The sequence below is a fragment of the Rhodobacter sp. 4.3.4 genome (genome assembly GCF_058724655.1).
In genome coordinates, this window is record NZ_CM178967.1 from 2,429,502 (window position 1) to 2,642,651 (window position 213,150).

The window sequence follows — 213,150 nt, forward strand, 5'->3', positions numbered from 1 at the left end:
CCGTGCCCGCCACGTCTTCGATCGGCGTCTTGGGATCGACACGGTGCTGGTAGAGCAAATCGATTACCTCGACTCCCAGCCGTTTGAGCGATCCCTCGCAGGCGTCACGGATTCGTTTCGGACTGCTGTCCGGGCCGGTCAGCTTGCCATCCGGTCCGCCAAAGCCGAACTTGGTCGCAATCACCACGCGATCCCGGACCGGGGCCAGCGCCTCTCCCACAATATCTTCGTTTGTGAAGGGGCCGTAGATCTCGGCCGTATCGAAGAACGTCACACCAAGGTCCACCGCACGACGGATCAGGGACACGGCGTCCGGACGCTCAAGCGCAGTGCCGTAGCTGAAGTTCAGGCCCATGCAGCCGAGACCGAGGGCGGAGACCTCCGGTCCTCGCGCGCCGAGTTTGCGTGTTTTCATGATGTCTCTCCTTGCAGGTTTTTGGATGTCAGTTCCGACGCCGTTCGGATGGCAAGATGAGCGTCAGACTGAGCAGCAGGCCGAGCCCGGCCAGAACGGCAGATCCGTGCAGCCCTGCGACGATGCCCCGGGCCAAGGCCGCGTCGGGCAGTGAAATGCCTTTCGTCGCGGCGGCGAAGACGGTGATCAGCGCAGCAAGGCCGAGTGTGCCGCCCAGTTGATGCGCCACGTTCACGAGGCCGGATGCGGCACCGGAGTCCTCTTGCGTCACACCGCGCATGGCCGCGCCTGTCAGCGGACCAAGACCAAGCCCATTGCCGATGCCGATCAACAGCATCGGTGCAGCAACGCCGCGCAGGTAGTCGCCACCCAGACCCGCCCGGGCCAGCCAGACAAGGCCGATTGCCATGACGAGGAAGGCTGCGACCAACACCGCGCCATTGCCGAACGCCCGCACCAGACGCGGCAGCGCCAGAGAGGCGACGAAGGTCAGGACCGTCATCGGCAGGAAACCGAAACCAGCCTGCACGGGGGTCATCCGCAGTTCACCCTGCATCAGTTGCGTGCTGAAGAAAAAGAAGCTGACCATCGCGCCCAGAAACATCATCCGGGCGAGATAGGCCCCGACCCGCTCGCGGTCGCAAAACAGGCGCAGCGGCAGAAGCGGGCTTGTCCGGCGCGATTGCGAGATCAGGAAAACGGTGATCAGCACGACGCCCGCCATGAGTGCGCCCAGCGTGACGGGATCGCCCCAACCCTCGGTTGCCGAGCGGACGATGCCGTAAACCAGCCCCGCCATGCCCAGTGTCGAGATGACGGCACTGCCGATGTCCAGACGCCCGCCACTGCCGGGCTCTCGGGCCAGAAGCCGCGAGGCGGCCATGAACAAGGCAAGGCCCACGGGCACATTGACCAGGAAGCCGACGCGCCAGGAGATCCATCCGGCGAAGATCCCGCCCAGCACCAGTCCGAGGCTCGACCCGATGCCCGCTGCAGCGGCGTATTGCGCGAAGGCGCGGTTGCGCTCGTCGCCTTCCGCGAAATGGATCGTCAGGAGCGAAAGCGTTGTCGGCGCCAGCACCGCAGCCCCCGCCCCCTGCACGGCCCGCGCGATCAGGAGCGTCGCCGGGTTCGGCGCCAGCCCGATCACCAGAGAGGCAAGCATGAACAGCGCCAACCCCGCCAGATAGACCCGGCGGCGCCCCAGAATATCGCCCGCCCGCGCGCCCAGCAGCATGAAGCCGCCGAAGCTGAGCGTATAAGCGTTTTGCACCCAGCTGAGCCCGGTGGGCGAAAAGCCAAGGCCATCCCGGATATCGGGAAGGCCGGTGATCACGATGGAGGTGTCCAGAATGATCATCATGTAAGTGGCCAGCACGACGATGAGAACCGCGCGCTGTTGATGCGCACGCTCCTGCGCAGGACTGCGAGTGTCGGGGATGAGTTGCGGCGTGTTCACGGTAATATCTGTCACGGTTGGAACCCTCGGTCGGCCGGGGGCTTGACGCCGGCCGGCAGGAAAGCGCGGCACCGGGTGCCGTTGCCCCCTTCACTCTAGAGAAGTTCACAAATTGGATTATGGCCTGAATTTGGCTAATGCTGATCGTTTCATAAGATCAATTCCGGCGGGCCACGCGGGCTCCGAATTCATATTTCAGGGATATGAGAGCATTCTCTTTTCAGACGATTATCGCCTCGGTGGTCGACGGCTACGGTGCCGGAAATCGAAAGTCATGCAGACAACGGAGGCCAATATGGCAAACCAGACCCTTGAAGAGCGCATTCAACTGCTCGAAGACCACGCCGCGTTGAAGCGGATTGTGGACACTTTCTCAAACCTCGCTGACGACAGACGGGTGCATGAACAAACCTTCCTCTTCACCGAAGACGGGGTCGTCGAAACCTGGTTTGGCGAGACGGCGCTGCCCCGTCTGCGCGGCCGCAAGGCGATCGAGGACAGCTGGACGCCGTTCCTCGCGACCTTCGACACCGTCTATCATGTGAACGGCCAGTTCACCGCCGAGATCGACGGCGATACTGCAACCGCCACGCATTACTGCACCGTCGAGCTGATCGGCGGGCCCGAGGGCGCCAAGACCCGAAACTCGAACGGCGTCATCTACAGTGACAGTTATCTGCGGGTGAACGGGGAATGGCTGATTGCCAAACGCGTCGCGCGTTTCACCTGGCGCGACGTCCATCCTTTCATCGCGGCCTGACGACGGGTGTCACACCGGGGTAACCCTCTGGAACGGAACGAACGAATGAACATTCTCATACTTGGTGCAGCGGGTCAGATCGCGCGCGTGGCGACGCGGGAACTGCTCGCCCGAACCGATGCGAAACTTACCCTTTACGCGCGCAATGCCCGGCGGATCGCGGCCCTGTCCGATCGCACCCGCATCATCGAGGGCGACGTTCTGGACACGGCGACGCTGGCCAGCGCGATGACAGGTCAGGATCTCGTCTATGCCAACCTATCGGGCACCATGGAGGCGCAGGCCAAAGCCATCGTCGCGGCGATGCAGGCGGCGGGTGTCGGCCGCGTCATCTTCATCTCCTCGATGGGGATCTACGACGAGGTGCCCGGAGAGCGCCCCGGCGCGATCCTCGATCCCTATCGTGCCTCGGCGCGCGTCATCGAAACCTCGGGTCTTGACTATGCCGTCATTCGCCCCGCCTGGCTGAACGATCACGACGAGATCGCCTATGGCACCACGCTCAAGGGCGAGACTTTCCGCAATTCCGGTGCCACTGTCTCGCGCAAGAGCGTCGCCGATCTGATCGTGACCCTCGCAGGTCAACCCGCCCTCGGGAATGTCAGCCTTGGCGTTCACAAGGCCTGAACCCTCATCTGAAAGGATAAAACCATGAAAACCCGCAGACTTGGCCCGCTTGAGGTTTCGGAAATCGGCTTTGGCACGATGAGTTTTGCCGCCACTTATGGCGCGGCGCCCGCGGAGGCCGAGGCGATTTCGGTCATCCGCGGCGCTTACGATCTGGGGGTGACGCATTTCGACACCGCCGAGATCTATGGGCCCTGGACGAACGAGGTATTGCTGGGCAAGGCCCTGGCACCGATCCGCGACAAGGTGACGATTGCAACGAAATTCGGCTGGAACATCGATCAGGTCACCGGCCAGCGCGACTGGGGGCTGAACAGTCGCCCCGAACGCATTCGTCAGGTGGCCGAGGCCAGTCTGAAGCGGTTGGGCGTCGAGGTGATCGACTTGTTCTACCAGCACCGGGTCGATCCCGATGTGCCGATGGAGGATGTCGCGGGCGCGGTGCGCGATCTGATCGCCGAGGGGAAAGTACGGGCCTTTGGCCTCTCGGAAGCCTCGGCCGAAAGCATCCGCCGCGCCCATGCGGTGCAGCCCGTGGCGGCCATTCAAAGCGAATATTCGCTTTGGACCCGCGAGCCAGAGCCGGAAATCCTGCCTTTGTGTGAGGAACTTGGCATCGGCTTCGTGCCGTGGAGCCCCTTGGGCGCGGGTTTCCTGACCGGCAAGATCGACGCCACGACCCAGATCGGCAGCGATGATTTCCGCGCCCATTCGCCTCGCTTCACCCCCGAGGCGCGGGCGGCGAACATGGCTCTGGTCGATCTTCTGGCGCGCATCGCCACCGCCAAGGGGGCCACGCCCGCGCAGATCGCTTTGGCTTGGCTCCTGGCGCAGCGCCCCTTCATCGTGCCGATCCCGGGCACGCGGCGGCTGGACCGCGTGGCCGAGAATTTGGGGGCGGCCAACGTAACCCTGACCCCCGCCGATCTGGCCGAGATCGAAGCCGAGGCAGCGAAGATCGCTGTGCAGGGCGCAAGGCTGCCCGAGGCGATCCTCGCGCTTTCCTACCGCTGAACGCCCGGCCCCCCTTGCGGGGGGCCTACCCCCGCCAGCGCAGCGCGTCGATCAAAAGCCGAAACGCCGGGGTGATCTGCCTCCGGCTGGGGTAATAGAGGTGATACCCGGCAAAGGACGGGCACCAGTCGGCCAACACCCGCACCAGTCGCCCGGAGGCGAGATGCGGGGCAAGGTAATCGGTCATCAGGCAAACCAGCCCCCGGCCATCGAGAGCCGCATGCAGCGCAAGCTCGGGGTCGTTCGTCGTGAATTGCCCCTCAACCCGGACCGTCAGCGGGCGGCCGTCCTTTTCGAATTCCCAAGCGTAAAGCCCGCCGAGCGTCGGCAGGCGCAGGTTGATGCAGTTGTGTGCCGTCAGATCCTGCGGCACCTCAGGCGCCGCATGGCGGGCGAAATAGGCGGGCGAACCGGCCACGACCATTTGCAGATCCCCCGAGATACGCACCCCGATCATGTCCCGATCGACGCTTTCGCCCAGCCGGATGCCGGCATCGAACCCCTCTTTAGCGATATCGACAAAGCGTTGATCGAGAATGATTTCCACCCGCACTTCGGGGTAATCCGCCATCAGCCGGTTGGCCACCGGCATCACGATCCGCTCGGCCGCATGGCGCGAGGCGGTCAGCCGGATCGTGCCTTGCGGCCGGGCGCGGATACCATCAAGCGCCGCCAGTTCCGCCTCGATCCCGTCAAAGGCCGGGCGCAGCGCATCCACCAGCCGCTGCCCCGCCTCGGTCACCGAAACCGACCGCGTCGTGCGGGTCAAAAGCCGCACATCAAGCCGCTCCTCCAGCCGCCGCACCACCGCGCTGACCGCGCTTTGCGAGGTGCCGAGCCGCGCCGCCGCCCGGGTAAAGCTGCGCTCCTCCGCCACCGCCAGAAAGGCGATCAGATCGCCCATTTCATCGCGCCGCATTCATATCCCCAGAAGATAGACCCAATACCGGTCTAGCGCATTATCGCCGGGGCGGGAAACCCCTAGCTTGCGGCGATGCCGCGGCCAAGGACGGCGCGGCCCGAAAGGACATCTCATGGAAATTCATCGCGCGGGTTCGCGAGCCTCGATGATCGGCCCCTCGGCGTGGTTCACCGGAACCGTCCGGGTCGATACGCTCTTCAACCCCGCCGCGCCGGAGCGCGTTCAGGGCGCCCATGTCACCTTCGAACCGGGCGCGCGCACGGCGTGGCATACCCACCCGTTGGGGCAAACGCTGATCGTCACCTTCGGGCGCGGCCGGGTGCAGCGCGAGGGCGGGCCAATCGAGGAGATTCACTCCGGCGATGTCGTCTGCTTCGCCCCCGAGGAACGGCACTGGCACGGCGCCGCCCCCGACACCGCGATGAGCCATATCGCCATTCAGGAGGTGAAAGACGGCCAAGTCGTCACCTGGATGGATCACGTTACCGACGCCGAATACGGCGCGTAAGGAGGCACGATCATGTATGCAACCGTTCTGCATGGCCCCGGCGACGTTCGCTATGAACGTGTCGAGGACCCGAAAATCCTCAACCCCACCGATGCGATCATCAAGCTGTCGGCCACCTGCATCTGCGGCTCGGACCTGTGGCCCTATCGCGGCGCAAACCCGATCACCGCGCCGATGCACATGGGCCACGAATATTGTGGCACCGTCGTCGAGGTGGGCTCGGAGGTCCGCACGGTCAAACCCGGCCAGTTCGTCGTGGGCAGCTTTTGCCTGTCGGACAACACCTGCCCGCATTGCCAGTTCGGCTTTCAATCGTCGTGCGAGCAACGCGAATTCATGTCAGGGGCGCAGGCCCCTTATGCGCGGGTGCCCTTGGCAGATGGCACGCTGGTCGCCACCAGGGAAATGCCCGATGCTGCGATGATCCCGCATATGCTGGCTGTGTCGGATGTGCTGGGAACCGGCTGGTATGGCGCCGTGGCGGCCGATGTGCGCGAGGGCGGCACGGTGGTCGTGGTGGGCGATGGTGCGGTTGGGCTGATGGGGGTGATGGCGGCGCAACAGATGGGGGCCGAACGCATCATTGCGATGAGCGGGCATGAAAGCCGCTCGGCGCTGGCGCGGGAATTTGGCGCCACCGACATCGTGTCCGAACGCGGCGCGGACGGCATTGCCCGGGTGTTGGAACTGACCCGGGGCATCGGCGCCGCCTCGGTGATCGAGGCGGTGGGCACCGTCGGCTCGATGGCGCAGGCCACGGGCGTGTGCCGCCCCGGCGGGTCGATCGGCTATGTCGGCGTGCCGCATGGGGTCAGTTTCGACGGGCAACAGATGTTCTTCAAGCAGCAGCGGATGCTGGGTGGTCCCGCGCCCGTCCGCCGCTTCCTGCCCGATCTGATGGAGCGCGTCCTGCAAGGCAGGATCCAGCCCGGAAAGGTCTTCGATCTGGTGCTGCCGATTGCGCAGGTGGCCGAGGGCTACAAGGCCATGGACGAACGCCGCGCCATCAAGACCATGCTGCAGGTGGAGGATTGACATGGAGGTAACCGTCGTCTTCGGCGCCGGGGGGATTGGCCAGGCCATCGCCCGTCGGATCAGCAGTGGCCGCCATATCGTGGTGGCCAATCGTACCCAGGCCTCGGCCGATGCGGCGGCCGAGGGGCTCGCAAGCGCCGGGTTCGAGGTGACGGCCATGCAGGCCGATATCTCTGACCGCGCGGCTGTTCAGACTGTTGCCGCTCGGGCCGGGACGCTCGGGATGATCAAGGCCGTGGTCCAGGCGGCGGGAGTTTCCCCGTCGCAGGCGCCCATCGCGGCGATCCTGAAGGTTGATCTTTACGGCACAGCCGTCGTGCTTGAAGAGTTCGGCCGCGTGATCGCCCCGGGTGGCTCGGGCGTGGTGATCTCATCGCAGTCCGGGTATCGCATGCCCGCCCTGTCGGCAGAGCAGGACGCGCTTTTGGCTACGGCCCCGGCCGATGACCTGCTGACGCTGGACTTCGTGAAGGGCGTGACGGACACGCTGCACGCCTATCAGATGTCGAAGCGGTGCAATTCGCTCAGGGTGCGCGGCGAGGCGGTCAACTGGGCGAAGCGCAACGCACGGATCAACGCGATCAGCCCCGGCATCATCGTCACTCCGCTTGCGCAGGATGAGTTGCACGGCGAGCGCGCCGAGTTTTATCAGGCGATGCTGCAAAAAATGCCCGCCGGTCGCGCCGGCACCCCCGATGAGGTGGCATCCCTTGCCGCGCATATCATGGGGCCGGAGGGGGGCTTCATCACCGGCAGTGACTTCCTGATCGACGGAGGGGCGACCGCGAACTTCTTCCATGGGCCGCAGACAGCGAAACTTGCGTGAGAGGTCAGCAGCGCAGAGGGTCCCGCAAGAACGGTTGGCAGCGGAGAGACAAGCCAGAAACTCCGGCAGCGCTTCGCGGAATTTATTCTGGGCAACCCATCGCTGCAGCCCGTCACCTCGTCGCGTTCAACTGACATGAGTTACGGCTTCTGTTGCCCCCATAAAGCCTGAACGACTGTCCGCTGATGAGCGAGATGAAGCGGTCGCCCAATTGGCGGCTGATTGCGTGCCACGTGAACAACCTGCGCGTCGCATGCAATGTTCCCGAAGTTCTCGGCGAACGGCGGCTATCACAGATTGCCGCGGGTGCGATGCCGCAAACTCACAGGCCGCTCCCCGCCCCCACGTTGGTCGTGGCCTCTTAGACATGGTCGGCCCTCAGCCGCCGGTCGGCCTTACCGGCGCAGACCACCGAAGCGGCCGTTCAGGCCCTGCGCAGCAAGAGGCGTGGACAGCCCTGAGCAGGCGTCCAGACCTGCCGCCCCGGTTGGTCAGATCCGGAGCGGCAGGGATCTGGTGCCGGTCAGGGGGTCATCAGGCGCTCGTAGTCGCCGCGCACGTTCAACGTGACGGTCACCGGGGCGTCGGAGCGGTTGCGCCAGAACCAGCCGTGGTTTCCGCTGAAAGCGGCCGTCAGCACGCCGGACTGGCCCGGAACGCCGCGGCCCTTTTCGTAGCTGATTTCCTGCCCCCCGCCATCGCCATGCATGTCATGGTTCAGGACACCCCCCGTCGCGGTCCACTCGAACTTCGCCTTTGCGCCTGCGGTCATCCTCAGCTTCGCCTCGATCCCTTCGCCGGGCGGCAGCGTGTAGCTCCAGCTGTCGCGCCAGGCGGGGGCGGTGGATTTCAGGGGGGCGGCAGGCGCTGCGGCCGCGACGGTTTTCCCCGCACTCATGGCGCGCGTCAGCGCGGCAAGCTGGGTTTCGATGGCGGCCAGTCGCGCCACTATGGCCGACGTGTCGGCGGGGGCAAGGGCGGGCGCGGCCGGTTTGGCCACATCGGCGGCGGCTTCGGCGGCAAGCTGCTGCTTGATCTCGCCCATCTCGCTCAGGCCGGTCAGGCGGCCGAACCCGGTCGGGTCGATGCCGTATTCGGCGGGCAGCCAGAACAGCACGAGGATCGCCGCCGCCCCTGCCGCCGCGCCCAGCGTGGCGCGGATCAGCCCGGCTGAGGATGTGGCGACGCCGCGAATATGGCCCTCGCGGTCAACGTCGGGGCCAGGCCGGGGGGAGAGGCCGGGCCGGGGCTCGGCGCGCAGCGGCGGGACAGGGGCGGAAGCGATGTCGAAACGGTTTTGCATGTCTGGCTCCGGATCTCAGGCGGTGATCAGGCCGGTGATCTGAAAACCCATCAGGGCGAAACCGGCACTCATCATCAGGACATTTGCGGCAACGGCCTGCCGCGCGAAGGAGGGGGTGGCGCGCCAGCGCGTCATCGCTACCAGGATCATCGCCAGCGCGATCATCTGACCGATCTCGACGCCCAGATTGAAGGCGAGCAGATTGGGCAAGAGCCCCTCGGGCGAGATCTCGTAATCGAGGATCTTCGACGACAGGCCAAAGCCGTGCAGCAGGCCGAAGATCAGCGTGGCGGCGCGGGTGTCGGGCTGCACCCCGAACCACGCCCGGAACGCCCCCAGATTGTCGAGCGCCTTGTAAACCACGGAAAAGCCGATGATCGCGTCGATGACATAGCTGTTGATGCCGAACTGGAACCAGACGCCCGCCAGCATCGTCGTCGAATGGCCAAGCGCGAAAAGCGTGACGTAAAGGCCGATCTCCTTCATGCCATAGAGAAAGAAGATCACCCCGAACAGGAACAGGATGTGGTCGTAGCCGGTCACCATGTGCTTGGCGCCGAGATAGAGGAAGGGGACGATGTTCACCCCCGAGATGTCCTGGATATAGCCCTTGTCGCCCGCCGTGACGGCATGGGCCAGCGCGGCGGTGGGGGCAAGCATCAGCAGGGCAAGCGCTGCCAGTGCCAGGCCAAGGGTGGAGATCCGGCCGGGGCCGGAGCGGGAATAGGGTCTCATGATCTGGTCCTTTGTCCAAGCGGGAACGGCGCCGGGGTTCGGGGGGCGCCGGGTGTCGGGCTCAGACGTGACGCGGAGGGCGTCTTGGACCTTGCGGGATATGAGACAGCCGCACGAGCCGGACATTGGTCGCATCCTGCGCCTGCAGCGGGCAGGACGCGGTGGCCGTTTCGGGCAGAAGGGCACTGGTCAGATGGTCGTGATCGGCACTGTGGGGGGAACCGTGATCGGCGGGCTGAGCCTGCGGGGAATCGGCAAATAATTGCGTCCTGTCCGTTTCGGCGTGCAGGGCCACGGGATCTGCCGCCGTGACGCCCGGCCCGGGGCCATGGCTCAGGGCGACGAGGACGGGCGCAACCATCAGCACAAGCGACAGCATCAGGGCCGCCGCCGCTGCGACGATCGTCTGTGCCGCGCGTCTTTGGCCCCGCACTTTGGCGCTGCGTCCTGGCCCTGTCCCCATCCGTCCCTTGTCCTTGCCTGCGTCACGGGCGATCCTGCCCAGGCTTGCCACATCCCCCCCGGGGGGTTATGGCTCTCCTATGACAGATCGCCATATCCATGCAAGCCATTCCGCCATCACCCCGCGCCTGAAACGGGCCGAGGGGCATCTTCGGCGGGTTCTGACGATGATCGAGGAGGGCAAGCCCTGCCTTGATCTGGCGACGCAGCTGCACGCGGTGGAACGCGCCGTGGCCGAGGCCAAGCGGGCGCTGATCCACGATCATATCGACCACTGCCTGTCGGACGGGCAGGCCCATGACATGGCCGAACTCAAGGCCCTCACGAAGTTGCTCTGATGCTGTTCGTTCTGAAAAACCCGACCTTCCGCCACCTTTTCGCCGCGCAGATCGTGGCGCTGCTGGGCACCGGCCTTGCCACCGTGGCGCTGGGGCTTCTGGCCTGGCGGCTGGCGGGCGACGCGGCGGGGGCGGTGCTTGGCACGGCGCTGGCGATCAAGATGGTGGCCTATGTCGCGCTGGCGCCGATCGCCGCCGCACTGGCCGAGCGGCTGCCGCGACGGGCGTTTCTGGTCGGGCTTGACCTGATCCGGGCCGCGGTCATCGGCTTCATGCCCTTCGTGACCGAGGTCTGGCAGGTTTACGGGCTGATCTTTTTGCTGCAGGCCGCCGCCGCCGGGTTCACGCCCGCGTTTCAGGCGGTGATCCCCGATGTGCTCAAGCGCGAGGAGGATTACACGAACGCGCTGTCGCTTTTGCGTCTGGCCGAGGATCTGGAACAGGTCGCCTCGCCCATTCTGGCGGCCGGGCTGCTGACGCTGGTGCCCTTTCCGATGCTCTTTGCGGGAACGGTGGCCGGGTTCCTTGGCTCGGCCGGGCTGGTGCTGACGGCGCAACTGCCCCGGCGCGCGCGCGGCCCCGAGGGGCATTTTCTGGCCGATGTGACGAAGGGGCTGCGGATCTATCTGCGCACGCCGCGGCTGCGGGGGCTGATGGTGATGGAGGCCGCCGTGGCCGCTGCCGGAGCCATGGTCTTCGTCAACACCGTGGTGCTGGTGCAGGATCGGCTGGCGCTTGGCGAACAGGCGGTGGCGCTGGCCTTTGCGGGTTTCGGCGCGGGCTCGATGCTGGCGGCGGTGCTGCTGCCGCGGCTGCTTTCGCGCCTGGCCGACCGCCCGGTGATGATCGGTGGCGCGGCGCTGATGGTGGCGGGCGTCGCTGCGGTGCCCCTGGTGACGGGCCTGCCCGGGCTGCTCGCGCTTTGGGCGGCGATCGGATTCGGCTTTTCCTTCACCCAGACGCCGATCGGGCGGATCATTGCACGCTCGGCGCGCGAGGCGGATCGGGGCGCGGTCTTTGCGGCGCAATTCGCGCTCTCGCACGCCTGCTGGCTGGTGACCTATCCTCTGGCGGGCTGGATCGGCGCGGCGGCGGGGCTGTCGGTGGCGGCGCTAGGGCTGGCCTGCCTCGGGGCGGCGGGGCTTGGCGCGGTGCTGCGGCTCTGGCCCGCGCAAGACCCCGAGTGCCTCGCGCATGAGCACCCCGACCTGCCCGCCGACCATCCGCATCTGCAAGCCCATGGCGGCCCGCATGAACACCCGCTGGTGATCGACGATCTCCACCGCCACTGGCCCCGCATTACGTGATGCTTGCGGCGCTCGTCTCGGGTTGATCAGTGCAGCCCGGCCAGATGCAGGCACAGCCCAAGCCCTGCCGCCCCGGCCAGAACGGGTGCCATCCCCAGTTTCAGGCGAAACACCGCGATCAGTGCCAGCGTGGCAAGACCTGCCGCCCAGCCATCGATCGAGGCTGGAACCGGCAGATCAAGCCGGAACGGGCCAAGCGCGACCGGCACGACCTCGCGCCAGATCACATGCAGCGCGAACCAGACCGCAAGGTTCAAGATCACGCCCACCACCGCCGCCGTCACCGCCGAAAGCGCGGCTGAAAGCGCCCGGTTGGCCCGCAGCCCCTCCATGAAGGGCGCGCCCAGAAAGATCCACGCAAAACAGGGCGCAAAGGTGACCCAGCTGGCCAGAAGGCCGCCCGCCGTGCCCGCAAGAAGCGGCATCGGCCAGCCTGCTCCGCGCAGCCCCGCCATGAAGCCGACGAATTGCAGCACCATGATCAGCGGCCCCGGCGTCGTCTCGGCCATGCCCAGCCCGTCGAGCATCTCGCCCGGGGCAAGCCAGCCATAACGGCCCACCGCCTCCTGCGCGACCCAGCCCAGCACCGCATAGGCGCCCCCGAAGGTCAGCACCGCCAGTTTCGAGAAATAGACGGCGATGTCGGCAAAGACGCTGCCCGGCGCAAGCCATGCCAGACCGGCCACGGGCACAAGCCAGAGGATCAGCGCCACCGCCCCGGCCCGCAAGGCACCCGCCCGGTCGGCCGGGGTCATCGCGTGATCCTCGCCCAGAAGCGTGGCCGCATCGGCAACAGGACTTTGCCCTGTGGTGCCATGGCCGCCGCCGCCCTGAAAGGCGGCAAGGCCTGCGCGCCCCCCGGCAAAGCCGATCAGCCCCGCCGCCGCCACGATCAGCGGAAAGGGCGCGCCAAAACCGAAGATCGCGGCGAAGGACAGGACTGCAATCGCCACCATCGCCCGGTTGCGCAGCGCCCTTTTGCCCAACCGCACCACCGCTTGCAACACGATCGCCAGCACCGCCGCCTTCAACCCGAAGAACAGCGCCGAGACGAAGGTCACCTCGCCCCAGATCGCATAGATCCAGGACAGTCCCATGATCGCCGCCACGCCGGGCAGGAGGAACAACCCCCCGGCCAGAAGCGCCCCGCGCACGCCCTGCAACAGCCAACCGACATAGGTGGCCAGCTGCATCGCCTCGGGGCCGGGCAGCACCATGCAGAAGTTCAGCGCATGCAGGAACCGCCCGTCGCCGATCCAGCGTTTTTCCTCGACGAGGATGCGGTGCATCACCGCGATCTGTCCGGCTGGCCCGCCAAAGGAGAGCGCCGCGATCCGCGCCCAGACACGGGTGGTCTCGGCCCACGAGGGCGGAGCGGGGCGCGGCGTCATTTCGATTTCCCGCTGTTCGGCCAGCTGTGGGTTTCCTCGGTCGCGTCCCGCGCCCAGCGATAGAAGGCGTCGTACAGCGTCATCCCCGCCTCGAGCTGCGCGTGATCGTCGGCATGCATCCGCGACAGGCCAAGCGAGGCCGCCAGCAGCCCCGCGCATTCCGGCGCAAGGTCAAGCTGCGCCGTGTCGGCCCCGCGCACGATGCGCGCCACGCGATCGAGGGCGCGCGTGGAGAGGCCGAATTCGGCGATCATCGTGTCGAAGGTGCAGCCGTCGCCCCGGTGGCTCCAGAACACCTCCTCGATGTCGAAGGGCATCGCCCCCATCTGCGCGGCGACGGCGCCGACTTCGGCGGGCGCGACGAACAGAAAAACCGCCCGCGGGTCGATGAAGCGGCGGATCAGCCAGGGGCAGGCGATGCGGTCGATCTTGGGCCTTGCCCGCGTGACCCAGAGACTGCGCCCCTCGCCATCCTGCGCCACGATCTTGCGCGGATCAAAGGTCGGCAGACCCGCCGCCACCCAGGCCGCATGTCCCCCCTCGAGATACTCCGCCGCGATGCCCATAGCCCGCAGCCAGGCTGCAACGCCCTGACTGCGGCCGTGACCCTCGGCGCAGACGACGACCACGGTCCGGCCGGAAAGCTGCGGCAAGAGCGCGGGAACAAGCGCCGACAGGCCCGCTGGTGTCATCGCCTCCTCGGCAAGACAGGAGGCGGTCGCAAGTCGGCGCGGATCCTGATCGCGCAGCGCGGCGCGGCGGACATCGAGAACGACCGGCGCCTTTGGCGTTGCGATCAATTTGGCAAGCTTGTCACAGCTCATGGCATCGGGCGCAGTCATCCGCGATCCTCCAGGGGGCATGGTTCCGGGTGGTGAAACGCGATCTTCGGCTGACGCCTCGTGGGGTGTCGCCGCCCCATGGGCGCAACGTCCCATCACCGCACCTGCCTGTCAAGCGTGCGGCATGGCGAGCGCGCGGCTCTGGCGATCCTTCTGATCGCAAGCGCCGCGCCGTCCTGTTTTCAAGGCGGAGCGTCTTGGGCCACCGCGACATGGCCCGCCGCCGTCAACGCCAAGGTCCGCGCACCGACGGGGGAAAGGTTGATCAGGCCCCGCAGGTCGATGTTATCGGGCAACAGGCGCGGTGCGTGCGGCTTTCAGACGGTCCATGCGCGCAGTCTGACGACGGCGGGGAACAGCTTATCTCGCCGGCGCTTTCTCGATCGCCTGCACGATCCGGTCAAACACCGCTTTCGGACGCCCGTTTGCGCCGAACAGTGTCGGGCTCAGCTTCGCGCAGGCATTGCGCCCGTCCCGGGTGAAAACGTGGTTTTCGTCGCTCAACCCCCAGAAGCTGAGCCGTTTGACCGAGGGCTCGGCCAGGACTTGATCGAGGAAATCCCCGACGAAGGATGCCTGAACCGCCTCTGCATTCTCCTTGTCCCCGCTATCCGCCCGGAAATCCAGTTCGGAGATATGGGCCACATAGCCGTTCGCCGCCAGATTCCGGATGAATTGCACAGTGGCAGTCGCGCCGGGGCGGGATTGCATCGACAGGTGACATTGCAGACCAACACCATCAAGCTTGGCGCCGCGACTCTCCAGCCCCGCCAGGAGATCAGGCAGAAGCTCGCGTTTCTGGCAATGGGCTTCGCCTGTACCATCGAGTTCCGCTTCGTTCAGCAGCAACCGCGCGGTTTTCTGCTGCCGCTTAAGGGCGCATCGCAGCGTCTGGATGACGAAGGCATAGTGCTCGAGCAGGCGCTCCCAATCGGCACCAAGGACCCTGTCCGCTTCGAGCGCCGTTGACGTTCCCGCTCGCAGCTTGTCCAGATCCTTGCTGAAAGGTTCATTGATCACGTCCCACGACGTGGCCTCTGGCACCTGGGCGACCAGACGCTCGACATGCGCTTTCCAGGCCGCCTTGTAGCTGTCTGCGTCGAGGTTTTCGATGTCAGGAAGATGGTGTTTGGCCCAATAGACCGGGTGCCCGTGAATCTTGAGCGTCGACTCCTTCGCAAAGTTGACGGTCGTCTTGATGAGGTTCAGGCAGGTGTCGCCCTTGTCTTGCGCGGACGGCCCCCTCCCGCAAACCAGGTTACTCTTCCATTTGTCCTCTTCGTTCTTTGCGCCCTCTTCCTCCTTTTCGATCAATGACCTGTAGAGCCAGTTCGGCTTGAGCGCGTTCTCCGTCACCACGACGTCGCAATGCTGCCGGATCAACCGTCTCTCGTCGTACGACGCGGCATGGCTGAAGATGGATCCGATCTCGATGCCTTTGGGTTTGGCGATTTCGCGCAGCGAGCGCTCGGTGCCGAGGCGGGATGGCAGGACCGCAAGACAAAAGGCGCCAGCCGCAGAGGCAAGAAGGCTTCGTCGTTCCATCTGATCACCGTTCCACTTTCGGCTCGAGGCCCAGACTAGACCCGCGCGACGGATCGGGCAATCGAAGCGAGAAAAGAACTCCTCGGGCATCGGTCCCATCGGATGGCGAGAAGCAACGACGACCGGCGATCAAGGACCGCCATCGGCTGGTGGGGCGGAGTGTGTGAACCAAGAGCAGCTGCCGCAATCTGCGTAGTCCAACATGGGGCCGGCGAACGGCGGCTATCGCCGGTTTCTACAGGTGCAATGTTGCAATCTCACCGGCGGCAACCCGCCCCTTGCGTTGGTCTTGGCCTTGTAGACATGCCCGGCCCATTCCGGCCTCTCGGCCCTCCCGGCGCGTGCCGCCGAAGCGGCCTTTCATGCACGGCGCAGCGATGCAGCCGAACAGCCCTGAACGGACATCCAAGCGGATCACAGCGTAAGAACGGCGTTGACTCTTCAGACATCGGCGATCGCCGCCGTTAGCTTGCCGTGCCGACGCTCTAGGCCTTATTCCGGCGGGACTTGGTCTGCTCCGCGCGCTGGTCGGGCTGTGCTGAAGACAGCGTTGCCGCGCCAAGGCCATATGCTCTCCATCAGGATGCAGCTTCCGGCTGCATCCTGACCGACCCCTTCGCAAAAGGATTGTTTTGAAAACCCGAATAGACTCATTGCAAAATCTGCAAAACTCGCTATTTGGATTACAGCGAAGTTTTTCCCGACCGCACCCTGTCTCCTTCATAGGCTTCAGTCTGCTCTCTCGTCTGACCAAGCCGAACTGTCGCATTCTGCGGGCAGCATTCCCCTGAAGGAGGTAACACGATGGCCAATGGCACCGTGAAATGGTTCAACGCAACCAAAGGTTTCGGCTTCATCGCCCCGGCGAGCGGCACGAAGGACGTTTTCGTTCATGTGACCGCGCTGGAACGTGCGGGCATCCGCGGCCTCAATGATGGCCAAGCTGTCTCGTTTGATCTCGAGCGTGACCGTAATGGCCGCGAGTCGGCCACGAATCTCGTCCTCGCCTGAAGTTAAGGCAAAATAGAAAGCGGGATCGGCCAGACGCTGGACCCGCTTTCCTGGCAACGTTGGAGATGCGATCCGCATCTCCCGTTTGCCGTTCAAGAAAGAACTACGGTTGATAGAAATTACTTGGGGGAGACCCCTTTCCTTTGTCATGTCTCCGGATGGGGACGTGCAGAAATTCAGCACGATCGAACAGGTCAAATACTGGTTGCTGAAAAGATGGCCGATTGCCGATGAGGCGCGTTTGACGGCGCTGAAGCAGGTCGAAGCCGCCATGGACTGTATCGTTCCTGTGGGTGTGGCGCGGCGTGCCTTTACCGCTGCGGCGCGATCGGCCGGTTTCGTGCCGGAAGACCTTGTCGGGTACACGGCCCGGCGCGCGATCGAACAACACGTCGGGTGAGCGTAAACTTCGCGCCGAGCGGGGGATGACGGGGCCGCTCACGAACTGGCCCCGATCACCTGCGCCACAGGCCAGCGCGGCACAGTTTCGTTTTTCAGCGCCCGAATAATGTGGTGCCGGTGGGAGAAATAGTCCTTCCGGGCCGAGCTGAACCGTTCTCGAAATGGAGTTCCTCATGTCTGGTCAAATGAGCAAGGCGCGGCAGCTTGCGGAAATCGCCTTCAGCAAGACGCAATCGCAATTTCTGGAGCGCACGCGCGCGGTTCAGGAACAGGATTCGGAGATATCCGAACGTGCCGCCAAAACCCTGCGGCTGAGAACGGAACGTCTCGAAAGAGAACAGGCCGGAAAGGCCATTGCCCTTCTGCGCACCAAAAACACCGCATGACCCCGACCGGCTGATCCGGATCGGCGTCATCCCCGCCAAAGGACATCGAATGTTGAGACCCAAAGACTACGCGGATCGCAGAAGCGATGCGATCACTGCCAAAGCGGCGCTGCTGGAGAAATTCAAATGCGCGACGACCGCGCCTGATCTGGCCGAAAAGCTGGCGGCACGTGCCGAGGTGGCACGGCTGCGCGACGCACGGCACGCCGCGCGCGAAGCGGAGAAGCTGAAAGCGCAAGAGAGTGCCGCCGCCGAAGCTGCCGCCGTTGCCGAGGCAGAGGCGCAGCGAAAAGCCGCCGAAGCGGCAACTCTCGAGGCGGGAAAGTTGGCTCAAGCTCGGCGCATTGCGCTGGTGCTTTCCGATGACGCTGCTCGCAAGACCGCCCGGGACCTGCGTTATGCAAAGCGCAAGGCGGCGCAACGGGTCGCCTGATCCCGACCACGGGCGCGGCGCAATCAGATCTCGTCGCAATTGCGCAGCACGCGTCAGCAGGGATCGCGCGGCAAGTATCGGCTGGACGATACTGCGGCCAGCCGACGGTTTGACCGCCTGCCAAGGGCGGAGATCGGCAGTCGAGTTTGCGGCATTACCGCTGCAGAAACTGGAAATGACGGTCGTTCATCATCGCACCAATCCCGCTCAGGGTCGTGACTGTGACGCTGACGCCATTCCCGGGTCAGCGTCGGCGCACCGAATTCCCGCCTGCAAGGATGCTGTTGATAAGCTTCGCCACGGCAGCGTGCATCTCTGCCTTGCCATCGTCGGGGGGCGTTTCATGCGTTGCAGCGGCATCCCGCAAGATCCCGACGATCTCTGCTTCCGGCAGGATCTTGTGATCGTTGAGGGCCAAAAGCAGGGATTCGCAGATCGTCAGCGCGGCTGTTCCGGCAATTTCATTCTGGTCTGACATGGCGGGCTTCACTTTCACTGGGGAGGCACACGGCCAGAACCTGGTCGGCACGGACAGACTCTAGGCTCATTTTGCCCCCCAAGACTGATTCAAAGCAGCGCAGCAGAGGTCTATTGCTGCTATGATCATGCAGAATGTACCGCTGCCGATCCGTCAGGAAGGACACCGAGATGTCGATCCTTCAAAGCCCGCTCACCCGCAAGCTTTCGGTCTTCGTCGCGCTTTCCGATCGCGATCTTGCAACGCTCGAACGATTCCATCGACGGCGACGGATTTTTCAATGCGGACATGAAATGATCCACGAAGGGCAGATGAACGCCTCCGCCTTCATTCTTGCCCGGGGCTGGGCCTGTTCGTTCAAGATGCTGCCCGACGGCGACCGGCAGATCGTCGATTTTCAGGTGCCGGGCGATTTTCTGGGCCTGCGCAGCATCCTGTTCCGCACCTCCGACCATTCGATCGAGGCGGTGACGCAGATCGAGGCCTCCGAGGTGATCGCCTCCGACATTCTCGATGCCTTTGCCGATGCGCCGCGGCTTGCGGCCGCGGTGCTTTGGGCGGCCTCGCGCGACGAGGCGATGGTGGTCGAGCATCTGGTCGATCTGGGGCGGCGCAGCGCCGAGGAGCGCACAGCACATTTACTGCTCGAACTCGGGGCGCGGCTGATGCTGGTGGGGGTTGGCGACCGCTCCGGCTTCGACTGCCCGCTGACGCAATATCATCTGGCCGATGCGCTCGGGCTGAGCGCGGTTCATGTCAACCGCGTGCTGCGGCACCTGCGCGAACAGGGGCTGATCACCTTTCAGAAAGGACGCGTGCTGTTCGACGATTTCGACCGGCTACGGGCGCTGGCGCGTTTCGACACCGGCTATCTCGACCATGAGGGGCCGCTGCTGCACTGAGCCGCCCGTGCAAGCACATGGGCGGCGGAATCGAGCCGCCGATTGCACTCGCCCTCCCACCCCCTGCGCTGCGCTTCTTCGGCGGCCTGAATGTGCCCTTCGGCGGTTTCCCTCGCGCTGCCCGCCGGGGCGGCCGCGCAGCGCGCGCGGATGGCGCGCATCTTGTCGTCGGTGCTGGAAAAACGCGGTCTGCGCGCCATGGGATGTCCTTTCGCGGACGGGCCGGAGCCTGACGGTTCAAGACAGCCTAGCCTTTCGGGCCGACAGTCAAACTGATCGAGATCGGCCTGGCGGGTCATTGCCACTACACCGTCGCTTTCAGGCGCTGATTTCGATCAGCCTGGCATGGGGGGCGAGCTGGTAGTCTGGACAGGACCACAAGGAGAAGGGCCATGCACGGATTTGTCGGACAGATTGACCGCCTCACAAAAGACAACGACGCCTTCCGCCGCGTCCTGTTCGGATCGGCGCAGATGGATCTGATGCTGTTTGCGCTGCGCCGCAAGGACAGCCTTGGCGCCGGAGACGGCTCTGCGCGCGATCAGTTCCTGCGCATCGTCACCGGCAAGGGGCGGATGACGATCGGCGCGACCAGCTTTCGGGTGAGGGCGAAGGATGCAATCCTGATCCCGGCAGGCATGGGCTTCACACTGCACAACATCGGTCGCAAGCGATTGCGTTTCCATGCCTTGCAGGCACATGGCGGCGCAGCCCATGCGGCACCCGACGGCGGCCGCGCCGCCGCGGCGCGCGCCAGCTCCGACCGCGCACGTCAGGACATGGTTTCGGAAGGGGCGCCCGCGGATCTCTCCACGCCATGACCCGTCTTGCCGCCGTCACCGCCCTTGCGCTCCGCCTTGGGGCAGACCCGGACCGGATTGGGGGGCCGGTACATTTGCGCCAATACGGGCGCATCAATCTGGGACTGCCGAACGATGCCTGGCTTTCCTTCACCGCCGAGGAAATCCTGTCCGTCACGGCCTGCGCCTTTTCCTGGCGGGCGCGGCTTGGCCCGGCCCATGCCGTCGTGATGCACGACAGTCTTGATGCTGGCAAACCGGGTCAATTCGGCGTCCGCGCCTTCGGTCGCCTGCCCATTCCCTTCGCCCCCCGTCCGCAGGCGCTGCCACGCAGCCAAAGGCTGCGCTATCTGACCGAATTGCCGCTCGCCCCCGACGCGATGCTGCACAATCGCACCCTGCGCTGGGACGAGATCGATGAGAGCCATCTGCGCGTCGCCACGGGTCTTGGCGTCGAGACGATCGAGGCGACTTTCACGCTTGGTGCGGATGGCCGCGTCGCGAGCGTCTTTCTGCCCGATCCCTGGAATTTTCCGCGGCGCCGGGACGCTGCAGCGGGCTGGTTCGGCAGCTATGCGGATTACGACCTCATCCGCGGCCGCTGGATCCCGTTTCACACCGATGTCCGTCGCAGGCTCGCCGATCGCAACATCGGCCTTTGGGTCGCGACCCTCGTCGACTGGCAGATGGCGGGCGACGGTGTCATGCCGCCGCGCCATTCGGTTCCCCGAATGGGGCCGCCAGCCGACGCGGCACCCCACCCTTTGCAAGGAGCAACCCCATGATTTCCGATCACGCTCTGAGACTGCAGGTCCTTGACGAACTGGCCTGGGAGCCAATGGTGAACGCCGACAGCATCGGCGTTACCGTTCACAATGGGGTGGTGACGCTCTCCGGTCATCTTGAGAGCTATTGGCAAAAACGGGCGGCGGAAACCGCCGTTGCGGGGCTGCGCGGGGTCCGCGCGATTGCCGATTGCGTCGAGGTGCTGGTCGAAGATGGTTTCGTCACGCTCACTGGCATGGTCACGCATCAGTATCAGCGCGAGGCGGCCTTTCGCGCGGTCGATCCGCTTTGGGGCGTGCGCGGGGTCGCCAATCAAATCACGATCCGGGGCGCCCAACGCGAGATCGGCAGGACCGACCGCGTGCGCGAAGACATCCGTCGTGCGCTCGAACGCAAGGGTGTGCCCGCGGAGTCCGTGGCCGTCGAGGAGCAGGACGGAACCGTGACCCTCTCGGGCACGACAAGGTCGCTGCACGAACACGACATTGCCGTGGCTGCTGCCTGGGCGGCGCATGGCACCACGATGGTCGAGGACAAGATCCGCATCGATTGAGGGCGCTGCGCAGTATGGCAGGTGGAGCGGAACCCCAGGGCTGGGGGTCCGCTTCTCCATGTTCAGGTGTCGTGCGGCTTGGCAAGCAGGAAGGATATATCGCGCAAGGCGCGGCGGATCAGCTTTTGCTGACGTGCCTGCTGACCCGGAAAGGTCAGGGCGAATTGCTCGACCAGATAGCGCAACCGCTCGGCCGCCTCGGGCCAGGTCTTCGCCGGTCCCAAAAGAAGCAGGGCATCGACGCCATCGCGCGGCCGGGCGGCGCCTCTCTCGGCGTCCGATCTGCCACAGATCGCCCGCCGCACGAGGACCGCAAAACGGTCCTCCGGCGCGCGCCGATCATCGAGCGTGACCACCTTGAGCGGGGCCGTGCAAGGCAGCGGATCCGGTGCGCAAGGCTGAAGCAGCGCTGCGGTTGCGGGACGATCGAGGGTGTCAGGGGGGAACTCGCCTGTCATCACGCCCCCCGGTTCCGCAGAGCCGCGATGCAGCCTTTCGCAACGGCGCGTTCGAAGCCTTCCGCCAGCGCGTCCGGCAACCAGCCGGTCTCGAACATGATTTCGAGCTGTGCAAGGGGCGCGTCCTGACGCAATGCGACCAGCTTGGCTTCCCGCTCCGGGTCGGTCCTCGCCCGATCGACACATAGCGGAACCAAGGCCCGCACCACCTCCGCCTCGGCCGCATGCTGCACGCCGGAGCGTATTTCCCACTCCGCCCAGACGAACCCCGTCACCGTCGTCAGAAAGACTCCGGCAAAGGCACCAACGGCACCGGGCATGATCCAGTCCGGTTTCAGCATGATGTTTCCTTTCACGAAAGGGAATTCCGGGATCGACGCGGGCGCAGAAGCGGGAACCGGACGGCCCACGCCCTTCGGGCACACGACGGTCAGATCCCCTGCGATCACATGCACCTCAGCAAGATAGCTCAACCCAGCGCAGATGATGCTGATCCGGGTTAGCATGCCCACTTTCCGGTATCCCGATCAGCTTGAGATTGTGCCTGCCGGACCAACATGGATCAGTATCCCTGACCCCAGGCCGTGACAAAGTCTCTTAGCCAGAACCGGGCGCCGTCCGGGGAGGGCGCCGGAGCGGGAGCGGGAGAGGGCGATGTCCATTCGCCCTTGATCGGGGCTGCAGCCGGGGCTTGGTTCTGTGCCCACATCTCTTCCGATTGCCCCAACGCTGCCCGTCGCGGTGCCTAACGGCCCGGTCACCAAAGGATTTTGTCATGCCCGAACTCATCGTCATCGGCTATGAAACCGCCGCAGCTGCCGAGGCCGCCCGCACCGAAGTCCTTGGCATGGCCAAGGAATATCTGGTCGAAGTCGGTGATGCTGTCGTCGCCGCCGTGGATGACGACGGCGGCATCCGGCTTGCCCAGATGGTCGATCTCTGGGCGGTGGGGGCGACCGGCGGCGCGTTCTGGGGGCTGCTGACGGGCATCCTGTTCTTCAACCCACTTTTGGGCCTCTTCATCGGCGCCGCGGCCGGGGCGGTCTCGGGGGCGCTGACCGACTACGGGATCGACGATGCTTTCATGCGCAAGGTATCGACGCTGTTGAAGCCGGGACATGCGGCGCTGTTCTTGCTGCTGAAAAGCCCCGCTTCGGAGCGGATGGTGAACCGGCTCGGCGCGAAGGGGGGCGACATCCTGCGCACGAATCTGGAGCCTGCCGCGGAATCCGCCCTGCGCGAGGCTTTTGCGACGGCGCGCGACGGGCTGGGCAAGTCCCTGCGCAGGGTCGATTATGCGTGATGAAACGCGCCCGCCGCGTCCCGATCCGGCGACAGGCGCCGGACATTGCGCCGGGCACTGCCACGTCTGCGGACACGCGCTGCCCTCAACCGAGCTGCAACCCTTCCTCTCGGTCCGCCCGGGGCTTTCTGCGCTGATCGAGGCCGAGGCACCCGGCTGGGCCGAGGGCGGCCGGATCTGCCGCCCCGACATCGCCCGGTTTCGCCGTCTCTATGTCGAGCGGATGCTTGAAGACGAGCGTGGTGAGCTGGGCGAACTCGACCGGGCGGTCCTCGACAGCCTGGAAACCGGCCGCACGCTGAGCCGCCATCTCGACGCCGACATGGCCGAAGGGTTGACCTTCGGCGAGCGCATGGCCGATGCTGTGGCCCGTTTCGGCGGCAGTTGGCCATTCATCTCTATCTTTCTGGGGCTGCTCGTGCTCTGGATAGGGCTCAACGTCAGCGCGCTGCTGCAGCGGCCGCCCTTCGACCCCTATCCGTTCATCCTGCTCAATCTGCTCTTGTCCTGCATCGCGGCCCTGCAGGCACCGATCATCATGATGAGCCAGCGGCGGCAGGAAACCAAGGACCGGCTGCGCGGCGAGAACGATTACCGGGTGAACCTGAAGGCCGAACTCGAAATCCGGCAATTGCACGAAAAGATCGACCATCAGTTGGCGCATCAATGGCAGCGGCTGGTCGAGATGCAGCAGATCCAGATCGAATTGCTCGAGGAGCGTCGCAGATGAACCAGCTTGCCCTCCATGAACGACCGGATGTCATCCCCGCGCTGCGCCTTGCACTGGAGTGCCATTTTCAGTTCGAGTTGCCCCGCCCCACGCCAATGATCGCGCGGCTCTGGACGCACCAGAGCAGACTTGCCGATCTGGAAACCCCGGACCAGTTGCGCACTGATCCGCCGGTGCCGCTGCAGGCGTTTCACGACGAATTCGGCAACTTCTGCAGCCGCCTCGTCGCCCCGGCCGGATGCTTCGGGATCGAGATCGCCGCGGTGTTGCGCGACTCCGGCCGGCCTGATCCGCCACACCCGGATTACGCGGGCACCCCGGTCGAGGACCTGCCCGAGACGGTTCTGGGCTATCTTTTAGGCTCGCGCTATTGCGACACTGATCTGATGGTGCCAATCGCCTGGGCGCGTTTCGGCACCCGTCGCAGCGGACAGGCGCTGGTACAGGAGATTTGCGACTACGTGCAGGCGCAGATCCGCTTCGATTACGTGCAGGCGCGCGCCACCCGTACAGCCTCACAGGCCCATGCCGAAGGCGTGGGGGTATGCCGCGACTATGCACATCTGGCGATCACGCTGTGCCGCTGCATGAACATCCCGGCGCGCTACTGTACCGGCTATCTGACTGAAATCGGCAGTCCCACCCCCGAAGCGCCGGGCGATTTCGCCGCCTGGATCGAGGTCTGGCTCGAGGGCGGCTGGCGGCTCTTCGACCCGCGCAACAATGTCCCGCGGATCGGCCGGGTGCTGGTGGCGCGCGGGCGAGACGCGGCCGATGTGGCGATGATCCACAGCTTCGGCCTGCACAGGCTGACCAACTTTCGCGTCCGCGCCGAACCGTTGGCATGAACTGCAAAGACTGGCCGGGCATCCGCTCCGGCCCAACCGGCCCCGTGGGCCAAAGAGGGAGAGATTCAATGCCCAAGGGCAAGAGCCATTCGAACCGCGAAGCGAAGAAGCCGAAGCAACCGAAGAAACCGGCGGCGGCGAAACAGGCCGATCTGTTCACCAAGGGGGTGCAGCCCGGCATGGGCGAGAAGAAGAAGCCCTGAGCCCCCGATCCCGGCCGAAAGGACACAGAATGCCCGGCCCAGATGACCACGCCGCGCGGTTTCACAAGGTGAAGCCCGCGGCGATGACGACCTTTGAGCGCATCGATGCGGCAGCGCGCGAAATCATCGCCGAGCAAAACCGCAAGCGTGCCGATCTGACGCTTCGGCTGCGCCTTGCCCGGCTGGCCCGGGACGCGGCAGCAAAACCGGCAAAACTGCCGCGAAATCCCCCTTGAGCGCACCGCGTTTACGGATGCGTTCGCGGCTGGCGGTTGTTTCAGCAGCGCGGCCGCACGCAAGGCTCCCGAAGATCATGGAATTCTGGACGCGGCATCGGGGTCTCACCCTTGACAAGCCCCAACCGGTCCAAGAGCAGCGCCCTCGCACGAGAGACGCGGGCGCGCACCGCCTCGGGCGACAGGCGGATGGTTTCGGCGGTTTCGCGATGCGTGAACCCCAAGGCGCCAACCAGCACGAGCACGCGCCGGTGCGGCGCTGAAAGCTGCCGAAAGGCGTCCAGAAATTCTTCCAGCGCCAGCACCCCGTCATGCGCGGGCAGCGCCACCGCGGTTGTCCACCCCAGTTGTCGCATCACGACCGTCTCGCGCAAAGCCCTGTGCCGATTGGAATAATGGATGTTGCGCTCGATCGTGAAAAGCCAGGCGCGCAGGTTGGTCCCGGGCTGGAAGCGGTCGAAATGAAGAACAGCGCGCAACATCGTATCTTGCACGAGATCGTCGGCCCTGTCGGGATCGCGGGTCAAGGACAGTGCGAAGCGACGCAACGCGGCCATGTGCTCGCCGATCCGGGCTGAAGGCACCGGGGGACTTTGATCATTCACCGCGAAATCCGTTCGGCGGGCCATGCTCCGTCCGATCCTGCGCGGGGCTCTCGATCCGGCTCTCCACGATCGCCCGCATGCGCTGGATGAATGCCTCGGTCTCGGCCTTCTCGAGACGGCGCGCCGCCGCGATCGCAGCCCGGCTCCGGTCGATGCCGATGCCGGTCCGGGGGGCAAGCCCTTGCCGCTCGGGGCGGATCTGGTCCAGTCTGGTCGCGGGATCGCTCATCCGGGTCGCCTTTCGGGTTGGGACGTGCATCGGCCTGCCTGCGGCAACGACCGACCCGACGCGCGCCATGCGGACCAACGGGAGACGCTGATCCACAAGGGCGTTTCGGTCCGGCCGTCGCCGCACGACCGCCCGGAGCCAAGGGGGCCGCAATCTTGCGATCACGGGCAGGAACGGGCGATACGCACAATCGTAACGACTGCGCAAACCACGGCCATTACCCATGTTAGCGCCATAGATCAGTTTCAGGATCAAACGGTGCGTCGCCCGAAGCGCCCACTGCCAGAGAGTGCATTCCCCTGCGTCAGGCTGTCATCGCGCCTTGAGGCAAACCTGCATCAGCATGCGACTCGGGGGGATGGGTCAGGGTGTTGCATGGCAATCGAATAGCCGCTTGCCATCGCCTCTGCCCAAAGCACTGCAGACTGCCCTGCGCGACGGATAATTCCATCACCTCGCACAGATCGACGTAGCCTGTTGCCGCGGCAGACCGCACAAGGACGAAACCGATGAATCTCAACACCATGGCGTCGAACGCCGAACGCATGAAAACCGTCAAGGCCGCTTGGGACAAGGCGCCCGACGGCCCGAAGAAAGAGGCGGCGCTGACGCATTACCAGGCCGCCGAAAAGGCGCAGACCGCCAAGGATGATGCCGCCGTCGGCAAGGCGCTTGACGCCGCCGTGGCCGCGCTGGCCTGATCCGACAGGTGCCGCCCCGGTTTCGGCCGGGGTGGCGCAGTCGTTCGACGACCGGGGGCCCTTGGCCCCCTTTTCGCTGTCAGCCGGTCAACTTGCCTTCGCCCACCACGATCCGGCGCGGACAGCTGGCGGCGATCGTCTCGTCATGGGTCGAGATCAGGAAGGTCGTGCCCTCGTCGCGGTTGATCTGGCCGATCAGTTCCATCACCTGCAGCGCCGAGGCGCGATCGAGATTGCCGGTGGGCTCGTCCGCCAGCACCAGTTCGGGCGCGTTCATCAAGGCGCGCGCCACCGCCACGCGCTGCTTTTGCCCGCCCGAGAGCGTGGCGGTGGGAAACTGGATCCGCGCCGCAAGCCCCATCCTGTCCAGCAGATCCGCCCCCCGCGCCCGCGCCTCGGCTGTTTCGCGCCCGGCCCGGATCGCGGCAGGAAAGACCACGTTTTCGAGCGCGGTGAAATCGGGAAGCAGGTTGTGGAACTGAAACACGAAGCCGATATGGCGGTTGCGGAATTCGGTCAGCGCGGCATCGCTGGCCCGGGTCAGATCGACGCCCAGCATCTCATGTCGGCCCGAAGTGGGCTGCATCAACGTGCCAAGGATCGTCAGCAGCGTGCTCTTGCCCGAGCCCGAGGGGCCGATCAGCGCCGCCCGCTCGCCGCGCTCGAGCGTCAGGTTGGCGCCGCGCAGCACCCGGGTTTCGGCCTCTCCGGTGCCGAAGGTCTTGACCAGATCGGTGACGGTCACAAGGCTCATTGGCCGATCGCCGTGACCGGATCGAGCCGCGCCGCCGCCCGCGCGGGCAAGATCGCGGCGGCGATGGCGCACAGCACCGTAAGCGTGATTGCCAGCCCATAGGCGCCCTGCGTGATGTCCATCGGCAGCGTGCCGGGACGAAAATTCTCGCGCGTCGGGAAGGCCAGAAGCACCCCATAGCCGGTGGTCGCGCCCAAAAGCCCGCCCATCGCGCCGATCAGCCCGCCCTGCAGCACGAAGACGCCAACGACGAAGCGCCGCGACGCGCCCATCGCCCGCATGATCCCGATCTCGGGGCGGCGGCGATAGGTCGACAGCAGCAACGACGAGGCGACGCCGATGATGATGGTGATCATCGCGAAGCTTTTCAGGAAATAGCCGGTCTGCTTTTGCGCTTTCAACGCCTCGAGCAGCCGCGCCCCCTCGCGCGTCCAGGACGCGGCGGGCAGGCCGGTCAGGCCGCGCAGGCGCGCGGCACTGGCATCGGCGGCATAAAGGTCGAACAGCTTGATCTCGATCCGGCTCAGCCCCTGCGGCAGCGCCATCAGGCTGCGGGCCGTGGCCAGGCTGACATAGGCCATGCGCCGGTCGGCCCCGCCCGCGCCGATTTCGTAGATCCCGCCCAGCGTCAGCCGCATCGTGCCCCCGTGGCTCGATTGCAGCACGACGCTTTGGTTGAGCGAGAGGCCCAAATCCTCGACCAGCCCCTTGCCCAGAACCACCACACCGGCGCCGAGCCGCACCGATCCCGCAACCCGGTAGCGCTCCAGATCCAGAATCGCGGTTTCCCGCCCCGGCTCCAGCCCGACGATCGAGACCTGCGCCTCCTGTCCGCCCCGGCGCAAGACGCCCGCCCCGATGATCTGCGGCGAGACCGCCTTGACCTCGAGCAGGGCTTCGATCAGCGGCAGGAAGTTTTCCGCCGCGCGCAGGGTGGCAGTTTCGCGCGTCGCCTGTTCGACCCAAAGCACCCGGCCCGGCGGCACCGTAAGCCGGGCCGGGCTGCGTGCCTCGGCTTCGATCGTGACATGCGCCATGTCGCCCGCCGTGCGCGCCAGAATGAACTCGGCCAGCCCCCCGATCAGCGCCGACATGAAGATGAAGACGAAAACGCCGGCCGCCACCCCCACCACCAGAAGCGCCGTCTGCGCCTTCGAGGCGCTCAGATACCGCGCCGCGATCCTGATGGCATACAACATCACTTGCCCTCCTCGCGCAGGAATTGCCCGTCGTGCAGGCCGGTGCTGTCGGTGATCACCCTGTCTCCGGGCGCCAGCCCCGCGGTGACGATCAGCCGTTCGGCGGGCCAGTCGATCACGCTGACCGGAGTTGCGACCGCGCGCCCCGCGCGCAGCACGAAGACCGCCCCGCCTGCCAGAGCCGTGCGCGGCACCGTCAATGCGCTGCGGCTGTCGATCACCACATTCGCGGTGACGGTCAGCCCGACCGGGGCGCGGATCGGCGCATCGAAACCGATCTTCACCGCAAGCCCGCCCGTGTCCGGGTCCACCTTTGGCGCGACGGTCTCGACCGTCCCCATCCGGGTCTCGGCGCTGCCAAGCAAGAGAAGTCGCACCCGCTGCCCCGGCGCGATCTGCAACGCGTAGGTTTCGTCCACATCGGTCTCGACGCGCAACCGCGACAGATCTGCCAGAGTGTAGAGCGTCGTCGTGGCATCGACGCGTTGACCCGGATCGACGGCCCGCGTCAGCACCGTGCCCGCGCGCGAGGCGCGGATCGTGTAATCGTCCAGCGAGATCCGGGCTTGATCGCGCAGGGCTTCGCATCGTGCGACCTCCTGCGCCGCGCCCTCGAGGCTGCGGCGGGCATCGTCCAATGTCACCCGCGGCACCTGCGCGCCCAGATCGCGGTTGCGCCCGAACTCGGCCGCCGCCTGCGCCTGAAGGATCATCGCCTGCGCCAGCGCCGCCTCGGCCTGCCGCAGCACAGCCGCCTGGTGCCGGTCGTCAAGCGTCGCCAGGACGGCACCCGCCTGCACCACGTCGCCCGCCTCGGCATTCAGGCTCAACGCGACGGCGCCGACCGCCGCACGGATTGCCACCGACTCACGCGGGGCGATCTTGCCGTTCACCGCCAGAACCCGCGTCACCAGCCCGGGCGTCATCGTCTCGACCGTCCCCACCGGCGGACGCGCGGTGCGCAGCTGCCACCAAAGCGCAAGCCCGACGCAGAGCGCCGCCGCCAGCGCCAAAGCGCCGAGACGGTGCCATAGGGGCCGGTCGGGAGGAGAACGGACGTGGTTGGGCATCGGGCGAACCTTGCGGCGGATTGCCCGCAGTCTAGCGCTCCCGACCGGAGCCGGGCTGACCTGGATCAGTGACGACGGGGGTGGAAAATGCGTCGATGCACGCGCCCCCCAGTTACGAGGCCCCGATGGACAGCGTCCCGATTCTTGTTCCTCCCGTGCTGAACATGGTCAGCGCGCTCGCCGTCGGCGCGCTGATCGGCGCCGAGCGCGAGCGGCGCAAGGGCGAGGGGCCAGCCCGCTCACCCGCAGGAATCCGAACTTTCGCGATTGCCTCGACCGCGGGCGCGGTCGGCTTCGCTTTGGGTGGGGTGCTGCTGCTTGCGGTGGTGGCCGCCTGTGTCGCGGCAATGCTGGCGGTAGCTTACGGCAAGCGATCGCATCAGGACCCCGGCCTGACCACCGAGATCGTGCTGATCCTGACCGTGCTCTTGGGCGGGCTCTGCATTCCCGGGCCCCAGATGGCAGCGGCGATCGCGGTGACGATCACCGGGCTGCTGTACATCAAGGCCTGGTTGCACAATCTGGTCACGACGCTGATTTCCAAGGATGAACTGGACGATCTGCTGATCTTTGCCGCAGCGACGCTGGTGATCCTGCCTCTGGTGCCCGATCGTCCCATGGGGCCATGGCTTGCGTTCAACCCACATGCCGTCTGGATCGTGATCGTGCTGGTGATGGGCATCGGCGCGGCAGGTTATCTGGCGGTGCGGCTTCTGGGGGCGCGGTTCGGGCTGCCGCTTTCGGGGGCGTTGTCGGGCTTCATTTCCAGCACGGCAACAATTGGCGCGATGGGATCGCGGGCGCTGCAATCGCCCGAACTGCGTCCGGCCTGCGTTGCCGGAGCGGTGCTGTCCTCGGTGGCGACCGTCGCGCAGCTGGCGCTGGTGGTGGTGGCGATCAGCCTGCCCACCCTTTCCGCCCTTGTCCTGCCACTGGCGCTGGCCGGTGGCACCGCTGCGATCTACGGGCTGGCGCTGACGTTGGCCGCGCTGCGCCACCCCGCAGGCGAAGGCACGCATGGCGGCAGCGCCTTCAGCCTGCGCGCGGCGCTTGCCTTCGGTTCGATCCTCGCCCTTGTTCTTGTCGTCTCGGCCGGGCTGCAGGCGCAGTTCGGCGGCTCGGGCGTGCTGCTCGCCGCGCTGGCGGCGGGGCTTGTCGATACCCATGCGGCGGCGATCTCGGTCGCTACCCTTGTCGCCTCTGGCAAGGTCGCCCCCGCCGATGCGGTGGTGCCGATCCTGGCCGCGGTAAGTGCGAACACGGCAAGCAAGATCCTTGTGGCCGCGGTCACGGGGGGGCGCGCCTTCGCGCTGCGGGTGGTGCCGGGGCTGTTGCTTATTGTCCTTGCTGCCTGGATTGGTGACGTCGCGAGGCCGATATGACGCCGCACCCACACTCTATGGCTGTAAAATTTGAAGCCGCGCAGATTTGAGTTGTTTTGAAAACCCACAAAGAATCATTGCAAATTCTGCAAATCCTGCTATCGAGATAGGTGCGAAGTTCCTCTGACCGCACCCTGTCTCCTTCATCGGCTTCAGTCTGCTCTCTCGTCTGACCAAGCCGAGCTGTCGCATTCTGTGGGCAGCATTCCCCTGAAGGAGTAAACACGATGGCCAATGGCACCGTGAAGTTTTTCAACCAGAACAAAGGCTTCGGCTTCATCGAGCCGGAAGGCGGCGCGCAGGACGTGTTCGTTCACATCTCGGCCGTCGAACGCGCCGGCATCGCGCGCCTGGCCGATGGCGCCAAGGTGACTTTCGAGATCGAGTCCGGCCGCGATGGCCGCAAGTCGGCCTGCAATCTGGCCTTGGCCTGATCCTGATCGATCGCGGACGACAGCCGATGTCGCGCCTACGCACCAATCCATCTCCCGGCCTGTTCCGGGAGATCCCCCTTGCACCGCAGACGCCGCACGACAAGACGGCTGCCGCTGCAAAACTGATCATCGAGACGGAAGCGACGAAGCGCGCCGATCGCAGCGCCGCCCTGAAGGCGGCACGGCTGGCCCGCGATGCGCTGGAAAATCCTCTCAAGCGCCCCGAACGATGATCCCCCAAGCCAAGCCCGACACCCGGGGCGGCGGAAAGAGTCAAATGACGTCCCACAGAACCGCCCTGGGCACTTCGCCCAAGGCCCGTTTCCCGCATGCGCGCCCGGCACAGACCGGTCTTGGCTGGCGGGAGTTCTTCGAGCGCCTTGGCCAAGGCACATTGCCGCAAGGACCGCGCCGCCAATACCGTCCGGCGCTGGACCCGATCCGGTCCTTCAACGGGCATGCAACGCAATCCGAGTTCCGGTGACGGCGTAACGGCTGAAGGGTGGCGGCGGATGCTGTCCCTCTTCCCCGAACGCATCACCGGGAGGGAAGCGGCGCGGTCCTCACCGCCGCTTCCGCCCTTTCACCGCAAGGAGTGACGCCATGGGTTATTCGACCCCGAAGAAACAGCTCGATCTGAAAGAATTTCTGGCGCAGCCGGCGTCGAAGCCGAGTTTTCGCAACGGAATGTCGTTCCGCAAACCGGGTGGACGTGGCGCTGGCAGCACGGTGCCCAAGGCGGTGACGCCGACCAAGTCCGACGCGCCGGAAGGCGTTTGAGCTTTGTGACGCCGGATCAAGCGGTCGTTTGAGCATCCCAAGCCCCGCATGCTGCACGCGAGGACGGAAAGCACGGCGAGGTCCACCCGCTCAAACGACGTCAGCTTGGGAAATATTCGACGCGTGTTTCACCGGTGCGGCCGAAATAGACGACTTGTCGGCCGAGAAATGACACGAGATAGCCCGCGCAGCCGGCTGCCCACACCGTTCACTGACGGCGGCATAGCTGTAATCTTCCGGGTTGGTCTGTGCCCAGCGGACGAGGCGCGCAAACTCTCCTGCATCGAAATCAACCGCAACCGGACCGCGGGCTTGCGGCATGTTCCGCATCAGCCCATCACCATCCGACAGGTAGAAGGTCTGCGTGTTCCTGCGTTAGTCGACCGCATACCCGTTGCCCATGCGTCGTTACCAGCTCGCCGTCGGTATCGAACGGCCGCTATCGCGGATTGCCGCGAGTGCGATGCCGCAAACTCACGGACCGCTCCCCGCCCTTTTCGAAGGCGCCGCGCGTCATGCTCGCGTGAGCCATGACCGACCGCAGGCGACAGCGCATCTTGGCAAGCGGATCACTGATCGCACGCGCTTCCCCGAGGGTGGATGACAAAGTTGACGCATGCTTCAGGGGTCTGCATCCAGGTCGATGGCAGCGTGACCCGCACCGCGCTGCAGGGCTTGAACGAAGCGCTCGTGGATCCGCAAACGACGGTAGGCGAACCCGTAGGGCTTCTCCGGCGGACCGATCGGATGAACTCCGACTTCTTTCAGCTGTTTCCTGGTCGCGTCCCGATCGAGGCGAAGCCAGTCGGCGAGTTCCTTGCAGGTCATGAACTCCGTGCGAAAATCGCTTAGATGCGCCTCGGTCACATAGTATTGCGGCTTTGCGGTCACCGGGTTCGGGGCGAAGTCTGCCTTCATCACGCCATCTCGGATCATCGCGCGCATCTGAACCTGGGTTACGCCCAGGCGCTCCGCCGCCTGCTCCACGGTAAGACCCGTCGCCTTGGCTCGCAGCAGGAGCGGACGAATTTCCCGGATATTGACGAGCACCGCGAGATAGCCCTCGCGCCCGGTGTGCCGACTGATCTTTTTCAGCTTCCCGTCGAAGATCAACCCCACGATTTCCTTTGCGGAACAGACGAGCCGACGGCAGGCCGAGGGGATGTCGTGAAAGTCGTGCATGGCCTGAGATGTCGCCACGCCCCCGAGCAAGAGGCGATCAAGGAAGCTCTGGATCTCGGCGGGATGAAAGCTTGGATAGGTGTCCGCGCCGGTCGGAAGCGGGCAGATGAACCCCGCCTTGACCATGATCTCAAGCTGGTCGCGCGGGAAGTTGAAGCGCTCGATCACATCGGTCCAGCCAAGGCCTTCGAGCATCGGGCGCACCAGCGCCTCTGCGGCATCGGCGTCGAACAGGTCCCACGCTGCGCGCCTTGCCGAAGTTTCAGGAACCAGCCCGGCATCGACGAGGGCCTTGCGCAGACGGTCCGTGCCCATGCCCGTCGCGTTCGACAGCGAGCGGATGGAATGGAGGCGGCGCTTCTCGACCCGGTGGCCCAGGACGTCGTCGCCGGTGGCGAGCGGCCATGTCGTCAGAATGTGCTCGCGCAGGAGGGTGCGAAACGGGGTGAATTCCGGGCCCTCGAGATCACGCGAAAAACGGTCGTAAAGGGGGCCGAGGCGCGCATGCAGGCCATCGTTCGGCGATCCGTCGCGTGCCTGAAGATGGAGGAGCGCCTCGCGGATTTGCGCCTCGCCCTGAGAGGCCGAGAAAAAGCCGACATCCGCCGCCATGCGCCATCGCACCGGACTGAGCTTCAGCGAGCGTGGGAATTTCTCCAGCAGAAGGGAACGCCCGAGGAGCTCGGTGAAGGTCGCGGCGGCGGTCAGCTCGAACCTGTCTAGCCAGAGTCCGGTGGTTTCTCCATCCAGGCGCCGCACGAGCCATTGTTCGAACGGCGAGACTGGCAGGGAGGGCGTGTCTAGGGCGCCGGTTATCACCTGCGGCATGAAGAGGCCGATCCGCGTTGCGAAATCGTGGCGCTTGGTCCGGTCGCTGTCGGTCAAGACCTCGACAAGAGCGCGGTTGTGGCTGGGGCAGGCTCGGAGGAAGGGAACCTGCCAATTCGAGCGAAAGGCCATGCCGATCTGATGCGGCAGGCCAGAACCTCGGGCATCTTCACGCAGGCAATCGGGGCAGATCCGCGTGGCGGGGCTGCGCACGACATGGCGCGGAAAGACGTTTCCGTTACGCTCGAAGCTGCGGGTGCTCACGCGCGAAAAACTGGCAGATCGGAGGGGGCGAGGATCCGTGTCCGCGATCTGCGCAAGCCCCTCGATCGCGTGGGGCGCGCCGTCGATCAGATCGGAAAGGTCGATCCCGATCAGGACGGCAAAGCTCTCCAGGTTGGCGCCATTCCGCATGGCGAGGCGCGACAGATATGAGGCCGGCGCTTCGCCGGGCGCGGGGTCGAACCTGAGGGTGAGGCGGGGAAGCGCTGAGGGCATGATCCGGCTGGCAATTCTGGCTTCCTTGCTTTGCCCTGAAACCGCCAGGTCCTCAATCCCTGAGGATTAGGGGGGCAATCTTGCCAAAACCGCTTCAAAACCGGGGGATGCCGCTCGAGGAAGCCCCGAATCGCACTTGCGGAAGCTGCAAGTGTCAATTTTGCGGCGTTTCGTTGTCATTGCGGCAAGTTTGAGTGGCACACCACAGTAAGCCGCATCCCCCGGCTTTGAGGCGGTTTGGCCAGAGCGCCCCTTCCGACCCCGCCGGAGCCCGCGCCTTGGCCCTTCCCCGCGTCAGGCGGCGTGGTGTTCCCTGCCGCGCTGCCCTTCGCGCTGGTCGCGTTCCTGAATCGCAATCAACTCCGCAAGCAACAGCCGGATTTCCTGCGCGGCACCACTGAGCGGCGCAGCATCCCGTTTGGAGGCCTCGGCAACCTGGCGCTGCAAGGCCGAAACCTGCAGTTCCAGATCCGCGATCCTTTCCTGCGCCGCCGAAGCCGACTGCGCGGCAAGACGCTCTTCGATCCGCGCCATCAGCGCTTCGGCCCAGGCCGGGGCTTCGGCAGAGGAAGCCGCCTTCTGTGCCGCCGCCAAAGCCGCGATCTGGCTTTCGAGCGCCCGCATCTGCCGCCGCAAATCCTGTTGTTGCGCAATGCTTTGCGCCGAGAACACGACCAGTTGCTGATCGAGCCGGGCAATGCTTTCGCGCAGCTGCTTGCGCATCCGGTCGACCGCAATCGCATTGTCCTCGAGGGCGCGGCCGACCTGTTCCGTGCCGACGCCGCGCAGACCTTCCACACCGGCATCGATCTTGTCGAGCAGCCCGATCATGTGGCGCAGCACCGTCTCGACCCCCTTCCAGATCACCGAGATCTGGCTGTGCTGCCACTCCTCATCCGCAGGCGCGGCGGGCGCCGCAGTCTCCTGCGCAGGCACCGTTTCTTCGGGCACCGTTTCCCCGGGCGTCGTTTCTTCGGACATCGTTTCAAACTGCGGATCGGTCTTGCCGTCGTGCATGGCACTCTCCTGCGCTGCGCTTGAGACGGTTTTAAAAGCGCGCACATAAGATTTCATGAACGCTGACCGCATAAAACCTTTGCGCTTAACGGCAATTTTACCGGGCAGGCGCACCCTTTTCGCCGTGCTTCACAGGTATCCAGAATGACCGAGACGTATATTCAGACGCAGGCGTCCTATCCCGATGGTCTTGCCGAGGCCATAATGGATTCGGTCCTGGTCTTGCACATGACGGCGGACGGGGTGATCGATTTCTGTTCCGATCATGCCCTTGCAGAATGGGCGATCGGGTTCGATGAAATCGTCGGCCGGAAATTCCTCGACCTGATCGACCCGCAAAGCGAATTCGGTGCAAGCGCCGAAACCCGGTTGCAAGGCCTGTCCGAGGGCGAGGGATTTTCCCAGCGTTTTGAAATGCGTCTTCCGAATGGGCGCAACTTCTGGCTGAAAGCCGCGATGATGCCCACGCGGACGGCGGCGGGGGCGTTCAACGGCGTCACGGTCACCGCGCTTGATGTCAGCCATGCGCAGCGCCGGGAATTCGACATCCGCACCCGTCTGGCCGCGATCGAGAACACCCAGCTCACCGCCGAATTCATGGCCGGGGGGATGATCCTGTCGGCCAATGCGATTTTCTGCAACGCCCTTGGCTATGACCCGAGCGAACTCGTCTGCGAGGAGGCGCGCCGCCTGCAGGACGAGGCGATCCTGAGCGATTCGGACTATGCCGAATTCTGGTCGGATCGCGACGCCGGCCTGCCCTTTGTCGGCGAATTGCAACTGCGGTCGAAATCGGGGCGCGACATCTTCATTCAGGGCTCGCTCGATCCGGTGATGGATGCGGCGGGCTGCGTCGACCGGATCGTGCTTTATGCAACCGATGTGACGGAACGCAAGACCGCGCTGAACGCGCTGTCGCGGGCGATTGCCCTGATGAAACAGGGCGAGCTGGAGGCCCGGATCGAGGATCCGTTCAACATCGAACTGGAACCCCTGCGCGAGGATTTCAACCAGATGGTCGACGGGCTGAAGACGCTGGTGCAGGCGATCTCGCTCGAGGCGAAGGGGGTCAGCGATATTTCGGGCCAGGTGGCCGCCTCGGCCGAGGTGTTGCAAGGCCGCTCCGACGAGCAGAACCGGACGCTGACCCAGACCTTGCAGACGATCGACGAGACCTCGCGCAAGATCGAAACCACGGCAGAGACGGCCAGCGCGGGCAACCGGGTGGCCGAAATGAGCCTGCAGCGGGTCACCGAAAGCGGCCATGCCGTAAGCTCGGTCAAGGAAGCGATGGAGGCGATCCGCAGCGTCAGCGGCCAGATCAACCGCTTCACCAGCCTGATCAATTCGATCTCCCTGCAATCGCGCATCCTCGGCTTCAACGCTGCCGTCGAAGCCGCCCGTGCGGGCGAGGCGGGCCGGGGCTTCACCATTGTCGCCAACGAGGTCCGCTCGCTTGCCAGCAAGACCGCCGATGCCGCCACGGAAATCACGGGCCTTGTCAGCGGGATCGAGAAAAGCATTCAGGTGGCCAGCGACCGGGTGACGGATTCGGGCAAGGCGATCGGCCATGTCGAGGCCGCGGTGCAGGAATTGCATGGGCAGATGGGGCGCATCACCACGCAATGCGCGGCACAATCGGCGGCCATGCGCGACCTTGCGGGCCAAATGGGCGCGATGGATCGGCTGACCCGCGATAACCGGCAGATGGCGCAGGAAAATCAGGCGGTCGCGGCCGGACTTCTGGAAAAATCCGACACCTTGATGAACAAGATGTCGCTATTCCATCTGGCTGCGGCGGTCTCTGAAGCGGTGGAATGGAAATCAAGCCGGACCATGCGGCGCGAAAACACGCCCACCCCGGAATGGCGACAGTATGGATGAGCGCTAAATCAAATCAGCTGCAGCATATTTTTATTTGAAGGCCGCGAAATCCTGCGCGGCCTTTTCGTTATTGCCTTACATACCACGCTTGCAGATTTTCGCGATTTGCCGCCTTGAACAGGCGCCGATTTACGGCGGTTTAAGCCCTGCATCCTAAGGTAGAAACGGGTGAAATGTCGCCCGTCTTGCAATCTGAGGAGAGCCCTATGGCCATCGAAAAGAGCCTTGCTTCGGCCAGCATCGCCGAAGTCATCGATCGTGTTCTCGACAAGGGCATCGTTGTCGATGCTTTCGTCCGGATTTCCCTCGTCGGGATCGAACTGCTGGCGATCGAGCTGCGTGCGGTCGTCGCGTCGGTCGAAACCTGGCTGAAATACGCCGAGGCCATCGGGCTTACGGTCGATCCGCAGACCCCCTGAACCGGATCGTCATGCCGGGGGATCGGCTGGTGCAGCGGCGTGACGCAGCAGCTGCGCTACAGCTTCGATATCCCCGGCAAGCGGTCGGTCGGCGCTGAGCCCCGGCGAGACCGCCCGGATCTCCGCGCGCATCTCCCGCGCCGCCGCCGACCATGCGACCTGCTCGCCTGCGGCCTCGATCAGGTCCATCGCCTGGGCAAGGGCAAGGGCCAGGATCGCCTGAATCTGCGAGAGCGGCAGCAATTGTGCCCGCGCCCGCCGCGCCGCGATCGTCCCCATCGAGACCACATCCTGATTGGCGCCATTGGTCGAGAGCGACTGCACCGAAACCGGCGCCGCATTCACCCGCATTTCCGCCAAAAGCGCCGTGGCCGTGACCTGCGCCCCCATGAAGCCGGACTGCAGCCCCGCCTGGCCCACATGCAGAAAGGCGGGAAGGCCCTTGTTCAGCTTCTCGTCGGTCAACCGCGCGACCTGGCGCTCGACCAATCCCGCAAGCGTCACCATCGCGGCATTCAGCGCATCCGACGCCAGGGCGACATGCACACCCATGAAATTGCCGCCATGCAGGGCGGGCACGGCGCAGCCCTCGGGAAAGACCGGATTGTCGGTGACGGAATTGAGCTCGCAGGTCACGACGCGATCATGCCAGTCCAGCGTGTCCCAGACCGCACCGACCAGTTGCGGCACCACCCGCAGACTATAGGCATCCTGCGCGGGATGGTCTTCGGGCCGCAGATCCTCGGCCTTCAGGCAGCGCGCCGAGGTCAGCGCCTGACAGACGCGCGAGGCCCCCGCAAGCGCCTGCGTCAGCCGCCCGGTCGCGCGGACCTGCCCCGGATGCGGGCGCAGCTGCGCGAAAGCCGGATGCCAGGCCTCGGCGTGCCCCGACAGCACCTCCATCAACACGGCGCTGAGCCGCAGCGACCAGTCGATTGCCCGCGCCGCCTCGACCCCGCTCAGCGCCGCGATCGCCGTCATCGCCGAAGTGCCATTGACCAGCGCCAGCCCGTCGCGGGCCGCCAGCGTCAGCGGGCCGCCGCAAAGCCGCTCCATCACCGCGCGCGCGTCATGCCCGCGGCCCTGCGCGTCGATCATCCGCCCCCGGCCCTGCAGCGCCAGAACCATATGCGAAAGCGGCGTCAGATCCCCCGAGGCGCCAACCGTGCCCTGCGCCGGCACCTCCGGCGCCAGCCCCGCATTGAGCACCGCCACGATCCGGTCGATCGTCTCGGGCGAGGCCCCCGAAGCGCCTTGCAGGATCGAGTTGAGCCGCGCCAGCATCAGCGCCCGCGCCTCGGCCCAGCTCAGCTTCGGCCCGACGCCGGTGGCCAGATGATAGATCAGGTTCTGCTGCAGCTCCGCCCCCTGATCCGCGCCGATCAGACGGTTGGCCAGCGGCCCGAAACCGGTGGTGATGCCGTAAATGTGGCGCTGCTCCGCAATCGCCTGTTCAAGCCGGGCATGGGCGCGTGCGCAGCGCTCCCGCAGCGGGGCGCTCAGGGAAATCCGGCAGCGATGCGCGGCGATCGCCTCGCACTGGACCAGTGTCAGAGCCCCGTCCAGAACAAGACACTCGGTGACCGTCTGTGGCTGCGTGTTCATGCGCTTTCTCCCGCTGGTTGCATCGAGCATAGCGAGAACACGGCTAATGGACGGTTAACGCCCCTCGGCCGCGCGGGCGAAAGCGATCCAGCCGCCCAGATCGAGGATGCGCCCGGCAAGCCCCATCCGCGCGGTCAAATCCGTGCAATCCGCGGCCGCAAGATCGGACAGGCTGTGGATCTCGCATTCGTTGAGCATCCAGATCAGCCCCGGTCCCGCCCCGGGCAGGCGCGCAAGATCCAGAGCCCGCTCCGGCGCGGAGGTCTCGGGCGCGGCCAGGCCTGACGGGGCGATCTCCTGAACAACGGGATCGGGCGCCCCAAGCGCAGGGGCCATGGCCGCAGCTGCCGCAGGAACGGGCGCCACCGCCGGGACTTCCGGCACCGGCTCCGGGTCCGGGCTGTCTTCGATCGGCGCCTCGGGCAAGGCCGCGTCTTCCACCGCCGCGACCGCGAGGTCAGGCTGCGGCGACGGCTCCGGCTCGACGGCGGCGGCGGTTGCCCCGGTTTCCGCAGCCATGACCTGCTCCGGCGCGGCGCAGGCGCTCTCCGCTTCCGGCGCGCCCCCGGCAACCGGGCCTTCGGGCACATCCGGCGGCCCCTCGGGCTCGGTCCCGGACACAGGCTCCGCCGCGGGCTGCGCCGAGACGCGGGCCTGCAGCATCCGCCGCATGCCGGGCGACAGCGGCAGCCTGGGATTGGCAGGCGGCGGTTCCGGCGCGGCCTTGAGCGCGGCGGCGGGCTCGGTGGCGGGCGCCTCCGGGACGGGCGCGGCGGGGGCCTCCTCCGCAAGCGCGGCCGGGACCTCCTCCGCAGCCGCGACGGGGGCCTGTGTCGCAGCCGCGACGGGGGCCTCGACCTCCGGCTCCACAGCGGCGGCCGCCTCTGCCACGACGGGGTCTGCCGCAGCCTCCTGCGCGCGCGCCGCCTCGCGGGCGGCCAGCCTCTCTTCGCGCAGCTGGCGCAAATGATCTCGCGCCGCCCCGCGCACGAAAGCGGCGCGCGCACGGTAGGCGGGGGAACCCTCGGTCATCGGCAATCCTTCCCTTCGATGTCACTCCACAGCGCCAGGGCCTCGCCCCGCAACTGGTCAAACTTGTCCTGCAGCGCGCGACGGGCCGCGAGCACCAGCAGATCTTCCAGCCGGTCCTCGGCCAGGCACTCCGCGGCCCCCTCCACCACGGCGCCGGGCGGGCAGCCGGGGGCCTCCAGCGCTTCGAGCCAACCGATCAGCGTCTGCAGATCCTCGGCGCGGGCCTCGAACGCCCGCATCCCGGGCAAAGCGACCGAAGCGGAAAACCGCCCCCCCGCCTCCCGGCACAGCAGGATCTGCCCGGCCGCCGGAGCGCCGCGCTCCCAGCACAGATCGCACAGCAGCTCTCCGGTTTCAGCGGCGCCCGAAGACAGGGGCGCCGAGGCCTCCGCAGCGGCCCCGGCCTTCGCCTTGCGCTGCGCCGTCCGCTTCGGGGATGCGGCGCCGGGGTCCCTTGCCGGGCCGGCGGCGCGAGATTTCCTGGTCATGATTCGGCTTCGGGGTTCTCTGCACTCATGCGGCGAGTAGACGCGAGCGCCGTAAAAGAGCCGTAAACGCTGTTTTCAGCGCAAAACGACGCCGAAAGATCGGATTTTATCAACCTTCAGTTGAAGGCCTCAGAGAGGCGCATCTGCGCCCCCGGAAAGAAATCCGACAGGAAACGGACCATCTCGCTCGCGCGCGCGCGATCAGAGAAGACATAAATCAACTCCGCCGCCCCGTCCGGCACGACCGTCAGCCTGATGAGTGGTTGCCAAGAGTAACCGGCCATTGTCCATATCCTTGGTTTGCCGAAAACAGGCTCGCGCGTTTTAGGATTTTGTTCAAGCCTTGGGTCCACCTTTTTCGACAAGTTCGACTGGGTCGCCTCGAAGGGCGGGCCTGAAAGTTGGAGAGGAGTGAGCTACGGATGGATATTGTTGGACAGCTGATGACCGATAACGGGCGCTACACCTTCCGTAGCGACACCCTGAACCTGCGGGTGACGGGGGACTTCCCGGAATGGGTCATGGCGGCGGCCGCCGAGATGGTGGGGATCGTCGCCCGACGCGAGGTCGACTCGAAGATCGATGAATTGCAGGCGCTGGTCGAATTCGGCGAGGCCTCGGAAATCGAGATCGACTCGGTCAAATACGATGCCAAGGAACGGTTCGAGATCATCCCGCAATGCGTGGTGACGATGGGCCGGACCGACTACCGCTGGGTCGCCCCCGAGGGGCGCGCCAAGCACCGTGCCACGTTCGACGGCAATGCCGTCACCCGTGTGCAAGACATGTCCATGACCCGCCACGACAGCTTTCTCGACAACGAGAACGGCGTCGACACCAGCGGCCACTAATTCAACCTGCGCGAGGAAAGAACATGGAAATCATTCCGTTCGGGACGAACGACATCGACAACATCCTGGCGCGCGAGCCCGCGCGTGCGGAAAGCCTGCCGTTCGGCGCCGTGCTTCTCGACCGCATGGGGCGGATCGCCAAATACAACAAGGCCGAAGGTCTGATCGCGGGCCGCGATCCCTCGGCGGTGATCGGCCGCGACTTCTTCAACGAGATCGCGCCCTGCGCCAAGGGCAAGCGGTTCCACGGGGAATTCCTGAAATTCAACCGCACCGGCCAGGCCAATGTGATGCTGGACTACAAGTTCAACTACAAGGGCGCCGAAGTGGCGGTGAAGATCCACCTCAAGTCGCAACCCGACGGCCAGTTCTGCTGGCTCTTTGTGAAGCGGGCCTGAGCCATGGCCGCCCCCCGGCCCGAAATTTCCGTCTCGATCTCGCCCGCGCTTTTGCAGCTGCGGCGCGCGGCTCGGGCGGCCGGACCGGCCGGGGGCCCCGACAGGATGCCGATGCAGGCCCGCCCGTCCGAAAGGGCAAGCGCTTTGCCGGTCTGGCAGGGGCCACCGCCTCCGCCCGAACCGGAGCCGCAGGCGCAAGGGCCGGTGACGGCGCCCCCCCCCGACGCCGGGGAGACTGACACCTGCCCGTTGGCGCTGCGCGAACGTGTCCGCCTGCGCCGGGACGGCGCGCGCCCGCTTGTGTTCCTGGGCGCGGCCTTGCTCGAAGAGACGGACGAGGCCGATTTGCGGCTGGCAGACTGCCCGGTGACGGTCCGCCAGCACCTGGCGCTTTATCTGAGCGCCGATGACAGCCTTGTGCTCGCGGCCCGGCGCGAGATCGAGGGGGTCACGGCAACCCGGCCGATGCATCTGGCGCGGCGGGTGACGGATGTGGCGCAACTGCCCCGGCTTCTCGCGGGGCTCGATCCTCTGGTCCTGCTGCTCGATCCGGTTGGCCTGGCGCCAAACGAGACCGAGCGGGGGGCGATGGAAACCTTCTTCGGCCAGGCGCCGCGACGGCTGATGTCGCATCTGCGGGGCACGGTTCAACAGTGACAGACTTGGAGGCATCATGGCCTATATGACGGAAAGCAAGCAATTCGCGGCTCCCCAGCAGGCTTACGAGGAAACCACCCCGTATGGAGATCCCTCGATGCTGGAATACAGCCTGCGCCGCGTCGGTGCGCGCCCGCTGCAATTCCGTGGCGCCGAGCTGGGCATGGCGATGAGCTTCACGCCCGACCTGCCCTACTGGTACGAGATCAACCTGTTCCGCACCGCCGATGGCGGCTTCGTGACGGCGATCAAGACCTTCTTCTCCTCGGTCGACGAGCGCGACGTGTTCCGCGCCTGGCGTGCCGACACGCTCGACGCGGCGATTGCGCAATTCGAGGCTTTCGACCCGGCACAGGATGTGCGGCCGCAGGCGAAACTGGGCGGGGCCGGGCTGTCGGCCGCCGAGCTTTACGGTCAGGCGCTCGAATTGCAGGCCCGCATTGCCGCCGCACGGCAGCATTACGCGGCGCTGCTGGGCGAGTTCCTCTACGAACTCGACGATGCCTGAGCTCCGGCGCGCAGGCCCGGGCGCTCTGCCGCAACCGGCCCCCGGCGCGGTGGGGGGCGACCCGGACCTGCCACAGGCCCCCGACGCGGCGATGCTGCGCCATCTGCTGATCAGCCTGATCCGCGCCGAGGCCCGGCGCGGGCGCAACCAGATCCTGCCCGCGGCTGCCTTCGCCGGCGATCCGCGCATTGACGAGGACGGTCTTGGCTTCGACTCGCTCGCCCGGCTCGACCTGATCGGGGCGGTGCGCGATTTCTTCGACCTCTCCCGCACCGGGATCGAGGATTATGTCTATATCGAACCGACCCTGCAGGGCTGGACCGACCGGATCTTGCAGCATTTCGACCTGCTGGCGGCGCGGGGCGAAACCGCGCAGGCGGTGTTTCGCACCTCCGGCTCGACCGGCACGCCAAAGCCGATCCCGCATCCCTGGCCGAAGCTGATGCGCGAAGCCGCCAGCATGGCCCGCGATCAGGGTCTGGTGCCCGCCCCCGGTGGCGCGGTGCTCGGGCTGGTGCCCGCCCATCACCTGTTCGGCTGCCTGTTCACCGCGCTTCTGCCCGGGCTGGCGGGCGTCCCCCTGCGCGATCTGACCGCGGCGCCGCCCGCCTCTGCGCTTTCTGTGGCAAAGCCCGGCGATCTGATCATTGCCACGCCGCATCTTTGGGCGCATCTGGGCAAGGCTGGCCCCTTCCCGCCCGGTCTGCGCGGGGTCAGTTCCGGTGCGCCAATGCCCGACGCGCTGTGGCACGGCCTGCTTGCGGCAGGACTTGAGGATCTGACCGAGGTCTATGGCGCCTCGGAAACCGGCGGGATCGGCCTGCGCTCCGCCCCCGGGGCGGCTTTCACCCTGTTGCCCTTCCTGTCCCGCAGCGCCGGGGACCGGATTGCCGACGGCCCGGACCCGCTGCCGCTGCAGGATCGGCTGCGCTGGACCGGACCGCGCCGCTTCGTTCTCGAGGGGCGGCTCGATCAGGCGGTGCAGGTCGGCGGCGTGAACGTCCGTCTGGACCATGTCAAAACCGTGCTGGCAGCCGAGCCCGGCGTCGACGCGATCGCCCTGCGGCTTGGCGGGGACCGGCTCAAGGCTTTCGTGGTCTGCACCGCCGCGGCGGAAGCCGATCTTGAGGCGCGGCTGCGCGCCCGCGCCGAAGCCGGGCTTGATGCCCCGGCGCGGCCGCAACACTACCGTTTTGGCCGCGCCCTGCCGCTGAGCCGCGAAGGCAAGGCGCAGGACTGGGACTGACCGCGCCCGCTCAGACGCTGCGGCCAAGCGGGCCGAGATCAAGCACCAGATCCGCGGGCGCAAGGCCGAATTTCGCCGCCACCTCATGCAGCGCCGCTTCCGCCCGCATCAGCGTCAGCCCCAGCGTCTCCTCCTGCTCAGGCGTCAGGCTGCCCGCTTCCATCCGCCGGATCGCCTGCAATTCCATGAGCTTGCGCAACAGCTCGACAATCCCCAGCACAAGCCGCGCCAGATCCTGTTCGACCCGCTCGGGATCAAGCGTCAGCCGCCCCCCCGCCGCAAGGCTGCGCGCGGCCTGCGACAGCACGGCATCGACATCGCCAAGCTCAAGGCTCATCGTGGCGCTCATGTCACGGCTCCGTCACACTCGAGCGAGGCGAAAGCCAAGGGCGGCAAGGGGGCGATCACGTCCCAAATCCCGGCCCGGCTTTCCCGCTCAAGATCCGCCGAAAGAGCCGCGGCGAAAGCCTGCAAGCCCGCGCGCGGCACAAGCACGGCGCGGCGCAGCCGCAAGGTCTCGACCGTTCCACCGGGCGCCAGCGCCGCAATCCGGCCCTCGCGCGGGAAAAGCGCGCTGACCACCCGTTGCACCTGCGCCGCGAAAGCGGTGCTGGCCCCGGCCTCGCGCGTGGCCCGCTCCGCCCGCGCCTGCAACCAGCCGCGCCCCCCGGTGATTTCGGGGCGCACGAGGCCGAGGTCGGGGCCAAGGTCGGGGCCAGGGTCGGGGCGGCAGATCTCCAGTTGCACGATCAGTTGCAGCCGGCCCCGAACCTGCCGGTGGGCGCGCTCCAGGGCCGGGGCGCGGGTCGCGACCAGACGTTCCGCCTCGGCGCGGGTCGGGGTCGCGCGCGGGCTGAGCGGCAGAAAATCCACCGCCGCACGGCACCAGCCGACCTGACGGCGCAGATGGTCCTTCGGGCTCTCCGCCCCGGCTGCGCCCATCAAGGCCCAGCCGTCATGGCAGCCAATCACATCCGGCAGACCGGCGCTCCAGGGGGCGAGACCGCTGATCCGGGGCTCAGCCATGGGACCGCAAAGCCTCCGGCGAGGCCAGCACTGCGCTCAGCCCGACATAGACCAGCTCGACATCGGCCACGGTCAGCCACAGATCGCCATGCAGCACGATCCCATGCCCCAAAAGCCCGTCAAGCAGATCGGCAAGGCCGCCGGAGGGGGCGTCAAACACCTCCTCCGGGCCGAAAAGCCGCAAGCTGAACCCGTCATCCATCGAGCGCCTCCATGGCCTGCGCCGCGAAACGATAGGGCGGCCAGGGGCCGTCAAGGGTGAGATCGAGCCCCGCGGCATCGAACAGATCCGCCTGTGCGGCAAGCCAGCGGTCAAGCCCGGCGCGGTCGTCGCGCGCGATCAGAAGGTGCCAGCGCAGCCCCCCGTCGCGCGGCGCAGGCGCGGCCAGAGACGGCACGCCGCGGCTGCGAAGCGCCTGTTGCAGACCGGCGAGGGTCTGCTGTCGATCCGTCTGCCGCGCCTGACCACGGTCGCGGACCGCCTTGCGGGCGCGCAGCCAATCCGCGCCGGTCGCGGCAGGAGCGATTGGCGCCGCGGCGGGCGCGGCCGCGGCCGCGGGCAGGATCGTCAGCACCATCTCCTCCTTGCCCGAAAGGGCGTCGAGCGCCGCACGCAACTGCGCCGCCTTGGGCGCAAGCGCCGCCTGCAGCGCGGTTTCAGAGGAAAACACCGTCCCCAGTCGCACCGGCAACACCGGCCCCTGCCGGTGCCAGGCCGATATCAGCGCATGATGGGCCAGCGCGGCCGCCTGCGCCATTTCGGGGCTGTCGAGATCCTCCGCGGCCTCGGAGACCAGCGCGATCAGGCGATCAAGCGCGACGGCACCCGAAGCAGGCGCGGCAGGCGGGCCGCTCCAGCCATCCGGCGCGACAAAACCATGCAGCGCAAGGCCCGTCATGCCGCCACACTCGCCCTGGCCGTGGCGGCGGTGCCGCCGGGGCGGTGATGCACAAGCTGCGGCAGGCTGAGCGGAACCGATCCCCGCAGCGCCGCAATCTCTTGGGCGCGGATCAGCAGGCGCGCGGCCGCACGGAGATGTTCGGCGGCATTGGCGGCCAGATCGGGGCGGCGCAAGGCCGCCTTCGCGGCCTCCCTGACCGCCGTCGCCCCGGCATCGGGCCTCAGGCCAAGCAGATCCGCCGCCGCGGAAACCGCCCCGGCATCGACGCGGTCGATGTCCAGCAGCGCATGGCTGATCGGCGCGCTGGGACCGACAAGCCGCAGCCGCAGGCCCTCGGTCCAAAGCGCATCGATCGCCTCCAGAGCCGCGTCCAGGCGGGGCTCGTCCTCGGGGCGCAGCAGAAAGACCACATTGAGCAGGCCGCCCGGCGCCCGCGGTTGTTCGACCGGATCTTCCGCGACCGGGTCGAGCAGGCGCAGGGCGGTGGCGCTCAGCCGGTCCGCAAGCGCCGTGATGGCCTGGCGCAGCGCCTCGGGGGTGACCGGCGCCCCCACAAAAAGCGGCGCGAGTTCGGGGCTGTCGCGAAAGGCCGTCAGCACGCGGCTTTCGTCCCAGTCAAGCGCCAGCTGAAAATGGCGACGGGGGCCGATCTCGGCGGCCAGACGCGCGATCAGGGGCGCATCGAGCCTCAGCAACAGCGCGGCCTCATCGGGGTCACAGGCGATGCCCGCGGCGAAGGGCAGGACCGGCCCCAGCGCCAGCAAGGCCTCCAGCCGGCTGTGATGGCGCACCGCCGTCTGTTTCGGCCCGCCGGTCAGGCGCTCGGTCCAGCCCGGTGCAGGCGCCAGAACCGCCGTCGCCCCCCCGGCACTGACGCGCGTCAGCCCCGCGGGCAGCGGGACCGTATCGCCGGGCAAAATCGCAATGATTTCATGCGCCACCGGTCCGTGCCTCCGCCGCTTGCCCGCGCTTGAGCCGATCGAGCAGGATTTCTTCCGCCAATTCATACTCTTCCTCGGTGATTTCCCCGGCTTCGAGCTGCGCCTCGAGATTGCGCAGCAGCCGCCGCACCGTGCCCGGATCGGTCAACTCACCCTCGGCCGTCTCGGCGATCTTCTCGACGATCCAGAGCGCCCCGGTGATAGGCAGGTCCACCGGCGCCAGCAAAAGTTTGCGCAACAGGCCCATCAGGCAGCCTCCGAAGTGTTGTCGAACGCCAGCGAGAGCGAGAGGAAGTGATAGGGCGGCGCGGGGCCGATCACCTGCAGCTCCGGTTCGGCGGCCCCCGCAAACCCCAGCCCCGCGGCCAGATCATGCGCTTTGCGCGAGAAGGCATCGACCCCGCCAGCCGGGACCAGAAATTCCGCCCGCAAGACCTCGATATCCTCTTCGGGGGCGCGCAGGACATGGTCGCGCGCATGCGGGCGCAGCGCCGCCAGAAGCTGCTTTTGCGCCCGGGTGCGGCGGGTGTCCAAAGCCTCGGCCAGACGACGCCCGAATTCGGCCTGCGCGAAATAGGCCCCGGGCCCCTGCCCCATCAGCCTGTCGCGTTCGGCGACGAAATCGGGCGTTTCGGCCATCACCTGCGCCAGCGCCCGGTCGCGGGCAAAACGCACGCGCAGGCCGATTTCCACATGATCGAGAAGCCGTCGCGCGTGATCGGCCAGCTCTTCCCGCCGTTCGCCGATCATCGCGGCGACTTCCGCCAGATCCTGGGCGATGACGCCAAAGCGCACCGGCAGGCAGGTGGCCAGCGGCATCAGCGCCTCGAGCATGCGGGTATGCGCCAGCATGTTGCGCCGCGTCTGCGTGATTTCCGCCAGATCGCAGGGGCAATGGACCAGCAGCATGCCCTCCACCGCCGAGAGCGCGACCGGCCCGCCAAGGCTTGCCACGCCCGCGGCCGCCGCCTGCATCTGCGCCAGCGTGCCGCGCGCCGGGGGGGCCAGAAGGCAGTAAAGATAGTGGCCCATGGCTCAATCCGGATCGAAACGCAGCGTGCCGCCGCCGATCGAGATGCGCCAGGCCGCGCCGGGGCGGACATTGGGCAGATCGATCTCGACCGGGGGCGTATCGCCAAAGGCCAGGGTCACCTTGCCGCCGGGCGGATCCGGGTTGTCCGCCGTCGTCTGCGCCTGCGCCGTTGCATCCGCGGGCGCCTGCGCGGCTTCGGGCGCTGCGGAAGCTTGCTGCCGCGCCGCCAGAAATTCGTCGACCGTGCCGACGAAACTGCGCGCGCGGCTGTGCGCCGTGCCCTCGGGCAGGGTCGAGAGGGCTTCCTCGAAGGTCTGGCCGAGACGGCCGAGAAGCTGCGAGAAGCGCCGTTCGATTTCCTCAAGCGCCTCGCGCCCCTGTTTCGGGGGGTTGGGGGGGCTGGTCATGGGGCCTCCTTGTAGCGACGGAACACGGGTTGAACGATGCCCGCCGACAGGGTCCCCGAAAGCTCCGGGGAGACGGGGGCGGGAGGGATTTCGGCAAGCGCGGGGGGCCGTCCGACCTGCGCGCCCAGCGCGGCGAGCTGCGCTTCAAGCTGGGCCAGACGGTCGCGCAGGGCGGCGGTCTCGGTTTCGCTTGCGGGATCGCCCGGGCGGGGGCGGCCGTTCAGATAGGGATCATGGCTCCACCAGTCGATCCCCATCTCGCGCGCCTTGTCGACGGTGGCGATCAGCAGCCGCAGGCGGATGGTCAGCAGCTCGATCCCGACCAGAGAGACCGACACATCCCCGGCGATCACGATCCCCTTGTCGAGGATGCGCTCGAGGACATCCGCAAGCCCTTCTGGCTGCGACGCGCTGCGATAGCCCATCAGCCGTCCTCTCGATGATACCTGCGCAGACGGGAGTAGCCGACCAGACTGCCATCGGGGCCGAAGCCGATCCGGTAGCAGCACAGAAGATCGTTGGTGCCCATCTTCGCCTTGGCTTCGAGCACGTCGATGTCGATGGTCCAGCCGCCATGGGCATTCAGTTCGGAATTCACCACGGCATCGACGGCGCGGCCGGTCAGATCCTCGGCGGTGCGGCTGGCCAGCGCCAACGCCTCGATCAGCGCCATGCCCCCGGCTTCGGCCTTCCAGCTTTCGCCGGCGGCGGGCGCGGCGGGCGCAGACGTTGCAGTGCCGGGCGTTGCGGGGCCGGGCGTTGCGGCGGCGGAAGGCGGCGCGACAAGGCTTTGCGCCTGTGCAAAGGGGTCGATCTGCTGGGCACCCACGCTCACGGCTCTTTTCCTTCCATCAATCGGCTCAGGTTGTTGCGGATCGTCTCCGAGGTGCGGACAAGGCGGCGCGAAAAGGCGGCGCCGCGTTGCCGCGCGGTCTCGATTTCATTGAGCAGCCGGGCGCGCTCGAATTCGAGCCGCAAAAGCTGCGCGGCGATTTCGAAACGGGTGCGCGGCATCCGGCGCGCGGCATTGGGCGGTTGCGGGATCGTCACGCGGCGCAGCTTCTTCATCGCGTCTCTCCCGCACGGGCGGCTTGCGCCGGATCGGGCGCAGGCCGCAACAGCATGGCCATGACATCGTCGATATCACTGCCGCGCATCCGCGTGCCCAGAACATCGCCGCAAATCTGCACGAAGACCGGATCGGCGGGATCGGGCGACACCCCGGCCGCACGGGCCAGCCGCGCGATCATGATGCCCGATCGCATCGAAATCTCCATCGCGCCGGGCTTTTCGGCCCGCAACAGATGGATCAGCGCGCAGATCGCCCGGGCATCCTCGGGCGTGGTGCGCGCGGCGGTGGCGACAATGCCCACTTCGGTTTCAAAGGACATGCCGTCGAGCGAAAAGGTGATCATCCGGTCAAGCAGCGCATCGGGCACCGCCTGCACCCCCACATAGTCGCGCGGGTTCGAGGTCAGGATGACGCGAAAGTCAGGATGCGCCACGATATGGCTGCGCCCCGCGGCGGGGTCCGAAAGCGGCAGCACCCCCTCTTCGATCACCGACAGCAGCGCGGCATTCGCCTCGGGGCGCGAGCGCGAAAACTCGTCATAGACCAGGATATGCCCGTCGCGCATGGCGCGGGCAAGCGGCGCCTCCTGCCAGTCGATCCGGCTCTTGCGCTCGGCGCGGCGGACCGAGGAGATGTAGTGATCCTGCACCGTCGAGACGGTCTCGCCCAGATCGCGCCCGAAGATATCGGCGCGGCCCAGCCAGTCGTTGCCGACGAAGAAGGTCACGGGACGCTCGAACCTTTGCGCCAGATGCAGCGCCAGTGTCGTCTTGCCGACCCCGGCCGGACCGCGGAAGTGAATGGCGATCCCCTCGCGCAGATAGATTTCCGCGCGATCGAGCAGGGACCGCAGTTCCTCGTCCTCGAAGAGCGGCGTGCGCGCATCCCCCCAGGGCAGTTCCCGCGCAACCGTCATGGAGGGCGTCGAAGCCTCCGGCGGCGGCGCCCCGGCCGCGGCGGCGATCGGTTCAGACATCTTGGGCAGTGTTGCCGTGACCTGGTTCACACCGGCCTCCCGATCCCGTCGTTACTCTCTACGAAAACATGCTTAACCGTGAGGGCTTAAGAACGGATGAACGGGAACGGGTCGAATCACCTCTCGCGACGGTCTGAAAGGGCGGATCGGGACGGGGCGAAACCCGGGTTCGGGCCAAGGAAAAAGGGGCCTGACGCAGATCCGCCTCCGGCTCCCCGTCCCGGGGATCGCCGCGAAAGCCGCCCGGTCCTGACCGCGGGCCACCGGGGATGTCCCCCCGCTTGACGGACACACCTCCGAGGCTAAGTGTCGCAGACCCCATCGCCCCGGAGCCAGCATGTTCTTCCGTCAAAGGCCTGCCCCCCCGTCCCTGATCGAAACGGCCATGAGGACAGCCGCGCAAGGCGCGCTGGCGGTCAGCGTGGTGGACGAGGCGGGAACCCTCGTCCAGCTCAACGAGACCTATGCCCGGCTTCTGGGCTACACGGTCGCCGAGCTGCAGGGCCGGCCGCTGGCGCAGGTGCTGGAGGCCGAGGAGGCATCGCCCGCGGCGAGAGCCCGGTTCTGGCAGGCGCTGCGCGCAGGCACGGTGACACGCGCAACGGCGGTCCGGCGCACCCGGGACGGCGCGCCTGTCTGGCTCGAAACGAGCTATATCCCGATGACGGACGCGACCGGCAAGATTACCTGCTGCGCCGGGATTTCCGTCGATGTGACCGAAAGGATGCGCGAAACCAGACACAGGGAAGCGCATCTTGCGGCCATCGACCGGTTCTCGGCGATGATCGAATTCGATCTCGAGGGCAAGGTGATCGATGTCAACGCGCAGTTCCTGCAGATGACGGGATATACCCGCGCAGAGGTCCTCGGGCGGCACCATGCGATGTTCGTGCCGAAGGATATCGCCGCGTCGAACTATTACCAACGCTTCTGGGATGCATTGCGGGGGGGAGATTTTCAGTCCGACACCTTCCAGCGGCTGAACAAGGCGGGCGAGACGATCTGGCTGCGCGGCACCTATAGCCCGGTTCATGATCTCGACGGCAATCTTGTCGCGGTGATCAAGATCGCCCAGGACGTGACCGAGGAGGCCCTGCGCTCTGCCGATGCCGCGGGCAAGATCGCCGCGCTCGATCTCAGCCAGGCGGTGATCGAATTCGATCTGAACGGCACTGTCCTGCGCGCCAATTCGACTTTCGAACAGACGTTCGGATACAATGCCTACGAAATCATCGGCCAGAATCATGCGATGTTCGTCGCCCCCGAGGAGCGCGCCAGCGCTGACTACAGGCGTTTTTGGGACGAGCTGCGGCGCGGGGTGCCGAAAATGGCCGAGGTCTGCCGGATCTCGAAATCGGGCAAGAGGCTCTGGCTTCAGGCCAGCTACAACCCGGTCATCGGACCGACCGGCAAGCCCTGCAAGGTGGTGAAATTCGCCACCGATGTCACCGCGCGCAAGGAGGCGATTCTCGACTTCGAACAGGCCATTGCCGCGCTCAGCGCGGGCGAGCTTGACCACCGGCTCGACCGGCCGATGGCGGCGGAATTCGAAGCGCTGCGGCAGAACTACAACGAGGCGATCCGGCGCATGGCCGAACTGGTCGGCTCGATCCTCGACAGCGCGCAATCGATCCAGAGCGAAACCGAAAGCCTGTCCGGGGCCTCGGCGGAACTGGGGCGGCGCACCGAAACCCAGGCCGCCTCGCTTGAGGAAACCGCGGCGGCGATCAACCAGCTCGCCTCCTCGGTGGAAAGCTCCTCCTCGGGGGCGCGCAATGCGGCGGGCGCGGTCGGCAAGGCGCGGCACCGCTCGACCGAGGGGCGGCGCGTCGTGCAGGAGACGATTTCGGCGATGAACGACATCGCCCGCAGCTCGGAACAGATTTCGCGCATCACCAGCGTCATCGACGACATCGCCTTCCAGACCAATCTGCTGGCGCTGAATGCGGGGGTGGAAGCGGCGCGCGCGGGCGAGACCGGGCGCGGCTTTGCCGTGGTCGCCTCCGAGGTGCGGGCGCTGGCGCAGCGCTCTTCGGAAGCGGCGCGCGAGATCGCCGAGCTGATCGAAACCTCGGGCCGGCAGGTGCGGCAGGGGGTGGATCTGGTGAATTCCTCGGGGCAGGCACTGGACGAGATCGACCATCTCGTCGCCGAGGTCGATACGCTGGTGCAGGCGATCGCCAATTCGGCGACGGAGCAGGCGACGGGTCTGGGCGAGATTTCCACGGCGGTGAACCAGCTCGATCAGGTGACGCAGCAAAACGCCGCGATGTTCGAGGAAAGCTCGGCCGCGGTAGCGGTGCTGCGCGATCAGGCCGGGCATCTGTCGGCGCGCGGCGCGGTGTTCCGCACCGGCGCGCCGCCCGAAACCGGGCGCTACCGCATCGCCTCATAGAAGTGCCGCAAGGGCGCTGAACGCAGCCCAGACCTTGCCAAAGCTCCGAAGACCCGATGCCGGGGCGCCTCGCGAAAGATCGCCGTCATCCGGCCCGGCCGCGGGCCGATACCCGGCTTCGGCCCGGGGGGCGGACCGCGCGGAAATGGCGCTGCGCCCGCAGGACGGGCCGGTCAGATCGCGGCGGCGACAAGGCGGGTGATGAAGGTGTTGAGCACCGCCTTGCTCATCGCCACGGTCATCGCCTGCTTGAACTCGGGCGAGAGTGTGACCCCCGGGATCGGGGCACTTGTGCGGTTCGCGGCGGGCCGTGCCGTCGGGCGGGTCAGCGCGGCCTTCGGGCAATGGGCGCAGATATGATCCAGGATCGCCCCCACCTCGCCGCGCCCGACATGGTAATGCACGATCACCGAGGCCGCGCCGCGGTTCACCTCAACCGCCAGCACGCCTTCGAGCGCCCCCACCTTTTCATGCAGCCGCTGCGCCAGACCGGCGTCGCGGCGCAGCGCCTCGATCTTGAAACGGGCGCGGCCGGGGATGTGATGCACGCAGCAGACCATGAAAGCCTCCGTCCTGACCCGGGCAGGATGCAAAAGCAAAGCAATTCTGTCAAGAATTATCCGGGCCAAAGCGCCCCCCTGGCCTTCTCCTTGCATCAGGGCCGCGCGGGGCGTTCGGGAAAGCCCGCCTGCGCCAGCGCATGCAGCAAAAGCGCAAAGGTCGAGCCGTTGTGCATCAGCGAGGCCGCCACCGGCGAGAGCCGCCCCGAGGAGGCCGCCACGAACAGCCCGGTGTTGATCGCAAGCGCCAGCGTGGTGTTGGCGCGGATGATCGCCATCGCCCGGTCACAGGTCTCGCGCGCGTCGGCCACGGCGCCGATCCGGTCCTCCGACAGGGTGATGTCGGCCGCCGCCCGGGCGATGTCGGCGCCCTGCGCCATCGCAATCCCCACCCCGGCCGAAGCCAGCGCGGGCGCGTCATTGATGCCGTCGCCGACAAAGGCGATCTGCCGCCCCTCGGCCCGCAGGCGCGACAGGATCGCGGCCTTGTCCTCGGGGCGCAGCTCGGCATGGACGGCGTCAAAGCCCAGCGCGCGCCCCAGCGCCTCGGCCCGCGCGCGGCGATCGCCGGTCAGCATGACCAGCTGCGTCACCCCGGCGCGGCGCAGCCGGTTGGCAGTGTCGCGGGCATCCGCCCGCAGCCGGTCGCGCAGCCCGAACAGCGCCGACGGACGCCCGCCGACCGCCAGATAAAGCGTCATCTTTCCGGCCTCGGCCAGGGCCTCGATCTGCGCCGCATGGGGGCTGAAATCGACCCCCTCGCGGGCCATGAAATGCCGCGCCCCCAGCAGCACCGCCTGCCCCCCGGCCTCGGCGCGCAGCCCGTGCCCGACCTCGACCGTCACATCGCCGGACAGATCCGCCGCAAGGTCCCGCGCCCGCGCCGCCGCACAGATCGCCCGGGCGATCGGATGCTGCGCCTGCCGTTCCAGCGCCGCAGCCAGCGCCAGCACCTCGGCCTCGGTCTGCCCGTCCAGCGGCAGCACCTCGCACAGATCAAGCCGCCCCTCGGTCAGCGTGCCGGTCTTGTCGAAGACAAAGGTATCGGCGGCCGAGAGCTTCTCGATCGAGGGGCCGCCCTTGATCAGGATCCCCCGCGCCACCGCCGCCGACATCGTCGCGCGCACCGCGACCGGGGCGGAGAGTTTGATCGGACAGGCATAATCGACCAGAAACACCGAAGACAGCCGCCGCAGATCGCGCGTCACCGCCAGCGTCGCCGCGCCAAGGCCCAGCGTCATCCAGACCTGCCGGTTCGCCTGCGCGCTGGCCAGTTTCTCGGTCTCGGAGCGTTCCTCCAGCGCGCCGCGGATCAGCGCCGCGATCCGCGCCGTCGTCGTCTCCATCCCCACCTGCTCGGCGCGGATCCGCAACAGCCCGCTTTCCAGCGTCGAGCCCGCAATCGCCTGCGCCCCCGGTTCCTTCGTCACCGCAAGGCTTTCGCCGGTGATCGAGGCCTCGTTCACCTGCGCCGCCCCCGCGATCACCAGGCCATCGACCGGCACCGCCTCGCCGGTCTGCACCACGACGATATCGCCCTGCGCCACCTGCTCGAAGGGCAGATCACACACCGCCCCCGCCCGCTCGACCCGCGCCGTCGCGGGGTTGGGCATCAACAGCCCCTGCAGCAGTGCGCCGGACTGCCGCATCGTGGTCTCTTCCAGATATTCGCCCGCCTCCATCATCAGATCGGTGGTCAGCGCGGTGCCGAAACTGCCGCGCGCGACGCCAAGCGAGACCGCCAGCGCATCAAGCACCTCGACCGAGACGCCCTGGCTGACAAGCGCGTCAAACCCGCCCAGAACGCGCGGCGCAATCGCCCAAAGCACCAGCGCCCGGCCGACCGGCTGCGGCAGCACCGGCAGCGCCGCCAGAAGTGCCAGGCGACCAAGGATCGGCGCCGCCGAGGGCGCCCCGGCGGCGGTTCCGCACAAAGGAAGGCGCAGCTGATCCGGGTCGAGGCGGCCGATCCGGTCCAGCAGCCGCGCCCGCGTCGCCGCCGTGCCGTCATGGGTCACGATCACGCTGGCCGCCGCCGGATTGAGCCGCACCGACCGGACACCGCGGATCTGCCGCACTGTCCGGGCAAGGGTGTCGCTGTCCAGACCGGGCCGGGCAAGCCAGGGCAGTTTCAGCCGCAGCCGCCCGGGCGCCTCATGGGCGATCCGCAGGGGATGGATACGGGCGGGCGGGCCGCCGGTCAGGGAAAGATCAGGACGCATCCGGCCACCTGCCCTTCGGGGTTACTTCTGCTGCTGCGATCGCACCTCGGATTCGGCATCGCGGAAGCGTTCCTTCGCCTCCTCGATCCCGCCCTGCAGCCCCAGCCAGAGCTGGGCAAGCCCCCCCATCAGCTTGCGCTGCGCCGCCTCGTTGGTCAGGACGTAAGTCACCAGACCGCCCACGACCGCCCCGGTCAGAAAGCGCGGGTTCGACAGCAGCCCGGGCTGGCCGCTGTCCCCTGAGGTCGCGGGGGTCTGCGCATTGGGGTCGGTCATTGCGTCACCTCCGCATCCCCGGCGGTCGTTTCCGGGGCGGTTTCGGGGGCCGCCTCGGGGTCGGGCTTGCGGCTGGACCTGGCAAAGTAAAGCACCCCCGCGGCCAGCGCGACCAGCCCCAGCACCGGCGCATTGCGCGCCAGATGCGCGGCGAGCGTCGCCACCGCGCCCGCCCCGGCGCCGATCGCGGCGCTGTTCGCCGTGGCCCGCATCGCCGCGTCGGTCGTGGTCTGGCCGTTGCGCACCCGGATCCCCTCGTTGATCGCGGTCCAGGCGCCGGTGATCGCGGCACCGTTGACCCCGGCACGCAGGATCTGCGTGCCCGAGGGCATCAGCGGCGCGGCTTTCGGTTGCGAAGACATCTCAGCTCTCCTCTGTGGGGGGGGTGGGGGTCGGCGCGGCGGGCGGGGTGCCCATGGCGCCCGAGCCGCCCATGCCAAAGCCCTGCGCGGCAAAGCCCGCGAACATCGCCTTGAGCGCGGGCAGATTGGCCAGCGCCAGCGCCACGGCCGAACCCGCCACCGCGCCCTTCCAGAAATCACGGTCGCGCAGGTTGAACAGCATGCCCAGCGTCTCGGCCGAGACATCGCCGCGGGCAAGACGGTCGAAGGCCTGCATCAGATCGCGATTGTCGGGCTGCTGCGGACCCGGCCCCGGCCCCGGCCCGAATCCCGGCCCGAACCCCGACCCGAAACCTGATTGCGGGCCGTTTTGCGCCCCGCCCTGCCCCGGCCCCGCCTGCGGCCCCCAGCCGGGGGCGCAGCCCGCGACCCAGGGCGGTTCCGGCCCGAAATAATACCACCCCACCGGCGGCGGCGCGCCCGGCCCCCCCGAATCTCCGCTGCGGCGGTCGTCCTCGTCGTCGCGCTTGCTCATCGCCTCTCTGTCCCGTCTCGCTTGCACCAGTTCAGCGCGAAGTTGAATAGCGCACCATGACATGGGTCAAGGAGAAATGTTGAGTGTTTTTCTAGGGTCGCAAAATGCCGCAGGACCGACGGGGCGTCCCGCAAGGCTTCCGGCCGATGCCGTTAGGCGAATCGGAAGATAATTCCACAATCAAAGGTTGATTTTTGAATAATCCATTCGCGCAAAGGCGTTACGCCCTTTCACATATTGCTTTGAATTTGACCGAAACCGTGTAGCATCTTGGTTGAACCGCCTAAAATATATTCAACCTACGGTTGCCGCAAAGGATGACATCATGTTTGACGTAACCACGGCCCGACAAGTCGATTACCGGGACAGCCAGGGAAATCAACTGCAGGTGACCGTTTTTCAGGACCGCGAGGACAAGGGTCTGTGGTATCTGGTTCCCGTGCCGCGGCTGCGCATCGACAACGGCCAACCCGCCTTCAACCTGACGAAATATCTGAAAAATCAAGATGGAAGCGCCGGGATCTGCAGCTTCGAGGTCGAGCTTTTCGCCCCCGAAGACGCCAAACGCGCCGCGCAGGAGCAGATCCCCGAGATCCGGGCCTGGGGCCAGTTCACCTGGGTCAGCGGCGACGTGTTCTTCGATTTCGACCTGCCGGTCGAGGGCAAATCCGAAGGCCAGCAGATCTGCGTCGCGCCCTCGCTGTTCGGCTCCAATGTCGCGCGCTTCCTTGTCGAGCTGGAGACGGAGGCGGCGCTCAACACCTTTGTCGGCGCCTTCACCGGCGCGGGCGGGCTGGCGCCCTTCTCGGTCAACTATTCGATGGGGGTGCTGACCCAGCTTCTGGGCGCGCGGGCGGAGGTGAAATACACCGCTTCGGTGGCGATCGACTACGAGCGCACCTATGAAACCAAGAAGGACACCTGGGGCAAGTCGAAACAGGTTCTGGTCGAGGTGAAGCAAAATCTGAAATCCTCGGGCGCGGGCGATGTCAAGGTGACGCCGGGCGCGGGCGGCACCCCGGAAGTGGTGCAGATGGTGCGCGACTGGGCCTGGAGCGTGCTGGAAACGCAGGTCGCCTCGGCGATCGAGACGGCGCAGCGCCAGGCCACCGGCAACGACAACCCGATCTCGGTGGTGAGCGACATCTTCCTGACCTATGCGGAAGATGCGATCGTCGAATGGAACACGCCGGTGTCGCGGTTCCTGCCCCGGTTCGACCCCGCGACCTGGGAAAAACTCTATCACGAGGTCGACAACCGCGAACTGGTCGTGGTCTTCGAACTGGCGGGCGATCCGACCGATGCGGCAGGCGTGATCGGGTTCGAGGATGTCGAGGTCGAGGTCCGCTACCCCACCCGCACCACCGACACCAGCTTCAAGCTGAGCCTTGGCGCGGGCGGCGCAAGCTCGGTCGTGTATCGCGCGCCGGGCGGCGGCACCTTCGACCCGAACTATGCCTATCGCTACACGGTCAATTTCGGCGGCGGCGCGCCCGCCTATACCTCGGACTGGATCCCGGACCTTGCGACGCGGGTCACCTTCCGGCCCAACCGCCTTGGCCTGCGCAACGTGACCTTCCTTGGCACCGGGATCCCGTTCAACGCGGGGGCGCAAAATCAGGTCCGGACGCTGTTCATCGACTTCTTCGAAACGCCCCCCGCGGGGCAACCGCCGAAGCTGCAGACCCAGGAGATGACCCGCAACGATACGCCGGTGGTGTTTTCCTCCACCTATCATGTGCCGATCGCCAACGACTACAACTATCGCCTGCGCTATCAGCTGGAAACCGGCGATGTGATCACGGTGCAGCCCGACGCGCAGTTCGGATCGGACAACGCCGACACGGTGTTCGTGCTCACGCCGCAGCGCTATCTGACCAGCTTCTCGTTCCGGGCGCTGGCGATGCGGGGCGGCAGCGGCTTCCTTGAGCTGGACATCAACGGCGCCTATCACGACGACCAGAACCCGTCGCAGAAAGTGCCGCCGAATTACAACTGGGACGGCTGGGTGCCGGAACCGCAGCCGGGCCTGTCCAGCTCGCCGACCTGGGCATTCCAGGCGCAGCCCGATCCGCAGACCGCCTATTTCGATCTGAACGGACAGGTGATCTATGGCGACGGCGCCGTGGCGACGCTGTCGAATGTCAAGGTGCCCTACAGCCGCCGCGCGCTGATCCTCAAGGATACCGAAGAGGTCTACAGCGTCGAGATCTTCACCAACGAGATCGACTGGACGCAGGTCAAGCAGGTGTCGCTGAACATCATGCAGCTGGCCGATGCGACGGGCGCGGTTCTGGCCGATCCGCACGAGGCGGCGCAGCAAAGCTTCGCCCTGACGCGGGCCCTGCACGGCACGCCACCGCAGCCCGACCGGGACAGCGGGCGGGGCGGATCGGTCTCGGCGGTCAACCTGATCGCCTATAACATGATCCCGCCCAGCACGGACATGATCGTGAAGGCGCTGCCGCTTTACTACACGCTGTATCGGCCGCGCGGGGCGCCGAACATCGTGTTCTACTACAATGCCGACTATGTGCTGAACGATGGCAGCCGCAAGAGCACGGGGCCGCTTGAGGTGACGAACAAGCTGCAGATCCACCTGCCGCCGCTGGCCAGCGCCACGCCGGGCGTGCTGCATACCGCCCACATCTCTCACCGGTAGCGGCGGCAAAGCGATGGACCCGGTTCTGAGCCGTGCCGCAGCGGTCGGCAGCACCGCCCCTCTGCCCGCCCCCGACCCTGCCGAAGCGCTCTTGCGGGCCTGTCGGGCGGCGGGCGGGACCGATGTCCCGGCCGAGCGATGGGATCGGGAGCTGCGCGCGCTTTGCGCCGCCCCCGAGGCGCAGGACAGCAATCTCTCGGCGATCGGCGATCCGGTGGAGTTCCAGGCGCTCTGGACCGCCACGGGCGCCGAGCAGGTCCGCGCCACGCTGGATCCGGCCCCCGGCGCCCCGGGCGCCGAGCGGCGGGCGCGCGCGGTCGCGGCGGTGCCGGGCCTTTCGCCCGGGCAGCGCGCCCTGCGCGAGGCTGTCGTGGCCGCCCAGCAGGCGCAGGGCGCCCGGTTCGGCGGCTGGATCGGGTTGCGCCCCGGCGGCACCGGCCTGCGGCGCAAGCTTTATCTGGAACTGCCCGGGACCGCGGAAACGCTGGCGGCGCTGCCCTTTGCCCCGCTGTCCCGCCGCCTGCCGGCCGTGCGCGCCCTCACCCCGGTGCTGCTCGGGCTTGATCCGGTGCGGGGCGAGGTCGAGATCTATGCCGCGATCGCGCCGCTGGCGCGGGACGGCCTGGCGCTGCTGCTGGCCGATCTGGACTTGCCGCCGCTGGCGCCCGAGGCCTTGCGGCTGCTCACCGATCTGCGTGACCAAAGCCTGCGCCCGGTGCTGCCGACGCAGGATCAGGGGCTCAGCATTTCCTGGGGCAGCGACGGATCGGCCGAGGCGCTGACCTGGTATGTGCATTGCGATGCGCTTCTGGGTCCGGCGGCCCGGGCGCGCGAGAGCCTTCTGGCCTTTGGCCAGCGCCGCCGCTGGGCGATGTCGCGCTACCGCGCGCTGAGCGCCCCGGTCGCGGGCCGCATCCCCTGGCACGGGCTGGTCGGGCTGACGCTGGCCCGGTCGGGGCTGGCGCTCTCGGTCACCTGCGCGACGCGATGCGAAGCCTGGCAATCATGCGCGCGGTGCTGATCCGCCAGACGGCGCGTGGCGCTTTCCCCTCGGAGGTGGCGGGGATCGGAGACGAGACCTGTTTCGTCACCGCCAACGTGGCTCTGTGTCTTGACCCCGCGGCGCATCGCCCGGCGCTGGAGCGCGCGCTTGATTTTATCGAAACCTGTGAGGATCCGCGCCATCCCGGGGCCTTCGCCTTCTATCCGCCGGGGGGCCAAGGGCCGATGCTGGTGCGCGGCCTGCCGCCCGATGCCGATGACACGGCGCTGGCCTGGCTGGCGCTGCTGCACGGCGGGCGGCGCGGCACCGATCGGGCGCGGGCGGCCTTCGAGGCCAGGATCGCCCCTGCCGCCTGCCTGCTGGTGCCGGGCGGCGCCCCGCCCTGGGTGCGCCGCGGCGCGGTGCGGACCTGGCTGATCGAGCGCGGCCGCGACAATCCGGTCGATCTTGCGGTCAATGCCAATGTGCTGGCGCTGGCCTGCCGTCTGGGTCTGGCCGCGCATCCGGTGGCGCAGGGCGCCGCCGCCTCGCTGGCCGCGGCCGCGGCGGGGGGCTTTGATCCGGCATGCTTCGGCCGTCGGCTGGCGCCCTATTATGCCGATGTGAGCGAATTGTGGTTCGCCGTCCGCCGCGCCGCCGCGCTGGACGACGGCACGCTTGCCCCGGTGCTGGAGCCGGTGCTGGCCTGGCTGGCACCGCGGCTGGGAAGCCGGGCGCTGGCACTCGACAAGCCGCTTTACTGCAACGACCACGGACGGCCGATCTGGCGCGCGCCGGTGCTGCAACAGGCCCGCCGCGCCACCCTCCCGCCCCGCCTGCCCCACACCAATGCCTGCGCTTTCAAACAGACGCCTGCGCTTTCAAACAAGGGAGACCAGCATGACGTTCTTTTCCTCTGCGGCGCTTGAGGCCGCCCCGGTCGGTGCCACCCCGGCGCTGCGGGTCAGCACGAATTACATGGAAACCTTCCTGCCGCTGCAGCCGGTCTCCTCGGGCACCGAGATCCAGACCTATCTGAACACCGCCGGGATGCTCGACATCTACAGCGTCGGCACCAACGGCCGGGTCTATCGCTATCGGCGCACCGATGCGACGCTTGCCCCCTATGAGGAAGCCGATCTGGGGATCCGCGCCAGCCAGCTTTACTTTTTCGACGCCGCGGGCGGGCGCTCCAACACGCCCTCGATCTTCGGGCTCAACAGCGACAGCAAGCTGACGCTGGCCACCTATCAATCCGGCGGCTACGGGCAGCGCAACACCGGCCCGCAAAACGAGGTGATCCGCCACTTTCTGGGCGTGCGCGGCGTGACCGGGCGGATCTACATCAACGTGCGGCTTTCCGACGGGCGGCTGTGCACGAATTACTACGAGCCGCAGACCGACAAATGGGGCGGGCCGGTCTGGGCGCCGGTGATCGGCCCGGACGGCAAGGATGCGGTGATCAAGGACATGGCGATGGCCGCCAACAACCCGGTGCAATCGGCGCTGTTCGCGATCGGCATGGATGACGAGGTGCTGTTCGCCGAGGACAGTTTCCGCACCTCGCGGCTGCGCAAGCTCAACAAGAAGGCCTCGCATATCGCGGCGATCGCCGATTCCGAAAATCTGCTCAACATCCTGGCGGTGGAGCGCGACACCGGCCTTTTGTGGGTGAAGAGGCAGCGCAAGCGGTCGACCTCGGGGATCCAGTTCGACGACTGGGTGCAGGTCGATCCGGGCCAGAGCGGCCGGCTGGGTCGGCTGACGGCGAACCTGCGCCGCGACGGGCTGATCGAGGTCTTCGCGATCAACGAGGCGGGCGATCTGACCTATACCCGCCAGGTCACCAACAGCGCGGGCAAGCTGCAGGGCTGGCGGGTGATCTTTCCGATCGCGCGGGCCATGGAAAACCGGCTCGTCGCCGTCGGACGCACTGCGAACGGCTATTCCGAAGCCTATTCGGTGACCGACGAGAACCAGATCTTCCGGTTCTGGCAGGCCCCCGACACCGAACAATGGTTCTCCGAGGTGCTGGATCTGCCCAAGGCCGAGGACAAGCTGATCTCCGTGCCCACCCATTCGACCGAGATTTTCGTCGTCGATGCCGAGGGGGCGCCGATCTATGACGCGCCCGTCAGCATCAACGCGGCCTTTCTCAACACGCTTTGGGTGAACGGCAAGGCCTATCGCTCGAGCCTGGTCGATCCGGTCAACCTGCGCACCGACGCGAGCGGCAAGGTGGTGATCTTGCAGCGCGCCAATGCGCTGGCGGGGGCGACGCTGCTGATTTCGACGCCCAGCACCGGCGCGGGCCAGCCGATCATCGTGCAGCCGAATGCCCAGCTGCAGGCGAAGATGGCGCAGACCACAAAGGACGACGTGCTGAAAGCCACCGACAGCGCCGGGACGCTGCTGCTGCCCGCCGACACCAAGGACCGCGCGCGCGTGGCCGAAAGCATCGCCGAGGTCACCCGGCAATCGATGCGGATCGCGCAGGCGGATGAAACCGCGCGGGCGGTCCAGTACAAATTCGCCGCGCCGCAGGCGCTGCGCCACAGCCTGCAGGCAGATTTCCGGTCGCTTGGCACGGTGTCCTGGGAGATCGATTTCGGCTCTGGCGTGCCGATCTATCGCAGCCTGGACAGCAGCGACATCGCCGCCTTCCGCAGCGCCCATGCGCCGCAGCTGGACGCCGGGGGGTCGTTCCTCGGCATCGACTGGGGCTCGGTCTGGCGCGGCATCCGCGACGGTGTCGAATGGCTGATCAACGGGCTGGAAAAGATCGTCGTGACGATCGTCGACGGCATCGCGAATGTGCTGTTCAAGATCGCGGGCCAGGTCTTTCAGGCGGTGATCAAATTCGCGCAGCAGGCGCTCGATTTCATCGAAGGGGTCTGGAACTGGCTCAAGGTGAAGCTGGAACAGCTTTACCAATGGCTGGCCTTCCTGTTCGATTTCAAGGACTTCGCCCGCACGGCCGAGGGGATCAAGCACAGTGTCGGGGTGACGCTCGATTTCACCGCCGATGCGGTCCATGCGCTGCGCGGCCGGGTCGAGGAAGGGTTCGACTTTCTCAAGGCCGGGCTGGACGGCATCGTCAACAACCTGATCCTGACCCTGAACCGCGAGGGCGACCCGACGATGGGCGCCTATTTCGACCAGGAGGAGCCCAGCGAGGCGGAACAGCATGCCTCCGATCACAACATCTTTCTCAACGCCTTCCGCGAGAACGAGACCGGGCTGACGGTCAAGGCGGACGGCGCCGCGATCCTGCGCGCCACCACCGCGCTGTCCGATCCGCTGCAGGATCTGTTCGCGCGGATGAAGTCCTTTTCCGACAATTTCCAGTTCGGCGACGGCAAACAGGCGCTGGACGAGGCCTTCGGCTATTTCAACAACATCGGCAACGAACCCGGGCGGGCGGCGCAGCTGTTGCTGAGCGGTCTGGTGAAGGCGCTGGAGGCGGCGGCGCTGTTCGCGCTTGATGCGGCCGAGGGCATCGTGCTGACGCTGTTCGATCTGGTCGAGGATCTGATCCGGCTGGTCAAGCTGGCGCTGTTTCAGGAATGGGAAATCCCGATCCTGTCGCAGCTTTACCAGCTGTTCACCGGCGACCGGCTGACGCTGACGCCGATCGATGTCGTGGCCTGGATCGCGGCGATTCCGATGACGATCACCAGCAAGCTTGTCCTGGGCCGGGCGCCCTGGACGGCGGAGCAGCTGGCCCGCTTCAAGGCGAGCTTCACCGTGGAGATGCTGAAGGACCGGCTGGGGATGAGCCGCGCCAAGGCGCTGACGGCGGCCGAGGCCAACGGCTGGACGCCGGAATGGCGCGAGAATTTCCTGACCGGCTATTGCGTCGTGATGGCGTTCCGCTCGTTGCTCGATCCCAGTTCGGCGCTGGCGAATGCCTCGGGCGCGGGGCTTGGCCCGGCCGGAATCGTGCCCGCGGCGGCGGGGCTTTTGTCGACGATCTTCACCATGCCCTGGGCGCTGTCGCCGCTGGCCGGGGCACCGAACTGCCAGCCCGGCGATCCGGGTTTCGGCGTGACGATCTGGATCTGCCAGATCCTGTGCGGCCCGGGGCGCGGGATCGCGCTGCATTATCAGCCCTGGATCACCGGCGAGGCGAAGATCACCACCGCCGAATTGACCCAGACCGCCTGGGGGGTGGCCTATCTGATCATGCTCTCGGTCAATTTCGCCAATCAGGAGCAGACGACGCGCAACAAGCTGGCGTTCAGTCGCGGCATCCTGAACCTGGTTCCCGGCCAGGCGCTGCGGTTCCTGGCGATCCCGGCACTGAACAAGGGCACCTACATGATCCCGGCGGCGATCCTGGGCGTGCTGAGCTTCCTGTCCTGCTGGGGCTCGCTTGGCGTGGCCATCGCAGAGATCCATCTGAAGGATCAGGCGCAGGCCTGACCGCGCATCCTGCCGGTCCCGAACCGGACCGGCAGGCCCGGCGCGGGGCGGAAAGCCAGGCAGGGCCGCGGTCAGGCGGAGACATGGCCCTGCGACATTTTTTCACCGCCCCGGCAAAAAGGCACGCCCCGGGCGGTTGCCCCGGTGTGACGAAGCGGGCAAGGTGGCGCCCGTACCGCCCCTGCCCCGAACGGACCGATGCTGCCCGCCGAAGACCCCGAAACCGCGCCCCGCGCGCTGCGCGAAACCGGCTTGCTCCTGGTGCAGATCCGCTGGATGGCGATCGGGGCGCAGATCGTCGCGACGCTCTTTGCCGCCCGCGTTCTCGGCCTGCCGCTGCCGCTGGAGCGGATGGCGCTGATCATCGCCGGGCTGGTCGGTTTCAACCTGATCATCGCGGCGGCGCTGCGTCGCGACCGGCGTCCGCCCGATGCGGTGCTGGCGGCGCAGCTGGGCATCGACACGCTGTCGCTGGCGGCGCTGCTCGCGCTTTCGGGCGGGGCGGCCAATCCTTTCGTTGTGCTGTTGCTGGTGCCGCTGCTGCTCGCGCTGTCGCTGTGCGCCCCGGCGGCGGCGCTGCCGATCTATCTGCTGTCGAACCTTTCGGTCTGGGCGCTGGTGACGCTGGTGCCCGCGCCCGCGGGCGGTCCGGCAACCGCGCTTGTGCCGGCTTTCGGGCTGACCTCGACGCTGATGGCCTGGTTCGTGCTGCGCCTGCGGCTCGCGGCAGAGGCGCGCGCGGCGGCGATCGAGGCGCTGCGCAAGTCCAAGGCCGAGGCCGATCAGCTGGCGGGGCTTGGCCTTTTGGCCTCGGGGATGGCGCATGAGCTGGGCACGCCGCTGACCACGCTTGCGGTCACGCTGGACGACTGGGCCGAGGTCGGCCCGCCCGAAGGCCCGGCGGCGCAAGCCGAGCTGGACCGGATGATCGCGCAGCTGCACCGCTGCCGGGCGATCGTCTCGCGCACCTTGCAGGCGGCGGGGCGGGAACGTCTGGAGACCGCCGCCGCCGTGCCCGCCGAAGCCGAAATCCGGCGCATCCTGGCGCTCTGGAGCGGCGCGCGGGGCCGGTCGCGGGTGCCGGTGGTGGCCAGCGCCAGCCTGCGCGGGGCGCGGATGCTCTCGGCCCCGGTGCTGGAGGCGGCGCTGATCAACCTGCTCGACAATGCCGAAAGCGCCGCCCCGGGCACGGTCGCGGCCGAGCTCTCGGGCCGCGGCGGGCAGATGATCCTGCGCCTGACCGACCGCGGCCCGGGCTTTCCCGATTTCGTCCTGACCGGCCCGGCCGCGCCTTTCGTGACCGGATCGGGGGCGCCGGGGCGCGGCCTCGGGCTGTTTCTCGCCCGCAATGCCATCGACCGTCTGGGCGGGCGGATGGAGCTGCGCAACACCGCCACCGGCGCCGAGGTGCGGATCGCCTTTCCGCTGCTCGCCCCCGCCACGCCCCAAGAGACGCCGCATGACTGAGCCCCGCCGCCTGCTGATCGTCGAGGATGACCCGCATCTGGCCGAAACCCTTGCCAGCGCCTTCACCCGGCGCGGCTATGCGGTGCACACCGCCCCGCGCGAGGAGATGGCGATCACCCTTGCCCGCCGCCTGCGGCCAAGCCATGCGCTCGTCGATCTGAAACTGGCCGAGGGCTCGGGGCTGGGCGTTGTCAAGGCGCTGGCCGCGCTGGATCCGCCACCCGCGATCGTGGTGCTGACGGGCTTTGCCGCGGTGGCGACGGCGGTCGAGGCGATCAAGCTTGGTGCAACGCAATATCTGGCGAAACCCGCCACCGCCCGCGAGATCGAGGCCGCCTTTTCGCATCGCGCGGGCATGGCGATGCCGGAAATCGAGGCGCCGCAGGTCGGCGTGAAGGCGCAGGAATGGGAGCTGATCCAGCGCACCCTGGCCGAGACCGGTTTCAACGTCTCGGAAACCGCCCGCCGCCTCGGCATGCACCGCCGCACCCTTGCCCGCAAGCTTGCCGCGCGCAAGGCCGCGGGCGAAGACCTTGGCGCGATGATCGATTTCGAGGACTGACCGGCGGTGCGGCGCTAGCGGCGGCGCAGGCATTCCCTCTGGTGACGGCGCAGCAGTTCGACCAGCCTGCGCGCCGAAATCCGGCCGTCACGCTTCAGTTCGACGATCACGCATTCGGTCTCGTCCAATGCCCCGGTCTGATCCTTGAGCCGCACGAGCATGCCCACCGCATCCTCGCCAATCGCCTTGTTCATGTCGAGTTTCGTGATCCGCGCAAAACGCGCAACAAGGTCGGCCACCGCAGGCCTTGGCTTATTCATTTGCACCCCATCACCTGAACTGAACCGTTTCGCTCTATTGCGAGCGGACCCTAAAGCGGCGGCCAACATCCTGTCCAGAATGAGAATTTCAGATCATCTGCGACAGAACGTCCGCCCGTCCAAAAGGCAGGACTGCGGTCGAAACCGTGCCGATCCCCTGCCGGGGCAAGCTTGCGGAGGCAAGATCGGCACGCATTTCGGGGGGGGGGGGCTCAGACGGCGGCGGCAGCTTTCCCGGCCCGCTTGCGGGGGTATCCAGCGCGCCAAGGCAGATGACAGCATTGAGATCGAAGGCAGCGCGAGCTACAGCATCATCGGTGACACCACGCCCAGCACCTTTTACGAGGCGCTGAACGGCAAGATGATGGCAGACGGGTTTCTGTCGCGGTTCGTTGTCATTGAATACCACGGCCAGCGCCCGCCGCTGAACGAGAGCCGCCAACCCTTTCACCCTGACGCCGTGCGGTGGTTCTGTAACATCGTTGGGCAAGCGGTTCAGCGGTTTGCACGTGAGCCGCAGCTTGTCCCGCCCGACGCGGATGCCTTGCAGCGCTTGCGGGACTTCGACCGGCAATGCGACCAGAACCTGAACGCGACCGAGAACGAGGCGCGACGGCAAATGTGGAACCGGGCGCACCTGAACGCGCTCAAGGTCGCGACGCTGCTGGCCGTTGCTGACAGCTACGGCACCAGAGAGCCAGTGGTGACGGCGGCACACGCGGATTGGGCTATCGCGCTCATCATGCGGAATATCGCCAACATGCAGACCCGTCTTGACGGCGGCGACGTGGGCGAGGGCGACGGGGCGCGGGAACGCAAGCTCGCGGCGGTGCTGCGCCACTACATGCTCAACCCCCTTGCCGCGTCCTACAAGATCCCCGAGGCCATGCGGCAGGCCAGCATTGTGCCAGTGAGCTACCTGCTGAACCGAACCGCGCAGCACGCGGCCTTCTATACCCACAAGCTCGGGTCCAACTGGGCGCTGCGTGACGCGCTGCGGTCCATGGTTGAAGCCGGGTATCTCATGGAGGTGAAAAAGGACGCGACGATTGAGGCCTATAGTTACCACGGGCAGGCCTACCGCGTGGTGCGGCTCCCGAACTATGACGAGAGCGGCTTGTAGGTGTTGAACCGAGATTATAGCGCGCGGCAGAAGTGATGCCTTTTGCCGCGCATCCAAGATTTGTGCAAATCCCGCTGATTATAGCAGCAACCACAGCATTACAGGGACTTAGCTACTGCTTTAATATTTTAATACGTTTAATCTTTTGCTTGCTGTAGCGCTATAAGGGGCTGCTTTGGGGCCTCTGCCGCAGGATTAACGTATTATTGAATAACTTGCATCTAGTAGGTCGACCGTTTGGTTTGCGGTCAATGGCAGGCGGGCGGCAAGCGCTTGGACATGCTTGCGCTTGGCCCGTGGTCATACAGATCGAAAAGAGCTGCATAAATTCCCGCCCAACCATGATCGAGTGTAACCTCAAAAATACCCCAAGTTGCCCTCACTTGAACCGCTCAAAGAGGCTTGGAAAGCGCTCAGGGATAACTTCAATCACTTGTGTCCCTTGCCGTTCATAATACTTGCCATTAAAGAGTGTTGGGTTGTTCTGGCCTTCGACCTCCAAAACAAAAGCTGTCTTGTCAAAGTAGCTCACGCACTTGATTCTGGCATTGATATATGACTTGAGTGGCTCGGAAAGGGATGAGGCGGCAACTCTGTCGGAAACTTGCTGGAACAACTGGTCAAGGTTCTTGCCGAGGTGCTTTGCTTCATGCTCTACGCCCGTGATGTAGAAGCCATTGTATTGCAGGGATTTGACCCCAAAAAGTTGCTCCACTCGAAGTGCTGTTGCAGCCTTTTCAGCCACACCGATAACAACGTAACCCCGATGTCCTTTCCCAAGGTTGGCTATTGCTGCGCAGGTCTCCAGTATCTTGTTGAAAGAACTATCATCAAAAGCTGGTTTATCAGAAAGTTCCAAGAAGCCCTGCTTGAAGTCGTATGCAGGCTGTTCCGTCTTTGAATTAGTCAAGAGGTTCTGCAATTTTGTAACCCAATGCACTTTTGCCGGGTCCGGGTTCTTATCTTCTTCAAAGTATTGCTGAATCATTCCGACAACGGCTTTCACCGCGTCGGCTCTGTTGTCCGCGCCCCATCTGCCGCCCTCTTGAATGACGATGTTTTTGCCTCTGTTGGTAAGCCCTGCAATGGTGCCGGCGCGATCGGAAATTGCAAGTCCCTTCTTAACAACTAGTTCGTGGATAGCCAGAAATACTGCCTGAAAATACCTTGGGATGGGGTTATTTGCATTGTCGCCAGGGAACAATAGTGAAGAAAATGTGGTCTGAGCTTGGTCAAGGATCATGACAAGTGTGTCGTGCGTCCTTTGGAAGTCGAGGTCAACTAGGTCGGGGTTTCTTTTTCTTACAGCTTGATCAATAGCTTGAAATCTCTCAAGATGCGCCCCAGTCATCGGAAAGCTAGCTGCGTAGTAGTCGTCCAAGAGTTCGGTTCTAGACGCGGTTGGTTCGTCCGAGACCATATAAGCGACTAGGTCAGCAACAAGCTCTTCGTCGCGGCTTTGCCTTAGCAGGGTGCTGAAGAAGTCGCCTTTGCGGAACAGTTTTCTTTCGGCGCAACCTGCTGGGTTTGGTTTCGGCTCGATCGACGCTGGCGATCTACATGCCTGGCGCGGTTTCCCAGCATCAGGCTGCGAGCAGCCGGGGCAGTCGGGCGAGGTTGTTTGCGGCCATGGTGAGGATGAAGCGGGAACGCACCCGTTCGACGCCGCGATAAACGGTCTGGGCCATGCCGCCGACGGTTTTGGCCCAGCCGAAAGCCTCTTCGATCCGTTTGCGGTTTTTGATCGACAGGGCGTAACCCTCGTGCCGGGTCGTGCGGCCGTCGATCGCCGAGTATCGGGATTTCTGCGCGACATGCGGGGTCACACAGGCTTGCCGCAGGTCGGCGACGAACTCGGCGGCGTCGAAGCCCTTGTCCGCTCCCAGCGTCAATCGTAAGCACCCGGTTGTGGCCGCCTTCTGATGCTGCCTGTTTCAGCCTAACCACCCGTCGTTATTGACGTCGTTAGCGACGTCGTCTGTGGCGGATGGGATCATGCGGCAAGAGATTTTGACGGGGGTTGAGCGGCGGCGGCGCTGGTCGGATGCGGAGAAGCGGTCGATCCTCGCGGAGGTTGGCGTGGATGGGGCGCGGGTTGCGGATGTCGTGCGCCGTCACGACCTGACCCGGCAGCACATCTATCAATGGCGGGCGGAGTTCCGGCGGCGGGGCGAAAGCTTGACGGAGGAGACCGCGTTCCTGCCGGTGGAGCTGACGACCGAGAAGACGGTCACGCCCGCCGTCACACCCTCGCCGGTCGAGATCGTGCTGATGAACGGTCGGCGCCTGCGCGGGATCGAGGGGCTGTCGGCATCAGGGCTCGCGCAGCTGATCCGGGTTCTGGAAGGCGCATGATCGGGCCGGGGAACGGCGTGCGCGTTTTTCTTGCCGCCGGCACGACAGACATGCGGTGCGGGATTGCCGGGCTCTGCGCGCGGGCAAAGAAGGTGTTGGGCGAGGATCCGGCGGGTGGGGCGCTCTTGGTGTTCAGAGGGCGCATGGGCGACCGGCTGAAGATCCTGCACTGGGATGGGCAGGGCTTTTGCCTTTATTACAAGGTGCTCGAGCGCGGCCATTTCCCTTGGCCCAAGGCCACCGAGGGTAAAGTTGCACTGACCCCGGCGCAGATGGCGATGCTCTGGGAAGGCATAGACTGGCGCCAACCACGCTGGACGAGCGCGCCGACGCGGATGTGAGTCAAAGCGCCGCTTAGCCCTTGTTTTGTTGAGATTACGGGCTGCAGCATGGTACCTTTGGCCATGTCGCTCACCGCCGCTTCCCTGCCGGATGACCCCGCCGCCCTGAAGGAGATGATCCTTCAGCTGCAGGCCAGCCTGCGCGCGCATGACCTGCTGGTGCAGTCGCTGCGAATGCGGATCGCGCGGCTGCGGCGGCAGGCTTTCGGCAAGGGCTCCGAGAAGGTCGCCCGCGAGATCGAGCAGCTGGAGTTCGCGCTCGAGAGCCTGCAGGTGGCCGAGGCCGAGGTTGCGCCACCGCCCGAGCAGGACAGCGTCGAGACCGCGCCGGTCTGCAGCACGTCAGACGACCAAGGCGACGCCGAAGCCTCGGAGAAGGCGCCGCGCCGACGCCCGCGGGTGTCGCCCGACACGCCGCGCGAGCGCCGCGAGCTCGATCCCGGCGAGACCTGTCCGGAATGCGGCGGCGCCCTGCGCCTCGTCGGCGAGGATGTGAGCCAGATCCTCGAGATGATCACGGCCCGGCTGAAGCTGATCGAGGTGGCGCGGCCGAAGAAGTCCTGCCGGTGCTGCGAGAAGATGGTGCAATGCCCGGCGCCGACCCGGCCGATCCCTGGCAGCCTTGCTGGTCCGAGCCTGCTCGCCTTCATCCTCGTCGCCAAATACGACGACCACCTTCCGCTCTATCGCCTGAACGAGATCTTTGCCCGGATGGGCGCTGACATCCCCGACACCACGCTTGCCGGCTGGTGCGGCGGCGCGATGCGGACGCTGGCGCCGCTGGTCGAGCTGATCCGCAAGGATGTTCTGGCCTCGGACCTGCTGCATGCCGACGACACGCCGATCCGGGTGCTCGACCGCGCGAAGAAGGGCGAGCTTGGCAAGGGCGTGAAAGAGGGGCGGATCTGGGCCTATGTGCGTGACCAGCGGCCCTGGTCGGGAGCCGCGCCCCCGGCGGTGGCCTATCACTTCTCACCCGATCGCAAGGGCGAGCACCCGCAGAAACACCTCGGGGCGGGCAAGGGGATCCTGCAGGCCGATGCTTACGCGGGCTTCAGGGATCTCTATCTGGCAGAGGGAAATGGCGAGGCCAGGTTCCAGGAGGCCGCCTGTTGGGCGCATCTGCGCAGGGCCTTTTTTGACGTCGAGAAGGAGACCGGCTCGGAGATCGCCCGCGAGGCGCTGGAACGGATCGGTGCGCTTTATGACATCGAAGCGCAGATCAACGGCCGCAGTGCCGACGAGCGCCACGCTGTCCGGCAGGCGCACAGCCGCCCGAAGGTCGAGGCGTTCAAGGCCTGGGCGGAGGAGAACCTCGACTATATCTCGGGCAAGAGCGATCTGGCGAAGGCGTTCCGCTACGCCCTGAACCGCTGGGACGCCTTTTGCCTCTTTCTCGAGGATGGGCGCGTGGCCATTGACAACAATCCGGCCGAGCGCGCCATGCGCCCGATCGGCGTCGGGCGGAAGAACTGGCTTTTTGCGGGCAATGACGCCGGGGGCGAAACCCTGGCGCGCGCGATGACCCTGATCGAGAGCGCGAAACTGAGCGGTCTCGACCCGCAGGCCTATCTGGCCGACGTGCTGGCGCGCATCAACGACCACATCAACCCGCGGCTTTACGAACTGCTCCCCTGGAATTGGAAGCCCCTGCCAGCCGGTGACACCAAGATCGCCGCCTGATCGGCGCAGATCTCGTTGACGTCGCTAACGACGCCAATAACGACGTCGTATCAGGCACCCCAGATATCGCCCGAACGCGCAAGGGCGGCCACAATCGAGCGGTTACCGTCAATCGCCGGGTCGATCCGGGGGAATTTCGATGGATCATGTCCAGCGCGGCGCGCCGTTCGGCATGGCCATCCGCCTGGGTCAGGTCGCCCTGCACGATGAGCCCGTTCCGGTTCTCCATCAGGGCATGGCCGATGAAGCAGAGCATGGCGCCGGTGCCGGGGGATTTCTTGTAAAGGCGCGCATCGGGGTCGGTGGTCGAGGCATGGGTGGCATTGGACCGCTTCTCGCCCCGGAAATCGACTTCGGCATTGCGGTTCTGGCGGTGGTCGCGGTGCATCGGGGCGGCCTCGGGCTCGGTGGGTTGGTCTGCTTCTTCGATGGCTGTGTCGGGGGCTGTGTCGGGGGCGGTGTCGGGTCCGGTCGGGCTGCCCGGATCGTCGTCGGGCGGCGTGTCGTCCGCCTTGGGCTGGAAGCTCTTCATCGACGCCCAAGCCTTGATCAGCGTGCCGTCGACCGAGAAATGGTCGTCCGACAACAGCGGCGCGACCTCGCGATGCGCCAGGATCGCCGCCATCACCTTGCGCGACATCTCGGTCGTCAGCAGGCGGTCGCGGTTCTTGGTGAAGACGGTCGGCACCCACACGGCGTCGTCAATCCCGAGACCGACGAACCAGCGGAACAGCAGGTTATACTGCATCTGTCCCATCAACTGACGCTCGGAGCGGATCGAGAACAGGATCTGGGTCAGGCTGGCCCGGATCAGCCGTTCCGGCGGGATCGAAGGGCGGCCGAAATCGGTGTAAAGCGCATCGAACTCGCCATCCAGGCTCGCCAACGCCTCGTTCACCACCTGCCTGATCTTGCGCAACGGATGCCGCGCGGGGATGCGAGCCTCAAGATCGACATAGCTGAACAGCGACCCGCTCGTCTCGTCCGTCCCCCGCATCTTTGCCCCCTACGTTACCGTGCCGAGGGTGAATCATGTTCCTCAAACCGGGCCAAGGGCCGACTTCTTCAGCAGCCTGCTAACGAATAATAGCGAAGAACTCAGGTTTGGTTCGGCGTTGGTTCAGTGTGCCGCTATCCGCGCCCCAAAGATCTGCTTGCGTTATGATCCGCGTTACGCGCGTGTTATGCGGGTGCATCGCATTTCGTAACGCGATATTTCCTTCAATAACATAGAGTTGCTCGCGATATGTTTTGCGTTACGCATATTCTCTCTATCGGGGCTTTTATTGCATTTTTTATCCTGTACTGATTTTCTGTTTTTTGGAAATAATTCAATTCTCAAAACAGCATAACATCCATAACAGATCGTTGAAACAAAAAGGATTTCACGCGTTACGCTTGGGATGTGCCTTCATAACGGGCCATAACATCGGCGCACTTCAGGGAGTGGTCGAGTGACGGGTACCTTGGCTTGCGTCGCACCCTGTGGACGCTTGCGGTGCGCGCGCTGCAAGGGGGCTGGGGGAGTGTTGCGCGTTCGATGCGGGGACGTGTCGCGTTCGCGGGCATCGTGCGCTGTGACGTGGTTTTACGCGCGTGTCGTGTGGCGTCGTGTGTCGCGTGTCGTCTGCGCGTCAGCCCCCACGTTATCCAGGTGTCAGCCCCGCCCGTCTGATTCCGTGGTTCATCATGTCTGACCCTGCGTCTGCTCGGGGCCGTCATCGGTCATGCAGCATGATACTTGACTAGATGATTATGTGACTGGGTGCGGAGATGGTGGGAAGATGCCCCCCTAGGTAGGTGGGGGGTGGGGGGGGGCAAGGCAGGGGGGCTTAACAGGCCGCTGAAATAGTCGGCCTCGACCGCGGATGCAGAACATGATTCACCCCTTCCCATAGCGAAGGGGGATCACGATGCGGGGCACGGACGAGACGAGCGGGTCGCTTTTCAGCTATGTCGACCTCGAGGATCGCATCCCGGCCAGGCATCCGCTGCGCAAGATCCGGCAGGTGGTCAATGATGCGCTGGCCAGCCTCGATGCTGATTTCGAAGGGCTTTACATCCGCTTCGGCCGCCCCTCGATCGCGCCGGAACGGCTGATCCGGGCGAGCCTTCTGCAGATCCTGTTTTCGATCCGCTCCGAGCGCCAGCTGATGGAGCAGATGGATTACAACCTGTTGTTTCGCTGGTTCGTCGGGCTGGGGATCGACGATCAGGTTTGGGTGCCGACGGTTTTCACGAAGAACCGCGACCGGCTGATGAATACCGAGATGTCGCGCAAGATAATGGCCGCGATCCTGGCGCATCGCGAGGTGGCGCCGCTCCTGTCGGACGAGCATTTCTCGGTCGATGGCACGCTGGTGAAGGCTTGGGCGTCGATGAAAAGCTTTCAGCCGAAGGCGCCGCCGCCCGAGGCCGAGGATCCCGATGATGATCCGGGTGACGAGGATCCCGGCGCGCCGCCGCCGCCAAGCCCCGCCCCCGACGCGACCGAAGCAAAGCCCGATCCGATGCCCCGCAGCCGCCGCCAGAACCGCAATGCCGAGGTCGACTTCCGGGGCGAGAAACGCTCGAATGCGACGCATGCCTCGACCACCGATCCCGAGGCGCGGCTTTACAAGAAATCCCCCGGCACCGGCGCGATGCTGTGCTTCATCGGCCATGCGCTGATGGAGAACCGCTCCGGCCTGATCGTGCAGGGCGAGCTGACCCGCGCCGATGGCCACGCCGAACGGCAAGCCGCGCTCGACATGATCCACCGACATTCGCCGGGGTCAACCCGGCGCCTGACGCTGGGCGCCGACAAAGGTTATGACGCCGCCGAATTCATCCGAGATCTGCGCAGGGCCTGCGTCACGCCCCATGTCGCGCAAAAGGCCCGACATTCCGCCATCGACCGCCGCACCACCCGCCACGACGGCTACGCCCTTTCCCTCAAGCATCGAAAGCGGATCGAAGAGGCTTTCGGCTGGGCCAAGACGGTCGGAGGGATGGCGCAGACGATGTATCGCGGCATCGAACGGGTGCAGTCGCGGTTCATCCTGACGATGGCCGCCAACAATCTGGCAAGACTGCCCAGGCTGCTCGCCGCCTGAGGACGAAGAGCAGTGGACCGGCGGGCGCTCAAGCCCAGAACTCGTACGAAAACGGGAAGTCCTTCTCGTCTGCCGACTATTTCAGCGGCCTGTTAACGATCTACACTTGCGCCAAATTTTCGGTCGGGATTTCGCTCGATGTGGGATTGTGCAGTCAGATCAGTGCTTTGCGGGTTGTCTGCGAGCCTGACGCGCGCCACTGTGGAAATCGCAAAATGTCTGCTATATGTCTGACAGTCGCAAATGCGATACGAGGAAGCGTTGCCGCTTCCCCTGTAACTCGTTGAAATCTTTGAGGATTTCTGGCTCCGGCGGTAGGGATCGAACCTACGACCAATTGATTAACAGTCAACTGCTCTACCGCTGAGCTACGCCGGAACATGTGGGGGTGTATAGCGGCGGCTGAATCGGGGTGCAAGGGGGGGGCAACGTTTTTTTCCCACCCCGAAACTTGCCTCCGCAACCGCCCCTCCCGTCGGCGTCGGGGCGAAAACGGGCGGTTCCAGCCTTATTACGCAGGGCGACAGGGCCGTCGGACCTGCCCCCAGCCGCCTGCCCGCAACGCCAGATCGAAAACGGCGACGCCACTGTTCACGAAAACGTTTGCTTTCGGGGCGGCACCCCGTGGGTGCGGCGCAGCGGGATTCGTCTCGAATCGCGGCCGCGCCCACAAGGCCTGCCCCGGCATCCCCGGCCGGGCGGCCCGTCCGACAAAAGCTGAGACAAACACTCATATTTATTTCTTGACTGATTTAGTCATGCATGCCATCCCGATCTGGCCCGATACCGGGCGACATGACCTTTCCAGCCCCGGAGGCCCTGCCATGACCCTTTCCCCGCGCGCCCTGCTTCTGACCTCGGCCCTGCTTGCCCCCCTGCCCCTCGCGGCGGCCGAGCTTAATCTTTACACCTCGCGCGAGCCGAAACTGGTCGAACCGCTGCTCTCTGCCTTCACCGCCGAAACCGGGATCACCGTCACCACCGTCTTCCTCAAGGACGGGCTGGCCGAGCGCGTCGCGGCCGAGGGCGCGGCCTCGCCCGCCGATGTGCTGATGGCGGTCGATGCCGGCAACATGGCCGATCTGGCCGCCAAGGGCCTGACGCAAACCATTGACTCCGAAGCCGTTCTGGCCGCAGTGCCGAAAGAGCTGCGCGATCCGGAAAACCAGTGGGTGGCGCTGTCGATGCGGGCGCGCGTCGTCTATGCCGCCAAGGATCTGGGCCTGAGCGCGATCACCTATGAAGAGCTTGCCGATCCGAAATGGGCGGGCAAGATCTGCATCCGCTCAGGCCAGCACCCCTACAACACCGGGCTTTTCGCCGCCTATCTGGCGCATCACGGCACGGCGGCGACCGAGACCTGGCTGACCGGGCTCAAGGCCAATCTGGCGCGCAAGCCCGGCGGCGGCGACCGCGATGGCGCCAAGGACATCCTGGGCGGCATCTGCGACATCGCGGTGGCGAATTCCTATTACGTCGGGCTGATGCGCACGAATGAAAAGGAGCCCGAGCAGAAAGCCTGGGGCGAGGCGATCACCGTGCTGCTGCCGACGTTCAAGGACGGCGGCACGCATGTGAACATCTCGGGCGCGGCGATTGCGAAACATGCGCCGCACAAGGCCGAGGCGGTGAAACTGCTCGAATATCTCACCTCGGATGCGGCGCAAAAACTCTATGCCGAGGCGAATTTCGAATATCCGGTCAAGGCCGGGGCCGAGCTGGCGCCGATCATCGCCTCTTTCGGGCCGCTCTCTGTTGATCCGCTGCCGCTGACCGAGGTGGTGAAAAACCGCAAGGAAGCCAGCGCGCTCGTCGACAAGGTCGGCTTCGACAACTGAGACCCGCGATGGCCGTGACCGATCTGAGCCCGCGCCTGCCCGGGCGCATCGGCACCCGCCCCTTCATCGGGGGCGGGTCGCCCTGGCTTTGGGCGGCGGGCAGCATCGCCGCGCTGGTGCTGGCGCCGGTGGCGGCGCTGCTCTGGCAGGCGGCGCAGGGCTCGGACGGGCTTTGGAACCATCTTTGGGCGCATGTGCTGATCCCCGCGCTGGGGCAGACGGCGCTGCTTCTGGCCGGGGTCGGGCTGGTTGTCACGGTTCTGGGCACCGCCTTGGCCTGGCTGGTGGCGGCGCATGAGTTTCCGGGCCGCAGGCTGCTGGATTGGGCGCTGCTTTTGCCGCTGGCCGTGCCCAGCTACATCATCGCCTTTGTCTATCTGGAGGTGACGCATCCGCTCGGCCCGCTGCAAGACGGGCTGCGGGCGCTTTTGGGCTATGCCTCGCCGCGGGAGTTCCGGCTGCCCGACATCCGCTCCCTGCCGGGGGCGATTTTGCTTTTGGGGCTGGTGCTTTACCCCTATGTCTACCTGCCGGTGCGGGCGATGTTCGCGATGCAGGCGGCGGGGCTTCTGGAGGCCGGGCGGATGCTCGGCTGCACGCGGCGGGGGCTGCTGTGGCGGCTGGCGCTGCCGCTCGCCCGTCCGGCGATCGCGGCAGGGGCGAGCCTGGCGCTGATGGAGACACTGAACGACATCGGCGCGGCGGAGTTTCTGGGCGTGCGCACGCTGACGGTGTCAATCTATGCGACCTGGGTCACGCGCTCGGATCTGCCCGGGGCGGCGCAGATCGCGCTGGTGATGCTGGCCGTGGTGGCCGCGCTGGTGGCGCTGGAACGCTTCGCCCGGCGCAGGCAGCGCTTTGCGGGCGGGGCGCAGCGGATGCGGCCGCTGGTGCCGGTGCGGCTGGCGGGGCTGCGCGGCTTTGCAGCGCTCGGGCTGGGGCTGGTGCCGGTGGTGCTGGGCTTTGGCGTGCCGCTGGCCTGGCTTTTGTCCGAGGCCGTGACGCGGATCGCCGAGAGCGGGATTTCCGCGCAGCTGCGCGCCGAGATGCGGGCGACGCTGCTGCTGGCGACGGCGGCGACGGTGACGGTTGTGGCGGGCGGGCTGGTGGTGGTGCTGACGGCGCGGCTTTGCCCCGGCGGGCCCGGCGCGGTGATCGGGCGGCTCGCCAGCCTTGGCTATGCGATGCCCGGAACCGTGGTGGCGCTGGGCGTGCTGGTGCCGATGGGGGCGCTGGACCGGCTGCTCGACGCAGGCGCGCGGGCGGTTCTGGGTCAGGGCACCGGGCTGGTGCTGATCGGCTCGGGGCTGGCTTTGGGCTATGCCTATCTGGTGCGGTTTCTGGCAATCTCGGTGGGCGGCTGCGAAAGCGGTTTCGCGCAGATCCCGCGCGCGCTCGATCAGGCGGCGCGCAGTCTGGGCCATGGTCCGGCGGCCAGCCTGCGCCGGTTGCATCTGCCGCTTCTGCGCCCGGCCCTGATCGCGGCGGCGCTGCTCGTCTTTGTCGACACGATGAAGGAACTTTCGGCCACGCTGCTGTTGCGCCCGCTCGGCGTCGAGACGCTCGCCACCCATCTTTACGGCGAGGCGGCGCGCGGCAGCCATGAAGACGGCGCCATCGCGGGGCTTGCCATCGTCGCCGTGGGCATCCTGCCGGTGATCGCGCTGGCGCGGCTGGCGCAGCGGCGGGGGGCCTAACCGGCGCGGGCGAAGACCGCGTTTGCCGCCAGACCCGGCTCTGCCACCACCCAGCCCTGCCCGACCAGAGCCACCAGATGCGCGAAAAGATTGCGCGCCGCCGCCCGGTGCAGGGCCGCGGGCGTCTCGGCATAGACCCGCGCGGTCAGCGTGGGCAGCGTCGCGGGCCCCGCGGCCAGCGCCGCAAGGATCTGCGCCGTGCGGGCCTGCCGATGCGCCGCAAGCGCGGCCAGCCGCGCCGCGGGATCGGGCACCGGATCGCCATGGCCGGGATAGAACACCCGCGCCCCCTGCCCCGCCAGCCGGTCAAGCGTGGCGAAATAAGCCTCCAGATCGCCATCGGGCGGCGAGATCAGCGTCGTCGACCAGCCCATCACCACATCGGCGGTAAAGACCGCATCGCCCATCGCGAAACACAGGTGGTTGCCGAAATGCCCCGGCGTGTGCAGCGCCGTCACCGACCAATCGCCCAGCGCCAGCACCTCGCCATCGGAGAGCGTCTCATCGGGACGAAAGCCCGCATCCACCCCCTCGCCGCCACCCGCCAGCCCGGTCTCGGCCAGCGCCTGCATCGCGGCCGAACGCCCCGCCGCCGCATCGCCAAAGGCGAAGACCGGCGCCCCGGTCAGATCGGCCAGCGGCCGCGCCGCCCCGGAATGATCCAGATGCGCATGGCTGACCAGAATCGCCACCACCCGCTCGCCCGGGGCCAGATGGTCCAGCAGCGCCCGCAGATGCCCCGGATCGGCAGGCCCGGGATCGAGCACCGCCACCGCCCCCCGGCCCAGCACATAAGAACAGGTACCCCGATACGTCAGCGCCGAGGGGTTGGGCGCCACAAGCCGCCGCACGCCCGGTTCCAGATCCTTCATCCCTCTTTCCCTCTGCCGCTTCCGACGTTAGGTTGTGGCATGGATTTCGCCTGGCTCAAACACTTCCTGCCGCGCGGGCTTTACGGCCGGGCCGCGCTGATCCTGATCCTGCCGGTCGTCACCATCCAGCTGGTCGTCTCGGTCGTCTTCATCCAGCGCCATTTCGAGCGCGTGACCGAGCAGATGACCACCTCGATGCTGCGCGAGATCGCGCTGGTGGTCGAGCGCGCCGATACCGCCGCGACCGAAGCGCAGGCCACGGCGCGGATGGCGGAGCTCGCTCAGGCGCTGGACCTGCAACTGGCGCTGCCCGCGCCCGGGACCATCCCCGCCGCCGACCGGCGCGAGATCACCGATTTCACCGGGCTGACCGTGCAATCGACGCTGCGCGCGGGCCTGCCGGGGATGATCGCGCTGGATCTGACCGCGGGTGGGCGGGTGCAGCTTTGGGTCGCGACCCGGCACGGGCCGCTTTACATCGGCTTTCCGCGCGGCTGGGTCTCGGCCTCCAATCCGCATCAGCTGCTGGTGCTGATGGTCTTCGTTTCGGTGCTGATGACGCTGATCGCGTTTTTGTTCCTGCGCAACCAGTTGCGGCCAATCCAGCGGCTGGCCCGCGCTGCCGAGGCCTTCGGCAAGGGCCAGATCGCGCCCTATCGCCCGACCGGCGCGCTGGAGGTGCGGGCGGCGGGCAAGGCCTTTCTGGAGATGCGCGACCGGATCGAGCGGCAGACCGAAAGCCGCCGGCTGATGCTGTCGGGGATCAGCCACGATCTGCGCACGCCGCTGACGCGGCTCAGGCTTGGCCTGTCGATGCTGCCCGAAGAGCCCGAGACCGAGGCCGAGATCGCCGCGATGGCGCGCGACGTGACCGAGATGGGCAAGATGATCGACGCCTTCCTGAATGTCGCGCGCGAGGAGGCGATGGCGGGCGAGCCCGAACGGGTCGAGATCTGCGGCTTTGTCGGGCAGGTGGTGGAGGATGCGATCCGCGCCGGGCAGTCGGTACAGCTGATCGCCTGCCCCGAGACGCCGGTGCATGCGGTGGTGCGCCCCGATGCGCTGCGCCGCGCCCTGGAAAACCTGATCGGCAATGCGGTGCGCTATGGCACGCGGGCCGAGGTCTCGGTGACGGTGCGCCCGCGCAGCCTGCGTCTCGTGGTCGAGGATGACGGCCCCGGCATCCCCGCCGAGCGGCGCGAAGAGGCGATGCGGCCCTTTACCCGGCTTGATCCGGCGCGCAATCAGGACCGCGGTCAGGGCGTCGGGCTGGGGCTGGCGATTGCCGCCGACATCGCGCGGGGCCATGGCGGCAGCCTGACCCTGCTTGAGGGCAAGCGTCTGGGCGGGCTGGCGGCAGAACTGACGCTGCCACGCTGAGGCGGCCGGTCTGACGCTGTGGCTCAGAAGATCAGGACGAAAAGGCCGATCCAGGCCGCCGCCCCCGCAAGCACGATCGGCAGGATCCACCAGCCCGAGGCGGTTTTGACAGGCCGAACCTCGACCGCAACATCCCCGGACAGATCGACACATGCTCCGGCTGTTGTGCTCACCGCTTCGCTCCTTCACCTCGAACCCGCGTTCCCGCAACTGCAGGATGCGCGCAAAATCTTAACGAAACCTTTCGCGGCGCGCGGCCCCTGTGCATGGCGTCGGCGGCAAGATGTCGGGGGCAAGCTCTGCGCCCCGGCTCTTGCGCACCGGGTTTCGGCAGCGAGGGTCAACCCTTCCGCGATCTTCTCGGCATGACACACAAGATCGGGCGGCAACAGCAAAAGTTTGTCGGGCATCCGAGCCAAGCTTTGCTTGCAGCACGGGGCATTCTGCCGCAGTGTGAAGACTTGATGACGGCGGGGCGGGCCGTCGGTTCGCTGCAGTTGAACTGTGCCTCACCCCCCCCTAGATATGGGGCATGGGAAGGGACGGGTTGCCAATCGCGGGACCGGTGCCTTTCGCCGCAAACAAGGACAGAGAATGACCGCACTCCCCACCACCCATCCGGTCCTGCCGCTGCGCGACATCGTGGTGTTCCCGCATATGATCGTGCCGCTTTTCGTCGGCCGCGAGAAATCCGTGCGCGCCCTTGAAGAGGTGATGGCCGACGACCGGCAGATCCTGCTGGCCAGCCAGATCGACCCCTCGATCGACGACCCCTCGCCCGAGGGGATCTTCCGCGTCGGCGTGCTCGCCAATGTGCTGCAACTGCTGAAACTGCCCGACGGCACGGTCAAGGTGCTGGTCGAAGGCAAGACCCGGGTGCGGATCACCGATTTCGTCGAAAACGACCGCTTCTTCGAGGCGCAGGCCGAAACCCTGACCGAGGTCGAGGGCGACCGCGACACGATCAAGGCGCTGTTGCGCTCGGTCGCCGAGGAATTCGAACGCTACGCCAAGATCAAGAAGAACATCCCCGAAGAGGCGATGGCCGCGGTGTCCGAAACCCGCGAAGCCGACAAGCTTGCCGATCTCGTTTCGGGCCATCTGGGGCTTGAGGTCAAGCTCAAGCAGGAGCTGCTGGAAACGCTGGACATTTCCGAGCGGCTGGAAAAGGTCTACGGGCTGATGCAGGGCGAGGTCTCGGTCCTGCAGGTCGAGAAAAAGATCAAGTCGCGCGTCAAGTCGCAGATGGAAAAGACGCAGCGCGAATATTACCTGAACGAACAGATGAAGGCGATCCAGCGCGAGCTGGGCGATGGCGAGGACGGTCAGAACGAGCTCAACGAGCTTGAGGAAAAGATCGCCAAGACCAAGCTGTCGAAAGAGGCCAAGGACAAGGCCGAGGGCGAGCTGAAGAAGCTGCGCTCGATGAGCCCGATGTCGGCCGAGGCGACGGTGGTGCGCAACTATCTGGACTGGCTTCTGAATCTGCCCTGGGGCGTGAAAAGCCGGGTGAAGAAGGATCTGATCGGCGCCGAAAAGGTGCTCGATGCCGATCACTACGGGCTGGAAAAGGTCAAGGAACGCATCGTCGAATATCTCGCCGTGCAGGCGCGCTCGGACAAGCTGAAGGGGCCGATCCTGTGCCTTGTCGGCCCGCCGGGCGTCGGCAAGACCTCGCTGGGGCGGTCCGTTGCCCGCGCGACGGGGCGGGAATTCATCCGCATCAGCCTTGGCGGCGTGCGCGATGAAAGCGAAATCCGCGGCCACCGGCGCACCTATATCGGCTCGATGCCGGGCAAGATCATCCAGGCGCTGAAAAAGGCGAAGACCACGAACCCGATGATCCTGCTCGATGAAATCGACAAGATGGGGCATGATTTCCGCGGAGATCCGGCCTCGGCGCTCTTGGAGGTGCTCGACCCGGAGCAAAACGGCAGCTTCGTCGACCACTATCTTGAGGTCGAATATGACCTCTCGAACGTGATGTTCCTGACCACGGCGAACAGCTACAACATGCCCGGCCCGCTGCTGGACCGGATGGAGATCATTTCGCTGGCCGGTTACACCGAGGACGAAAAGACCGAGATCGCCCGGCAGCACCTGATCCCCAAGCAGGTCAAGGCGCATGGGCTGAAGAAGGGCGAATTCACCCTGACCGACGGCGCGCTTTCGGATATCGTGCGCTATTACACCCGCGAAGCCGGGGTGCGGAACCTGGAACGCGAGATCGCGAAAACCGCCCGCAAGGCGGTGACCGAGATCCTCAAGGCCAGGGGCGCGGTGAAATCGGTCACGGTCGATGAGGCGAAGCTGGGCGATTATCTGGGCGTGAAGCGGCACCGCTATGGTCTGGCCGAGGCCGAGGATCAGGTGGGCGTCGTCACCGGTCTGGCCTGGACCTCGGTTGGCGGCGATCTCTTGCATATCGAGGCGCTGAAACTGCCCGGCAAGGGGCGGATGAAGACCACCGGCAAGCTGGGCGACGTGATGAAGGAATCGATCGAGGCGGCGTCAAGCTATGTCCGCTCGATCGCGCCGGAAATCGGGGTGAAGCCGCCGAAATTCGAGACGCTGGACATTCACGTCCACGTCCCCGATGGCGCGACGCCGAAGGATGGCCCCTCGGCCGGTCTGGCGATGGTGACCTCGATCGTCTCGGTGCTGACCGGCATTCCGGTGCGCAAGGATATCGCGATGACGGGCGAAGTGTCGCTTCGCGGCAATGCCATGCCGATCGGGGGCCTCAAGGAAAAACTGCTGGCGGCGCTGCGCGGCGGCATCAAGACCGTGCTGATCCCCGAGGAGAACGAAAAGGACCTGGCCGAGATCCCGGCCAACGTCAAGGAAGGGCTGGAGATCATCCCGGTGACCCATGTCCGCGAGGTTCTGGCCCGTGCGCTGGTGCGCGCCCCCGAGCCGGTGGAATGGGACGAGGCGGCCGAGGAAGCCGCCGCCGCCGCCCGCGCTGCCGCCCGGGCCGAAGCGACGGGCGCCACGGCGCATTGATCTGCCGCTGAAACAGGCTCTGACGCGCCCCCCTTGCGGGGGCGCGTTGTTTTTTCTGCGCCCGGCCTTGCCGCGCATGGATTGTTGCGCCGTTGCGGCCTAACCTTGGCGCGACAGCAAACCGAGGGGGGCGCGATGCGCAAATCCACGAAGAAATCCACCGCGGCAAAGGCCGTGAAACCGCAGCCGGTGCCGGAAGAGCCGGTGCCGGAAGCGGTCGCGCCCGAGGCGACGCCCGTCGCGGCCCGGGTGCAGGTGAAGAAAAAGGACTTCGTCGAGCGCGTGGTGCTGCGCAGCGGCGCCAAGAAGCCGGTGGCGCGCGATCTGACCGAGGCGGTTCTGGCGGTGCTGGGCGAGGCGCTGGCGCAGGGCGAGACGCTGGTTCTGCCGCCGCTGGGCAAGATGTCGGTGGCCCGTTCGGTCGGCAAGGCGGGCGGCGAGATCCTGCATGTGAAGCTGCGGCGGATGGCTTTGCCGGAAGATGCGAAAAAGGATGCAGATTCCGCATCAGACCCCCTTGCGGATGCTGAGGAGTGACGTTAAACACCGCTCCACCGGGCGATTAGCTCAGCGGTAGAGCGCTTCGTTCACATCGAAGATGTCAGCGGTTCAAATCCGTTATCGCCCACCATGTTTCCCGTTGAAAGCGCTGGATTTTTCCGGCGCTTTCTTCATTTCAACGAAGCGCGCTCCGGTTCGGTGAACCTAGAATGTCACTTCGGAACCTTCCGCAAGTTCATGAAGTCGAGCGCCGCGACGGCATCGTCCATCTGGTTCGGCAGGTAGCGCGCATAGGTTCGGAACGTCACCGCGGTGTTGCTGTGGCCGAGAACCTGCGAGACTTTTTCGAGCGGCACCCCTGCCCCGAGCATGTGGACGGCCGCGGTGTGGCGCAGCTCGTGGATGGTGACATGCCCCAGCCTGGCCCGGCGAACCGCCGCACTCACGCCGTTGCGGATGCACGCCACAGGCCCACCCGCATATTCGATCACCGAATCGGACAGTGCCGCCTCGCGCGCCGTGTAAAGTGCGGCGCGCACGCTGGCATTCATCGGCACGATGGCCCTGCCCTTGCGGGTCTTGCTGTCGGCGATCCGCAGGTTGATGCAGTTGCGCTCGAAATCCACCCGGTCCCAGGTCAGATCCAGCACGGCGCCAACCCGCGCGCCGGTCCCCAGCAACAAGATCAGCGCCAGCCGGATATGCGGCGCGCTGGCGTGCTCGATCAGCCGCCGCGCCTCGCCTGCATTCAGGATGCGCTTTTCAGGATCCGGTTTCGGCGGGCGCCAAACGTGCACGGTTTCCCCGGCATAAAGACGGGCTTTCTTGCCGTAGTTCAGCGCGCTTTGCAGGTGGCCGAGTTCGGTCCAGATGCTGCCCTGCGATATCCCGGCCGCTTCGCGCGCCGTGGCATAGGCCCGGCAGGCGGTGCGGTCGATCTGCTCCGGCGCCATGTGACCAAAGGCGGGCAGGATCGCCTTGCCGGTGTAGCCCATCGTCTTTGCTGTCGGTTTGTCGCCGAGATCCCGGACGTAATCTGCCCAGATCGAGGCCACCGTTACCGCGCTGGTCGATGCCGCCGTCTTGGCGCGATAGACGGTTATTGCCTCGCTCTCGGCTTCCTTTCTGGTGCGTGCCTCAAGCTGATAGCGGCGGCGTCCGGTATCGTCGTGCCAGTAGACGCAATATCCGCCCCGCAGGCGTCCGATGCTGATGTCGGGCATTGCTCCGCGTTCCTTTCGTATTCTTCGACGGCGTCGGGTTTGATGCGCAACAGGCGGCCGACTCTGTAAGCGCGCAGTTCGCGCCGGTGTATCAAGTTGCGCACCGTCTGCGGAGAGACGCCCCACAGATCGGCCAGGGTGTCCGGCGTGAACGGGCGCTGGTCATGTTTGGTCATTGGCTTGCACCCCTTTGCTTCCCGGCATTTCGTCCCATGTGCGCCCATCGAGCAGGCGGCCAGATGCGCACTTGCCGATGCGATACATGCTGCAGCCGGTGATGATGTTCCAGGTGGCGCCGGTCCAGCCGATCTTGGTTTTGTCAGCCATGATCAGCTCTCTCCCCAATAATCCATATCGCTCTCGGCGCAGACCTCCGGGCCTTCACTGCCGAATTCAGGATCTGCGAAGTACGATTCCGCGACCTCGCTGGCATAGGCCGCGACCGGCGTGCCGTCGTCGAAATGGGTAAACCCGCATTTCGTCAGGCAATGCGCAACGAACCGTTCGACGAATTGCTCCTTGGTCAGTTGATCAGCCATTGCGGGCCTCCTGCTGCCGCTCGGCGCAGCCGCCCCATTGATCAGCACAGGCTTCGGCGAGGCCCTGGAAGGTGCGGCTGCGGATCTTCCACCGATCCGGCCCGGGGCTGGCGCGGTGGATCGCGGACCATTTCGCGTGCCGCTCCGGCTCTTCGGCTTTGCGCGGCGGCACCAGCTTGTTCGTCGGGACGAGGGGCGGCAGGCCGCGCAGGTAGAAGCCGGTGGCCTTGAAGAACGGATCACCGAACCACCACGGCTGGACGATCTGCGGGCGCGGCAGATCCGCGGGCAGGCGTTCGCGCGCGTGCGGGTTCATCACCGGGTTCTCGACAGCCACGCGCGGCACCGGCGCCTGCCAGCAGGTCGCAAACAGGGCAGCCCCGCGGTCGAGGTCGGCCCACAGGAAGGCGAGCCGCTCCTCACGACTCATGCGCAGGTAGGCCTCCCGCTCCGCCGCGGCATAGGTCTCCGGCAGGCGCTTCGAGGGCTCGTGCAGCCACCTGACACCGCTGTTGCACAGCCGCGTGCAGGGCGGGTGCATCACGGCAAGCAGATCCCAGCCGTCCGCCAGATAGTCGCGGAGGTCGCCGACAATGTGCCGGTTGCTGCCATCCTCGCTGGGGAGCAGATCGACGCTCCAGGCATCATGCCCTCGGGCCGAGAATGCGCGGCGCATCACGCCTGAGGTTTCGCAGCCGATCAGAACGCGCATCATTGCCATGCCGCGCAAATGAGCCACGCGCCCAAAGAGCCAAGCGCACAGCAGGCATAGGCTGGCAACAAGACGCTGAGGCCGTCCGCCACATGATCGGGTCCGCCGTTTTCCGGATCGGCGATGATCACCCGCCTGATGGCAAGGATGCCAAAGACGGACACAAAAACAAGAATTGCCCCGATGATGGTCATATTTCGCTCCTGTCTCCCGGGATGCCGCCCCGCGCGGGGGCGGAGAAGGCCGGTCAGTAATCGGTCATCAGGTCTGCCCCGAGTGGGGTCACCCGCCAGACGCCGTGCCCGGTCGAGTTTTCAAAGCGGATCAGGCCAGCATCTCTGGCGGCGTGAAGCTCTCGATCCGATGCATTCGGGATGCCGGTTTTGTTGCGCATCACCGCCGCGACAGCTGGGCGGTGGTGTTGAAGATGCGCGAGCGGTGCGTCTTGGTTCATGTGTGCCTCCTTAGTTCTCTCTCCTGTCTCTCGGGATGCCGCCCCGCGCGGGGGCGGTCACCGGAGGGTCAGACGGCCTTCGCAACGACGCAGGCACGGGCCGCGGGCGGGACAGCGGCGTGATTTTCAGCGCAAGGCCGCTCAGCAGGCGGGACATGATCTGCCCCTGAAGCCAGCCGCGACCGGCGGGGCTGTGATAGTCGATCTCGCACCGGCCGGTGTCGCGGATCACTTCGTCAAGCTCTGGGTCGATGACTTCGACGCGGACAGGAAAGGTCATGGATGGCTCGCGTGTTGGGGGCTGCGGCGCGTGGAGGGGGGGATGACGCGCCGCAGCCTTGCCCGTGCGGGTCAGCGCACGGGATCTCAGATCATGCCGAGGGCGGTTTTGTAGAGATCGAGGATCGCCTCTTCCTCGGCCAGATCGTTCTTGTCGCGTTTGCGCAGGGCGATGATCTTCCGGATCACCTTGGTGTCATAGCCGCGCCCCTTGGCATCGGCCATAATGTCCTTCTGCTGCGCGCTGATGTCCTTCTTTTCAGCATCAAGCTGCTCGTATTGCTCGATAAACTGGCGCAGCTCGTCGGCGGCGACGGCATAGGCGCGATCGCGCACCGCGCGATCGGCGGCCGTCTCTTTCATCGGGGTCTGGTCCAGCATTCTGTGTCCTGGAAAAAGGGCCCGGGCGCGGTGTCGCTTGAACGCCCGGGCCAGTTGCCCGGCCGGGAGTCAGCGGCACTCGGGATAGAGGGGCGCCGCCGCAAGGGCCGGGTGGCAGATGTGCGGTTCGAGCGCGAGAGTGAGGTTCAGCGCGGTGCGCAGGCCAAGATGGCCAAAGAGCAGCGTGGCCGCGAGGATCGCCGCATAGGCGGAAAGCGAAAGCGAGGGGTGATGCGACGTGGCAAGCCCGTCGCGCAGTCGCAAAAATCTGGGTTCGTCGCGCCGCATCACTGCCTCCTCTGCTGTAGCTGGAGGCTATAAGATGGACAAAAAGTCCATCAGTCAAGTCTCAAAATAGACTAAAGGTCCATTGTTGTTCTTCTGGGTCTTTGAGATAACCCCCCAGAGGGGGATGAACGCATGTACTCAATGCTCGATCTGCTGGTTCTCGGAGCGGCGCGCATGACCGGGGCGTCTGTCAAGCAAACGTACTGCGCGGGATGCAGCGTTAAGGCGAAGCTCAATGCTCTTTGGGGTCGAGTTTCGCGGCGGCCTTAGCCGTCCTCGCGGCGTGCATGTTCTCAGCTAGCGCGGCGCGGATTTCGAGCGGTGCATCAGAAAGGATGCCCCGGTAAATAAAGTCTAGTCCTATCCCGTAGAGATCGGCGATCTTGGCTCCCATCGCAATGTCGAGGCCTTTCGTTCCAGCCTCGACCTTGGTGAGCGTGCTCCGATCCAGGGCGATTGAATCGGCAAAGGCAGCCTTGGTCATGTTCAGCGTCTCGCGGATCGCAGTTATCCGCTCCCCGACGCGATCAGGGTGCATTTCGGGCGAGAGAACGGCTGCGGCGATGAGCTTTTTCATACCTGAAGGTTGCGCGGCGTTGGAAAAAACGTCCATCGACCTTTTGTCCATTGTTGACTGATGGACATTTTGTCCATTATGGAATAGGTATGAGAGCATGCAAAACCGTCCGTGATCTGATCGACAAGTGGCCTGTGCGGCGCGACCTCGCCTCTGATTTGGGGGTGACTGTAGACCGTGTGAATAAGTGGGCGCGGGTGGAAGCTATTCCTGCGCGTTACCATGCCGGGCTGTTGCGTGCCGCTGGGCTCAGAGGGTTTTCTGTGTCCGCGGAGGATCTGGTTCTCATGCACGACAGATCCAGATGCGAAGGCGCGGCGGATGGTGTGGCGTTGCCCTCGACACCCTCGGGTGTCGAGGGCGCGAGCGTGACGCTGGATCATCGCACCTTGCCTGCCGTTCAAATGGCGCCTGCCCTTTCTAAAAATTCCTTGACCGATACGCGGCATCCTGACGGTGCGGAGGGACCTCTCCCATGAGAAACGGCACTTTGATCTCGCAAGAAGATGCGGCGCGGCGGATCGAGGATGCGCTGCGGCTGCGGGTCGGGCGGGGGCGGCGGTTCTCGTTTCCGGCGCTGTCGGATGCGACGGGCATCCCGACGCGGACGCTGGAGAGCTATGTGCAGGGGGCGACGCCGCAGCTGAACGCGCTTTTGTCGATCTGCTCGGTGCTGGGGCCGTCCTTCACCAGCGACATTCTGGCGGCCTGCGGGCAGATGGCGCATGAGGCGAACCCGGGCGACCCCGAGCATCTGCGGGTGGCGGCCTCGCTGGGCGAGCTGGTGATGCAGATTTCCGAAGCGGTGGCAGATGGTTACGTCGATCACCGCGAGGCGGCGCAGATGCGCCCGCTGGCGGCGCGGCTGATCGAACTGCTGGAGCCGCTGGCCCATGACCCGGCGGCGCGGGGGCGGCCATGAGCGGCTTTCCGGCGGTGGTGATCGATGGCGCCAGCGGCACGGCGCGGATGGCGCTGCGGATCGAGACCGGGCGGATGGCGCGGTTTCTGGGGCTGATGCGCGACCGGCTGGCGCTTCTGGGCGATGGCGAGATCGACGCGGTCGAGCGGTTTTGCGACGCCGCGGGGCTGGTGCGGCTGGTGCAGGCACCGCCCGAGGGCGGCGCGCCGGTGCTGCTGGCGGTGCCGAGCCTGCGCATGCTGCATTTTCTGGACCGGATCGGCTGCGCGCCCTGGGCGGCGCTGGCGGTGGCCTTTGCCGGGGTCGAGGTGCCGCCCGAGGCGGGCGAGGTCGATGATCTGCTGGCGCGGGCGTTCTGAGGACGGGAGGCGGCACGATGGGCGTGAAGCTGATCAGCGGGCCGCGGGCACAGCTGTCGCCTGTCGGCGGGGCAGTTCTGAATGCGGGGAGGATCTGCGATGGTTGAGGCATTCCATGGGGCCGGGGCGCAGCGCGCCGCGATCTTCAAGCCGGTGGGCGCCGAGGAGATCCGCGACTATCCGCTGTCGAACGAAGACCGGCTCGACAGCCATTATTTCGTGCCATGGGAGCGGCGGCGCTGGCTGAACTCCGACATGCGCTTGCGCGGCACGGCCGAATGCCGGGCGCTTTATCTCGATCTGATCTTCATCTCCTATGACCAGTCGCCGGTCGGCACGCTGCCGATCGACACCGACATTCTGGCGCGGCTGGTGATGGTCGATCCGGTGCATATGCGGGCGCTGTGCAGCCTGCCCTACGGCCCCCTGCACCGCTGGGAGCGCTGCCGCTGCGATGGCGGCGAGATCCGGTTGATGCATCCGATGGTGCTGCGCACCCTGACCGAAGCGATCGCGCGCAAGGAAGACAACCGCGCGAAGAACGAGGCGGCCAATGCCGCCAAGCGCCGCCAGCGGCTGCGGATCACGATCTCCGGCTATGCGGCGGATCTGGCCAAGAACGATGCGGCGCTGCTGTTCATGGATGAATGGCTGGTGAGCCAGGGCTGCGAGTACCGGTCCTCGGCATGGGTCGAGCGGGCGCTGGCGGCCTGGTCGGATCACATGCTGGCGCTGACCATGCGGGCCAGATCGGAACGGCAATAACTGTCCAAGATTGTCCGAAAGACAGTGTCAAGACAGTCTCAGACACTCTCGGACTGTCCTGCACGACAGGGAAAAGGACAAGACATTGAAAGGGATAGAAGCCGATCCTCAGACAGACCCGAGCGGGCGAACCTGTGGATATGTGGATAAGTGCTGAGAAAGGAGCAGGGACGATGACAGGGCAGGACAAGGAACAGGACGGGGAGCGCCAGGACGGGGGCCGGAGCGAGGCGCGGGTGCGCGCCGAGTTGCTCGGGCCGATGGCCGGGCTGCGGCGCAGCCGCAAGGTGACGGCCGAGGACCATGCCCGCGATCAGGCGATGATCGCGCGCAGGCTGTCTTACATGAGCCGACAGAACCTGCGGGGCCTGTGCGAGATGGCGCTCAAACAGGCGCGCGGGGTCTGGCCGGAACCGGCGCTTTTGCTGAGCTGGGCCTATGGGCTGGAGCAGCCGCCGCCGCAAAAGAGCGATTACGTCGCCTCGTTGCTGCGCTCGGCGGCGGGGCGCGAGGCGCGCGACGGCGGCTATCTGGTCGAGCTGATGCGGATGGCCCGGCGGCTCGGCCCGCCGCCCGGGCGTTACATGATCTCGAAGCTGCGCGAAGAGGCCGCCGACAATGCCCGCCGCCGCGCCGGGCTGCGCCAGATGCTGGAACGCGGCAGCAGCCTGCGCCGCGAGGATCACGCCTGGCTGGAAGCCTATCACGCCGATCTGGCGCTGGCGGAAGCGATGATGAAGACTTCGGACGCAGAGGATCGCGCGGCATGAGCCTGATGACATTTCCCGGGGGGCGGGTCGTTCCCGCGAAGGTTCTGGCGGATCTGGCGGTGCGCCATCTGACGGGCACGGCCGATCCCGCAGCGATCCGGGCGCTCGCCGCGCGCGATCGGGCGCAGTTCCGTTTCTGGGTCGAGGTGCTTGACTGGGCGCTGACGACGAAAGCGGTGGAGCGCAGCGAGCTTTGGGCGCGGCGGGGCGGCGCGGGCAGCCCGCTGGAGGTGGTGCTGTCGGTGACGCGGATGCAGGCGCTGGCGCAGGCCTGCGTGATGGCGCGGGCGGCGGCGCCGCAAAGCTGCGGGCCGGAGATCGCGGCCGCGCCCGCGCGGGGCGCCGCGCTGCGGTTTCAGCCGGTCGCCATGGTGCCGAAGGGCGCGGAGGGCTTCGCGGCGGAACCGGCAGGCTATCGCGGCCGCGATGCGGTGCGGCGGGCCGATCTCTTCGACAAGATGGAGCGGGCGGCGCAGCGGCGCGGTCAGGCGGCGCCGTTCTCGCCCGGGCAGGTTCTGGCGGGGCGCAGCTATGCGGCGCTGGCCGAATTCGTCTCGGCGGGCGGGGTCAAATGCTCCAGCCTCGAAGGGCGGATCGGCGGCGGCGGCGCGGGCGGGCTCGACTGGATCGAACGGCACGCCCAGGCGGCGGTGCGGCTGGCGCGGATGCGGGTGCTGATCGGCCCCGGCGCGGCGCTTTCGGTGCGCCGGGTGCGGCCCTCGAAACGCGCCGAAGAGGGCGGCGCGCGCACCATCGCGGACCGGGCGCTGGTCGATGGTTTCTGCCTGCAGGGCCAGAGCCTCGGCGATGTGCTGCTGGCGCATGGCTGGGCGAAGAGCGGGCAGAACATCGAAGTCCTGCGCAAGGCGCTGGCGGCGGCGCTGGAAAGGATGCGACTTTGCGCTTGACCGTTAAATCGCGAATGCGTATGGGTTTTGCATGATCTCGAATTGCGCCCGAAGGCTGACCAGCCTTGCGGGCGTTTTCATTTTCCGGGGACGACATGGCGATCAGGAAGCTGTGTTCGGCGCCGGGCTGCGAGGCGCTGGCCCTGCCCGGCGGCTCGCGTTGCCCCGAACATCTCGCCCGTGACAGGGAACGCAAGGCCAAAGCCGCACGCTCGGCCGAAGCCACGCGCTGGCACGCGCTTTATCAGGATCCGCGCTGGAAGCGGGCGGCGGCGGCCTTTCTGGCGGCGCATCCGCTTTGCGCCGATTGCGCCGAACTGGGCGTGATCGAAGCCGCGCGCGAGGTCGATCACATCACCCGCCACAAGGGCGATGCGCAGAAGTTCTGGGACCGGGCGAACTGGCAGCCGCTGTGCAAGCGCTGCCATTCGCGCAAGACCGCGCGCGAGATCTGGCACGGCGCGGACTGAGCCTCCCCCGGGGGGTATCCGGAATTCGGCCCCCTTCCCTCCGCACCGGCGGGAGGAGGTCCGTTTTCGCGGCCGGGAAATTGGGATCAAAAACCCACTTGGAAGAAAGGAACACGAGGGCGGCATGCGCGGCGCGAAAGGCAATCTGAGGATCGTCACCCCGATGAAGGGCGAAGACGAGGCCATTCCGGCGCCGCCCGACTTCATGAGCGCGGATGCGCGCGAAGTCTGGCTGCGGCTTGCCCCGCAGCTGGTCCGGCTCAAGCGGCTCGAACCGCATTACCACGAACTCTTCGCGGGCTATTGCGAAGAAGTCGCGGTCTATATCGCGATGACGCGCGATATCGGCGAGAACGGCGTGACCTATGAGACCGGCGCGGGGCGCAACGGCAACCAGAAGCGCACCCGCCCCGAGGTGCATCTGCGCAAATCCGCGCTCGAAGGGATGATCCGGCTCGGCGCGCTTTTCGGGCTGTCGCCGATCGACGAGAAGCGGCTCGGCGCGGCGAGCCAGGGCGATCTCTTCGAGGATCTGATGCGGGCGGTGAATGCGCCATCCGCTTGATCACCCGGTCTCGCGCTATGCGACCGATGTGATGGAGGGGCGGATCGTGGCGGGCGAGCTGGTGCGGCTGGCCTGCGCGCGCCATCTGCGCGATCTCGACACCGGCGCCGAACGCGGGCTTTACTTCGACTGCGCCGCCGCCGACCGGATCGTCAATTTCGCGCGGATGCTGCAACATACGGTCGGCCCGATGGCGGGCAAGCCGCTGGAGCTGCAGCCCTGGCAGGTGTTCCGCCATGGCTCGGTCTTTGGCTGGAAGCGCGAGGGCACGGGGCTGCGCCGGTTCCGCTCGACCTATCACCAGGTCGGCAAGAAGAACGGCAAGACCACCGATACCGCGGTGCCGATGCTGTTCACCCAGCTCTTGGACGGCGAGGCGGCGCCGCAGGGCTTTTGCGCGGCGACGACGCGCGATCAGGCGGGGCTGCTGTTCAAGGAGGTGGGGCGGATCATCAGGCGCTCGCCGATCCTGCGCGAGTTTATGGCGCCGATGCGCCACGAGATCGTCACGCCGCGGGTGGACGGGGTGATCAAATGCCTGTCGCGCGATGGCGATTCCAGCGACGGGATCAACCCGAGCTTTCTGGCGCGCGACGAGATGCACCGCTGGACCGACCGCGAACTGGCCGAGACCATCGTCGAGTCGATGATCGCGCGGGCGCAGCCGATCGACTGGGTGATCACCACCGCGGGCCATGACCGCCATTCGCTCTGCGGCGAGCTGCGCAACTATGCCGAGGGCGTGCTGCGCGGCGCGATCACGGACGACGCCTTTTTCGGCTTCGTCGCCGAGCCGCCCGCCGATTGCGACCCGCTCGATCCGGCCTTCTGGCCGATGGGCAATCCGAACCTCGGCGTGTCGAAGCCGATCGAGAAGATGCACGAGGCGGCCTCGAAAGCGGCGGCGATCGCCGCCTCGATGCCGAACTTCAAGCGCTTCCACTGCAACCTCTGGACCGAGGGCGAACAGATGTGGATCGCGCGCGAGAGCTGGGATCAGGGCGCGGCCGATGCGCCTTTCGATCCCCGCATGCTTTACGGCCGCGATGCCTGGGTGGGGGTGGACCTGTCGAACAAGATCGACACCACGGCGATTGTCGTCGCGGTGCCGCTCGACGGGCTGATCTACCTGATCGCCTATACCTTCCTGCCCGCCGGGCCGAAGGGCTTCATCGTGCGGGCGCAAAAAGAGAAACGGGAATATGTCGCCTGGCGCGACCAGGGCTGGCTGGAGGTGCATACCGGCGGCTCGATCGACGAGGCGCAGATCGAGGCGCGGATCGGCTGGATCGCCAAAAAATTCGCGGTGCAGGAGATCGCCTATGATCCCTGGGGCATGAAGTACATGGCCGACCGGCTGGCAAAGCAACGCCTGCCGATGGTCGAGCACCGGCAGGGCTTTGCCAGCATGTCAAACCCGATGAAGCGGGTCGAGGAACTGGTGGCGCAAAACCGGATCCGCCACGGCGGCAATCCGGTGCTCGCCTGGCAGGTGGGCAACGTGCATCGCGACGAGGACGCGGCCGAGAACATCAAGCCGAACAAGAAACGCTCGACCGGGCGGATCGATGCCGCGGTGGCGATGATCATGGCGGTGGGACGCGCCGCCGCGGGCGAGCGCAGGCGCAAGCAAGCAAGAGGGGTGGAGACATTATGAACCTGCGCGGTCTTCTGGGCCTTGGTGCCCGTGCCACGTCGCCTGCCATGCCGCCTGCCGCGGCGCGGATCGAACCGGCGCTGACCGGACTGGCGACGGAACGGGCGACGGCGGGCGCGGCCGCCCTGCCCGTCTCGCAGGATGCGGGCTGGCGCGAGTTCGGGATCACGGGGGCAAGCCGGGTGCGCAGCCTGCCGCGGGTGACGCCCGATCTGGCGCAAAAGCATGCGACCGTGGTGGCCGCCTGCACGGTGATCGCGGGCGATCTGGCAAAGCTGCCGCTGGGCGTGTTTCAGCGCAACGGCAGCGGGCGCGAGGTCCGGCTGCGCGACCATCCGCTTGATCACCTGCTCAATGCCGAGGCCGCGCCCGGCGTGCCCGCTCATGTGATGCGCTTTGCCATCGGCTATGCTTTCACCCTGCGCGGCCGCGGCTTTGCCTTTGCGCCGCGCGACGGCGCGGGCGAGGTGACGCTGATCGAGGCGATCCGGCCCGATCACTGCACCGTGCTGCGCAGCGGGCGCGAACGCTATTACGAGTTTGAGGACGGCGCGCAGGTACACCGCCGCGTTTCGGGGCGGGTGATGGCGCATCTGCGCTACATGGCCGAGGACGGCTGGACCGGGCGCAGCCCGATCGAGGTGGCGGCCGAGACGCTGGGCATTGCGCTCGCACGTCAGGAGGCGGCGGCGCGGCTGGCGGGCGGCAAGGGCTTCAAGGCGGTGGCGAAGCTTGAGGATTTCGGCGCCGATGACGAGACCTGGCAGCGCGCGCGGGCGCGGCTCAAGGCGGCGATGGCCGAGGATGCCGACGAGGGCATGCTGATCATCGGACAAAGCGACGACATCAAGTCGCTTGGCCTCTCGGCAGCGGATCTGGAGCTGCTGGCCTCGCAGAAGTTCGACCGCGAACAGATCGCGGCGCTTTACCGGGTGCCGCCCGCCAAGCTGCAGATGCTCGAATACGGGGTGAAGGCGAACGGCGAGCAGCAGGCGCTGGATTACAAGGCCGAATGCCTGACGCATTGGGGCAAGTTCCTTGAATCGGGTCTGGGCCAGGGGCTGCTCAGCGAAGCCGAGCGCCGCGCCGGGCTGTTCCTGCGCCACCAGTATGACGCGCTGCTGATGGCGACGACGAAGGAACGCTACGAGGCGATCACCAAGGCGGTGGGCGGGCCGATCCTGACGCCCAACGAAGGGCGCGCGATCGAGGGCAAGGACCCGATCGCGGGCGGCGACGTGCTTTATCCGCCGCCGAACATGACCCGCAAGGACGGCGGCGCAACCGGGAAGGAAGGCTGAGAGATGGGCAGAACGGTGCGGGAGGTGCTGGCCGCGGGCGGCGGGCTGATGGCGCTGGACACGGCGCGGGCCGCCGAGCTTCTGGCGACGGCCTGGCCCGCGGCGGCGGCAACAGGGCCGCAGGTCCTGGCGGGCGATCTGACGCGCTACACGCGCGAGCGCGGCCTTGCGGTGATGCCGGTGCGCGGCCTGCTGACGCCGAATTCGGAGCTTCTGGAACGCTATCTGGGCTGGGCGACCTATCGCGGCATCACCGAGGCCTGCGCGGAGCTCGCCGCCGATGAGGCGGTGTCGGCCGTGGTGGTCGAGTTCGACACGCCCGGCGGCTATACGCTTGGCATCGGGGATGCGGTGACGGCGCTGCGCGATCTGGCGGCCGTGAAGCCCGTCCATGCGCTCGCCGCGCCGCTCGCCGCCTCGGCGGGCTATTGGCTGGCCAGCCAGGCGCGCGAGCTGGTGATGACGCCCGGCGCGGCGGTGGGCTCGATCGGGGTGGCGGTGACGGCGGCGGCTAATGTCGCGCCGGGGGCCGCCTCGGGGGTGCAGCTCTTCGATTTCACCTCGCGCCATGCCCGGGCAAAATGGCCCGATCCGGCAACCGAGGACGGCAAGGCCGAGATCCGCCGCGGCCTTGATCAGACCGAGGCACGGTTTCACGCGGCGGTGGCGGAAGGGCGCGGCATCGCGCCCGAGGATCTCGCCGCGCGGCTTTCGGTCAGCGACGATCCGGCCGATGGCGGCGCGGTCTTTGACCCCGCCGAGGCGCTGGCGCGCGGGCTCGCCGACCGGATCGAGACCCGCGCCGCCTTTTATGCCCGGATGCGGGCCGCCCATGCCCCCGCCCCCCGCAAGGGTCTGGCGCGGGGGGCGCGGGCGCTGGCCGCGGCGGCCCGGGCGCAAGCCCGTCTTTAAGACATCCCGGGCGCAAGCCCGTCTCTGAGACATCCCGGCCCCGGCCGGTGTGACCCCGCGCGCGGTGGCGGCGGGGAATGTGGCTGCGCGCCCGGCGCCGCGGCCTTGGATCCCGGAAAGGAAGAACGATGACGATCGATGATCTGCGCCGCGCGCGAAAGGCGGCGGCGGACGGAATGGCCGAAAAGGCCGAAGCGCTGGCCGCGCTGGAAGCGGCCGAGACGCCCGATGCGGCGGCGATCAGCGCGGCGGAAACCGCCTTTTTGGCGGCGCAGGGCGCGTTCGAGGCCGCCGACAAACAGGTGAAGCGCGCCGAGGCGGTGGAAGCCGCCCAGGCCGCCGCCGCGGGGCCGGGCGACACCGATCCGGGCGCGAACCTTGGGGTGGGCGCGGCGGCGGTGCCGAAAGACCCCGCGCACAAGGGCATCGAGGTCGGGCTGATCGTCGGCGCGCTCGCTGCGCACAAGGGCGATCTGGGCCGCGCCGTCGCCCAGCTGGACCGGGCGGGCTTTGGCCAGGTCGCGGCCGCGCTCAACGCGACCGAAGTGACCGCGGGCGGCGTGACGGTGCCGCGCCCGCTGGCCGCGGATCTGATCGAGATGCTGCGCCCGCGGGTGGTGATGCGCCGCGCCGGGGCGCGGGTGGTGCCGATGCCCGCGGGGCAGCTGCGCAAGGCGCGTCAGGCGGGCAGCGCGAGTGCGGGCTATGGCGGCGAGACCGTGGCGCCGCGCGCCAGCGCCCCGAGCTTCGATGCCGTCGACCAGAGCTTCAAGAAGCTGCGCGCGCTGGTGCCGATCTCGAACTCGCTGCTCTCCTATTCCTCGCTGCAGATGGGCGCGCTGGTGCGCGATGATCTGCTCAAGGTGATGGGCGCGCGCGAGGATCTGGCCTTCCTGCGCGGCGACGGCACGAACGAGGCGCCCAAGGGCGCGCGCAACTGGATCCCGGCGGGGCATTGGCTGGGCGCGGTGGCGGGCACCGACGCGCTGGCGATCGACAAGGCGCTGCGCAAGCTCGTCTCGCTGGTCGAGGATGCCAATATCCTGATGGTCACGCCGGGCTGGATCATGCGCCCGGGGGCGAAGAACTTCCTTGCCGCGCTGAAGGACATGCATGGCAATGCGCTCTATCCCTCGATCGACGCGCGCGGCGAGCTGATGGGATTTCCGATCCACACCACCACCCAGCTGCCCAACAACCTCGGCGCCGGGGCGAATGAGACCGAGGTGATGTTTGCCGATTTCTCCTATCTGGTGATCGGCGAAAGCGGCCTGTTGCGGATCGCGCAATCGACCGAGGCCGCCTATCTCGACGCCAATGGCGAGATGCAATCGGCCTTTGCCAATGACCAGACGCTGATGCGCGCCATCGCCGAGCATGACTTTGCCCCCGAACATGATGTGGCGATCGCCGGGCTGCAGGGCATCGGCTGGGCGCTGTGATCCCCCCGGGCCGCGCCCGGTCGCGGCCCGCCTTCTGACCGGAAAGGAATGACACATGGCCAGGCTGGTCACGGTAAGATTTCTGCGGGGCTCCGCGCCCTACAACACCGGCGAGATTGCCGGGTTCGAGGCCCCCGTCGCGCGCGCGCTGATCGCCAGCGGCGCGGCCGAGGCGGTGAAAGCCGCGCCGCTGGCGCCCGACCCGGCCGCCGGGCGGGAAGCCCCCCAGCGCGTGGTGCTGACCTTCCTCGCCGCCGCGCCGCCCTATCATGCGGGCGATGTGGCGGGCTTCGATCCGCTTGAGGCCGCGGCGCTGGTGGCCCGGGGCAAGGCGGTGCCGCTCGCCGCAGGGACGGCGGCCGGGGATGATCCGGCCGAAGAAGAGGCCTGCGACGCGGAAGAGCCCGCCGCCGATCCCGGCGCGGAAGGCCCCGATGACGGGATCGACGACGACGCGGCCGAGCCGGAGTTCGTGCTCGTCGATCATGACGACGGCGCAGGCGAAGACCTTGACGATGACGCCGAAGACGGCGCCCCGCCGGTGCAGGGGCGCGCGGGCTGATGCGCGTTCTGGGAGCGGTCCCGGCCGCGGTCAGCGTGGCGGAGTTCAAGCGCGCCACCCATATGGACGAGGGGAGCGAGGACGATGCCGCCCTCGCCGCCTGTCTGGCGGCGGCGCAAAGCCTGGTCGAACAGGCCACGAACCGCCCACTCGGCCCGCGCGAGGTGGAGATCACGCTGGAGGCCGTGCCCGGCCTGCGGCGCTGGTGGTTTCCCTGCGCGCCGGTGCTGTCGGTGGCGCAAGTCGTGGTCGAGACCGAAACGGGCGCGCAGGCGCTTGACCCGGGGCGCTGGCGGCTGCGCCTCGCCCATGACGAGCCGCGGCTCGACTTTGCCGCGGGCGCGCTGCCGTCCATCGCCGCCCCCTGCCCCGTCACCGTCACCGCCACGGTCGGCGCCGATCCCGGAAATCCCGCGCTCCTGCCGCTGCGCCAGGCGATCGTGCTGATCGCGCGGGAATGGCACGAGGCCGGGATCACCATCGCGGGCGAGGCGGCAAGCCCCGGCGCGCTGTCCTTCGGCGCGCGCGCGATGCTCCGGCACGCCCGCTATCTGCGCCCGCGCGTGTTTTCGGGGGGCTGAGAATGGGCGAGCGCCTTGACACAAGGGCAACGATCCTGCGGCCGCGGCTCGGCGATGACGGGCTGAGCCGAACCTTCACCGGCTGGGAAGAGCTGGCGACCCTCTGGGCTAGCCTGCGCGAGAGCCTGGGCGAGGAAGCCGCCGCGGCCGGGCAGATCGGGACGCGGCGCGGTGCAAGGTTGCGCCTGCGCGCCTCTCGCCTCGCCCGCCAGATCACCGCCGCGGACCGGGTGCGGGCGCGCGGCCAGCTTTGGGAGATCCGCGGGATCTGCGCCCCGGGCGCCGGGCTGATCGAGCTTTCCCTTGCGGCGGTCCCAAACCGAAAGGAGGCAGTATGACCGGCACGGTGAAGCTGGAAGGGTTCCGCGAGCTCGAACAGGCGCTGGCGCAGATCGAAAAGACCGCCACGGCGAAAGCGGTGATGCGCCGCGCGCTGAAGACCGCCGCCCGGCCGGTGGTGGATCTGGCCGCGGCGCTCGCCCCCGAGGGGCCGACCGGCAAACTGAAGCGCTCGATCAGCATCAGCACCAAGCTGAGCAAGCGCCAGCAGCGGGCAAACCGCAAGCTGCAGGCCGAGGGAAAGGCCGCGGTCGAGATGTTCCTCGGCCCCGATTACAAACTGGCGGGCAATCACGCCCATCTGGTGGAATTCGGCACCAAGCCGCACCGCAACCGCGGTCAGTTCGCCGGAACGCAGCACCCCGGCACCGCACCCCGCCCCTTCCTGCGCCCCGCCTGGGAGGCCGAGGGCAGACCCACCCTCGATCGGCTGGGCAAGACGCTCTGGGTCGAGATCGAAAAGGCGGCCAGGCGGGCGGCCGCAAAGGAGAAAGGCTGATGGAACAGGAAAAGGCGCATCCCGATGATGTGGTGAAGCTGCTGGCCGATCTCGCCGCGCAGCATGGCTACCGGCTGGTCGGGGTCGAACTGGTGGCGCGCAAGCCGCTCGGCGCCGCGCTGCCGCGTCACAGCTACAGGATCTTCTGATCCATGGAAGAGAGCTTTGAAGACAGCTTTCGCGCCGCCCTCTTGGCCTCGGACGCGGTCACGGCGCTGGCTGGCGACCGGATCGATTTCGGCGCCAACCCGCTGGACACGGCCTGCCCGCGCCTCGTGCTCTGGACGATCTCCGACACCGGCGGGCTGCTCCTGTCCGGCCCCGATGGCGTCTCCCGCGGCCGGGTCCAGGTCGATTGCTACGGCGAGAGCTATGGCGCAGCCAAGCGCCTTTCCCGCGCCGTGCGCGCCGCCCTCGATGGCTACAGCGGCGGCGGGTTTCAGGGGGTCTTTCACGCGGGCACGCGCGATTCACACGACAGCGAGGCCCCGTTCCGGGTCTCGCTCGATTTCATCACGGTTTACACCAGCTGAGGAGGGCCGCATGGCCAGCAAACAGATCATCGCTTACGGGGCAACCGTCGAGCGCTCCACCGATGGCGTCGCCTGGGCGGCGATCCCCGAATGCAAGGGCATCGCCATCCCCGCGCCGAGCACCGATTACATCGATGCCACCTCGCTCGACAGCCCGAACGGCTTCAAGGAATACGTCCGCGGCATGCGCGACGCGGGCGAGATCTCGCTGCCCTGCGGCTACACCGCCGCGGGCTACGAACAGCAGATCGCCGATTCCGCCCGCGATGAGCCGGTCTTTTACCGCACCACCCTCAAGCCCGCCCCCGGCCAGAAGACCGGCGATGTCTTCCAGTTCCGCGGCTTCCCGACCCCGCAGGTCGAGGGCAACGACGTGACCGGCCTGATCGCCATGACGATCAGCATCCGCACCACCGGCGACGTGATCTGGACCAAGGGGACGAAGGCATGACCGGCATGAACAGCTTGCGCGGCGCGGTGCCCTTCGCCGGGGACCGGTATTTCCGGCTCTCCACCAACGCCCTTGTCCGCTATCAGGACGCCGCGGGCGAGACCCTGCTCGAGGCGATGGCCGCGCTGGAACAGAGCCCCGGCGACACCCGGCGCATCCGCCGCATGGTCTGGGCGGCGCTCTCGCATGAGGGCCTCACCGAAGAGGCGGCGGGCGATCTGATGGATGAGATCGGCCAGACCGAAGCGGCGCGGCTGCTGGGCGAGGCGATCCGCGCCGCCTTCCCGCAGGCGGGCGCTCCGGGGGCGGATGCCGGAGAGACCGGGGGAAACGGGGCGGGCCGGAAGAAACGGACCCCCTGAGCGCGCTGCTGCGCGCCTGGCTTGAGGCGGGGCAGGATTATCCGGGCTTCTGGGATCTGACCCCGCGCGAGGCGGTGATGATCCTGCGCGGCGCCGCCACGCGGCAGCGCGCCGGGATTGAGGCCGCCCGCGCCCTCAATCACCAGTTGGCCGGGCTCGTGGCCTTCGCCTTCCACGATCCGCAAAACCTGCCGGAGTTCCGGCCGGACGATGCCGCCGCCGCGCCCCCGCAGGGCGCGCGCGAGCTGGATCATGAACGGGTCCGGGGTGCGCTGATCGCCATGGCGCTGCGCCCCCGGCCCTGATCCCAAACCCGGCCGCCTTCGGGCGGCCCTGTCTTTTCGGGGAATGCCCATGTCTGCCTCCGCAGTGATCGGCGCGCTGCGCGTCAATCTCGGCCTCGACAGCGCCAGCTTCCAAAAGGGCGTTGCCAGATCAACGGCCTCGCTTGGCACGCTCAAGGGCGCGGCCACGGCCGCCTCGGCCGCGATCTCCGCCATCGGCGCGGCGATCGGCGGCCCGGCCCTGGCCGCGATCGTCACCTCGGCCGCGCGCTCCGCGCAGGAGATCACCCGCCTGTCGCAGGTTGCGGGCGCCTCGGCGCAGGAGCTGCAGCAATGGTCCTTCGGGGCGCGGACGGTCGGCATCGAACAGGAAAAGCTCGCCGATATCCTCAAGGACGTGAATGACAAGGTGGGGGATTATCTCTCCACCGGCGGCGGCGAGATGGCGGATTTCTTCGAAAAGATCGCGCCCCGCGTCGGCGTGACCGCACAGGCCTTCCGCGATCTCTCGGGGCCGCAGGCCTTGCAGCTTTATGTGTCGAGCCTCGAAAAGGCCGGCCTCTCGCAGGCGGAAATGACCTTTTACATGGAGGCCATCGCCGACGATTCCACGCTGCTGCTGCCGCTTTTGCGCGCCAATGGCGCGGAAATGGCACGCCTCGGCGAGAGCGCCTCCAGCTTTGGCGCCGTGCTCGGGACAGATGCGGTCAAAGCGCTGCGCGCGGCGCAGCGGGCGCTTGACGACATTTCGGTCGTCCTGGAAGCCACGCGCAACCGCATTGCCGCCGATCTCGCCCCGGCGGTCGAGGCGATGGCGCGCGCCTTCGTCAATTCCATGCGCGAGGGCGGGTTTCTGCGCGGCGTGATCGACGGGCTGATGGCGGCGCTGCCGCATCTGACCGCCTATGCCGCCGCCTTCACCGCCGGGCTGATCGCCTGGCAGGCCGCCGCGCTCGCCGCGCGTCTGGCCACGATGGCGCTGTCGGTCTCCATGGCCGGGCTGCGCACCGCGATCGCCGCCACCGGCGTCGGCGTTCTGGTCGTCGCCATGGGCGAGCTCGGCCTCGCCATCCTCGATGCGGTGCGCAAGGCCGGGGGCTTTGCCGCCGCCTGGTACAAGCTCAAGGCGAAGTTCTTCGAGGCGCTGGAAGAGATGGCCCTCGCCTTCGCCACCTTCACCTGGGACATCGCCGAGGGGTTCAACGATCTCTTCGGCACCAGCCTGCAAGGCGTCGGCCCGGACGCCTATAACGCGCTCAAGCAGATGCGCTACGAGGCGCTTGACGCCGCCTCGGCCGCGCAGGAGGTGGCCACGGCCGCCACCGGGGCCGAGACCGCGCTGACAGGTCTCGGGGGGGCCGGGTCCGGCGCCGGAAAGAAGGTCAAGAAAGGCCTGACCGAGGCGCAAAAGGCGGCGCAGGAGTTCGCCGATACGCTGCGGGACGGCTTGCGCTCTTCGGTCGAAGGCGCGGTGGACTGGATGCTCGACGGGTTTCAGGGCGGCTTCAAGGGTCTGGTCAACCTCGCCCGGGACGCGCTCAAGCAGGTCGTGGGGCTGTTTCTCAAAAACCGGATCACGCTCTCGCTCGGCCTTGGCGTCAGCGGCGGCGCCGCAACGGGGGCGGCGGGGGCGGCCGTCTCCGGGGCGGCGGCGGGCGGCTTTGCGGGGTCTCTCGGCCTTCTGGGCACGGCGGGCAGCTTTCTGGGCTCGATCGGCTCGGGCGCGGCGGGGCTGGTCAACGCGCTCTTCGGCGGCGGTGGCGGCCTTGGCGCCGCGGGCACCTATCTCTCCGCGGTCACCAGCACCGCCACCACCAGCCTCGGGGCTTTCGGCGCCGCCATCGGCGCGACGCTGCCGATCCTCGCCGGGGTGGGCGTGGTCTTCTCGTTCTTCCGCAAGAAGGTCACCCAGCTTGACGCCGGGCTGCGGCTGACCGTCACCGACATGGACACGCTGGTCGAGACCTTCAGCAAGACCAGGACATCGCGGTTCTGGGGGCTCTCGAAGAAGACCCGCGAGACCTTCGCCGAAGCCGGTGCGGCGATTGCCGACCCGATCGAGGCCGCCGTGGCCGGGATCGTGCGCGGTGTCGCGGACATGGCCGACAGGCTCGGCATTGCCGGGCGCGACGCGCTCAAGGGCTTTGCCACGCAGATCAAAATCTCCACCCACGGGCTTTCCGAAAGCGAGGCGCAAGAGGCGATCAAGGCGGGGTTCACGCAGCTGTCCGACGAGCTGGCGCGGATGATCCTGGCCGCGGGCGAAGGGTTCAGCGGCAACCTCGCGGCCTTCACCTCGGCCTTCGCGCGCCGGGGCGAGAGCGCAGGCGAGACCCTGACCCGGCTTTCCTCGGCGCTGGCCATGGCCAATGCCTGGCTCGACCGGCTTGGCAAGACCGCCTACAGCACCTCGCTGGCGGGCGCCGATGCGGCCTCGAAATGGGCCCAGGCCTTCGGCGGCCTTGACGCCATGTCCGAGGCCGTCAGCGCCTATTATGCCGGGTTCTACAGCCCCTCCGAACGCCTCGCCCAGGCGCGCAAGGAGCTGTCGCAGGCGCTGGCGGGGCTCGGGATCGACGCCCTGCCCGGCTCGCGTCAGGCCTTCCGGCAGCTGATCGACACCGCCTTCGCCAAGGGCGACAAGGATCTGGCCGCAAAGCTGATCCAGCTGGCCCCGGCCATGGCCGAGATCACCGATCAGGCCCAGGCGCTGACCGCGGCGCTGAAGGATCTCGACACCCAGTCGCTTTATCGCAGCGGCGCCGAGGCGCTTTATGCCGCAACCTCGGAGGGCCAGCGCCGCCGCCTGACCGGCACCGATGCCACCGTGCAGGGGCTGCTGGCCGAGGTGGTGCGCGCGATCCGCGAAGGCGACATCAACAATGCCCGCCTCACCGCCCGGCTTCTGGCCGTGCAGGAACGCATGAGCCTGGACCCCGCAAGATGAAGATCCTCAACCCGATCGCCGTCACCGATGCGATGCTCCTCTCCTGCTCGATCCCGGAGACGGATTTCGCCCCCTGGAGCGCGCAGACGACCTATCCCCGCGGCGCCTTCGTCATCAGCCCCGCCACGCATACCGTCTATCGCGCCCTGCAAGGCGACAACACCGGCCATGATCCCGACCTCGAACAGCTCGCGCTGGCCGATCCGCTGATCGACGACCCCGATCCGGTCTTCTGGCAGGTGATCGGCGCCACCAACCGCTGGCGGCTCTTCGACGGCAAACCCTCGGTTCTGGCCACCGCCGCCGAGATCATCCGTGTCACGCTGGCCCCGGGCGTGGCGGTGGGCGGCGTCGCGGGCTTTGGCATCAGCGCCGCCGAGATCCGCGTGACGATGACCGATGCCGGGGCGGTGGTCTACCAGACCACGATCGCCATGCAGGACGAAACCATCGTCAGCGACGGGCTCAGCTACTACGTCGCGCCGATCACCGAGCTCTCCGAATTCGTCCTCACCGATCTGCCGCCCTATGCCGCGGCGCAAATCACCCTCGAGGCCAGCCGCCGCGGCGGACAGGTCAGCGTCGGGCAGTTCCTCCTCGGGCCGGTCTGGTCGCTCGGACGCCCGGTGATCGGCGGCACCGGGTTTCAGGGGGTCGATTTCTCCTATGTCAAACAGGATGACTACGGCGATCTGACCACCGTGCGCCGCGCCGCCACCCGGCTCAGCACCTTCGAGACCTGCCTGCCCAACGCCCAGCTGCTCGGCTTTGACGCCCGCATGCGCAGCCTGCGCGGCGGCACCGCCGCGGTCTGGATCGGCTCGGCCGATCCCCGCAAGGCGGCAATCAACTACGGATTCTATCGCAGCTACCGCGCGGCCTATCAAACCGACGCCTGGTCGCTGATCTCCATCGAAGTACAAGGAATCGTCTGATGGCAAAACCCGCCAAACCGATCGTGCCGCCGCCGCCGCTGCGCTCCAACCCGGAGACCTTCAGCGCGCGCATGGAAGCCTCGCTCCTGTTCTGGAAGACCTTCGCCGACTATCTCGACGCGCTCGGCGATCATGCCGAGGCCCAGGCCGATGCGGCGCTGGCCGCGGCCCTCGCGGCGGGCGCCGGGACCGGGCTTGCGCTGAAAGGCAATGGCGGCAAGGTGATGGCCGTCAATGCGGGCGCGACGGCGCTGGAGTTCCTGACAGCCTCAGGCGCCGGAAAGGCGATCCTGGCCAATGCCAGCGCCGCCGGTCTGGCGCTGGCCAGCGGCGCGGACGCAGCCGCGCAGCGCGCGACGCTCGGCCTTGGCGCGGTCACCACCCTGGCCGAGGCGGTGACGGATCTGAACGCGATCACCGTCTCGGGCTGGGCCAGATTTGCGCCCGGGGCCGCAAACGCGCCCATGGCGGATAACTCCGGCTATGTGCTGACAATCCTGTCCGGCAGTGTCGGCGTGCAGATGGTCTGGGGGCATCTGGGCAGCGCGGACAATACCTTCTCGTGGATGCGCTGGCGCGCTTCGAATGGCTGGAGGCCCTGGGTGCGGCTTTACGGCTCGGACAGCGAGATCAGGACGGGCGTGCTGAACGCCAGCGGCGATGCCCCGACCTACGCCTGTCGGGCTTGGGTCAACTTCAACGGCGTCACCGGGGCAATCCGCGCGGCGGGGAACGTCTCGTCGATCACCAAAAACGGCACCGGCGACTACACCGTGAACTTCGCGACCGCGATGCCCGATGCGAACTTCTCCGTGACGACTTCGTCTGGTGGCTCGGTGGCGTCCCCCGGGCAGTACAATTGCAACACCCTGTCTCCGACCACCAACAGCGTCCGCGTTCTTTCCTTCCTTGGGGGGGAGGGGACCGGCATCGGGGGGCCGCTGGACAACGACTACATCAATGTCGCCGTCTTCCGCTGAGGTAAAAATGGAAAAGCGCATCATTTACAAAGACCAGAACGGCAGCTCGTGCGTCATCATCCCGTTCCTCGGTTCCGGTCTGACCATCGAGCAGATCGCGGCCAAGGACGTTCCGAGCGGAGCGCCCTACGAAATCGTGGACGCCTCCGAAATCCCGGTGGACCGCGGCGCGGCACTCGCTCAAGCCCTCGCCAATCTCAAATTGGCGCGCGATGCGGCCATCGCCCGCGGCATCGAGGTCAACGGCCTGCATGTCCAGACCGACGATCTGAGCCAGAGCCGCCTCACCGCCGCGGCGCTGGCCGCCCGGCTCGACCCGGAGGCAACCGTGCGCTGGAAGCTTGCGACAGGCGCATTCGTCGAGCTGACCGCGCCGCAGATCATCGCCCTCGCGCTGGCCGTGCGCGCCCATGTGCAGGCCTGTTTCGACCGCGAAGCCGATCTGGCCGCGCAGATCCGCGCCGCCGCCGACCCGGCCGCGGTCGCCCTCACCTTCTGATGCCCTCGGGCGCCGTCACCGTCACCGCCCGCCGGGCGGCAAGCCGCGAAAGGGCAGAATCATGAGCGATGCGAGGGGTTTGGTCGAGCTCGTCGATGCCATCTGGGGCGGTGCCGTCACCACGATGGCGGCGGCGCTGGCCGGGCGGCTGATGTGGCATTCGACCGAGGTGCGGGCGCGCAGGCGCCGGTTCCTCAGCCGCGAGCTGCTCTGGGAACTGCCCGTCGCGGTCGGCATGGCGATCATCGGCGAGGCGGTGGCGGCTTATTTCGAGCTCGGGCGGACCGTCACCACCGGCGTCGTCGCCTCGCTCGCCTATCTCGGCCCGCGCGGCGCCCAGGTGGCGCTGATGAGAGTTCTGGGCAAGGACAAGGAGGTGTAAGGATGGAGATCAAGCAATTGCAGGCGGCGCTCGATGTGCCGCAGGACGGCAGCATCGGCCCCGTGACCACCGCCGCGCTGATCGCCGCCGCCAGGGCCGGGCGGGTGACGGTGGCGCCGCCGCCGGTGACGGCGCCCGACAAGGTCCCCGCCGCGGATATCCCTGCCAGCGGCCTCGCCAAACTGGACGGCGTGCATCGTGATCTGGTGGCTGTGATCGCCGCGGCCTCGGCCGCCTGCGACACGCCGTTTACGGTGATCGAGGGGCTGCGCACCGTGACGCGGCAAAAGGAGCTGGTGGCGCGTGGCGCGTCGAAGACCATGCGCAGCCGCCACCTGACCGGGCATGCGGTCGATCTGTGGCCGCTCGATCCGGTCACCGGGAAAGCGCTGCCCGCGGGCACGCCCGCCGCAGAGGCGCGGCTCTGGGCCGATCTGCGCATCATTGCCGCCGTGGTCAAGGCTGAGGCCAAGGCGCGCGGGATCGCCGTCGAATGGGGCGGCGATTGGGCCACCTTCAGGGACGGCCCGCATTTTCAGCTGACATGGGCCGCCTATCCGGCGGCGTGAAAGGAGACACCCCGATGACTGACACCCTCCTCGCCACGATAATTGCGCAGATCGTGCTGCCGATCGTCGCCACGATCACCACCGCGCTGATCGGCTGGGCGGCGGCGAAACTGCGCGCGCGCTGGGGCATCGAGATCGAGGCCGCGCAGCGCGAGGCCTTGCACCAGGCGCTGATGACCGGCGCGCAGCTCGCCCTGACCCGGCGCGGGCGACGGCAAGACGGCCGCGATCTCGACCTCCTCGCCCGGGATGCGGTCGCCTATGCCCAGACCTCGGTCCCCGACGCCATCCAGGCCCTCGCCCCGCGCGACGGCGTGCTGAAAAACCTCGCCGCCGCCAAGATCGCGGCCCTGAGCCGGTGAGATCGCCCGCCGGGAAGGTTCTGTAACGAGTGACGTTTTGGCCTCTTGGGAGGCCAGAGGGGGCGCCAACCCCCTCCGACACGGGGAAACCGCTAAGCACCCCCGTCGACCAGCCTAAGCTCATGGCCGCTCCCCCCTCGCGAGGGAGGGCCCTTGGAACATACTCAGATGATGGAGTCCATGATTCCCGTCGCGCCGGTTGCCCCTGCGGCACCCTGGCTCGGCGGCAAACGCAACCTGGCGAAACGGATCTGCACGATCCTCGACGAAACCCCCTGCCGGACCTATTGCGAGCCCTTCGTGGGCATGGGCGGGATCTTCCTGCGCCGCCGCGCCCGCCCGCGGGCCGAGGTGATCAACGATGCAGGCCGCGACATTGCGAACCTGTTCCGGATCCTGCAGCGGCACTACCCGCAGTTCCTCGAAATCCTGCGCTTCCAGCTGACGGTGCGCAGCGAGTTCGAGCGCCTGCTTGTGACCCGGCCGGACACCCTCACCGATCTCGAACGCGCGGCGCGGTTTCTCTACCTCCAGCGCACCGCCTTCGGCGGCAAGGTCAGCGGCCGCAACTTCGGCGTCAGCCGCGATCGCCCCGGCCGCTTCAACCTGCTGACGCTGGAACCGATGCTGGAGGATCTGCACGCGCGCCTCTCGGGCGTGGTGATCGAATGCCTCGACTTCGGCGCCTTCATCCAGCGCTATGATGCGCCCGAGACGCTGTTTTACCTCGACCCGCCCTATTGGGGCTGCGAGAGCGATTACGGCAAGGATCTGTTCAGCCGCGACGATTTCCAGCGCCTGGCGGATGGGCTGCGCGGCCTGAAAGGGCGGTTCCTGCTGTCGATCAACGACGTGCCCGAGATCCGCGAGATCTTCTCCTGGGCAGAGATCGAGCCGGTCCGCACCACCTATTCCATCGCCGGGAAAGGCCAAAGCATCCCCGCCGCCGAGCTGCTGATCCGCGGGAATGGGAGGTAGCGAGGGAAGGGAAAGGCGTGGGGGGGCGCCCTCCCCATGGGAACCTTCTGTCTGATGAGGGGAAAATCCCAATCGTCCGGCAGAAAGGCCCGCAGCCAAATGCACCACGCTCATATCATTGCGGAACCCCAGCAAAGGGCTCCAATGCCGCGGAGCGGCTTCGTCCAAGGGCCGGGCACGTTGGTCCGCTCGAAGCCTTCACAACGGGCGGCAAGCTGCCTTTCGATGATGACGCAAGCGCCATGGCGTTCCGTCACGGGGCAAGGCGGTCGCCCTGCGCATCACACCTCTTTCGGCCGTTCTGTCAGGAGACGGCGGGCGATCGGGGGCGGTCCGCAAGCCACTGACGCAGGGTCACCGCCGCCAAGATGGCCGCCCCGATCACGGTGGAGATGATCTCGGGTGCGATCATCAGCAGCGCCGCAATCGGCAGCGCCACCCGTTCGATCAGCAGCAGCGGGCGCAGCAGCCAGTTGGTGATGGCCGCCGACAGCGCGATGATGCCAAGCACGGCCCCGCTAAACGCCAGCGCGAACGACCCCCAGCTGAAATCTGCCGTCACCAGCAGCAAGGAGGGCGAGAACACGAACATGAACGGCACCAGCGCCTTGCCCATCGAAAGGCGGAACGCGGTGTTGCCGGCCTTGAACGCATTGGCCCCCGCGATCCCCGCGGCGGCATAGGCGGCCATCGCCACGGGCGGCGTCACATCCGCCAGCACGCCAAAGTAGAACACGAAGAAATGCGCCACGAGCGGCTCGACATTCATCATCGAGAGGACCGGGGCAGCCACGGCGACCATGATGATATAGTTTGCCGTCGTCGGGATCCCGCAGCCCATCAAGATGCACACCACCGCCGTCATGATCAGCGTGAACAGCAGCGCGAGCGTGGACATGCTGAACAGTTCGATCGGCAGGAAGGCGAGGAAAGCATGCGTGCTTTCGGCCCAACCCTGGGCCACGCTGGTCAGCATGAACGCGATCTTGAAGCCGATGCCCGTCAGTGTGACAACCCCGATGACAACCCCCACCAGCGCCGCCGCCGCCGTCACCGCAAGCGCGCCCTTGGCGCCCGAGATGAAGCTCTCGTAGATGCCCGCGGCGAACTCGCGGATGCCCGTGGCCAGCCCCGCCGCCATCACCCGCTGAATGGCATAGATCACGATACAGGCGGTGATCGCCCAGAAAGCGGCCAGAAACGGCGTGCGCCCCGACATCAGCATGTAAACCAGCAGGATCAGAGGCAGAATCGACAGCCAGCCCTCGCGCAGCACCCGCATCGCATTGGGCAATTCTTCCTTGCGCAGGCCGCGGATGCCCAGTCGCCGGGCCTCCAGATGCACCTGAACCAGCACCCCGAAAAAGTGCATGAAGGCGGGCACGATGGCCGCAATCAGGATGGTGCGCAGCGGGATGCCCAGATATTCGACCATCAGGAACGCCACCGCCCCCATCACCGGCGGGGTGATCTGACCGCCGGTGGACGCGGCCGCCTCGACCGCCGCCGCGAAATGACGCCGGAAGCCGATCTTGATCATTGCGGGAATGGTCAGCGCGCCGGTGGTCACCGTATTGGCGATGGACGAGCCCGAGATCGACCCCAGAAGCGCCGAGGACACCACCGACACTTTCGCCGGACCGCCGGAAAAGCGCCCGGTCAGCGCCGTCGCCAGGTCAATGAACAGCTGCCCCAGCCCGACGCGCTGCGCCATCGCCCCGAACAGCACGAAGTGGAACACATAGGTCGCGATGACACCCAGCGCGGTGCCGTAGACACCCTGCGACGAGAGGTAAAGGTGGTTGACGATCCCCGACCAGTCCGCTCCGGGATGCACGAATATCCCCGGCATCGACTGGCCGAAATAGGCATATCCGATGAACATCAGCGCGATGAGGGGCAAGGGCCAGCCCATCGACCGGCGCACGGCCTCAAGCAGGGTCACCAGAAGGATCGTCCCCATCACAACGTCGATCTGCAGCGGATTGCCGATGCGGAAGGCAAGCTGATCATAGATCCACGGCACATAAAGCGCGCTGACCAGGGCCCCGAGGCCGAAAAGCCAGTCCGTGACCGGCAGGCCAAGCACGGCAAAACCATGTGTCCTGTGGCGCCGCGATGACAGCGCGGCAAAGCTGAGGAAGATCAGAAGCAGCGACACCCCCATGTGGATGCCGCGATGGGTGGTGGCGCGCGGGATGCCGAAACCGGACGTATAGTAGTGATAGCAGGCCAGCGCGAAGAGGATCACCCCCGCCAGAGTGGCCACGGGCCGCGTGACGGTGCGAAAGCGCGCTTCGGGATCGAACTGTTCTTCGATCGCTGCAAGCTCCGCTGCGGTCATCGCGCGTTGGCCGTCACTCATCGGGGTATCCTCAAGGCTCGTGTCGTGAAAGGAACGCGATCGGCGGTTGCGATCGCGTTCCCGGTCGGTTCAGAACTGGCCGATCACTTGATCGCGCCGACTTCCCTATAGAACTTTTCGGCGCCCGGATGGAACGGGATACCCGCGCCCTGCACCGCATTTTCCAGCGTGATGAACTTGCCCTTGGAATGTCCATTGGCAAACAGCTTCTGGGTGGTCTCGTTGAACATCGCCTTGGTGATGCCGTAGACCAGCTCTTCGGAGAGATCGGCCGAGGTCACCAGCTGCGCGCCAACCGACAGGGTGGGCACTTCGGCGTCCTGACCCTTGTAGGTGCCCGCCGGAAGCACGTCCCCGGAGAAGAACTTGTATTCGGCGCGCAGCGCCTCGACCTCGGGGCCGGTGATCGGCACCATCACCACCTCATGCTGGCTGGACAGTTCGGCGATCGCACCGGCCGGATAGCCGCCCACGAAGAAGAACGCATCCATCGCCCCGTCGCGCATCCGGTCCGCAGCCTGATCGGGTTTCAGATATTCCGGCGTGATGTCGGCTTCGGTCAGGCCGAAGGCGCCCAGAATGATCTTGGCATCGACCAGCGTGCCCGATCCCGGCTCGTCAAGCGACACCCGCTTGCCCTTGAGATCGGCAACAGAGGTGATGCCCGACGCCTTGGTGGCGACCAGATGGATGCTTTCGGGGTAAAGGGTCGCGATCAGCCGCAGCTTTTCGACCGCAGGCTGACCTTCCCAGATGCCGGTTCCGGTCTGCGCCCAGAAGGCGACGTCGGACTGGCTGAAGCCAGCCTCAAGCGTGCCGCCGTTGATCGAATTCACGTTGCCGACCGACCCGTTCGAGGCCACCGCAGTGGCGATCAGCCCGGGCACGCCGCAAGATCCGCCATCGGCGCAGGCGCGCGATCCCGGCGGATTGGAAATCGCGTTCGCGATCAGACCGCCGATCGGATAGTAGGTGCCGGCCGTGCCTCCGGTTCCGATCCTGAAAAACTGCAGGTCTTGCGCCACAACTCCCTGCGCCATCAGGCCGACGGCAAGCGCGGCTCCCGCAAGGGATTTGAAAGAAACGAACTTCATAGGTAGATCCTCCTGGACGTCAGTGGGGTAGATGCCGCCGAGAGCAAGCAGACCATCCTGACCGTAAGGGATGATCCGCGGGAGGTCCAGCTTGACGGCCATGCAAGGCTTTTCCGGCAGGCATCACGACACGGCACCCCGCGGCAGGGTTTCGTGACACAGGACCAATCGCCATCCCTCCGATCACACATGGTGAAGGGGAATCGCATGGCCGTTCCCCTGAACGAGGCTGACAAGTGCGACCGGCAGCTCAGGGCGGAGAGCTGCCTGACGGCGGCGCGGCTTGGCGCTCGCCGCAACCTTGTCAAAGAAGCCGTTCGGGCAGAACGCAGCGATATTCCAGTAGGAACCGCCACCAGGGCAAGGAAGTCGTCTGATAGGGGGCGAGGTGTTGCGATCGCATCAACCATAAATCAACAGCCGCTCGTGCGGAATGCTGCGAAACACCCATAGACTGGAGCCACGCCTCGCTGCGCGCCAGACCGCCACACTCAGTGCCCCTGACAGCGGGGTGTTCGCCGAAGCCGATTTCTCTGGACACACGCGTTAATGCAGTGCTCCTCTATCGTAAAGCGACAAACTACTATCGGACAGAAAATGAGCGAACACAATCCGACAGTTGACCAAGTTACCAGCCATCTAAAGACGTGGGTTAATTCAAAAGGAAATCCGCATTTTGCCATTTTGATCGAAGGAAAGTGGGGTAGCGGAAAGACACACTACATCAAATCTCTCCTCGATGATCCTGAGTTCACAAGCAGGAGGAAGATCTACATTTCAATGTTTGGAGTTTCTGATGCGCAGGATTTCCAGAGGAGCCTATTATACGCATCCCTGTCGACGGGACGGCGGATTCTTCATCAAGGGGCGGGGATAGCCGGGTCTATTCTGGGGGGTTCTATAAATCTGGGGGGTGGCGGGATATTCTCCGGAAGTGTAGATGTCGAAAAGGCCTTCAGCTCCGCTGCGGCCGCAATATCAAAATCATCCGACAATATTAATGATAGTTTCATAGTGGTCGACGACTTGGAACGATGTGGCTTTGATGTTGCAAATCTTCTGGGCATAATGAATAATTATGTCGAGCACGGCGGAGCGAGAGTCGTTTTTATTGCTAATACCGATGAAATAGAGGCTGATAAATTCAAAAAATTTAGAGAAAAAATAATAGGTCAATCATTTGAATTGCCAATCCACCCTGATCTGGCAATAAGGTTTTTCATCGACGATCTTGGGGAGAGTCGGGAGACGCGGGCAATCCGCCAGCACGTTCCAACATTGATCGAACTGTACGGGAAATCTAAGATAAATAATCTCCGCGCGGTCAGGCAATGTCTATGGTTGGTGAAATCTATCGTCACCTCCATGGAGGATAGGTTTTATGAAAAACCGGAGATAATTAACGGGCTTATCAGGCAAGCCTATATATTTCTAACCGAGTTCAAGCTCGGACTTGATCGGTCCCTAGGGATTCTGACCCCGGACGATATCATACCAAAGCATGGCATGGAAGGCGAGGCTGCGAGGTTCCTCTTTGCCCTCCCACCTCAGAAGGGTGAGGATGCATCTCCGTTGTATCGACTCTTGTCAAAATATGAATTGGGCTGCGGTATCCGCACGGATATTTCACTTTCTCAATGGCGTAGCATTATCACAACAGGAGTTATTGACCGAAAATGGCTCAATTCTGACTTGGGCCAATCCGATGCTATGAAGGGGCCGGAGACTTGGCCATCGTGGAAGCGCTTGTGGCATATATATAGCTGGGACTTCTCCGGCGGATCTAGCGCCGAGTTCGACCGTGACATTGATGATCTTCTGGCTGCTTTTGACGAATGCAGATACACCGAGCCGCTCGAGTTTATGCACGCGGTTGGGGTTGCACTTAATTTGAGGAAGAATGGACTGCTTCCGAGTGATGAAAGCCTGTATTTGAAGTTTTTACAGTGTATAGACCAATCAATCGTACCCGCCTTGAACGAAGAGAGGTATAAGCACGCTCAATGGGGTTTCGATAGCGGATACGATGGCCTGGGATATTCAGAACGCGACAGCACCGAGTTCAAGGAAGTGCTCAAGCATATGCGAGATAAATCAGACGCCTGGAGAAGTGGTTGGAGAAAGGAAGTATTGTGGTCTGATCTCCTGCAGCGGATATCTGATGACTTCTATGGATTTATCGGTGACTTTTCCATTACAAGCGGTGGGGGCAGGCAGAGATATCTTAGTGATCCCGTTTTGATACATATTCCGTTTCGAGATTTTGTAGATACATGGACATCTTTGCCGCGATCGCAGGAGAGAATTCTCACGTCGCTTCTAAAGCGAAGGTATGAGTATGACGAAACTGTCCGATCTGCAGAAGAAAGCTGGTGGAACAGCGTGAAGGCCCTCCTTCTTGAAGACGCCAACAAATGTGAGGTAGCACCCCGAGCATTCCAATTGAGAGAACTTGCGCGGGGAATTGACGAAATGCTCGATCCTGAAGATGATGATCGCGCGTAGGGTCGTGGTGCAAAAGGTGTCCCCAGGCATTTCGCTGGGGCAAACATTCGTTCTCGATGCCGCGAAAGTACGCCTCATCCTAAACGTGAACATTTGCTGCAGAGAAATGCTGCGGTATGCGCGAGTGACCGCTTTGGAAATGCCGGCCGCAATTGCAGCTGGGACCCGAAGGTCCGTTGAGGGCCGAACGCGTCGATCGATTCGTCGTCGCAGAGGGCGGGAAGCGGAAGTTCGCTGCGCCGGTCATGAACGGCGTCTATCCGCATTTGCAGATGGTGGCAGACAGTCTCTGCCAGACCGACGGTTGTATCTGCTTTGGCACCCAAGCGGTTTGTCTTTTCTGAACTCGGGTCTTCGCAAACGCCCTACCCAGCCGATTACCTGCCGTCTCCATCCTCACTATTGTCAAAGTCCAAGTCCTCTATGTCTTCATCTTCGACTTCTTCGCCATAGGTGAGATTTTCGAGCGCCGAGACTTCCAGTAGTTCACGGCGCTCTTTGAAGTTCGTGACGTCCCCGTAAAGCGCCTCTAGCTCATCGAGCACAGCGATCTTTTTCCTGTCGCACCGGAGAGCTGCCAGATATTCGCCCTCGCGAGCAGGATCAAACGGCAAGGGTTTAATCAGATCGCGGATTAACTGCGCATTCGGGCCGCAGGCTTCGCGTGAGAGGAAATAGGCCAGCAGTTCGGCCTGCAGGATGTCTTCGTCCTCGAAGTCAAATTTCTTACTGAGGAAAATCTTTGAAGCCTTAGACTGGGAGCCGATCTCATAGGTGTAGATATTGAGCCGCCTGGCTTCATCGTTGATGATCTGGTGGACTGGGTTCACGATTTTCGAGACTACCTTTCCTATGAATTTACGGTGCTTGCGCTCGTTCCGCGTGATCGTCAGCCAACCACTGGTATCAATCTTGATGTCGAGGTATTTTTCCAGGAATTTTACAAGCTCGTCGCGCTCATGAGCAGGCGCGAATACCGAGTTCAAGCTATAGCGACTGTAGCGCTGGGATGTGTAGAACTGGCCCAATAGAGCAAGGAATTCGTTTTCTCTTGCAGGAAATTTCAGGCTATGTGGTTGTCTCAACCGTAGGGCCAGGTCTTGGTGTGTGTGAGTGATCAGGCTCTTTTCGAAGGATTCTTGGTCAACTGCGGTATCGTGCTCGGTCAAGATAATCGCAATCTTCAACAGACGCTCGACGCCGACTGCGACTGAGTACAAGAACTCGAAGGCATCCTCCTCGGCTGCAAAATGCTCCATCTCGTGGAAAGCCTGCAGCCCATTGAACAGAAATCGGCCGGCGATATCAAGCTCAGTTCCAAGGTTGAAGTTCTTCCAATATTCGTCAGGCCGCAATTAGATCTCCCTGTTTGTGCTGTAGACTGCAGGCCGCGCCTCTTGCGGCACCCGTAATTCCAGACCTTCGGCCGTTTTTCGGCCAATGCCACCCGGGCATGACCTTGCCCCCGGATTCCGGACTGAGTTGATATTCACCATGCAACCATCGCGGTAGTTATGTCAATCATTGGAGACGATCAAATCTGGATATTTCCAACGGCATGGGTCAGACACTGGCCATTTGCGACAAATCTCATGAACCTACGCATTGGGCCGAACATGTCGACGATGCCATAACGAACGTGAGAGGCCGGAAAGCCAGAGGCTTTCGCGCGGTTTTCCATCAATGTGAATGTTGTCGACGATCAAGGACCAGTCCGGGTTCATTCTAATACGACCTCTCTTGTTCGTGGTAAGAAACTCAGCGGCTTCATCCAAGTTTGAACAGCGGGTCATATATTTGGCCATTGTCTGGCCTTCCGGGTAACAGTGGTAGTAGCCATCTGTGCCGGGCTCAGCTGTTTGGACTATTTTGCCGCCTTCGACTTTCTAGATTCGAGTGACCATTCCGCGCCTTCCATCCCCAAAGCCAACTACTTCGCCCCAGCCGATTTTAAATACCTAATGAGCGCATAGCGCAAGCGCTCGAATGTCCGCAACGCGGGCTGCCAGTGCAGCAATCGTTCGTTCGGGCCAACGACCGGTTAGGGAGCACTGCGAAGCTGCATCCCGCCCGGATGACCGGCAGCAATTGGGCCGGACGCGTCGCGAGCCGACGACGCCTGACCAGACCAGATCACCCCGTGCTTGGCCTCAGCTGCACCACCTGCGCCGACTCGCCGGTCACATAATCCGCACTCCGCTGCATGAGCGCGGCGCGCTGGTCGGGGTAATCGGATCTGGCGTAGGCGCGGCGCACCTTGTTGCCGATGACGTGGTCAAGCGCCGCCTCGGCCGCCAGATCGTGCGAGCCTTCCAGCGTATCCTGCACCCAGGTTCGGAATGTCGTGCGGAAACCGTGCGGCCTGCCCGCCTCGCCGATCTTGTTGACCGCCTTCAACAGCGCATTCTGACTGATCGGCTCGCCAAGAAATGCGAGCGCGGCAAGCGCGGGAGAAACGGCAATGAACGGAACAAGCACAGAACAGGAACCTGATACCCTCGGTGATACCCTTGGGGCTCGCGTGTTCTCTAAGTCATTGAAAGCCTTGGAGGCGGGTACCGGAATCGAACCGGTCTTCACGGATTTGCAATCCGGTGCGCGTTTACGAAGCGCGCGGCGGTTCATTGAACTGGGCGAACCTGAAACACCTTTGCGAGACGGTCAAAACGGCCTCAATAAAAACAGCGCGATCAGCCAAAAAACAATAGCTTGGCCTTGCGGCGCTTTGTTCACATCGAAGATGTCAGCGGTTCAAATCCGTTATCGCCCACCATCATTCCAAAAGGCGCTGGAAACTTTCCAGCGCCTTTTCCTTTTCCGGGCCGCCACAGGCCGCCAAAGCCGGGCGCGGCACCGCCGCGGCCGGGCTCAGGCGCCCGGGCGCGGCGGCTCTTCTTTCGGCTCGGGGCTGGCCGTGCCGGGCAGGCTGACGCCGTGCTTGTCCATGTAGGGGCGGAAATAGTCGCGGAAGGCCTCGAAGCTTTCGGCCAGCATCAGGAATTCGGCGCGGTTCATCACCAGCAGCTTGGTGTCCTCGATCGCATGCACCGAGGTCTTGCGCCGCGTCGCCCCCAGAATCAGCCGCTCGCCGAAATGGCCGCCGGGGCCGATCACCCGCGTCTTCAGCGCGCCCGACTCGGGGTCGGTGCGCACCATCTGCACCGCGCCCGAAATCACCGTATAAAACCCGTCCGAACGGTCGCCCGCCTGATAGATCCGGTCGCCGGCGCGGTAATAGACATGCCGCATCGGCGGCTTCTGATAGGTGCGCAGCTGCACGAGGCTGCGCGCCCCCAGAAGGTCGAGCGACCAGTTGATCATCACCCGGATGCGGGTGCCGATGCCGGGCAAAAGCGCCAGATAATAGGACCGCCAGATGAACCAGGCCGGGAAGCCGGTGATGTTGCGCCCGAAAATATCGGCCACGCCGCGTTTCGCGCCCAGCGAGGCCAGCGCGCCGCGCGAACTGTAGGCAAAGACCCCGGGGGCCCGCCCCTTCAGCGCTGCGGTGATATTGGCGGCGACCCGTTTCGCCTCGCGCACGGCGAATTGCGCGGTGGGCGGGGCGAAGTCGTGGCGCTCGCTCGCATCCTCCTTGAGCGGGATCAGTGCGCAATCGCCCAGCGCCCAGACATCGGTCCGGCCCTTGACACGCAGGCAGCGATCCACCGCAACGCGGCCCTTTTCCAGCGGCAGCCCCATGCGCAGGATCACCGGCAAGGGCGCATTGCCGATCGTGGCGACGATGGTGCGGGTGTCGATCACCTCGCCGTCGCTGGTCACCAGCTGCCGATGCGTGGCCGAGCGCACGCCAGCGCCCAGTTTCAGCTCGATGCCACGGTCAAGCAGATGTTTCGTCGCGTAATCCGCCAGCTCCTGCGGCATCTCGCTCAGGATCCGCGGCGCATATTCAACCAGCAGCACCCGGACCTCGGAGGGGTCGATGTTGGAATAGAAGGGCAGCGAGCGGTCGAGCATCTCTTTCATCTCGCCCACGGTCTCGACGCCGGAAAAACCGCCGCCGACGACGGTGAAGGTCAGCGCGCCGCGCTTGGTGTCGGGCAGCCCCGTGACCTGCGCATGTTCGAGCTGCTCGATCACATGCTCGCGCAGACGCCGCGCATCTTCCAGCGTCTTCATCTTCAGCGCATGTTCTTCAAGCCCGGGCATGCGCGAGAAATCCGTCCCCTGCCCCAGCGCGATCACCAGATGGTCATAGGGCACCTCGATCGGGCGGCGCTGGATGCCCTGAAAGACGACCACCACCTTGCGCTCGAAATCGACGCTGTCGACGACGGCCTTGCGCACCTGCACCCCCCTGAGCAGGAAGCGCAAGGGCGAGACCGCATGGGCGGGCATGATCTGGCCCGCGCCCACCTCGGGCAGAAGCGGCTGGAAGACGAAGTAATTCTCGGCGTTGATCAGCTCGATCTCGGCCTTGCGGCCCAGCCTGCGCCTGAGCGCGCGGGCCGTGTACATGCCGCCGAAACCCCCGCCCAGAACGACGATCCGCGTGGCCATATCACCCTCCATGCTGCTGCGCGAAGCATAGCCGAACGGCGCCGGACCGCCAGAGCCTATTCACGCCCGCCCGCCCCCGCGGTGCAGCAAGGTGACCGAAATCTTGCCGGAGGATGTGCCAGGAAGACTGGTGCCGGCGGAGGGACTCGAACCCCCGACCCCCTGATTACAAATCAGACGCTCTACCAACTGAGCTACGCCGGCCACGGTGCTGAAATAGCCTCCCGGTCGCCCCGGCGCAAGACCGGACGGCGGGGCTTTGCCTTCCCGGCTTTGGCCGCTATGGTGGCGCAAGGAGAACACCAATGGATCTGGTCTTTCATCTGGGCGCGCATGCCACCGATGACGAACGCCTTGTCAGGACACTGGCCACCAACCCCGAGGCGATGACCGCGGCGCGGTCCCATGCCCCCGCCCCCGCGGCCTATCGCATGGCGCTGCGCGATGCGCTGATCGGGCTGAAGGGGCGGCCCGCCGATGCCGAAACCCAGGACCGGCTGCGCGCGGCCTGCCTGCGCGGCGCCCGCGGCCCGGTCGAGCGGCTGGTCTTCAGCTACGAGAATTTCCTCGCCCTGCCCGAGCGCGCGATCGGCGCCAGCGGGCTTTACCCGGCTGCCGCCGACAAGCTGGTGCCGCTGGCCAATCTGTTCCCGCAGGACCGGACCGAGTTTCACCTCGGCCTGCTGGACCCCGCGCTGCTGCTGGTGGCGCTGGCGGCGCGGCAGCCCGGCCGCGACTTCACCGACATGCTCTGCGGCCATGAGCCCGAGGATCTGCGCTGGGGGCCGGTGGTGGCGCGGATGGCCGAGGCCGCGGACCGGGTCGGCGCCAAACTCGTGCTCTGGTGCAACGAGGATCTGCCGCTGCTGTTCCCCGAGGTGCTGCGGCAGATGGGCGGGCTGCCCGAGGCCGGGGCCTTGATGGGCGAATATGGTCTGGTCGAGGAGCTGATGCAGCCCGAGGGCGCCCGGCGGCTGCGCGGCTATCTGGCCAGCCATCCGCCGCAGACGGCCGAGCAGCGGCGCAAGGTGCTGATCGCGTTTCTGGAGAAATTCGCCCGCCCCGAGGCGCTGGTGGCCGATGTGCCGCTGCCGGGCTTCACCGCGGATCTGGTGGCCGGGATCGCCGCGCGCTACAGCGCCGATCTGGCCGACATCGCCCGCCTGCCGGGCGTGACGCTGATCACGCCCTGACGCCAGGCCCGCGCTTTACGACATGCCAAGCGCGGCCTTGTAGATATCGAGGATCGCTTCTTCCTCGGCCAGATCGTTCTTGTCGCGCTTGCGCATGGCGATGATCTTCTTGATCACCTTGGTATCATAGCCGCGGGCCTTGGCTTCGGACATGATGTCCTTCTGCTGCTCGGCGATGTCCTTCTTTTCGGCGTCGAGATGCTCGTATTGCTCGATGAACTGGCGCAGCTCGTCCGCGGCCACGGTATAGGCGTCGTTCGACATGAAGGCTCTCCGAAGGTCGTTACCGGGATGAAGCCCCTGACTAGCGCAGCCCCGCCCCCCCTTCAAGCCGCAACCCGCCGCCATCGCGGCGCTTGCCAAGCCCCCGCGCGCAGGGTAGCCCGGGCAAAACGGAGGCGGTGATGGACTTTCTGATCTGGGCTGGCGCGGCGGTCTCGCTTTTGGGGATGGTCGGCATCCTTTATTGCGCGGCGCAAGTGGCCAAGGCGAAAAAGGCCGGGCTGGACGATGCGGGCCTGCGCGCGGCGCTGCGCGGCATCGTGGCGCTGAATCTGGGCGCACTTTTCGTTTCGGTGATCGGGCTGATGCTGGTCGTGCTGGGCGTGACCTTCAAGTGAAGCGCCCGGCCAGGGTCTGGCCGTCGCGGATCAGCGCATCAAGGAGCGCAGGCGGCGGGGCCGCCCCCTCGGCCACCAGCGCGCGCAACCGCTTGCGCAAAGCCAGCGCGCCGATCCGGTCGGCCTGAAACATCGGCCCGCCACGCGGCGCGGGAAAGCCAAGCTCCGCCCCCGCCATCAGATCGATGTCGCCCGGCCGGAATGCCTCGCCCGTCTCCAGCGCAGCAAGGCCCGGCTGCGCCAGCTCGGCCAGCATGCGGGCCAGAATCTCGGTCTCAGACAAGCGGCGCGGCACGATCCCGGCCTCGGCGCGCAGCGCGGCCAGCGCCGCTTCGGCCCCCGCACCCGTCATCCCGCCCGTCATCCCGCCTGTCGCCTCGCCCAGCACCGCCAGCGTCGCCAGAACCGGGCCCGGCCCCGGCCCGGCAGCGCTCAGCCGGTGCGCGGTCCGCTCGGCGCCCAGCCGCGCGACGCGGGCAAAGGGCCCCTCGGCAAAGCCCCAGCGCGTCAGCGCCGCATCGACCGCCTGCGGCGCCGCCCCGGCCAGAACGCAGCGATCGGCCGCGCCAAGCCAGGCCGCCTCCAGCCGCAAGGCCAGCGCCCGGGCATGGATCACCCGCATCCCGCCCGCGCGCAAAACCGCCGCCAGCCGCGGCAGATCGGCCAGCCGGTCCGGCGTCGCCGCCCAGATCGCCGCAAGGCGCTGGCTGCTGCGGTCGATGCCCAGCTCGCCCGGGCCGGGTGCCGTGCCCGAAAGCGCCAGAACCGCCCCCGCAGGCAGGGCCTGCCGCAGAAGGTCGCGCTCCGCAAGGCTGGCGGGTTTCGCAATCACCAGATCGGTCGGCCCGAAGGCCTCGGGCGCGGCCACCGGATCAAGCCGCGCCCAATCGGCGGCGCGGCGGGCGGGGTCCAGCTGCCCCGAGGCCACCGCCTGTTCCTGCGCCCGGGCGATCCCGGTCAGAAGCTGCGCCAGCGCCTCGGGCGCGGTGGTGCCGATCTGCACCGACAGCCCGCGCCGCAGCAGCGCCCCCGCCTGCGCCACCGAGGGGTTCCACAGCGCCACCCGGGCCACCGGCGCCACCGCCTCGGCCGGCACGGCGGCCAGCGTCGGCTCTGCCGCCCGCGCCCGCACCAGATGGCGCAGCGCCGCCGCCGCCTCGCTGCCGGACAGATCGTCATAAGCCACCGCCTCGACATCAAGCGCAGCGGCAAGCGGCAGCAAAAGCGCCGCCTCGGCAACCTCGGCGATGCGGGCGATGGCGGGCAGATCGGCGCGCGCCGGATGGCGGGCCCGCGCCGCCGCCAGCGCATCAAGCGCCGCGCCCGGGTTCGAAAGCGCGCCCTCGCGCGGGGAAAACGGCGCCTCGGCGCCCAGCGCCGCACCGCGTAGCGCCTCGGTCAGGGCGGCGGTCTCAAGCGTGTCCTCGGAGGCGACGGCATCGCATAGGCCCAGCGCCATCGCCTCGGCAGGCTCCAGCACCCGGCCCGAGAGCAGCGCCTCCAGCGCCGCCCCGCCCGCGCGGCGCACCAGACGCACCGTGCCCCCCGCCGCGGGCAGAAGGTTCAGCCCCGCCTCGGGGCAGTGAAACCGCGTCGCCGCCAGCGCAAGGCGCAGCCCCGCCGCCTGGCTCAGCGCCAGCGCCCCGCCCGAAATCGTGCCCGACAGCACCGCCACCACTGGCACCGGCATCTGCAAAAGCCGCGCGCAGAGCGCCGCAAGTGTCGGCTGTTCGGGGCCGTAGTCCTCGGCCGGGTCAAGACCGCAGGGCCAGCCGCCCGGACCCGCGCGCAGAACGATCGCCTGCAGCCCCGGCGTGGCGAAAGCCTCGGTCAGCGCGGCGTCCAGCCCCCGGCGCAGCGCCGGATCGAAGCCGCAGCCCTCCGGCCCTGTCGCGGCGCCTTCCAGCGTCACCAGCGCCACACCGTCCCGCCGCTGCACGCTTACCCGTCTTGCCATGCCCCCTCCGGTTTTGCCGCAGGTTACGCGCCCGACCCCGGTCACGGCAAGCGCAACCCGGCCCCAAGCCCCGGTCAGAACAGGAAAATCTTCACGACCCCGGGGCCGTGGCTGCAAGCGGTCTCTCAATGCCGGGCGGCGTGGTCGCGGCAAAAGGGGGTGGCGGGCAGAAGGTCAAGCCGCTCCTCGGCGATCGGTTCGCCACAGGTGACGCAATAGCCATATTCGCCCTCATCGAGCCGGGCCAGCGCCGCCCCGATCATCCGCAGCTCAGTGCGCGCCGCATCGCCCAGATCGGCAAGCACCTCGTCTCCCTCGCGCTCGGTCGCCATCTCGGCCCAGTCCTTGGCCTCATGCGTCTCGAACTCATCCGAGATCTGCGTCATCCGCGCCGTCAGCGCCGCCTTGCGGGCCAAAAGCTCCGCCCGCCGATGTTCAAGGGATTTCATCGCCGCCTCCTGTCCGGCAAGAGAAGCGCAAAACCCGGGAAAATGCCTTGATTCAGGTCAATCGGGGGGCGCGGGCGACAGGCCGGAACGACCGGCTCAGAACCCCGAGCCGATCTTCAGCGGCGGCAGCTCGCCCGCCGGATCCTCGGCGCCGAACCCGTCCAGCGTCAGCCCCATCGGCGGCAGATCGGCGCCGCTGTCAAAGCCGCCCAGACCGCCCAGTCCACCCAGCCCGCCCAGATCGTCGCCGCCCTCGAGCCCGCCCAGACCGCCAAGTCCGTCCAGACCGCCGCCGCCGGGCAGCGGATCATAAGCCGGGGAATCGATCCGGTCGAGCGGCGCGCGCGGCCCGCTGGGCGCCGACTTCCCGGCAAAGGGGCTTGGCCCCGCCTCGAAGGGCGGCGGCACGACGCGGCGCACCTTCGGTTCGGGCGGCGCCATCAGCTCTTCTTCCTCGTGTTCGATCAGCCGCACCGCGCGCAGACCGCGATGCTGGCCCAGCCGCGCGGCCGAGAGCTTGCGCCGCCCCACCCCTTCGACCGTCAGATTTTCCAAAGCGTCCGAGGGGATCGGAATGTCCATCCCGGCGCGCAGCCGCATCACCGCCGCCAAGGGCAGCGTCACCCGATGCAGCACCGCATCAAGCTGCGCCGAGGCGCCCATCACCGAAGTTTCCAGCCGATGCGCCCATTCCGCCGCCTCGCGGTCGGGGGAGATCGGCCCCTCGTCGGCCAGCCCGGGCATCCGGCGCAGCGAATGGCCGCGCCCGTTCACCGGCACCGCCCAGACCAGCTTGCCCTTGCGCTCGAACCCGGCGCCAAAGCCGATTTCCAGCTGCCAGAGCCGGTATCCCATGTCTTCCAGCAACAGCCCCAGCGGGCGCGGATCATCGAGATAGGAGGCGTAGCGGAACCCGCCCGCCCAGACGACGGCCTCGGTCTCGACCAGCGTTTCCTCGATCATCGAGAGCGTCGCATCGAGAAAATCCGCCACCATCGAGGCGTCGATCCGCGTCGGCTTGCGCGGCGGCGGCGGGGCCTTGCCCAGATTGCCGGTGGTCTGCACCTCGATCAGCACCGAAAGCGTCTCGGGCGGCAGGGCGATGATGCCCATGCTTTCCTCCGGTCCCTCGATGATCGCGATGAGCGAAAACGGATCGATCGCCTCGGGCAGGTCGGCCAAGGTCCGCCGCCCCTCGCTCACCTGCATGACCTGCGCGGGCAGCTGGAACATGTCCTGCGCCACCTTCGAGACCGCCTGCACGATCGCCCGTTCGGCCGTGACCGGAGAGCCGTCCGCCGCGGGCCTGCCCGCCTCGGCCTTGCGCCGCATCACTGTTTGAAGCCGTTCTTCCGTCATCCCGTCCCGCCGTTTCCCTGTGCGTCGACGGATAAGGAATCGCAGATCAGGGTTTACAAAAGGTTGAGATCTGCCCCCGGACTTTACACTTTTTCGCGGTCTTTCCCGGGACTTGTCACGCCTGCCCGAAGGGCGCCCCCGTGCCCTGGCGGCGCAGCGGCAAGGTCACGCGGAAGGCCGCCCCGCCCTGCCCCGGCAGATAGTCGATCGAGCCGCCAAGATTGGCCATGATCTCGCGGCAGATCGCAAGGCCCAGCCCCGCGCCGCCCGCCTTCGAGGTGTCGGTCAGCCGCGAGAATTTCTCGAAGATCAGCCCCTGCGCCGCCTTCGGGATCCCCGCGCCATTGTCGCAAAAGTCGATCTGCACCAGCTTGCCGCGCCGCTTCACCTCGATGCGCAGCACCGCGCGCTCGGCGCCGCAATATTTGCGCGCATTCGAAATCAGGTTGATGAAGACCTGCACCAGCCGGTCGGTGTCGGTGAAGACCGGCATGTGTTCGGCGGGAAAATCGCGGTCATAGCGGAAATCGCGCTCGGGCCGGGTCGAGGAGGCCGCCTGCACCGCGCGGTCGATCAGGTCATGCAGGTTCGCCACCGAGATATTCAGCTGCACCTTGCGGTTTTCCAGCACCGCAAGATCCAGAAGATCATCCAGAAGACGGGTCAGGCGGCGGGCCTCTTCGTGAATGATTTCCGCATATTGCGCCCGCAGCGGCTCGGGCAGGTCGGGCTCCATCAGGATTTCCGAAAAGGCCCGGATCGAGGTCATCGGCGTGCGCAATTCGTGAGAAATCTGGCCAAGGAACGCATCCTTTTGCACCGACAGCGCGGTCAGCTTCGCATTCGCTTCCGAGAGCGCGCGGGCGGTGCGGGCCAGTTCGGCCGATTTCGCCTCGAGCTGGGCGGAATATTCCTTGATCTCGGCCGCTTCATTCGCCACCGCGATCAGATCCTGCACCGAGACCGCGGCGCCGCCGGTGAGCTGCGAGATCATCGCATGCGCCGTCGCCGCGCCGACCGATCCCGCCAGCTGCCGTTCCAGCGCGGCCAGAAAATCCGGCGTCGGATCGGGCAGGAAGCCGCGCTTGCCCTGCGCCGCCGCCTGCGCCTGAAAGAAAAGCTGCGCCTCCTCGGCGCCCAGGATGCGCTGCGCCATCGACAAAAGATCCTCGGCCTCGGCCTGGGTGCGCGACCAGCCGCGCGCGCCCGGCCGCCCCTCGAAGACATTGACAAAGGCGACGCCCTGCAAACGCTCCACCGGGCCGGGGAAGGACAGGATCGAAAACACAAGGAAAGCCAGGGTGTTGAACAGAAGGCTCCAGAGCAGCGCATGAAGCAGCGGGTCCAGCCCCGCGATGCCGAACAGCGCCTGCGGGCGCAGCCATGAAAGGCCCAGCGGCCCCTCGGCCATCAGCTGCGCCGAAATCAGCCCGCTTTCGCCCACCGAGGGCAGGAAAAGCGCATAAAGCCAGATCGCAAAGCCGGTCAGCAGCCCGATCGCCGCGCCCAGATGCGTCGCCCCGCGCCAGTAGATCCCGCCCAGAAGGGCCGGCAGCACCTGCGCCGCGCCGACAAAGGCGATCAGGCCGATCTCGGCCAGCGCCCCGGCCCCGCCCGAGAGCTTGTAATAGCCGTAGCCCATCGCCAGCACGAGCCCGATGGAGAGGCGGCGCGACATCAGCACAAGGCCGCGCACATCGCCGCGCTCGGCCGGTTCGTCGCGGTAGATGGCGAGCCACAAGGGCGTGACGATGTGGTTCGACACCATGGTCGAGAGCGCGATGGCAGCGACAATCACCATCGAAGTGGCCGAGGAAAACCCGCCCAGAAAGGCCAAAAGCGCCAGGCTGCCGCGGCCCTCGGCCAGCGGCAGGGTCAGCACGAACAGATCGGGATTGCTCCCGGCGCCGGGATGGCCGAGCCCGACGACGGCAATCGGCACGACGAACAGGCTCATCAGCAGCAGATAGGCCGGAAAGGCCCAGCTGGCGGTGCCCAGATGGCGCTCGTCAGTGTTTTCGACGACCAGCACCTGAAACATCCGCGGCAGCGTCAGCACGGCGGCGGCCGAGACGAAGGTGAGGCCCGCAAAACGACCGGGCTTCAGGCTCCACTCGGCGATCTCCGAGGCGTCGATCCGGGCAAGGATGTCGGAAATCCCCCCCGCGACGCCCCAGACGACCCAGATGCCGACGGCCAGAAGCGCCAGCAGTTTCACGATTGCTTCCAGCGCGATGGCGGTGACGACGCCGTGGTGACGCTCGTTCGCGTCCAGATTGCGGGTGCCGAACAGGATGGTGAACAGCGCCAGCCCCGCCGCGATCCAGAGCGCGGTGGCCGATTGGTCGGGCAGTGCCCAGGAGCCGGGCGTCTGCGCCGCAAAGACGCCAAAGGACAGCGTGACCGATTGCAGCTGCAGCGCGATATAGGGCGTGGCCGAGGCCACCGACATCAGCGTGACGATCACCCCCAGAAGGTTCGACTTGCCGTAACGGTTTGAAATCAGATCGGCAATCGAGGTGACACGCTGGGTCCGGCCGATCCGCACCAGCTTGCGCAAGACCCACCACCAGCCGACGAAGACCAGCGTCGGGCCAAGGTAGATGGTCAGGAATTCCAGCCCCGAGCGCGCCGCATAGCCCACCGCGCCGTAAAAGGTCCAGGCGGTGCAATAGATCGACAGCGAGAGCGTATAGACCCAGGGGCTGTGCAGGAAGCGCAACCGGCCCCGGGCGGCGCGGCGCTCGGCGACGAAGGCGACCAGAAACAGCACCAGCACATAGACCAGCGAAACGCCGACCAGCACGTCGAAGGACATGGCTCAGCCCTCGCCGGTTTCGGGGCTGCCCTCGGCCTCTTCCTCGGCGTCAAGCGCCGGGGCCAGACCGCGCGCCAGCGCCGCGGCGGCGAGGATCAGCCCGGCCCAGACCGCAAAGAGATAGATCATGCCGCGCGCGGTGTCGGGCACCGGTGTCTCGCCCGGATGCCAGAGCATCGGCAGCAGGAACAGCACCAGCCCGACCAGCGGCAGAAGCCGGGCCGCATCCATGATGCGGCGGCGCCGATAGGAGCGCCGGGCGAGAAACAGCGGCGTGCCCGAGCCCGGCATCAGCCCGCCTTGCCCGATCCCGCCAGAACCGGGCCTGCCAAAGCCGGGTCCGCCAGAACCGGGGCGGCGATCGCCTCAAGCGCGGAGAGCACATCGGCATTGGCAAAGGGCTTGGCCAGAAAGGCCGAAGCGCCCGCAGCGGCGGCGGCCTCGCGGTCGCGGACCTGCCCGCGCGCGGTCAGCATCAGGACCGGCGTGCGGCCCAGCTCGGCATCGGCGCGCAGCCCGGCCAGGATTTCCAGCCCCGAGCAGCCCGGCAGCATCAGATCCAGAATGACCGCCGTCGGCCGCAGCACCGCGATGCGCGCCAGGGCCGCGGCCCCCGAGGCCTCGACGGTCACATTCCAGCCCGCCCGCGTCAGGATGAACCGGATCGCCTCGGCGATGTTCGGCTCGTCCTCGACCAGCAGCACCTGCTTTTCGGCCATGATCGTCCTCCTCCCCCGGGCCAATCTATCCACGCTTGGCCCCGCGCTGTCAAACCGCCGTCAGCGCCCCGCAAGCAGCGAGGGCTCGCGCCGGCCGGCACAGTCGAGCCGCGGGCAGACCCGGCAGGAGGTGCCGACCGGCCGCGCCGTCTCAAGGCGGCTGGTGGCGGGGGTGACCAGCATCATCGCCTCCATCAGCACCGGGGCGTCGAAACTGGCTGCGGCGCCCTCGGGCGGGCGGGGGGCGGCGAAGGCCCAGGACTGGAAGCGCTGCGGCAGCCGTCCGGCCATGTCGAGCGTCAGGCGCAAGGGCTGCATCGGCCGCGAGAGCGCCTCGTAAAGCGGCCAGAGCGGGCAGCCCGCGGCCGAGCGCGGCAGGGCAAAACCGGGCAGCGGGCGGCGCAGGGTCAGCATGCCCGAGCCGTCGCAAACGACCAGACCCAGCGGCGGCAGGTTCGCGGCGCCCTCGGGCAGGGTCGCCAGACGGCGGAAGACCGCGGCCATCGGCGCACCGAACCGCGCCGCCAGCCGTGCCGGGTCCAGCCCGGTCTCGCCCAGCGCAGCAAGAAAGGGCTTGAGCGGCAGGATGCGGCTGTCGGCCAGCGCCCGGGTCAGATAGGCCAGCGCCAGATCGCGCGCCGCCGAGGCGGCCAGCTCCGGCGCCTGGGCGATCAGCTCGGCCGGATCGGGCGGATCGGGGCGCTCGAAATCCGGCAGATGCCAGCCGCGCGCCGAAAGCCAGGCCTCCATCTGGTCAAGCGGCGCGGCCAGACCCGAATCCGTCGCCTCGATACTGTCGAGATAGGCCACCAGCCCCTCGGCCGCCGCGCTCAGCCGCAGGCTTTCCGAGGCGATCGAGGACAGGAACCGCGCCTGCCATTCCGGTTCGATATCCGGGGTCTCGACCAGAATCGCCGCGCTGGAACGCAGCGAGGTCACCGCCGACAGCACCTCGTGCAGCGCGTCGAGCAGATAGGGGTCCTGCCCCATCCGTTCGGAATAGGATTCGAGCACCCGTTCCAGCGCCGCCAGCCGGGCCTGCCTTGCGGCCAGAACCTTTGCCCAGCCGGGAAAGCGGCCGACGAATTCCTCGATCCGCTCCAGCTCGGACGGGTCGATCAGCGCGCCCGTGGCATCGCCGCCCGTCATGCCGCCGCCCGCCGCCGCCTCGCGCAGGGCTTCGAAAAGCGTGCTTTCGGCGCCTTCGGAAAGCGCCACCGGCGCCACGCCCAGCGCCTTGGCGAAACTGTCCAGAAGCGGCTCGGAGACCCGGCGCCGGTTGTGTTCGATCAGGTTAAGATAGGCGGCGGAAATGCCGACCGCGCGGGCCAGATCGGCCTGCCGCAGTTTCAGCGTCAGCCGCCGTTCCCGTATCCGCGTCCCCGTCAGGGCAGACCTTGCCATCGCTTCCCCGCTTGCCGCCCGCCGCGCAGCCCGAACCGGGCCGCCGTGCCGTCACGCCGTGACCTTACCGGCAAGCTGTGGAAAGACAAAGCGTTTCAAGAAAGCCGCGCCGGGGCTTGGCGGGCGCAGCCGAGGGCACGGGGAAGCCGGGCGCGGGTGCGCCCCTTGCCCCGATCAGCAGGGGTTCTGCACCGTCACGCTCGACAGCTTCGACAGGTCGGACACGCCGCCTTCGCATTTTTCGGGCGCTTGCGTGCAGCCCGCAAGGGCGGCAAGCGCCACAGCGGCGACAAGGGCAAACGACGCCTTGCGGGTGGATGTGCAGGTCATGTGCGGCCTCCTCCAGAACGCGAACGCCGCGGGTCAGCCCGGGCGAGGTGAACTACATGGTTCACAGCATGCGCCGCTGCCCCGATCTGTGTCAAGCGGTCTGAAGGCTCAGTCGAAACTGCGGAAATGCGCGCCATAGGTGACGGCTTTCTGCGAGCAGAGATCCATCGCATATTGCAACCAGACCGAGGATTTCTGCCCGGAGCTCTGCTTGTCGGCCGCGAGTTTCGCGCGCCCCTGCGCGATGGCCGGGCCCATCTCGGCCTCGATGTCGCGCATGCGTTTGACCCAGAATTGCGCCGCCTCTTCGAAATAGCTGCCCGGCGGCGCGCCGCTGGACACGATCGACTGCGCCACGTTCAGGCAATAGCCCGCCTCGACGGCCAAAGTGGGGGTGTTGAACAGATGTGCCGAGGGCGCGGCGAACTGGCTTTTCCAGACCACCCAGAACAGGCCCGCCACCAGAAGCAGCAGCGCAGGCCCGCCGCCCCAGACCAGAAGCGGGGAGAGTTCCTCCTCGGGATTGACGCGGGGTTTCGATTTCTTGCTGGCAGTCGTGGGCATGGCATCCTCCGCCCCCAGCCTGCCGCAGAACGGTTAAGAAACCCCGAAGGAAAATGGGGGCGGTCCCCCGCCCCCCCGTCGCGTCACTCGAGCGTGTCGAGCACCGATTTCAGCGTGCCGATCAGCTCGTCGATCTGCGCTTTCGAGATGATCAGCGGCGGGCTCATCGCGATGATGTCGCCGGTGGTGCGGATCAGGATGCCCTTTTCATAGGCCTTGAGGAAGGCGGTGAAGGCCCGTTTCGTCGGCTCGCCCGCGATCGGCTCCAGCTCGACGGCGCCGATCAGCCCCTCGTTGCGGATATCGATGACGTGACGGGTGCCGCGCAGGCTGTGCAGCGCCTCCTGCCAATAGGGGGCAAGCTCGGCGCAGCGCTCGAACAGCCCCTCCTCCTTGTAGGTTTCCAGCGTCGCGATCCCCGCGGCGGCGGCGATCGGGTTGCCCGAATAGGTATAGCCGTGGAACAGCTCGATCATGTGCTCGGGGCCCTGCATGAAGGCATCGTGCACCGCCGCGGTGGTCAGCACCGCCCCCATCGGAATCACGCCGTTCGTCAGACCCTTGGCCGTGGTCATCATATCGGGCAGCACGCCGTAATGCTGCGCCGCAAAGGCCGAACCCAGACGGCCAAAGCCGGTGATCACCTCGTCGAAGATGAGCAGGATGCCGTGTTTCCGCGTGATCTCGCGCAGGCGCTGCAGATAGCCCTTGGGCGGCAGGAGAACCCCGGTCGAGCCCGCCATCGGCTCGACGATGACGGCGGCGATGGTTTCCGCGCCATGCAGCGCGACGATGCGTTCCAGCTCGTCGGCCAGGTTCGCCCCATGTTCGGGCTGGCCCTTCGAAAACGCGTTCTGCGCCGGAAGATGGGTGTGCGGCAGGTGATCGACGCCGGTCAGCAGGCTGCCGAACATCTTGCGGTTGGTGACGATGCCGCCGACCGAGATGCCGCCGAAGTTCACCCCATGATAGCCGCGCTCGCGGCCGATCAGCCGGGTCCGGGCGCCCTCGCCGCGGGCACGGTGATAGCCGATGGCCAGCTTCAGCGCGGTCTCGACCGACTCGGACCCCGAATTGGTGTAGAACACATGTTCCATCCCCTCGGGCGCGATCTCGATGATGCGGTTGGCCAGCTCGAAGGCCGCCGGATGCCCCATCTGGAAGGCGGGCGCGTAATCCAGCTCGGCCGCCTGTTTCGCGATCGCCTCGGAGATGCGCGGCCGGCAATGGCCGGCGTTGCAGCACCACAGCCCCGCCGTGCCATCCAGCACCTGACGGCCATCGGCAGTGGTATAATGCATGTCCTTGGCGCCCACGAACATCCGGGGCGCTTTCTTGAATTGCCGGTTCGCGGTGAACGGCATCCAGAAGGCGTTGAGGTCATTGGGCGTCTTGCGGTCGAGCGCCATGGAAGTCTCCCTGATTGGCCCGTTTGGGCCGTTTTTTGCACCCGATCGGCAGGCCGGGTCGTTTGACCGAATGGTCAGCATCAGGCTAACATCGGCACGGGCGGCGTCAAGTTTTCCGCGCCCGCGCAAGAGGCCGAAACGGCCCCGCCAAAGGATAGTGACCGCATGCCTTCCAACCCGATGCCTTCCGCGCCGGTGCCCGCCGAATCCGCGGCGACCGATTCCCTGACCGCCGGACCCGCCCCGCGTCCGCTCACCCGCATCCAGAAGCGCAACATCGACGCGATCCTTGAGGCCGCGCTGGAGGTGTTTTCGGCCCAGGGCTTCCGCGGCGCGACGCTGGATCAGATCGCCACCGCGGCGGGGCTGTCGAAGCCGAACCTGCTTTATTATTTCCCTTCCAAGGAGGCGATCCATCTGCAGCTGCTCAGCTCGCTGCTCGATGTCTGGCTGGCGCCGCTGCGCGAGATCCGCGCCACGGGCGAGCCGCGCGACGAGATCATGCGCTACATGCGCCGCAAGCTGGAGATGAGCCGGGCGATGCCGCGCGAAAGTCGGCTTTTTGCCAATGAAATCCTGCAGGGGGCGCCGCGGATGGGGGGCACGCTGGCGGTCGATCTGAAGGCGCTCGTCGATGAAAAGGCGGCGATCATCCGCGGCTGGGCCGAGGCGGGCAGGATCGCCCCGGTCGATCCACATCATCTGCTGTTTTCGATCTGGGCGCTGACGCAGCACTACGCCGATTTCGACGTGCAGGTCCGCGCCGTGCTCGGCCCCGGTCACGATCCCTTTGCCGAGGCGGAGCCCTTCCTCGACACGCTTTTCACGCGGTTGCTGCGGCCCTGACCCCGGGCGCGGCGTTAACCCTTCGGCAAAATGCTTGGATTCGGTAACTCTTGGGTAACTTGCCGGGCGCATCCTTGTTGACAGGGGTAAAACCGCGAGGAGAGTGGGGAAATGGACCGCATATCGGGGCTGATGCCCCAAGTCGGATGGTCACCTTTGCTGAGCATGGTGCCACCAAAGAAAGCGCCGGCGACGACTGTCGAACCGGCAAACACGTCGTCGGGCACGAATTCCGGCATGGGGGCCGAGGTCGGCACCCAGGCGCAACTTGCGCGCAGCGTGCAATTGCAGACGCGCAACCGCGATGTGGCCGTCGAGACCGCCGTTCTGGCGCAAAGCCGCGCCGAGGCGGTGCCTGATCCGGATGCGCCGACCGGCCCGCCGCCGACCTTCGATGTCACGCCGCTTGAAGCCCAGGCCGCGGCGCTGATGGCCGTGCCGCCGCAAGAGACCGCGCCCGCCCCGGCGGCCGCCCGGTCCGAAGAGCCGGAGCAACCGCCCGCGGAGCCTTCTGTCGCGGCCGAGCCGCAGGCGCAACCCGCGGCCGAGGCTGCCCCGCAACCGGCGCCGCAACCGGCACCGCAGCCCAATCCCGACTGGCAGGCCACCTCGGAGACCGCCGAACCCAGTCTCGACGTCGTGCGCTGAACGCGGCCGGGCGGTCGTCCCGGCCCTGCGCATCTTCCGCACACCCGCGCAGCCCGCGGGCGGTGTTTCGGACTCTGGCCGCACCGACGCCTTGCCGCCGACCCACCGGGTCGTGCGGCCGATGGCGCAGGTGCGGCCCGTTTTCATCGCCACAGCGGCCCGTGGCGGCCCGCCCGGGGCCTTGCCCCTGCGTCATCCGTTCACGCTTTCCTCGCCCGCGCGGCTCGCGTATAAGCGGGGCACATGAACGCACCCCATCCAAGCCCCGGGGCCCCTGAAGAGTTTTTCGAGGACCGCATGACCAAACAATCGCATGAAAACGACGTCGCCTTCATTCAGGCGCTGGCGGAGTTGCTGAACAAGAACGACCTGACCGAAATCGCGGTCGTGCGGGAATATGGCGAAGACGACAGTCTTGAAGTGCGCGTGGTGAAACAGGCGACCGTCGTCGCCGCCCCCGCCCCGGTCTATGCCGCCCCGGCGCTGGCAGCCCCCGTCGCCGCCGCGCCCGCCGCTGCTGCCGCCGCCGCCCCTGCGACCGATGCCGATCCGGCCAATCACCCGGGCGCCGTCACCTCGCCGATGGTCGGCACCGCCTATCTGGCCCCCGAGCCGGGCGCCTCGGCCTTCGTGAAGGTCGGCGACACGGTGAAGGAAGGCCAGACGCTCTTGATCGTCGAGGCGATGAAGACGATGAACCACATTCCGGCACCGAAATCGGGCACGGTGAAGCGCATCCTCGTCGACGACGGCTCGCCGGTCGAATACGGCGCGCCCCTGATGATCGTCGAGTGAGGTCGCAATGTTCGACAAGATCCTGATCGCCAACCGGGGCGAGATCGCGCTGCGCGTGATCCGTGCCTGCCGCGAGATGGGGATCGCCTCGGTGGCGGTGCATTCCACCGCCGACGCCGACGCCATGCATGTGCGCATGGCGGATGAAAGCGTCTGCATCGGGCCGAACCCGTCTTCGGAAAGCTACCTCTCCATTCCCGCGATCGTCGCCGCCTGCGAAATCACCGGCGCGCAGGCGATCCACCCGGGCTATGGCTTCCTGTCGGAAAACGCCACCTTCGTGCAGGTGCTCGAAGATCACGGCATCACCTTCATCGGCCCGAAGGCGGAACATATCCGCATCATGGGCGACAAGATCACCGCCAAGGACACGGCGAAAAAGCTGGGAATTCCGGTGGTTCCGGGCTCCGACGGCGGTGTGCCCGACTTCGAGGCGGCGAAAAAGGCCGCCGCCGAGATGGGCTATCCGGTGATCATCAAGGCCACCGCGGGCGGCGGCGGGCGCGGCATGAAAGTCGCGCAATCGGAAGCGGAACTCGAAATCGCCTTCCGCACCGCGCGCAGCGAGGCCAAGGCCGCCTTCGGCAATGACGAGGTCTATATGGAGAAATATCTCCAAAGGCCGCGTCACATCGAGGTGCAGATCTTCGGCGACGGCCGCGGCCGCGCCGTGCATCTGGGCGAGCGGGATTGCAGCTTGCAGCGCCGCCACCAGAAGGTGTTTGAGGAAGCCCCCGGCCCCTGCATCACCCCCGAACAGCGCGCCCGCATCGGCGGCATCTGCGCCAAGGCGATGGGCGAGCTGGGCTATTCCGGCGCGGGCACGATCGAATTCCTCTATGAAGACGGCGAATTCTACTTCATCGAGATGAACACCCGCCTGCAGGTGGAACATCCGGTGACCGAGGGCATCTTCGGCGTCGATCTTGTCCGCGAACAGATCCGCGTTGCGGCGGGCGAGGAGATGGAGTTCCGCCAGGAAAATCTGCAGATCCGCGGCCATGCGATCGAAGTGCGGATCAACGCCGAAAAACTGCCGAACTTCGCCCCCTGCCCCGGCAAGATCACGCAATACCACGCCCCCGGCGGCCTGGGGGTGCGGATCGATTCGGCGCTTTATGACGGCTACAAGATCCCGCCCTATTACGACAGCCTGATCGGCAAGCTGATCGTGCACGGCCGCGACCGCAACGAGGCGCTGGCGCGGCTGAACCGCGCGCTGGGCGAGCTGATTGTCGATGGCGTCGACACCACGATCCCGCTGTTCCGGCAATTGCTGGAAGAGCCCGACATCCTGAAGGGCGATTACTCGATCCACTGGCTCGAGAAATGGCTGGCCAAGACCTACGGTTGACGAAAGCGCCCCCGCAAGGGGGCGTTTTCATGTCTTCGGACGCAAGACACAGGTGGCGCGGCGCTTGCCCTTGGGGCGGAAGTAATCGGCCACAAAACGCCGCTTGTTCGGCCGCACATCGGACCAGTCCACCCAGTCGGTCCGGTAGCCCAGCACATCCGCCATCGCCTCGAGCGCGCCAAGGCTTGGAATCCCGATCAGCGCCTTTTCCTGCCCCGCGACCTGCGCCAGCGCGTTCAGATCCTTGCCCGGGTCCTCGCGCACAAGGTCGATCACCTGCCCCGGCCGCTGCGAAAACTCGCTGTCGAGCAGCACCAGCCGTGGCTGGAACCGGGTCACCAGCTGCAGCAGCCGGAAATGGTCCATGATGTGGTAAAAGATACCCAGCACGCCGACCACGTCATAGCGCGCCCCCGCCGCCAGATCGGCCTCCATGCCCTCGAAAATGTCGCCGCAGCGCAGCGTGACGCGGGCGGCGGCTTCGTCTTGCGGGAATTCGGCGAAACGGTCGATCAGATGCTGCCGCCCCTCGATCCCCACCACCTCGGCCGCCCCCGCCGCAGCGAAGGCATAGGCCCAGCGCCCGTCATGCGCCGCAAGGTCCAGCACCCGCGCCCCGGCCAGATCGGCGGCAATCGGCGCGATCAGCTTGCGATGGCGTTGATTGAGCCGTCCGATCCCGTAATCATCGCGCTCATAGCGCGCGACCGAGCGCAAAAAATCGAAAAATCCCATGGCATTGCCGCGCTTTCGTGTCAAACTCGGGCAAGTCTATGGAGCGGGGTGACGGTTGGCAACGATGACGGCAGGGCTTAGTCCGGAATTACTGCTTTCGGCCTATGCACAAGGCATTTTCCCGATGGCCGCGGCGCGCGACGCGGCAGAGCTGCATTGGTTCGAACCGCGGCTGCGCGGCGTGGTTCCCTTGCAGAATTTCCACATTTCGCGGTCACTGGCGCGGGTCATTGGCCGCGAGACTTTCACAATTCGAACAAATACCGCGTTTCGCGCCGTGGTCGAAGGCTGCGCCGACCGGCCCGAGACCTGGATCAATGCGGCGCTGTTCAGCCTGTATGACGCGCTGCATGATCTGGGCGCGGCCCATGCGGTCGAGGTCTGGCAGGGCCGGGATCTGGTGGGGGGCCTCTTCGGGGTGACGCTGGGGGGCGCGTTCTTTGGCGAAAGCATGTTCTCGCGCGCGCCCAATGCGTCGAAAGTGGCGATGGCCTATACGGTCGACCGGCTGATCCGCGGCGGTTTCAGCCTGTTCGACACGCAATATCTGACGCCGCATCTGCAAAGCCTGGGCGCGGTGGAAATTCCCCGGATCGAATATCGCAAGCGCCTGCGGCTGGCGCTGGGGCAGCGGGCGGATTTCGCCGCCCCGCCGCCCGCGACGGCTCAGTCGATCTTGCAGCGCAGGACCCAGACATCATAGCGCTGATGATCCAGCGCCGAAAGCGCCGGGTTCTGCGCGATCATCCAGCCGCGGAACACCTCGCGGTCAATCGCGGTATCGGTGATTTCGAGAAAAGCATAAGCGTTCGAGGCCGGGTCCTCGGCGGGATAGCGGCAATCGACCAGACGCACGGAGAGCGAGCCGTAGGTGACACTTTCCCCGACCGAGAGCGTCAGATCGCTGGCCGCCCCGGCAATCTTGTCGAGCCCGCGCAGAAAGGCGCCCGGGGCCGCAGCCAGCCCCTCGGGGGCGTTCTGCGCCACGGCGGCCCCGGCTGAGAGCAAAACAGCGACCAGCGCCGCGCGAATCACGGCGCCGACCCCTCGGGGGCCTTGTCGCCATCCTTGGCACCGGCGAATTTCATCATCAGCCCCAGCGCCGAAACCGCGCCTTGGGTATCGACGATTTCCTCGCCCGGGCCGAGATTGACCGGGCTGCCGCCGGGGAGGATCTCGACAAAGGCGCCGCCCAAGAGCCCCTCGGTCGCGATCAGGATCTGGCTGTCATCGGGAATCTCGATGCCCGATTTCATCGCCACCGTGGTATCGGCAAAAAACGTCTGCGGGTTCAACGCGATATCGGTGATCGTACCGACCTTGACCCCGGCCATGCGGACATCGGTGCCCACCGAAATCCCCTCGACCGAGCGGAACGAGGCCTTCAGCGGATAGCCGCTTGCGGAAGCGCCGAGGCTGTGCCCCTGCCCCGCCCAGAGAAAAAAACCGACCGCGACGGCCAGAACGGCCGCCCCGGTGAGCACTTCAAGACGATTTTCACTCATGATTTCCAGCCGGTTGCGCGGAGGGACAGGTCTGGTCCGGGTTACTCCGGCTGCCAGGCCTCATAATCGGTGCGGGCTACCGGCTCGGCGCGGCGCAGCGAGCCCGGCGGCACGAAGGCCGTGGCCAGACCGGTCTGTGTCGGCTGATGCGGCAGCTCCCAGGGCTTGTGGTCCAGCGGCGCCTTGGTCGGCGGCTCGTTCCAGGTGAAATGGATCCAGCCGTGCCAATCGGGGGGGATGCGGCTGGCTTGCACTTCGCCGTTATAGATCACCCAGCGCCGCTTGCCATCCTTGCTTTGATAGTAGCAATTGCCCTCGGCGTCCTCACCGACCTTCACCCCGTGACGCGCGGTAAAGATCTGGGTGCCGAGAGTCTGGCTGTTCCACCACGTCAGCAGGCGCAGCAGGAATTTCATATCTCACCTCCGCATCTTTGGCCCCGTTATAGCGGCAGGGCCGTCAAGGTCCAGTGTTTTGCGGACCCGATCAGCACAAAGGGCGGGTTTCCCCGCCCTTCTGGTTCACGCCGACCGGGGCTCAGCCTGCGGTCTTCGGTTCTTTCTTGCCCGAGCTCTCGGCGTAGATCAGCAAGGGCTTGGCGCCATTGGCCATTTCCACCGCTTCATCGTTCACCACCACCTCGCGCACGCCTTCCATACCCGGCAGTTCGAACATCGTGTCGAGCAGGATGTCCTCCATGATCGAGCGCAGGCCGCGCGCGCCGGTCTTGCGCTTGATAGCGCGGGCGGCGATCGCCTTCATCGCATCGGGGGTGAAGGTCAGCTTCACGCCCTCGATCTCGAACAGCCGCTGGTATTGCTTGACCAGCGCGTTCTTCGGCTCGGTCAGGATCGTCACCAGCGCGGCTTCGTCCAGATCTTCCAGCGTCGCGATCACCGGCAGACGGCCAACGAATTCCGGGATCAGACCGAATTTCAGCAGGTCTTCCGGCTCAAGCTCCTTGAACAGCTCCCCGGCCCCGCGCGATTCCGGGTCCTTCACATCGGCCCCAAAGCCGATCGCCGAGCCCTTGCCGCGCTGCGCGATGATTCGATCCAGCCCCGCAAAGGCGCCGCCGCAGATGAACAGGATGTTCGTCGTATCCACCTGCAGGAATTCCTGCTGCGGATGCTTGCGCCCGCCCTGCGGCGGAACACTCGCCACGGTGCCTTCCATGATCTTCAGAAGCGCCTGTTGCACCCCCTCGCCCGAGACATCGCGGGTGATCGAGGGATTGTCCGATTTGCGGGTGATTTTATCGACTTCGTCGATATAGACGATGCCGCGCTGCGCCCGTTCGACGTTGTACTCGCTGGCCTGCAACAGCTTCAGGATGATGTTTTCCACATCCTCGCCGACGTAACCGGCCTCGGTCAGCGTCGTCGCATCGGCCATGGTGAAGGGCACGTCCAAAATCCGCGCCAGCGTCTGCGCCAAGAGCGTCTTGCCGCAGCCGGTCGGACCGATCAGCAGGATATTCGACTTCGCCAGCTCCACATCCTGTTTCGAGGCGTGGTTCAGACGCTTGTAATGGTTGTGCACCGCAACCGAGAGCACGCGCTTGGCATGCATCTGACCGATCACGTAATCGTCCAGCACCTTGCAGATGTCGCGCGGCGTCGGCACGCCATCCGTCGCCTTGAGACCGGTGGTCTTGGTCTCCTCGCGGATGATGTCCATGCACAACTCGACGCATTCATCACAGATGAACACGGTCGGGCCCGCGATCAGCTTGCGCACCTCGTGCTGGCTCTTGCCGCAGAACGAACAGTAAAGGGTGTTCTTGCTGTCGGAGCCGGAATTGTTCGCCATCGTCATCCTCGAATGGCCCGACCCGGGCCTTTGGGGGCTGTCCTGGACCGAAGTCTAGGGCAGCACCACGTTCTTCTCAATCGCAAATTCCCCGCTCCGGTTAAGAGCGGTCATCGACCAGTCATTTTCCGCCGTCGAGACTCGGCCGCGCCGAAAGAATCTCGTCGAGATGGCCCCATTCCAGCGCCTCTTCGGGCGACATGAAGCGGTCGCGCTCCAGCGCCTCGGCCACTTCCTCGAGCGACCGGCCGGTGTGGCGGACGTAGATTTCGTAAAGCCGCTGGCGGATCTTTTCGGTCTCGCGGGCGTGGATCATGATATCCGTCGCCTGACCCTGGAACCCGCCCGAGGGCTGGTGCACCATGATCCGCGAATTCGGCAGCGAGAAGCGCATGCCCTTTTCGCCCGCACAGGCGATCACCGAGCCCATCGAGGCGGCCTGGCCGATCACCAGCGTCGAGACCTTCGGGCGGATGTATTGCATGGTGTCGTAAATCGCCAGACCCGAGGTGACGACACCGCCGGGGCTGTTGATATACATGGAAATTTCCTTCGAGGGATTCTCGGCCTCGAGGAACAGCAGCTGGGCGCAGATCAGGCTCGACATGCCGTCATGGAACGGCCCCGCCAGGAAGATGATCCGCTCCTTGAGCAGGCGGGAATAGATGTCATAGGCCCGCTCGCCGCGCGAGGTCTGCTCGACCACCATCGGCACCAGCGTGTTCATGTAAAGGTCGACCGGGTCTTTCATTCGCTGCCTTTCCTCGTGATGTCCGCCAAGCCTTAGCGCGCGTCTGTTACCCAAGTCTTAGTGTCGCGCGGCCCCCCCTGCAAGGGCAGCGGCTCAAAAGAGCGGGGTTGGGAGGATTCTTGGCGATTAATCGGGCAGAAAGAGTTGCGGGCTATGGTGTGCGGCAAATGTTCACGGGAAACGCATCCCCGCAACCGGAGTCCGACCATGAAGTTTCGCGCCGCAACGCTTGCGCTTGCCCTTCTCGCCTTGCCCGCCCAGGCCGAGGATATGTCGACGCAAATCACCAACATCGTGAACACCGAATTGCGCGCCTGGGCGGCCGACCCGGCCCTTGTCGCGGCGGTGATCGCCGCGAACGAGGCGCATGCGACGCTGACCCAGTCGCAGATCGACGAGCTTGACGCCACCTGGCGCGCCGAGCTGGAGGCCGCAACTCGCCCGACCATCGATCAGATCCTGTCCGCGCCGCCGTCGCAGGCGCTCAAGGCGAAAATCGAGGCCAGCGGCGGCCGTTTCACCGAAGCCTTCGTGACCGACAACCGCGGGCTGAACGTTGCCCAGTCCGGGGCGACCTCGGATTACTGGCAGGGTGACGAGGCGAAATTCGGCTTCACCTATCCGAAAGGCGCCGAGGCGATCCATATCGGCGAGATGGAGTTCGACGAATCCTCCAACAGCTATTCGGTGCAGGCGTCCTTCACCGTGACCGATCCCGCCAGCAACGCCCCGATCGGGTCGATGACGGTGGGTCTCAACGCCGAAATGATTCAGTAAACCGGGGCCCCAGATGAGCGCCAAGACGTCTGCTTCCGTCAGCTTCTTTCATTCCAGCTTCTTCCGCGCCACGCTTCTGGTCGCCGTTTCCGTGCTGACGGTCGCGGTCTCGATGACGCTCTACAACGTGCATGCGACCTCGGAACTGGCCCTGAAGCAACTGCAACAACAAGCCCAGGGCGCGAACGGCATCCTTGCCAAGCAATTGGTCGGGCCGATGCGCTTTGCGGACAATCTGGCGCTGGGCAAGGCCATCAAGGAGGTTGTGGACGATCCCTCGAACCCGTCCGACTCGATCATGGCGGTCAACACCAAGGGCGAAGCCGTCGCCAGCTATGCCGCCCAGGGGGTTGACACCTCCGGGCTGAAAGCCATGGCGAAGACCCTTGTCGGGCAGAATTCGGTGGTCACCTCCGAAGACGGCCTGTCGATCGCCACCCCGATCATCAGCCCGTCCAACGGCTCTGTCCTTGGCTTTGTGCTGTCGCACTGGTCCGACGCCAAGACCAATGCCGAGATCGCCGCGAACACCCGCACCGGCCTGATCGTTGCCGGGCTGATCCTGATCGTGGCGATGCTGATCACCAGCTTCGTCTTCCGCGCGATGATCGCGCAGCGGCTGGGCCGGATCAACAGCGCGATGTCCGCGATCGCCGGCGGCGCCCTGACCACCGCCGTGCCCTATACCGGCACCAAAGACGAAATTGGCCATATCGCGAAATCGCTCGAAGCCTTCCGGCACTCGCTGGAACAGGCCGAAGCGACGAACCGCGTCGCGCTGATGCGGGGCACGGCGCTGACCTCGGCCTCGACCGCGATCATGCTGACCGACTCGGCGCATGAAATCACCTGGGTGAACGCGGCGATGGTGAAGCTGATGCGCGTGCATGCCGCGGCGATCCAGGCCCGCAACCCGGATTTCGACCCGGAAAACATGATCGGCTATCGCGCGGATCGCCTGCTCGAGGGCAGCAGCGAGATCGCGCGCGGGCTGGACGCCGACACCCGGACCTCGCTGCGCACCGAGCAGGATCTGTCCTCGGGAACCCTGGTGGTCGAAGCCAATCCGGTGCTGACGGCGGAGGGCACCAAGATCGGCCATGTCGCCGAATGGCACGACATCACCGAGGCCCGGCGCAACGTTGCAATCACCGAAGCGATCGACGCGACGCAGCTGCGGGTGGAATTCACCCCGGACGGCCGGATGAGCGCGGCAAACGGGGCGATGTGCGTGGTCGCGCGCCGCGACGAGTCGCAGCTGATCGGCATGGATTTCTCGCAGCTGATTCGCGTGGCAGCGACCGGCGAGATCGCTTTCGAAGCGATTGCGCGCGGCGAAAACGTGATCGGGCGGATGCTGATTTCGATCGACGGGCATGATCTTCTGCTCAACGGCGCGATGACCCCGGTGCGTGACCGCAAGGGTGCGATCCGGCGCATCGTCGCCATCGGCACCGACATGTCGGAGATCGACGCCCGCGAAGCGAGCGCCCGGATCGAACGCGAACGTCTCGCGGCCGAACAGCGTCAGGTGGTGGACCAGCTGCGCGATGTGCTGCGCCATCTGGCCGAAGGCGATCTGACGCAAGCGATCCGCGAGCCCTTCCCGGGGGATTACGAGCAGCTGCGCCTCGATTACAACGACGCCACGGCGAAGCTGCGCGAAGCGATGGCGCTGGTGCTGGAAAACTCGAACCTGATCCGCAGCGAATCGGGCGGCATCTCGCGTGCCGCCGAGGATCTCTCGCGTCGGACCGAGCAGCAGGCCGCCACGCTCGAGCAAACCGCCGCGGCGCTGAACCAGCTGACCGCTTCGGTGAAATCGGCCGCCGATCGCACGCTGAAGGCCAATGACATGGTGGCTCTGGCGCGGCGCAACACCGAATCGAGCGGTCAGGTCGTGCGCGAGGCCGTGCAGGCGATGGGCGAGATTTCCGAAAGCTCGAACAAGATTTCGCGCATCACCTCGGTGATCGAGGAAATCTCCTTCCAGACCAACCTGCTCGCGCTGAACGCGGGGGTGGAAGCCGCCCGCGCGGGCGAAGCGGGACGCGGCTTTGCCGTCGTCGCCTCGGAAGTGCGGGCGCTGGCGCAACGGTCCTCGGAAGCGGCGCGCGAAATCGCCGGTCTGATCTCGGATTCGGCCAGCCAGGTGAAACGCGGCGTGGAACTTGTCGGCCAGGCGGGCAGCGCGCTGGACGGCATCCAGGGCTCTGTCGCCGAAATCGTCACCTTCATGTCGGACATCACCGCCTCGACCACCGAGCAATCCGCGGGTCTGAGCGAGGTCAACACCGCGATCCTGCAGCTCGATCAGGTCACCCAGCACAATGCCGCGATGTTCGAGGAAACAACGGCCGCCAGCCAGTCGCTGGCCCGCGAGGCGGATGGGCTGAACGCGACGATGAGCCGGTTCCGCCTTGGCACGCAGCAGGCGACCGCGGCTCCGGCAAGCAACTTCCGCTCAACCCGCCCCGTGGCGGCGGCGCCGGTGGCACCTGCGCCCGCCGAACCGGCAGCGCCCCCCCCGACCCGCGCCGCCGCCCCTGCGAAGGCGCCGGTACCGACACGGGCACGGACACCTGCCCCAGCACCGGCTCCCGCACCGCGCGCCAGCGCCCGGGCCTCGACTCTGGCGGTCAAAAACGCCCCGGCCGAGGACAACTGGGAAGATTTCTGATCCGGCTCAACTGCCGCGATAGGTCGAATAGCCGTAAGGCGACAGCAGCAGGGGCACATGATAATGTGCCCCTGCGTCATTCATGCCGAAGCGGATCGGAATTTCATCCAAAAACAGCGGCTCTGCCGCGCCTTGCCCGCTGTGCCGCAAATACGCGCCGACGTGGAAGACCAGTTCGTAACAGCCGGTCGCGAATTCCGCCGCGGCGAGGATCGGCGCATCGGTCCGGCCATCGGCATTGGTGCGGCTTCGGGCCAGCAGATGGCGCCCCGTGGCGTCGATGCGGCTCAGCTCGATCTCGATGCCCTCCGCCGGGCAGCCCCGCGCGGTATCAAGCACATGGGTCGTCAGATATCCGGCCATCGCCGCCTCCTTTGCAGTGCCCCCCCTCGCCGCGAGTTCGCACGGCAAGGCACGAAACGGATGATTTCCTTTTCGAAAAAAACCTGAAACTCTCGCCCATGCAATCCCCTTGCAGCCGGACCGGAGGACCAGATGATCCGATATCCCAGAGACATGCGCGGCTATGGCGGCACCCCGCCCGATGCGCGCTGGCCCGGGAAGGCCCGGATCGCGATTTCTCTGGTGCTGAACTACGAAGAGGGCGGCGAAAACTGCATCCTGCATGGCGATGCCGCCTCGGAAGCCTTCCTGAGCGACATTGCCGGGGCCGCGCCATGGCCCGGCCAGCGCCACTGGAACATGGAATCGATCTACGAATACGGCGCCCGCGCCGGGTTCTGGCGTCTGCATCGGCTGTTCACCGGGATGGCGCTGCCGGTGACTGTTTACGGCGTCGCCACCGCGCTTGCCCGCAGCCCCGAACAGGTCGCGGCGATGAAGGCGGCGGGCTGGGAAATCGCCAGCCACGGGCTGAAATGGGTCGAGCATCGCGACATGGCCGAGGACGAGGAACGCCGCCAGATCGCCGAGGCGATCCGGCTGCATGCCGAGGTGGTGGGCGAACGGCCGCGCGGCTGGTATACCGGGCGCTGTTCGGCCAACACCGTGCAACTGACCGCAGAGGAAGGCGGTTTCGATTGGATTTCCGATAGTTACGATGACGACCTGCCCTATTGGCGGCGCCTCGGCGCCCGCGATCAGCTGATCATCCCTTACACGCTCGAAGCCAATGACATGCGCTTCGCCACCGCCCCGGGCTATATCGAGGGCGAGCAGTTCTTCACCTATCTGAAGGACAGTTTCGACACGCTTTACGCCGAGGGCGCGGCCGGGGCAGCAAAGATGTTTTCGATCGGGCTGCATTGCCGCCTGATCGGGCGGCCGGGCAAGATCGCGGGGCTGCAACGCTTCCTGGACTACGCCCGCAGCCATGACGGCGTCTGGTTTGCCACCCGCGGCCAGATCGCGGCGCATTGGGCCGCCACCCATCCGCCGCAAGACTTTGATCGGCCAAGCGAAATGACGCTAGCCGACTTCGTGGCCACGTTTGGCGCGATCTACGAACACAGCCCCTGGATCGCCGAAAAGGCGCATGGGCTGGAGCTTGGCCCGGCGCATGACTGTGCCGAGGGCGTCGCCAGCCTGCTGGCGCGGGTGTTCCGCTCGGCGCCGGAGACGCAGCGGCTGCGCGTGCTCAAGGCCCATCCCGATCTGGCGGGCAAACTCGCCCGGGCGCATCGGCTGACGGCGGAAAGCACCGCCGAGCAGGCCTCGGCCGGGCTCGATGCGCTGACCGATGCCGAACGGGTGGCGTTTGAGGAGCTGAACCACGATTACACCGAGAAATTCGGCTTTCCCTTCATCATCGCGGTGAAGGATCACACGAAACCGGCGATCCTTGCGGCCTTCCGCCGCCGGATCGCCAACGACCGCGCCACCGAATTCGCCGAGGCCTGCCATCAGGTCGAACGCATCGCCTGGCACCGACTGAAGGACCTGCTGCCATGACCGGCTATTACACCCCGCCCGGCGGTCTGCCGCCACAAACCGCGCTGATGACCGGACGCGCGATCTTCACCGAAGCCTATGCGGTGATCCCGAAGGGCTGCTTTTCCGATATCGTGACCAGCTTCCTGCCGGGCTGGACGCAGACCCGGATGTGGCTGATCGCGCGGCCGATGAGCGGCTTTTCCGAGACCTTCAGCCAATATGTGATGGAGGTCGGCGCCGATGGCGGGGCCGACCTGCCCGATGCCGAAACCGGGGCGGAACATGTGCTGTTCGTCACCGCGGGCGCGATGTGGCTTTCGCTCGACGGTCAGGACCACGAGCTGGCGGCAGGCGGTTATGCTTACATTCCCGCCGGGTGCCGCTGGGCGGTGAAGAACGGCGCCGATGATCCGCTGCGGTTCCACTGGATCCGCAAGCTTTGGGAACCGGCGCCGGGACTGGAAAAGCCCGCCGCCTTCGTGACGAACGAGCGCGAGATCAAGCCCGTCGCGATGCCCGACACCCAGGGCCGCTGGGCCACCACCCGCTTCGTCGATCCGACCGATCTGCGCCACGACATGCATGTCAACATCGTCACCTTCCAGCCCGGCGGGCTGATCCCCTTCGAGGAGACGCATGTGATGGAGCATGGGCTTTATGTCCTTGAAGGCAAAGCCGTTTACAAGCTGAACCGGGACTGGGTCGAGGTCGAGGCGGGGGATTTCATGTGGCTGCGCGCCTATTGCCCGCAGGCCTGCTACGCCGCCGGGCCGGGGCCGTTCCGCTATCTGCTTTACAAGGATGTCAACCGTCACGCCCGGCTGCGCGGCGTGCTGGGCCGCTAAAGGATCAGGAAAGCCCGGAAATCATTGACATTGGTCAGCGTCGGTCCGGGCTTCACCTGAGCGTCAAGCGCGGCGAAGAAGCGATGCGCATCATGTCCGGCCAGCGCCGCCGCGGGATCAAGCCCCAGCGCCCGGGCCTTCGCCAGACTATCCGGGCCGATCACCGCACCCGCCACCTCGGCCGCACCATCGACGCCATCGGTATCGGCGGCCAGCGCCCAGATCCCCGGCGCACCATCCAGCGTGCGCAGCGCCGATAGCAGAAATTCAACATTCGGCCCGCCGATACCGGCGGTTCCGCGCAGGGAAACTGTACATTCCCCACCAGAGAGCAAAACCAGCGGTGGCTCGCCCGGGCGGCGGGCGCTGGCATAGGTCTGCGCCATCCGCGCCAGTTTCGCGCCCAGATCCGCCGCCTCGCCGGTCAGCGCATGGCCTTGCACCCGCACCGCGGCGCCCTCCTTGCGGGCAAGCGCCGCCGCCGCCTGCAAGGACTGCGCGGGGGCGGCGACGATGACGGTCTCGCAGCGCGAAAGCGCCGGGGCGCCCGGAGCCAGCACGCCCGACCCCGCGTGCAGCCGCTCCAGCACCCTCTGCGACACCTCGATGCGATGATCTTGCAGGATTTTCAGGGCATCGGCCGGGGTGCTGTCATCCCCCACCGTCGGCCCCGAGGCGATGAACCCCGGGTCATCCCCCGCCACGTCAGAAATCAGCAGCGCCCGCATCCGCGCCGGAAAGGCCGCCGCCGCCAGCTGCCCCCCCTTCACCGCGCTCAGATGCTTGCGCACCGTGTTGATCTGCTCGATCGGCGCGCCCGAGGCGAGCAGCGCCGCGGTCACTGCCTGCTTTTCGGCCAGCGCCAGCCCCTCGGCCGGGGCGCAGAGCAGCGCCGAGCCGCCGCCCGAGATCAGCGCGAGCACGAAATCCCCGGGCGCAACTCCGCGCAGCAGATCCAGCATCCGCCGCGTCGCCGCCACCCCCGCGGCATCGGGCACGGGATGCGATGCTTCTACGATTTCAATGCATTGACAGGGCCGTGCATGGCCATAGCGGGTGATGACCAGCCCCTCGCAGGGGCCCCAGAGGCGCTCCACCGTCTCGGCCATCCGTGCCGAGGCCTTGCCCGCGCCGACCACCACCACCCGGCCGGGCGGGCGCGGCCCCAGCACCCGCGGCAGAACCCGCATCGGGTCCGCGGCCGCCACGGCCGTTTCGAAAAGCTTGCGCAACAGCTCAGCTGGGGTCAGGACAGCCACGTTTCATCATCCGAGGCCAGCAGATGCTGCGGGTCCTCGTCCTCCTCGATATCCGCGAAATGACCGATCGATCGCGCAGACGGTGGTGATCCCGGATCGTTTCATGCCGCACCTCTGCCCGGAGGGTTGCGCAACACCCGATCACAAGCAAGTGAAAAGCGGGGAGAAATTCTCCCCGCGGCGCAATCCGGGCGAAGCCTCTACCTGCGCGCGATACGGCCATCGACCGTCGCCGCATAGGGCGAGTGCTTTGCCAGAAATTCCGCCGTCACATCGGCCAGATCGGGGCCGAAGTCATAGGCGTTCATCCCCTCGGCCGCGAACATCCTGTAGCCGTCGCCACCGCCGCGCAGGAAGTTGTTCGTCACCACGCCGTAGGTCGCTGTGGGCTCCAGCGGCGCCCAGCCGAGCGCGGTCGCCACCTGCACCGCGCTGACACGCGCCCCCGCGGGCTTTGCCAGATCGAAGCTGAATTTCAGCCCGGCCACCTGCGGAAACCGCCCCTCGCCCTCCTCGACCGCGCTGACACCGTTTTCCAGCGCCGCCAAAATCGTCGCGCCCTTCGCCTCGAAGGTCGAGAGCGTGTTCTGGAACGGCAGCACCGTCAGCACCTCGCCCATCGTCACCGGCCCGGCATCGATCGACGCCCGCAAGCCCCCGCCATTGGTGATCGCAATGCGGATGCCCTGCCCCTTGACGCGGTCCAGCATCGCTTCTGTCACCAGATTGCCCATCGCACATTCCATCTGCCGGCAATGATCGCGCGCGCCGTCGATCTCGGTGCTGCTTTCGGCAACGACCTTGTCGCGGATCTTCTGCAAGGGCTTCGCCAGCTCCGCCACCCGCGCCGCCACCGCCGCATCGGGCGTGACCGAGGCGTCAAGCAGGATCGGTTCCCCGCCCGCCGATTTCAGATTGCCCGCATCGTCGAAGGTCAGCACCAGATGGCCGAGGTATTTCGAATAGGCATAGGCCGAGACGACCGGCACCCCGCCGACCATCGTCGGATAGGCGGCGCCATCCTTGCCAAAAAGCGTGTGCGAATGCCCGCCCACCACCGCGTCAATCCCCGGAACGGCGGCGGCGATCTGCTGGTCCTTGACGAAACCGGTATGCGGGATCGCGATGATCTTCGTCACGCCCTGATCGGTCAGCGCCTGCACATCGGCCTTCAGACTTTCGATCTCGTCCTGAAAGACAATGTCCGGCCCGGGCGAGGACGTTTCCACCGTATCGGTGGCCAAAGCCGAGACGAGACCAATCGTCTCGCCCCCGACCTGCAGCACGACGGTATCGGCAATCTTGTCTTTAAGCGATGTTCGGCTCAGATCCAGGTTGCCGGAAAGCAGTGGAAATTGCACTTTTCCAACAAAGGCCGCCAAACCCTCGGGACCGTCATCGAATTCGTGATTGCCCAGGGCCATCGCATCATAGCCGATCTTCGACATGAACTCGGCCGTGTCCGCGCCCTTGTAGCTGGTGTAGAACAGCGAGCCCTGAAACTGGTCGCCCGCATCCAGCACGATCACGTTCTGCCCCGCCAGCTCGGCCCGCAGCGCCGCCACCTTGGCCGCGACGCGCGCGATGCCACCAAAACATTTCGCCGCGGCCGCGTCCTTCTCGGAACAGGTGCTGTCGTATTTGTTGATCTCTTCGATGCGCGAATGCAGATCATTGGTGTGCAGGATGTGCAGCGTGTAATCGGCCTGGGCGGTCCCGGCGCTCAGCGCCAGCGCGGCAGGGGCAAGCAGCAGACGGACGGACATTCGATCCTCCTCGGTTGGGAATGGGCTGACTGTGACGCGCGCGGGGCGGCGCTGTCAAAACCGGATTGTGCTTTTCAGTGACCGCCACCGTGACAGCGCCATGACGAAAGCCCGCAGCCGGGGATTGACCATTTTCCGGGCAAAGGGCATGAAACCTGCATGCTGATCTACAAGATCTTCCGCCGCCCCGAATGGGATGCGCTTTGTGCCGCGGGTGAAACCGCGGGGGCTCCCATCGATCTGGCCGATGGCTATATCCACTTTTCCACTGCCGCGCAGGTCGTCGAAACCGCGGCGAAACATTTCGCCACGGAAAGCGATCTGGTGCTGGTGGCGGTGGCGATCGAACCGCTGGGCGCCGATCTGAAATGGGAAGTGTCGCGGGGTGGCGCACTTTTCCCCCATCTTTACCGCCGCTTGCGCCGGGCCGATGTGGTGTGGGACACCGCGCTGCCGCTCGGCCTGTGCGGCCATATTTTTCCCGAGGCGCTGTTATGAACATCACCGAACGGCTGGGGCTGACGCTCCTGCACGGGCTTGACCCGGAAACTGCGCATGGTCTGGCGCTGAAAGCCCTGCAGATGGGTCTGCTGCGCGGCTCTGGCCCGGTGACGGGCGCGCGGCTGACAACCACGGTCGCGGGGCTCGCGCTGCCCAATCCGGTCGGGCTGGCGGCGGGATTCGACAAGAATGCAGTGGCTTTGGCGGCCCTGATGCGGTCGGGCTTCGGCTTTCTCGAGGTGGGCGCCGCGACGCCGCGCCCGCAGGAGGGCAATCCGAGGCCGCGGCTCTGGCGGCTGGCGGAAGATCGCGCGGTGATCAACCGTTTCGGCTTCAACAACGAGGGGATGGAGCCGATCGCGGCCCGTCTGGCGGCGCGGCCTGCGGGCGTGCCGGTCGGGCTGAACCTTGGCGCGAACAAGGACAGCGCCGACCGGGCCGCCGATTTCGCCACGGTGCTGAAGCGCACCGGCGCGCATATCGACTTTGCCACGGTGAATGTCTCCTCGCCCAATACTGAAAAGCTGCGCGAGCTGCAGGGCAAGGAGGCGCTCTCGGCGCTTTTGCGCGGCGTGCTGGCTGCCCGTGCCGAGCTGTCCCGTCCGCTGCCGGTTTTCCTGAAGATCGCGCCGGATCTGAGCCTCAACGAGCTGGAGGACGTGGCCGAGGTCGCCCATGCTGTGGGGATCGACGGGATCGTGGCGACGAACACGACGCTTTCGCGTGAAGGTTTGAAAAGTGCAAGTTCAAGCCAGGCTGGCGGGCTTTCGGGCGCGCCTTTGTTCGAAAAGTCCACGCGGGTTTTGGCGCAGCTGTCGAAACTGACGGATGGAAAATTGCCGCTGATCGGCGTGGGCGGGATTTCTTCGGCCGAGGAGGCCTATGAAAAGATCCGCGCCGGGGCCTCGGCGGTGCAGCTTTACTCGGCGATGGTCTACAAGGGGATCGGCCTGGCGGCCGAGGTGGCCCGCGGCCTGGATGCGCTTTTGGCGCGCGATGGCTTTGCCTCGGTCGCAGAAGCGGTGGGCACCGGGCGCAGCCGCTGGCTGTGATCCGGCCGACGCGGCGGGGGGGCGGCGCCCCCCGCCTTCGGGTCACCCCCGGTTCATCCGGTTGTCGATCAGCTCCTGCACCACGCCCGGATCGGCCAGCGTCGAGATGTCGCCCAAGCTCCCATAGTCGTTCTCGGCGATCTTGCGCAGAATCCGGCGCATGATCTTGCCCGAGCGCGTCTTCGGCAGACCCGGCGCCCATTGGATCAGATCCGGGGACGCGATCGGCCCGATCTCGGTGCGCACCCATTTCACCAGATCCTTGCGCAGATCCTCGCTGGGGTCGATCCCGTTCATCAGGGTCACATAGGCGTAGATGCCCTGGCCCTTGATGTCATGCGGATAGCCCACCACCGCGGCTTCGGCCACTTGCGGATGCGCGACCAGCGCCGATTCCACCTCGGCCGTGCCCATCCGGTGCCCCGAGACGTTGATCACGTCATCGACCCGGCCGGTGATCCAGTAATAACCATCCTTGTCGCGACGGCAGCCGTCGCCGGTGAAATAGTAGCCGCGATACTGGCCGAAATAGGTCTCCTGGAAGCGGTCGTGATCGCCCCAGACCGTGCGCATCTGACCGGGCCAGCTGTCGGAAATGCACAGCACCCCCTCGCATTCCACCTCGCCGATCCGCACCGCCGTCTGCGGGTCCAGAACCACCGGCTTCACCCCAAAGAACGGGTTCGTCGCCGAGCCCGGTTTCGTCGGCGTCGCGCCGGGCAAGGGCGTGATCATGTGCCCGCCGGTCTCGGTCTGCCAGAAGGTGTCGACGATCGGACATTTCCCTTTTCCGACATATTTGTCGTACCAGACCCAGGCCTCGGGGTTGATCGGCTCGCCCACCGAGCCAAGGACGCGCAGCGAGGAAAGGTCATATTTCTCAACCCATTCCGGGCCCTGACCCATCAGCGCGCGGATCGCCGTCGGCGCGGTGTAGAACTGATTGACCTTGTGCTTTTCGCACACCGCCCAGAACCGGCCCGGATCGGGGAAGGTCGGCACGCCCTCGAACATCACCGTCGTCGCGCCGTTGGCCAGCGGCCCGTAGATGATGTAGCTGTGCCCGGTCACCCAGCCCACATCGGCGGTGCACCAGAACACATCGCCGTCCTTGTAGTCGAACGTATACTGATGCGTCATCGCGGCATAGACGAGGTAGCCGCCGGTGGTGTGCACGACGCCCTTCGGCTTGCCGGTCGAGCCCGAGGTGTAAAGGATGAAGAGCGGATCTTCCGCATTCATCGGCCGCGGCGGGCATTCGGGGCTGACGTGCTCCATCAGGTACAAAAGGTCGACATCGCGGCCATGCACCCAGCTGATCTGATCGCCGGTGTGCTTGACCACCAGGCAGCGCACCTTGTCCGAGCAGTGCAGCAGCGCGGCATCGGTGTTCGCTTTCAGCGGCGTGCGGCGGCCACCGCGCGGCGCGGTGTCGGCGGTGATGACGAGCTTGGCACCGCAATCATTGATCCGGTTCGCCAGCGCATCGGGCGAAAAGCCCGCGAAAACAATGGAATGGATGGCGCCGATCCGGGCGCAGGCAAGCATCGCATAGGCGGCCTCGGGGATCATCGGCAGGTAGATCACCACCCGGTCGCCGCGCATGATGCCCTGCGAAAGCAGCACATTCGCCATCCGGTTCACCTTTTCGGACAGCTCCTTGTAGGTGATGTGCTTGGCCGGTTCGGCCGGATCATCGGGTTCGAAGATGATCGCCGTTTGCAGCGCGCGGTCGCGCAGGTGGCGGTCGATGCAATTGACCGAGGCGTTCAGCACGCCATCCTCGAACCATTTGATCGAGACCTTGCCGAAGGTGAAATCGGTATTCTTGACCTTGGTATAGGGGGTGATCCAGTCGAGCCGCTTGCCCTCGCGGCCCCAGAACGCATCCGGGTTCTCGATCGAGTCCCGATACATCTCCAGATATTTCGCGCCATCCGCATGCGCCGTCTCAAACCCAGCCGGAACCTCCCGAAGCGCAGGCGCGACGATCCCCTGATCTTGAATACCCATCTGTCCCTCCCTCTCTGACGGCGCGTCACGGGCCGCAGAAACCCGTCACACCCCAAGGCATCATTCCCCTAGGGCAATGTAAAGGGATTGTCACACCCAATGTAATTGTCCATTCCGACTGTGGGATTTTGTAAATTCGTTCACAGTCAGGTCCGGTTTTTTTGTAAATTTCTTGAGTTTCCCGTCCTGTTCACGCTTTCGGGAGCAAGGGCGCGGGCGCAGGCGGGAGAGCCGGGATGCGCCGCGGCGATCTGCCGCGGCGGGGCTTGTCGCGCAGGCATCCGCGACACGGGCCGAATCGCCCTCAGGCGGCGTCGAGCCTGGCCAGCGCCGCCTCGGTATCGGGGCAATAGCACAGCAGCGGTTCGGCCAAGCCCTGCGCGCGCATCGCCGCCTCGATCGCGGGCGTGGCGCCCAGCACCATCAGCCGCTCGCCCCGGCGCCCCAGTTTCTGCGCCATCTGTCCGATCATCCGCGCCCCGGTGCTGTCGACGAAGCCGACCTCGGACACGTCGAGCAGGATCGCCCGCGGATAGCTGGCGATCCGGTCCAGCACCGAGCCAAGCCGTGCCACCGAACCGAAAAACACCGCGCCGCGCAGGTGATAGGTGACGACATCGCGACGCGCGGGCCCGGCGCTGCGGGCATGCGTGGCGCCCTCGTCCAGCGCCGTCATCTCGGACATGCGACGGATGAAGACCAGCCCGCCCAGCGCGAAGCCGATCACGATGCCCTCGGCCAGATCGCGGAAAATCACGACGACGAAGGTCACGATCAGCACCAGTGCATCGCCCCTGGAAGACCGGATCAGTGCCGCCATCTCGTGCCGCTCGATCATGTTCCAGGCGACGATGCCCAAAAGCCCGGCCAGCGCCGCCAGCGGAATGTAGCCCGCCAGAGGCGCGGCGACGATCATGAAACCAAGGATGAACAGCGCATGAAACATCCCCGCCGCGGGGCCGCTGGCGCCGGCGCGGACATTGGTTGCGGTGCGCGCGATGGTGCCGGTGACGCAAAAGCCGCCAAACAGCGCCGCCCCCATATTGGCGATGCCCTGCGCGACAAGTTCCATGTTCGAGCGATGCTGCGTGCCCGACATGCCATCGGCAACCATCGCCGACAAAAGCGACTCGATCGCGCCCAGAAGGGTGAAGCTGAAGGCCCAGGGCAGCGCTGCCCGCAGCGTCTCAAGCGAGATCTCGGGCAGGGCCGGGGCGGGCAGAAGCCGCGGCAGGCCGCCAAAACGCGACTGGATCGTCTCGACCGGCAGGTTCAGCAGCGTCGCGGCGAGCGTGATCGTGGCGATGCCCAGAAGCAGGCTGGGCAGGCGGGGGGCAAAGCGCTTGAGCGCCTCGATCAGGAGGACGGTGGCCAGCGCCACGCCCACCGCGGCCGGGCTGACCGTATCCCGCGCCGCCCAGAGCGCGGCCAGTTTCTGCAAGATCGGCCCGGGCTCGCCGCCCGCCAGGGTCAGCCCGGCCATATCCTTGATCTGGCTGGCGAAAATGATCACCCCGATGCCCGAGGTAAAGCCAACCGTGACCGGATAGGGCATGTAGCGGATGGTTGATCCAAGCCGCAACAGCCCCAGCACCGCCAGCATCAGCCCGGAAAGGAACGTCGCCAGCACCAGCCCCGCAACCCCGGTCGTGGTGACACAGGCCATCACCAGCACGATGAAGGCCCCGGCCGGACCGCCGATCTGGAACCGCGACCCGCCCAGAGCCGAGATCAGGAAGCCGCCGATGATCGCGGTGAACAGGCCCCGCTCCGGCCCCACCCCCGAGGCGATGGCGATCGCCATCGACAGCGGCAGCGCGACAATCGCCACCGTCAGCCCGGCCAGGAGATCGGCACGCAGCCGCCCCAGATCGTAGCCCTCGGCAAAGGCGGTGACGGACATCGGCAAAAGGGGCTCGGCCCCGACCCTTGCGGGCAGGCTCTCGTTGCGCATGGCGACTTCTTCGTTATGGATAGGGGCAGCAAACAGCGCCGCCAGGGTCGCTGTCAAGCCTGATGCCCTCACCATTCGGAGAGCCGATGACCGAAACCCCGAAAGATCCCGTGCAACCCGCCGATGATCAGGCCCGGCAGCTGGCGCAGGACCTGATCACCGCGGCGCGGTTCGGCGCCCTGGGCGTGATCGACCCCGAGACCGGCTTTCCCATGGTCAGCCGCATCGCCCTTGGCGCGACGCCCGAGGGCGGGCTTTGCACGCTGGTCTCGGGGCTTTCAGCGCATTCGCGCGCCTTGCGGGAAGATCCGCGGGTCTCGCTTCTGCTGGGCGAGCCCGGCCCGAAGGGCGATCCGCTGGCCCATCCGCGCCTGACGCTTCTGGCCACGGCCATGCCCCTGCCCCGGACCGCAGCGCTGCATGCGCGCTGGCTGCGCGATCACCCCAAGGCGAAGCTCTACATCGATCTGCCCGATTTCTTCTTCGTCGGCTTCTCGTTGCACGCGGGGGCACTGAACGGCGGCTTTGGCCGCGCCTTTCGTCTTGCCCCCGCGGATCTCAGCTGAGGCCGCGCCTCAGTTCGGGGTGTCCATCCGGATCACCAGGTTGATCTTGCCCTTGGCGGCCTCGGGCCAGGTGACATTGACCAGCTTTTTCGACGTGCCCTGCTCGGCGGTGATGAAGGGCATGGCGGTCACCCGCGCCCCCGCGGCATTGGTGATCGCCCCCACCGCCACCAGGCTTTCGACATTCCGCGCCCAGCCGCCAAAGGGCAGATAGGCCGAGGCATCAGCGCTCCAGACCGATTGCGCGCTCGACTGCGTCACCTGCACCATCACCGGGTTCACCGTCATCTGGTTGACCGCGTTGAAGATGTTGTTCTCGAAGGTGATGTTGCGCATGCGGGAATAGTCGAGATCGGCAAAGCTCGTGTCCACCTTCTCGATCCGGTTGATATTGCCATTGAGCGACTTGAAGACATTGTTCGACACCGTCAGCCCCTGGATGTAATGGCCGCTGCCATAGGGCTTGATCGAGATCCAGGTCACCCAGGCCGCGACATCATCCATGATGCAGGTGTTGCCGGTCAGCGTCAGCCCGCCAAAGGAATATTGCGTGCCAAGGTTCGGATCGGGCGAATACTCATTCGTCCATTCGATGAAGTTGTTGTCGATGTAATTGCCGGTCACCGTCGACTGCACGTTCGGCGCGGTGAAGACCAGCCCCGGCACCCGCGGCCCGTCCACCTGCCCGTCGCCCTGAAACCAGTGATTGCCCACGATCACATGGCCGGTGCCGTCCAGGACCATCGTCGTGCCGAAACGCACGAAGCGCGAATCCCGGATCTTCGTGTCATTCGCATTGACATTGACACAGACCGAGGTCCGGGTCTCGACATTGACATCCATCTCGTTCGACAGGAAGTCGCAGCGGTCGATGTAAAGGTTCTGGCAGCCCCGCCCGATCGAGGTGATGGCGCGGTCCTTCGGCTTCACCATCCAGCAGTCGCGCAGCCCGAAGGTGTCGCCCTCGCGCGCCAGCAGGATGCCGCTGGCGAACCCGCCCAGCAGGAATTCGACATTGTCGATGGTGAAGCGGGACAGAGAGTCGAAGCCGGAAAAGTCGAGCGCATATTTGTAGCGCCGGAACGTGTAGCTGCGCGTGCCCGAGCCGCCGTAAAGCGGTTGCGACAGCGTCAGCTTGGCGGCGCCGGGATCGACCGCCTGCACATAGACCTCGCGGCCGACGCCGGTGCCGCTCACCCGCGCGCCCACCGGGATATTGGCGATATTGGTCACATTGCTCAGGATCGTCGGTTGCGCGGTGGAATAGGTCGCGTTCGAGGTGACGGTGACGGTGGCCCAGGCCGCAGTGTCGCTGACCGAGATCTGCCCGTTCGCCAGCACCCGCCGGTTCGCCCAGCTCGAGGTGTCGGGCACCGCCGCCCTGACATCGATCGGCCCGGTCAGCTCGACGCGCCGCCCGCACAGGTCGAAAACGTTGTTGTCGGTATAGGACAACAGCGCCTGCAAGCCCTTCTTCAGCCCCAGCTCCTCATCGCCAAAGGCTTGCGCATAGGTCGGAAAATCGAAATTCTTCTGCAGCACCAGCCGCGCCGCGGTCGGCATGCTCAGCGTGCCGGTGAAGCGGATCGGGCTGTCGATCGACAGCGACGAGGCGATGCGATAGCTGCCCGCGGGCACGACCAGGCTGCGCCCGTCGGCGGCGGCATCGGCGGCCAGAAAGGCGGCGCGGTCATCGGTCGTGCCGTCGCCTTTCGCGCCATAGTCGCGCACATCGACCACATCCATCAGATCGCGCAGGAAGGCCTCGGTGATATCCTCGATGACGATATCCTCGATCCGCACCACGCCCCCGGTCTGCCCGGTCAGATCAAGCCCGAAATGGCCATAGGCGGGTGCCGTGCCCCAGGCCATGTCAACGCCCGTGCGCGTGCCCGAGCCGACGATCGCCTGCACCGTCACCACCTTGCCATAGCTGGTCAGCGTGACCGAACTGCCCACTTCGACCAGCCCGGTCACATGCGCATTCGCCGCGCTCATCGCATAGCCCGCGATCCGCACCGCACAGAAATTGCCCGAGACCGCCTTCACCTTGGCGGTGATGCGCAGATAGACGCCGGGCAGGATCGGCGTCTGCCCCATCCAGCGCAGCTTCTGCGTGCTTTGGGTCTTCACCAGCTCCAGACAGGAGCCGAAATCGGCATCCGCCGGCACCAGCACCGCATTCGCAGCCCCGGCATAGCTGGCCGAGCCCGCCGTGCCATTCTCGCTCGACCATTGGCCCAGCCCCAGTTCGAACGCAGGGGGGGTCAGGTTCACCCCGTCAGTGATCGCGATATTCATCCCAGACTCCTTCATGTTCAGCCCCCCGCGCCACGGCAGGCGCCCACCGGCCGCGGCGCGAACACGCCGCGCGACCGCCCATGGCGCTGCGCAGGATCGGGGATTTCACCGGGAGATCGCACCCGGTCCAAGCAGAACTAGCCGCGAAGATTGAAGAAGACCTGACGACAGCGCGCGCTGCCCGGGCCCCGGACAACGCGCGCAAAGGTATTTCTTATCAGTGATTTAAGACCGTAATCAGGGCTTGATCAGCCCGCCCGCCAGCGCGGTCTCCATCAGCGCGATGGTTTCGCGCACGCCATAAAGCGCGATGAAGCCGCCAAAGCGCGGCCCTTGGCTTTGGCCCAGCAGCACTTCGTAAAGCGCGGTGAACCAGTCCCGCAGCGGCTCGAACCCATGCGCGGTGCCGACGGCGAACACGATCGTTTGCAGCCCCTCGGACGGGTCTTCGAACTGCTCGTGCAGATCGGTCGCAGGCAGCGCCTTCAGCCGCGCCAACAGATCCTCCATCGCCGCGCGTTCCTTGTCCGTGGGCAGCCGGAAGGTCCGGGTCGGCGCGACGAAATCATGGAAATAGCGCACCGCAAAGCCCGCCGCCGCGTCCAGATCGGGATGGGTCTCGGGCGTGGCTTCCGGCGCATAGCGCTTGATGAAGCCCCAAAGCCCGGCCTTGTCGCTTGCCCCCGCCACCGAGGCGAGGTTGAGCAGCATCGCAAACGGCACCACCAGGTTCGACTCGGGCGGCTGGCCGCCGTGGATGTGCCAGACCGGGTTGTCGATCTGCTTCTCGACCGGCTGGGTCGGATAGGCGCGCAGCTGCTGGTGGTATTCATCCACCGCTTTCGGGATCACATCCCACCACAGCCGCTTCGCCGTCTTCGGCTTTTGATACATGAAATAGGACAGGCTTTCGGTCGCCGCATAGCTCAGCCATTCGTCGATCGTCAGCCCGTTGCCCTTCGATTTCGAGATCTTCTGCCCCTGATCGTCCAGGAACAGCTCATAGGTGAAATGCTCGGGCTTGCGGCCGCCCAGCACCTCGCAAATGCCGTCATAAATCGGCGTGTTGGTCGAGTGGTCCTTGCCATACATCTCGAAATCGACATCCAGCGCCGCCCAGCGCATGCCGAAATCGGGCTTCCACTGCAGCTTCACCTTGCCGCCCGTCACCGGCAGCGTCCATTCGCGCCCGTCCTCGTCGTCAAAGGTGATCAGCCCGTTTTTCGCATCGACATGCTTCATCGGCACATACAGCACGCGCCCGGTTTCCGGGTGGATCGGCAGGAAGCAGGAATAGGTCTGCTGGCGCTCTTCGCGGAGGGATTTCAGCATGATCGCCATGATCGCCTCATAGCGTTCGGCGCAAAGCATCAGCATCTCGTCGAACTTGCCGGACTTGTAATAATCCGTCGCGCTGGCGAATTCATAGTCGAACCCGAAGGTGTCCAGAAACCGGCGCAGCATGGCGTTGTTGTGATTGCCGAAACTGTCGAACTCGCCGAACGGATCGGGCACGGCGGTCAGCGGCTTCTGGATATTCGCGTAAAGCAGCTCCTGCTGCGGCACGTTTTCGGGCACCTTGCGCATGCCGTCCATATCGTCGGAAAAGCACAAAAGCCGCGTCGGAATGTCCGAGATGATCTCGAAGGCGCGGCGGATCATCGTCGTGCGCGCCACCTCGCCGAAGGTGCCGATATGCGGCAGACCCGAGGGGCCATAGCCGGTCTCGAACAGCACATGGCCCTTTTTCGGCGGCGCCTTTTCGTAGCGTTTGAGCACCCGGCGCGCTTCCTCGAAAGGCCAGGCTTTGGAGTTCATCGCAGCGTCGCGCAGGGTGGTCATGGCAAATCCTCATCCGGGCGCCCCATGCGCCTCGCGCCTGACCTATTGAACGAGGCCTGAAACGTCAATAATTCTTGCGGCAGAGCCAGAAAAGGAAACCCCCGTGACCGACACCCTTCCCTCGCTTTCGCCGCAGGATGCGCTCGTTGCCGTGATGGTGGCCGTTTCGGCCTCCGACGCCACGATCCGCACCGCCGAGCTGGTCGCCATTGAGCGGATGGTGAACCACATGCCGATCTTCGCCACCTATGACATCGACCGCATCCGCATCGTGGCGCAGACCGTCTATGCGCTTTTCGAGGAGGAGGAGGGGCTTGCCGCCCTGTTCGGTCTCGTGCGCGAGGCGCTGCCCGAAAAGCTCTTCGAGACCGCCTATGCGCTGGCCTGCGACGTGGCGGCGGCCGATGGCGTGCTGCACCAGCCCGAATTGCGCATGCTCGAGGAAATCCGCGACGAGCTGGCGATCGACCGGCTGCATGCGGTGGCGATCGAATGGGGCGCGCGGGTGCGTCACGTCAAGCTCTGACAGCCGCCCGATGCGGACAAGACCCGCATCCAGCCGCAAAGCCGATTGACACCGCCCCCGCCCGCCCCCATCTTCAGCGGGCCTTGGTCCTGCGGCACGCTGCCGCAGGGTAATAGGGAAGCCGGTGCAACTCCGGCGCTGCCCCCGCAACTGTAAGCGGCGAGCCTTCTGCAACACCCACTGGCCCCGGCCGGGAAGGGGCAGCAGGCGCCCGAGCCGCAAGCCAGGAGACCTGCCAGGCCAAAGACCATCCCGGGCGGCGGGCCCGGAGGCATGGAGCCCGCCTGCGCGGGCCGCGCCTGTCCGCCCTCGGCCCGACACAACGGAGCGGCCAGGCCATGGAACCGAAAGACACGACGACGAACACCGCCTTCAAGGGCTACACGAACACCAGCTGCCCGTTCCTGCCCTGCCATCCGGGGGTGAAACGCGCCTTCAACTGCCTGTTTTGCTACTGCCCGCTGATCGCCTATGAATGCCCCGGCCCCTATCAGACCTACACCGACCGCAACGGGTTGACGCGCAAGGATTGTTCCGCCTGCACCCTGCCCCATGACGGGCACGAGCAATCCTGGAACTTCATCCAGAAATGGCTGGAATACCCGCAGCCCTGGTCGGGCAAGCCGCAGACCGAACCGCCCACCGCCCGCCCGCGTCCGCCGGGATCGACCGATCAGCCGTAAAGCGTCGCCCAGCGGGTGATCAGCTGGCTTTGCAGCAGTTTCGAGCGCCCGACCCAGCCGCGCGAGCCCTCCGCCTGCTCGGCGTCGCGCGATTTCGCCCGCCGCGCCAGATCGCCGGTGAAGATCGCGAAGGTCAGCTCGGTGCCGTCGGGCGCCGTGATATAGCCCGTCAGCGTCGAGACGAAATTCAGCGTCCCGGTCTTCGCATCGACGCGGATCTGCGCGCCCTTGACCTTGCCGCCCGCCTCGTCGCGCAGGTTGAAGGGCTTCATCAGGCCCCGCAGCCCGACCTTCGGCCCCAAAAGCGTCACCGCCTTGACCATCTCGATCGGCGCGATCCGGTCATCGCCGCCCAGCCCCGAATGATCGACAAACCGCGCCCGCGTGCCGCCCAGCCGCCCGCTCAGCCAGTCGCTCATCGCCGCCCCCGAGGCGCCGCGCGCCGCATTCGCCCCCCGCGCCGCCGTCGCCGTCATCCCCACCGCCTCGGCGGTGATGTTGGTCGAATATTTCATCATCGAGCGCAGGATCTTCGGCAGCACCTCCGAGGGCTGGCTCACCAGCACCTGCGCCCCCGCGGGCAGCGCCCGCACCGGCTCGGGGGCGGGCAGATCGATGCCGCGCGCCCGCGCCAGCGTCTGGAACACATCGCCCGCATAGGCCTCGGGCAGCCGCACCGGCAACCAGCGGCTGCCGTCCTTGCCCAGCGCGCTTGCCGCCACCGTCCAATGCTCGCGCCCGCCCGCCTGCCGATACTCGAACAGCGGCGCCTGCCGCGATACCGCCGCCACCTCGGCGGTATAGACCTTGGGCACATGGCGCTCGGACCGCGCATCCATCGCCAGCGCATAGCCGCCCTTGGCCCGCTTCCACTCGAAATGGACGCGGTTGTAATTCAGGATCAGCCCGGAAATCGCCGGGTTGTAGCCCACATGCACCGGCTGATCGGCCGCGATCGCCTCGGCATAGGGCAGCGCGCCGCCCCAGACCAGAAACCGCCCGCGCACGCCGGTCACGCCCCGTTGCGCCAGCGCCGCCGCCAGATCGGCCAGCCCGTCGGTGCTCAGCGTCGGATCGCCGCCCCCCGCCAGGATAAGATCGCCCTCGACCCGCCCGCCCGCAACCGGCCCCGTCGCCAGCACCCGGGTCTGAAACCGGAACTGCGGCCCCAGCGTTTCCAGCGCATAAAGCGTGGTGATCGCTTTCGCGGTCGAGGCGGGCGCCATCGGTTTCGTGCCGCCGCGCGCCTCCAGCACCAGCCCGCTGCGCGCATCGGCCACCACATAGCCGACATCGCCGCCCAGCCGCGCTGCCGCGATCAGCTCCTCGCCCGACAGCAGCCGCAGCGCCGCCCCCTCGGCCCGCAAGACCGCAGGCATGGCCAGACCAGCCCCCGCCCCCAGCATCCCGCCCAGGATCTTCCGCCGCGTCACGTCCATGCCCGTCTCCCTTCCGCTGCGCCGCGCCAATCGCCCCCGGCCCGGATCGCGGAGGAGGACAGGTCCGACATCGGCATCTGCACGAAACACCAGGCGGGCAAGTCCGCGCAAGCCAGATGCCGCGCCTGCGCCGCCCCAAGCCGGGCGCGCGCGAAGATCCGGGCCGCAAGCGCCTGCCGCGCCACCATCCGATGCCCCGGCCGCGCCAGCACCCCCACCGGCACCGCCGCCAGAATCGACCGCCAGTCCTCCCAGCGGTGGAACTGCGCCAGATTGTCCGCGCCCATCAGCCAGACGAATCGCACGCCCGGATAAAGCGCCTTCAGCCGCGCCAGCGTCTGCGCCGTGTAGCGCGTGCCCAGGCCCGCCTCGAGCCCGGTGATCACCACTTTCGGATCGGGCATCACCCGGCGCGCCCGGGCGATGCGCTGCGCCATCGGCGCCGGACCGCGGCTTTTCAGCGGATTGCCCGGGCTGACCAGCCACCAGACCTGATCCAGTCCGAAGCGGCGCAGCGCCTCGCGGGTGATATGGGCATGCCCGGCATGGGCCGGGTCGAAAGACCCGCCCAGAAGGCCGATGCTCTGGCCGCGCGTGGCGATCGGAAACCCCTGTTTCATGCCCCTGCCCTACCCGATCGCTCCGGGCTGCGCCACCGGCTTGTGACAGCGCCGCAACAGCCGTTCGGGCTGGCGGTTCAGGTCTGCGACCGCGACCCGAAACGCAAAGGCGCAATCGTCCAGCGCCCGCGCCCGGCGCGTTTCGATTGATACATCGCCGCATCGGCCTCAGCCATCAGCTCCTCGGCCAGGGCCGGACGGCATTCCAGCGCAATCGCCACCCCGACCGAGGCCGAAATCCGGCAATCCACCCCGTCCAGCCGGATCGGCTCCTCGATCCGGCCGATCAACCGCTCGGCCATGGCTTCGATCATCGCCCGCTCGACCGGGCCGCGCAGCAGGATGATGAATTCGTCCCCGCCCAGCCGCGCCACAAGATCGCCGCGCCGCACCTCGTCGCGCAGCACCTGCGCCGCCCGCACCAGCACCGCATCGCCCGCCGCATGGCCCAAAGTGTCGTTGACCTGCTTGAAGAAATCCAGATCGATATGCAAAAGCGCAAAGTTCCGCCGCCCGCGCGTCGCCGATTTGACCGCATGGCCCAGCGCCGCATCGAAAGCGCGCCGGTTCGCCAGCCCGGTCAGCGGGTCCAGCTGCGCCTCGGTCTCGGCCTCGGCCTTGGCCAGCCGCAGCCGCCCGGTCAGGGCGGTCAGCTCGCCCAGCACCGCCGCCTTCGCCTCGGCCAGAAACAGGAATTCCATCGCCAGATCAGAGGCGGCGAAATCCGCCTCGGTCAGGCCGAAATAACGCACCGCCTCGGAAAGCTGGATGCCGAAGGACAGGTTCACCAGCACATCGGCCTGTTCGCCCGGGCCCAGCGCCACCGCAAGGCCGCGCAGGTTGAACATCGGATAGCGCACCAGCGACATCACCAGCCGCCGCCCGGTCAGCCCGACGCCGCGCCCCTGCTCGACGCCCCGCGCCCGGCGCAGGGTGAAATATCGTGCAAAATCTGTGCCTTCCGCCCGCTCCGGCCCCTGACCAACGATCCGCGACAGCGTCGGCCCCATGGCGCGAATCCGCCCGCGCGCATCCAGCCACAGAAACATCGGCATCAGCCGCGCCAGCATCTCGGTGTTCAGCGTCAGCACCGGCTCCGGCACAGGGATCGGCGCGGCCACAGGCTGGATCCGGGTCATGAGGCCTCTCCCAGCTCGGGGGCGGCCAGATCGAACTGGCGCGCGGCGTGATAGGTGGTGAAATGCAACTCGACCTGCACCCGCTCCGTCCCCTCGCGCGGCTCGAGCAGATCGATCAGCACCAGCGCGCCGTAATCATCGGCCATCGCCCGCATCAGTCCGGCCATCACCGCGCCCCAGCCCGGGAAACGGCCCCGCACCAAAAGCGTGAACCGCCCCGGCGCCTCCGATTGCAGGGTCAGTTCCGGCAATTCCAGATCGGGCAGCGCCATCTGCGCACGGCCCTGCAGATCATCAAGCGAAAACAGGAATTCCAGATAATCCGGGCCACCAAAGCGCAACAGCCGCCGCAGCGGTTCGGTCTGCGCCACTTCCGCACCGATATCTTCCAGCAATTGCTCGCGCGTCTTGCCGGTCAGCCCCTCGGCCACCGCCAAAAGCGCCTCGGTCGTGTCATCGGCATAGGTCAGCATCGCCTCGAACCCCTCGGGGCCAAGACGCAGACGATCGGCCACCTCGCGCCAGATGGCGCTGCCGTGGTGCTTGCACAGGAAAGCCTGGATGGATTTGTTAACGATGCCGAGCATGGACCCTCCTCGCGCGGAGCATAGCGCAACGGCTGTTAACAAACCCCCAATCTGGAAGCGTTTTAAGGCGTCATGCCGATCTGCCAGCGGCCCAGCCGCAGCACCTGCAGCGTCACCGGCGCGGTTTTGACCCCGCCCGCGCGCAGGGTCGCGATCATCTCGGTCACCGTCACGCTTTCCTTGTCGGCCTCCGACAGCGCCTCGGTGTCGCCGAGCAGGATCTGCCCGCCGCGCACCCAGTCGCCGCTGTCCAGACGCCGCAGCACCTGCACGCCATCGGCACGGAAAAACTCGGCCGCATTCAGGAAAACCGCTTCAGGTCCGGGGGTTTGCGGCAACAGATCGGCAAGAACCAGCGCACAGCGGCCGCTGCCGCCGCCCGCCGCGACAGCGCAGCCGCCCAGATCGGGCGAGCGCAGATCCCCCGCCAGCCTCTCGGCCAGCCCCGCGGGCCAGGCCGCGCCTGCAGGCCACAGCGGCACCGCCGCCCGCAGCCGGTCCAGCGCCGGCGCCCCGGTCTCGGCCGCATGGTCGAACTGCCAGCGCCCCTCAGAGGTCTCCAGCAGCTGCAGCCGGTCCGCCAGCGCGGCCTCGTCGCGCGCCCGCAGCCGGTCCAGCCCGCGCTGCCCGGCAAGGCCCCAGTCGTGCCGCATCTCCCACAGCGGCAGCTGCGCCACCGTCATCCGCCCCGCCTCGAACCGCGCCAGCTGCGAGCGCACCGCGATCGCCTCGGGCGAGAGAACCGGGCTCAGCCACAGCACCGCCAGAGCCAGGATCGCCAGCGCCATCGCCACATTCACCCGCCGCAGCCGCGCCCGCCAGCTCCGCCCGAAGCCCAGCGCCGCCAGATAGCCCAGCCCGTAGCCCGCCACCACCAAAGCCAGCGCCGCCGCCGCCACCCGTTCGGGCGTCCAGCCATATTGCCCCACCCGCAAGGCCAGCGCCCAGATCGCCAGCCCCGCCAGCACCGGCACCAAAACCATCAGCCCGCGCGCCGAGAGGGTCAGGATCAGCCCCTGCGCCGCCTCGACATCATCCTCGTCCGCCACGATCGAGATCAGCCCGATCGCCGCGATCGCCGTCGCCAGCAGCGCCGAGGCCGCCGAGATCTCGCCAAAAAGCGCGCCAAGGCCGCGCAGCGGCAGCGCCGCGACAAAGACCACCACGACGCCCAGCACCAGCGGCGTCAACAGCCGCAACAGCCGCAGCAGAAGATAAGGAGAGACGGTGTCCGACAGCTCCGTCACCACCGCAAACGCCAGCCCCAGCACCGCGCCCGAAATCAGCCACAGCCCCAGATCGTCGCGCAGCACATCGCGCAGCACCGTCACGCCCACCAGCTGCAACAGCGCGCTCAGCAGCCACAGCACCAGAAGCGCCGTGGCCACGAACAGCCCCGCCGAGACATAGCGCACGACAATGTTCCAGCTTTCGGTGAACAGCACCCGGTAATCGGTCAGCCCGGCCCGCCCGCCGATCCCCCAGCCCAGGACGAAAGGCACCGGCATCATCGCCAGCACCGCCATCGCCATCCCCAGATGCCCGGTCTCCAGCATCTGCGCCCCGGTCTCGAAGCCAAGCCCCCGCAGCGCGGTCATCCCGCCCGCCACCGCCGCGATCGCCGCGCCCGCAAGCGCCGCCCGCCGCAACCCCAGATCGGCCGCCATCGCCAGCGTCGCGAAAAAGAAGGCCCCGGCCCCGACCAGCGCCGGCACCGCCAGCCGCCAGGTCTCCAGCGCCCCGAAGGCGTCGAAAAGCCCCCAAAAGGCGAAACCACCCAGCATCCCGATCAGGATGAACTGCACCCGACTGCTCATCTGCGCCTCCGTTTTGGTCAGCTTACCCAGCCCCGAGGGGATTGGCGAGCCACCGGTCAAAGTCCCGCCAGCCAGCCCGCCAGACCGTCGATCGTCGGCAGGACCACATCGGCCGCAGGCGCCAGCACCTCGGCCGGGGCCGGGCCGGTCAGCACCGCCACCGCCCGCATCCCCGCCGCCCGCGCCGCCGCCATGTCGTGCAGACTGTCGCCCACCATCACAACTTTTGCGGGAGAAACGCCCAGATGCGCGGCAAAGGCCAGCAGCTGGCCCGGGGCGGGCTTGCCGCCAAAACCGCTGTCATAGCCCGCAATGAAGTCGAAGAACCCGGATATTCCCTCGCGCTGCAGTTGTGCCCGCGCCGAAGATTCGCTGTCGTTCGTCGCCACCCCCAGCCGCAAACCGGCCCCCCGAAGCCCGCCCAGACAGCATTCCAGATCCACCGCGGCCACCTGCGGGGCGCGACATGCCGCCGCATCCAGATCCCGCACCAGCGCCGAAACCGACCGCCCGGGCAGATGCGCCACGATCCGCTCGGCCACCTCCGCCACCGTGCCCGCGATCACCGGGGAATGGCACTCGAACCGCCCCGCCGCCAGATCATAACCAAGCGCCTGCGCCAGCCGCCCGGCCAGCGCCGCATCGCCCGCGGCCAGATCGAAGATCACGCCGCGCGCCCAAGCCCCCCAGGTCGCGTCAAAGTCGAAAAGCGTCCCATCCTTGTCGAAAAGGATCGCAGCGATATCAGACACTTGAAACCTCATGTCCAGTTGCGCCCCGCCGCGCCATCCAGCACGGCGGCGGCCTGCGCCAGCTCTTCGGGCCGCACCGCCAGCGCCGCGGCGCAGGCGCGCACCCAGTCATCCTCGCGCAGAAGATGCGCCAGCACGGCGCGCTGCATCGCCGGTTGCGCCGCCTCGGCCCGCACCTGCGCCGCATCCGCGCCGCTGGCCTCCAGAAACGCCCGCCAGACCGCCTCCTCGCCCGCCATCCAGCCCAGCGTGCGGATCGCAAGAATTTGTGCCAAATCCTGCTGCAATCTGTATCACCCCTAGAATTGAAAGAGTTTGTTAACCTTTGGGTAGCCATGATAGGCTCTGCGGGCGGCAGGTTAAAGGAGCGGAACGGTTCATGGCAGGGAAAATCCTGATCGTGGACGATGTGGCCACGAATCGGATCGTGCTGAAGGTGAAGCTCTCGGGCGCACGGTACGAAACGGTTCAGGCTGGCACGGGACAGGAAGCTCTGCGTCTGGTGACGCTGGAGCTGCCCGATCTTGTCCTGCTCGATGTGCAATTGCCCGACATCAGCGGCATCGAGGTGTGTCAGCGGCTGAAATCGAACCCTTTGACGCAGAACCTGCCGGTGATCATGGTCACCGCCTTCCCCTCGCCGGAAACCCGGCTCGAGGCGCTGCGGGCGGGCGCCGATGATTTCATCGTCAAACCCTTCGAGGAACTGACGCTGCTGGCCCGGTTGCGCTCGCTGATGCGGATGCGCGAGACCGACGAGGAATTGCGGCTGCGCGAAAGCACCTGCCACGAGCTTGGCTTTTCCGAGCCGTCGGTGCCTGTGGCCGAACCGCCCGCGATGATCTGCCTTGTCGCGCCCGACCGCGAAACCTGCGTCGGCTGGAAGACTGCGATGGCGCGGTTCCTGCCGCAGGACATGCTGCGGGTGCTGGACTACAACGAGGCGCTGACCGCCGCCGCCGAGATGCCGCCGCCCGATGCCTATGTGATCGCAGCCGATCTGGCCCGCCCGGGCGAGGGGCTGCGGCTGATGTCGGAGCTGCGCTCGCGCGCGGGATCGCGCCATGCGGTGATCTGCATCGCCGTGCGCGAGGGGGCGCGGGAAACCTCGGCGGTGGCGCTTGACCTTGGCGCCTCGGATCTGACGCCGGTGAAGCTCTCCGACCCGGCCTTTGCCGAGGAAGCGGCGCTGCGTCTGCGCACCCATATCTCGCGCAAGCGCCGCCACGACCGGCAGCGCGAGCGCGTCGCCGACGGGCTGCGGCTGGCCCTCGTCGATCCGCTGACCGGGCTTTACAACCGCCGCTATGCGATGCCGCATGTGGCGCGGCTGGCCGAACGCTCGCGCCACAGTGGCCGGGCTTTCGCGGTGATGGTGCTTGACATCGACCGCTTCAAATCGGTGAACGACACCTATGGCCATGCCGCGGGCGACCGCGTGCTGATCGAGGTGGCGCGGCGGCTGACGCTGAACCTGCGCCAGGTCGATCTGGTCGCCCGCGTCGGCGGCGAGGAATTCCTGATCGCCATGCCCGAAACCTCGCTCGAGGCCGCGCGCGCCACTGCCGAACGGCTGTGCCGGGTGATGGAGGAAACCCCGTTCGAGCTGCATGACGGGCTGGCGCTGCGCATCACCGTTTCGATCGGCCTGGCGCTGGGGGGCGGCCACGGCGGCACCGGCACGGTCGAACAGGTGATCAACCAGGCCGACCATGCGCTGATGAGCTCCAAGGCCGAGGGGCGCAATCAGGTCAAGATCTTCAAGCTGCCCGCCGCCTGATCCTTTTCCGGGGGCGCACAACGAAAAACCCCCGGTCTGCGGCCGGGGGCTGGTGTCACTGTGCCGGAGCGGGGGACGCAGGTCCCGGCCCGTGCGGGCCGTGGTTGTGTTCCTCCAGATGTTTCGACAGCCGGTCGACCCCCCGCCGCAGCCGCTCGACAAAGCGCTCCCGCTGCTTCGGCGTCATCGTCGCCAGCCGCTCGAGGATCAGGTTTTCGCCGATATCCATGCGCTTGAGCGTGCGCGCCCGGATCTCGGCCAGCACCGACCGGACCCCCTCGGCATCGAAGGGGTCAGCCTTCAGCGCCGCTTCAAGCCGTTGAAAATCCCGGCGCACCGCCGCCTGCATCGCGGCGAAATTCGCACCGCGCTCCTCGGCCGCCTGCCGCATCGCCAGCCGGTCCTCGCGGTTGAAGGCACCGCCCAGCGGCCCGAAGGTCAGCGCATCCGCGCCACGATCCATCACCGGCGGCGGCGGCTGCATCCGATGCGCGATCACCCCGCCGACGACAGTGCCCAGCACAAGGAAGTTCACCGTGACCGAGGCGATGAGCGCAATCTTCATCCAGCCGCGCGTCCCGAAACGGGGCGCGGGATCTTCCGGCGGTGTCGTCGTCTCCGGGTTCATCCTGCTCTCTCCCCTTGCGTCATTGCATCACCGCCAGCGCCAGCACATCGGCATCGGGCAAATAGCTGTCGGCCTCGGCGCTGACGGTGCTGCCAAGCCCCACCGCCTGCACCAGCGTCGGCGCCCCGGCCAGCCCGATCCAGAGCCCGGCCACCGTCGCCGTCGCCATGCCGCCAGCAAAACCGCTCACCACAGCCCAGCCGCCAAGGGCCGTCGCCAGCGCCGACACAAACCCGCGCCGCCGCCGTGGCACTGGCACCGCGGGCCGATGCCGCAGCCCCTCGGCCTGCTCCGCCAGCCGGGCCAGAAACGCCCCGGACGGCTCTGGTGCCGCCGTGCGGGCGGCCCGGAAAAACCGTTCCAGATCGGCCTCTTCGAAGTCAAAACGGTCAGTCATGGCGATACCCCAGTTCCGCCCGGCGCGGCGCCAGAAGCTGCGCCAGCGTCCGTTTCCCCCGCGCCGTCAGGCTTTCCACCGCCTCGACGCCAATCTCCATCGCCGCCGCAATCTCGGGGTTGGTCAACCCTTCGAGATGGCGCAGCACCACCGCCTGCCGCTGCCGCTCCGGCAGCTGCGCCAGCGCCAGCTCCAGCGCCCGCGCCCGGTCAGTCTCGATCATCCCCTCCAGCGCGGAAGCCGCGCCATCGGCCAGCTCGGGCGCCTCGTCCAGCCCGACGCCGCGGCGCCGCCGCAGCCGGTCCGTCGCCAGATTGGTCACCACCCGGTAGAGCCAGGTCGAGACCTTCGCCTCGCCCGTGCGCCAGTCGGGGGCGACCTTCCACAGCCGCAACAACGCTTCCTGCGCCAGATCCTCGGCCTCGCTCCGGTCGCCCAGCATCCGCACCGCCAGCCGATAGGCCATGGGCCCGAGCCGCTCCACCAGCGCGCGCGCCGCCGCCCCGTCGCCGTTGCCGTAGCGCACCAGCAGGGTTTCGTCGGACAAGCTGCGGATCTCGTCGAAGGCCATCTCCATAGGTCCCAAGCCGTAACGCCAATGCGCCGTCAGGGCAACCGCGACCCCCGATCCGGGGGCCGCCGCCTGCCCGCTCAGTTCTGCGCCGGACCGTACCAGCCATGACCGTCCAAAGGACCATGCCCGTCCCGCCGATCCTGCATCCGGTCCATCATCTTCTGCCGCATCGCCGCGCGCGCCTGCGTCAGCTCCGCCTCGGTCACCGCACCGTCATTGTCGGCATCGATGCGGTCAAACAGCCGCGCCGCGCCGGGCGGAACCATCATCTCCGCCGCCGAAAGCTTGCCGTCGCCATCCGCATCCTGCGCCGCGATCCGCGCCTTGACCCGATCCTCGGCGCGGACCTTCTCCCGCACCAGATCGGCCGCGATCATTTCCTCGGCGCTCAGCAACCCGTCGCCATCCGCATCGACCGCCTTGACCCGTTCGGCCCGGCCCGCCTGCACCTCGGCCCGCGTCACCTTGCCGTCGCCATCCTTGTCGAAGGCCTTGAAATCGAACTGCAGCCAGACCGGCGCGCTGCCGTCAGGCCCCCCGGCACCCGCCATCGGTGCCGCGGGCGGCGCTTCCTGCGCCAGCGCAGGCAGCCCCGAACCCAGCGCCACGCTCGCCGCCAGAACCGCCGTCATCGTTTTCTTCAGGATCGCCGTCATCGTCGTCACTCCCCTTGCCGCGGCCCCGTCCCGCCGCCGATAAATCCCAAACGCCGCAGGCCGCGGTTTCCGTCGCCGCGTACAAAAGACCTGAGCGCGGCATTCTTCTTTCGCCCGCGCCGGGGCTGCGGTTAGACTGGCCAAAACCCAGCGCGAGGCCCGATGAGCACCCCCGATCCCCAGCCCGAAAAATTCCCCCCCGAAAGATCCGTCCCCGACCAATCCGCGCCCGACAAGACGGCCCTGCGCGATGCCGCCACCGTGCTGGTGCTGCGCCGCGATCTGGCCGCGGGGCCAGCGGTGCTGATGGGGATGCGCGGCGCGGGGGCGGCCTTCATGCCATCGAAATACGTCTTTCCGGGCGGCGCGCTCGATGCCGCCGATGCCGCCGTGCCGCTGGCCCGGCCGCTTTCCGCGCCCGATGCCGCAAGGCTGGCGCTCGAGGCTCCCGCAGGCATCGGCCCGGCGCTGGCCGTCGCCGCGATCCGGGAATTATGGGAGGAAACCGGGCTGATCCTCGGCACGCCGGGCGCCTGGGAGGGGCCGGTGCCCGCGGACTGGCAGGGCTTTGCCGCCACCGGCCATCGCCCCTCGGCCGCGGGGCTGCGCTTCGTCTTTCGCGCCATCACCCCGCCGGGCCGGCCGCGCCGCTTCGACGCGCGGTTCTTTCTGGTCGATGTCGCCGAAATCGCCTCGGACCCCGATGATTTCTCGCGCGCCTGCGACGAACTCAGCCACCTGCACTGGGTCGCGCTGACCGAGGCGCGGGCGCTGGCGTTGCCCTTCATCACCGAGGTCGTGCTGGCCGAGGTGCAGGCCAGGCTCGCCTTCGACACGGCCGAGCCCGCCTCGATCCCGTTCTTCGACAACCGCGGCCCGCGCGCCACCTTCGCCCGGCTGGGCTGATCTCAACCGCCGATGCGCTTCAGATCATAGCCATTGAAATCAAGCACTTCGCGCGCGGCGCCCAGCAGATCGCCGCGCCCCATGCCGGGCCGCGCCAGCACCACCGCCCAATCGCCCGAGGGCGTGCCCAAAGCCGCCACGCGGTAATCCTGATCGACCCAAAGCACCCAGACCGGCGTGCCGCGATAGCCCTTGTCGGGGGCAAACCGCCCGCCCGGGCCGGTCAGCGCCGCCCGCCCCTGCAAGACCGCAGGCGCCGCCCCGGTGCAATCGACGCCCGACAGCGCATAGGCGCCCCGCCCGTCCCAGCGCCAGCTTTGCCGCGCGCCCGCACAGCGCGGCGTGGCACTCATCGCCACCTGCCAGTCGCCGCCAAACCGCACCGGATCGAACAGCGCCGCCGAGGTGATCATCGCCTGCGGATCGCGCAGCGGTGCCGTGGGTGCGGGCGCTTTCGTCCCGCAGGCTGCCAGAGCCAGAAGCCCGGCCAAAATCACTCGACGCATTGGTTCCCCTCGATCCCGGCATCATTCAGCACGGCGTTGCAGCCCAAAAGCGGCTTTGCCGGAGCACAAGTCCTTGAGCGCGCAAGACATTCCCCCGCGCAGTCCAGGCCGCTTCGGCAGGATTTGCCCGCGTCCTTGGTGCGGGTGATGCAATATTCCATCTTGCCCTGCCGCGCCCATTGCCCGCCCTTGCTTTCGCACAGGGTCCGCGCCGCGGCCATCGCCTCGGGGCCGCCGCCCTGCAAGACGCCCGCGCCACCGCCGGGCTTGCAGGCGGCAAGAGCCGCCACCAGCAGCAGCGCCAGAACCTCAGAACGGCATCGGATGGCCATGATGCACCCTTTCGATCGCGCCCAGCAGGGTCTTGTCCAGCACCATCCCCGCCGCATCGAGCGACTTTTCCAGCTGCCCGACCGAGGTCGCGCCGATGATCGGCACCACCGGGAAGGGCCGCGCCCGCACCCAGGCCACCGCCATCGTCACCGGATCGAGCCCCGCCTCGCGCGCCAGCGCCACGTAAAGATCGGCAATCTCGAAGGCGCGCGGATTGGAGCGCCCGCCGAGTTCGCGGTTGATCGACCGGCGCGAGCCCGCGGGCACGGCACCGCCCGAATATTTCCCGCTCAGCATCCCCGTCGCCAAAGTCGAATAGGCCAGCAGCGTGATGCCTTCCTGCACGCCCACCTCGGCCAGATCGGTGTCGTAAAGCCGACACATCAGCGAATATTCGTTCTGCAGGCTGGCGACGCGCGGCCCATGCCCCGCCTCGGCCAGCCGCAGCGCCGTCATCACTCCCCAGGCACTGTCATTCGACAGGCCGAAATGGCCGATCTTGCCCTCGCCGCGCAGCACGGCCAGCGTCTCGAGACAGGCGCAGAAATCCTCCTCGATCTCGGCCTTGCCGGGCTGTTTCGTCGCGTCGAATTTCCAGTTCTGCCGGAAATGATAATCGCCGCGGTTCGGCCAGTGGAACTGATAAAGCTCGATGTGATCGGTCCTGAGCCGACGCAGCGAGCCCTCGACCGCGGTGCGGATCGATGCCGGGGTGATCGGCCCGCCATCGCGCACCGCCTTCATCGCCGTGCCCGCAATCTTCGTGGCCAGCACGACATCGCGCCGCCGCCCGGTCTTGGCAAACCAGCTGCCGATGATCTCCTCGGTCCGCCCGACGGTCTCGGCGGAAATCGGATTGACCGGGTAAACCTCTGCGGTGTCGATGAAATTCACGCCGCGATCGAGCGCCAGATCGATCTGGGCATGACCCTCGGCCTCGGTGTTCTGCGTGCCCCAGGTCATCGAGCCCAGGCACAATTCGCTCACCATCAGACCGGTGCGCCCCAGTTCCACTTTCCGCATCTTGCCCCCTTCGGTTGGCGCCGACCCTGCCACAGCGGGGGGCGATTTGGAATCCCTCTCGACGCGGCTCAGATCACTTCCGCCGGAACCAGCCCGCGCAAAGCATTGCCCAGAAAGAACCGCCCCTCGGCCAGATCGGACCAGCGCAAAACCGCCTCGCGCGCGCGGCCCGTGGCCAGCAGTTTCGCGCGCAAAACCCCCGGAAGCGCGCCACAGCGCAAGGGCGGCGTCCACAGAAGATTGTCGCGCCACAGAAAGACATTGGTGATCGTGCCCTCGACCACCTCGTTGCGTTCATTGAGAAAAACCGCCTCGTCCCAGGCCGCGGGCAGATCCGCCCGGACCCGGTCATAGAAATGCCGTTCAGTGGATTTCACCTGCCGCCACGGATCGTCCGAGGCCACGCGCCCCTCGGCCAGCCCGACCCGCCACAGCGCTTTCGCCTTCGGCAAGGGCGCGGTCACCAGATCCGGCCTGCAATCCAGCCCCACCGTCAGCCGCAGCCGCAAAGGCTCTGCGGCGCTGACGGTTTCGATCAGCCTCTCGACCCGCCACAGATCGCAGTCGATGCCAAGCTTCCGACACCCGGCCTCAAGCCGCGCCAGGTGATGCAGGATCAGCGCCACCCCCTCGCCGGGGGTCCAAAGCATCGTCTCGATCAGCCGCACATCGGCGGGGGCGCCGTCACGAAGGCCGCCTTGCTCAGCGCTTCCGCCCATTCCGTCCCCCCCTCGCTGTCATGCACCACCCCGCCGCCGACATTCAGCACCGCCGCGCCCTGACGCAGGGTCAGGCTGCGGATGGCGACGTTGAACGCCATTCCGCCCGCGGGCGCAAGCCAGCCGATGGCGCCACAATAAACCCCGCGCTGCGCGGGTTCGAGGTCGCGGATGATCTGCATGGCGCGGATCTTCGGCGCCCCGGTGATCGAACCGCAAGGGAAAAGCGCCCTACATATTTCTTCGAAATCAACCCCTTGCCGCAGCTGCGCGGTGACGGTCGAGGTCATCTGATGCACCGTCGCATAGGTCTCGATCTCGTAAAGCGCGGGCACCTTGACCGAGCCGATCTCGGCAATCCGGCTCAGATCGTTGCGCAGAAGATCGACGATCATCAGGTTTTCGGCGCGATTCTTTTCCGAGCCCCGCAGCCAGTCTACCGCCTGCGCATCCGCCGCGGCCGTTGCCCCCCGCGCCACCGTGCCTTTCATCGGCCGCACCGTGGCCCGGCCCGCGGCGTCGATGGCGAAGAACAGTTCGGGCGAGCGCGAGAGCACCGCGAAACCCTCCGCCTCGACCAGCACGCCATGGCCCACCGGCTGCGCCGCCTTCAGCCGGGCGTAAAGCGCGCGCGGATCGGTGTCACAATGGGCCTGCAGCGGAAAGGTCAGGTTGATCTGATAAACGTCGCCCGCGGCGATATAGTCCTGCACCCGGGCAAAGGCCTGCAGATACTCGGCCTGAGAAACGACCGGGACAAATTGCGGCACCGCCGCGGCGGGCGCGGTTTCGGGCAGGGGCGCTTCGGGCGCATCATAGACGCCAAACAGCATCAGCGGCACATCGCGGTTTTCGGGCAGAAGGGGCGCGAGTTTCGCCGAAAAGGCATATCCCAGCTCATAGCTCAGCAGCCCGGCCAGCCATTTTCCCGCCGCCCGCGCCTCTGCGATGGCGTCAAAGGCCGGGCCGATTTCGGCCAGGGTCTCGGCCCGGATCACCGCCGAGGGCCGCGCAAATCGCGCGGCGCGGCCTTCGGGACCGCAGTCGAATTCGAAACTCAGGCTGCCCACGTCTCCCCCGCGCTCACTTCGCCCCAATAAAGCGGGGTTTTGCTGCGCGGCAATGCCTCAACCGACAGAAAAATGCCACTCTCCGTCACCCAGCGCCGGGCTGGCCTTGTCCAGAACCAGATCCGAGCGCGAAAAGACGATCGGCGTGCGCAGACCGGGCAGGCCCTCGGGGGCAATTTTCATCCCGCGCGCGGCGATCTGCGGCTCGGCCAGCGCCTCGGCCACGTCATTGATCGGGCCGCCGGGCACGCCCGCCGCTTCCATTGCCGCGATCAGATCGGCTTTCGACCGGGTTGCCGTGACCTCGGCGATACGGGCGCAAAGCGCATCCCGATGCGCCACCCGCCCGGCATTCGTGGCATAATCCGGGTTTGCGGCCTCGGCGGTCAGACCCAGCATCCCGCACAGGGCCTGAAACTGCCGGTCATTGCCGCAAGCGATGATGAAATGCCCATCCTTCGCCGGAAACACCTGATAAGGCACGATATTCGGATGCGCATTGCCCAGCCGGTGCGGCACCATCCCGCCCAGAAGATGGTTCATCGCCTGATTGGCCAGTACCCCCACGCCGCAATCGAGCAGGCTCATGTCCACCTGCTGCCCGCGCCCCGACCGAGCCCGCTCGGCCAGCGCCGCCTGCACGCCGATGACGCCATAAAGCCCGGTGAAAATGTCGATCCAGGCGACGCCGACCTTTTGCGGCTCGCCGTCCTTCGGGCCGGTCAGATCCATGATCCCGCACAGGCCCTGCACCAGAAAATCATAGCCCGGCTGCGCCGCCCGCGGCCCGGTCTGACCAAAGCCGGTGACCGAGACATAGACCAGCCCGGGGTTGTCGGCGGCCAGACTCTCGTAATCCAGACCGAACTTTTTCAACCCGCCCAGTTTGAAATTCTCGATCACCACATCGGCCCCGGCGATCAGCCGTTTCAGCCGCGCCAGATCGTCGATGTTCGAAAAGTCACATGTGATCGAGGTTTTTCCCCGGTTTGCTGCCTGAAAATAGGCCGCCACGGTTTCAAAAGTGCCATCCTCCCGCAGTCGCTCGATGAAGGGCGGACCCCAGCGGCGGGTATCGTCGCCCTCGGGCGCTTCCACTTTTACAACCTCGGCGCCCAGATCGGCCAGAACCTGGCCGATCCAGGGACCGGCGAGTATCCGCGCCAGTTCCACCACCTTGAGCCCCTTGAGCGGCGCATCGGACATCGGACCCTCCCTTGCTGTATTCTTCCTAGTCCGGGGCGGCGGCCAGATCGACCGCCGTTTTCACCGCCAGATATGCCTTTTAGGCATGGGGCTCAGGGGGTCATCTTGTGGCCCGACATGTCGGGCGCCTTGCCCGCCGTCGTCACCATGAACTCCACCGGCACCTTGCCCGCATGGTCAAAGACCAGCGTTCCGGGCAACATCACCCCTTCGGCGATCGGCGCGCTCAGCCCCATAAACATCACATGCAGCCCGCCCGGCGCGAATGTCACCGTCGCCCCCGCGGGCACCTCGACCGCGTCGACATCCAGCATCCGGGCCACGCCCGCCGCATCGGTCTCGGTCTTGTGCAGCATCGCCATCGTGGCGAAATCCACCTCGACCGCGGTCAGCCGGTCGGCGCTTTTGCCCGCGTTGACGATGGTGAAATAGCCCGCGGCAGCCTGCGCCCCCGGCATCACTGCCGGGATCGCCGGATGGATGATCGTCAGCGCCCCGGCCTGCGCCTCATGCGCCTGACCCGACATCGGCATCAGCGCCAGCATCAGCGCGCAAAGCGGCGCCGCAACTCTCTTGATCATCGTTCTCTCCCTTGTTCGTGCCCGCGGGCGGTGCTGCAATTTGCCGCAGGCAAGCGCAAAGGGCAAGTCACCCCGCCAGCAGCGCCGCATTGCCGCCTGCCGCCGTGGTGTCGACGCACAGGTGTCGCTCATGCACGACATGGGCCAGATCGGGCCGCGCAGCGATCAGCGGCACCAGCGCCCCGGGCCGGGCCGCCAGCGCGCAGGCATAGGCGCGGCCGGTTTCAGCCTCGCCCCACCACAGCACAGCGGCCAAAGGCTCCAGCGTTTCCAAGGCTTTGGGGGGCACCGCCCCGCTTGCCTGCACCGCCTGCCCGCCCAAGGCGGTGACCGCTGCCGCCTGCGCCGCCGCCGCCTCACGCCCCGGCCCAAGGCAGAGGATCGGGCCGCGGACATGCCGGGTCAGCCGGTTCAGCTCGCCCGTCGGGCCGGGCAGGAAGATCTCGTCCAGCTGCATCTCCCTCGCTTCGGGCAGGACCGGCGCTGCGGCCTCGGTCCACACCCCGGCCACCGAAACCGGCTCCGGCGCGTAGAAACGGCCCAGATAGAGCGGCCCGCCCGCCTTCGGCCCGGTGCCCGAAAGCCCTTCGCCGCCAAAGGGTTGACTGCCCACCACCGCGCCGATCTGGTTGCGGTTCACATAGATGTTGCCCGCCCGGATCGTCCCGGCCACGGTTTCGACGCGGGCATCGATGCGCGAATGCAGCCCGAAGGTCAGCCCATAGCCGCGCGCATTGATCGCCGCGATCACCGCGGGCAGATCCTCGGCGGAAAATGTTGCAAGATGCAACACCGGGCCAAAGATTTCGCGCTCCAGATCGGCAATTCCGCCGACCTGCAGCAGCGCCGGCGCGACGAAATGGCCGCCCTCGGGCGCGGTGCTGCGGTGCAGGATGCGCGCCTTGTTCGCGGCCAGATAAGCCTCGACCCCGGCCTTGGCCTCGGCGTCGATCAGCGGGCCGACATCGGTCGAAAGCTGCGCCGGATCGCCCGAAACCAGCTCGTCCATCGCGCCTTTCAGCATCCCGATCAGATGCGGGGCAATGTCGTCCTGCACGTAAAGACAGCGCAGCGCCGAGCAGCGTTGCCCGGCCGAGCGGAAGGCCGAGGCCACCACATCGCGCACCGCCTGTTCGGGCAGCGCCGTGCTGTCGACGACCATCGCATTCAGCCCGCCGGTTTCCGCGATCAGCGGCGTGCCGGGCGCCAGATGCGCGGCCATCGTGCGGGCGATGATCTGCGCGGTCTCGGTCGAGCCGGTGAAAACCACGGCCTTGACGCGCGGATCGCGGGTCAGCGCAGCGCCGACAGTTGCGCCATCGCCCGGCAAAAGCTGCAGCGCCGCGGCGGGAACCCCGGCCCGATGCAGCAGCCGCACCGCCAGCGCCGCGATGATCGGCGTCTGTTCGGCGGGCTTGGCCAGCACCGCATTCCCCGCCATCAAAGCCGCCGCGATCTGGCCGGTAAAGATCGCCAGCGGAAAGTTCCAGGGGCTGATCGCCACCACCGGGCCGCGCGGCGGGCGCGTGTCCGCTGCCCCTTCGGCCGCATAATAGCGCAGGAAATCAACGGCCTCGCGCAGCTCTGAGACGGCATCGCCAAGCGTCTTTCCGGCTTCTTGCGCGAGCGCGGCAAAGATCGGGCCGAAGTTTTCCTCGTAAAGATCGGCGGCGCGGCGCAGCACCGCCGCGCGTTCTGCCGCGGGGGCGGCCCAGAGCCGCGCGGCCTCCAAAGCCACCGCCACCGTCGCCGCATCGGTCTCGGTCACCTGCGCCACCACCGCGCCAGTGGCCGGGTTCCGCACCGGGCGCGACGGGCCCGAGACCGGCCCCGCCACGATCGGCGCGGCGTCCGGCAGGGTCACATCCCGCGCCGTCTCGATCCGCGCCAGAACCTCGGGGTCGCTCAGATCGAAGCCTTGCGAATTGGCCCGTCCCGCGCCGAACAGATCCGCGGGCGCCAGCAGACCGCGCGGCGCCCGGGCCGTGGTCAGCGCCGCAAAGGGACAGGCCGCGACCTCGGCAGGCGGCACGCTTTCATTGACGATCTGATTGACGAAAGACGAATTCGCGCCGTTCTCCAAGAGCCGCCGCACCAGATAGGCGAGCAGGTCGCGATGCGCCCCTACCGGCGCGTAGATCCGGCAGCGCCCGCCGGTCTCGCGCAGCACGATATCATGCAGCCGCGCCCCCATGCCGTGCAGGCGCTGGAACTCGTAAGGCCGTCCCGCCGCCATCTCCAGCACCGCCGCCACCGTATGCGCATTATGCGTCGCAAATTGCGGATAGATGCAGTCGCCCAGCCCGAACAGCTTCGCCGCAAGACAGATATAGGCGACATCGGTCCCGGTTTTCGAGGTGAAGAGCGGAAAGCCCGGATGCCCCTCGACCTGGGCGCGCTTCATCTCGGCGTCCCAATAGGCGCCCTTCACCAGCCGGATGTTGATCCGCCGCCCGGCCGCCCGCGCCATTGCAGCGAGCGCGTCGATCGCCGCCCCGGCGCGCTTGCCATAGGCCTGCACGACGGCGCCAAAGCCCTGCCAGCCCGCAGTCTCGGGATCGGCGATCACCGCCGCCATCACCCGCAAGGACAGCGCCAGCCGGTCCTGTTCCTCGGCGTCGATATGCAGCGCAATCCCCGCCGCCGCCGCCGCCCGCGCCAGATCGCGCAGGATGGGTACCAGTTCGGCCATCACGCGCGCCTCCTGCGCCACCTCATAGCGCGGATGCAGCGCCGAAAGCTTGATCGAGATCCCCGGATTGGCCGCGATCGAACCCCGCGTCGCCGCCGTGCCGATCGCCGCGATCGCCTGCGCATAGGCCAGCCGGTAGCGCTCGGCATCCGCCGCCGTCAGCGCCGCCTCGCCCAGCATGTCATAGCTGAACGTATAGCCCTCCCCCTCGCGCTTTTGCGCGCGTTCCAAAGCCTTTTCAATGGTTTCGCCCAAGACAAACTGCCGGCCCATCTCGCGCATCGCCTGTCCGACGGCGGCGCGGATCACCGGCTCCCCCAGCCGCCGCACCGCGCCGCGCAGCGTGCCCGCGATGCCGCCCGCGCCGTCCTCCAGCACCTTGCCCGTCAGCATCAAGGCCCAGGTCGAGGCATTGACCAGCGACGAGGCCGCCGTGCCCAGATGCCTGCCCCAGTCCGAGGGGGCGATCTTGTCCTCGATCAGCGCGTCGATCGTGGCGGTGTCGGGCACGCGCAGCATCGCCTCGGCCAGACACATCAGCGCCACGCCCTCGCGCGTCGAAAGCCCGTATTGCGCCAGGAAATGCTCCATCAGGCTCGGCTTCGCCTCGGCCCGGATCCGCGCCACCAGATCGGCGCCACGCGCCGCGATCCGCTCGAGCTGCGGCTGAGACAGCGCCGCCTGCGCCACAAGTGCTTGCAGAACTTCGGCCTCGGGGGCGAATTTGGCCTTTGGGCCAAGGGCGGAAAGGTCAGTCATGGTCGGGCACTCCTGCGGCATCCCCCGATGATACCAGCAAGGCTCTGGACGATGTGACCATTCAAAGCCATGATGAAAGGCGATCCGACCAAAAACGGGATAAAAGACGTGACCGATCCGCTTGACGCCACCGACCGGCGCATCCTGCACGAGCTTTGCGCGAATGCGCGGATTCCGGTCACCGAGCTGGCCCGCAAAGTCGGGCTGTCGAAAACCCCGGTCGCGGCGCGCATCCGCGCGATGGAGGAGATGGGGCTGATCACCGGCTACCGCGCGATGCTCTCGCCGATCCAGCTCGGGCTGATCCATGTCACCTATGTCGAGGTGAGATTGTCCGACACCCGGCAGAAGGCGCTGGAGCAGTTCAACGCCGCGGTGCGCGATATCCCCGAGGTCGAGGAATGTTACATGATCGCCGGGGGCTTCGATTACCTGCTGAAGGTGCGCAGCCATGACATTGCGGAATACCGCAAGATCATGGGGGAGAAGCTTTCGGCGCTACCACATGTTGCGGCAACCTCGAGCTATGTCGCGATGGAGGCGGTGGTGGAGCAGAACAGCCCCAGCCTGTGACTCAGACGATCCGCAGCCGCGGCGTGGCGCTTGCGTCCAGCACCCGGCCCACCGCCGCGGCATGGTCAAAGCCGTGACGGCGGAAGGTCGAGAGCACCGCCTCGACTGCGTCCGGCGCGCAGGCGACAAGCAACCCGCCCGAGGTCTGCGGATCGGTCAGAAGCCCGCGGTCAAGATCCCCCAGATCGGCGGGCAGGTCGATCCCGGCGCCATAACTTGCCCAGTTCCGCCCCGAGGCGCCGGTCAGATGGCCCTCGGCCGCGGCCTCCATCACCCCGGGCAGCCGCGGCACCGCGGCCCAGGAAATCTCCATGTCGCAGCCCGATCCGCGCGCCATTTCAAGACCATGTCCGCCAAGGCCAAAGCCCGTCACATCGGTCATCGCATGCACCGCCGCCATCTCGCCCAGATCGGCGCCCGGCGTGTTGAGCTGTGTCACCGAGGCGATCAGCTCGGCCTCGGCAAAGGGCGGCAGCTGGCCCTTTTTCAACGCGCCCGAAAGGATGCCGACACCGATCCGCTTGCCCAGCACCAGCACATCGCCCGGCCGCGCCCCCGCATTGGTCTTGACCCGGTCGGGATGGACAAGGCCCAGCGCCACCAGCCCATAGATCGGCTCGACGGAATCGATCGTATGCCCGCCCGCCACCGCGATCCCCGCCGCGGCGCAGACCTCGGCGCCGCCCTTCAGAATCGCGCCGATCGTGGCCTCGGACAGAACCTTGACCGGCATGCCGACGATGGCCAGCGCCAGGATCGGGCGCCCGCCCATGGCATAGACATCGGAGAGCGCATTCGTCGCGGCGATGCGGCCGAAATCGCGCGCATCATCGACGATGGGCATGAAGAAATCCGTTGTCGCAACAAGGGCCTGGCTGTCATTGAGCCGCCAGACCGCGGCATCGTCAGAGGTCGCGATGCCGACCATCAGATCCTTCGGCACCAAAGGCACGACGGTATCGGCAAGGATCCGCTCCAGCACTCCGGGCGCGATCTTGCAGCCGCAGCCGCCCCCATGCGAGAGCGAGGTCAGACGCGGCTCGGTCTTCGGGGCGGTGTCGGTCATCGCGAACTCCTGTGGCGCCGAAACTGCGTGCTTATAGGCGCAGCCCCGCGCCGGGCCAAGCATGATTGCGCAAAACCTGTCGCAGGCCCCCGTCGCAGCTTGGATTTGGCCCCAAAGCCGTGTATCCGGCGGCGCGGCCAGCCGGCGCGAGAGTCGCGCCCGCCGCCCTCAGGAGGACAGATGACCGGGAAAATCGTCGCATTCGTCGATGGCTCGATCTACGCCACAAGCGTGTGCGACCACGCGGCCTGGATTTCGAAACGCACCGGCGCGCCGGTGCAGCTGGTCCATGTGCTGCGCCCCGGCGGCGCCCCGGCGCGGACCGATCCCTCCGACCCCGCGCCGCTTGGTGCGCGCAGCGGCGTGATGGAAGAGCTTGCGGCGCTCGATGCGCAGCGGGCGCGGCTGATGGCGGCGCATGGCCGCGCGCTGATCGAGGATGCGCGGGTGCTGCTGGAAAAGGCGGGCGTGGCCGAGATTTCGACCGAGCTGCGGCAGGGCGATCTTCTGGCCACCGTGCAGGCCTTCGAGGCCGAGGCGCGGGTGATCGTGCTGGGCAAACGCGGCGAGGATGCCGATCAGGCGATGGATCATCTGGGCGCCAATCTGGAACGGATCGTGCGCTCCTGCGCGCGGCCGGTCTTTGTCGCCTCGCGCGCCTTCAAGCCGATCGAGCGGGTGCTGATCGCCTATGACGGCGGCGTGTCGGCGATGAAGGCGGTCGATCACCTGTCGCGCAGCACGCTTTTTCCCGGGCTCTCGGTGCAGATTGCCGCGGTGGGTCAGGCCACGCCCGAGGTGAAGAAGGGGCTGGAGGCGGCGCAGTCGATGCTGGCGGCGGCCGGGATCGTGGCGGAGACCACGGTTCTGGCGGGTCAGCCCGAGGCGGCGCTGCGCAAACTGGCCGAGGAAGAGAAATTCGATCTGCTGGTGATGGGCGCCTATGGCCATTCGCGCATCCGCAGCCTGATCATCGGCTCGACCACCACCGCCACGATGCGCGCCTGCAAGGTGCCGGTGGTGCTGATCCGCTGAGGCGGGCGCTCAAAAGCCCGGCGCCAGCTCGCGCAGCTCCGGCTGCGCGGGCGGCGGCAGGAAATCGCAAAGCTCCGCGGCGCCCGGCCGCCCGGTCTCGGCGGCGGGTGCCTGCGCCATACCCTCGGCCACGAAGAGCGCCAGCTGCAGCACCTTCGCGGCCATCTCGGCATGCGCCCGGGCGGCCTCCTCGGGGTAGAGCAGCGCGACACTGCGGCGGGCGACGATCTCGCGGCACAGCTCGCGGCAGGCGTCAAAGCCCGGCTGGCAGCGGCAGACCTGCCGGTGCAGCGACAAAAGCAGCGACCCCTCGACCATGCCCGGATCTGCCCCCGCCCCGCAGCGCGCCAGCCAGGTCACCAGGATCTCCTCGGCCATCGCCAGCAGCCGATCCAGCCGCGGCAGCGGTTCGCGCCCCTGTACCCCGGCCTCCAGCCGGGCGATGATTTCGGCAAAGGGTCCGGTCATCCGCGGGCCTCCGCCCGGCGCGGGCGCTCAATTTCCGGTTGTCTTGCGATGCAGTGAACCCTCATCTCGGTCCCCTCCCTCGGGCGGATCATGGTTGCAAGCTCACAGATGGTCAGCGGTGAGGACGCAGGCGTCTTTCAGCCGTTCCGAACCGTTCCGGCCCGGCCTTTCGGACCCCCCGGGCCTGCGCGCACTCACCCCTGGGATGAGTCACGCTCTCTCAGCACCCCGCCGATTGTCAAAGGAATTCGTTGCTGCGTCGCGGCAGCGCGCGACGGGCGGACGCGATGATCCGCCCGGATGCAGGCCAAGGGCGACCGGGGCGACGGCCCCGGTCAAATCCCCCGTCAGCGCAGCGCCGCCTCGATATTGCCGCCGTCGACGGTCATCACATGCGCCGTCGTGCGCTCGGCCCGGGCCAGCGCCACGAAGGCCTCGGCCACGTGCCGCGCCTCGACCTCGGCGCGCAGAAGGTTCCCCGCCATATAGGTCCCGGCATCGATCCCCCGCGCCGAGGAGCGCGCCGCGATCATCTCGGGCGTCAGCAGCCCCGAGCGGATGCGGTCGGCATTGATGCCGTTGACCCGGATCCCCTCGGGCCCGAGTTCCAGCGCCAGTTGCCGCAACAAAAAGAAGCTCGTCGCCTTCGGCAGGCCATAAGCGGCAAAGCCCTTGCCCGGGTTCACCGCCTGTTTGCTGACGTTGAACAGGATCTGCCCCGGCTCGGCGCCGCGCGAGCCACGCCCGGCTCCTTGCGCCCGGTAAAGCGCGATGGCGGCTTGCGAAAACGCCAGATGCGCGAAGAAGTTCAGCTCGAAACTGCCGCGCAGCACCTGCTCGTCCAGCGTCGCGATATCGCCGGTGATCGCCGCGCCCGCATTCGAGACAAGGATATCCAGCCCGCCGAACCGCGCCGCACAGGCCGCCACCGCCGCCGCCGCCGCACCCGGTTGCGTGATGTCGCAGCCATGCCCGGCATGATCGCGACCAAGCGACGCCACCGCCTTCTCCAGCCCCTCGCCGGGACGATCGACGATGAAGACCGAGGCGCCAAGGGCCGCGAAAGCCTCGGCCGTGGCCAGACCGATCGCCCCCGCGCCGCCGGTCACCAGCACCACCCGGCCCTGCAGGGCGGGCGCCCGGGCATGGCCCAGCTTCGCCAGTTCCAAGGGCCAATATTCCATGTCGAACAGGTCGGCGTCGGAAATCGAGCGGAAGCCGCCCGCCACCTGACCGTCCGCCTTCACCCGCGCAGATTGGCTGCCGATATCGGCCGCGATCCGCGCGGCCTTCGCATCGGCGCCCGCGCCCACCGCGCCGATCCCTTCCAGCCAGATCAGCCCCGGCATCGGATTGAGCATCGCCACCGGACCGCCAAAGCGGGCCTTGTTGGCGTCGAAATAGGCGCGGTAGCGGCTGACATAGTCGGTCACCGCGGCGCGCATGCGCTCGGGCGTCTGCGCGTCTTTGCGCAGCACCAGAACCTCGCCCTTGGTGCGGATGACGTGATCGGGCGTCACCACCCCGGCCCGCGCCAGATCCTCCAGATCGGGGCGGGAGACAAAGGCCCGCGTCGCCTCATCATCGCGCAGATCAAGCACCGGCAGCGCCGCCGCCTCCGGCAGCGCCGCGGCCAGCGCGCCGCGCAGACCGGCCAGCACCGGGGCGATCTCGGCCACCGGCAGCGCGGCCGCGGGCACAAGCCGCGCGGGGCGGCGGTCGGCCAGCCAGGCCTCGACCGTGTTTGCATGCTCGATCACCTTGAAATAGCTGGATTTCGCATCCGGCCCCCAGGTGAAATGGCCGTGGTTCTTCAGCAAAAGCGCCTCGACGCCGGGGTTTGCCTCGTAAGTGGCCAGCCCCGCCTTGGCCAGTCCGAAGCCCGGCTTGACGAAGGGCACAAGCGCGATCTTGTCGCCGAAAAGCTCGCGCAGCGCCGCCTCGGCCTCGGGCAGGTTCGCCAGCACCAGAAACGGCGTCGCATGGGTGTGATCGACGAATTTATGCGGCAGGAAAGCATGCAGCAGCATCTCGACCGAGGGGTTCGGCGCGGCGGGATCAAGCAGGTTGAGCCGCTGCAGCTTCACCAGCACGTCATCGGCCACCGCCTCGCAGGCCGCAAGCCGCAGCATCGGCTCAAGCCGCACCGCAGGCATGCCCGCCGCATCGATCGTCGCCAGATCATGGCCCGAGCCCTTGACATGCAGCACCGAAACCGTCTCGCCGAACAGGTCCACCGCTTCGGTCTTCACCGAGCTGTTGCCGCCCCCGTGCAGCACCAGCTCCGGCTCCGCGCCGATCAGCCGCGCGCTGTAGATCCGCTGGCCAAGATCGTCGCCCGCCGCGGCGGCGGCCTCGTCACTCCAGAGATTGCGGATCATCGGGGTCTCCTTTTCCTCACGGGCGCTGGATTTCCTTACTTTTGTCACCTATCTTTGTCAAACGGCGAACCCGGAGGGCAAGATGGCGGGCACGACGCGGAAGCGATCTCTGGGGCGGTCACCGGGCCGGTCGCCGGGGCGCGCACTGGGGCGCGCACTGGGGCGGATCAGTGGCGAGAACGCGGTGATCGAGGTGGCGTGGATGTATTACCACGACGGCCGCAACCAGCAGGACATCGCCGAGGCCCTGGGGATTTCGCGGGCGACGGTGGTGAATTACCTGCAGGAGGCGCGCGAAACCGGGCTCATTCGCATCACTTTGGCCGCCCCCGCCTTTACCGCGCATCGGCTGTCGTTGGACCTTTGCGCGAAATTCGGTCTGACCGAAGCTTTCGTGGTGCCCGATGACGGGCTGGAGGCCGGAGCCGCCTTTGCCCGCGTCGTGCGCGGCGCAGCGCTGTGGCTGCCCGATCTGCTGGCGCCCGGCGACCGGCTGGGCGTGGCCTGGGGCCGCACCGTCTATGATCTGGCCGAGCAGGTCGAAAGCCACGAGATCGCCGATCTGACGGTGTTGCAGCTCGTCGGTTCGATGGCGACGCCCTATGGCTTCACCGCCGAGGCCTGCTCGACCCGGCTGGCGCAACGGCTGGGGGCGCGCTGTCTGAACCTGCATGCGCCCGCGGTGCTGTCGCGCGCGGCCCTGGCCGAGGAGCTGCGGGCCGAGCCGATCCTGCGGGCGCAATTGCAGGCGCTGCAGGGGGTGAACAAGCTCTTGTTTTCCGTCGGCACGGTGAGCGAGAACAGCCATGTCGTCAGCTCGGGTCTGGCGACGCCCGAGGAGCTGGCCGCCCATGTGGCGCGCGGCGCGGCGGGGGTGATCTGCGGGCGCTTTGTCGATGCGATGGGGCGGCAGATGCCGGGCGAGACCGAGGCGCGGATGATCGGCATCGACCTGCCGCGGCTTGTCGGGCTGGACATGGGGCTGCTGGTGACGCCCGGTCTTGACAAGGTGGTGCCGAGCCTTGCGGCGATCCGCGGCGGCTATGTCACGCATCTGGCCACCTCGACCCGGGTGGCCGAGGCGCTGCTGGCGGCGGACTAGGGGACAGGGTGCGAAAGGCCGGGGCGAGGCCCCCGGCCAGAGCGGCCTCAGCCCAGCATCGCGGCTTTCAGATCGGGGAACATCGCCGCCATCGCCGCCTCGTTCGCCGGGCACAGCCCGCGCTCGGTCAAAAGCCCGGTCACCAGCTCGCAGGGCGTCACGTCAAAGGCCGGGTTGCGCGCGGGCGTGCCATCGGGCGAGATCTGCACAAGCTGGATCTTGCCATCCGCGCCGCGGCCCTGCACCAGCGTCACCTCTTCGGAATTGCGCTCCTCGATCGGGATTTCCTTCACCCCGTCCTGCACCCGCCAGTCGATCGTCGGCGAGGGCAGCGCGACATAGAAGGGCACGCCATTCGCCCGCGCCGCCAAGGCCTTCAGATAGGTGCCGATCTTGTTGCACACGTCGCCGCGCGCCGTGGTGCGGTCGGTGCCGACGATCACCATGTCGACCTCGCCATGCTGCATCAGATGGCCGCCCGCATTGTCGACGACGAGCGCATGCGAGATGCCGTGGTGGTTCATCTCCCAGGCGGTCAGCTGCGCGCCCTGATTGCGCGGGCGGGTCTCGTCCACAAAGACATGCACCGGAATCCCCGCCTCATGCGCGTGATAAATCGGCGAGGTGGCGGTGCCCCAATCCACCGTCGCCAGCCAGCCCGCATTGCAATGGGTCAGGATGTTCACCGTCTGACCCGGCTTTTTCGCCGCGATCGCCTTGATGATCTCCAGCCCGTGCTGACCGATGCGGCGGTTGATCTCCACATCCTCGTCGCAGATTTCGGCGGCGCGTCTGGCCGCCACCGCGGCGCGCAGCTCGGGCGGAACCGGGCGCAGCACCCGCACCATTTCATCGAGCGCCCAGCGCAGGTTGATCGCGGTCGGACGGGTCTCGTGCAGCACTTCCCAGGTCTCGGTCAGACCGGCGTCCGAGGGGTCTTCCTGCATCGCCACCGCCACGCCCCAAGCCGCCGCCGCCCCGATCAGCGGCGCGCCGCGCACCCACATGTCGCGGATCGCAACGGCGAAATCGGCGCGGCTTTGCAGATCGACGATGCGCAATTCATGCGGCAACCAGCGCTGGTCGATCACCTGCACGACGCCGCGCGCATCCTGCCAGATCGTGCGATAGGGGGTTCCGTCGATCTTCACCGCATCCTCCTTCCCGCCTTGCGGGCCTGATTTGGCCGCAGGTGTTCCATCGGATGCGCCATAAGTCAACAGCACATGACAAATGCAAAGCCGGATCATCCCGCCTGCGACGAAGCGCCCCGCGGGCTCAGCCGGGCAGCTGCGCGATCCAGGCGCGGATCAGGCCGACCGCCTCGGGCTCGTCGAGAAAGGGGATATGCGGGCGGCCCGGAACTTCGGCAAAAAGCAGATCGGGGCGGCGGCGGCGCATCTCGGCCACGGTTTCGGGCGAGAGCAGGTCGGAATTGGCGCCGCGGATCAGCGCGACAGGCAGACCGGCGCAGGCGTCAAAGAGCGGCCAGGCCTCGAAAACGCCCGCGTCGAAGGCGTGGATGAAAGCGTCGCGCAGCGCCGGGTCGTAGTTGATCTTCACGCCCTGCGGGGTTTCGATGTTGTGGCGTTCGGTCTCCTCCCGCCAGCGGCTCATCGGCACATTTTCATAGCCCGTCATCGCGGCGGGGAGTTTCTCGACCAGCTCGGCAAAGGTCCTGGCCACCGGATTGCGGCCCACCACATCGAAGATCCGCTCCAGCCCCGCGCGCTCGATCGCCGGGCCGATGTCGTTCAGGCACAGCCCGGTCAGACGATCCTTCGCCACCGCCGCCAGATACATGCCGATCATCCCCCCGCGCGATGTGCCCAGCACCGCGGCTTTTTCCACCCCCAGATGATCAAGCAGCTGCACCGCATCGGCCGCCTCGCGCGGGACGGTATAGGTGGCGCCGCCGGTCCATTGGCTCTCGCCGCGACCGCGGTAATCCATGCGGATCAGACGGCAGGGCGGCAGATGGGGCGCCAGATAATCGAAATCGCGCCCGGTGCGGGTCAGGCCCGCCAAGGCCAACACCACCGGCCCCCCTGCCCCCTCAGCGGAAAAAGCGATCTTCGCGCCATCGTCTGCGGTGAAAAAATCCATCACTCAACTCCCCAAAAGCAAAGGGCGCCCGCAGGCGCCCTTGAACCCCGATCGGTCGATCAGATGTTTTCCGGCTGCGGCATCCCCAGCACATGATAGCCGCAGTCGACCATCACCACATCCCCCGTCGTGCAGGCACCGTAATCGGAACAGAGGAACACCGCCGAACCGCCCACCGCCTCCAGCGTCGCATTCTGGCGCATCGGGCTGTTCGCCTCGGTGTGGCGGAAGGTCTTGCGCGCGCCGCCGATGGCCGCGCCCGCCAGCGTCTTCATCGGACCGGGCGAGATCGCATTGACGCGGATCCCCTGCGGGCCAAGGTCATTGGCCAGATAGCGCACCGCCGATTCGAGCGCCGCCTTGGCCACGCCCATGACGTTGTAAAACGGCGTCACCCGGTTCGAGCCACCATAGGTCAGCGTGATCAGGCTGCCGCCATTCGGCATCAGCTCCGAAGCGCGGCGGGCCACGTCGATGAAGCTGTAGCAGGAAATCGCCAAGCTGTTCTTGAAGTTGTCGCGCGTGGTGTGGATGAACCGCCCCGCCAGCTCGTTCTTGTCGGAATAGGCGATGGCATGGATGACGAAATCGATCGTGCCCCATTCGTCCTTCAGCCGCTGGAACGCGGCATCCAGCGAGGCATCGTCGTTCACATCGACATCGACGAGGAAGCTTGACCCAACGGAAGCCGCCAGCGGCTCGACCCGCTTGCCAAAAGCCTCGCCCTGATAGGAAAAGGCCAGCTCGGCGCCCTCGGCGGCGAGCGCCGAGGCGATGCCCCAGGCGATCGAGCGTTCGTTGGCCACGCCCATGACGAGGCCCCGTTTTCCCTTCATCAAATCCGCCATCGGCCTTACCCCTTGTAGGCGCTCATCACCAGCGTGGCATTGGTGCCGCCAAAGCCGAAGCTGTTCGACAGGACCGAGTCGAACTCGACGTTTTCGACCAGGCTGGTGGCGATTTCCTCGGGCTTGATCGCCGGGTCCAGCTCGGTGATGTTGGCCGATCCGGTGATGAATTTGCCCTGCATCATCAGCAGGCAATAGATCGCCTCATGCACGCCGGTCGCGCCGAGGCTGTGGCCGGTCAGCGATTTCGTGGAGGAAATCGGCGGCACCTTGCCCGCGCCAAAGACGCGGCGGACGGCCTCGACCTCGGTCACGTCGCCCGCGACGGTCGAGGTGCCATGCGCGTTGATATAGGTGATCTTGCGGCCTTCGGGCAGGGTCTCAAGCGCCAGCCGCATCGAGCGTTCGCCGCCCTCGCCCGACGGCGCCACCATGTCATAGCCGTCCGAGGTCGCGCCATAGCCGGTGATTTCGGCATAGATTTTCGCGCCGCGGGCCTTCGCGTGTTCAAGTTCCTCCAGAACCAGAACGCCGCCGCCGCCCGCGATCACGAAACCGTCGCGGGTCGCGTCAAAGGCGCGGGCCGCGGTGGTCGGCGTGTCGTTGTATTTCGACGACATCGCGCCCATCGCATCGAACAGGCACGAGAGCGTCCAGTCCAGCTCCTCGCCGCCGCCGGCGAAGATGATGTCCTGCTTGCCCATCTGGATCAGCTCCGCCGCGTTGCCGATGCAATGCGCCGAGGTCGAGCAGGCCGAGGTGATCGAATAGTTCACGCCCTTGATCTTGAAGGGCGTCGCCAGACAGGCCGAGTTCGTCGAGGACATGCAGCGCGTCACCATGAACGGCCCCATCCGCTTGGGCGAACCTTTCTGGATCACGGTCTGATGCGCTTCGAAGAAATTCGAGGTCGAGGGCCCGCCAGAGCCCATGATCAGCCCGGTGCGCGGGTTCGAGATGTCGCTTTCCTCAAGCCCCGAATCGCGGATCGCCTGTTCCATCGACAGGAAGTTGTAGGCGGCGCCGCGGCCCATGAAGCGCAGGTTGCGCTTGTCGATATGATCTTCCAGCACGATCTGCGGCGCGCCGTGGATCTGGCTGCGGAAACCGCGCTCGGCATATTCGGGGGCAAAGACGATGCCCGAGCGACCGGCCCGCAGGCTGGCCGAAACCTCTTCGGCATTGTTGCCGATGGGGCTGACGATGCCCAGCCCGGTGATGACGACACGCCGCATGGGGGCCTCCTGTCCTTCTTCGATCAGCTCTCGGAGAGAGCCACTTTCATGTCCTTGACCACATAGATCACTTCACCATCGGCCTCGACGATGCCGTCGGCCACGCCCATGGTCAGACGGCGCGTCTGCAGCGCCTTGGTGAAATCGACCTTGTAGGTCAGCATCTTGCGGTCGGGGCGAACCATGCCGGTCAGCTTGACCTCGCCCACGCCCAGCGCATAGCCCCGCCCCGGCCAGCCGCGCCAGCCGAGGTTGAAGCCGGTGAGCTGCCACAGCCCGTCCAGGCCCAGACAGCCCGGCATGATCGGATTGCCCGGGAAGTGGCAGTCAAAGAACCACAGCTCCGGCGTGATGTCGAATTCGGCCACCACATGGCCCTTGCCATGCAGCCCGCCATCTTCCGAAATCTCGGTGATGCGATCCATCATCAGCATCGGCGGCGCCGGCAGCTGGGCATTGCCCGGCCCGAACAGCTCGCCTCGCGCACATTTGAGCAGATCTTCCTTGCCGAAGCTTGTCGGATAGAGTGACATCGGCGTTTCCCCCCAAGGTCTTGTCCCCCTTCCTCTAACACCCCCCCGCCCGCAGGTGCAAGGCCCGCCCCCGCCCCGGGGGTGCGTCAGAATCCCGTTGAATGCGATGCCGGTTCAACTTATAATAGTTACAGGGAAAAAAGGTTTTCGATCATGAAGACGATGGCTCAGGAACGTGGACTGCGCTGGCTTGCCGCGGGCGGGCTGCGGCCGACCCGGCAGCGGATGTCCTTGGCGTCGCTTCTGGTCGGCGACGGGATGAACCGGCATGTGACCGCCGAGGGGCTTTACGCCGCCGCCCGCGACGCCGGGGAAAAGGTCTCGCTCGCCACGGTCTACAACACTTTGCGCGCCTTTTGCGAGGCGGGGATCATGCATGAAATCACCGTCGATGCCGGGCGCAGCTATTTCGACACCCGGATGGACGATCACCCGCATTTCTTCTGGGAAGGCGAGAACCGGATCTCCGACGCCCCGGTCGAGGAGCTGGAACTCGTCCGCGTGCCGAAAGCCCCCGAGGGGACCGAGGTCAGCCGCGTCGATGTGGTGATCCGGCTGAAAAGGATTTGAGTTGAAGCAAAGATGCTGCGCGAAAGGCCGGGACATGTGCCCGGCTTTTTCTTTGTCGCCAAAGCCCCTTTCATCTTGCTTCAAATATCCCGGGGGTCCGGGGGCGGAGCCCCCGGCGGGTCGCCGCGCATCGCGCGGCGAAATCCGCAAACCAAAAGGCACCCCGCAGGGTGCCTGATGATCGTCGCTGGTCCGCAGGATCACTCCTTGGCGCGTTCCACATAGGAGGTGTCGGCGGTGTTGATGATGATCTTCGTGCCCACGCCGATATGCGGCGGCACCATCACGCGGATGCCACCGGTGCACATCGCGGGCTTGTAGGAGGAGGACGCCGTCTGCCCCTTCACCACCGGCTCGGTCTCTTCGACCTCGACCGTCACCTTTTGCGGCAGCTCGATCGACAGCGCCACGCCTTCATGCGTCAGCAGCCAGACCCGGATGCCGTCGCGCAGGTGGACTTTCGCATCGCCCACCACATCTTCCGACACGGTGATCTGGTCGTAGGTCTCGGGGTTCATGAAGTGGAAGCCCTCGCCATCCTCATAAAGGAAGTCGAATTCGTTCTCGTCCACATGCGCCTTTTCCACGCTGTCGACGGTGCGCCAGCGCTCGCTGACCTTCACCCCGTCCGAGATGCGGCGCATCTCGACCTGCGTCACCGAGTTGCCCTTGCCCGGGTGGATGTTTTCGGCGGTCAGCACGATGTACAGCACGCCGTCCATGTCGACGACGTTGCCCTTGCGCAGCGAAGAGGCGATGACTTTGGCCATTTGAGGTTCCTTGAATGGGGTCTAAGACAGGCTCTGGCGCCCGGATGGCGAAGCGCCTAAACCATCGCGAGCCGTATTTCCAGCAAAAAGCCCCGAAAATGAGCCAAACGCCCTGGTGGAGCCCCTCCCGTCACGCCGATCGCCGCCCGGCGCTGCTGGCGCGCGCCCGCATTCAGACCGCCCTGCGCGGCTGGCTTGACCGCAATGCCTTCCTTGAGGTCGATCCGGTGGCGCTGCAGGTCAGCCCCGGCAACGAGGCGCATCTGCATGGCTTTGCCACCATGGCCATCGGCAATGATGGCGCCCCGGTGCCGATGTATCTGCACACCTCGCCCGAATTCGCGATGAAAAAGCTTCTGGCCGCAGGCGAAACCCGGATCGCGGCGTTCGCCCATGTCTGGCGCAACCGCGAACGCGGGGCCTTGCATTCGCCCGAATTCACCATGCTCGAATGGTATCGGGTCGGCGAGGACTACACCGTGCTGATGCAGGACTGCGCCGATTTCCTGCGCCTCGCCGCCACGGCGGCGGGCAGCAGCGTTCTGCGCTACAAGGGCCATGAATGCGACCCCTTTGCCGCGCCCGAGCGGCTTTCGGTGGCCGAGGCCTTCCAGCGTCACGCTTGCATCGACCTTCTGGCCACCTGCGGGGCAGATGGGTCGACCGACGCCGAGGGCCTGCGCGCCCAGGCCCGCGCCGCCGGGATCAGGGTCGGCGACGCGGATACCTGGTCACTGATGCTCTCCAAGGTTCTTGTGGAAAAGGTCGAACCGCATCTGGGCCATGGCCGGGCGACGATTCTGGACCGCTATCCGGTGGCGGAAGCCGCGCTGGCCCGCCCGGCCCCCGATGATCCCCGCGTCGCCGAACGGTTCGAGCTTTACGCCTGCGGGGTGGAGCTGGCGAATGGCTTTGGCGAGCTGACGAATGCCGCCGAACAGCGGCTGCGCTTTGAGGCCGAGATGGAGGAAAAAGCCCGCATCTATGGCGAGCGTTACCCGATCGACGAGGATTTTCTGGCGGCGCTGGCGCAGATGCCCGCAGCAAGCGGCATCGCGATGGGCTTTGACCGGCTGGTGATGCTCGCCACCTCGGCGCCGCGGATCGATGACGTGATCTGGACGCCGGTCAGCGATCAGATCGCGTAAAGCCGCAAGACCTCCAGCGGCACCACCTCCAGTGTGCGCTGATGCGTGGCCTCCAGCCGGACCTCGGGGGCGCAGCCCTCGTCATGCGCCTGCAGGAAGCGGCTGGCACAAAGGCACCAGCGATCCCCGGGCTTCAGCCCCGGGAAATCATGCTCGGGCCGCGGCGTGGACAGATCATTGCCCACATAGGCCGACCAGGCCAGGAATTCCGCCGTCATCACCGCGCAGACCGAATGCAGCCCGCGATCCTCCCAGCAGGTGTTGCAATGGCCGTCGCGGAAAAAGCCGGTCTTGGGCTGCATCGAACAGGATTCGAGCGGCCCGCCCAGCACATTGACCGAAGGTTCCATTTCCATGCGATCCCCCTTTCAGGGCCGAGCCTGCGCCAGTTGCCGGAACATCGCAAGGTTTTCATCGGTCACGCCATCCGCGGCGAAGCCCAGATCGGCGGCATTGACCGCAATGACCACCTTACGGGCGGGGTTGATGTAGATGAACTGCCCGTAGATACCCTGCGCCATGTAGTCGTTGCCGAAATTCGCATTGTCTTTCGGCACCCACCATTGATAGCCATAGCCCGCCCCATCCGCAGCCTGATGCGCGGTCGAGGCCGCAACCCAATCGGCAGGCACGATCTGGCGGCCATTCCAGAAACCGCCTTGCAGGAACATCTGCCCGATGCGCGCATAATCGCGGGTGCGCAGATTGAGCCCGCCCAGCACGAAGCCCGTCCCCTCGCCATCGGTCAGCATCACCGGGCTGGACTCCAGCCCCATCGGCGCGATGATGCGTTCCTCCATCAGATCGACCGGATCACGCCCCGTCGCGCCCTGGATCACCATGCCCAGCACATGCGTATCGACCGAGACATAATGCATGTGGCTGCCCGGCGCGGTGTCGCGGGTCTTGAGCGAGGCGGCAAAACCGTCCATCGAGCCGCCCAGCGCCAGAACCCGGCCCATCCGGTTGATATCGGAAGAAAATTTCATGTAATCTTCGTCGAAATGCACGCCCGAGGACATCGTCAGCACATCGCGGATGCTGACCCCTTCATAGGCCGAGCCCTTGAGGGATGGCACGAAGTCGATGACCTGCGCGTCAAGGTTCGGGAATTTCCCCTCGGCAACCAAAGTGCCGAACAGCGCCGACAGCACCGATTTCGCCATCGACCAGCTGATCCGCTGATCCTCGGAGCCGGTGTCCTTGTAATACTGCTCGAAGGTGATTTGCCCGTCGCGCAGGATCAAGAGCGCGGTCACCGCCCGCCGCTCGACCCAAGCTTGCGCCGCAGGCGAAAGCGCGTCGGGCGGCCCCGCCGGCAGGGACGAGACGTGACCTTTCCCGCGATCAAGGGTGCGGAAGTGAAAGAGCCGGTCCATATGCGAGAAGTTTTCGACGATGCGCCCCTCGTCGAACAGCGTCTGCACCGCCATCAGCCGGGTGATGTCGTCGCGTTTGACGAAAGCGGCCCCCGCGCCCAGCACGAGTGCAACCAGAAGAACGCGCAAGCCGATGCGCAGAAAACGCCGCATGATCCCCTCCCCAAGGTCCGCCCCGCCCGGAGGCCAAAGCGCAAGCCGGACCGGCAAAGGAAAGCACGCCGCCTGCCCCGGGGGCAAGCGGCGCGATGCAGCCTGTCGCTGCGTCAGCCGTCAGTAGATGTAGCGGATCTGATCCGACCAGTAGCGCTCCATCCGGCGCAGGGTGCGGTTCATCTCGTCCATCGCGTCAAGCGTGATCACATTGCGCGTGTCCATGCCCTTGGCATGGCGTTCAAACAGCGCCGTGACCCGTTCACGCAGATCGACGCCCTTCGCGGTCAGCTTGACCCGCACCGAACGACGGTCGATCTCGCAGCGCTGGTGATGCATGTAGCCGCATTCCACCAGCTTCTTCAGATTGTAGCTGACATTCGAGCCCTGATAATAGCCGCGCGTCTTCAGCTCGCCCGCCGTGACCTCGTTCTCGCCGATGTTGAACAGCAAAAGCGCCTGCACCGGGTTGATTTCCAAAATCCCCAGCCGTTCGAATTCGTCCTTGATCACGTCCAGAAGCAGACGATGCAGACGTTCAACCAGAGACAACGTGTCCAGATAGCAGGACATGATACCGGGAGAGGCGCCTTCTTCCGTTCCGGGCGCTTTCATCGGGGTTTGAAATGACATTCGGTTCTCCGCCAGCCTCGCTTCCTGAGACCACCTTGGCGGCAAAACCCGAAAATACGGTTAAACCCGGACGAAGTTTCGGAAATTCGTCACGATTTCTGCAAGATAGCAGATCAGCCCCGCGCCAGCCTGCCCTGCATGAAGACTCTGATTTCCGCAAACAAATCAACATATTGTGGTGGGCAGGGCTGCGACCCCGAAAACCAGGGGTAGAGATCCTGGTCATTTTCCTCCAGCAGCCTGTCGAAAAGATCGAGCTGCGCGGTCTCGAATCCTTCCAGCTTCGCATCGGCATAGGGTCCCAGAATCAGGTCCATCTCGCGGATGCCGCGGCGCCAGCTGCGCATCTTCATCCGCTTGATCCGGGCTTCGTGCGTTTCGCTCATGATCCACCTTCCTTGCCGTGCGTGGCCCTGCCTTGCACCTGCCAACCCCGCCCGTCAACTGCGTTTTCCTTGAACGCCCGCGCCTGCACGCGTAAGGAGAGGCAACCCAGAACAGGAGCCCGCCATGGCCTTTTTGTCCGATACGCTTGCGCGCGTGAAACCCTCGCCCACCATCGCGGTGACCAACAAGGCGCGCGAACTGGCCGAGGCCGGGCGCGACGTGATCGGCCTTGGCGCGGGCGAGCCCGATTTCGACACCCCCGCCCATATCAAGGCGGCGGCGATTGCGGCTATCGAGGCGGGCCGCACGAAATACACCGCCGTCGATGGCATCCCCGAGCTGAAGAAAGCCATCTGCGCCAAGTTCGAACGCGAAAACGGGCTGTCTTACAAACCCAGCCAGATCACCGTCGCTTCGGGCGGCAAGCAGGTGCTTTACAATGCGCTGGTCGCCACGCTGAACCCGGGCGACGAGGTGATCATCCCCGCGCCCTATTGGGTCAGCTATCCTGATATGGTTCTGCTCGCGGGCGGCACCCCGGTCTTTGTCGAGGGCCGGATGGAGGCGGGCTACAAGATCAGCGCCGAAGATCTCGAAGCCGCGATCACGCCGCAGACGAAATGGGTGATCTTCAACTCGCCCTCGAACCCCTCGGGCGCGGCCTATACCCGCGATGAACTCAAGGCGCTGACCGATGTGCTGCTGCGCCACCCCCATGTCTGGGTGATGTCGGATGACATGTACGAACATCTGGTGTTCGGGGGCTTCACCTTCACCACCCCCGCGCAGGTCGAGCCCGGGCTTTACGACCGCACGCTGACCTGCAACGGCGTCTCCAAAGCCTATGCGATGACCGGCTGGCGGATCGGCTATGCGGGCGGGCCCGAGGCGCTGATCAAGGCGATGGCCAAGGTGCAGTCGCAATCAACGTCGAACCCCTGTTCGATCAGCCAATATGCCGCCGTCGCCGCGCTGAACGGACCGCAGGATTACATTACTGAGAGCCGCGTCGCCTTCGAGCGCCGCCGCGATCTGGTGGTGGCGGCGCTGAACACCTGCCCCGGCATCAGCTGCCCCGTGCCCGAGGGGGCGTTCTACGTCTATCCCTCGATCGCCGGGCTGATCGGCAAGACCTCGGCCGCGGGCACGGTGATCACCGATGACGAAGCCTTTGCCACGGCACTGCTTGAGGAAACCGGGGTCGCCGTCGTCTTCGGCGCGGCCTTCGGCCTGTCGCCCGCCTTCCGCATCAGCTACGCTACCTCGGATGCGGCGCTGATCGATGCCTGCGCGCGGATCAAATCCTTCTGCGAAGCACTGAAATAAGGCGGGACAGCCCGGGGAGAGGTGCGATGGCCGGGGAATTGCCCGAATATTATTTCCGCATCCGCGACAATGGCGCGGCGGTGTTTCGTGTCGATACCGAAAACCGGCAGCGCCGGATCGAGATGGAGCAGATCGCCGTCGTCAACGTCAGGAACGGCGAAATCAAGCCGCAGGGCGAGCGCAAGCTGACCCCCGCCGATCTGCACGCGATCGAGGTCTGGATGGCGAAACGCATCGCCACCCTGGCCGCGCGCGATGTCGATGACATCCTGCGCACGGTCGATCACCTGAACCTGACGACGCATTGGGTGCAGGCAAAGGCGACGGGGGCGCAGCTCGACGAGGTCACCGATCCGCTGTTGCTGGCGATGCATGACCTGCGCACGGTTCTGGTGCGCAAGAAGGCCGAGCGGATGATGAAGGCCGGTCCCGGGGCTGACACAGAGACGTGACCCGGTTTTGCTTGCCTGAACGGGCGGCGCGGGGCTAGCCTTGCATTCGAAAAATGGAATGCAAGGAGGCCCCCATGACCCATATCGTCATCCTCGGCTCGGGCTTTGCAGCGCTGACGGCGGTGCGCGCGCTGCGCAAGCGCGGCGTGAAGGCCGAGATCACCCTGATCTCGCCGCGGGACAGCCTGCATTACCTGCCCTCGGCGATCTGGATCCCCTCCGGTCTGCGCGAGATCGAGGAGTTGCAGATCCCGCTGGCCCCGTTCCTTGCCCGCCACAAGGTGCGCTTCCTGCGAACCGCGGTCAGCACGCTGGATGCGGGCACCCGCAGCGTCACCACCCTCGACGGGCAGGTGATTTCCGCCGATCACCTGATCATCGCCACCGGGGCGCGGTTCCTGCGCAAGCTGCCCGGCATCGAACATGCGCTGATCCCCTGCGAGGGGCTGGCCCCGGCGCAGGCGATTTCCGAGCGATTTCATGCGCTTGAGGGCGGCACCATCGCCATCGGCATGGCCACGAACCCGAATGAGCCGGGGGCGATCCGCGGCGGGCCGATGTTCGAATACCTGTTCATCCTCGACACGCTGCTGCGCCAGCAGATGCGCCGCGACCGGTTCAAACTGGTGTTCTTCTCGCCCTCGGACCGGCCCGGGCAGCGGCTGGGCGAAAAGGCGGTCGACGGCATTCTGGCCGAGATGAAACGGCGCGGCATTGAGACGCATCTGGGGCACAAGATGGTGCGGATCGAGCCCGACAAGGTGGTGACCGAGGCGGGCGAGATCGCGGCCGATCTGATCCTGTTCCAACCCGGCATGACCGGGCTTTCCTGGTTCGAGGGCACCGATCTGCCGCTCTCGCCGGGCAAGATGATCGAAGCCGATGCGCTCTGCCGCGTCGCGGGCAAGCCGGGCGTCTGGGTGGCAGGCGATGCCGGGTCCTATCCGGGGCCGGACTGGCTGCCGAAACAGGCGCATCAGGCCGATCTGCAGGCGCAGGCGATCGCCGCCAACATCGCCGCGATCGAAAAGGGTCTGGAGCCGGCGACGCCGTTCCGGCCCGAACTCATCTGCATCATGGACAGTCTCGACAGCGGCATGCTGGTGTTCCGCCGCGGCAAGATCAACCTGACCCTGCCCGCGCTGAAACCGCTGCACTGGCTCAAGCGGCTTTACGAAGGCCACTATCTGCGGGCGTTCCGTTAAGCCAGGGGCCGCGCCAGAACCGCACCATCAGCGTGATACCGACACAGGCCAGCCCGATCACCAGACCCAGCCACAGCCCCACCCCGCCCAGATCGAAGCGGAAGGCGAGGATGTAGCTGGCGGGCACCCCCACCAGCCAATAGCTGATCGTGGCAATCACCATCGGCACCCGGGTATCATGCACGCCGCGCAACAGGCCCAGCGCCATCACCTGCGCCGCATCGAACAGCTGGAACAGCCCCGCCACCGCCAGCAGATGCGCGCCAAAGACCAGAATCTCGGCCGCCTCGGGTTTCGTGCGGTCCACAAACAGCCCGACCAGCGTTTCCGGCATCGCCAGAAAGACCGCGATCGTCAGACCGGCAAAGACCATCGACATCAGCACCGCCGCCTTGGCGCCCGCGCGCAGCCGCGCGGGATCGGCGGCGCCGTAAGCATGGCCCGCCCGGACGGTGGCCGCATTCGACAGCCCCATGTGGATCATGAAGGTCAGCGAGGCCAGCTCCAGCGCGATCCCATGCGCCGCCAGCTGCACCGTGCCCAGCCAGCCCATCATCAGCGCCGAGGCCTGAAACAGCCCCGCCTCCGACAGATGCGTCAGCCCGGCGGGCAGGCCCAGCCGCACGACGGCCCGCATCGCCTCCCAATCCGGGCGCCAGAACCGGGTGAACAGCTGGATCTGCCGCAGCTTCGGATGCCATGCGGCATAGGCCGCCAGCAGCAGCGCCGAAGTCGTCTGCACCAGCACCGAAGACAGCGCCGCCCCCCGCACCCCCAGCTCGGGCGCGCCGAAATTGCCGAAGACAAAGGCCCAGTTGCCGAAAATGTTGACGCCCACCCCCAGCACGGTGACCCACATCACCACCTGCGCGCGATGTTGCGCCCCCAGATAGGCGCGCAGCACCGCCACGACCAGCGCCGGCACCAGACCGAAAGCGGCAATCGACAGGAAATCGCTGGCAAGCCGGGTCAGATGCGGGTCCTGCCCCAGCGCGCGCAGGATCGGCGTGGCGGCAAACAGCACCGGCATCGCAACCAGCCCGTAGCCGATCGAGATCCAGAGCCCCATCCTTGTGTCGCGGCGCAGCTGCGTGACATTGCCCGCGCCCAGCGCCGCGGAGATCCGCCCCATCAGCGCATAGGAAAAGCCCGAGCCGAGGATGAAGAGGAAAAAGAAGAACGACGATCCAAGGACGACGGCGGCCAGTTCGGCCACGCCATACCAGCCCAGCATGATCGTGTCGGTGACGTGAAGCGCCATCTGGGCAACGTTGGAGCCGATCATCGGCAGGCCCAGAACCAGAGTGGCGCGGATATTGGCGGCAAGGCCGGATTGCCCTGCGGGAATGTTAACCTGTGTCATGCGCACAAGTTAGCGCGAAACCCTGCCGCCGTCCATATGGCTCAGTCGGGACGGCGCCCGGTGATCATCGGGGTGATAAGGTCTTCGCGCTTCCACAGCCGGTAGAAGAAGATCGCCGCCACATGCAGCCCGACCAGTGCCAGGATCAGCGGCGCAAGGCTCTTGTGCCAGCTCAGCACCAGCTTGTTCACATCTTCCGAGACATAGTCCGACAGCGGCCCCATGTTCACGTAATCATCAGTGCCGACGAAAAGCCCGGTCAGCACCTGCAGGCCCAAAAGCACCAGCATCGCCACGACCGCCCAGCCGCCCAGCGGATTGTGGCCCGGCGTATGGCTCGGCTGGCGCTTCGGCAGCGTCAGCAGATAGCGCAAGACCGGCCCCGGCCCGGTGACGAAATTGGCAAACCGCGCCGTGCGCGGGCCGACAAAGCCCCACAGCAGGCGGATCAGCAAGAGGCCCCCCACCACATAGCCCAGCCAGAAATGCAGCGTCATGATGTCCGGGCCGAATTCGCCCAGAATCCAGGCCCCCACGACGCAGATCATCAGCGTCCAGTGAAACACCCGCACCAGCGGATCCCAGATCATCGGGCGGCGTTTCGGGGCGGAATCGGTCATGTCGGTCATCGCGCAATACCTTCAACGGAAAGGAAGAAGGGGCGGGGTTTCCCCCGCCCCGGACAGATCAGTCTTCTTCGCGGTAGTCGTCGTGGCAGGCCTTGCAGGTGCCGCCCAGCTTTTGCAGCGCCGCGCCGAAGGCGGTCGCATCACCGGCATTGGCCGCGGCGATCACTTCCGCACCGGCGTCATTCATCGCTTTGCCCTTGGCGCCGAAATCCGCCATGTTGGTCCAGATCGCCGCCTTGGCGGTGGTCTGGCCGGGCAGATCGGTGCTCGAGGTGCCCGCCGGGAACAGCGGCGCCACATCGGTCGCCAGAATCTTTTCCAGCGCCGCGGCTTCGGCCTTGGCGGCCTCGGCGTCAAACGACTTGGCCACGCCGGTCATCGCCTTCATCGATTTGCCAAGCGATTTGAAATAGGCTTCGCGGGCTTCAAGAACCTCTTTGGTATCCGCGGCATAGGCGGCAGAGCCCAGAACAAGGGCGGCCACCGGAAGAGCGAGAAGGATTTTGCGCATGCGTCATCTCCTGAAAGGGTTGGGGTCAGTGCATCGAGCTTACTAAACGCACGACAAGCACGGTTCCGTCTATGCCACGGGCAATAAATTGTCTGTGACGAGATCACAGGCCGCCATCATCTTGCCGGTTTGACCGCAACAAAGTCGATCAGCGCCGCCTTGCCGCTGTGCCCGGCGCCCTCGGCCAGCTGCGCGTCGTAATCGGCCTGGTGCCGGATCTCCCAGCCGGGAAAGGCCGCGCGCAACAGATCAAGCGTCCAGAGTTGCGCGACCTCTTTCGGACCGCCCGAGGCATTGGCCAGCTGCCGCACCGAAAAACCGTGCAAAAACAACATGCCCCCGGGTTTGAGCGCCTGCGCCATGCCGCGAAACATCGCGCTGCGCTGCGCGGGCGGGGCGAATTGGATGAAGACGCCGAAGACCGCGTCATAGGCGGCGACAGGCCAGATGAAGCGCTCCAGATCGGCCAGTTCGGTGCCCAGGCTCACCCCCCGCGCCGCGGCGAGCTTCTGCGCTTTCGCCAGCGCCGGGGCAGAGCCATCCAGCGCATGCAGGCACAGCCCCTGTGCAGCCAGCCACACCGCATTGCGCCCCTCGCCCTCGGCAACCGAGAGCACCTGCGCCCCCTGCGCCAGCCGCCAGGCCTGCGCCACGACAAAATCTGCCGGCTCAGTGCCGTAGACATAATCCTCGCCCGAAAACCGTTCGTCCCACATGGCCCGTCCCCCGTTGCCCCGCCCCAAGATGGGCCGGGGCCGGGATTCACGCAAGGGACTTCAGCTTTTCGCCCTTGCCGCGGGGCCGCGCCGCCCGGGGTGCAGCGCACTGGCCAGGATATGCGCCGCGCCATGCACGACATGGCTGGCATGGCCGACGATCAGCGGATCGGGGGGCGTGACGATCGCCGGATCCTTGTCGGGATAGTCGAGCGAGGACAGGAAATGCTTCATGCAATTCAGCCGCGCCCGCTTCTTGTCATTCGACTTGATGATCACCCAGGGCGCATCGGCGGTGTCGGTATAAAAGAACATCGCCTCCTTCGCCTCGGTGTAATCGTCCCATTTGTCGAGGCTTGCCATGTCGATCGGCGAGAGTTTCCAGCGCTTGAGCGGATCGGTGGCGCGTTCGGTGAAGCGCCGCCGCTGCTCCTCGCGCGAGACGGAGAACCAGTATTTGTAAAGCCGGATGCCCGAGCGCACCAGCATGCGTTCGAATTCGGGGGCCTGACGCATGAATTCCAGATATTCGGTGGGGGTGCAAAAGCCCATCACCCGCTCGACACCGGCGCGGTTGTACCAGCTGCGGTCGTAAAACACCATTTCCCCCGCGGTGGGCAGCCAGCGCACATAGCGCTGGAAATACCACTGCCCGCGTTCCTCGTCCGAGGGCTTGTTCAGCGCCACGACGCGGGCAAAGCGCGGGTTCAGGTGTTCGGTGTAACGCTTGATCGTGCCGCCCTTGCCCGCGGCGTCGCGGCCTTCGAACAGGATGACGAATTTCTCGCCCGTCTCCTGCGCCCAGCGCTGCACCTTGAGCAATTCGGTCTGCAACAGCGCCTTTTCGCGCTCGTAAGCCACACGGCCCATGCGGCGCGGATAGGGATATTTGCCGCTCTCGAAGGCCTTGCGGACGCTCGCGGCATCAAGCGTCGGGAATTCCTGCGGCCCGGTCAGCGCGGCGCTTTCGCCCGCAGCGGGTTCGGGAACAGCTTCGGGCACAGCCTCGGCTGCGGGCTCCGGCCCGGCGGCCTCCGCCTGCGGCGGCGGTTCGGTGGCGGCCTGCGGCGCCCCCGCAGTGACATGATCTTCCATCCGAAACCCTCCCTGCTGTCCGCCCGAGCCTGGCAGGGAAAGCTGAAAATCGCCTTGATACGGGTCAAGAAACCGTCATCCGGCCGTCGCATTTTCCGCCTTCCCTCGGCGCCGATCCCGGCGCAGCATGAGCAAAACAGGAGGGACCGATGATCACACTTTACGGCATGTACCGCTCGCGCGCGACGCGCAACATCTGGGCGGCGACGGAACTGGGGCTCGACTGGCAGCTCAAGCCGGTGATCCAGGCCTATCGGCTGGAAGCGCAGGGAATCGACGCCTCTCACCCCGAGGCGCCCTTCAACACCCGCACGCCGGAATTCCTCAAGCTCTCGCCCGCAGGCGCGATCCCGGTGATGGAGGATGCGGGGCTGGTGCTGTCGGAATCGCTGGCGATCAACCTTTACATGGCGAAAAAGGCGGGCGGGGCGCTGGCGCCGAAAGACCTGCGCGAGGAAGCGCAGATGCTGCAATGGGCGCTTTACGGCGCCACCGCGATCGAGGGCCCGGCGCTGGACATTTCCTTCGCCTATGCGCGCGGCGAGGCGGCGACCGAGAATGGCGAGGCGAAGATCGCCGCCGCCTCAGCGCAGCTGCAACGCCCGTTCAAGGCGCTGGAAACCCATCTGACGACGCATAGCCACATCGTCGGCGGGCGCTTCACCGTGGCCGACATCAACATGGCGGAAATCATCCGCTACGCCCAGGCCCACACCCGGCTGATGGCGCAATTTCCCCGCCTCTCCGGCTGGCTCGATCTGTGTCAAAGCCGTCCGGCCTTCCGCGACCTGATGGAAAAACGCGCCGCCGAACCGGCATGAGCAAGCCCGCGCCCTGCTTTTTCTTGGGGAAAATACGCCGGGGGTGCGGGGGCAGCGCCCCCGCCCGCCCTTGACCCGCAGCCCGGTCTCGGTCAGATGACCCCATGGTACCGCTCGACAAACTTGCCCAGATCACGGCCCGTTTCGAATTTCTCGAAGCGAAGCTGAACACGGCCCTGCCCCCGGCCGAGATCGCCGCGCTCTCGCGCGAATACAGCGAGCTGCGCCCGGTCGTCACCGAGATCGCCGCCTATCGCCAGTCGCTCGACGATCTGGCCGAGGCCGAGGGCTGGCTGGCCGACCCCGAGATGAAGGCGCTCGCCGAGGAAGAGCTGCCGCGGCTGAAAGCCCGCATCCCGGCGATGGAACAGGCGCTGCGGCTGGCGCTGTTGCCGAAAGACGCCGCCGATGCCCGCCCGGCGATCCTGGAGATCCGCCCCGGAACCGGCGGCGAAGAGGCGGCGCTGTTCGCCCATGACCTGTGGCGGATGTATGAACGCCACGCCGAAAGGATGGGCTGGCGCTTTGAACGGCTCGAATTCACCGCGACCGAGCTTGGCGGCGTCAAGGAAGCCATGGCCCGGATCGAGGGCGAAGGCGTCTTTGCCCGGCTGAAATACGAATCCGGCGTGCATCGGGTGCAGCGCGTCCCCGAAACCGAGGCGAGCGGGCGCATCCACACCTCGGCCGCCACCGTCGCCGTGCTGCCCGAGGCCGAAGAGGTCGACATCGACATCCCGGCCAGTGACATCCGCATCGACACGATGCGGTCTTCGGGCGCGGGCGGGCAGCACGTCAACACCACCGACTCGGCCGTGCGCATCACCCATTTGCCCACCGGCATCATCGTCACCTCGTCCGAAAAGAGCCAGCACCAGAACCGCGCCAATGCGATGGCCGTGCTGCGCGCCAGGCTTTACGAGATCGAACGCGACCGACTGGCCAGCGAACGGGCCGAGAACCGGCGCGCTCAGGTCGGCTCGGGCGATCGCTCGGAACGCATCCGCACCTACAACTTCCCGCAGGGGCGGATGACCGATCACCGCATCAACCTGACCCTTTACGCCCTGCCGCAGATCCTGGCGGGCGATCTGGGCGAAGTGATCGATGCGCTTGTCGCCCATGATCAGGCGGCCAAACTGGCGGAGATGGACGAATGAAGGCACAGATCGCGCTGATGTTGGGCACGCGCCAGCTTGAGGGTGCGGGCATCCGCGGCGCCGCCACCGATGCCCGCCGCCTGCTCGCCCATGTGATGGAGGTGCCGCCGGAGCGGCTTTACCTGTCGATCCATTCCGAGCTCCCGGAAGAGCGCCACAAGCAGTTTCTCAAATGCCTTGCCGCCCGCGAGGCGCGTCAGCCGGTGGCGCAGATCACCGGCCATCGCGCGTTCTGGAAACACGAGTTCCGGGTCACGCGGGCGACGCTTGACCCGCGGCCGGAAACCGAGCTGCTGGTGGAAGTGGCGCTGGAAAAACCGTTCGAGCGGGTTCTGGATCTGGGCACCGGCACCGGCTGCATCCTGCTCAGCCTGCTGGCCGAACGCCCCGCGGCCGAGGGCGTGGCCACCGACATCTGCGCATCCGCGCTCGCCGTGGCGCAGGAAAACGCCGAGCGTCTGAGCCTGCATGAACGCGCGCATTTCGTGCAGGGCGACTGGTTTCACGGCGTCGAGGGCCGGTTTGACCTGATCGTCTCGAACCCGCCCTATATCACCGAGGCCGAGATGGCCGATCTTGCCCCCGATGTGCGCGACTGGGAACCCCACACCGCCTTGACGCCCGGCGGCGACGGGCTGGGCGCCTATCGGGCGATTGCTTTCGGGGCCTTTGCCCGGCTCCGGCCCGGCGGGCGGATCGCGCTGGAGATCGGCCCGACCCAGGCGGCGGCAGTTTCGGCAATGCTGAGCGCGCAGGGCTTTGCCGATCTCGAGGTCCGGCAGGATCTGGGCCGCCGCGATCGCGTGGTGCTGGCGCATCGGCGCTGAACGGCGGCGCTGAACGGCGGCCCTGAGCCCCGAAACGCGGTTTTCCGGGCGCAATCGGCAGATTTTCACGATCTTTTCCCCCGCCGCGCCTGATTCCGTCTTGCACCACTGCGCCCGAAGTGTTTAGTGCAACCGCGTGAGGGGATGGTTTTCGTCCTCCCCCCCGGTCAGCTTCCTTCCAGGGTCGGTTCCGTTTGCAGGCGCTGCCTGCGGGTTTCGAACCCCGGTCAGACGGGCGCCCAAATCCGGTCCGGCCCAGACCTTCCACCCGCAAGGGTCCAACAGACGCAGGCTCATGAGATCCTCCAAGTCCCGTTCGCGCAACAAGTCGAACCGCCAGCGCAGCATCGGCAATATCATCAACCGGGTCTTCGACAGCTCCGGCCCCGAGGGCAAGGTGCGCGGGACGCCGCAGCAGATCATCGAGAAATATCTGGCGCTGGCGCGGGATGCGCAGCTGGGCAATGACCGCGTGGCGGAACAGAACTTCCTGCAACATGCGGAACATTACACCCGCCTGCTGGGCGAGGCGCAGCGCGAACTGGCCCGCGAGCAGGAAGAGCGCAACCGCAATTACCAGCAAAACGGCAATCAGACCGGCGGCAACGCGCAGCAGGGCGGCCAGAGCGGCAACTTCCGCGACCGGCCCGAGCGGGAACCGCGCGAGCCGCAGCAACCGGACCCGGTCCGCTTCGAGGAGGCGCCGCAGCCCCGTTATGAAGGCGCGCCGGTGCTGATGCCCGATTTCTTCGCCGCTGCCGAAGACGACGGCCCGGGCCTCGTCGAAACGCCGGAAACCCGCCAGCCCGAAGCGCCGCGCGCCGAAAAACGCAGCCCCGCGCCGCGCCCGGTCGAAGCGGCTCCGGCTGAAACCGACGCCGCCGCGACGCCCGAGGCCCCCCCGGCCCCGGCAAAATCCGACGCCGCGCCGAAGCCCCGCAGCCGCGCCCCGCGCAAGCCGCGCAGCGACAAGCCGAAGGCCGAGCGGCCCGCCGAAGCACCGCCCGAAGGCTCTGCCGCAGAATGAAAAAACCGCGCCTTCGGGCGCGGTTTTCGTTTCAGACAGCCGGATCGGGCAGCCGGGTCAGCCCGCGGCCACCAGCCGGGCCAGATGACAGAACTGCTCCAGACTCACCCGCTCAGCCCGCTCGGTCGGCGCGATGCCTGCCTCTTCCAGCAGCGCCTCGATGCGCGGATGCACCCCCTTCAGGCTGGAGCGCAGCATCTTGCGACGCTGGTTGAACCCCGCCGCCACCACCCGCTCCAGCACCGCCGGATCGGCGGGAAAGCGCGGCGCGGGCAAGGCGGTCAGATGCACCACCGCCGAATGCACCTTCGGCGCCGGGGTAAAGGCTTCGGGCGGCAGCACCATGACGATCTTCGCCTCGGCCCGCCACTGCGCCAAAAGCGCAAGCCGCCCATAGTGATCGCTGCCGGGCTTCGCCACGATCCGCTCCGCCACCTCTTTTTGAAACATCAAGGTCAGGCTTTGCCAGAACGGCGGCCAGACCGCGGGGGTCAGCCAGCGGATCAGAAGCTCGGTCCCGACATTATAGGGCAGGTTCGCCGCGATCCGAATGGGCGGCGTCAGATGCGAAGCCACATCGACCGCCAAAGCATCGCCGTTGATCACCTCGAGCCGCCCGGGGTAATGCGCGGCAATCTCGGCCAGCGCGGGCAGACAGCGGCTGTCCTTCTCCACCGCCAGCACGCGCCGCGCGCCCTCGGCCAGAAGCCCCCGCGTCAGCCCGCCTGGCCCGGGCCCGACTTCGAGCACGTCACAGCCGGTCAGATCCCCCGCCGCCCGCGCGATCTTCGCGGTCAGGTTCAGATCCAGCAGAAAGTTCTGCCCCAAAGCCTTTTTCGCCACCAGCTCATGGGTCGCGATCACCTCGCGCAAGGGCGGCAGCCCGTCAATCGCAGCCAAAGCCCGTCCTTCCCTTTCATCTTGCCTCAAATATCCCACGGGGGTCCGGGGGTGTGAAACCCCCGGCGGCGCGTCACAGCCGCGCGGCCCCCATCTTCGCCGCCATCGTCAAGGCCGCGATCAGACTCTGCGGACTGGCCTTGCCGGTGCCCGCGATATCATAGGCCGTGCCATGATCGGGCGAGGTCCGCACGAAGGGCAGCCCCAGCGTCACATTCACGCCGCCGTCGAAATCCAGCGTCTTGATCGGGATCAGCGCCTGATCGTGATAGGCGCAGATCGCCGCGTCATAGCGCGCCCGCGCCGCGGGGTGAAACATCGTGTCGGGCGGCAGGGGGCCGGTCACCGCCAGCCCCTCGGCGCGCAGCCCCACGACCACTTCGGCGATCCAGTCGATTTCCTCGTGCCCCATCGCGCCGCCCTCGCCCGCGTGGGGGTTCAGCCCCGCCACCGCAAGCCGCGGATTTTCAAGGCCGAAATCGCGCCGCAGCCCCTCGGCGGTCAGCCGCACCACCTCGCGCAGAAGCGCGGGCGTATAGGCGTCGAAGACCTCGCGCAGGGCAATGTGGATCGTCGCGGGCACGACGCGGCAGGGCGGATCGACCCGCTCCGAGGCCAGCATCATCACC

At 66.5% G+C, this 213,150-nt stretch carries 234 protein-coding genes, 3 tRNA genes, 2 pseudogenes and 1 riboswitch (2 of these 240 running past the window's edge); of the genes and pseudogenes, 111 read left to right on the forward strand and 128 right to left on the reverse strand.

The genetic code is table 11. The features are described 5' to 3' along the window. Together AC4PTB_RS11780 and AC4PTB_RS11785 are read right to left on the reverse strand one after the other, a co-directional pair. Window positions 1–415 carry the beginning of an aldo/keto reductase gene (locus tag AC4PTB_RS11780; RefSeq protein WP_492190135.1) on the reverse strand. 575 nt of this gene lie to the left of the window's left edge, so 415 of the gene's 990 nt are visible here — the first part of the coding sequence; its start codon is at window positions 413–415; the stop codon falls past the left edge of the window. A gap of 28 nt (window positions 416–443) precedes the next feature. After that, entirely contained in the window at window positions 444–1,889 is a 1,446-nt protein-coding gene (locus AC4PTB_RS11785; protein ID WP_492190136.1) for an MFS transporter, read from the reverse strand. Window positions 1,890–2,169: 280 nt separating this feature from the next. Between AC4PTB_RS11785 and AC4PTB_RS11790 the strand changes: the two genes are divergently transcribed. From AC4PTB_RS11790 to AC4PTB_RS11800, 3 genes are read left to right on the forward strand one after another with little or no spacing between them, the layout of a single operon-like run. Next, window positions 2,170–2,634, forward strand: coding sequence for a nuclear transport factor 2 family protein (locus AC4PTB_RS11790; protein WP_492190137.1), 465 nt, complete (start codon window positions 2,170–2,172; stop codon window positions 2,632–2,634). Window positions 2,635–2,679: 45 nt separating this feature from the next. Then, window positions 2,680–3,261 (forward strand): NAD(P)H-binding protein, encoded by a 582-nt coding sequence (locus AC4PTB_RS11795; protein ID WP_492190138.1) that lies wholly within the window; start codon window positions 2,680–2,682, stop codon window positions 3,259–3,261. 24 nt (window positions 3,262–3,285) lie between these two features. Beyond that, window positions 3,286–4,275, forward strand: coding sequence for an aldo/keto reductase (locus AC4PTB_RS11800; RefSeq protein ID WP_492190139.1), 990 nt, complete (start codon window positions 3,286–3,288; stop codon window positions 4,273–4,275). Window positions 4,276–4,300: 25 nt separating this feature from the next. Here AC4PTB_RS11800 and AC4PTB_RS11805 read toward each other — a convergent pair whose 3' ends face one another. After that, a complete protein-coding gene (locus tag AC4PTB_RS11805; RefSeq protein ID WP_492190140.1) occupies window positions 4,301–5,194 on the reverse strand; it encodes a LysR family transcriptional regulator in 894 nt (297 codons plus the stop codon). A 115-nt stretch (window positions 5,195–5,309) separates the two neighbouring features. Between AC4PTB_RS11805 and AC4PTB_RS11810 the strand changes: the two genes are divergently transcribed. Genes AC4PTB_RS11810 through AC4PTB_RS11820 form a run of 3 tightly spaced genes read left to right on the forward strand, consistent with a single transcriptional unit; the run spans window position 5,310 to window position 7,566 of the window. Then, window positions 5,310–5,705 carry a (R)-mandelonitrile lyase gene (locus AC4PTB_RS11810; RefSeq protein WP_492190141.1) on the forward strand — a complete coding sequence of 132 codons (396 nt, stop codon included), beginning with the start codon at window positions 5,310–5,312 and terminating at the stop codon, window positions 5,703–5,705. Window positions 5,706–5,717: 12 nt separating this feature from the next. Beyond that, window positions 5,718–6,740 carry a zinc-dependent alcohol dehydrogenase family protein gene (locus AC4PTB_RS11815; protein WP_492190142.1) on the forward strand — a complete coding sequence of 341 codons (1,023 nt, stop codon included), beginning with the start codon at window positions 5,718–5,720 and terminating at the stop codon, window positions 6,738–6,740. Window position 6,741: 1 nt separating this feature from the next. Next, entirely contained in the window at window positions 6,742–7,566 is an 825-nt protein-coding gene (locus AC4PTB_RS11820; RefSeq protein ID WP_492190143.1) for an SDR family oxidoreductase, read from the forward strand. A gap of 523 nt (window positions 7,567–8,089) precedes the next feature. Here AC4PTB_RS11820 and AC4PTB_RS11825 read toward each other — a convergent pair. The 3 genes from AC4PTB_RS11825 to AC4PTB_RS11835 form a co-directional block, all read right to left on the reverse strand. Next, window positions 8,090–8,869: a hypothetical protein gene (locus AC4PTB_RS11825; protein WP_492190144.1), complete on the reverse strand. Its 780-nt coding sequence runs from the start codon at window positions 8,867–8,869 to the stop codon at window positions 8,090–8,092. 15 nt (window positions 8,870–8,884) lie between these two features. Continuing rightward, the gene (locus AC4PTB_RS11830; RefSeq protein WP_492190145.1) at window positions 8,885–9,604 is read right to left on the reverse strand and encodes a HupE/UreJ family protein; all 720 of its coding nucleotides are present in this window, start codon (window positions 9,602–9,604) and stop codon (window positions 8,885–8,887) included. A gap of 61 nt (window positions 9,605–9,665) precedes the next feature. Then, window positions 9,666–9,983, reverse strand: coding sequence for a hypothetical protein (locus AC4PTB_RS11835; RefSeq protein ID WP_492190146.1), 318 nt, complete (start codon window positions 9,981–9,983; stop codon window positions 9,666–9,668). A 163-nt stretch (window positions 9,984–10,146) separates the two neighbouring features. Here AC4PTB_RS11835 and AC4PTB_RS11840 point away from each other — a divergent pair, with 163 nt between their 5' ends. Continuing rightward, entirely contained in the window at window positions 10,147–10,404 is a 258-nt protein-coding gene (locus AC4PTB_RS11840; RefSeq protein ID WP_492190147.1) for a metal-sensing transcriptional repressor, read from the forward strand. Then, window positions 10,404–11,711 carry an MFS transporter gene (locus AC4PTB_RS11845; protein WP_492190148.1) on the forward strand — a complete coding sequence of 436 codons (1,308 nt, stop codon included), beginning with the start codon at window positions 10,404–10,406 and terminating at the stop codon, window positions 11,709–11,711. Before AC4PTB_RS11840 ends, AC4PTB_RS11845 begins: the two co-directional genes overlap by 1 nt. 26 nt (window positions 11,712–11,737) lie before the next feature. Here the strand turns inward: AC4PTB_RS11845 and chrA are convergent, their stop codons facing one another. From chrA to AC4PTB_RS11860, 3 genes are all read right to left on the reverse strand, one after another. Then, the gene (gene chrA, locus AC4PTB_RS11850; RefSeq protein ID WP_492190149.1) at window positions 11,738–13,102 is read right to left on the reverse strand and encodes a chromate efflux transporter; all 1,365 of its coding nucleotides are present in this window, start codon (window positions 13,100–13,102) and stop codon (window positions 11,738–11,740) included. After that, the gene (locus AC4PTB_RS11855; protein ID WP_492190150.1) at window positions 13,099–13,944 is read right to left on the reverse strand and encodes a chromate resistance protein ChrB domain-containing protein; all 846 of its coding nucleotides are present in this window, start codon (window positions 13,942–13,944) and stop codon (window positions 13,099–13,101) included. The genes chrA and AC4PTB_RS11855 overlap by 4 nt, the downstream gene beginning before the upstream one ends. Window positions 13,945–14,304: 360 nt before the next feature. Continuing rightward, window positions 14,305–15,579: an endo-1,4-beta-xylanase gene (locus tag AC4PTB_RS11860; RefSeq protein ID WP_492190151.1), complete on the reverse strand. Its 1,275-nt coding sequence runs from the start codon at window positions 15,577–15,579 to the stop codon at window positions 14,305–14,307. 714 nt (window positions 15,580–16,293) lie between these two features. On the opposite strand from AC4PTB_RS11860, the gene AC4PTB_RS11865 reads away from it, so the two are divergent. From AC4PTB_RS11865 to AC4PTB_RS11880, 4 genes are all read left to right on the forward strand, one after another. Further along, the gene (locus AC4PTB_RS11865) at window positions 16,294–16,500 is read left to right on the forward strand and encodes a cold-shock protein (protein ID WP_110807454.1); all 207 of its coding nucleotides are present in this window, start codon (window positions 16,294–16,296) and stop codon (window positions 16,498–16,500) included. Between the two features lie 166 nt (window positions 16,501–16,666). Continuing rightward, complete coding sequence (locus tag AC4PTB_RS11870; protein ID WP_492190152.1) at window positions 16,667–16,900, forward strand: DUF982 domain-containing protein; 234 nt, start codon at window positions 16,667–16,669, stop codon at window positions 16,898–16,900. A 187-nt stretch (window positions 16,901–17,087) separates the two neighbouring features. Next, entirely contained in the window at window positions 17,088–17,288 is a 201-nt protein-coding gene (locus AC4PTB_RS11875; RefSeq protein WP_492190153.1) for a hypothetical protein, read from the forward strand. Continuing rightward, window positions 17,257–17,721, forward strand: a complete 465-nt coding sequence (locus tag AC4PTB_RS11880) for a DUF6481 family protein (protein WP_492190154.1) — start codon at window positions 17,257–17,259, stop codon at window positions 17,719–17,721. The genes AC4PTB_RS11875 and AC4PTB_RS11880 overlap by 32 nt, the downstream gene beginning before the upstream one ends. Window positions 17,722–17,965: 244 nt before the next feature. Here AC4PTB_RS11880 and AC4PTB_RS11885 read toward each other — a convergent pair whose 3' ends face one another. Further along, window positions 17,966–18,199: a hypothetical protein gene (locus AC4PTB_RS11885; RefSeq protein WP_492192637.1), complete on the reverse strand. Its 234-nt coding sequence runs from the start codon at window positions 18,197–18,199 to the stop codon at window positions 17,966–17,968. 170 nt (window positions 18,200–18,369) lie between these two features. On the opposite strand from AC4PTB_RS11885, the gene AC4PTB_RS11890 reads away from it, so the two are divergent. The 4 genes from AC4PTB_RS11890 to AC4PTB_RS11905 all read left to right on the forward strand — a co-directional run bounded on the left by AC4PTB_RS11890 (window position 18,370) and on the right by AC4PTB_RS11905 (window position 21,240). Beyond that, the gene (locus AC4PTB_RS11890) at window positions 18,370–19,101 is read left to right on the forward strand and encodes a Crp/Fnr family transcriptional regulator (protein WP_492190155.1); all 732 of its coding nucleotides are present in this window, start codon (window positions 18,370–18,372) and stop codon (window positions 19,099–19,101) included. Between the two features lie 392 nt (window positions 19,102–19,493). Beyond that, complete coding sequence (locus tag AC4PTB_RS11895; protein WP_492190156.1) at window positions 19,494–19,922, forward strand: cupin domain-containing protein; 429 nt, start codon at window positions 19,494–19,496, stop codon at window positions 19,920–19,922. Next, window positions 19,919–20,686, forward strand: coding sequence for a DUF6544 family protein (locus tag AC4PTB_RS11900; protein WP_492190157.1), 768 nt, complete (start codon window positions 19,919–19,921; stop codon window positions 20,684–20,686). Before AC4PTB_RS11895 ends, AC4PTB_RS11900 begins: the two co-directional genes overlap by 4 nt. Then, the gene (locus tag AC4PTB_RS11905) at window positions 20,683–21,240 is read left to right on the forward strand and encodes a BON domain-containing protein (RefSeq protein ID WP_492190158.1); all 558 of its coding nucleotides are present in this window, start codon (window positions 20,683–20,685) and stop codon (window positions 21,238–21,240) included. Before AC4PTB_RS11900 ends, AC4PTB_RS11905 begins: the two co-directional genes overlap by 4 nt. 62 nt (window positions 21,241–21,302) lie before the next feature. Here AC4PTB_RS11905 and AC4PTB_RS11910 read toward each other — a convergent pair whose 3' ends face one another. Together AC4PTB_RS11910 and AC4PTB_RS11915 are read right to left on the reverse strand one after the other, a co-directional pair. After that, a complete protein-coding gene (locus tag AC4PTB_RS11910; RefSeq protein ID WP_492190159.1) occupies window positions 21,303–21,698 on the reverse strand; it encodes a hypothetical protein in 396 nt (131 codons plus the stop codon). Continuing rightward, the gene (locus AC4PTB_RS11915) at window positions 21,698–22,039 is read right to left on the reverse strand and encodes a hypothetical protein (RefSeq protein WP_492190160.1); all 342 of its coding nucleotides are present in this window, start codon (window positions 22,037–22,039) and stop codon (window positions 21,698–21,700) included. Before AC4PTB_RS11915 ends, AC4PTB_RS11910 begins: the two co-directional genes overlap by 1 nt. Window positions 22,040–22,473: 434 nt before the next feature. On the opposite strand from AC4PTB_RS11915, the gene AC4PTB_RS11920 reads away from it, so the two are divergent. The 5 genes from AC4PTB_RS11920 to AC4PTB_RS11940 all read left to right on the forward strand — a co-directional run bounded on the left by AC4PTB_RS11920 (window position 22,474) and on the right by AC4PTB_RS11940 (window position 25,018). Then, window positions 22,474–23,001 (forward strand): DUF1269 domain-containing protein, encoded by a 528-nt coding sequence (locus tag AC4PTB_RS11920; RefSeq protein WP_492190161.1) that lies wholly within the window; start codon window positions 22,474–22,476, stop codon window positions 22,999–23,001. Next, entirely contained in the window at window positions 22,994–23,731 is a 738-nt protein-coding gene (locus AC4PTB_RS11925; protein ID WP_492190162.1) for a DUF1003 domain-containing protein, read from the forward strand. Before AC4PTB_RS11920 ends, AC4PTB_RS11925 begins: the two co-directional genes overlap by 8 nt. Then, window positions 23,728–24,579 carry a transglutaminase-like domain-containing protein gene (locus AC4PTB_RS11930; RefSeq protein WP_492190163.1) on the forward strand — a complete coding sequence of 284 codons (852 nt, stop codon included), beginning with the start codon at window positions 23,728–23,730 and terminating at the stop codon, window positions 24,577–24,579. Before AC4PTB_RS11925 ends, AC4PTB_RS11930 begins: the two co-directional genes overlap by 4 nt. Window positions 24,580–24,647: 68 nt before the next feature. Continuing rightward, window positions 24,648–24,782 (forward strand): hypothetical protein, encoded by a 135-nt coding sequence (locus tag AC4PTB_RS11935; RefSeq protein WP_023917139.1) that lies wholly within the window; start codon window positions 24,648–24,650, stop codon window positions 24,780–24,782. A gap of 29 nt (window positions 24,783–24,811) precedes the next feature. Next, on the forward strand, window positions 24,812–25,018 hold the full coding sequence (locus AC4PTB_RS11940) for a hypothetical protein (RefSeq protein WP_141516585.1): 207 nt from the start codon (window positions 24,812–24,814) through the stop codon (window positions 25,016–25,018). A gap of 41 nt (window positions 25,019–25,059) precedes the next feature. Here the strand turns inward: AC4PTB_RS11940 and AC4PTB_RS11945 are convergent, their stop codons facing one another. Then, complete coding sequence (locus tag AC4PTB_RS11945) at window positions 25,060–25,647, reverse strand: sigma-70 family RNA polymerase sigma factor (protein ID WP_492190164.1); 588 nt, start codon at window positions 25,645–25,647, stop codon at window positions 25,060–25,062. Then, window positions 25,616–25,852, reverse strand: a complete 237-nt coding sequence (locus AC4PTB_RS11950) for a hypothetical protein (RefSeq protein WP_492190165.1) — start codon at window positions 25,850–25,852, stop codon at window positions 25,616–25,618. Before AC4PTB_RS11950 ends, AC4PTB_RS11945 begins: the two co-directional genes overlap by 32 nt. 509 nt (window positions 25,853–26,361) lie before the next feature. On the opposite strand from AC4PTB_RS11950, the gene AC4PTB_RS11955 reads away from it, so the two are divergent. Continuing rightward, window positions 26,362–26,553: a hypothetical protein gene (locus AC4PTB_RS11955; RefSeq protein ID WP_111396024.1), complete on the forward strand. Its 192-nt coding sequence runs from the start codon at window positions 26,362–26,364 to the stop codon at window positions 26,551–26,553. A 79-nt stretch (window positions 26,554–26,632) separates the two neighbouring features. Here AC4PTB_RS11955 and AC4PTB_RS11960 read toward each other — a convergent pair whose 3' ends face one another. From AC4PTB_RS11960 to AC4PTB_RS11970, 3 genes are read right to left on the reverse strand one after another with little or no spacing between them, the layout of a single operon-like run. Continuing rightward, window positions 26,633–27,307, reverse strand: coding sequence for an ABC transporter ATP-binding protein (locus tag AC4PTB_RS11960; protein ID WP_492190166.1), 675 nt, complete (start codon window positions 27,305–27,307; stop codon window positions 26,633–26,635). Then, window positions 27,304–28,506, reverse strand: a complete 1,203-nt coding sequence (locus AC4PTB_RS11965) for an ABC transporter permease (RefSeq protein WP_492190167.1) — start codon at window positions 28,504–28,506, stop codon at window positions 27,304–27,306. Before AC4PTB_RS11965 ends, AC4PTB_RS11960 begins: the two co-directional genes overlap by 4 nt. Then, entirely contained in the window at window positions 28,506–29,576 is a 1,071-nt protein-coding gene (locus AC4PTB_RS11970; RefSeq protein ID WP_492190168.1) for an efflux RND transporter periplasmic adaptor subunit, read from the reverse strand. Before AC4PTB_RS11970 ends, AC4PTB_RS11965 begins: the two co-directional genes overlap by 1 nt. Before the next feature lie 125 nt (window positions 29,577–29,701). Here AC4PTB_RS11970 and AC4PTB_RS11975 point away from each other — a divergent pair, with 125 nt between their 5' ends. From AC4PTB_RS11975 to AC4PTB_RS11995, 5 genes are all read left to right on the forward strand, one after another. Further along, window positions 29,702–30,958, forward strand: a complete 1,257-nt coding sequence (locus AC4PTB_RS11975; protein WP_492190169.1) for an MgtC/SapB family protein — start codon at window positions 29,702–29,704, stop codon at window positions 30,956–30,958. A gap of 227 nt (window positions 30,959–31,185) precedes the next feature. Continuing rightward, complete coding sequence (locus tag AC4PTB_RS11980; protein ID WP_492190170.1) at window positions 31,186–31,392, forward strand: cold-shock protein; 207 nt, start codon at window positions 31,186–31,188, stop codon at window positions 31,390–31,392. A 26-nt stretch (window positions 31,393–31,418) separates the two neighbouring features. Next, window positions 31,419–31,625, forward strand: coding sequence for a hypothetical protein (locus AC4PTB_RS11985; RefSeq protein WP_492190171.1), 207 nt, complete (start codon window positions 31,419–31,421; stop codon window positions 31,623–31,625). A gap of 44 nt (window positions 31,626–31,669) precedes the next feature. Further along, complete coding sequence (locus AC4PTB_RS11990) at window positions 31,670–31,876, forward strand: hypothetical protein (protein WP_492190172.1); 207 nt, start codon at window positions 31,670–31,672, stop codon at window positions 31,874–31,876. Between the two features lie 119 nt (window positions 31,877–31,995). Continuing rightward, window positions 31,996–32,172, forward strand: a complete 177-nt coding sequence (locus tag AC4PTB_RS11995) for a hypothetical protein (protein WP_492190173.1) — start codon at window positions 31,996–31,998, stop codon at window positions 32,170–32,172. 90 nt (window positions 32,173–32,262) lie between these two features. Here AC4PTB_RS11995 and AC4PTB_RS12000 read toward each other — a convergent pair whose 3' ends face one another. The 3 genes from AC4PTB_RS12000 to AC4PTB_RS12010 form a co-directional block, all read right to left on the reverse strand. Continuing rightward, window positions 32,263–32,502 (reverse strand): hypothetical protein, encoded by a 240-nt coding sequence (locus AC4PTB_RS12000; RefSeq protein WP_492190174.1) that lies wholly within the window; start codon window positions 32,500–32,502, stop codon window positions 32,263–32,265. A gap of 291 nt (window positions 32,503–32,793) precedes the next feature. Beyond that, complete coding sequence (locus AC4PTB_RS12005) at window positions 32,794–34,680, reverse strand: TniQ family protein (protein WP_492190175.1); 1,887 nt, start codon at window positions 34,678–34,680, stop codon at window positions 32,794–32,796. A 294-nt stretch (window positions 34,681–34,974) separates the two neighbouring features. Further along, on the reverse strand, window positions 34,975–35,697 hold the full coding sequence (locus AC4PTB_RS12010) for a hypothetical protein (RefSeq protein WP_492190176.1): 723 nt from the start codon (window positions 35,695–35,697) through the stop codon (window positions 34,975–34,977). Window positions 35,698–35,841: 144 nt separating this feature from the next. On the opposite strand from AC4PTB_RS12010, the gene AC4PTB_RS12015 reads away from it, so the two are divergent. Both AC4PTB_RS12015 and gvpA read left to right on the forward strand, forming a co-directional pair. Next, window positions 35,842–37,581, forward strand: coding sequence for a methyl-accepting chemotaxis protein (locus tag AC4PTB_RS12015; protein WP_492190177.1), 1,740 nt, complete (start codon window positions 35,842–35,844; stop codon window positions 37,579–37,581). Between the two features lie 206 nt (window positions 37,582–37,787). Next, complete coding sequence (gene gvpA, locus AC4PTB_RS12020) at window positions 37,788–38,000, forward strand: gas vesicle structural protein GvpA (protein ID WP_013066812.1); 213 nt, start codon at window positions 37,788–37,790, stop codon at window positions 37,998–38,000. Window positions 38,001–38,009: 9 nt separating this feature from the next. Here the strand turns inward: gvpA and AC4PTB_RS12025 are convergent, their stop codons facing one another. The 4 genes from AC4PTB_RS12025 to AC4PTB_RS12040 all read right to left on the reverse strand — a co-directional run bounded on the left by AC4PTB_RS12025 (window position 38,010) and on the right by AC4PTB_RS12040 (window position 41,490). Continuing rightward, on the reverse strand, window positions 38,010–39,605 hold the full coding sequence (locus AC4PTB_RS12025; RefSeq protein ID WP_492190178.1) for an HAL/PAL/TAL family ammonia-lyase: 1,596 nt from the start codon (window positions 39,603–39,605) through the stop codon (window positions 38,010–38,012). A gap of 54 nt (window positions 39,606–39,659) precedes the next feature. Next, on the reverse strand, window positions 39,660–40,637 hold the full coding sequence (locus AC4PTB_RS12030) for a hypothetical protein (protein WP_492190179.1): 978 nt from the start codon (window positions 40,635–40,637) through the stop codon (window positions 39,660–39,662). Beyond that, window positions 40,634–41,125 (reverse strand): hypothetical protein, encoded by a 492-nt coding sequence (locus AC4PTB_RS12035; RefSeq protein WP_492190180.1) that lies wholly within the window; start codon window positions 41,123–41,125, stop codon window positions 40,634–40,636. Before AC4PTB_RS12035 ends, AC4PTB_RS12030 begins: the two co-directional genes overlap by 4 nt. A 116-nt stretch (window positions 41,126–41,241) precedes the next feature. Then, the gene (locus tag AC4PTB_RS12040) at window positions 41,242–41,490 is read right to left on the reverse strand and encodes a hypothetical protein (RefSeq protein WP_492190181.1); all 249 of its coding nucleotides are present in this window, start codon (window positions 41,488–41,490) and stop codon (window positions 41,242–41,244) included. A 57-nt stretch (window positions 41,491–41,547) separates the two neighbouring features. Between AC4PTB_RS12040 and AC4PTB_RS12045 the strand changes: the two genes are divergently transcribed. From AC4PTB_RS12045 to pcl, 5 genes are read left to right on the forward strand one after another with little or no spacing between them, the layout of a single operon-like run. After that, window positions 41,548–41,976, forward strand: coding sequence for a hypothetical protein (locus tag AC4PTB_RS12045; protein ID WP_492190182.1), 429 nt, complete (start codon window positions 41,548–41,550; stop codon window positions 41,974–41,976). A gap of 23 nt (window positions 41,977–41,999) precedes the next feature. Next, window positions 42,000–42,374: a photoactive yellow protein gene (gene pyp / locus AC4PTB_RS12050; RefSeq protein ID WP_492190183.1), complete on the forward strand. Its 375-nt coding sequence runs from the start codon at window positions 42,000–42,002 to the stop codon at window positions 42,372–42,374. Window positions 42,375–42,377: 3 nt separating this feature from the next. Further along, window positions 42,378–43,031 carry a hypothetical protein gene (locus AC4PTB_RS12055; RefSeq protein WP_492190184.1) on the forward strand — a complete coding sequence of 218 codons (654 nt, stop codon included), beginning with the start codon at window positions 42,378–42,380 and terminating at the stop codon, window positions 43,029–43,031. 16 nt (window positions 43,032–43,047) lie between these two features. Then, window positions 43,048–43,539: a hypothetical protein gene (locus AC4PTB_RS12060; protein ID WP_492190185.1), complete on the forward strand. Its 492-nt coding sequence runs from the start codon at window positions 43,048–43,050 to the stop codon at window positions 43,537–43,539. After that, complete coding sequence (gene pcl, locus AC4PTB_RS12065; RefSeq protein ID WP_492190186.1) at window positions 43,532–44,785, forward strand: 4-coumarate--CoA ligase; 1,254 nt, start codon at window positions 43,532–43,534, stop codon at window positions 44,783–44,785. The genes AC4PTB_RS12060 and pcl overlap by 8 nt, the downstream gene beginning before the upstream one ends. A 10-nt stretch (window positions 44,786–44,795) precedes the next feature. Here pcl and AC4PTB_RS12070 read toward each other — a convergent pair whose 3' ends face one another. From AC4PTB_RS12070 to AC4PTB_RS12125, 12 genes are read right to left on the reverse strand one after another with little or no spacing between them, the layout of a single operon-like run. After that, window positions 44,796–45,134 (reverse strand): gas vesicle protein K, encoded by a 339-nt coding sequence (locus AC4PTB_RS12070; RefSeq protein ID WP_492190187.1) that lies wholly within the window; start codon window positions 45,132–45,134, stop codon window positions 44,796–44,798. Beyond that, a complete protein-coding gene (locus tag AC4PTB_RS12075) occupies window positions 45,131–45,811 on the reverse strand; it encodes a hypothetical protein (RefSeq protein WP_492190188.1) in 681 nt (226 codons plus the stop codon). Before AC4PTB_RS12075 ends, AC4PTB_RS12070 begins: the two co-directional genes overlap by 4 nt. Next, window positions 45,804–46,013 (reverse strand): gas vesicle protein, encoded by a 210-nt coding sequence (locus AC4PTB_RS12080; protein ID WP_492190189.1) that lies wholly within the window; start codon window positions 46,011–46,013, stop codon window positions 45,804–45,806. The genes AC4PTB_RS12075 and AC4PTB_RS12080 overlap by 8 nt, the downstream gene beginning before the upstream one ends. Continuing rightward, complete coding sequence (locus tag AC4PTB_RS12085) at window positions 46,006–46,710, reverse strand: GvpL/GvpF family gas vesicle protein (protein WP_492190190.1); 705 nt, start codon at window positions 46,708–46,710, stop codon at window positions 46,006–46,008. Before AC4PTB_RS12085 ends, AC4PTB_RS12080 begins: the two co-directional genes overlap by 8 nt. Beyond that, complete coding sequence (locus tag AC4PTB_RS12090; RefSeq protein WP_492190191.1) at window positions 46,707–47,654, reverse strand: GvpL/GvpF family gas vesicle protein; 948 nt, start codon at window positions 47,652–47,654, stop codon at window positions 46,707–46,709. The genes AC4PTB_RS12085 and AC4PTB_RS12090 overlap by 4 nt, the downstream gene beginning before the upstream one ends. Further along, entirely contained in the window at window positions 47,644–47,901 is a 258-nt protein-coding gene (locus tag AC4PTB_RS12095; protein WP_492190192.1) for a gas vesicle protein GvpG, read from the reverse strand. The genes AC4PTB_RS12090 and AC4PTB_RS12095 overlap by 11 nt, the downstream gene beginning before the upstream one ends. Next, window positions 47,901–48,686: a GvpL/GvpF family gas vesicle protein gene (locus AC4PTB_RS12100; RefSeq protein WP_492190193.1), complete on the reverse strand. Its 786-nt coding sequence runs from the start codon at window positions 48,684–48,686 to the stop codon at window positions 47,901–47,903. The genes AC4PTB_RS12095 and AC4PTB_RS12100 overlap by 1 nt, the downstream gene beginning before the upstream one ends. Window positions 48,687–48,689: 3 nt before the next feature. Then, window positions 48,690–49,094, reverse strand: a complete 405-nt coding sequence (locus tag AC4PTB_RS12105) for a hypothetical protein (RefSeq protein ID WP_492190194.1) — start codon at window positions 49,092–49,094, stop codon at window positions 48,690–48,692. After that, window positions 49,091–49,519 (reverse strand): gas vesicle protein, encoded by a 429-nt coding sequence (locus AC4PTB_RS12110; RefSeq protein ID WP_492190195.1) that lies wholly within the window; start codon window positions 49,517–49,519, stop codon window positions 49,091–49,093. The genes AC4PTB_RS12105 and AC4PTB_RS12110 overlap by 4 nt, the downstream gene beginning before the upstream one ends. Continuing rightward, a complete protein-coding gene (gvpO, locus tag AC4PTB_RS12115) occupies window positions 49,519–49,929 on the reverse strand; it encodes a gas vesicle protein GvpO (RefSeq protein WP_492190196.1) in 411 nt (136 codons plus the stop codon). Before gvpO ends, AC4PTB_RS12110 begins: the two co-directional genes overlap by 1 nt. After that, window positions 49,926–50,162, reverse strand: coding sequence for a hypothetical protein (locus AC4PTB_RS12120; RefSeq protein WP_492190197.1), 237 nt, complete (start codon window positions 50,160–50,162; stop codon window positions 49,926–49,928). Before AC4PTB_RS12120 ends, gvpO begins: the two co-directional genes overlap by 4 nt. Further along, window positions 50,159–51,142 (reverse strand): AAA family ATPase, encoded by a 984-nt coding sequence (locus AC4PTB_RS12125; RefSeq protein WP_492190198.1) that lies wholly within the window; start codon window positions 51,140–51,142, stop codon window positions 50,159–50,161. The genes AC4PTB_RS12120 and AC4PTB_RS12125 overlap by 4 nt, the downstream gene beginning before the upstream one ends. A gap of 385 nt (window positions 51,143–51,527) precedes the next feature. On the opposite strand from AC4PTB_RS12125, the gene AC4PTB_RS12130 reads away from it, so the two are divergent. Next, window positions 51,528–53,537: a methyl-accepting chemotaxis protein gene (locus AC4PTB_RS12130; protein ID WP_492190199.1), complete on the forward strand. Its 2,010-nt coding sequence runs from the start codon at window positions 51,528–51,530 to the stop codon at window positions 53,535–53,537. A gap of 173 nt (window positions 53,538–53,710) precedes the next feature. On the opposite strand, the gene AC4PTB_RS12135 is transcribed toward AC4PTB_RS12130, so the two are convergent. The 5 genes from AC4PTB_RS12135 to AC4PTB_RS12155 form a co-directional block, all read right to left on the reverse strand. Then, complete coding sequence (locus AC4PTB_RS12135) at window positions 53,711–54,097, reverse strand: HMA2 domain-containing protein (protein ID WP_492190200.1); 387 nt, start codon at window positions 54,095–54,097, stop codon at window positions 53,711–53,713. 95 nt (window positions 54,098–54,192) lie between these two features. Beyond that, on the reverse strand, window positions 54,193–56,319 hold the full coding sequence (locus AC4PTB_RS12140) for a heavy metal translocating P-type ATPase (RefSeq protein ID WP_492190201.1): 2,127 nt from the start codon (window positions 56,317–56,319) through the stop codon (window positions 54,193–54,195). 21 nt (window positions 56,320–56,340) lie between these two features. Continuing rightward, window positions 56,341–56,595: a hypothetical protein gene (locus AC4PTB_RS12145; protein WP_492190202.1), complete on the reverse strand. Its 255-nt coding sequence runs from the start codon at window positions 56,593–56,595 to the stop codon at window positions 56,341–56,343. Then, window positions 56,592–56,957: a hypothetical protein gene (locus AC4PTB_RS12150; protein WP_492190203.1), complete on the reverse strand. Its 366-nt coding sequence runs from the start codon at window positions 56,955–56,957 to the stop codon at window positions 56,592–56,594. The genes AC4PTB_RS12145 and AC4PTB_RS12150 overlap by 4 nt, the downstream gene beginning before the upstream one ends. A gap of 1 nt (window position 56,958) precedes the next feature. Continuing rightward, on the reverse strand, window positions 56,959–57,471 hold the full coding sequence (locus tag AC4PTB_RS12155) for a hypothetical protein (RefSeq protein WP_492190204.1): 513 nt from the start codon (window positions 57,469–57,471) through the stop codon (window positions 56,959–56,961). A gap of 325 nt (window positions 57,472–57,796) precedes the next feature. Here AC4PTB_RS12155 and AC4PTB_RS12160 point away from each other — a divergent pair, with 325 nt between their 5' ends. The 6 genes from AC4PTB_RS12160 to AC4PTB_RS12185 all read left to right on the forward strand — a co-directional run bounded on the left by AC4PTB_RS12160 (window position 57,797) and on the right by AC4PTB_RS12185 (window position 67,569). Next, window positions 57,797–60,133: a hypothetical protein gene (locus tag AC4PTB_RS12160; protein ID WP_492190205.1), complete on the forward strand. Its 2,337-nt coding sequence runs from the start codon at window positions 57,797–57,799 to the stop codon at window positions 60,131–60,133. 13 nt (window positions 60,134–60,146) lie between these two features. Continuing rightward, window positions 60,147–61,154, forward strand: coding sequence for a hypothetical protein (locus tag AC4PTB_RS12165; RefSeq protein WP_492190206.1), 1,008 nt, complete (start codon window positions 60,147–60,149; stop codon window positions 61,152–61,154). Continuing rightward, on the forward strand, window positions 61,121–62,044 hold the full coding sequence (locus tag AC4PTB_RS12170; protein ID WP_492190207.1) for a hypothetical protein: 924 nt from the start codon (window positions 61,121–61,123) through the stop codon (window positions 62,042–62,044). The genes AC4PTB_RS12165 and AC4PTB_RS12170 overlap by 34 nt, the downstream gene beginning before the upstream one ends. After that, window positions 62,016–65,540, forward strand: a complete 3,525-nt coding sequence (locus AC4PTB_RS12175; RefSeq protein WP_492190208.1) for a PLL family lectin — start codon at window positions 62,016–62,018, stop codon at window positions 65,538–65,540. The genes AC4PTB_RS12170 and AC4PTB_RS12175 overlap by 29 nt, the downstream gene beginning before the upstream one ends. A gap of 198 nt (window positions 65,541–65,738) precedes the next feature. Next, the gene (locus tag AC4PTB_RS12180; protein WP_492190209.1) at window positions 65,739–67,007 is read left to right on the forward strand and encodes a sensor histidine kinase; all 1,269 of its coding nucleotides are present in this window, start codon (window positions 65,739–65,741) and stop codon (window positions 67,005–67,007) included. Further along, complete coding sequence (locus tag AC4PTB_RS12185) at window positions 67,000–67,569, forward strand: response regulator transcription factor (RefSeq protein WP_492190210.1); 570 nt, start codon at window positions 67,000–67,002, stop codon at window positions 67,567–67,569. Before AC4PTB_RS12180 ends, AC4PTB_RS12185 begins: the two co-directional genes overlap by 8 nt. Before the next feature lie 14 nt (window positions 67,570–67,583). On the opposite strand, the gene AC4PTB_RS12190 is transcribed toward AC4PTB_RS12185, so the two are convergent. Beyond that, complete coding sequence (locus tag AC4PTB_RS12190) at window positions 67,584–67,808, reverse strand: hypothetical protein (RefSeq protein WP_492190211.1); 225 nt, start codon at window positions 67,806–67,808, stop codon at window positions 67,584–67,586. Between the two features lie 100 nt (window positions 67,809–67,908). Here AC4PTB_RS12190 and AC4PTB_RS12195 point away from each other — a divergent pair, with 100 nt between their 5' ends. After that, window positions 67,909–68,952, forward strand: a complete 1,044-nt coding sequence (locus AC4PTB_RS12195) for a YfjI family protein (RefSeq protein WP_492190212.1) — start codon at window positions 67,909–67,911, stop codon at window positions 68,950–68,952. A 379-nt stretch (window positions 68,953–69,331) separates the two neighbouring features. Here AC4PTB_RS12195 and AC4PTB_RS12200 read toward each other — a convergent pair whose 3' ends face one another. Continuing rightward, a complete protein-coding gene (locus AC4PTB_RS12200; protein WP_492190213.1) occupies window positions 69,332–70,333 on the reverse strand; it encodes a hypothetical protein in 1,002 nt (333 codons plus the stop codon). A gap of 202 nt (window positions 70,334–70,535) precedes the next feature. After that, window positions 70,536–70,847: pseudogene (locus tag AC4PTB_RS12205) on the reverse strand (transposase); the annotation flags it as partial. Between the two features lie 100 nt (window positions 70,848–70,947). On the opposite strand from AC4PTB_RS12205, the gene tnpA reads away from it, so the two are divergent. The 3 genes from tnpA (at window position 70,948) to tnpC (ending at window position 73,331) form a co-directional block, all read left to right on the forward strand. Next, the gene (gene tnpA / locus AC4PTB_RS12210) at window positions 70,948–71,307 is read left to right on the forward strand and encodes an IS66-like element accessory protein TnpA (protein WP_492189685.1); all 360 of its coding nucleotides are present in this window, start codon (window positions 70,948–70,950) and stop codon (window positions 71,305–71,307) included. Further along, window positions 71,304–71,648, forward strand: a complete 345-nt coding sequence (gene tnpB, locus AC4PTB_RS12215) for an IS66 family insertion sequence element accessory protein TnpB (RefSeq protein ID WP_023921643.1) — start codon at window positions 71,304–71,306, stop codon at window positions 71,646–71,648. The genes tnpA and tnpB overlap by 4 nt, the downstream gene beginning before the upstream one ends. Window positions 71,649–71,711: 63 nt before the next feature. Continuing rightward, window positions 71,712–73,331, forward strand: a complete 1,620-nt coding sequence (gene tnpC / locus AC4PTB_RS12220) for an IS66 family transposase (RefSeq protein WP_492189686.1) — start codon at window positions 71,712–71,714, stop codon at window positions 73,329–73,331. 97 nt (window positions 73,332–73,428) lie between these two features. Here tnpC and AC4PTB_RS12225 read toward each other — a convergent pair. Then, window positions 73,429–74,328: pseudogene (locus AC4PTB_RS12225) on the reverse strand (IS5 family transposase); the annotation flags it as partial. 916 nt (window positions 74,329–75,244) lie between these two features. Here AC4PTB_RS12225 and AC4PTB_RS12230 point away from each other — a divergent pair. Continuing rightward, window positions 75,245–76,426 carry an IS5 family transposase gene (locus tag AC4PTB_RS12230; RefSeq protein WP_492190214.1) on the forward strand — a complete coding sequence of 394 codons (1,182 nt, stop codon included), beginning with the start codon at window positions 75,245–75,247 and terminating at the stop codon, window positions 76,424–76,426. Window positions 76,427–76,729: 303 nt separating this feature from the next. Here the strand turns inward: AC4PTB_RS12230 and AC4PTB_RS12235 are convergent. After that, window positions 76,730–76,804 (reverse strand) — tRNA-Asn (locus tag AC4PTB_RS12235). A gap of 446 nt (window positions 76,805–77,250) precedes the next feature. Between AC4PTB_RS12235 and AC4PTB_RS12240 the strand changes: the two genes are divergently transcribed. Then, on the forward strand, window positions 77,251–78,264 hold the full coding sequence (locus tag AC4PTB_RS12240; RefSeq protein ID WP_492190215.1) for an extracellular solute-binding protein: 1,014 nt from the start codon (window positions 77,251–77,253) through the stop codon (window positions 78,262–78,264). 8 nt (window positions 78,265–78,272) lie between these two features. Next, on the forward strand, window positions 78,273–79,961 hold the full coding sequence (locus AC4PTB_RS12245) for an ABC transporter permease (protein ID WP_492190216.1): 1,689 nt from the start codon (window positions 78,273–78,275) through the stop codon (window positions 79,959–79,961). Here AC4PTB_RS12245 and AC4PTB_RS12250 read toward each other — a convergent pair. Continuing rightward, window positions 79,958–80,833 carry an MBL fold metallo-hydrolase gene (locus AC4PTB_RS12250; RefSeq protein ID WP_492190217.1) on the reverse strand — a complete coding sequence of 292 codons (876 nt, stop codon included), beginning with the start codon at window positions 80,831–80,833 and terminating at the stop codon, window positions 79,958–79,960. The genes AC4PTB_RS12245 and AC4PTB_RS12250 overlap by 4 nt on opposite strands. Window positions 80,834–80,872: 39 nt before the next feature. On the opposite strand from AC4PTB_RS12250, the gene AC4PTB_RS12255 reads away from it, so the two are divergent. Further along, window positions 80,873–82,213 carry an ATP-binding protein gene (locus AC4PTB_RS12255; RefSeq protein ID WP_492190218.1) on the forward strand — a complete coding sequence of 447 codons (1,341 nt, stop codon included), beginning with the start codon at window positions 80,873–80,875 and terminating at the stop codon, window positions 82,211–82,213. Window positions 82,214–82,236: 23 nt separating this feature from the next. Here the strand turns inward: AC4PTB_RS12255 and AC4PTB_RS12260 are convergent, their stop codons facing one another. After that, the gene (locus tag AC4PTB_RS12260) at window positions 82,237–82,386 is read right to left on the reverse strand and encodes a hypothetical protein (protein WP_492190219.1); all 150 of its coding nucleotides are present in this window, start codon (window positions 82,384–82,386) and stop codon (window positions 82,237–82,239) included. 421 nt (window positions 82,387–82,807) lie between these two features. Here AC4PTB_RS12260 and lon point away from each other — a divergent pair, with 421 nt between their 5' ends. The 3 genes from lon to AC4PTB_RS12275 all read left to right on the forward strand — a co-directional run bounded on the left by lon (window position 82,808) and on the right by AC4PTB_RS12275 (window position 85,850). Next, complete coding sequence (gene lon / locus AC4PTB_RS12265) at window positions 82,808–85,219, forward strand: endopeptidase La (protein WP_492190220.1); 2,412 nt, start codon at window positions 82,808–82,810, stop codon at window positions 85,217–85,219. Between the two features lie 135 nt (window positions 85,220–85,354). Continuing rightward, on the forward strand, window positions 85,355–85,756 hold the full coding sequence (locus AC4PTB_RS12270; RefSeq protein WP_492190221.1) for an HU family DNA-binding protein: 402 nt from the start codon (window positions 85,355–85,357) through the stop codon (window positions 85,754–85,756). Window positions 85,757–85,775: 19 nt separating this feature from the next. After that, window positions 85,776–85,850 (forward strand) — tRNA-Val (locus AC4PTB_RS12275). A gap of 82 nt (window positions 85,851–85,932) precedes the next feature. Here the strand turns inward: AC4PTB_RS12275 and AC4PTB_RS12280 are convergent. The 11 genes from AC4PTB_RS12280 to AC4PTB_RS12330 form a co-directional block, all read right to left on the reverse strand. Beyond that, window positions 85,933–86,715 carry a tyrosine-type recombinase/integrase gene (locus AC4PTB_RS12280; RefSeq protein ID WP_492192638.1) on the reverse strand — a complete coding sequence of 261 codons (783 nt, stop codon included), beginning with the start codon at window positions 86,713–86,715 and terminating at the stop codon, window positions 85,933–85,935. Between the two features lie 104 nt (window positions 86,716–86,819). Then, window positions 86,820–87,167, reverse strand: a complete 348-nt coding sequence (locus AC4PTB_RS12285) for a helix-turn-helix domain-containing protein (RefSeq protein ID WP_492190222.1) — start codon at window positions 87,165–87,167, stop codon at window positions 86,820–86,822. Further along, complete coding sequence (locus tag AC4PTB_RS12290; RefSeq protein ID WP_492190223.1) at window positions 87,106–87,270, reverse strand: hypothetical protein; 165 nt, start codon at window positions 87,268–87,270, stop codon at window positions 87,106–87,108. Before AC4PTB_RS12290 ends, AC4PTB_RS12285 begins: the two co-directional genes overlap by 62 nt. Before the next feature lie 2 nt (window positions 87,271–87,272). Next, window positions 87,273–87,482 (reverse strand): hypothetical protein, encoded by a 210-nt coding sequence (locus AC4PTB_RS12295; RefSeq protein ID WP_444454904.1) that lies wholly within the window; start codon window positions 87,480–87,482, stop codon window positions 87,273–87,275. Then, window positions 87,475–88,194 carry a hypothetical protein gene (locus AC4PTB_RS12300; RefSeq protein ID WP_492192639.1) on the reverse strand — a complete coding sequence of 240 codons (720 nt, stop codon included), beginning with the start codon at window positions 88,192–88,194 and terminating at the stop codon, window positions 87,475–87,477. Before AC4PTB_RS12300 ends, AC4PTB_RS12295 begins: the two co-directional genes overlap by 8 nt. Next, on the reverse strand, window positions 88,194–88,388 hold the full coding sequence (locus AC4PTB_RS12305) for a hypothetical protein (RefSeq protein ID WP_492190224.1): 195 nt from the start codon (window positions 88,386–88,388) through the stop codon (window positions 88,194–88,196). Before AC4PTB_RS12305 ends, AC4PTB_RS12300 begins: the two co-directional genes overlap by 1 nt. A gap of 53 nt (window positions 88,389–88,441) precedes the next feature. Then, window positions 88,442–88,648, reverse strand: coding sequence for a hypothetical protein (locus AC4PTB_RS12310; RefSeq protein WP_492190225.1), 207 nt, complete (start codon window positions 88,646–88,648; stop codon window positions 88,442–88,444). A gap of 10 nt (window positions 88,649–88,658) precedes the next feature. Continuing rightward, window positions 88,659–88,928 carry a hypothetical protein gene (locus AC4PTB_RS12315; protein ID WP_492190226.1) on the reverse strand — a complete coding sequence of 90 codons (270 nt, stop codon included), beginning with the start codon at window positions 88,926–88,928 and terminating at the stop codon, window positions 88,659–88,661. 86 nt (window positions 88,929–89,014) lie between these two features. Further along, entirely contained in the window at window positions 89,015–89,290 is a 276-nt protein-coding gene (locus tag AC4PTB_RS12320; protein ID WP_492190227.1) for a DUF2312 domain-containing protein, read from the reverse strand. Between the two features lie 87 nt (window positions 89,291–89,377). Continuing rightward, a complete protein-coding gene (locus AC4PTB_RS12325) occupies window positions 89,378–89,596 on the reverse strand; it encodes a hypothetical protein (RefSeq protein ID WP_492190228.1) in 219 nt (72 codons plus the stop codon). Window positions 89,597–89,828: 232 nt separating this feature from the next. Continuing rightward, window positions 89,829–90,209 carry a helix-turn-helix domain-containing protein gene (locus AC4PTB_RS12330; protein WP_492190229.1) on the reverse strand — a complete coding sequence of 127 codons (381 nt, stop codon included), beginning with the start codon at window positions 90,207–90,209 and terminating at the stop codon, window positions 89,829–89,831. A gap of 439 nt (window positions 90,210–90,648) precedes the next feature. Here AC4PTB_RS12330 and AC4PTB_RS12335 point away from each other — a divergent pair, with 439 nt between their 5' ends. The 28 genes from AC4PTB_RS12335 (at window position 90,649) to AC4PTB_RS12470 (ending at window position 111,507) form a co-directional block, all read left to right on the forward strand. After that, window positions 90,649–91,095 carry a hypothetical protein gene (locus AC4PTB_RS12335; protein ID WP_492190230.1) on the forward strand — a complete coding sequence of 149 codons (447 nt, stop codon included), beginning with the start codon at window positions 90,649–90,651 and terminating at the stop codon, window positions 91,093–91,095. Beyond that, window positions 91,092–91,454 carry a hypothetical protein gene (locus AC4PTB_RS12340; protein ID WP_492190231.1) on the forward strand — a complete coding sequence of 121 codons (363 nt, stop codon included), beginning with the start codon at window positions 91,092–91,094 and terminating at the stop codon, window positions 91,452–91,454. The genes AC4PTB_RS12335 and AC4PTB_RS12340 overlap by 4 nt, the downstream gene beginning before the upstream one ends. A 99-nt stretch (window positions 91,455–91,553) precedes the next feature. Then, a complete protein-coding gene (locus tag AC4PTB_RS12345; protein WP_492190232.1) occupies window positions 91,554–92,219 on the forward strand; it encodes a hypothetical protein in 666 nt (221 codons plus the stop codon). 173 nt (window positions 92,220–92,392) lie between these two features. Then, the gene (locus AC4PTB_RS12350) at window positions 92,393–92,989 is read left to right on the forward strand and encodes a hypothetical protein (RefSeq protein ID WP_492190233.1); all 597 of its coding nucleotides are present in this window, start codon (window positions 92,393–92,395) and stop codon (window positions 92,987–92,989) included. Next, window positions 92,986–93,897 (forward strand): hypothetical protein, encoded by a 912-nt coding sequence (locus AC4PTB_RS12355; RefSeq protein WP_492190234.1) that lies wholly within the window; start codon window positions 92,986–92,988, stop codon window positions 93,895–93,897. The genes AC4PTB_RS12350 and AC4PTB_RS12355 overlap by 4 nt, the downstream gene beginning before the upstream one ends. Before the next feature lie 95 nt (window positions 93,898–93,992). Next, window positions 93,993–94,367 (forward strand): HNH endonuclease, encoded by a 375-nt coding sequence (locus AC4PTB_RS12360; RefSeq protein ID WP_492190235.1) that lies wholly within the window; start codon window positions 93,993–93,995, stop codon window positions 94,365–94,367. A gap of 124 nt (window positions 94,368–94,491) precedes the next feature. Next, window positions 94,492–94,932 carry a phage terminase small subunit P27 family gene (locus tag AC4PTB_RS12365; RefSeq protein WP_492190236.1) on the forward strand — a complete coding sequence of 147 codons (441 nt, stop codon included), beginning with the start codon at window positions 94,492–94,494 and terminating at the stop codon, window positions 94,930–94,932. Then, window positions 94,916–96,589 carry a terminase large subunit gene (locus AC4PTB_RS12370; protein ID WP_492190237.1) on the forward strand — a complete coding sequence of 558 codons (1,674 nt, stop codon included), beginning with the start codon at window positions 94,916–94,918 and terminating at the stop codon, window positions 96,587–96,589. Before AC4PTB_RS12365 ends, AC4PTB_RS12370 begins: the two co-directional genes overlap by 17 nt. Then, entirely contained in the window at window positions 96,586–97,890 is a 1,305-nt protein-coding gene (locus AC4PTB_RS12375) for a phage portal protein (RefSeq protein WP_492190238.1), read from the forward strand. The genes AC4PTB_RS12370 and AC4PTB_RS12375 overlap by 4 nt, the downstream gene beginning before the upstream one ends. 3 nt (window positions 97,891–97,893) lie before the next feature. Then, complete coding sequence (locus tag AC4PTB_RS12380) at window positions 97,894–98,802, forward strand: S49 family peptidase (RefSeq protein WP_492190239.1); 909 nt, start codon at window positions 97,894–97,896, stop codon at window positions 98,800–98,802. Window positions 98,803–98,930: 128 nt separating this feature from the next. Next, a complete protein-coding gene (locus tag AC4PTB_RS12385; RefSeq protein ID WP_492190240.1) occupies window positions 98,931–100,244 on the forward strand; it encodes a phage major capsid protein in 1,314 nt (437 codons plus the stop codon). Window positions 100,245–100,299: 55 nt separating this feature from the next. Then, a complete protein-coding gene (locus AC4PTB_RS12390) occupies window positions 100,300–100,806 on the forward strand; it encodes a hypothetical protein (protein WP_492190241.1) in 507 nt (168 codons plus the stop codon). Beyond that, window positions 100,806–101,387, forward strand: a complete 582-nt coding sequence (locus tag AC4PTB_RS12395; protein ID WP_492190242.1) for a head-tail connector protein — start codon at window positions 100,806–100,808, stop codon at window positions 101,385–101,387. Before AC4PTB_RS12390 ends, AC4PTB_RS12395 begins: the two co-directional genes overlap by 1 nt. A gap of 2 nt (window positions 101,388–101,389) precedes the next feature. Beyond that, window positions 101,390–101,725 carry a phage head closure protein gene (locus tag AC4PTB_RS12400; protein WP_492190243.1) on the forward strand — a complete coding sequence of 112 codons (336 nt, stop codon included), beginning with the start codon at window positions 101,390–101,392 and terminating at the stop codon, window positions 101,723–101,725. Then, window positions 101,722–102,225 carry an HK97-gp10 family putative phage morphogenesis protein gene (locus AC4PTB_RS12405; RefSeq protein ID WP_492190244.1) on the forward strand — a complete coding sequence of 168 codons (504 nt, stop codon included), beginning with the start codon at window positions 101,722–101,724 and terminating at the stop codon, window positions 102,223–102,225. The genes AC4PTB_RS12400 and AC4PTB_RS12405 overlap by 4 nt, the downstream gene beginning before the upstream one ends. Continuing rightward, entirely contained in the window at window positions 102,225–102,374 is a 150-nt protein-coding gene (locus tag AC4PTB_RS12410; RefSeq protein ID WP_013067714.1) for a hypothetical protein, read from the forward strand. Before AC4PTB_RS12405 ends, AC4PTB_RS12410 begins: the two co-directional genes overlap by 1 nt. A gap of 3 nt (window positions 102,375–102,377) precedes the next feature. After that, window positions 102,378–102,758, forward strand: a complete 381-nt coding sequence (locus AC4PTB_RS12415) for a DUF3168 domain-containing protein (protein ID WP_492190245.1) — start codon at window positions 102,378–102,380, stop codon at window positions 102,756–102,758. 10 nt (window positions 102,759–102,768) lie between these two features. Next, on the forward strand, window positions 102,769–103,209 hold the full coding sequence (locus AC4PTB_RS12420) for a phage tail protein (RefSeq protein WP_492190246.1): 441 nt from the start codon (window positions 102,769–102,771) through the stop codon (window positions 103,207–103,209). Between the two features lie 5 nt (window positions 103,210–103,214). Further along, on the forward strand, window positions 103,215–103,571 hold the full coding sequence (locus AC4PTB_RS12425) for a hypothetical protein (RefSeq protein ID WP_492192600.1): 357 nt from the start codon (window positions 103,215–103,217) through the stop codon (window positions 103,569–103,571). Between the two features lie 77 nt (window positions 103,572–103,648). Then, entirely contained in the window at window positions 103,649–103,876 is a 228-nt protein-coding gene (locus AC4PTB_RS12430) for a hypothetical protein (RefSeq protein ID WP_492190247.1), read from the forward strand. A 49-nt stretch (window positions 103,877–103,925) separates the two neighbouring features. After that, complete coding sequence (locus AC4PTB_RS12435; protein WP_492190248.1) at window positions 103,926–106,802, forward strand: hypothetical protein; 2,877 nt, start codon at window positions 103,926–103,928, stop codon at window positions 106,800–106,802. Further along, entirely contained in the window at window positions 106,799–107,737 is a 939-nt protein-coding gene (locus tag AC4PTB_RS12440; RefSeq protein WP_492190249.1) for a hypothetical protein, read from the forward strand. Before AC4PTB_RS12435 ends, AC4PTB_RS12440 begins: the two co-directional genes overlap by 4 nt. Next, on the forward strand, window positions 107,737–108,717 hold the full coding sequence (locus tag AC4PTB_RS12445; protein WP_492190250.1) for a pyocin knob domain-containing protein: 981 nt from the start codon (window positions 107,737–107,739) through the stop codon (window positions 108,715–108,717). Before AC4PTB_RS12440 ends, AC4PTB_RS12445 begins: the two co-directional genes overlap by 1 nt. Window positions 108,718–108,724: 7 nt before the next feature. Further along, window positions 108,725–109,216, forward strand: a complete 492-nt coding sequence (locus AC4PTB_RS12450; RefSeq protein ID WP_492190251.1) for a DUF4376 domain-containing protein — start codon at window positions 108,725–108,727, stop codon at window positions 109,214–109,216. A 61-nt stretch (window positions 109,217–109,277) separates the two neighbouring features. Beyond that, window positions 109,278–109,598 carry a phage holin family protein gene (locus tag AC4PTB_RS12455; RefSeq protein ID WP_492190252.1) on the forward strand — a complete coding sequence of 107 codons (321 nt, stop codon included), beginning with the start codon at window positions 109,278–109,280 and terminating at the stop codon, window positions 109,596–109,598. 2 nt (window positions 109,599–109,600) lie between these two features. Further along, window positions 109,601–110,167, forward strand: a complete 567-nt coding sequence (locus AC4PTB_RS12460; protein ID WP_492190253.1) for a M15 family metallopeptidase — start codon at window positions 109,601–109,603, stop codon at window positions 110,165–110,167. A gap of 14 nt (window positions 110,168–110,181) precedes the next feature. Next, entirely contained in the window at window positions 110,182–110,529 is a 348-nt protein-coding gene (locus AC4PTB_RS12465; RefSeq protein WP_492189681.1) for a hypothetical protein, read from the forward strand. Between the two features lie 180 nt (window positions 110,530–110,709). Beyond that, a complete protein-coding gene (locus AC4PTB_RS12470) occupies window positions 110,710–111,507 on the forward strand; it encodes a DNA adenine methylase (protein ID WP_492192617.1) in 798 nt (265 codons plus the stop codon). A 304-nt stretch (window positions 111,508–111,811) separates the two neighbouring features. Here the strand turns inward: AC4PTB_RS12470 and AC4PTB_RS12475 are convergent, their stop codons facing one another. Next, on the reverse strand, window positions 111,812–113,872 hold the full coding sequence (locus AC4PTB_RS12475; protein WP_492190254.1) for a TRAP transporter permease: 2,061 nt from the start codon (window positions 113,870–113,872) through the stop codon (window positions 111,812–111,814). Between the two features lie 83 nt (window positions 113,873–113,955). Beyond that, the gene (locus AC4PTB_RS12480) at window positions 113,956–114,966 is read right to left on the reverse strand and encodes a TAXI family TRAP transporter solute-binding subunit (protein WP_492190255.1); all 1,011 of its coding nucleotides are present in this window, start codon (window positions 114,964–114,966) and stop codon (window positions 113,956–113,958) included. A gap of 597 nt (window positions 114,967–115,563) precedes the next feature. Between AC4PTB_RS12480 and AC4PTB_RS12485 the strand changes: the two genes are divergently transcribed. After that, complete coding sequence (locus AC4PTB_RS12485) at window positions 115,564–117,471, forward strand: P-loop NTPase fold protein (RefSeq protein ID WP_492190256.1); 1,908 nt, start codon at window positions 115,564–115,566, stop codon at window positions 117,469–117,471. A gap of 377 nt (window positions 117,472–117,848) precedes the next feature. On the opposite strand, the gene AC4PTB_RS12490 is transcribed toward AC4PTB_RS12485, so the two are convergent. The 4 genes from AC4PTB_RS12490 to AC4PTB_RS12505 all read right to left on the reverse strand — a co-directional run bounded on the left by AC4PTB_RS12490 (window position 117,849) and on the right by AC4PTB_RS12505 (window position 122,196). Beyond that, a complete protein-coding gene (locus AC4PTB_RS12490; protein WP_492190257.1) occupies window positions 117,849–118,826 on the reverse strand; it encodes a hypothetical protein in 978 nt (325 codons plus the stop codon). Between the two features lie 778 nt (window positions 118,827–119,604). Further along, on the reverse strand, window positions 119,605–120,096 hold the full coding sequence (locus tag AC4PTB_RS12495; protein ID WP_492190258.1) for a hypothetical protein: 492 nt from the start codon (window positions 120,094–120,096) through the stop codon (window positions 119,605–119,607). A 243-nt stretch (window positions 120,097–120,339) separates the two neighbouring features. After that, a complete protein-coding gene (locus AC4PTB_RS12500; protein ID WP_492190259.1) occupies window positions 120,340–121,992 on the reverse strand; it encodes an FAD-dependent oxidoreductase in 1,653 nt (550 codons plus the stop codon). A gap of 128 nt (window positions 121,993–122,120) precedes the next feature. Next, window positions 122,121–122,196: transfer RNA gene (locus tag AC4PTB_RS12505), tRNA-Thr, on the reverse strand. 101 nt (window positions 122,197–122,297) lie between these two features. On the opposite strand from AC4PTB_RS12505, the gene AC4PTB_RS12510 reads away from it, so the two are divergent. Beyond that, the gene (locus tag AC4PTB_RS12510) at window positions 122,298–123,185 is read left to right on the forward strand and encodes a hypothetical protein (RefSeq protein WP_492190260.1); all 888 of its coding nucleotides are present in this window, start codon (window positions 122,298–122,300) and stop codon (window positions 123,183–123,185) included. A 15-nt stretch (window positions 123,186–123,200) separates the two neighbouring features. On the opposite strand, the gene AC4PTB_RS12515 is transcribed toward AC4PTB_RS12510, so the two are convergent. Next, on the reverse strand, window positions 123,201–123,449 hold the full coding sequence (locus tag AC4PTB_RS12515) for a DUF2312 domain-containing protein (RefSeq protein WP_492190261.1): 249 nt from the start codon (window positions 123,447–123,449) through the stop codon (window positions 123,201–123,203). Between the two features lie 140 nt (window positions 123,450–123,589). Here AC4PTB_RS12515 and AC4PTB_RS12520 point away from each other — a divergent pair, with 140 nt between their 5' ends. After that, window positions 123,590–123,805, forward strand: coding sequence for a hypothetical protein (locus tag AC4PTB_RS12520; RefSeq protein WP_492190262.1), 216 nt, complete (start codon window positions 123,590–123,592; stop codon window positions 123,803–123,805). Here the strand turns inward: AC4PTB_RS12520 and AC4PTB_RS12525 are convergent. The 10 genes from AC4PTB_RS12525 to aptA all read right to left on the reverse strand — a co-directional run bounded on the left by AC4PTB_RS12525 (window position 123,798) and on the right by aptA (window position 134,814). After that, a complete protein-coding gene (locus AC4PTB_RS12525) occupies window positions 123,798–125,762 on the reverse strand; it encodes an enoyl-CoA hydratase-related protein (RefSeq protein ID WP_492190263.1) in 1,965 nt (654 codons plus the stop codon). The genes AC4PTB_RS12520 and AC4PTB_RS12525 overlap by 8 nt on opposite strands. Window positions 125,763–125,887: 125 nt before the next feature. Then, complete coding sequence (locus AC4PTB_RS12530; protein WP_492190264.1) at window positions 125,888–126,211, reverse strand: TraR/DksA family transcriptional regulator; 324 nt, start codon at window positions 126,209–126,211, stop codon at window positions 125,888–125,890. Between the two features lie 96 nt (window positions 126,212–126,307). Beyond that, window positions 126,308–127,543: a FliM/FliN family flagellar motor switch protein gene (locus AC4PTB_RS12535; RefSeq protein ID WP_492190265.1), complete on the reverse strand. Its 1,236-nt coding sequence runs from the start codon at window positions 127,541–127,543 to the stop codon at window positions 126,308–126,310. 142 nt (window positions 127,544–127,685) lie between these two features. Continuing rightward, a complete protein-coding gene (locus AC4PTB_RS12540) occupies window positions 127,686–130,388 on the reverse strand; it encodes an ATP-binding protein (RefSeq protein ID WP_492190266.1) in 2,703 nt (900 codons plus the stop codon). Between the two features lie 3 nt (window positions 130,389–130,391). Further along, complete coding sequence (locus AC4PTB_RS12545; RefSeq protein WP_492190267.1) at window positions 130,392–130,679, reverse strand: hypothetical protein; 288 nt, start codon at window positions 130,677–130,679, stop codon at window positions 130,392–130,394. Continuing rightward, window positions 130,679–131,107: a response regulator gene (locus tag AC4PTB_RS12550; RefSeq protein ID WP_492190268.1), complete on the reverse strand. Its 429-nt coding sequence runs from the start codon at window positions 131,105–131,107 to the stop codon at window positions 130,679–130,681. The genes AC4PTB_RS12545 and AC4PTB_RS12550 overlap by 1 nt, the downstream gene beginning before the upstream one ends. A gap of 60 nt (window positions 131,108–131,167) precedes the next feature. Further along, window positions 131,168–132,511, reverse strand: a complete 1,344-nt coding sequence (locus tag AC4PTB_RS12555; RefSeq protein WP_492190269.1) for a helix-turn-helix domain-containing protein — start codon at window positions 132,509–132,511, stop codon at window positions 131,168–131,170. A gap of 174 nt (window positions 132,512–132,685) precedes the next feature. Then, window positions 132,686–132,841, reverse strand: a complete 156-nt coding sequence (locus AC4PTB_RS12560) for a hypothetical protein (RefSeq protein ID WP_492190270.1) — start codon at window positions 132,839–132,841, stop codon at window positions 132,686–132,688. A gap of 108 nt (window positions 132,842–132,949) precedes the next feature. Next, window positions 132,950–133,405 carry a hypothetical protein gene (locus tag AC4PTB_RS12565; protein ID WP_492190271.1) on the reverse strand — a complete coding sequence of 152 codons (456 nt, stop codon included), beginning with the start codon at window positions 133,403–133,405 and terminating at the stop codon, window positions 132,950–132,952. An 83-nt stretch (window positions 133,406–133,488) separates the two neighbouring features. Next, window positions 133,489–134,814, reverse strand: a complete 1,326-nt coding sequence (gene aptA, locus AC4PTB_RS12570) for an omega-aminotransferase AptA (protein ID WP_492190272.1) — start codon at window positions 134,812–134,814, stop codon at window positions 133,489–133,491. A 180-nt stretch (window positions 134,815–134,994) separates the two neighbouring features. Between aptA and AC4PTB_RS12575 the strand changes: the two genes are divergently transcribed. From AC4PTB_RS12575 to accC, 4 genes are all read left to right on the forward strand, one after another. Then, window positions 134,995–135,660 carry a TetR family transcriptional regulator C-terminal domain-containing protein gene (locus AC4PTB_RS12575; RefSeq protein WP_492190273.1) on the forward strand — a complete coding sequence of 222 codons (666 nt, stop codon included), beginning with the start codon at window positions 134,995–134,997 and terminating at the stop codon, window positions 135,658–135,660. A 111-nt stretch (window positions 135,661–135,771) separates the two neighbouring features. Beyond that, on the forward strand, window positions 135,772–136,308 hold the full coding sequence (locus AC4PTB_RS12580) for a hypothetical protein (RefSeq protein WP_492190274.1): 537 nt from the start codon (window positions 135,772–135,774) through the stop codon (window positions 136,306–136,308). Between the two features lie 297 nt (window positions 136,309–136,605). After that, window positions 136,606–137,103: an acetyl-CoA carboxylase biotin carboxyl carrier protein gene (accB, locus tag AC4PTB_RS12585; protein WP_492190275.1), complete on the forward strand. Its 498-nt coding sequence runs from the start codon at window positions 136,606–136,608 to the stop codon at window positions 137,101–137,103. A gap of 7 nt (window positions 137,104–137,110) precedes the next feature. After that, window positions 137,111–138,457 carry an acetyl-CoA carboxylase biotin carboxylase subunit gene (accC, locus tag AC4PTB_RS12590; protein WP_492190276.1) on the forward strand — a complete coding sequence of 449 codons (1,347 nt, stop codon included), beginning with the start codon at window positions 137,111–137,113 and terminating at the stop codon, window positions 138,455–138,457. A gap of 27 nt (window positions 138,458–138,484) precedes the next feature. Here the strand turns inward: accC and AC4PTB_RS12595 are convergent, their stop codons facing one another. Further along, the gene (locus tag AC4PTB_RS12595; RefSeq protein WP_492190277.1) at window positions 138,485–139,192 is read right to left on the reverse strand and encodes a methyltransferase domain-containing protein; all 708 of its coding nucleotides are present in this window, start codon (window positions 139,190–139,192) and stop codon (window positions 138,485–138,487) included. 64 nt (window positions 139,193–139,256) lie between these two features. Here AC4PTB_RS12595 and aat point away from each other — a divergent pair, with 64 nt between their 5' ends. Next, window positions 139,257–139,895 carry a leucyl/phenylalanyl-tRNA--protein transferase gene (aat, locus tag AC4PTB_RS12600; protein ID WP_492192640.1) on the forward strand — a complete coding sequence of 213 codons (639 nt, stop codon included), beginning with the start codon at window positions 139,257–139,259 and terminating at the stop codon, window positions 139,893–139,895. Here the strand turns inward: aat and AC4PTB_RS12605 are convergent. From AC4PTB_RS12605 to AC4PTB_RS12625, 5 genes are all read right to left on the reverse strand, one after another. Further along, a complete protein-coding gene (locus AC4PTB_RS12605) occupies window positions 139,859–140,227 on the reverse strand; it encodes a DUF2155 domain-containing protein (protein ID WP_492190278.1) in 369 nt (122 codons plus the stop codon). The two genes, aat and AC4PTB_RS12605, sit on opposite strands and share 37 nt — an antisense overlap. Continuing rightward, complete coding sequence (gene mlaD, locus AC4PTB_RS12610; RefSeq protein ID WP_492190279.1) at window positions 140,224–140,697, reverse strand: outer membrane lipid asymmetry maintenance protein MlaD; 474 nt, start codon at window positions 140,695–140,697, stop codon at window positions 140,224–140,226. Before mlaD ends, AC4PTB_RS12605 begins: the two co-directional genes overlap by 4 nt. 41 nt (window positions 140,698–140,738) lie before the next feature. Then, complete coding sequence (locus AC4PTB_RS12615; RefSeq protein ID WP_492190280.1) at window positions 140,739–141,113, reverse strand: NADH:ubiquinone oxidoreductase subunit NDUFA12; 375 nt, start codon at window positions 141,111–141,113, stop codon at window positions 140,739–140,741. 121 nt (window positions 141,114–141,234) lie between these two features. Then, window positions 141,235–142,509, reverse strand: a complete 1,275-nt coding sequence (gene clpX / locus AC4PTB_RS12620; protein WP_492190281.1) for an ATP-dependent Clp protease ATP-binding subunit ClpX — start codon at window positions 142,507–142,509, stop codon at window positions 141,235–141,237. Window positions 142,510–142,630: 121 nt separating this feature from the next. Continuing rightward, complete coding sequence (locus AC4PTB_RS12625; RefSeq protein ID WP_013068318.1) at window positions 142,631–143,260, reverse strand: ATP-dependent Clp protease proteolytic subunit; 630 nt, start codon at window positions 143,258–143,260, stop codon at window positions 142,631–142,633. Between the two features lie 207 nt (window positions 143,261–143,467). Between AC4PTB_RS12625 and AC4PTB_RS12630 the strand changes: the two genes are divergently transcribed. Together AC4PTB_RS12630 and AC4PTB_RS12635 are read left to right on the forward strand one after the other, a co-directional pair. Then, on the forward strand, window positions 143,468–144,037 hold the full coding sequence (locus tag AC4PTB_RS12630; protein WP_492190282.1) for a hypothetical protein: 570 nt from the start codon (window positions 143,468–143,470) through the stop codon (window positions 144,035–144,037). A gap of 13 nt (window positions 144,038–144,050) precedes the next feature. Further along, on the forward strand, window positions 144,051–146,717 hold the full coding sequence (locus AC4PTB_RS12635) for a methyl-accepting chemotaxis protein (protein ID WP_492190283.1): 2,667 nt from the start codon (window positions 144,051–144,053) through the stop codon (window positions 146,715–146,717). Window positions 146,718–146,723: 6 nt separating this feature from the next. Here the strand turns inward: AC4PTB_RS12635 and uraH are convergent, their stop codons facing one another. After that, window positions 146,724–147,080, reverse strand: coding sequence for a hydroxyisourate hydrolase (gene uraH / locus AC4PTB_RS12640; RefSeq protein WP_492190284.1), 357 nt, complete (start codon window positions 147,078–147,080; stop codon window positions 146,724–146,726). Between the two features lie 132 nt (window positions 147,081–147,212). Between uraH and puuE the strand changes: the two genes are divergently transcribed. Then, complete coding sequence (gene puuE / locus AC4PTB_RS12645) at window positions 147,213–148,628, forward strand: allantoinase PuuE (protein WP_492190285.1); 1,416 nt, start codon at window positions 147,213–147,215, stop codon at window positions 148,626–148,628. Further along, window positions 148,625–149,455: a bifunctional allantoicase/(S)-ureidoglycine aminohydrolase gene (locus AC4PTB_RS12650; protein WP_492190286.1), complete on the forward strand. Its 831-nt coding sequence runs from the start codon at window positions 148,625–148,627 to the stop codon at window positions 149,453–149,455. Before puuE ends, AC4PTB_RS12650 begins: the two co-directional genes overlap by 4 nt. Here the strand turns inward: AC4PTB_RS12650 and AC4PTB_RS12655 are convergent. Both AC4PTB_RS12655 and AC4PTB_RS12660 read right to left on the reverse strand, forming a co-directional pair. After that, on the reverse strand, window positions 149,452–150,714 hold the full coding sequence (locus tag AC4PTB_RS12655; protein WP_492190287.1) for a glycerate kinase type-2 family protein: 1,263 nt from the start codon (window positions 150,712–150,714) through the stop codon (window positions 149,452–149,454). The genes AC4PTB_RS12650 and AC4PTB_RS12655 overlap by 4 nt on opposite strands. A gap of 200 nt (window positions 150,715–150,914) precedes the next feature. Continuing rightward, window positions 150,915–152,480: a bifunctional metallophosphatase/5'-nucleotidase gene (locus AC4PTB_RS12660; protein ID WP_492190288.1), complete on the reverse strand. Its 1,566-nt coding sequence runs from the start codon at window positions 152,478–152,480 to the stop codon at window positions 150,915–150,917. Window positions 152,481–152,639: 159 nt separating this feature from the next. On the opposite strand from AC4PTB_RS12660, the gene AC4PTB_RS12665 reads away from it, so the two are divergent. Beyond that, the gene (locus AC4PTB_RS12665; protein WP_492190289.1) at window positions 152,640–152,978 is read left to right on the forward strand and encodes a DUF952 domain-containing protein; all 339 of its coding nucleotides are present in this window, start codon (window positions 152,640–152,642) and stop codon (window positions 152,976–152,978) included. Continuing rightward, window positions 152,975–154,033, forward strand: a complete 1,059-nt coding sequence (locus AC4PTB_RS12670; RefSeq protein ID WP_492190290.1) for a quinone-dependent dihydroorotate dehydrogenase — start codon at window positions 152,975–152,977, stop codon at window positions 154,031–154,033. Before AC4PTB_RS12665 ends, AC4PTB_RS12670 begins: the two co-directional genes overlap by 4 nt. Window positions 154,034–154,075: 42 nt before the next feature. Here the strand turns inward: AC4PTB_RS12670 and acs are convergent, their stop codons facing one another. Next, window positions 154,076–156,046 (reverse strand): acetate--CoA ligase, encoded by a 1,971-nt coding sequence (gene acs, locus AC4PTB_RS12675; protein WP_492190291.1) that lies wholly within the window; start codon window positions 156,044–156,046, stop codon window positions 154,076–154,078. Between the two features lie 304 nt (window positions 156,047–156,350). Beyond that, the gene (locus AC4PTB_RS12680) at window positions 156,351–158,000 is read right to left on the reverse strand and encodes a SulP family inorganic anion transporter (RefSeq protein ID WP_492190292.1); all 1,650 of its coding nucleotides are present in this window, start codon (window positions 157,998–158,000) and stop codon (window positions 156,351–156,353) included. An 86-nt stretch (window positions 158,001–158,086) separates the two neighbouring features. Between AC4PTB_RS12680 and AC4PTB_RS12685 the strand changes: the two genes are divergently transcribed. After that, window positions 158,087–158,566 carry a HugZ family pyridoxamine 5'-phosphate oxidase gene (locus AC4PTB_RS12685; RefSeq protein ID WP_492190293.1) on the forward strand — a complete coding sequence of 160 codons (480 nt, stop codon included), beginning with the start codon at window positions 158,087–158,089 and terminating at the stop codon, window positions 158,564–158,566. A gap of 9 nt (window positions 158,567–158,575) precedes the next feature. Here the strand turns inward: AC4PTB_RS12685 and AC4PTB_RS12690 are convergent, their stop codons facing one another. Next, the gene (locus tag AC4PTB_RS12690) at window positions 158,576–160,867 is read right to left on the reverse strand and encodes a glycosyl hydrolase family 28-related protein (protein ID WP_492190294.1); all 2,292 of its coding nucleotides are present in this window, start codon (window positions 160,865–160,867) and stop codon (window positions 158,576–158,578) included. A gap of 237 nt (window positions 160,868–161,104) precedes the next feature. Continuing rightward, the gene (locus AC4PTB_RS12695) at window positions 161,105–162,709 is read right to left on the reverse strand and encodes a lysine--tRNA ligase (RefSeq protein ID WP_492190295.1); all 1,605 of its coding nucleotides are present in this window, start codon (window positions 162,707–162,709) and stop codon (window positions 161,105–161,107) included. 103 nt (window positions 162,710–162,812) lie between these two features. On the opposite strand from AC4PTB_RS12695, the gene AC4PTB_RS12700 reads away from it, so the two are divergent. Continuing rightward, window positions 162,813–163,235, forward strand: a complete 423-nt coding sequence (locus AC4PTB_RS12700) for a tellurite resistance TerB family protein (RefSeq protein ID WP_492190296.1) — start codon at window positions 162,813–162,815, stop codon at window positions 163,233–163,235. A gap of 67 nt (window positions 163,236–163,302) precedes the next feature. Further along, a riboswitch (cobalamin riboswitch) is annotated at window positions 163,303–163,489 on the forward strand. A gap of 84 nt (window positions 163,490–163,573) precedes the next feature. Then, window positions 163,574–163,918, forward strand: coding sequence for a cysteine-rich small domain-containing protein (locus AC4PTB_RS12705; protein WP_492190297.1), 345 nt, complete (start codon window positions 163,574–163,576; stop codon window positions 163,916–163,918). On the opposite strand, the gene dacB is transcribed toward AC4PTB_RS12705, so the two are convergent. From dacB to AC4PTB_RS12740, 7 genes are all read right to left on the reverse strand, one after another. Beyond that, a complete protein-coding gene (dacB, locus tag AC4PTB_RS12710) occupies window positions 163,909–165,357 on the reverse strand; it encodes a D-alanyl-D-alanine carboxypeptidase/D-alanyl-D-alanine endopeptidase (RefSeq protein ID WP_492190298.1) in 1,449 nt (482 codons plus the stop codon). The two genes, AC4PTB_RS12705 and dacB, sit on opposite strands and share 10 nt — an antisense overlap. Then, window positions 165,348–165,977, reverse strand: a complete 630-nt coding sequence (locus AC4PTB_RS12715) for a nicotinate-nucleotide adenylyltransferase (RefSeq protein ID WP_492190299.1) — start codon at window positions 165,975–165,977, stop codon at window positions 165,348–165,350. Before AC4PTB_RS12715 ends, dacB begins: the two co-directional genes overlap by 10 nt. 77 nt (window positions 165,978–166,054) lie before the next feature. Beyond that, window positions 166,055–167,116 carry a diguanylate cyclase domain-containing protein gene (locus AC4PTB_RS12720; RefSeq protein WP_492190300.1) on the reverse strand — a complete coding sequence of 354 codons (1,062 nt, stop codon included), beginning with the start codon at window positions 167,114–167,116 and terminating at the stop codon, window positions 166,055–166,057. After that, entirely contained in the window at window positions 167,113–167,703 is a 591-nt protein-coding gene (locus tag AC4PTB_RS12725) for a heme NO-binding domain-containing protein (protein WP_492190301.1), read from the reverse strand. The genes AC4PTB_RS12720 and AC4PTB_RS12725 overlap by 4 nt, the downstream gene beginning before the upstream one ends. A 62-nt stretch (window positions 167,704–167,765) precedes the next feature. Continuing rightward, window positions 167,766–169,520 (reverse strand): DUF4153 domain-containing protein, encoded by a 1,755-nt coding sequence (locus AC4PTB_RS12730; RefSeq protein WP_492190302.1) that lies wholly within the window; start codon window positions 169,518–169,520, stop codon window positions 167,766–167,768. Window positions 169,521–169,576: 56 nt separating this feature from the next. Further along, a complete protein-coding gene (locus AC4PTB_RS12735; RefSeq protein ID WP_492190303.1) occupies window positions 169,577–170,272 on the reverse strand; it encodes an HAD family hydrolase in 696 nt (231 codons plus the stop codon). Window positions 170,273–170,280: 8 nt separating this feature from the next. Next, complete coding sequence (locus AC4PTB_RS12740) at window positions 170,281–170,547, reverse strand: DUF3572 family protein (RefSeq protein WP_492190304.1); 267 nt, start codon at window positions 170,545–170,547, stop codon at window positions 170,281–170,283. 104 nt (window positions 170,548–170,651) lie between these two features. On the opposite strand from AC4PTB_RS12740, the gene AC4PTB_RS12745 reads away from it, so the two are divergent. Continuing rightward, entirely contained in the window at window positions 170,652–172,052 is a 1,401-nt protein-coding gene (locus AC4PTB_RS12745) for a diguanylate cyclase (protein WP_492190305.1), read from the forward strand. Window positions 172,053–172,107: 55 nt separating this feature from the next. Here AC4PTB_RS12745 and AC4PTB_RS12750 read toward each other — a convergent pair whose 3' ends face one another. The 4 genes from AC4PTB_RS12750 to AC4PTB_RS12765 form a co-directional block, all read right to left on the reverse strand. After that, entirely contained in the window at window positions 172,108–172,680 is a 573-nt protein-coding gene (locus AC4PTB_RS12750) for a periplasmic heavy metal sensor (protein ID WP_492190306.1), read from the reverse strand. A gap of 19 nt (window positions 172,681–172,699) precedes the next feature. Next, window positions 172,700–173,077 carry a hypothetical protein gene (locus AC4PTB_RS12755; RefSeq protein WP_492190307.1) on the reverse strand — a complete coding sequence of 126 codons (378 nt, stop codon included), beginning with the start codon at window positions 173,075–173,077 and terminating at the stop codon, window positions 172,700–172,702. Further along, on the reverse strand, window positions 173,070–173,654 hold the full coding sequence (locus AC4PTB_RS12760; RefSeq protein ID WP_492190308.1) for an RNA polymerase sigma factor: 585 nt from the start codon (window positions 173,652–173,654) through the stop codon (window positions 173,070–173,072). The genes AC4PTB_RS12755 and AC4PTB_RS12760 overlap by 8 nt, the downstream gene beginning before the upstream one ends. Before the next feature lie 74 nt (window positions 173,655–173,728). After that, a complete protein-coding gene (locus AC4PTB_RS12765; RefSeq protein WP_492190309.1) occupies window positions 173,729–174,307 on the reverse strand; it encodes an EF-hand domain-containing protein in 579 nt (192 codons plus the stop codon). Between the two features lie 162 nt (window positions 174,308–174,469). Between AC4PTB_RS12765 and AC4PTB_RS12770 the strand changes: the two genes are divergently transcribed. Beyond that, entirely contained in the window at window positions 174,470–175,213 is a 744-nt protein-coding gene (locus AC4PTB_RS12770) for an NUDIX hydrolase (RefSeq protein ID WP_492190310.1), read from the forward strand. A 2-nt stretch (window positions 175,214–175,215) separates the two neighbouring features. Here the strand turns inward: AC4PTB_RS12770 and AC4PTB_RS12775 are convergent, their stop codons facing one another. The 8 genes from AC4PTB_RS12775 to putA form a co-directional block, all read right to left on the reverse strand. Beyond that, on the reverse strand, window positions 175,216–175,719 hold the full coding sequence (locus tag AC4PTB_RS12775; RefSeq protein ID WP_492190311.1) for a lipocalin/fatty acid-binding family protein: 504 nt from the start codon (window positions 175,717–175,719) through the stop codon (window positions 175,216–175,218). Then, window positions 175,707–176,051 (reverse strand): hypothetical protein, encoded by a 345-nt coding sequence (locus tag AC4PTB_RS12780; protein ID WP_492190312.1) that lies wholly within the window; start codon window positions 176,049–176,051, stop codon window positions 175,707–175,709. The genes AC4PTB_RS12775 and AC4PTB_RS12780 overlap by 13 nt, the downstream gene beginning before the upstream one ends. After that, the gene (locus tag AC4PTB_RS12785) at window positions 176,029–177,075 is read right to left on the reverse strand and encodes an aldo/keto reductase (RefSeq protein WP_492190313.1); all 1,047 of its coding nucleotides are present in this window, start codon (window positions 177,073–177,075) and stop codon (window positions 176,029–176,031) included. Before AC4PTB_RS12785 ends, AC4PTB_RS12780 begins: the two co-directional genes overlap by 23 nt. A gap of 68 nt (window positions 177,076–177,143) precedes the next feature. Continuing rightward, window positions 177,144–177,794, reverse strand: coding sequence for an aminotransferase class IV (locus AC4PTB_RS12790; RefSeq protein WP_492190314.1), 651 nt, complete (start codon window positions 177,792–177,794; stop codon window positions 177,144–177,146). After that, window positions 177,734–178,864 carry an aminodeoxychorismate synthase component I gene (locus AC4PTB_RS12795; protein ID WP_492190315.1) on the reverse strand — a complete coding sequence of 377 codons (1,131 nt, stop codon included), beginning with the start codon at window positions 178,862–178,864 and terminating at the stop codon, window positions 177,734–177,736. The genes AC4PTB_RS12790 and AC4PTB_RS12795 overlap by 61 nt, the downstream gene beginning before the upstream one ends. 57 nt (window positions 178,865–178,921) lie before the next feature. After that, window positions 178,922–180,070 carry a CaiB/BaiF CoA transferase family protein gene (locus AC4PTB_RS12800; RefSeq protein ID WP_492190316.1) on the reverse strand — a complete coding sequence of 383 codons (1,149 nt, stop codon included), beginning with the start codon at window positions 180,068–180,070 and terminating at the stop codon, window positions 178,922–178,924. Window positions 180,071–180,162: 92 nt separating this feature from the next. After that, window positions 180,163–180,651 carry a cbb3 -type cytochrome c oxidase assembly copper chaperone PccA gene (gene pccA / locus AC4PTB_RS12805; protein WP_492190317.1) on the reverse strand — a complete coding sequence of 163 codons (489 nt, stop codon included), beginning with the start codon at window positions 180,649–180,651 and terminating at the stop codon, window positions 180,163–180,165. Window positions 180,652–180,718: 67 nt separating this feature from the next. Continuing rightward, the gene (putA, locus tag AC4PTB_RS12810; RefSeq protein ID WP_492190318.1) at window positions 180,719–184,102 is read right to left on the reverse strand and encodes a bifunctional proline dehydrogenase/L-glutamate gamma-semialdehyde dehydrogenase PutA; all 3,384 of its coding nucleotides are present in this window, start codon (window positions 184,100–184,102) and stop codon (window positions 180,719–180,721) included. Window positions 184,103–184,210: 108 nt separating this feature from the next. On the opposite strand from putA, the gene AC4PTB_RS12815 reads away from it, so the two are divergent. Then, window positions 184,211–184,675, forward strand: a complete 465-nt coding sequence (locus tag AC4PTB_RS12815) for an Lrp/AsnC family transcriptional regulator (protein WP_492190319.1) — start codon at window positions 184,211–184,213, stop codon at window positions 184,673–184,675. Window position 184,676: 1 nt separating this feature from the next. Here the strand turns inward: AC4PTB_RS12815 and selD are convergent, their stop codons facing one another. Further along, the gene (gene selD / locus AC4PTB_RS12820; RefSeq protein WP_492190320.1) at window positions 184,677–185,741 is read right to left on the reverse strand and encodes a selenide, water dikinase SelD; all 1,065 of its coding nucleotides are present in this window, start codon (window positions 185,739–185,741) and stop codon (window positions 184,677–184,679) included. Between the two features lie 180 nt (window positions 185,742–185,921). On the opposite strand from selD, the gene AC4PTB_RS12825 reads away from it, so the two are divergent. Continuing rightward, a complete protein-coding gene (locus AC4PTB_RS12825; protein WP_492190321.1) occupies window positions 185,922–186,776 on the forward strand; it encodes a universal stress protein in 855 nt (284 codons plus the stop codon). Between the two features lie 9 nt (window positions 186,777–186,785). Here the strand turns inward: AC4PTB_RS12825 and AC4PTB_RS12830 are convergent, their stop codons facing one another. Together AC4PTB_RS12830 and AC4PTB_RS12835 are read right to left on the reverse strand one after the other, a co-directional pair. Continuing rightward, the gene (locus AC4PTB_RS12830; protein WP_492190322.1) at window positions 186,786–187,244 is read right to left on the reverse strand and encodes a hypothetical protein; all 459 of its coding nucleotides are present in this window, start codon (window positions 187,242–187,244) and stop codon (window positions 186,786–186,788) included. A gap of 347 nt (window positions 187,245–187,591) precedes the next feature. After that, window positions 187,592–189,625, reverse strand: coding sequence for a bifunctional aldolase/short-chain dehydrogenase (locus AC4PTB_RS12835; RefSeq protein ID WP_492190323.1), 2,034 nt, complete (start codon window positions 189,623–189,625; stop codon window positions 187,592–187,594). Between the two features lie 82 nt (window positions 189,626–189,707). Here AC4PTB_RS12835 and AC4PTB_RS12840 point away from each other — a divergent pair, with 82 nt between their 5' ends. Continuing rightward, entirely contained in the window at window positions 189,708–190,727 is a 1,020-nt protein-coding gene (locus tag AC4PTB_RS12840) for a sugar-binding transcriptional regulator (protein WP_492190324.1), read from the forward strand. A gap of 47 nt (window positions 190,728–190,774) precedes the next feature. On the opposite strand, the gene mtnA is transcribed toward AC4PTB_RS12840, so the two are convergent. The 5 genes from mtnA to fabA all read right to left on the reverse strand — a co-directional run bounded on the left by mtnA (window position 190,775) and on the right by fabA (window position 195,449). Then, a complete protein-coding gene (gene mtnA, locus AC4PTB_RS12845; protein ID WP_492190325.1) occupies window positions 190,775–191,878 on the reverse strand; it encodes an S-methyl-5-thioribose-1-phosphate isomerase in 1,104 nt (367 codons plus the stop codon). Window positions 191,879–192,005: 127 nt separating this feature from the next. Next, on the reverse strand, window positions 192,006–192,836 hold the full coding sequence (locus AC4PTB_RS12850) for an alpha/beta fold hydrolase (protein WP_492190326.1): 831 nt from the start codon (window positions 192,834–192,836) through the stop codon (window positions 192,006–192,008). A 56-nt stretch (window positions 192,837–192,892) separates the two neighbouring features. Continuing rightward, window positions 192,893–193,681, reverse strand: coding sequence for an enoyl-ACP reductase FabI (locus AC4PTB_RS12855; protein ID WP_492190327.1), 789 nt, complete (start codon window positions 193,679–193,681; stop codon window positions 192,893–192,895). Window positions 193,682–193,686: 5 nt separating this feature from the next. After that, on the reverse strand, window positions 193,687–194,916 hold the full coding sequence (gene fabB / locus AC4PTB_RS12860) for a beta-ketoacyl-ACP synthase I (RefSeq protein ID WP_492190328.1): 1,230 nt from the start codon (window positions 194,914–194,916) through the stop codon (window positions 193,687–193,689). A gap of 23 nt (window positions 194,917–194,939) precedes the next feature. Next, the gene (gene fabA / locus AC4PTB_RS12865; protein WP_492190329.1) at window positions 194,940–195,449 is read right to left on the reverse strand and encodes a bifunctional 3-hydroxydecanoyl-ACP dehydratase/trans-2-decenoyl-ACP isomerase; all 510 of its coding nucleotides are present in this window, start codon (window positions 195,447–195,449) and stop codon (window positions 194,940–194,942) included. A 153-nt stretch (window positions 195,450–195,602) separates the two neighbouring features. On the opposite strand from fabA, the gene irrA reads away from it, so the two are divergent. After that, entirely contained in the window at window positions 195,603–196,019 is a 417-nt protein-coding gene (gene irrA, locus AC4PTB_RS12870) for an iron response transcriptional regulator IrrA (RefSeq protein ID WP_492190330.1), read from the forward strand. 200 nt (window positions 196,020–196,219) lie between these two features. On the opposite strand, the gene efp is transcribed toward irrA, so the two are convergent. Continuing rightward, the gene (gene efp / locus AC4PTB_RS12875) at window positions 196,220–196,789 is read right to left on the reverse strand and encodes an elongation factor P (protein ID WP_013068380.1); all 570 of its coding nucleotides are present in this window, start codon (window positions 196,787–196,789) and stop codon (window positions 196,220–196,222) included. A 98-nt stretch (window positions 196,790–196,887) separates the two neighbouring features. Between efp and epmA the strand changes: the two genes are divergently transcribed. Then, a complete protein-coding gene (gene epmA, locus AC4PTB_RS12880) occupies window positions 196,888–197,937 on the forward strand; it encodes an EF-P lysine aminoacylase EpmA (protein ID WP_492190331.1) in 1,050 nt (349 codons plus the stop codon). On the opposite strand, the gene AC4PTB_RS12885 is transcribed toward epmA, so the two are convergent. The 4 genes from AC4PTB_RS12885 to AC4PTB_RS12900 form a co-directional block, all read right to left on the reverse strand. Beyond that, complete coding sequence (locus AC4PTB_RS12885) at window positions 197,925–198,293, reverse strand: DUF2237 family protein (RefSeq protein WP_492190332.1); 369 nt, start codon at window positions 198,291–198,293, stop codon at window positions 197,925–197,927. The genes epmA and AC4PTB_RS12885 overlap by 13 nt on opposite strands. Before the next feature lie 12 nt (window positions 198,294–198,305). Beyond that, the gene (locus tag AC4PTB_RS12890; protein WP_492190333.1) at window positions 198,306–199,469 is read right to left on the reverse strand and encodes a serine hydrolase domain-containing protein; all 1,164 of its coding nucleotides are present in this window, start codon (window positions 199,467–199,469) and stop codon (window positions 198,306–198,308) included. Window positions 199,470–199,589: 120 nt separating this feature from the next. Continuing rightward, window positions 199,590–200,084 (reverse strand): MarR family winged helix-turn-helix transcriptional regulator, encoded by a 495-nt coding sequence (locus AC4PTB_RS12895; RefSeq protein WP_492192641.1) that lies wholly within the window; start codon window positions 200,082–200,084, stop codon window positions 199,590–199,592. Window positions 200,085–200,215: 131 nt separating this feature from the next. Then, window positions 200,216–200,488 (reverse strand): FAD assembly factor SdhE, encoded by a 273-nt coding sequence (locus AC4PTB_RS12900; RefSeq protein WP_492190334.1) that lies wholly within the window; start codon window positions 200,486–200,488, stop codon window positions 200,216–200,218. 124 nt (window positions 200,489–200,612) lie between these two features. On the opposite strand from AC4PTB_RS12900, the gene AC4PTB_RS12905 reads away from it, so the two are divergent. The 3 genes from AC4PTB_RS12905 to AC4PTB_RS12915 all read left to right on the forward strand — a co-directional run bounded on the left by AC4PTB_RS12905 (window position 200,613) and on the right by AC4PTB_RS12915 (window position 203,472). Next, complete coding sequence (locus AC4PTB_RS12905; RefSeq protein ID WP_492190335.1) at window positions 200,613–201,815, forward strand: pyridoxal phosphate-dependent aminotransferase; 1,203 nt, start codon at window positions 200,613–200,615, stop codon at window positions 201,813–201,815. Between the two features lie 26 nt (window positions 201,816–201,841). Then, complete coding sequence (locus AC4PTB_RS12910) at window positions 201,842–202,267, forward strand: hypothetical protein (protein ID WP_492190336.1); 426 nt, start codon at window positions 201,842–201,844, stop codon at window positions 202,265–202,267. A gap of 74 nt (window positions 202,268–202,341) precedes the next feature. Next, window positions 202,342–203,472: an NAD(P)/FAD-dependent oxidoreductase gene (locus AC4PTB_RS12915; protein WP_492190337.1), complete on the forward strand. Its 1,131-nt coding sequence runs from the start codon at window positions 202,342–202,344 to the stop codon at window positions 203,470–203,472. Here the strand turns inward: AC4PTB_RS12915 and AC4PTB_RS12920 are convergent. The 5 genes from AC4PTB_RS12920 to ppk2 all read right to left on the reverse strand — a co-directional run bounded on the left by AC4PTB_RS12920 (window position 203,429) and on the right by ppk2 (window position 207,786). After that, complete coding sequence (locus AC4PTB_RS12920; protein ID WP_492190338.1) at window positions 203,429–204,835, reverse strand: MATE family efflux transporter; 1,407 nt, start codon at window positions 204,833–204,835, stop codon at window positions 203,429–203,431. The genes AC4PTB_RS12915 and AC4PTB_RS12920 overlap by 44 nt on opposite strands. Before the next feature lie 41 nt (window positions 204,836–204,876). Further along, on the reverse strand, window positions 204,877–205,464 hold the full coding sequence (locus AC4PTB_RS12925; RefSeq protein ID WP_492190339.1) for a cytochrome b/b6 domain-containing protein: 588 nt from the start codon (window positions 205,462–205,464) through the stop codon (window positions 204,877–204,879). A 58-nt stretch (window positions 205,465–205,522) separates the two neighbouring features. Further along, complete coding sequence (locus AC4PTB_RS12930) at window positions 205,523–205,975, reverse strand: c-type cytochrome (RefSeq protein ID WP_492190340.1); 453 nt, start codon at window positions 205,973–205,975, stop codon at window positions 205,523–205,525. 116 nt (window positions 205,976–206,091) lie between these two features. Continuing rightward, window positions 206,092–206,691 carry an SAM-dependent methyltransferase gene (locus tag AC4PTB_RS12935; protein WP_492190341.1) on the reverse strand — a complete coding sequence of 200 codons (600 nt, stop codon included), beginning with the start codon at window positions 206,689–206,691 and terminating at the stop codon, window positions 206,092–206,094. Between the two features lie 60 nt (window positions 206,692–206,751). Next, on the reverse strand, window positions 206,752–207,786 hold the full coding sequence (ppk2, locus tag AC4PTB_RS12940) for a polyphosphate kinase 2 (protein WP_492190342.1): 1,035 nt from the start codon (window positions 207,784–207,786) through the stop codon (window positions 206,752–206,754). 149 nt (window positions 207,787–207,935) lie between these two features. Between ppk2 and AC4PTB_RS12945 the strand changes: the two genes are divergently transcribed. The 4 genes from AC4PTB_RS12945 (at window position 207,936) to AC4PTB_RS12960 (ending at window position 211,621) form a co-directional block, all read left to right on the forward strand. Then, entirely contained in the window at window positions 207,936–208,607 is a 672-nt protein-coding gene (locus tag AC4PTB_RS12945) for a glutathione S-transferase family protein (protein ID WP_492190343.1), read from the forward strand. A 104-nt stretch (window positions 208,608–208,711) separates the two neighbouring features. Continuing rightward, a complete protein-coding gene (gene prfA / locus AC4PTB_RS12950; protein ID WP_492190344.1) occupies window positions 208,712–209,767 on the forward strand; it encodes a peptide chain release factor 1 in 1,056 nt (351 codons plus the stop codon). Further along, window positions 209,764–210,594, forward strand: coding sequence for a peptide chain release factor N(5)-glutamine methyltransferase (gene prmC, locus AC4PTB_RS12955; RefSeq protein ID WP_492190345.1), 831 nt, complete (start codon window positions 209,764–209,766; stop codon window positions 210,592–210,594). The genes prfA and prmC overlap by 4 nt, the downstream gene beginning before the upstream one ends. Before the next feature lie 295 nt (window positions 210,595–210,889). Continuing rightward, window positions 210,890–211,621 (forward strand): DUF4167 domain-containing protein, encoded by a 732-nt coding sequence (locus tag AC4PTB_RS12960; protein WP_492190346.1) that lies wholly within the window; start codon window positions 210,890–210,892, stop codon window positions 211,619–211,621. A gap of 57 nt (window positions 211,622–211,678) precedes the next feature. On the opposite strand, the gene rsmA is transcribed toward AC4PTB_RS12960, so the two are convergent. Next, a complete protein-coding gene (rsmA, locus tag AC4PTB_RS12965) occupies window positions 211,679–212,521 on the reverse strand; it encodes a 16S rRNA (adenine(1518)-N(6)/adenine(1519)-N(6))-dimethyltransferase RsmA (protein WP_492190347.1) in 843 nt (280 codons plus the stop codon). 73 nt (window positions 212,522–212,594) lie between these two features. Next, on the reverse strand, window positions 212,595–213,150 hold the 3' portion of the coding sequence (pdxA, locus tag AC4PTB_RS12970; RefSeq protein WP_492190348.1) for a 4-hydroxythreonine-4-phosphate dehydrogenase PdxA. Its footprint extends 455 nt past the window's final position; 556 of the gene's 1,011 nt are visible here — the last part of the coding sequence; the start codon falls outside the window, past its right edge — the gene reads right to left on this strand; its stop codon occupies window positions 212,595–212,597.

Excerpts from the sequence above, each read along its gene's own strand:
- AC4PTB_RS11790 (WP_492190137.1), top strand. The coding sequence starts at position 2,170 with ATGGCAAACCAGACCCTTGAAGAGCGCATTCAACTGCTCGAAGACCAC.
- AC4PTB_RS11795 (WP_492190138.1), top strand. The coding sequence starts at position 2,680 with ATGAACATTCTCATACTTGGTGCAGCGGGTCAGATCGCGCGCGTGGCG.
- AC4PTB_RS11800 (WP_492190139.1), top strand. The coding sequence starts at position 3,286 with ATGAAAACCCGCAGACTTGGCCCGCTTGAGGTTTCGGAAATCGGCTTT.
- AC4PTB_RS11805 (WP_492190140.1), bottom strand. The coding sequence starts at position 5,194 with ATGCGGCGCGATGAAATGGGCGATCTGATCGCCTTTCTGGCGGTGGCG.
- AC4PTB_RS11810 (WP_492190141.1), top strand. The coding sequence starts at position 5,310 with ATGGAAATTCATCGCGCGGGTTCGCGAGCCTCGATGATCGGCCCCTCG.
- AC4PTB_RS11815 (WP_492190142.1), top strand. The coding sequence starts at position 5,718 with ATGTATGCAACCGTTCTGCATGGCCCCGGCGACGTTCGCTATGAACGT.
- AC4PTB_RS11820 (WP_492190143.1), top strand. The coding sequence starts at position 6,742 with ATGGAGGTAACCGTCGTCTTCGGCGCCGGGGGGATTGGCCAGGCCATC.
- AC4PTB_RS11825 (WP_492190144.1), bottom strand. The coding sequence starts at position 8,869 with ATGCAAAACCGTTTCGACATCGCTTCCGCCCCTGTCCCGCCGCTGCGC.
- AC4PTB_RS11830 (WP_492190145.1), bottom strand. The coding sequence starts at position 9,604 with ATGAGACCCTATTCCCGCTCCGGCCCCGGCCGGATCTCCACCCTTGGC.
- AC4PTB_RS11835 (WP_492190146.1), bottom strand. The coding sequence starts at position 9,983 with ATGCTGTCGCTTGTGCTGATGGTTGCGCCCGTCCTCGTCGCCCTGAGC.
- AC4PTB_RS11840 (WP_492190147.1), top strand. The coding sequence starts at position 10,147 with ATGACAGATCGCCATATCCATGCAAGCCATTCCGCCATCACCCCGCGC.
- AC4PTB_RS11845 (WP_492190148.1), top strand. The coding sequence starts at position 10,404 with ATGCTGTTCGTTCTGAAAAACCCGACCTTCCGCCACCTTTTCGCCGCG.
- chrA (WP_492190149.1), bottom strand. The coding sequence starts at position 13,102 with ATGACGCCGCGCCCCGCTCCGCCCTCGTGGGCCGAGACCACCCGTGTC.
- AC4PTB_RS11855 (WP_492190150.1), bottom strand. The coding sequence starts at position 13,944 with ATGACTGCGCCCGATGCCATGAGCTGTGACAAGCTTGCCAAATTGATC.
- AC4PTB_RS11860 (WP_492190151.1), bottom strand. The coding sequence starts at position 15,579 with ATGCCCGAGGAGTTCTTTTCTCGCTTCGATTGCCCGATCCGTCGCGCG.
- AC4PTB_RS11865 (WP_110807454.1), top strand. The coding sequence starts at position 16,294 with ATGGCCAATGGCACCGTGAAATGGTTCAACGCAACCAAAGGTTTCGGC.
- AC4PTB_RS11875 (WP_492190153.1), top strand. The coding sequence starts at position 17,088 with ATGAGCAAGGCGCGGCAGCTTGCGGAAATCGCCTTCAGCAAGACGCAA.
- AC4PTB_RS11885 (WP_492192637.1), bottom strand. The coding sequence starts at position 18,199 with ATGTCAGACCAGAATGAAATTGCCGGAACAGCCGCGCTGACGATCTGC.
- AC4PTB_RS11890 (WP_492190155.1), top strand. The coding sequence starts at position 18,370 with ATGTCGATCCTTCAAAGCCCGCTCACCCGCAAGCTTTCGGTCTTCGTC.
- AC4PTB_RS11895 (WP_492190156.1), top strand. The coding sequence starts at position 19,494 with ATGCACGGATTTGTCGGACAGATTGACCGCCTCACAAAAGACAACGAC.
- AC4PTB_RS11900 (WP_492190157.1), top strand. The coding sequence starts at position 19,919 with ATGACCCGTCTTGCCGCCGTCACCGCCCTTGCGCTCCGCCTTGGGGCA.
- AC4PTB_RS11905 (WP_492190158.1), top strand. The coding sequence starts at position 20,683 with ATGATTTCCGATCACGCTCTGAGACTGCAGGTCCTTGACGAACTGGCC.
- AC4PTB_RS11910 (WP_492190159.1), bottom strand. The coding sequence starts at position 21,698 with ATGACAGGCGAGTTCCCCCCTGACACCCTCGATCGTCCCGCAACCGCA.
- AC4PTB_RS11915 (WP_492190160.1), bottom strand. The coding sequence starts at position 22,039 with ATGCTGAAACCGGACTGGATCATGCCCGGTGCCGTTGGTGCCTTTGCC.
- AC4PTB_RS11920 (WP_492190161.1), top strand. The coding sequence starts at position 22,474 with ATGCCCGAACTCATCGTCATCGGCTATGAAACCGCCGCAGCTGCCGAG.
- AC4PTB_RS11925 (WP_492190162.1), top strand. The coding sequence starts at position 22,994 with ATGCGTGATGAAACGCGCCCGCCGCGTCCCGATCCGGCGACAGGCGCC.
- AC4PTB_RS11930 (WP_492190163.1), top strand. The coding sequence starts at position 23,728 with ATGAACCAGCTTGCCCTCCATGAACGACCGGATGTCATCCCCGCGCTG.
- AC4PTB_RS11935 (WP_023917139.1), top strand. The coding sequence starts at position 24,648 with ATGCCCAAGGGCAAGAGCCATTCGAACCGCGAAGCGAAGAAGCCGAAG.
- AC4PTB_RS11940 (WP_141516585.1), top strand. The coding sequence starts at position 24,812 with ATGCCCGGCCCAGATGACCACGCCGCGCGGTTTCACAAGGTGAAGCCC.
- AC4PTB_RS11945 (WP_492190164.1), bottom strand. The coding sequence starts at position 25,647 with ATGGCCCGCCGAACGGATTTCGCGGTGAATGATCAAAGTCCCCCGGTG.
- AC4PTB_RS11950 (WP_492190165.1), bottom strand. The coding sequence starts at position 25,852 with ATGAGCGATCCCGCGACCAGACTGGACCAGATCCGCCCCGAGCGGCAA.
- AC4PTB_RS11955 (WP_111396024.1), top strand. The coding sequence starts at position 26,362 with ATGAATCTCAACACCATGGCGTCGAACGCCGAACGCATGAAAACCGTC.
- AC4PTB_RS11960 (WP_492190166.1), bottom strand. The coding sequence starts at position 27,307 with ATGAGCCTTGTGACCGTCACCGATCTGGTCAAGACCTTCGGCACCGGA.
- AC4PTB_RS11965 (WP_492190167.1), bottom strand. The coding sequence starts at position 28,506 with ATGTTGTATGCCATCAGGATCGCGGCGCGGTATCTGAGCGCCTCGAAG.
- AC4PTB_RS11970 (WP_492190168.1), bottom strand. The coding sequence starts at position 29,576 with ATGCCCAACCACGTCCGTTCTCCTCCCGACCGGCCCCTATGGCACCGT.
- AC4PTB_RS11975 (WP_492190169.1), top strand. The coding sequence starts at position 29,702 with ATGGACAGCGTCCCGATTCTTGTTCCTCCCGTGCTGAACATGGTCAGC.
- AC4PTB_RS11980 (WP_492190170.1), top strand. The coding sequence starts at position 31,186 with ATGGCCAATGGCACCGTGAAGTTTTTCAACCAGAACAAAGGCTTCGGC.
- AC4PTB_RS11985 (WP_492190171.1), top strand. The coding sequence starts at position 31,419 with ATGTCGCGCCTACGCACCAATCCATCTCCCGGCCTGTTCCGGGAGATC.
- AC4PTB_RS11990 (WP_492190172.1), top strand. The coding sequence starts at position 31,670 with ATGACGTCCCACAGAACCGCCCTGGGCACTTCGCCCAAGGCCCGTTTC.
- AC4PTB_RS11995 (WP_492190173.1), top strand. The coding sequence starts at position 31,996 with ATGGGTTATTCGACCCCGAAGAAACAGCTCGATCTGAAAGAATTTCTG.
- AC4PTB_RS12000 (WP_492190174.1), bottom strand. The coding sequence starts at position 32,502 with ATGCGGAACATGCCGCAAGCCCGCGGTCCGGTTGCGGTTGATTTCGAT.
- AC4PTB_RS12005 (WP_492190175.1), bottom strand. The coding sequence starts at position 34,680 with ATGCCCTCAGCGCTTCCCCGCCTCACCCTCAGGTTCGACCCCGCGCCC.
- AC4PTB_RS12010 (WP_492190176.1), bottom strand. The coding sequence starts at position 35,697 with ATGCACGACGGCAAGACCGATCCGCAGTTTGAAACGATGTCCGAAGAA.
- AC4PTB_RS12015 (WP_492190177.1), top strand. The coding sequence starts at position 35,842 with ATGACCGAGACGTATATTCAGACGCAGGCGTCCTATCCCGATGGTCTT.
- gvpA (WP_013066812.1), top strand. The coding sequence starts at position 37,788 with ATGGCCATCGAAAAGAGCCTTGCTTCGGCCAGCATCGCCGAAGTCATC.
- AC4PTB_RS12025 (WP_492190178.1), bottom strand. The coding sequence starts at position 39,605 with ATGAACACGCAGCCACAGACGGTCACCGAGTGTCTTGTTCTGGACGGG.
- AC4PTB_RS12030 (WP_492190179.1), bottom strand. The coding sequence starts at position 40,637 with ATGACCGAGGGTTCCCCCGCCTACCGTGCGCGCGCCGCTTTCGTGCGC.
- AC4PTB_RS12035 (WP_492190180.1), bottom strand. The coding sequence starts at position 41,125 with ATGACCAGGAAATCTCGCGCCGCCGGCCCGGCAAGGGACCCCGGCGCC.
- AC4PTB_RS12045 (WP_492190182.1), top strand. The coding sequence starts at position 41,548 with ATGGATATTGTTGGACAGCTGATGACCGATAACGGGCGCTACACCTTC.
- pyp (WP_492190183.1), top strand. The coding sequence starts at position 42,000 with ATGGAAATCATTCCGTTCGGGACGAACGACATCGACAACATCCTGGCG.
- AC4PTB_RS12055 (WP_492190184.1), top strand. The coding sequence starts at position 42,378 with ATGGCCGCCCCCCGGCCCGAAATTTCCGTCTCGATCTCGCCCGCGCTT.
- AC4PTB_RS12060 (WP_492190185.1), top strand. The coding sequence starts at position 43,048 with ATGGCCTATATGACGGAAAGCAAGCAATTCGCGGCTCCCCAGCAGGCT.
- pcl (WP_492190186.1), top strand. The coding sequence starts at position 43,532 with ATGCCTGAGCTCCGGCGCGCAGGCCCGGGCGCTCTGCCGCAACCGGCC.
- AC4PTB_RS12070 (WP_492190187.1), bottom strand. The coding sequence starts at position 45,134 with ATGAGCGCCACGATGAGCCTTGAGCTTGGCGATGTCGATGCCGTGCTG.
- AC4PTB_RS12075 (WP_492190188.1), bottom strand. The coding sequence starts at position 45,811 with ATGGCTGAGCCCCGGATCAGCGGTCTCGCCCCCTGGAGCGCCGGTCTG.
- AC4PTB_RS12080 (WP_492190189.1), bottom strand. The coding sequence starts at position 46,013 with ATGGATGACGGGTTCAGCTTGCGGCTTTTCGGCCCGGAGGAGGTGTTT.
- AC4PTB_RS12085 (WP_492190190.1), bottom strand. The coding sequence starts at position 46,710 with ATGACGGGCCTTGCGCTGCATGGTTTTGTCGCGCCGGATGGCTGGAGC.
- AC4PTB_RS12095 (WP_492190192.1), bottom strand. The coding sequence starts at position 47,901 with ATGGGCCTGTTGCGCAAACTTTTGCTGGCGCCGGTGGACCTGCCTATC.
- AC4PTB_RS12100 (WP_492190193.1), bottom strand. The coding sequence starts at position 48,686 with ATGGGCCACTATCTTTACTGCCTTCTGGCCCCCCCGGCGCGCGGCACG.
- AC4PTB_RS12105 (WP_492190194.1), bottom strand. The coding sequence starts at position 49,094 with ATGACCAGCCCCCCCAACCCCCCGAAACAGGGGCGCGAGGCGCTTGAG.
- AC4PTB_RS12110 (WP_492190195.1), bottom strand. The coding sequence starts at position 49,519 with ATGGGCTATCGCAGCGCGTCGCAGCCAGAAGGGCTTGCGGATGTCCTC.
- AC4PTB_RS12120 (WP_492190197.1), bottom strand. The coding sequence starts at position 50,162 with ATGAAGAAGCTGCGCCGCGTGACGATCCCGCAACCGCCCAATGCCGCG.
- AC4PTB_RS12125 (WP_492190198.1), bottom strand. The coding sequence starts at position 51,142 with ATGTCTGAACCGATCGCCGCCGCGGCCGGGGCGCCGCCGCCGGAGGCT.
- AC4PTB_RS12130 (WP_492190199.1), top strand. The coding sequence starts at position 51,528 with ATGAGGACAGCCGCGCAAGGCGCGCTGGCGGTCAGCGTGGTGGACGAG.
- AC4PTB_RS12135 (WP_492190200.1), bottom strand. The coding sequence starts at position 54,097 with ATGGTCTGCTGCGTGCATCACATCCCCGGCCGCGCCCGTTTCAAGATC.
- AC4PTB_RS12140 (WP_492190201.1), bottom strand. The coding sequence starts at position 56,319 with ATGCGTCCTGATCTTTCCCTGACCGGCGGCCCGCCCGCCCGTATCCAT.
- AC4PTB_RS12145 (WP_492190202.1), bottom strand. The coding sequence starts at position 56,595 with ATGACCGACCCCAATGCGCAGACCCCCGCGACCTCAGGGGACAGCGGC.
- AC4PTB_RS12150 (WP_492190203.1), bottom strand. The coding sequence starts at position 56,957 with ATGTCTTCGCAACCGAAAGCCGCGCCGCTGATGCCCTCGGGCACGCAG.
- AC4PTB_RS12155 (WP_492190204.1), bottom strand. The coding sequence starts at position 57,471 with ATGAGCAAGCGCGACGACGAGGACGACCGCCGCAGCGGAGATTCGGGG.
- AC4PTB_RS12160 (WP_492190205.1), top strand. The coding sequence starts at position 57,797 with ATGTTTGACGTAACCACGGCCCGACAAGTCGATTACCGGGACAGCCAG.
- AC4PTB_RS12165 (WP_492190206.1), top strand. The coding sequence starts at position 60,147 with ATGGACCCGGTTCTGAGCCGTGCCGCAGCGGTCGGCAGCACCGCCCCT.
- AC4PTB_RS12170 (WP_492190207.1), top strand. The coding sequence starts at position 61,121 with ATGCGAAGCCTGGCAATCATGCGCGCGGTGCTGATCCGCCAGACGGCG.
- AC4PTB_RS12175 (WP_492190208.1), top strand. The coding sequence starts at position 62,016 with ATGACGTTCTTTTCCTCTGCGGCGCTTGAGGCCGCCCCGGTCGGTGCC.
- AC4PTB_RS12180 (WP_492190209.1), top strand. The coding sequence starts at position 65,739 with ATGCTGCCCGCCGAAGACCCCGAAACCGCGCCCCGCGCGCTGCGCGAA.
- AC4PTB_RS12185 (WP_492190210.1), top strand. The coding sequence starts at position 67,000 with ATGACTGAGCCCCGCCGCCTGCTGATCGTCGAGGATGACCCGCATCTG.
- AC4PTB_RS12195 (WP_492190212.1), top strand. The coding sequence starts at position 67,909 with ATGAGAATTTCAGATCATCTGCGACAGAACGTCCGCCCGTCCAAAAGG.
- tnpA (WP_492189685.1), top strand. The coding sequence starts at position 70,948 with ATGCGGCAAGAGATTTTGACGGGGGTTGAGCGGCGGCGGCGCTGGTCG.
- tnpB (WP_023921643.1), top strand. The coding sequence starts at position 71,304 with ATGATCGGGCCGGGGAACGGCGTGCGCGTTTTTCTTGCCGCCGGCACG.
- tnpC (WP_492189686.1), top strand. The coding sequence starts at position 71,712 with ATGTCGCTCACCGCCGCTTCCCTGCCGGATGACCCCGCCGCCCTGAAG.
- AC4PTB_RS12230 (WP_492190214.1), top strand. The coding sequence starts at position 75,245 with ATGCGGGGCACGGACGAGACGAGCGGGTCGCTTTTCAGCTATGTCGAC.
- AC4PTB_RS12240 (WP_492190215.1), top strand. The coding sequence starts at position 77,251 with ATGACCCTTTCCCCGCGCGCCCTGCTTCTGACCTCGGCCCTGCTTGCC.
- AC4PTB_RS12245 (WP_492190216.1), top strand. The coding sequence starts at position 78,273 with ATGGCCGTGACCGATCTGAGCCCGCGCCTGCCCGGGCGCATCGGCACC.
- AC4PTB_RS12250 (WP_492190217.1), bottom strand. The coding sequence starts at position 80,833 with ATGAAGGATCTGGAACCGGGCGTGCGGCGGCTTGTGGCGCCCAACCCC.
- AC4PTB_RS12255 (WP_492190218.1), top strand. The coding sequence starts at position 80,873 with ATGGATTTCGCCTGGCTCAAACACTTCCTGCCGCGCGGGCTTTACGGC.
- lon (WP_492190220.1), top strand. The coding sequence starts at position 82,808 with ATGACCGCACTCCCCACCACCCATCCGGTCCTGCCGCTGCGCGACATC.
- AC4PTB_RS12270 (WP_492190221.1), top strand. The coding sequence starts at position 85,355 with ATGCGCAAATCCACGAAGAAATCCACCGCGGCAAAGGCCGTGAAACCG.
- AC4PTB_RS12280 (WP_492192638.1), bottom strand. The coding sequence starts at position 86,715 with ATGGGCTACACCGGCAAGGCGATCCTGCCCGCCTTTGGTCACATGGCG.
- AC4PTB_RS12285 (WP_492190222.1), bottom strand. The coding sequence starts at position 87,167 with ATGGGCGCACATGGGACGAAATGCCGGGAAGCAAAGGGGTGCAAGCCA.
- AC4PTB_RS12290 (WP_492190223.1), bottom strand. The coding sequence starts at position 87,270 with ATGGCTGACAAAACCAAGATCGGCTGGACCGGCGCCACCTGGAACATC.
- AC4PTB_RS12295 (WP_444454904.1), bottom strand. The coding sequence starts at position 87,482 with ATGGCTGATCAACTGACCAAGGAGCAATTCGTCGAACGGTTCGTTGCG.
- AC4PTB_RS12300 (WP_492192639.1), bottom strand. The coding sequence starts at position 88,194 with ATGCGCGTTCTGATCGGCTGCGAAACCTCAGGCGTGATGCGCCGCGCA.
- AC4PTB_RS12305 (WP_492190224.1), bottom strand. The coding sequence starts at position 88,388 with ATGACCATCATCGGGGCAATTCTTGTTTTTGTGTCCGTCTTTGGCATC.
- AC4PTB_RS12310 (WP_492190225.1), bottom strand. The coding sequence starts at position 88,648 with ATGAACCAAGACGCACCGCTCGCGCATCTTCAACACCACCGCCCAGCT.
- AC4PTB_RS12315 (WP_492190226.1), bottom strand. The coding sequence starts at position 88,928 with ATGACCTTTCCTGTCCGCGTCGAAGTCATCGACCCAGAGCTTGACGAA.
- AC4PTB_RS12320 (WP_492190227.1), bottom strand. The coding sequence starts at position 89,290 with ATGAAAGAGACGGCCGCCGATCGCGCGGTGCGCGATCGCGCCTATGCC.
- AC4PTB_RS12325 (WP_492190228.1), bottom strand. The coding sequence starts at position 89,596 with ATGCGGCGCGACGAACCCAGATTTTTGCGACTGCGCGACGGGCTTGCC.
- AC4PTB_RS12330 (WP_492190229.1), bottom strand. The coding sequence starts at position 90,209 with ATGGACGTTTTTTCCAACGCCGCGCAACCTTCAGGTATGAAAAAGCTC.
- AC4PTB_RS12335 (WP_492190230.1), top strand. The coding sequence starts at position 90,649 with ATGAGAAACGGCACTTTGATCTCGCAAGAAGATGCGGCGCGGCGGATC.
- AC4PTB_RS12340 (WP_492190231.1), top strand. The coding sequence starts at position 91,092 with ATGAGCGGCTTTCCGGCGGTGGTGATCGATGGCGCCAGCGGCACGGCG.
- AC4PTB_RS12345 (WP_492190232.1), top strand. The coding sequence starts at position 91,554 with ATGGTTGAGGCATTCCATGGGGCCGGGGCGCAGCGCGCCGCGATCTTC.
- AC4PTB_RS12350 (WP_492190233.1), top strand. The coding sequence starts at position 92,393 with ATGACAGGGCAGGACAAGGAACAGGACGGGGAGCGCCAGGACGGGGGC.
- AC4PTB_RS12355 (WP_492190234.1), top strand. The coding sequence starts at position 92,986 with ATGAGCCTGATGACATTTCCCGGGGGGCGGGTCGTTCCCGCGAAGGTT.
- AC4PTB_RS12360 (WP_492190235.1), top strand. The coding sequence starts at position 93,993 with ATGGCGATCAGGAAGCTGTGTTCGGCGCCGGGCTGCGAGGCGCTGGCC.
- AC4PTB_RS12365 (WP_492190236.1), top strand. The coding sequence starts at position 94,492 with ATGCGCGGCGCGAAAGGCAATCTGAGGATCGTCACCCCGATGAAGGGC.
- AC4PTB_RS12370 (WP_492190237.1), top strand. The coding sequence starts at position 94,916 with ATGCGCCATCCGCTTGATCACCCGGTCTCGCGCTATGCGACCGATGTG.
- AC4PTB_RS12375 (WP_492190238.1), top strand. The coding sequence starts at position 96,586 with ATGAACCTGCGCGGTCTTCTGGGCCTTGGTGCCCGTGCCACGTCGCCT.
- AC4PTB_RS12380 (WP_492190239.1), top strand. The coding sequence starts at position 97,894 with ATGGGCAGAACGGTGCGGGAGGTGCTGGCCGCGGGCGGCGGGCTGATG.
- AC4PTB_RS12385 (WP_492190240.1), top strand. The coding sequence starts at position 98,931 with ATGACGATCGATGATCTGCGCCGCGCGCGAAAGGCGGCGGCGGACGGA.
- AC4PTB_RS12390 (WP_492190241.1), top strand. The coding sequence starts at position 100,300 with ATGGCCAGGCTGGTCACGGTAAGATTTCTGCGGGGCTCCGCGCCCTAC.
- AC4PTB_RS12395 (WP_492190242.1), top strand. The coding sequence starts at position 100,806 with ATGCGCGTTCTGGGAGCGGTCCCGGCCGCGGTCAGCGTGGCGGAGTTC.
- AC4PTB_RS12400 (WP_492190243.1), top strand. The coding sequence starts at position 101,390 with ATGGGCGAGCGCCTTGACACAAGGGCAACGATCCTGCGGCCGCGGCTC.
- AC4PTB_RS12405 (WP_492190244.1), top strand. The coding sequence starts at position 101,722 with ATGACCGGCACGGTGAAGCTGGAAGGGTTCCGCGAGCTCGAACAGGCG.
- AC4PTB_RS12410 (WP_013067714.1), top strand. The coding sequence starts at position 102,225 with ATGGAACAGGAAAAGGCGCATCCCGATGATGTGGTGAAGCTGCTGGCC.
- AC4PTB_RS12415 (WP_492190245.1), top strand. The coding sequence starts at position 102,378 with ATGGAAGAGAGCTTTGAAGACAGCTTTCGCGCCGCCCTCTTGGCCTCG.
- AC4PTB_RS12420 (WP_492190246.1), top strand. The coding sequence starts at position 102,769 with ATGGCCAGCAAACAGATCATCGCTTACGGGGCAACCGTCGAGCGCTCC.
- AC4PTB_RS12425 (WP_492192600.1), top strand. The coding sequence starts at position 103,215 with ATGAACAGCTTGCGCGGCGCGGTGCCCTTCGCCGGGGACCGGTATTTC.
- AC4PTB_RS12430 (WP_492190247.1), top strand. The coding sequence starts at position 103,649 with ATGATCCTGCGCGGCGCCGCCACGCGGCAGCGCGCCGGGATTGAGGCC.
- AC4PTB_RS12435 (WP_492190248.1), top strand. The coding sequence starts at position 103,926 with ATGTCTGCCTCCGCAGTGATCGGCGCGCTGCGCGTCAATCTCGGCCTC.
- AC4PTB_RS12440 (WP_492190249.1), top strand. The coding sequence starts at position 106,799 with ATGAAGATCCTCAACCCGATCGCCGTCACCGATGCGATGCTCCTCTCC.
- AC4PTB_RS12445 (WP_492190250.1), top strand. The coding sequence starts at position 107,737 with ATGGCAAAACCCGCCAAACCGATCGTGCCGCCGCCGCCGCTGCGCTCC.
- AC4PTB_RS12450 (WP_492190251.1), top strand. The coding sequence starts at position 108,725 with ATGGAAAAGCGCATCATTTACAAAGACCAGAACGGCAGCTCGTGCGTC.
- AC4PTB_RS12455 (WP_492190252.1), top strand. The coding sequence starts at position 109,278 with ATGAGCGATGCGAGGGGTTTGGTCGAGCTCGTCGATGCCATCTGGGGC.
- AC4PTB_RS12460 (WP_492190253.1), top strand. The coding sequence starts at position 109,601 with ATGGAGATCAAGCAATTGCAGGCGGCGCTCGATGTGCCGCAGGACGGC.
- AC4PTB_RS12465 (WP_492189681.1), top strand. The coding sequence starts at position 110,182 with ATGACTGACACCCTCCTCGCCACGATAATTGCGCAGATCGTGCTGCCG.
- AC4PTB_RS12470 (WP_492192617.1), top strand. The coding sequence starts at position 110,710 with ATGATTCCCGTCGCGCCGGTTGCCCCTGCGGCACCCTGGCTCGGCGGC.
- AC4PTB_RS12475 (WP_492190254.1), bottom strand. The coding sequence starts at position 113,872 with ATGAGTGACGGCCAACGCGCGATGACCGCAGCGGAGCTTGCAGCGATC.
- AC4PTB_RS12480 (WP_492190255.1), bottom strand. The coding sequence starts at position 114,966 with ATGAAGTTCGTTTCTTTCAAATCCCTTGCGGGAGCCGCGCTTGCCGTC.
- AC4PTB_RS12485 (WP_492190256.1), top strand. The coding sequence starts at position 115,564 with ATGAGCGAACACAATCCGACAGTTGACCAAGTTACCAGCCATCTAAAG.
- AC4PTB_RS12495 (WP_492190258.1), bottom strand. The coding sequence starts at position 120,096 with ATGAACCGCCGCGCGCTTCGTAAACGCGCACCGGATTGCAAATCCGTG.
- AC4PTB_RS12500 (WP_492190259.1), bottom strand. The coding sequence starts at position 121,992 with ATGGCCACGCGGATCGTCGTTCTGGGCGGGGGTTTCGGCGGCATGTAC.
- AC4PTB_RS12510 (WP_492190260.1), top strand. The coding sequence starts at position 122,298 with ATGGATCTGGTCTTTCATCTGGGCGCGCATGCCACCGATGACGAACGC.
- AC4PTB_RS12515 (WP_492190261.1), bottom strand. The coding sequence starts at position 123,449 with ATGTCGAACGACGCCTATACCGTGGCCGCGGACGAGCTGCGCCAGTTC.
- AC4PTB_RS12520 (WP_492190262.1), top strand. The coding sequence starts at position 123,590 with ATGGACTTTCTGATCTGGGCTGGCGCGGCGGTCTCGCTTTTGGGGATG.
- AC4PTB_RS12525 (WP_492190263.1), bottom strand. The coding sequence starts at position 125,762 with ATGGCAAGACGGGTAAGCGTGCAGCGGCGGGACGGTGTGGCGCTGGTG.
- AC4PTB_RS12530 (WP_492190264.1), bottom strand. The coding sequence starts at position 126,211 with ATGAAATCCCTTGAACATCGGCGGGCGGAGCTTTTGGCCCGCAAGGCG.
- AC4PTB_RS12535 (WP_492190265.1), bottom strand. The coding sequence starts at position 127,543 with ATGCGGCGCAAGGCCGAGGCGGGCAGGCCCGCGGCGGACGGCTCTCCG.
- AC4PTB_RS12540 (WP_492190266.1), bottom strand. The coding sequence starts at position 130,388 with ATGTCCTTCGACGTGCTGGTCGGCGTTTCGCTGGTCTATGTGCTGGTG.
- AC4PTB_RS12545 (WP_492190267.1), bottom strand. The coding sequence starts at position 130,679 with ATGCCGGGCTCGGGCACGCCGCTGTTTCTCGCCCGGCGCTCCTATCGG.
- AC4PTB_RS12550 (WP_492190268.1), bottom strand. The coding sequence starts at position 131,107 with ATGGCCGAAAAGCAGGTGCTGCTGGTCGAGGACGAGCCGAACATCGCC.
- AC4PTB_RS12555 (WP_492190269.1), bottom strand. The coding sequence starts at position 132,511 with ATGGCAAGGTCTGCCCTGACGGGGACGCGGATACGGGAACGGCGGCTG.
- AC4PTB_RS12560 (WP_492190270.1), bottom strand. The coding sequence starts at position 132,841 with ATGACCTGCACATCCACCCGCAAGGCGTCGTTTGCCCTTGTCGCCGCT.
- AC4PTB_RS12565 (WP_492190271.1), bottom strand. The coding sequence starts at position 133,405 with ATGCCCACGACTGCCAGCAAGAAATCGAAACCCCGCGTCAATCCCGAG.
- aptA (WP_492190272.1), bottom strand. The coding sequence starts at position 134,814 with ATGGCGCTCGACCGCAAGACGCCCAATGACCTCAACGCCTTCTGGATG.
- AC4PTB_RS12575 (WP_492190273.1), top strand. The coding sequence starts at position 134,995 with ATGCCTTCCGCGCCGGTGCCCGCCGAATCCGCGGCGACCGATTCCCTG.
- AC4PTB_RS12580 (WP_492190274.1), top strand. The coding sequence starts at position 135,772 with ATGGACCGCATATCGGGGCTGATGCCCCAAGTCGGATGGTCACCTTTG.
- accB (WP_492190275.1), top strand. The coding sequence starts at position 136,606 with ATGACCAAACAATCGCATGAAAACGACGTCGCCTTCATTCAGGCGCTG.
- accC (WP_492190276.1), top strand. The coding sequence starts at position 137,111 with ATGTTCGACAAGATCCTGATCGCCAACCGGGGCGAGATCGCGCTGCGC.
- AC4PTB_RS12595 (WP_492190277.1), bottom strand. The coding sequence starts at position 139,192 with ATGGGATTTTTCGATTTTTTGCGCTCGGTCGCGCGCTATGAGCGCGAT.
- aat (WP_492192640.1), top strand. The coding sequence starts at position 139,257 with ATGACGGCAGGGCTTAGTCCGGAATTACTGCTTTCGGCCTATGCACAA.
- mlaD (WP_492190279.1), bottom strand. The coding sequence starts at position 140,697 with ATGAGTGAAAATCGTCTTGAAGTGCTCACCGGGGCGGCCGTTCTGGCC.
- AC4PTB_RS12615 (WP_492190280.1), bottom strand. The coding sequence starts at position 141,113 with ATGAAATTCCTGCTGCGCCTGCTGACGTGGTGGAACAGCCAGACTCTC.
- clpX (WP_492190281.1), bottom strand. The coding sequence starts at position 142,509 with ATGGCGAACAATTCCGGCTCCGACAGCAAGAACACCCTTTACTGTTCG.
- AC4PTB_RS12625 (WP_013068318.1), bottom strand. The coding sequence starts at position 143,260 with ATGAAAGACCCGGTCGACCTTTACATGAACACGCTGGTGCCGATGGTG.
- AC4PTB_RS12630 (WP_492190282.1), top strand. The coding sequence starts at position 143,468 with ATGAAGTTTCGCGCCGCAACGCTTGCGCTTGCCCTTCTCGCCTTGCCC.
- AC4PTB_RS12635 (WP_492190283.1), top strand. The coding sequence starts at position 144,051 with ATGAGCGCCAAGACGTCTGCTTCCGTCAGCTTCTTTCATTCCAGCTTC.
- uraH (WP_492190284.1), bottom strand. The coding sequence starts at position 147,080 with ATGGCCGGATATCTGACGACCCATGTGCTTGATACCGCGCGGGGCTGC.
- puuE (WP_492190285.1), top strand. The coding sequence starts at position 147,213 with ATGATCCGATATCCCAGAGACATGCGCGGCTATGGCGGCACCCCGCCC.
- AC4PTB_RS12650 (WP_492190286.1), top strand. The coding sequence starts at position 148,625 with ATGACCGGCTATTACACCCCGCCCGGCGGTCTGCCGCCACAAACCGCG.
- AC4PTB_RS12660 (WP_492190288.1), bottom strand. The coding sequence starts at position 152,480 with ATGTCCGTCCGTCTGCTGCTTGCCCCTGCCGCGCTGGCGCTGAGCGCC.
- AC4PTB_RS12665 (WP_492190289.1), top strand. The coding sequence starts at position 152,640 with ATGCTGATCTACAAGATCTTCCGCCGCCCCGAATGGGATGCGCTTTGT.
- AC4PTB_RS12670 (WP_492190290.1), top strand. The coding sequence starts at position 152,975 with ATGAACATCACCGAACGGCTGGGGCTGACGCTCCTGCACGGGCTTGAC.
- acs (WP_492190291.1), bottom strand. The coding sequence starts at position 156,046 with ATGGGTATTCAAGATCAGGGGATCGTCGCGCCTGCGCTTCGGGAGGTT.
- AC4PTB_RS12680 (WP_492190292.1), bottom strand. The coding sequence starts at position 158,000 with ATGCGCAACGAGAGCCTGCCCGCAAGGGTCGGGGCCGAGCCCCTTTTG.
- AC4PTB_RS12685 (WP_492190293.1), top strand. The coding sequence starts at position 158,087 with ATGACCGAAACCCCGAAAGATCCCGTGCAACCCGCCGATGATCAGGCC.
- AC4PTB_RS12690 (WP_492190294.1), bottom strand. The coding sequence starts at position 160,867 with ATGAATATCGCGATCACTGACGGGGTGAACCTGACCCCCCCTGCGTTC.
- AC4PTB_RS12695 (WP_492190295.1), bottom strand. The coding sequence starts at position 162,709 with ATGACCACCCTGCGCGACGCTGCGATGAACTCCAAAGCCTGGCCTTTC.
- AC4PTB_RS12705 (WP_492190297.1), top strand. The coding sequence starts at position 163,574 with ATGGAACCGAAAGACACGACGACGAACACCGCCTTCAAGGGCTACACG.
- dacB (WP_492190298.1), bottom strand. The coding sequence starts at position 165,357 with ATGGACGTGACGCGGCGGAAGATCCTGGGCGGGATGCTGGGGGCGGGG.
- AC4PTB_RS12715 (WP_492190299.1), bottom strand. The coding sequence starts at position 165,977 with ATGAAACAGGGGTTTCCGATCGCCACGCGCGGCCAGAGCATCGGCCTT.
- AC4PTB_RS12720 (WP_492190300.1), bottom strand. The coding sequence starts at position 167,116 with ATGACCCGGATCCAGCCTGTGGCCGCGCCGATCCCTGTGCCGGAGCCG.
- AC4PTB_RS12725 (WP_492190301.1), bottom strand. The coding sequence starts at position 167,703 with ATGCTCGGCATCGTTAACAAATCCATCCAGGCTTTCCTGTGCAAGCAC.
- AC4PTB_RS12730 (WP_492190302.1), bottom strand. The coding sequence starts at position 169,520 with ATGAGCAGTCGGGTGCAGTTCATCCTGATCGGGATGCTGGGTGGTTTC.
- AC4PTB_RS12745 (WP_492190305.1), top strand. The coding sequence starts at position 170,652 with ATGGCAGGGAAAATCCTGATCGTGGACGATGTGGCCACGAATCGGATC.
- AC4PTB_RS12750 (WP_492190306.1), bottom strand. The coding sequence starts at position 172,680 with ATGAACCCGGAGACGACGACACCGCCGGAAGATCCCGCGCCCCGTTTC.
- AC4PTB_RS12755 (WP_492190307.1), bottom strand. The coding sequence starts at position 173,077 with ATGACTGACCGTTTTGACTTCGAAGAGGCCGATCTGGAACGGTTTTTC.
- AC4PTB_RS12760 (WP_492190308.1), bottom strand. The coding sequence starts at position 173,654 with ATGGAGATGGCCTTCGACGAGATCCGCAGCTTGTCCGACGAAACCCTG.
- AC4PTB_RS12765 (WP_492190309.1), bottom strand. The coding sequence starts at position 174,307 with ATGACGGCGATCCTGAAGAAAACGATGACGGCGGTTCTGGCGGCGAGC.
- AC4PTB_RS12770 (WP_492190310.1), top strand. The coding sequence starts at position 174,470 with ATGAGCACCCCCGATCCCCAGCCCGAAAAATTCCCCCCCGAAAGATCC.
- AC4PTB_RS12775 (WP_492190311.1), bottom strand. The coding sequence starts at position 175,719 with ATGCGTCGAGTGATTTTGGCCGGGCTTCTGGCTCTGGCAGCCTGCGGG.
- AC4PTB_RS12780 (WP_492190312.1), bottom strand. The coding sequence starts at position 176,051 with ATGGCCATCCGATGCCGTTCTGAGGTTCTGGCGCTGCTGCTGGTGGCG.
- AC4PTB_RS12785 (WP_492190313.1), bottom strand. The coding sequence starts at position 177,075 with ATGCGGAAAGTGGAACTGGGGCGCACCGGTCTGATGGTGAGCGAATTG.
- AC4PTB_RS12790 (WP_492190314.1), bottom strand. The coding sequence starts at position 177,794 with ATGGGCGGAAGCGCTGAGCAAGGCGGCCTTCGTGACGGCGCCCCCGCC.
- AC4PTB_RS12800 (WP_492190316.1), bottom strand. The coding sequence starts at position 180,070 with ATGTCCGATGCGCCGCTCAAGGGGCTCAAGGTGGTGGAACTGGCGCGG.
- pccA (WP_492190317.1), bottom strand. The coding sequence starts at position 180,651 with ATGATCAAGAGAGTTGCGGCGCCGCTTTGCGCGCTGATGCTGGCGCTG.
- putA (WP_492190318.1), bottom strand. The coding sequence starts at position 184,102 with ATGACTGACCTTTCCGCCCTTGGCCCAAAGGCCAAATTCGCCCCCGAG.
- selD (WP_492190320.1), bottom strand. The coding sequence starts at position 185,741 with ATGACCGACACCGCCCCGAAGACCGAGCCGCGTCTGACCTCGCTCTCG.
- AC4PTB_RS12825 (WP_492190321.1), top strand. The coding sequence starts at position 185,922 with ATGACCGGGAAAATCGTCGCATTCGTCGATGGCTCGATCTACGCCACA.
- AC4PTB_RS12830 (WP_492190322.1), bottom strand. The coding sequence starts at position 187,244 with ATGACCGGACCCTTTGCCGAAATCATCGCCCGGCTGGAGGCCGGGGTA.
- AC4PTB_RS12835 (WP_492190323.1), bottom strand. The coding sequence starts at position 189,625 with ATGATCCGCAATCTCTGGAGTGACGAGGCCGCCGCCGCGGCGGGCGAC.
- AC4PTB_RS12840 (WP_492190324.1), top strand. The coding sequence starts at position 189,708 with ATGGCGGGCACGACGCGGAAGCGATCTCTGGGGCGGTCACCGGGCCGG.
- AC4PTB_RS12855 (WP_492190327.1), bottom strand. The coding sequence starts at position 193,681 with ATGGCGGATTTGATGAAGGGAAAACGGGGCCTCGTCATGGGCGTGGCC.
- fabB (WP_492190328.1), bottom strand. The coding sequence starts at position 194,916 with ATGCGGCGTGTCGTCATCACCGGGCTGGGCATCGTCAGCCCCATCGGC.
- fabA (WP_492190329.1), bottom strand. The coding sequence starts at position 195,449 with ATGTCACTCTATCCGACAAGCTTCGGCAAGGAAGATCTGCTCAAATGT.
- irrA (WP_492190330.1), top strand. The coding sequence starts at position 195,603 with ATGAAGACGATGGCTCAGGAACGTGGACTGCGCTGGCTTGCCGCGGGC.
- efp (WP_013068380.1), bottom strand. The coding sequence starts at position 196,789 with ATGGCCAAAGTCATCGCCTCTTCGCTGCGCAAGGGCAACGTCGTCGAC.
- epmA (WP_492190331.1), top strand. The coding sequence starts at position 196,888 with ATGAGCCAAACGCCCTGGTGGAGCCCCTCCCGTCACGCCGATCGCCGC.
- AC4PTB_RS12885 (WP_492190332.1), bottom strand. The coding sequence starts at position 198,293 with ATGGAAATGGAACCTTCGGTCAATGTGCTGGGCGGGCCGCTCGAATCC.
- AC4PTB_RS12890 (WP_492190333.1), bottom strand. The coding sequence starts at position 199,469 with ATGCGGCGTTTTCTGCGCATCGGCTTGCGCGTTCTTCTGGTTGCACTC.
- AC4PTB_RS12895 (WP_492192641.1), bottom strand. The coding sequence starts at position 200,084 with ATGAAAGCGCCCGGAACGGAAGAAGGCGCCTCTCCCGGTATCATGTCC.
- AC4PTB_RS12900 (WP_492190334.1), bottom strand. The coding sequence starts at position 200,488 with ATGAGCGAAACGCACGAAGCCCGGATCAAGCGGATGAAGATGCGCAGC.
- AC4PTB_RS12905 (WP_492190335.1), top strand. The coding sequence starts at position 200,613 with ATGGCCTTTTTGTCCGATACGCTTGCGCGCGTGAAACCCTCGCCCACC.
- AC4PTB_RS12910 (WP_492190336.1), top strand. The coding sequence starts at position 201,842 with ATGGCCGGGGAATTGCCCGAATATTATTTCCGCATCCGCGACAATGGC.
- AC4PTB_RS12915 (WP_492190337.1), top strand. The coding sequence starts at position 202,342 with ATGACCCATATCGTCATCCTCGGCTCGGGCTTTGCAGCGCTGACGGCG.
- AC4PTB_RS12920 (WP_492190338.1), bottom strand. The coding sequence starts at position 204,835 with ATGACACAGGTTAACATTCCCGCAGGGCAATCCGGCCTTGCCGCCAAT.
- AC4PTB_RS12925 (WP_492190339.1), bottom strand. The coding sequence starts at position 205,464 with ATGACCGACATGACCGATTCCGCCCCGAAACGCCGCCCGATGATCTGG.
- AC4PTB_RS12930 (WP_492190340.1), bottom strand. The coding sequence starts at position 205,975 with ATGCGCAAAATCCTTCTCGCTCTTCCGGTGGCCGCCCTTGTTCTGGGC.
- AC4PTB_RS12935 (WP_492190341.1), bottom strand. The coding sequence starts at position 206,691 with ATGTGGGACGAACGGTTTTCGGGCGAGGATTATGTCTACGGCACTGAG.
- ppk2 (WP_492190342.1), bottom strand. The coding sequence starts at position 207,786 with ATGGAAGATCATGTCACTGCGGGGGCGCCGCAGGCCGCCACCGAACCG.
- AC4PTB_RS12945 (WP_492190343.1), top strand. The coding sequence starts at position 207,936 with ATGATCACACTTTACGGCATGTACCGCTCGCGCGCGACGCGCAACATC.
- prfA (WP_492190344.1), top strand. The coding sequence starts at position 208,712 with ATGGTACCGCTCGACAAACTTGCCCAGATCACGGCCCGTTTCGAATTT.
- prmC (WP_492190345.1), top strand. The coding sequence starts at position 209,764 with ATGAAGGCACAGATCGCGCTGATGTTGGGCACGCGCCAGCTTGAGGGT.
- AC4PTB_RS12960 (WP_492190346.1), top strand. The coding sequence starts at position 210,890 with ATGAGATCCTCCAAGTCCCGTTCGCGCAACAAGTCGAACCGCCAGCGC.